Raw genomic sequence first — 221,899 nt, forward strand, 5'->3', positions numbered from 1 at the left:
CGTGCCTCGACGCGGATGGGCGTGCGCTTGACGACCCGCTCGACGACGTCGAGGAACAGCTGGGGCTGCTTGCGGTCCGTCAGGTAGATCGCCGGGTAGAGCACGACCGGGACGGACGGCTCCTGCCGGGGCTGGACGTGCTCGAGGCGGATGCCCAGGTTGACCCACGCGATGCGGGCCTTCTCGGCGACGGCCGGGATGGTCATCGCAGAGACGACCTCACGGACCTCGTGCGCCGTCCGCTCAGAGTTGGCGAAGGTCGGGAACAGCGCGCACGAGAGCGCGAGGGCCGCGCGCTGCACCTGGTGCGTGAACTGCGAGGTGTTCCACCACACGAAGTTCATGACCATGGGCTCGTCGCAGTTCGCCTTGAGCGTCTGCCACACGCCCACGGAGTCGATCACGTCCATGTTGATCACGACCGTGTCGGACCCGTCGACGAACTCGAGCGGGATGACGTCGAACCCGTCGCAGTGCCGCGGGCCGGGGCCGATGAGCAGCGCGCCCGGGAACACCCGCAGGAGGCGCCGGACGAGCGTCGCGCCGGCGTCGTGCCCGGTGACGTGCCCGTCGGCGTCGACCAGCGCGGCCTCGTACCGAACGGCGACCTTCATCGTTCGTCACCTGCTCCCGACTCGACGAGCTCCGGCTCGCGCGACCCGGCGGAGGCATGGACCGCATCGGCCTTCGTCCGTGCGTCGTCCGCGACCTTCGAGGTGCCTGCCGCCGGCGCGGTGCCCGTCGAGGCGGCCGCGTCGTCGAGCGTGCGGTGGTCGCTGCCGGCGTCGTCGGGCGAACCCGGCTCGCCTGCACCCTCGTCGTCGTCCGTGAGCGACGTCTGGATCCGCATGCCGTAGAAGGACCGGTAGACGAAGAAGGACGTCACGAGGAAGAACGCCGCGGAGAGCGCCAGGACCAGCGTGTGCAGCCCCTGGGCCTCGAGGCTCACGGCGAGCTCGACGGCGAGGAGGCCGAAGAGGGTCGTGAACTTGATGACCGGGTTGAGCGCGACCGACGACGTGTCCTTGTAGGGGTCGCCGACCGTGTCGCCGACGATCGTCGCGTCGTGCAGCGCCGTGCCCTTCGCGTGGAGGTCGATCTCCACGATCTTCTTCGCGTTGTCCCACGCGCCGCCGGCGTTCGCCATGAAGATCGCCTGGTAGAGGCCGAACACGGCGATCGAGATGAGGTAGCCGATGAAGAAGTAGGGCTCGAGGAACGCGAACGCGAGGGTCGCGAAGAACACGCCGAGGAACATGTTGAGCATGCCCTGCTGCGCGTACTGCGTGCAGATCTCGACGACGCGTCGGGAGTCAGCCTCGCTCGCCTTGGTGACGCCGTCGAGCTTGATCGTGGTCCGGATGAACTCGACCGCGCGGTAGGCGCCCGTGGTGACCGCCTGGATGGAGGCACCCGTGAACCAGAAGATGATCGCGCCGCCGGTGATGAGGCCCAGCAGGAACGGCGGGTGGAGCAGCGAGAGGTTCGCCAGCCCCGTCGTCAGGCCCTCGGTGAGCGACATGATGATCGAGAAGATCATCGTGGTGGCGCCCACGACTGCCGTGCCGATGAGGACGGGCTTCGCGGTGGCCTTGAACGTGTTGCCCGCGCCGTCGTTCTCCTCGAGCATCTGCTTGGCCTTGTCCCACTGGACCGTGAAGCCGTGCTCGCGCTCGATGTGGCCGTCGATGTCCTCGACGTCCTCGATCATCGACAGCTCGTAGACGCTCTGCGCGTTGTCCGTGACCGGGCCGTACGAGTCGACCGCGATGGTCACGGGGCCCATGCCGAGGAACCCGAACGCGACGAGGCCGAACGCGAAGACCGCCGGGGCGATCATGATCGCGTCGAGGCCCTGCTCGCTGACGAGGAACGCGCCGCCCATGAGGCCGACGATCGCCATGCCGAGCCAGTAGGCGGAGAAGTTGCCCGCGACGAGGCCCGAGAGGATGTTGAGCGACGCGCCGCCCTGCCGGGCGCTCTTGACGACCTCACGCACGTGCTTGCTCGCCGTGGACGTGAACGCCTTGACGAGCTCGGGGATGAGCGCCCCGGCGATCGTGCCGAACGAGACGATCGTGGCGAGCTTCCACCACAGGCCGCCCTCGCCGACCTCGCCGAGCACCACGTACGTGGTGGCGTAGGTCGACACGATGCAGACCACGGACGTGACCCACACGAGCGAGCTGAGGGGCGTCTCGAAGTTCATCCGCTCCGCGTTCGCGTAGCGGGCACGCGCCCACGCGTCGTTGAGCAGGTAGGACAGGCCCGAGGCGATGACCATGACCGCGCGGACGACGAAGATCCACACGAGCAGGCTGGCCTGGACGGACGGCTCGTCGACCGCGAGGAGCACGAACGTGATGAGCGCGACGCCCGTGACGCCGTACGTCTCGAACCCGTCGGCGCTCGGGCCGACCGAGTCGCCCGCGTTGTCGCCCGTGCAGTCGGCGATGACGCCGGGGTTCCGCGCGTCGTCCTCCTTGATCTTGAACGCGATCTTCATCAGGTCGGAGCCGATGTCCGCGATCTTGGTGAAGATGCCGCCCGCGATGCGCAGGACCGCCGCGCCCAGGGACTCGCCGATCGCGAAGCCGATGAAGCACGCGCCCGCGAGGTCGCGGGGGAGGAAGAGGAGGATCACGAGCATCATGAGGAGCTCGAGGCTGATCAGGACCATGCCGATCGACATGCCCGACTTCATCGGGATGCGGTGCACGGGGAGCGGCTCGCCCTTGAGGGACGCGAACGCGGTGCGGGAGTTCGCGTACGTGTTGACGCGGATGCCGAACCAGGCGACCGAGTAGGAGCCGGCCATGCCGATGAGGCTGAACGCCACGACCACGACCACGCGGCCCCACGGGAAGCCCACGAGGACCCCGTAGTAGACGACGATCACCGTCGCGATGAAGACCCAGAGGATCAGCAGGAACTTGCCCTGCTGGATGAGGTACGCCTTGCAGGTCGAGTAGATGAGCTCGGAGATCTCGCGCATCGAGGAGTGCACCGGGAGACGGCGCAGCTGCACGTAGGCGACGAACCCGAACGCGAGCCCCAGGGCGCAGACGATGAGGCCGACCATGAGGAGCATGCGGCCCGAGCCGCCGCCGACCACGGTCACGCCGCTCAGGTCGGGGAGCACGAGGCTCGCCTCGCCGCCGCCGTGCGTGGCCTTGCCGTCGCCCTCGGCCGCGCAGCCGCTCAGCAGGAGCGCGACGCCGCCGAGGCCCAGGGCGCCGAGCAGCCGTGCGCGGCGGCGTGGACCGGGAGGAGCGGAGCCGTCACCCGGGCCGCCGCGGAGGCGGTGCCGGACGTCGTCGGATGTGCCTGTGAACGCGTCAGCGACGGCGCGTCCCTCGGTCGGAACTGTGCTCACAGTGGCCCCAGCGTGGGTGAGAAGCGACTCTGCTGTCGGATTTCACGCTAGGGCCGCGGCCCCCGGCCGACCCGTGACCTTCGGCTCAGTGCCACCCGGGGGCGGCGTCGGGCGCTGCCTCGGGGCCGCGCGGCCGGCGCCGACACGCGGGTGCAGGGCCAAGGTCCCCTGCCGTTCGCGGCGATCAGGCGCACCCTGGGGGGCAACGCGATGTCGGCGACGGGGCCGACGTCCCGCGCAGAGAGGCGCATCGTGGTCAAGTACGTCTACGACTTCAGCGAAGGCAACAAGGACCAGAAGGATCTCCTCGGCGGCAAGGGGGCCAACCTCGCCGAGATGACCAGGCTCGGGCTGCCGGTTCCGCCCGGCTTCACGATCACCACCGAGGCCTGCCGTACCTACATGGAGCAGGGCGACCTCCCGCCCGAGCTCCGCGTCGAGGTCACGATGGCGCTGCGGCGCCTCGAGGACACGCTCGGCCGCAGCCTGGGCGACTTCTACGACCCGCTGCTCGTGTCCGTGCGCTCCGGGGCGAAGTTCTCGATGCCCGGCATGATGGAGACCGTCCTGAACATCGGCCTCAACGACGCGTCGGTGCAGGGCCTGACGAAGTTCTCGGGCGACGAGCGGTTCGCGTGGGACTCCTACCGTCGGCTCATCCAGATGTTCGGCAAGACCGTCCTGGACATCGACGGCGACAAGTTCGCCCACGCGCTCGACACGATGAAGCACGCGCGCGGCGTCACCGCGGACACGGACCTGACGGCCGCGGACCTGCAGGAGCTCGTCGAGCACTTCAAGGGAATCGTGCGCGACGAGTCGGGGCGTGAGTTCCCGCAGCACCCGCGCGAGCAGCTCGACCTCGCGATCACCGCCGTCTTCAACTCCTGGAACACGGACCGGGCGCGCCTCTACCGCCGCCGCGAGCGCATCCCCAACGACCTGGGCACGGCCGTCAACGTCGTCACCATGGTGTTCGGCAACCTCGGCACGGACTCGGGCACCGGCGTGTGCTTCACGCGGGACCCCTCCACGGGCAAGTCCGGCGACTACGGCGACTACCTGCCCAACGCGCAGGGCGAGGACGTCGTCGCGGGCATCCGCAACACGCTCACGCTCGCGGACTTCGAGCAGCTCGACCCCGCGTCCCACGGCGAGCTGCGCCAGGCGATGCGCCGGCTCGAGACGCACTACCGCGACCTGTGCGACATCGAGTTCACGGTCGAGCGCGGCAAGCTGTGGATGCTGCAGACCCGCGTCGGCAAGCGGACGGCCGGTGCGGCCTTCCGCATCGCGACCCAGCTCGTCGACGAGCACCTCATCACGATGGACGAGGCGCTCGAGCGGGTCACGGGCGCCCAGCTCAGCAAGCTGATGTTCCCGCAGTTCGACAGCGCGTCGGAGGGTCGTGTGCTGCTCGGCACGGGCATGGCGGCGTCGCCGGGTGCTGCCGTGGGCGCGGCGGTGTTCGACTCGGTGACCGCGCAGGCGTGGGCCGCGGAGGGCAAGGACGTCATCCTGGTCCGCCGTGAGACCAACCCCGACGACCTCGGCGGCATGATCGCGGCGGTCGGCGTGCTGACCTCGCGCGGCGGCAAGACGTCCCACGCGGCCGTCGTGGCCCGCGGCATGGGCACCACGTGCGTCGTCGGCGCCGAGAAGCTCGACGTGGACGTGGTCAAGCGCGAGATCCGTGTCGGCAAGAAGGTCGTCAAGGAGGGCGAGGTCATCGCCATCGACGGCTCGAGCGGCGAGGTCTTCCTCGGCAGCGTGCCCGTCGTCCCGTCGCCCGTGGTCCGCTACCTCGAGGAGGGGCTCGACGCGGCGCTCGCGCTGCTGCCCGCCGACGACGAGGAGACGGCCGAGCTGGTCCGCGCGGTGGACCGCATCCTCACGCACGCCGACGCCGTCCGCCGGCTGCGGGTGCACGCCAACGCCGACACGGCCGAAGACGCGCACCGGGCCCGGATCTGGGGCGCCCAGGGGATCGGCCTGTGCCGCACGGAGCACATGTTCCTCGGCGACCGTCGCGTGCTCATCGAGCGGCTCATCCTCGCCCAGGAGGACGCCGAGCGGCACGCCGCGCTCGACGCGCTCCTCCCGCTCCAGCGCGCGGACTTCATCGACATCCTGCGCGAGATGGACGGGCTGCCGACGACGATCCGGCTCATCGACCCGCCCCTGCACGAGTTCCTGCCGGACCTCACCGCGCTGTCCGTGAAGGTCGCGCTCGCGACCGAGCGGCTCGCGAACGGTGCGGACGTCGACCCGGCCGAGCTCGAGCGGGACAAGGTGCTGCTCGCGGCCGTCGAGCGCATGCACGAGGCCAACCCGATGCTCGGCCTGCGCGGCGTCCGGCTCGGCATCGTGGTGCCCGGCCTGTTCGCGCTGCAGATCCGGGCGGTCGCGGAGGCCGCCGCGCAGCGGATCAAGGACGGCGGGCGCCCGCACGCGGAGATCATGATCCCGCTCGCGGCGTCGGTCATGGAGCTGCACCTGATCAGGGACGAGGCGGAGAAGATCCTCGCCGAGGTCGCCGCGGCCGAGGGCGTCGAGCTGCACATCCCGATCGGCGCGATGATCGAGCTCCCGCGGGCGGCCCTCACGGCCGACCGGATGGCGGGCGTCGCCGAGTTCTTCTCGTTCGGCACGAACGACCTGACGCAGACCACGTGGGGCTTCTCGCGTGACGACGTCGAGGGTGCGTTCTTCTCCGAGTACACCGAGCGCGGCGTGATCAGCGTGTCCCCGTTCGAGACGATCGACCGCAGCGGGGTCGGGCGCCTCGTGCGGATCGCGGTCGAGGAGGGACGCTCGGCGCGGCCCGACCTGACGCTGGGCGTGTGCGGCGAGCACGGCGGCGACCCGGAGTCGGTGCACTTCTTCCACGAGGTGGGCCTGGACTACGTGTCCTGCTCGCCGTTCCGCGTGCCCGTCGCACGCCTCGAGGCGGGCCGCGCATCGGTCGTGACGGGCGGTGGCGACACCCGCTGAGCCGCACGTCGTGACGGGCCCCGTGCCGAGGACCCACCGGTCCACGGCACGGGGCCCGTCGTGCGCCCGGGGCAGGCTGGTCGTGCGTCCGGGGCGCGCCGCGCGTGCGCGCGGGCAACATCGGTGACGCGCCCGGTGTCGCCGCCCGGGGCCCCGGGTTAGCGTCGGGTGTCCTGTCCGCACCATGCACGGAGGTCCCCATGGCCACACGTACCGCACGCACCGCCTGGAACGGCACGCTCGCCGACGGCGGTGGCCAGGTCGAGCTCACGTCGTCCCGGGTCGGCACGTTCGACGTGTCCTGGCCCAAGCGGGTCGCCGACGACGCCGACGGCACGACGAGCCCCGAGGAGCTCGTCGCGGCCGCCCACTCGTCGTGCTTCGCGATGCAGCTCTCGGCCCTGATCGGCCAGGCCGGCGGAACGCCGCACAGCCTCGAGGTGAGGGCTGACGTGTCGATCGCCCCCGACCCCGCGGGCGGATTCCACATCGACGGCATCACGCTCACGGTCCGCGGCGAGGTCGAGGGCCTCGACGCGGCGGCGTTCGAGCAGGCCGCGCAGGAGGCGAAGGCCGGCTGCCCGGTGAGCAAGGCGCTCGCGGGCGTCTCGATCAGCCTCGACGCCGCGCTCGTCTGACGCCCCGTCCCGTCCGCCGAGGTCGCACGTCCGCACCGAGACCGCACTCGCGCACGTGCGACCTGGGTGCAGATGTGCGATCTCGGCGGTGGGTGGGCTCGGCGGTGGGTGGGCGTCGGCGGGGTCAGAGGGTGCGGGCCGGGGGCTGGGCGGCGGGCAGGTGCGGGTCGAGGACGACCTTGATGCAGCCGTCCTGCTTCTTCTGGAACGTCTCGTACATCGCCGGGGCGTCCTCGAGCGAGACGCGGTGCGTGCGCAGGTCCAGCACGCCCAGCGGGTCGTCGTCCCGCTCGACGAGCGGCAGCAGGTCGGGCACCCAGTGCTGCACGTTGGCCTGGCCCATCCGGACGGTGAGCTGCTTGTCGAAGAGCTGCATGAGCGGCATCGGGTCCGCCGCGCCGCCGTAGACGCCGGAGAGCGAGACGGTCCCGCCGCGGCGGACCACGGCGATGGCCGTGTGCAGCGCCGCGAGGCGGTCGATGCCCGCCTTGTCCATCATCGTGCGCCCGACGGCGTCGGGCATCATCGCGGTGACCTTGTGCACGGCCTCCGCGACGGGGGAGCCGTGCGCCTCCATGCCGACGGCGTCGATGACGGACTCGGGCCCTCGCCCGTCCGTGAGGTCACGGATCGACGCCGCGAGGTCGTCGTGGTCGCGCAGGTCCAGCACGTCGATCCCGTGCCGACGGGCCATCGCGAGCCGCTCCGTGACGAGGTCGACGCCGATGACGCGCCCGGCCCCGCGGTAGGCAGCGACCCGTGCCGCCATCTGGCCGATGGGCCCGAGCCCGAGCACGACGACCGTCCCGCCCGTCGGCACGTTCGCGTACTCGACGGCCTGCCAGGCCGTGGGCAGCACGTCGGAGAGGTAGAGGTACCGCTCGTCAGGAGAGCCGTCGTCGGGCACCACGACCGGTCCGAACTGCGCCTGGGGGACCCGGACGTACTCCGCCTGCCCGCCCGGGACCTGCCCGTACAGCGTGGTGTAGCCGAACAGCGCGGCGCCCTTCTGGTGCTCGTGCACCTGGGTCGTCTCGCACTGCGTCGTCAGGCCCTGACGGCACATCAGGCAGTCGCCGCAGGCGATGACGAAGGGCACGACCACGCGGTCGCCGACCTTGAGCCGCGTGACGCCCGGGCCGACGGCCTCGACGTAGCCCATCGCCTCGTGGCCGAGGACGTCGCCCGCCTCGAGGAACATCCCGAGCGTCGAGTACAGGTGCAGGTCGGAGCCGCAGATCGCGGTCGACGTCACGCGGACGACGGCGTCCGTGGGCTCCTGGATCGTCGGGTCGGGAACGGTCTGGACGCTGAGCTTCTCGGTGCCCTGCCAGGTCAGTGCGCGCATCGGGTCCTCCGTGGTCGGGTCGTCTGCGACAGGTTCACCCGGGAGCGGGCGGCCCGCACGTCGAGCGGGTGCATGGACGATGCGTGCGCGCCGGCGGCGCAGCGGGCACGGGTGCGGCACCGCACGGCGCAGCACGACGGCGTACGACGGCGCGCGCCGTCGCGTGCCGTCCACAAGGTGGGCAGGCCATCCGCATCCCGGACCTGGACGTCCCAGGCCGGGCGCCGCGCGTTGGTGGGAGGATCGGCGCGTGTCCACCGCGACCCGCTCTGACGGACCCTTCGAGGGCGCCCAGGCGCACGGCGCCGACGTCGCCACGCACACCCCGGCGGCCGACCTGCTGCACGCCCTGCGCGCGTCGGTCCGGGGCGAGGTCGACGGGTCGTCCCGCCGCCGCGCCGAGTACACGACGGACGCGTCGAACTACCGCGTGGTGCCGCAGGTCGTCGTCTTCCCGGTGGACACCGACGACCTGCTCGCGGTCACCGAGGTCGCGCGCGCGACGGGCGTGCCGCTGACCGTGCGGGGCGGGGGCACGTCGGTCGCGGGCAACGCGGTCGGCACGGGCATCGTCGTCGACACGTCGCGCCACCTGCGCCGCATCGGCGAGATCGACCCCCAGGCGCGCACCGCCGTCGTCGAGCCCGGCGTCGTGATGAGCGACCTGCAGGCCGCCGCACGGCCCCACGGCCTGCGGTTCGGCCCTGACCCCTCGACGCAGAACCGCGCGACGCTCGGCGGGATGATCGGCAACAACGCGTGCGGCCCGCACGCAGTCGCCTACGGGCGTACGGCGGACAACGTGGTCTCCCTCGACGTCGTCGACGGCCGCGGCCGCCGCTTCACCGCCGGGCGCGGCCCCGGCTCCCTCGACGCCGTGCCCGGCCTCGGCGCGCTCGTCGACGCCAACCTGGAGGTGCTGCGCACCGACCTCGGCCGGTTCGGCCGGCAGGTGTCCGGCTACTCGCTCGAGCACCTGCTGCCCGAGCGCGGCGGCGACCTCGCGAAGATGCTCGTCGGCACCGAGGGCACGCTCGTGACGCTGCTCGGCGCGACCGTGAACCTCGTCCCGATCGCCGACGCCGCCGTGCTCGTCGTGCTCGGCTACCCGGACATGCCCGCGGCAGCCGACGCGGTGCCCGCGCTGCTCACGCACGCCCCGCTCGCGATCGAGGGGCTCGACGCGCGGCTCGTCGACGTCGTGCGCCGCCACCGCGGCGAGGCGCACGTGCCCGAGCTCCCGCCCGGTGGCGGCTGGCTCATGGTCGAGATGGGCGGCGCCACGCGCGACGAGGCGCTCGCGCGTGCCCGGGCGATGGCGGCGGACGCGGGCACGACGTCGGCGCGCGTGATCCCGCCCGGTGCCGAGGCGTCGGCGATGTGGCAGATCCGTGCCGACGGCGCCGGCCTCGCGGGCCGCACCCCGGATGGCGCCCAGGCCTGGCCCGGCTGGGAGGACGCCGCCGTGCCGCCCGAGCGGCTCGGCGCCTACCTGCGCGAGTTCGAGGAGCTCATGGCCGCGCACGGGGTCGACGGCCTGCCCTACGGGCACTTCGGGGACGGGTGCGTCCACGTGCGGCTCGGCATCCCGCTCGAGCGGGCCGACGACGTCGCGGGGTTCCGCCGGTTCATGACCGAGTCGGCCCAGCTCGTCGCCGCGCACGGCGGGTCGCTCTCCGGCGAGCACGGCGACGGTCGCGCCCGCTCGGAGCTGCTCCCGATCATGTACTCGGCCCAGGTCATCGACCTGTTCGCCGCGGTCAAGGACGTGTTCGACCCGGCCGACGGCCTCAACCCCGGCGTCCTCGTCGCGCCCCGCCCGCTCGACGCCGACCTGCGCCGCCCGCACGCGACGCCCCTGGGCAAGGCGTCGGGCTTCGCGTTCGAGCACGACGGCGGCGACTTCACGACGGCCGTGCACCGCTGCGTCGGCGTCGGCAAGTGCCGCGCGGACTCCTCGGCGTCGGGCGGCTTCATGTGCCCCTCCTACCTCGCGACGCGCGACGAGAAGGACTCGACCCGCGGCCGCGCGCGCGTGCTCCAGGAGATGGCCAACGGGACGCTCGTCACGGGCGGCTGGCGCTCGCCCGAGGTGCACGACGTGCTCGACCTCTGCCTGAGCTGCAAGGCGTGCTCGAGCGACTGCCCCGCGGGCGTCGACATGGCGCAGTACAAGGCCGAGGTGCTGCACCGTGCCTACCGCGGGCGGCTGCGGCCCATGAACCACTACGCGCTCGGCTGGCTCCCGCGCTGGACGCGCCTGGTCGCCCGCCTGCACCTCGCCGGCCTCGCGAACGCCGCCCTCGGCTGGCGGCCCCTCGGCAGGCTCGTCCTGCGCGTCGGCGGGATGGACCCGCGACGCTCGATCCCGCAGTTCTCGCGGACGCCGTTCCGCACGTGGTGGGCGAGCCAGGGCGAGCGTGGACGCACCCACAGCACCCAGGGGCTGGGCGAGGGGACGACCCCGTCGCGCGCGACCGGCGGGACGGACGCCGTGCGCCGTGTGGTGCTCTGGACCGACTCGTTCAGCGACGCCTTCGACCCCGACGTGCCGCGCGCGATGATCCGCGTGCTCCAGGACGCCGGCTACGAGGTCATCGTGCCCGACCAGGACGCCTGCTGCGGCCTCACGTGGATCAGCACCGGCCAGCTCGAGGGTGCGCGGTCGCGGCTCGCGGACCTGCTCACGGTCCTCGGGCCGTACGCGGTCAACGGGGTCCCCATCGTGGGCGTCGAGCCCTCGTGCACGGCCGTCCTGCGGTCCGACCTCGTCGACCTGCTGCCGGACGACCCGCGGGCCCGCGCCGTCGCGCTCGCGACCCGCACGCTCGCCGAGCTCCTGACGGACCCGGGACCCATCGGCCCGCAGGGGTGGGAGCCGCCGAGCCTCGAGGGCGTCACGGTCGTCGCCCAGCCGCACTGCCACCACCACTCCGTCATGGGCTGGGACGCCGACCGTGCGCTGCTCACCGGGGCGGGCGCGCAGGTCACGACGCTGTCGGGCTGCTGCGGGCTCGCCGGCAACTTCGGCATGGAGAAGGGCCACTACGACATCTCGGTCGCCGTCGCGGAGCACGCGCTGCTCCCCGCGCTCCGTGACGCGGCGCCCGGGACCGTCTTCCTCGCCGACGGCTTCTCCTGCCGCACGCAGGCGGACCAGCTCGCGGGCGAGCAGGGCACCCACCTCGCCCAGCTGCTCGCGGACCGTCTGCCCGCACGGGCCGGGGGCTGAGCAGACTCACACGAATGGGGCATTTCGGTGCAAGCCACCCAGGCCGTAGGCTCGGGCGCGTTACGTTACGTGGCACGTCCGGGGCGTTGGGAAAAGCATGCCTATGTTCCAGGTCGAGGGTTCTCGGTCGGTGGCAGTGCACCCGCTCCGGCCTGCCCGCTCGTCGTTCGGGGCCGAGACCCCCGTGGTCGTGGCCGACCACCTGGACACGCTGCTCGGTGAGAAGCTGCTCCCGCTGCGGATCCGGCAGCTCGACGCGGACGAGCCGTACCTGCTCGCCGTCGACGCCGCGGGTCAGCCCGTGGTCGTCGAGGTCGTCGCACTGCTCGACGAGGTCGCGGTGCTGCGGGCGCTGCGCTACGCGGGCCGCGCGGCGCGGCTGAGCACGCAGGACCTCGCCCGGGCCTACCGCGGCGGCCAGGAGCGGTTCGCGACCCACCTCGCGGCGTTCCGGGAGACCGTCCCCGCGACGTCGCTGCTCTCCACGTCCGTGCGTGGCGGGGCGCGCCTGCTCCTCGTGTGCTCGGACATCGACGAGGGCATGGAGGAGGTCGTCGAGTTCCTGCTCCAGCCGGGCTGGCAGGTCGAGGTGCTCCAGGTCGGTGTGATCGAGGGTGCCGACGGCGCCCGCATCGTCGACGTCTCGCCCATCCGACGCACGCCGCCCGCGCGCCGCGCGATGGAACCCACGTCGCTCCGGCTCGTGCGGTCGGCCGACGTCCCGGGCTCCCCGGGCACCCCGCCGCGAGGCGTGCTGCGCACCACGCCCCCGGGGGGGCTCTCGCGCGTCCCGCTCGGCGGCCCGCCGCCTGCAGGGTTCGGCCACCGGCCGCCCACGGGGCCACCGGTGCGCACGCCCGCCCTGCAGCGGCCGGCGTCGATCCTGGACGGGACGGACCTGCCGCGGCACGTGCCGTCCGTCGTGGCGCCGCCCTTCGCCGTCCGCGTCGGCGAGCCGTCGGGTGCCGCACGACCCCCGGCGCAGGCGCCCGAGGCGGCGTCGCCGACCCCCGCGTGGACGTCGACCGCGAGCTACGAGCCGGGCTACGCCGCCGCGCCGGCCGGTGCGTCCTCGGGCTGGGCGTCGGCACCGACCCTTGCCCCGATCACCGCGCCCACCCGCACGGTCGGCGCCGGCCCTGCCGCCTCGCACCCCGCGCCCCCGCCCGGTCTCCCCTACGCGTTCACGGGCGTCACCCCGCCGCCCGTGGGCGCGGCTGCGGACCGGCGCATCGCCGACGTCGCGCGCGCGGTCGGGGCTCCCGCCGCGCTCGTCTGGGCACGTGAGCGCCGCGGCGAGTTCCACGAGGCGCTGCTGCACCCCGACGGTGCGATCGAGCTCCCCGACGGCTCGCGGCACCTCGACCCCGACGCCGCCGCCTACGCCATCACCGGGGGAGAGATCGCCGTCGACGGCTGGGCCGTGTGGCGCATCGACCGCGCCGACGGTCGGTCGCTCGCGGACGTGGCCGCCGACCTGCACCGCTGACCTCGCAGCGTCGCTGACCTCGTTGCCGAGGAGCTAGGCGCAGCCCGCCGAGTCGTACCGGCACAGCAGCTCCCAGGCCTGGCCTGCGTGACCTGTGACCGTCTCGCGGGCGGTGCCGACGGTGCTCTCGCCGCCCTCGAGGGCGACGAGGGTCACGGCCGTTCCGCGCCGGGTCAGCGCGAGGTAGCTGCCCAGGGCGCCGTCGTCGACGGCGCCCTCGGCCGAGGCGCCGTAGTAGTCGGTCGCGAGGCCCAGCCCCTGCGCGCCCACCTCGAGGGGCTCACGGACGTACGCAGTCGAGCCGTCGGCGGCGGTGCCCTGGCAGCCGTCGATCGCGGCGGCGAGCCGGTCGGCCTCGGCGACCGCGGCGTCCGCGTCGGCGAACACGGCGACCTGCTGCACGCCCACCTGGGCCTCGAGCTCCCCGTCGCCCTGCGTCACGGTGGCCATGTCGAGCGCGGTCGAGGCGATGCCCGCAGCGCAGGCCTCGGGCAGGCGCCAGTCGGTGATCCCGCGGGACTCCTGGCGCGGCCCTGCGACAGGTGCCCACGCGGCCTCGGGGAGAAAGACGTCGGCGGGCACGTCGCCCGGCGTCGCGGGTGCCTCGGGGCTCGCGGTCGCGGCGGGCGTGGCCGGCGTGGTCCCGGGTGTCGTGCTCGGGGGCGCGGTGGTGCTCGACCCGGACCCTTCGCCCGTGCAGGCGGCGAGCGCCAGGACACAACCGGCCACGAGGAACGTGCGAGTCGTCGTGCGCATGCCTTCACGCTCGCACATGATCAGCCGCACCGCATCGCACGGGGCGACGCCCTGCGACGTCGACCGTGGCCCGCGCCCCGGCCTGCCCGTCGCCTCAGCCCCAGCCGTACGCCGCGGACCAGCGCGTGATCTCGGCGTAGAACCGCGTGCGCGCCGGCGCGGCGGACAGCGTGAGGTCGTGCAGCCCGTCGGGGATCCGGACGACGGTGACCACGGGCCCGAGGAGCACGGCGCGCCGCGCGAGCAGGTCGACGTCGAGCACCGTGTCGGCCTCCCGCATCTCCTCGCGCCAGCGCGGCAGGATCACGCTGCGCGTCGACGCGCCCATGAGGACCGGGACGGGCAGGTGCAGCCCGCGCGCCACCTGCGCGTGCCCGTTGAGGATCGCCTGGAGCCAGCCGGGCCGGATCGGGAAGTACGGCGTGGGACGCCACGCGGCGTCGTACGTCCACTCGCCGCCGTGCTCGGCCAGGATCGTCCGCGCGTAGAAGCCCGGGTCGATGTTCAGCATGGGTGTGCGGGGCTGGAGCCGGGCGAGCTGCTGCACGACGGGCGTGCTCAGCGTCCGCATGAACGAGGACCCCGTGAGCTCGAGCCACGGGCTGTTGAGGACCAGCGCGCTCACGACGCCCGGCCTTCGGCGTGCCCACAGCGCCCCGACGAGGCCGCCGGTCGAGTGGCCCATGAACATGATGCGGGCCCTGCGCCCGAGGTCGCCGCGCACCAGGGCGACGGCCGCGTCGAGCTCCTCGTCGTACGTGTCGAGGTCGTCGACGTAGTTCGGCGTCTGGTGGGGACGCAGGCTGCGGCCGTACTTGCGCAGGTCGAGCGCGTAGAAGGCCGCGCCCTGGGCGTGCCAGTACTCGGCGAGCGCCGTCTGGAAGAAGTAGTCGTTCCAGCCGTGGACGTACAGGACCGCCCGGGCAGGCCGGGTCGCCTCGGCGACCGGTGGGCGGTAGCGCACGAGCGTCGCGACGACGGCGCCCTCGTCGTCGTCCGCGAGGGGGATGGTGCGTGCCTCGTAGCCGGGGCCGAGGATGTCAGGGACCCAGGGGCCCGCCGGGCCGGTCGTCGGCCCGCGATCGCGTGCCACGCCCGTCAGACCGTGACGACGATCTTGCCGAAGTGCGCGCCCGACTCCATGCGCGCGAGCGCGTCGCGTGCGGCGGACAGGGGGTGCACCGAGTCGACGACGGGGCGCACACCCGTGCGGGCCATGAAGCGCAGGAGTGCCGCGAGGTCGTCCTTCGAGCCCATGGTCGCGCCGACGACCGACAGCTCGTTGAAGAACACGCGGGTCAGCTCGGCACCCGGCTGGTCGCCGCTCGTGGCGCCGGCGACGACGAGCGTGCCGCCCGGGCGCAGCGCGGCGACGGAGTGGCGCCAGGTCGCGGCGCCCACGGTCTCGAGCACGGCGTCGACCCGGAAGGGCAGCCGCGCGCCGGTCTCGAGCGCGAGGGACGCGCCGAGCTCGAGGGCCCGCGCGCGCTTGCCCTCGTCCCGGCCGGTCACGAGCACCTCGACGCCGGCGGCCGCGCCGAGCATCACCGCGGCCGTCGACACGCCACCACCGGCGCCCTGCACGAGGACACGGTCGCCCGGCCTGGCGCCCGCGCTCACGAAGAGCATGCGGTACGCCGTGAGCCAGGCCGTCGGGAGGCACGCGGCCTCCTCGAAGCTCAGCTCGGCGGGCTTGGGCACCAGGTTCCACGTCGGCACCGCGACCTGCTCGGCGAGGGTGCCCGGGAAGCGCTCCGACAGGAGCGAGCGACGCTCGTCGGGCCCCACCCCGTGGCCGGTGGCCCCGATCACGGCGTGCACCACCACGTCGCGGCCGTCGACCGTCCCGGCGGCGTCGGTGCCCAGCACCATCGGCAGGCGGTCCGGGGGCAGGCCGACGCCCCGCAGGGACCACAGGTCGTGGTGGTTGAGGCTCGCCGCACGCACGTCGACGACCGACCAGTGCTGGTCGGGGGAGGGGCGCGGGACCTGGCGCACCTCGAGGCCGTCGAGGGGGTTGTCGGGATCGGTACGGACGGCGACGGCCGCGAGCATGGTCATGACGTCACCGTAGGCGCTGGGCGGTCGCCGAGGAGCGGTTCGGCGCGCGGCCCGTCCGTGTCGGGCGCCGCGACGCCCGCCGTACGCCGATCAGCGCCAGGCGTACGTGAACGCCCAGCTGAGCGTCTCCACGGCGTGCGGCGTGAGCTCGGGGTGACGCTCGGCCATGACCGCCGACGTCTGGTGCCACGCGCCGGCGAGGTCGGTCGTCGACCAGTCGATCGGGACCGCGTTGACCTCGGCCTCGAGGGCGCGGACCGCGGCGAGCAGCGCGTCGGCGGGCCAGGCGGCGGCCAGGGCCACGACGGCCTCCGGGTCGTGCTTGGGGAACGAGGAGCGCCCCCGGCTGAAGTAGGTCACGACCGCGGCGCTGAGCTCCTCGTCCACGCCCGTGCCGGGGTTGTCCGTCGTCGTCATGGGTACACCACTCTCTCGATTCCGGTCACCGGGTCGATCTCGGTGATCTTCGTGACCAGCGGGTTGTCGATCAGCCTGGGCAGCTCGACGTTCTGCCAGATGTTGCCCTCGCGCAGCTCCGCGCCGACGACCGCACGCACCTCGCCCGTGACGCCGTTCGCGTAGGCCGCCGACGCCTCCGACCACATCTTCTGCACGTTCGGGTCGAGCGGGTTCCACTCGGGCAGCTCGATGCCGCGATCGGCCATGAGCCGCTCGAGCGTCGTGCCGCCGCCCTCGGCCGCGCGCACGCCCGCGAGCTCCTCGCCGCCGATCCCGTCCGTGCGGCCGGACCAGAAGAACGCCTCGTCGGGCTCCGTCCTGAACGCGACCGGGTCGATGGCCCCCTCGGCGGTGAAGCCCGGCTGGCCGGCGTACTCGGGGTAGACACCCGGTGCCTCGGCGTCGGCGTCCGGGTCGGGCGTGGGGTCCCCGTCCTCGCCGTCCGCGTCGCCGTCCTTGTCGGTCTCGGCGTCGCCGTCCGTGTCCCCGTCGCCGTCCTTGTCCGGTCCCGCGTCCTCGTCGGGTGTGCGGTCGCCTGGGGTGTCGTCGTCGGGCGTGCGGTCGCCCGGGGTGTCCGTGTCAGGCGTGCGGTCGCCGGGCGTGACGTCCCCGTCCGCGTCCGCGTCGCGGCCCGTGTCCTGGTCGGGCCTGCGCTCACCCGTGCCCGGCGGGTCCGTCTTCGGCGCGCCGCCGTCGTCGACGCGCCCGACGTCGCCGGTGTCGTCGACGCGCCCGAGGTCGCCGAGGTCGTCGGCCCCGTCGACGCGCCCCAGGTCCCCGAGGTCGTCCAGGTCGTCGAGCCGTCCCAGGTCCCCGAGGTCGTCGAGGTTGTCGAGCCGCCCGAGGTCGCCGAGGTCGTCGAGGCGGTTGCCCGCGCGGGCGATGTCGCCCAGGGCGTCGAGCGCGTCGGCGCCGCCCCGGGCCCCGCGCGTCGCGAGGCCGCCCGCGCCGCCGGTCGCGACGGACGCGATGAGGTCCGGCACGAGGTGGCCGATGGCCCGGGCCGGGTCGTCGGCCCACGTGTCCCAGTCGAGAAGGCCCTTGCCGAGGTTGATGCCGAACTCGAGCGGGTCGTCCTTGAGGGCCTGGAGCATCTGCCCCGGGACCTCGGCGCTCAGCCGGTACTTCACGGCGAGCTCCTCCGGCGTGAGGTCGCCCGTGACGAGCGCGTACGAGTCCTGGAGCATGTTGACCGGGCTGAACGGGACGATCGTCAGGAGGTCCCAGATCGCCTCGCCCGCGCCCACGAAGACGCCGCCGATGAATGCGAGGCCGGACTCGAGCCACCCGCGCTTCTCCGGAGCCGCGGTGCAGCCCGCGCGGACGCCGTCGGCGCACACCTGCGCGGCCGCGTCGAGCGTGTCGCGCGCCTGCTCGTAGGACGCGACGGCGGCGTCCCGGATCGCCTCGCCCGGGTCGTGGAACGGCGTGAGGGTCAGGGGTGCGAACGGGTTGGCGTCGAACGCCTCCTGGCGTGCCCGGTTCGTCTCGGCCTGCCACGCGTCGCGCGCGGAGTCCGTCACGCGGTCGCCCCGCTCGTACTCGGACTGCGCGCTCGTGGCGGCGCTCTGCGCGGCGGCGAGCGCGTCGGCGAAGGTCTCGAGGGCCGCGGCCGCGGTGAGGAAGCCCTGGCCGGCGTCGCGCCACCGGTTCGGTTCGGTGTCGAGCGCGTCGCGGAACGCGTCGGCCGCGCGTCCGGTCCACCCGTCGGTGGTCACCCGGGCCAGCGCGTCGCCGATGTCGACGAACGACTGGCCCTTGGTGCGCGCGGTCGCCGCGGACGCCCGGATGCCCGCGGGGTTGCCGTCGATCGTGAAGTCAGGCATGGCGGCCCGTCACCGGCCCATGAGGACGACGGCCTGGGTGTCCGCCGCGACGACACCGAGCGCGGTCGCGCCCTCCTGGTCGTTCTCCGCGTAGTTCATGACGATCTTGCCGAGGCGCCCCGCCATCTCCTCGACGTCGCCCGTGAGGTTGTTCATGCCCTGCTCCCAGCGGTCCTTGAACTCGGCGACCGCGTCCCACACGACGTCGTGGCCGATGTCGGACCGCGAGGGCACGAGGTCCTCGACGTCCTTGTCCTTGAAGAGCTGGACGGCCTCCGCCAGGCCCTGCGCGGCCTCGGCAAGGACCTGCAGGTCCACCTCGAAGTCGTAGGAGGGCACGGCCCTCACCCCCTGCTGTGCTCGCTCGGACGCCTGGTCGTGCTCCCGACGACGCCCGGAGGCGGACGTACGGGCCTGCCCTCGGCCCGCCGTGACCCGCGGCGCGCTCGGTCGCGGGACACCGTACCGAACGCGCGGTATGTCCCAGAACCCCGGTCCACGGACGCGGCGGGCGCCCCTACAGCAGCGGCAGCATCGCGCCGAGGTCGGGCACGGAGTCGGACGTGTGCCGGGCCGCCAGAGCGGCGGTGAGCAGGTCGGTGTCGTACGGCTCACGGCCCGTGGCGAGCCGGAGCCACGTCGACGCGTCGCGCACCTCGAGGTCCCAGCCGCCGCGTTCGACGACGACGCCCAGCAGCGCCCCGGCCACCGCGTCGAGCGCCGCGGGCTCGATCGGGGCCCGGCGACCTGTCGAGCGGGCCAGGTCGTCCGCGTGCACGACGAGCTCGAGGAGGCGCGTCATGACCATGTCGGACAGCAGGATCGGGCCGCGGCGTGCCCGCACCACGGGGTCCGGGACGACGTCGCGCAGCTGCTGGAGCTGGGCGAGCGCGGCCGCGGCGTGGGCGTCGAGGCCCCCGGGCAGGTCGTCGGCGATCGCGTCGGCCGTCTCGCGCGTGGCATGGTCGATGTGCTCGGCGTCGCCCCGGTACTGCCTGACGTACTCGCCGAGGCTCGCCGGCACGGTGCCCGCCTCGGCCGGCTGGCACGCGGCGAGCGCGTCGAGCGAGCGTGCCAGGTGTGCGACCAGGTCCGCGACGGACCACCCGGGGAGCGTGCTCGGCCTCGCGAGCGTGGCGCCGTCCAGCTCGCCGACCCACGTGCGCAGGCGGATCCACTGCGCCCGCAGGAGGTCCTCGAGCGTCGTCAGGTCGGTCGTGCCGCGGGGTCCTGTCATGCGCCCAGGCTAGGGCGCCCGTCGTCGCCCCGCGGGGCACGGGGCTCGGCCGAGGAGCGTGCTCAGCCGAGGAACCCGCTCACGAGGGTGCCGAGCCGAGGAACCCGCGCACGAGCGTGCTCAGCCCAAGAACCCGCTCACGAGCGTGCCGAGCTGGTCGGACTCGATGAGGAACCCGTCGTGGCCGAAGTCCGAGCGGATGAGGTGCACGCCGTCGGCGCCCGGCAGCGCGGCGGCGACCTCGTGCGCCTGGGACGGGAGGTAGAGCCGGTCGGTGTCGACGGCGACCACGAGTGCGCGCGCGTCGACGCCCGCGAGCGCCGCCTCCACCCCGCCGCGGCCGCGCCCGACGTCGTGCGACAGGATCGACTCCGTCAGCACCAGGTACGCGTTCGCGTCGAAGCGTCGCGCGAGCTTGCCGGCGTGGTGGTCGAGGTAGGACTGGACGGCGAAGCGCCCGGACCCGCCCAGGGGTGTCTCACCGTCCTGCGGGGCGCGGCCGAAGCGCTCGTCGAGCTCGACGGCGCTGCGGTACGTGGTGTGGGCGATCTGCCGCGCGATGCCGAGGCCGACGTGCGGCCCCTCGCCGTCGGGCAGGTCGTAGTAGTCGCCGCCGCGCCAGCCGGGGTCGGCCCGGATCGCGGCGAGCTGCGCGTGCGCCCACGCGATCTGGTCGCCGGTGGTCCGGGCGGTCGTCGCGATGGGTGCGATCGCGCGGACGCGCCCGGGTGCCGTCACGGCCCACTCGAGCACGCGCATGCCGCCCATCGACGCGCCGATCACGAGGGCCCAGCTCTCGATGCCGAGGGCGTCGGTCAGTGCGATCTCCGCGGCGACCTGGTCGCGGACCGTGACGTACGGGAAGCGCCCGCCCCAGGGGCGGCCGTCGGGCGCGGTCGACGCCGGCCCGGTGCTGCCCTGGCAGCCGCCCACGACGTTGGGCGCGACCACGAACCAGCGGTCCGTGTCGATGGGCAGGCCGGGGCCGACGAGGGTGTCCCACCAGCCCGCGGTGGGGTGGCCGGGGCCCGCCGGTCCCGTGACGTGCGAGTCCCCGCTCAGGGCGTGCAGGACGAGGACCGCGTTGTCGCCGCTCGGCGAGAGCGTGCCCCAGGTCTCGTAGGCGATCGTGACCTGCGGCAGACGGCCGCCTGCCTCGAGGTCGAGGGGGCCGATGTCGTGGAACTGCCGCGACCCGGCCGGGTCGCCCTCCCGCCATGCCGCGGACGCCGGGACCGGGGGCCCGGACGTGACCCACGTAGGCGCCGCGGTGCGCGCGGGCACCGGACCCTGCGTGGGCGCCACGCCGCCGTCGTCGGCGCGGGTGACCGTGGGGCTCTGCACGATGTGCAAACCTACGGAACCCTGCGTCCGGCGGTGCTGCGTGTCCGCGGGCAGGCGGGAGGGCGTCGACATCACGCGCCCTTGGCCGCGCGGAAGCCTGCGTCGAGGTCCGCCAGGATGTCGTCGATGTGCTCGATGCCGACGGCGAGCCGCACGAGGCCGGGCGTGATCCCGGACAGGAGCTGCTCCTGCGGTGTGAGCTGGCTGTGCGTCGTCGACGCCGGGTGGATCACGAGCGAGCGCACGTCCCCGATGTTGGCGACGTTGGAGTGCAGCTCGAGCGCGTCGACGAACCGCTTGCCCGCCTCGGCCCCGCCCTCGATCTCGAAGGCCACCACGGCTCCCGCTCCCCGCGGGGCGTACTTGCGCGCGTTCGCGTTCCACGGGCTCGAGGCCAGGCCCGCGTAGTGGACGGTGCCGACCTCCTCACGCGCCTCGAGCCACTCCGCGACGCGCTGGGCGTTCGCGACGTGACGCTCGACGCGCAGGGACAGGGTCTCGATGCCCTGCGCGATGAGGAACGCGTTGAACGGGGAGATGGCGGAGCCGAGGTCGCGCAGCAGCTGGACGCGCGCCTTGAGGATGTACGACAGGTTCGCGCCGAACGCGCTGCCCACGCCGAGGTCACGCGCGTAGACGAGGCCGTTGTAGCTCGGGTCGGGCGTGTTGTACGCGGGGAAGCGCTCCGGGTGCCGGGCGTAGTCGAACGTCCCGGCGTCCACGATCACGCCGCCGATCGCGGCGCCGTGCCCGCCGAGGTACTTGGTGGCGGAGTGCACGACGACGTCGGCGCCGAACTCGAAGGGGCGGATGAGGTAGGGCGTCGCGACGGTGTTGTCGACGATGAGCGGGACGCCGACCTCGTGGGCGACGGCGGCGACGGCCTCGATGTCGAGGATGTCCGCCTGGGGGTTCGGGATGGTCTCGCCGAAGAAGAGCTTGGTGTTGGGCCGGACGGCGTCGCGCCACGCCTGCGGGTCGTGCGGGTCCGTGACGAACGTCGTGGTGATGCCGAGCTTCGGCAGCGTGTAGTGCAGGAGGTTGTACGTGCCGCCGTAGAGGCTCGGGCTCGCGACGACGTGGTCGCCGGCCTCGGCGATGTTGAGGATCGCGAAGGTCTCGGCGGCCTGGCCGGAGGACAGCAGGAGCGCGCCGACGCCGCCCTCGAGCGAGGCGATGCGGTCCTCGACGGCCTGCTGCGTGGGGTTGCCGATGCGGGTGTAGATGGGGCCGAGGTCGGCGAGCGCGAAGCGCGCGGCGGCGGTGTCGGCGTCGGGGAAGACGAACGACGTCGTCTGGTAGATCGGGAGGGCGCGGGCGCCCGTGGTCGGGTCGGGGCTCTGGCCCGCGTGGATCTGACGGGTCTCGAACGACCAGCTCTCGTTGCTCATGGTGGCTCCTCAGGTGTGGGACGCGGGAGAGGCCACAGCCAGCGCACTGACCCCGGCCGGCCCGCGAGGGGGCTGGAACAGGTGGGTGCACGTGAGGTTCGGAGCCCGGCCGGTCCTGCGACTCAGTCACGCGTGAGCGTGCTGGTCCTCCCGGTCAGCGGGCACACCACCGAACGTGCGCGGGTCAGCGGCACATTCGGCAGGAGTACATGGCCCGAGCGTACGGCCCGGTGTCCGCGCGACGGAACGGCCGTCTCGCCATCTGGGCACCGGTGAGACGGGTGCCGGCGACGGCGTGGCCCGGGACGTCAAGGGGGCGCTAATGCGTGCCGATGGACGAACGAGACCTGTTGCTCATGTGACTCATGTGACTTGTGTGACCAGAGTTGCGGGTGAGATCTGTGTGACAGGTGTTCCTATCTGTGGCAGGAGTGAGTAGCGTCGGTCGCGGAGAGCTGCGCCCGACGGGGTGACCGGCGTGCGCCGCGGCCGTGCGGCCGACGGGCGGCTCCGACGAGCGGGACGGGACAGCGATGCACACGAGGATGACCAGGCTGACGGTGCGCCGCGCCGTGGCCGCGGCGACGGTCGCGGTCCTGGTCGGGACGGTCACGGCGACGGCGTCCTACGCCGACCCGGACGTGACCGACGACGACGTCCGCGACGCCCGAAGCGCCGTCACCAGCACCGCCGCGGCCATCGCGTCGCTCGAGGTCGACCTCGCCACGCAGAGCGCCGCGCTCGACACCGCTTGGGCCGAGGTCGCGAGCGCCGCCGAGGACTACGCCGCAGCCCTCGGCGAGCGTGACGCCGCGAAGCTGGCCGCCCAGGAGGCGGCGGACCGCAAGGCCGCGGCCGACGAGAAGGTCGAGCTCGCACGCGACGACCTGGGCGCCATCGCCCTCGAGGCGTACCGCTCCGGCGGCTCGATGGACTCGCTCGGTGCGATGCTCTCCGCAGACGGGTTCGAGGACCTCCTCGCGCGCAGCGAGGCCGTCGACCGGCTCGGCGAGCAGGCGCAGCGTGCGGTGCAGACGTTCGAGGCGGCCGAGCTCGTGGCCACGACCCTCGGCGAGCGGGCCGAGGAGGCCGCGAGCGTGGCCGAGGCCGCGACGACGGCCGCGGAGGATGCGCTGACCGCCGCGCAGGACCGCCAGGCCGACGCCGAGGCCGCCGTGGCGACCGCCACCGCGCAGCGCGAGCAGCTCATCGTCCAGCTCGCCGAGTACCGCCAGACGTCCGTGGAGGTCGAGGCCGCCCGCCAGGCCCAGCGCGACGCCGACCGCGCCGCGCGTGCCGAGGCCGCAGCCGCCGCGTCGCGAGGCGTCACGCCGGCCGCGGGCTCGGGCGCGCCGACGCCGCCCGCGACGAGCACGCCCCCGGCCACGAGCACGCCGCCGGCGACCACGCCGCCCGCCACCACGCCGCCGTCGACGGCCCCGCCGGTGACCAGCCCCCCCGTCACGAACCCGCCCCCGGTGGTCAACCCGCCCACCACCGACCCGTACGGGCTCGGCACGGGCTCCCAGCGTGGCTCGGCCGAGCAGGGCGCGGCCGCCGTCGCCTGGGCGATCCAGCAGGTCGGCAAGGCGTACAGCCTCGGGGCGACCGGCCCCGACGCGTTCGACTGCTCGGGCCTGACGAACCGGTCGTGGAACGCGGCCGGCCTGGGCATCAACCGGGACTCGCGCAGCCAGTACCGGCAGGTGCGCAAGATCGCGTACGACACCATGCGGCCCGGCGACCTGATCTTCTACGGCGCCAACGGGGCCGACCCGTCGACCATCACGCACGTCGCGATGTACGTCGGCGACGGCCAGATGGTCGAGGCACCCAGGCCCGGCGTGAACGTGCGGGTCACCAAGATCCGCTGGGCGGGCACCATGCCGTACGCCGGACGGCCCTGACCGGCTGCGCGTCCGTCGGCCCCGCCGGAGAGGTGCCCCGGGGCGCCAGCACGCGCCCGGCCCGCCAGCACGCGCCACGCCGGCCGGCGTGCGTCAGTGGGTGTCGTAGTACCCGGTGTCGATGGCGCGCTGACGCGAGTTCTGGATCTCCGCCTCGGCGGCCGCGCGGTCGACCCAGTGGGCGCCCTCGACGGACTTGCCGGGCTCGAGGTCCTTGTAGACCTCGAAGAAGTGCTGGATCTCGAGGCGGTGGAACTCGCTCACGTCGTCGATGTCCTGGCGCCACGAGGCGCGCTGGTCGCCCGTGGGGACGCACAGCACCTTGTCGTCGCCGCCGGCCTCGTCGCGCATGCGGAACATGCCGAGCGCGCGGCAGCGGATCAGGCACCCGGGGAACGTCGGCTCCTCGAGCAGCACGAGCGCGTCGAGCGGGTCGCCGTCCTCGCCCAGGGTGCCCTCGATGAAGCCGTAGTCGTCCGGGTACCGCGTCGAGGTGAAGAGCATGCGGTCGAGGCGGATGCGTCCCGTGACGTGGTCGACCTCGTACTTGTTGCGCTGCCCCTTGGGGATCTCGATCGTGACGTCGAACTCCACAGCTCTCCCTCGGGTCAGGCCGCGCCCACCGCGCGTGGCTGGCACTAGTCTGGCGCACCAGCGGTGATGGTGGCGCCCGGCGGGTCTTCCGCGGGGCGCCGGAGACGGGAGTGGGCCGATGGCGCGGCGCGGCCGGGCGGGACGAGTCGTCGTCGCGCTGACCCTGACGCTCGTCCTCGCGGCAGGCGGTTACGTGGCCGCCGACGCCTACGACGTCGCCCCGGGCGTGCTGACGCTCGACCCCGTCGCCGAGCCCCCGGAGCCGTTCCCGACGGCACCCGGAGCGGTACCTGCTCCCGACCCGACGACGACGCTCGACCAGCTCGACCCGGCCGCCCCGGTGCCGGGTGCCGCGCAGGTCCAGGCGCTGGCGGACGCCCTCGTCGCCGACCCGCGGATGGGCGGGTCGACGGGCGTCGTCGTCGCCGACGTGCTCACGGGTCAGGTCCTCGCCGACGCGGACGGCGAGCGACCGCGTGTGCCGGCGTCGACCGCGAAGCTCCTCACCGCGCTCGCGGCGATGACGGCGCTCGGGCCGGAGCGGACCCTGCCGACCACGGTGGTCCAGCCCGAGCCCGGACGCATCGTGCTGGTGGGCGGCGGAGACATGATGCTGTCCGCGGGCACGGGCGCCCCGGGGGAGGCCAACGGGCATGCGGGGCTCGTCGACCTCGCCGCCCAGACGGCCCGCGCGCTGAAGCTCGTCGGGACCACCGAGGTCGTGCTCGGCGTCGACGACACCCTCTTCAGCGGGCCGTCGGTCAACCCCGGCTGGAAGCCGGGCGACGTCAACGCCGGCTACGTCGCGGCCGTCGCGCCGCTGGGCATCAACGTCGCGAAGACACGTGAGGCGCCCTACCCGCCGCGCTTCGCCGACCCGGCGCTGCAGACGGCCCAGACGTTCGCGACGGTCCTCGCCGAGCAGGGCATCACCGTCACGGGCGCCGTCGGCCGGGCCTCGGGCGCCGGTGCCCTCGAGATCGGACGCGTCGAGTCGGCGCCGCTGCGCGAGGTCGTGCGGTACGCGCTGCACCAGTCGGACAACACGATCACGGAGGTGCTGGGCCGCCTCGTCGCCGTCGAGCACGGCCTGCCGGGAAGCTTCGAGGGCGCGACGACGGCGGTGCTCGCGGAGGCGGCCTCGGCCGGGATCGGCACGACCGGCGCCGTGCTCGCGGACTGCAGCGGCCTCGCGACCGGCTCGGCCCTGCCCGCGTCGCTCCTCGCGGACCTGCTGCTGCTCGCGACCGACGCTGCGCACACCGAGCTGCTCCCCGTCGTCCTCGACCTCCCGATCGCCGGGTGGCAGGGCACGCTCGCCGAGCGGTTCGAGACCGGGCCGGCCCAGGGGCTCGTCCGTGCCAAGACGGGCAGCCTGCCCAACGTCACCTCGCTCGCGGGGACGGTGCAGACGCAGGACGGCAGGCTCCTCGTGTTCGCCGTGATCGCCGAGGCGACACCGGTGGGCGGCCAGATCACCCCGCGCGCGACGATCGACGGCTTCGTGCAGCAGCTGGCCGCGTGCGGCTGCGCAGTACCGTGAGGCGATGAGACCGCTGCCCTCACCTCGCCGGACGGCGGCGGAGGGACGTGCCCGCCTGCGTGGCCGGGGCGCGTCGGCGGACGCGTCGGCCGCTGACCCGGGGTCGTCGCCCGCGCTCGACGTGGACTGGGCGGCGGCGGGTCGCTGGGGCGGTCGCCTCGCGTCGCCCGGCCCGGGTGCCGACCGCGACGAGCTCGTCCGGCTCGTCGAGGACCTGCACGACGCGGCTCGCCGGGCCGTGCCGCTCGCGCTGCGTGCCGCGCGCCTGGCCCGTGCCGTCGAGGCCGCGGGTGCCTCGGACGTGCGCGCCGCCGTCCACGTGGTGGACCGGTCGACCTGGGCGCGCGCGGCCGGGCAGTCGTTCGCGGCCCTGGCGGTCGCGCCCGGCACCGCAGCCGGCACCGCGCCCGGCACCGCGGCCGGGGCCGCGCAGGGTGCCGCGGCGTCCGCGACCGACCGTGGGGCGACCCTTCAGGTCGCCGGGCTCCTCGGGGTCCTCGCGGGCCGCGTGCTGGGGCAGTTCGACCCGTTCGGCGGCGCCCCCGACGACGAGCCCGGTGGTCGCCTGCTGCTCGTGGCGCCGAACGTGCTGCGCACCGAGCGGGCGATGGGTGCGGAGCCCGCCGACTTCCGCCTGTGGGTGTGCGTGCACGAGCAGACGCACGCCCTGCAGTTCGCGGCCGCGCCGTGGCTCGCGGACCACCTGCGCAGCGAGATCGGTGCGCTGGTCGCCGAGCTGGGCGGTGCCGGCGTCGAGACCGGCCTCGGGGCGGCGGTGCGCGCGACGACCCGTGCGATCCGCGGCGAGGACGCGGCCGACGGCGACGACCTCGGCATCCTGGGTGCGGCGCTCGACCCCGCGCAGCGGGCCCGCGTCGACCGGCTCACGGCCGTGATGTCGCTGCTCGAGGGCCACGCCGACGTCAGCATGGACAGCGTCGGCGTCCGGACCATCCCCAGTGCCCGCCGCCTGCGGGCCAGGCTCGACGCCCGCCGCACGTCCGGGGGGCTCGACCGTGTGCTGCGGCGCGTGCTGGGCCTGGACGCGAAGCTCGCGCAGTACCGGCGGGGCGCCGCGTTCGTCCGCGCCGCGCGTCGGGCGGGTGGGCGTGACGCGCTCGACGCCGCGTGGACGGGACCCGACGCGCTGCCGACGCCCCGGGAGATCGCGGACCCGCGGGCCTGGGTCCGTCGGGTCCACGGGTGAGCGGGCCGGACCCGGCGGTCGCGGCGGCACGGCGGGCGGTACGTGAGGCGCTCGCCGACGTGCCGACCGACGGGCTCGTGCTCGTGGCCTGCTCGGGCGGCACGGACTCGCTGGCGCTCGCCGCCGCGACGGCGTTCGTGGCGTCGCGGGCCGGCTACCGGGCCGGTGCCGTCGTCGTCGACCACGCGCTCCAGGCGGGCAGCGCCGAGGTGGCCCGACGTGCGGGCGAGGCCTGCGAGGGTCTGGGGCTCGCGCCCGTGCGGGTCGTGCGGGTCGACGTCCGGGAGGCGGCCGGCGTCGCTGCGCGGGACGGCTGGGGAGGCCCGGAGGCGAGCGCCAGGCGGGCGCGCTACGCGGCCCTCGAGGACCAGGCGCGCGACCTCGGGGCGGCCGCGGTGCTGCTGGGGCACACGCTCGACGACCAGGCGGAGACGGTGCTCCTGGGGCTCGCGCGCGGGTCGGGTGCCCGGTCGCTCGCAGGGATGGCGCCGCGCCGCGACCTCCTTCGTCGTCCGCTGCTGGGGCTCACGCGCGAGCAGACGGCGCGCGCGTGCGCCGCGCTCGGGCTCGAGCCCTGGCACGACCCGACCAACACGCCCGCCGGGCCCGAGGACTCCGGTGCGCCGCTGCGCAGCCGCGTCCGTCACCACGTGCTACCGGTCCTCGAGGACGTCCTCGGCCCGGGGGTTCGCGCGGCGCTCGCGCGGTCCGCGGACCAGCTCCGCGAGGACGCGGACGCGCTCGACGCGCTCGCCGACGCGCTCCTGACCCGTGCCCGCGCGGGGGGCGACGCCCGGGGCCTCGACCTCGACTGCGCCGTGCTGGCCCAGGCGCCGACGGCCGTGCGGCGGCGCGCGCTGCGGGCGGCGCTCGTCGCGGCGGGCGCCCCGTCCGGCTCGGTGCACCGCGTCCACGTCGAGGCCGTCGACGCCCTCGTGCAGGACTGGCGCGGGCAGGGTCCCGTCGCCGTGCCCGGCGGGGGCGCGGTGCGTCGCCGGTATGGCAGGCTGACGTCCGACGGCTGACGGACACGCAGACAGGAGCGGCGCGCGGTGGATCCAGCGGACATGGGTGACGACCTCGAGCGGGTCCTCCTGACGGAGGAGCAGCTGGGGGCCCGCCTCGACGAGATGGCCGCGCAGATCGACGCCGACTACGCGGGCCGCGACCTGCTCATGGTCGGCGTCCTCAAGGGCGCGGTCATGGTCATGGCCGACCTCGCGCGACGGCTGCACACGGCGGTCGAGATGGACTGGATGGCGGTGTCCTCGTACGGCGCCGGCACCACGTCGTCCGGCGTCGTGCGCATCCTCAAGGACCTGGACGCGGACCTCACGGGCCGCGACGTGCTCATCGTCGAGGACATCATCGACTCGGGGCTCACGCTGTCCTGGCTCCTGTCGAACCTGCGCAGCCGGGGTCCCGCGAGCGTCGAGATCGCGACGATGCTCCGCAAGCCCGAGGCGGCCAAGGTCGAGGTCGACGTGCGCTACGTGGGCTTCGACATCCCCACGGACTTCGTCGTCGGGTACGGCCTGGACTTCGCCGAGAAGTACCGCAACCTGCCGTTCGTCGGCACGCTCGCCCCGCACGTCTACGGCGACTGAGCCTCGAGGCGGGCCTGGGCAGGCGCCTGTCCGCCAGGGTGCGGGCGCCCGCACCACACGGGCCGGCGCGGGTGAGCCTGCGGGCCCGTGCGGGTGAGCGCGCGGGGCGCGCGCGGTCGGTACGTCCGACGCCCGTCCCAGGTTCCCCTTAGCGCCCTGGGCGAACACCGGCCGGTACCTCCAGGGGCACCGGGTAACGTGCACGTCAGACCCGCCCAGCGACCAGGAGGGAAGGGCCCCGGCCCCCTCACCCATGAACCTCAAGCGCCTTGCCCGCGGCCCTGCGATCTGGATCGTCGTCGCGATGATGATCCTGTGGCTCGGGGCGTCCTCGTTCATGAGCACCGGGATCCAGCGGATCGACACCTCTGACGGCCTCGAGCTCCTTGCCGACGGCAAGGTCGAGCAGGCCAAGATCGTCGACGGTGCGCAGCGCGTCGACCTGACGCTCACCGAGGACTTCGGTGACAAGGGCCGGAACGTCCAGTTCTACTACGTCGCCCCGCAGGGGCCCGACGTCGTCGACGCGGTCACGAGCGCGGACCCCGAGGGTGGCTTCAACTCCGAGGTCCCGCAGACGTCGTGGTGGGCCAGCCTGCTCTCGCTGATCCTCCCGTTCGTCATCATCCTGGGCCTGTTCTGGTTCCTGATGTCCCGGATGCAGGGCGGCGGCTCGCGCGTCATGCAGTTCGGCAAGTCCAAGGCGAAGCTCGTCAGCAAGGAGACCCCGCAGGTCACGTTCGCGGACGTGGCGGGCGTCGACGAGGCGGTCGAGGAGCTCGAGGAGATCAAGGAGTTCCTCGCGGACCCGGCCAAGTTCCAGGCCGTCGGCGCGAAGATCCCCAAGGGCGTGCTCCTGTACGGCCAGCCCGGCACGGGCAAGACGCTCCTGGCGCGGGCCGTCGCGGGCGAGGCGGGCGTGCCGTTCTACTCGATCTCCGGCTCGGACTTCGTCGAGATGTTCGTCGGCGTCGGCGCCTCGCGGGTGCGTGACCTCTTCGACCAGGCGAAGCAGAACGCGCCGGCGATCATCTTCATCGACGAGATCGACGCCGTCGGGCGCCACCGCGGTGCCGGCATGGGTGGCGGGCACGACGAGCGGGAGCAGACGCTCAACCAGATGCTCGTCGAGATGGACGGGTTCGACGTGAACGCGAACGTCATCCTCATCGCGGCGACCAACCGTCCGGACATCCTCGACCCGGCGCTGCTGCGTCCCGGTCGCTTCGACCGGCAGGTCTCGGTCGACGCCCCTGACCTGCGCGGCCGCGAGCGGATCCTCCAGGTGCACGCGAAGGGCAAGCCCGTCACGCCCGACGTCGACCTGCACGCGGTCGCCAAGCGCACGCCCGGCTTCACGGGCGCCGACCTCGCCAACGTGCTCAACGAGGCCGCGCTGCTGACGGCCCGCACGGGCAAGCAGGCCCTGGGCAACCACGAGCTCGACGAGGCGATCGACCGCGTCATCGCCGGCCCGCAGAAGCGGACCCGGCTGATGAACGACAAGGAGAAGAAGATCACCGCGTACCACGAGGGTGGTCACGCGCTCGTCGCGACGGCCCTGCGGTACACGGACCCCGTCACCAAGGTCACGATCCTTCCCCGCGGCCGTGCGCTCGGCTACACGATGGTCATGCCGGCCGAGGACAAGTACTCGACGACGCGCAACGAGCTCCTCGACCAGCTCGCGTACGCGATGGGTGGCCGGGTCGCCGAGGAGATCGTCTTCCACGACCCGACGACCGGCGCGTCCAACGACATCGAGAAGGCCACGGCGGTCGCCCGCAAGATGGTCACGCAGTTCGGCATGAGCGAGAAGATCGGCGCCGTCAAGCTGGGGCAGGACAGCGGCGAGGTCTTCATGGGCCGCGACATGGGTCACGGCCGCGACTACTCCGAGCAGGTCGCCGCGGTGGTCGACGTCGAGGTCCGCAGGCTCGTGGACTTCGCGCACGACGAGGCGTGGGCCATCCTCAACGAGCACCGTGAGGTGCTGGACGCCCTCGTCGTCGAGCTCCTCGAGCGCGAGACGCTCAACCAGGCCGAGCTCGCCGAGATCTTCGCCCCCGTCGCCAAGCGCGAGCCGCGCGACGTGTGGCTCTCGAGCCCGGACCGCGCCGTCTCGGACATCCCGCCGGTGCAGACCGCCCAGGAGAAGGCCGCGAGCAACGGCGAGCCGGTGATCCCGCAGGACGAGGCGGCCGCCGCCAAGGACGAGCACCCCGCAGCCCCGATCGGCGAGGTCCCGCCCGCCGACCCGGTGGACCGCGCCCGGTGGGACGAGGCCTGACCGTGAGCCACACGCCCGACGACGTCCCCACCCCACCGAGCGAGGGCGACGTCGGGCTGCGCCACGCGGACGTGGTGGGCGGCGACGAGCTCGGCCGGCCGACGGTCGCGTACGACCACGAGCGCGCCGAGCGTGCGGTGCGTGAGCTCCTCATCGCCGTGGGCGAGGACCCGGACCGGGACGGGCTGAGGGACACGCCCGCCCGCGTCGCCCGCGCCTACGCGGAGACGTTCGCGGGCCTCTACCAGGACCCGCGCGACGTGCTGTCCACGACCTTCGACCTCGGCCACGAGGAGATGGTGCTGGTCAAGGACATCGAGGTGTACTCGACGTGCGAGCACCACCTCGTGCCCTTCCACGGCGTCGCGCACGTCGGCTACATCCCGAGCGCCGACGGCCGCATCACGGGTCTGTCCAAGATCGCCCGCCTCGTCGACCTGTACGCCCGCCGCCCGCAGGTCCAGGAGCGGCTGACGTCGCAGGTCGCCGACGCGCTGGTCGAGATCCTCGCGCCCCGCGGCGTGCTCGTCGTCATCGAGTGCGAGCACCTGTGCATGTCCATGCGTGGCGTCCGCAAGCCGGGGTCGAGGACCGTCACGTCGGCCGTGCGCGGGCAGATGCGCGACGGGACGACGCGCGCCGAGGCGATGAGCCTCATCCTGGGCCGTTGACCGCACGGGAGCGCCCGTGTGCAGTCCTACGCTGGGGCCCGTGACGCGACACCCGAGCCCGCTCCCCGCGGCTCTCACGGACCTGCGCCGCACCCTGGTCATGGGCGTCGTCAACGTGACGCCCGACTCCTTCAGCGACGGCGGCCGGTGGTACGAGCCCGCGGCCGCCGTGGCCCACGCGCGTGAGCTCCTCGCGGACGGCGCCGACCTGCTCGACGTGGGCGGCGAGTCGACCCGGCCGGGCGCCCTGCGCGTACCCGTCGACGAGGAGCGCCGCCGCGTGCTGCCCGTGATCGCCGAGCTCGCCTCCGCGGGAGCCGTGGTCAGCGTCGACACGACGCGCGCGCGGGTCGCCGCCGACGCGGTCGCCGCGGGGGCGCACGTGATCAACGACGTCTCCGGCGGCCTCGCGGACCCCGACATGTACCGCGTCGTCGCCGAGACCGGAGCGGTGTACGTCGCGATGCACTGGCGCGGGCACGCCGACGTCATGGACTCGCTCGCCACGTACGACGACGTCGTGCTCGACGTCCGGGACGAGCTCGCTCAGCGGCTCGACGCCCTGGTCGGCGCGGGTGCCGACCCGGCCCAGGTCGTGCTCGACCCCGGCCTGGGGTTCGCCAAGCCCGGCTCTGACAACTGGCCCCTGCTCGCGCACCTCGACGTGCTCGCGGCGCTGGGCAGGCCGGTCCTCGTCGGCGCGTCGCGCAAGCGGTTCCTGGGCCACCTGCTCGCCGACGCGGACGGCCGGCCCGCCCCGCCCGAGCGTCGCGACGGGGCCACGGCGGCGGTGTCCGCGCTCGCGGCCGCCGCGGGAGCCTGGTGCGTGCGGGTGCACGACGTGGCAGGCTCGGCGGACGCCGTCCGGGTCGCGGACGCGTGGGCAGCGGCACGCGCCGACGCCCACGGGTCAGGCGGCGCCCACGGGTCGGGGGGCACGCACGCGTCAGGGGGCAGGTCAGGGGGCAGGTCAGGGGGCACGGTCGACCCATCCGGGACGGTGGGCACAGGGACGGGCGCCGCAGGGGCGCCCCGTCAGGACGGAGAGCACGGTGTCTGACGCACGAACGGACGGACCCCTCGACCGCATCACGGTCGCCGGCATCACCGCGATCGGCTACCACGGGGTGTTCGAGCACGAGCGTCTGGAGGGCCAGACCTTCGTGGCCGACGTCACCGTGCACGTCGACAGCAGGGCCGCGGCGGCCGAGGACCGGCTGGACCTGACGGTCGACTACGGCGTGCTCGCCGAGCAGGTCGCGGCCGTCCTCGCGGGCGAGCCCGCGGACCTCGTCGAGACCGTCGCGGAGCGGGTCGCCGCCGTCGCGCTGACCCATCCCGGCGTGCACGAGGTCGACGTCGTCCTGCACAAGCCGCAGGCGCCCGTCACGGTCCCCTTCGCCGACGTGCGCATCGAGATCCACCGGGGCCGCATGCACGTGCCCGCGGTCGCGGCGCCGCCCGTGGTCGTCGACTCGCGCGGCTCGGACCTCGGCTCGCACGGGGCGGTGCCCGCGCACGACGCTCCGCCGGTCGACGTCCCGGGCTTCGCCGAGGAGCCGTACGGCGCGCCGGCCGGCGTCCTCGCGGCTGCGGCAGGTGCCGCGGCGGCGGCCGCCTCCGGGGGCGTCCCGCCCGTGGGCTACGCGGCCCCCGGGGCCCCGGTGCCCGTCCCCGCACCGGTGTGGCCCGCGACGGGTGGGCCCGCGACGCCCGAGTGGCCCATGGTGACGCTGGCCGAGGTCGTCGCGGACCTCCCGGGCCACCGCGCCCCCGAGGCGGGCGCCCACGTGCAGGCCCCGGCCGCGCCGGGTGGCCCCGACGTGACGGCAGCGGTCCCCACGCCCGTCCCGTCGACAGCGCCCGCGCACGTCGCCCTCGTCGAGCCCGCGGACCGCCTCGACCTCGTCCCGGCGGAGCCGGTCGACGTCGTCCTGGCACTCGGCTCCAACGTGGGGGCGAGCCAGGAGATCCTGCGTCGCGCGGTGCAGGACCTCGACTCCGTGGACGGGCTCGAGCTGACGGCCGTCGCGCCGCTCGCCCGCACCGGGGCCGTCGGCGGCCCCGAGCAGCCCGACTACCTCAACACGGTCGTCCTCGGTCGCACCCGGCTGAGCGCCCGCCAGCTCCTGCACGCGTGCCAGGCCGTCGAGAACGCCCACGGCCGCGTGCGCGAGGAGCGCTGGGGCCCCCGCACGATCGACATCGACATCGTCGTCCACGGGTCGACGATCGCCGTCGCGGACGACCTCGAGCTGCCGCACCCGAGGGCGCACGAGCGCGCCTTCGTGCTCGAGCCCTGGGCGCAGGTCGCGCCCGACGCCGTGCTCCCGGGCCTCGGCGGCGGGCCCGTCGCCGCGCTCGCCCAGACCGCGCCGGACCGCGAGGGGATCCGCTGGATCGCGCTCGACTGGTGGCGCGCGCCGGAGGCCGGCAGCTGATGCGTCGGACGCCGTGGGCCCGCCTGCTGCTCGTCGCGGCGGGGAGCACGGTCGTGTCCTACGGCGCGCTGCGGGTCGCGGAGTCGCGCGGGGCGACGCTCCTGCCGGTGCCCGTCCTGTCCTCGCTCGTGGTGCTGCTCATCGCGGCCGTCGTCCTGACCCTCGGCTGGGCGGTCCGGCAGTACACGCAGGGCAAGAGGCCCGGGCTCGACCCGATCCTGGCGGCCCGCACCGTGGTGCTCGCGACCGCGTCGGCCTACACGGGTGCGCTCCTGAGCGGCTGGTACGGCGGCCAGGTGGTCCTCGTGCTCGGCGACCTCGAGATCGCCGCGCGGCGGGACGTCGCCCAGGCCGCGGGGCTCGCGCTCCTGTGCACGGTCGCGCTCGCCGTCGTGGGGCTCGTCGTCGAGCGGTGGTGCGAGGTGCGCCCGCGCGACGACGACGACGGGCCCGGCCCGGGCACCTCGGCCGCGTCGGGCAGCACGGCCTGAGCCGCGGCCGGTCGTGTCGTCCGGGAGTGGAAGGATGGAGACCATGACCGAACCCCTCGACGCGCGCCCGGGCACCGATGCGGCGCGGGTCTTCGACCCCGTCGGCGTCGCCTGGCAGCCGGTCTCCCCACGCCTGACCACGGTCCGTCTGATCTCGGCCGGCGTCTGGCTCCTGCTCCCGTTCGCGGGCGGGGTCGTCGCCGCCGTCCTCAGCGGCCTCGCGGGTCTGTGGGCCATCCCGGCGGTCGTGCTCGCCGTCGGGCTGTGGATCGCGGTCGTCGTGCCCCGTCAGGTCCGCGCGTGGGGCTACGCGGAGCGCGACGACGACCTGCTGATCCGCAAGGGCGTCATGTTCCGCACGCTCGTCGTCGTCCCGTACGGCCGCATGCAGTTCGTCGACGTCCAGGCCGGCCCGCTGGACCGGTGGGGCGGGATCGCGCGTGTCCAGCTCCACACCGCGTCGCCGGGTACCGACGCCGCGATCCCCGGGCTGGTCCCGGCCGAGGCCGCACGGCTGCGTGACCGTCTCGCGGCGCGCGGCGAGGCGCAGCTGGCGGGCCTGTGACCGAGGCGCCCGGCCCGGTCTGGAACCGGGTCCACCCGGTCACCCCTGCCGTGAAGGGCTGGAAGGTCCTCGCGGTCCTGCTCGCGATCGCGGTCCAGCAGGTGGGGACCAACATCGGTGAGGCGCAGGACCTGGTCGGCACGGTGGGCTGGGGTCCCGTCGCCGCCGTGGTCGCCGCGGCGACCGTGGTCGGCTTCGTGTACGCCGCGATCGCGTGGCGCATGACGCGGTACGCCGTGGACTCCGAGGCCGTGTACCTGCACACCGGGGTCCTGTTCCGCCAGCAGCGCACGGCGCGGCTCGACCGCGTGCAGGCCATCGACGTCGTGCAGCCGCTCCTGGCCCGGCTCTTCGGCCTCGCCGAGCTCAAGATCGAGGTCGCGGGCGGCGCGGACTCGGCCGTGCGCCTCGCGTTCCTGCGGGAGGACCAGGCCCAGCAGCTGCGCAACGAGCTCCTCGCCCGCGCCGCCGGTGTCGAGTTCGGCACCGAGGAGCAGCCCGAGGCGCCCGTCGCGCCCGAGCGTGAGGTGCTCGCCGTGTCGGCCGGGCGTCTCATCGGCTCCCTCGTGCGGTCCGTGGCCATCGTCTTCCTGCTCCTCGGCATGATCGCCGCGATCGTCGTCGCCGTGGTCTCGCGGGAGATCGGCGCGGCGTTCGGCCTCCTGCCGCTGGTGCTCGCGGCGGGCGGCTACCTGTGGGGCCGCTTCGCGGGCGAGTTCAACTTCCGCGCCGCCCAGTCGCCCGACGGGATCCGGCTGCGCCACGGCCTCCTCGAGTCGCGGTCGCAGACCGTCCCGCCGGGGCGCGTCCAGGCCGTCCGCATCAGCCAGGCCTGGCTGTGGCGCCGCAAGGACTGGTGGCGCGTCCAGATCAACGTCGCCGGGTACGGGCAGGTCGAGGAGCAGCAGACCGAGAACGTCCTGCTGCCCGTGGGTGACCGCGACGAGGCGCTGCTCGCGCTGTGGCTCGTGCTGCCCGAGCTCGGTGCGGCCGACCCGCGGCCCGTCCTCGACGCCGCGCTCGCCGGCGGGGGAGGCGCGGGCGAGGACCCGTTCACGACCAGCCCGCGCGCCGCGCGCTGGCTCGACCCCTGGTCCTGGTCCCGCAACGGCTACCTCGTCACCGAGCGGGCGCTGCTCGTGCGCAGCGGGCGGTTCGTGCGGCAGCTCGTCGTCGTCCCGCACGAGCGCACACAGTCCGTCGCGCTGTCCCAGGGCCCGCTCCAGCGGCGCCTGGGCGTCGCCACCGTCCTGCTCCACTCGACGCCGGGCCCCGTGGCCCCGCAGGTCGTGCACCTCGAGGAGTCGGTCGCGGGTGCGCTGCTCGTCGAGCAGGCGGCGCGTGCCCGCACGGCCCGGGCCGGCGCGGGGCCCGAGCGGTGGATGCGTGAGCTGCGCGCGCAGGCCGCGCGCGCGACCGTCGACGTCGAGCGCGAGGTGCCCCAGCCGGAGCCCGTCGAGCCGGAGGTGCCCCAGCCGGAGCCCGTCGAGCCCGACGCGCCCCAGCCGGAGCGCGTCGAGGCGCAGCTCGGCCTTCCGGAGGTGGCCCCGCCGGTGACGTCCCAGCCGGAGCCCGTCGAGCCGGAGACCCACCAGCCGGAGGTGCCCCGGCCGTGACCCAGCCCGGACGCCTGGGCGTGGGCGTGGTCGGCGCAGGGCACGTCGGTGCCGTGCTCGGCAGCGCGCTGCGCGCCGCGGGCCACGCCGTCGTCGGCGCGAGCGGCATCTCCGCGGAGAGCCTCGAACGCATCGCGACGCTCCTGCCCGGTGTGCCCGCGCTCGACGTGCGCGAGGTCGTCGAGCGTTCGGAGCTCGTGCTGCTCACGGTGCCCGACGACGCGCTCGCCGACCTCGTCGCCGGGCTCGCCCGGCTCGGTGCCTGGCAACCCGGCCAGATCGTGGTGCACACCGCGGGCGCCTTCGGCACGGACGTGCTCGAGCCGGCGCGCGCCGCGGGCGTCATCCCGCTCGCGATCCACCCGGCGATGACGTTCACGGGCACGTCCCTCGACCTCGGTCGGCTCGTCGGCTGCACGTTCGCGGTCACGGGTCCGCGCCCCGTCCTGCCGATCGGCCAGGCGCTCGTCGTCGAGATCGGCGGGGAGCCCGTCGTCGTCGCCGAGGAGGCACGGCCGCTCTACCACGCGGCCCTCGCCCACGGCGCGAACCACCTCGTGGTGCTCGTCGCGCAGGCCGCGCAGGCGCTCGCCGCGGCGGGCGTCGAGCGGCCCGACCGCGTGCTCGGGCCGCTGCTCGGCGCCGCGCTGGACAGCGCCGTGGGCGGGGCCGCGTCGGCGCCGTCCGGCACCGCCGTGGGCAGCAGCGGCGTCGCGTCGCTCACGGGACCGGTGGTGCGGGGGGACGTCGGGACCGTCGCCGCGCACCTCGTGCAGCTCGGCGCCCTCGCGGCACGCGAGCCCGGCGCGGCCGACATCGCGCCGACCTACCGCGCGCTTGCCCGGGCGGCGACCGCGCGGGCCCTCCTGGGCCACCGGATCTCCACGGACCGGGCGCAGGAGCTGCTCGACCTGCTCGCCGAGCCCTCGGCGGACGACCGACCGGAGGACCGATGACGACGCCGCGCGTGGTGCGCACCCGGGAAGAGCTGGACGCCGCCCTGACGGAGGGCGGCGCCGGCCGCCGTGCCGTCGTGATGACGATGGGTGCGTTGCACGAGGGGCACCTCTCGCTCGTGCGGACGGCGCGCGAGCGTGCGGACCAGGTCGTCGTCACCGTGTTCGTCAACCCGCTCCAGTTCGGCCCCCAGGAGGACCTCGCGAGCTACCCGCGTGACCTCGACCGCGACGTCGCGCTGCTGAGCGGGGCCGGGGCGGACGTCGTCTTCGCGCCCGACGTCGCCGAGGTCTACCCGGGCGGCGAGCCCGTCGTGCGGGTCGTCGCGGGGCGGCTCGGCGACGTCCTCGAGGGCGCCTCGCGGCCCGGCCACCTCGACGGCGTGCTCACGGTCGTCCTCAAGCTCATGCACCTCGTGCGGCCCGACGTCGCGCTCTTCGGGCAGAAGGACGCACAGCAGCTCGCGGCGGTGCGGCAGATGGTGCACGACCTGGACGTGCCGGTCGAGGTCGTCGCCGTGCCGACCGTCCGGGACGCCGACGGCGTCGCGCTGTCGTCCCGCAACGCCTACCTCGACCCCGGTGAGCGCACCTGCGCGCGCGCCCTGTCGCGTGCCCTCGCGTGTGCCCAGGACGTCGCACGCGACGGCGCCTCCGCCCCGAGCGTGCTCGCCGCCGCGCGTGCGGTCCTCGACGCCGAGCCGGGCGTCGCCCTGGACTACCTCGCGCTCGTCGACCCGGCGACGGTGGAGGATGTCCCCGCGGACCACGCAGGCCCGGCCCTGCTCGCCGTCGCCGCGCGCGTCGGCGCGACCCGACTGATCGACAACGTCGTGGTGGACCTGGCGGACGGCGCCCGGTCACCGCAGCACGAGGAGAACCGATGAGCACGAGCAGCTGGATGCGCACCATGATGGTCGGCAAGATCCACCGGGCCACCGTCACGGCGGCCGACCTCGACTACGTGGGCTCGGTCACGGTCGACGCGGACCTGCTCGAGGCCGCGGACCTGCTCCCCGGGCAGCAGGTCGACGTCGTCGACGTGACGAACGGTGCCAGGCTGACGACGTACGCGATCGCCGGGGAGCCCGGGTCGGGCGTCGTGTGCATCAACGGTGCCGCCGCCCACCTCGTGCGCCCGGGCGACGTGGTCATCCTCATCGCCTACGCGTCGATGCCCGACGCCGAGGCGCGCACCTACGCGCCGCGCGTCGTGCACGTCGACGCCGACAACCGGATCGCCGGCCTCGGCACCGACCCGGGCGAGGCCCCCGCGGGGCTGCGCAGCGCCGCGATCGCGTGGGCCAGCACCACGGCACCCGCGAGCACGGGGACGGCCGCGACGACCGCGACCACCGCGACCACCCGGTGAGGCTCGCGCGGCGCCTCGCCGCACCGACACCCGGGTGGACGGCCGTCGCGGACGTTGTCGTCGTCGGCTCCGGCATCGCCGGGCTCACGGCCGCGCTCGAGCTGCGCACCCGGGTGCCGCGCGTCCTGCTCGTGACCAAGGGCGCGCTCGCGTCCGGCTCGACGGTCTGGGCGCAGGGCGGCATCGCGGCCGCGCTGGACCCCGCCGACTCGCCGGCCGCGCACCTCGCGGACACCCTCGTGGCCGGCGGCGGGCTGTGCGACGAGGCGGCCGTCGAGGTGCTCGTCACGCAGGGTCCGGCGCGCGTGCGTGAGCTCGTGGGCCGCGGCGCACGCTTCGACACCGACCCGGACGGGCGCATCGCGCTGACCCGCGAGGGCGGGCACGGCGCCGACCGCATCGTGCACGCAGGCGGGGACGCGACCGGCGCCGAGATCTCCCGTGCGCTCGTGGCCCAGCTCGACGCCGTGCGCGCGGACCCCGGCATCGAGGTCGTCGAGCACGCGCTCGTGCTCGACCTGCTCACCGCCGAGCCCGACGCCGACGGCCGCCCGGGCCCCGTGTGCGGTGTGACGCTGCACGTCATCGGCGAGGGCACGCGGGACGGCGTCGGCGCCGCGCTCGGTCGCGCCGTCGTGCTCGCCACGGGGGGCATCGGGCAGGTCTTCCAGTCCTCGACCAACCCCGCACAGGCGACCGGCGACGGCCTCGCGGCGGCCCTGCGCGCGGGCGCCGAGGTCGCGGACGTCGAGTTCGTCCAGTTCCACCCGACGGTCCTGTGGCTCGGCAGCGGCGTCAAGGGCCAGCTCGCGCTCATCTCGGAGGCCGTGCGCGGCGAGGGCGCGATGCTCCTGGACACCGACGGCGTGCGCTTCATGCCCGCCGTGCACCCGCTCGCCGAGCTCGCGCCGCGCGACGTCGTCGCGCACGCGATCGTCCGGCGCATGGCGCAGACGGGCTCCGACCACGTGCTGCTCGACGCACGGCACCTGGGCGCCGAGTTCCTGCACCACCGGTTCCCCACGATCCACGAGCGGCTCATGGCCGAGGGCCTCGACCTCGCGACGGACCTCGTGCCTGTCGCACCGGCCCAGCACTACCACTCGGGCGGCGTCGTCACCGACCTGGACGGCCGGAGCTCCCTCGACGGCCTGTACGCCGCGGGCGAGGTCGCGTGCACCGGCGTGCACGGGGCCAACCGGCTCGCGTCCAACTCCCTGCTCGAGGGCCTGGTCTTCGCCCATCGCGCCGCCCGGGACATCGCCGAGCGGGTCGCGGCGGGCGAGCTGCCGCACCGGGACCCGGTCGAGCGAGGCGGACCGGCGGCCCTCGTCGCCGCGGCAGCCCGGAGCCGGCTCCAGCGCATCGCCCAGCGCGGGCCCGGGGTCATCCGGAGCGCCGAGGGGCTCGCCGCCGCCGCGGAGGCCCTCGCTGCCGTGCCGACGGCCGCGCACGAGGTCCCGGGCGTCGTCGCGGCGCCGCAGACCGCGGAGTGGGAGACGACCAACCTGCACCAGGTCGCCTCGGTCCTCACCGCGACGGCGGCCGCGCGCACGGAGAGCCGCGGCGGGCACTTCCGGGAGGACCACCCGGAACCCGACGACGCATGGCGCACCCACCTCGTCGCGAGCCTCGGGACCGACGGGACGCTCGCCCTGCGTCGCGAGGAGCACCTCCGCGCGGGGCGTGCGACGGGTCGATGAGCCGGCCGGGTCACCGGTGCGCGCGGTGCCCGGCCCTCACTCGACGGGGAAGCCCGCAGCCTTCCAGGCGAGCGTCCCGCCGGCGACGTTCGTGACCTCGTGACCCTGCTGGCCCAGCCACGCGGCGACCTGCGCCGACCGGCCGCCCGACTGGCACACGAGGAACACCGGCCCGGTCAGCGACGTGATCTCACCCACCCGGTCCACGACCTGGCTCATGGGCACGTTCACGGCACCCGGGACGTGCCCGGAGTCGAACTCGTGCGGCTCACGCACGTCGACGACGACGGGTGGGCCCGAAGCCTCGCCGGTGTCGCTCCCCGCCGGGGTTCCGAGGGCCGCGCGGAGCGCGGTGACGTCGATCTGCTCCATGGTGTCCGTCCTGTCGTCGGGATGAGGGGCGGCTGGTCCGTCAGTCGGTGACGAGCTCGAGGTCCGGCAGGGCCGCGCGCAGCGTGAGCATCCCGCCGGAGAGGTTCGCCGAGTCGACGCCCGCCTGGTCCAGGATGCGGTGCGCGAGGTAGGAGCGGAACCCGCTCGCGCAGTGCACGCGCACCGGGCGTCCGGCCGCGGCGTCGCGCACCTCGTCGAGGCGGGCCCGCAGCTGGGTGTGCGGGACGTTGAGCGCACCGGGCAGGTGGCCCGAGGCGAACTCGCCGGCCGAGCGCACGTCGAGCACGAGGGCCTCGGCCATGACCTTCTCGAGGTCCTCCGGGTACCAGAGGCGCAGCGTCCCCGCGAGCACGTTCTGGGCGACGAACCCGGCCATGTTGACCGCGTCCTTCGCCGAGCCGTACGGCGGTGCGTAGGCGAGCTCGAGCTCGGCGACGTCGTCGACGGTCATGCCCGCGGCGAGCGCGGTCGCCAGGACGTCGATGCGCTTGTCGACGCCCGCGCGGCCGACGGCCTGGGCACCGAGCAGCCGCCCGTCGGGCGCGAACGTGATCGTCAGGTGCATCTGCTCCGCACCGGGGAAGTAGCCGGCGTGGTCACCGGGGTGCACGTGCACCACGTGGTGCTCGATGTGCGCCTGTTCGAGGGTGCGCCGGCTCGCGCCGGTCATGGCCGCGGTGAGCCCGAACACCCGCACGACGGCGGTGCCCAGGACCCCACGGGCCTCCTGCGCGGGCGTGAGCGCGCCCAGGATCGCGTCGGCCGCCCGGCGGCCCTGCCGGTTGGCGGGGCCTGCGAGCGGGATCGGGCCGACGGTCCCGGTCACGCCGTGGCGCACGGCGACGGCGTCACCCACCGCCCAGATGTGCGGGTCCGACGTGCGCTGGCGGGCGTCGACGACGATCGCGCCCTGGGGCCCGAGCTCGAGGCCCGCGGCCGCGGCGAGGTGGCTGTCCGGCCGCACGCCCACGGACAGGACCACGACGTCGGCGGTGAGGGTCGTGCCGTCGGACAGGCGGACCTCGACGGCGCCGTCGGCGCTGTCGCCGGCGTAGCTCCCGTCGTTCTCGTCGCTGTCGTGGGACTCGAGGGCCGTGACGGCCTCGGCGGCGACGCCCACGTGGGTGCGGATCCCGTGGTCGCGGAGCTCGGCGTCGAGGAGGCTCGCGAGCTCGGAGTCGAGGGGAGGCAGCACGTGCGGTGCGAGGTCCACGAGGTCGACGTCGAGCCCACGGACCCGCAGGGCCTCGGCGGTCTCGATGCCGATGAACCCGGCGCCGAGCACGACGGCCCGCCGGGCGCCCTCACCGACGACGGCGCGCAGGCCGTCCGCGTCGGGGACGGTGCGCAGGGTGTGCACCTGCGGGAGGTCGAGGCCCGGGATCGGGGGACGCACGGTCGCGGCCCCCGGGGCGAGCACGAGCGCGTCGTACGGGAGGGTGATCTCGTCCACGCCGGCGGCCGTGGTGCGGCGTGCGGTGACCGTCCGGGCGTCGCGGTCGATCGCGACGACCTCGTGGCCGGTGCGGACGTCGAGGTCGAGCGAGGCCCGTAGCGACTCGGGGGTCTGCAGGAGCAGGGCCGACCGTCGGGTGATCTCGTCGCTCACGTGGTACGGCAGGCCGCAGTTGGCGAACGAGACGTAGTCGGCGCGCTCCAGCACGACGATCTCGGCGTCCTCGGCCAGGCGGCGGGCGCGTGCAGCGGCGCTCATCCCGCCGGCGACCCCGCCCACGATCACGATCCTCATGTTCCGTCCTCAGGTCAGACGGGGCGTCCGGCCCCGGTGCAACGTGCTTCGGTCAGGTGGTGACGGTCCGTGCGTGGCGCCGCCGGGTGCACCGGGGCGCTCTCACGAGACTGGCACGGCGCAGGGCCGGCCACAGGAGAACGATACCCCGGGGGGTATATGTTCCCGGCGGGACCATCGGCCCGAGTCGCGCGGGGGCCAGGGTGCGCGCTCGGGGCGCGGACGCCTGGCCGAGGTGACGGCCGACCCCGGGTGCGGGGTGTGAGTCGGGCGCGGGCGGGCATGGGCTCGCGGGCGAGTGGGTGCGGGCAGGTCGAACGAGCGTCTGCCGGTCGAACGAGCGGGTGCCTGGCGGGCGAGTGCCCAGGCGCGGGTCGGGGGAGAGGGCCGGCCTGGTCAGGCGAGGGAGAGGAAGAGCTTCTGGAGCTTGGCCCGGTCGATCCCGGCCTCCTCGTCGCCCCGGACGATGCACTGCTCGAGCCCCGTGGCGATGATGGCGAAGCCCGCGCGGTCGAGGGCCTTCGACGCGGCCGAGAGCTGGGTCACGACGTCGGCGCAGTCGGCGCCGGCCTCGAGCATCTTGAGCACGCCGCCGATCTGGCCCTGTGCGCGGCGCAGGCGGTTGATGACGGAGGTCATCTCTTCCGGGTCGAGCTGCATGCCGGCTCTCCGTGGTGTCGTCGGTGGTGCGGGTTCGGGTGTCGGTGCGGGGGCACCCTGCCCGGCCGAGGTCATCGGGTCACGACCTGCCCGCCGGCGGCGCGCCAGGCCCCGAGCCCCCCGGACAGGCTCGTCGCACGATATCCCGCCGCACGGAGCTGGGCGGCGGCACCACGCGAGCGCATCCCGGATGCGCACATGACGACGACGGGTGCGTCCTTCGGCAGGCGCCGCGCCTCGCGTGCGAGGGTGCCCAGCGGGATGTGGCGCGCGCGGGGTGCGTGGCCGCTGCGCCACTCGGACGGCTCGCGGACGTCGACGAGCACGGCGCCCTCGTCGAGCAGGGTCATCGCACGGTCGACGCGCACGCTTGCGGGCAGCGCGGTCGGGTCGCGGCGCAGGAGACGGTCGAGGAAGGATGCCATGGGGCCAGGATACCCCATGGGGTATCCGTTGGCGAGGTCGTGAGGTCCGCGGCCCGGGCCGGGGCGGGTCGCTCGCTCGGTACGGTGAGGGCATGGACCGAGCGACCACCACGACCGCTGCTGCGCGAGCCGACGAGGCACCCCTCGGGCAGCAGCCCGGCACCGGTCCGGCACACGCGCACGCACCCGCGGCGACGGCGCCTGCGCGCGCGGTGCCGGACGTGCCGGGGCTGGACGGCGCGGCCCTGGCCCGCGTCGTCGCCACCGCGCTCGACGAGGACCTCGGGGCCGCACCGGGACGCGACGTCACGACGCAGGCCACCGTCGCCCCCGCCGCGCACGGTGCGGCGCGGCTCGTCGCGCGCGCCGACGGCGTCGTGGCCGGCCTCCAGGCGGTCGCCGAGGTGCTCGACCAGGTCGCCACGCGGCTGGGGCTCCCGGGGGCCACCGTGCGGCTCACGGTCCAGGACGGCACGCGGGTCGGGGCGGGCGACGAGCTCGCGGTCGTCGAAGGCCCCGTCCAGGTGCTCCTCGTGGCCGAGCGCACCCTGCTCAACGTCGTGAGCCGGGCCTCGGGCGTCGCGACCCACACGCGGCGCTGGGCTGACGCGCTCGCGGGCACGGGCGCCACCGTGCTGGACACCCGGAAGACGACGCCCGGCCTGCGTGCCCTGGAGAAGTACGCGGTGCGCTGCGGCGGCGGCACCAACAAGCGCATGGGCCTCTACGACGTCGCGATGATCAAGGACAACCACGTGGTCGCGGCAGGTTCCGTGACGGCCGCGGTCGAGGCGGTCCGTGCGCGCTTCCCCGACGTCGCCGTCCAGGTCGAGGCCGACACCCCCGCGCAGGCGATGGAGGCGATCGACGCCGGTGCCCGGTTCCTGCTGCTCGACAACATGGCGCCCCCGGTGCTCCGCGAGGTCGTCGCCGCCGTCCGTGCCCGCGAGGCCGAGACCGGCCGGGTCGAGCTGGAGGCGACCGGCAACCTGACCCTGGACCGGGCCGCGGACGTCGCGGGCACGGGTGTGGACTACCTCTCGGTGGGCGGTCTGACCCACTCGTCGCCCATCCTCGACGTCGCGCTCGACCTCGAGGACGCGCAGCCGGACCCCCGGTAGGCGGGCGGCCCGCGGGTCGACCGGGTGAGCGCGTCGAGCGGGTGGCCGGACGGACGGGGTGAGCGCGTCGGCCGGGTGAGCGGGCCGACGGGGACGCCTCCGCCGGTCGGTAGGATCGGCCGGTGAGCCAGCCCGCGGACCACCGCCCCACGACGCAGGACCCGGACGCCCAGGCCGTCGAGACCGACGACCTGCCCGAGCAGATCCGCATCCGCCGCGAGAAGCGTGAGCGCCTCCTGGCCGAGGGCCGCGAGGCGTACCCCGTGGCGGTCCCCGTGACCCACGCCGTGGCGCAGGTGCGCGCGGACCACGCCCACCTCGAGGCGGGCGAGGAGACGGACGTCGTCGTCGGCGTGGCCGCGCGCGTCGTCTACCTGCGCAACACGGGCAAGCTCTGCTTCGTGACCGTGCAGGACGGCGAGGGCAACCGCCTGCAGGTCATGCTCAGCCAGGCCGTCGTGGGCGAGGAGTCGCTCGACAGGTTCAAGGCCGACGTCGACCTCGGTGACCACCTCTTCGCGCACGGGCGCGTGATCAGCTCCCGTCGCGGCGAGCTGAGCATCTTCGCCGACGACTGGCAGATCGCCGCGAAGGCCCTGCGCCCCCTGCCGGTGCTGCACAAGGACCTGTCCGAGGAGGCGCGCGTACGCCAGCGCTACGTCGACCTCATCGTCCGTCCGGCCGCGCGCGACATGGTGCGGCTGCGCGCCGGCGTCATGCGGTCGCTGCGGGAGAACTTCCATCGCCGCGGGTACCTCGAGGTCGAGACGCCGATGCTCCAGACCCAGCCGGGCGGCGCCGCGGCACGCCCGTTCACGACCCACATGAACGCGTTCGACCTCGAGCTGTACCTGCGCATCGCTCCCGAGCTGTTCCTCAAGCGGGCCGTCGTCGGCGGTGTCGAGCGGGTCTTCGAGATCAACCGGAGCTTCCGCAACGAGGGTGTGGACTCCACGCACTCGCCCGAGTTCGCGACCCTCGAGGCCTACGAGGCGTACGGCGACTACACGACGATGGCCGAGCTCACGCGCGACCTCGTCCAGACGGCGGCGCGCGAGGCCCTGGGCTCGACGACGGTCACGCTCGCCGACGGCACCGAGTACGACCTCGGCGGCGAGTGGACGTCGCTCAGCCTCTACCACTCGCTCTCCGAGGCGCTCGGCGAGGAGATCACGGCACAGACCTCCGTGCCCCACCTCATGGCCCTGGTCGAGCGGTTCGACCTCCAGATCGACGCGGCGCGCATGAACCACGGCAAGCTCGTCGAGGAGCTGTGGGAGCACCACGTGGGCGACACGCTCGTGGCGCCCACATTCGTGCGCGACTTCCCCGTCGACACGAGCCCGCTGACGCGTGACCACCGAACGGTCCCCGGCGTCGTCGAGAAGTGGGACCTGTACATCCGCGGCATGGAGATCGGCACCGCATATTCCGAGCTCGTGGACCCGGTGATCCAGCGTCGGCGCTTCGAGGCCCAGGCGGTGCTCGCCGCGGCGGGTGATGACGAGGCAATGCGTATCGACGAGGACTTCCTCACCGCGATGGAGTACGCGATGCCGCCGGCGGGCGGCATGGGAATGGGCATCGACCGGCTCCTCATGGCGATGACGGGCCTCGGAATCCGGGAGACGATTCTGTTCCCCCTGGTGAAGCCTCTCGAGCCCGGCCGCTGAGCCCTCACGCGGCCCGACGTAGGATCAGGACGTGAACCCCGTCCTCCAGGTCCTCGGCGCGCTCCTGCCGTCCGCCGGGGTCGCATTCCTCTTCTGGCTCGCGATGCGCTCGATCATCGGCGCCGACCGACGCGAAAGGCTCGCCATGGCGCGCCTCGACGCGCAGGAGGCGGCGCGCGGGAACGCGAGCGAGCCGACGGCGGTCTCCGCGCAGCCCGCTGACGGCGGTGTCGATGCGGAATCGCGGAACGACGCGTCTGTTGATCGTCACAGCTCGTCGAGCTGATTTTCCTCTGTTCGCGGAACAAAGCGCGCGAGGAGTGGTGAGCGGCGGTATTGTGCACGGGTCCCGGTCACCCCTGGAACTGCGGAAAGAAGAACTCGATGGCACAGAAGGTTCAGGTCGTCCTCGTCGACGACATCGATGGCGGCAAGGCTGACGAGACCGTCACCTTCGCGCTCGACGGCGTCTCCTACGAGATCGACCTCAGCACCGGCAACGCGGCCGCGCTCCGTGACGCGTTCGCCTCGTGGGTAGGCCACGCGCGTCGGGTCGGCGGCCGTACACGCACCGCACGCCGGTCCACCGGCGGCTCCACGCGCGCCTCCGGGGGGCAGAGCGCCGAGATCCGCGACTGGGCCCGGGCCAACGGCTACACGGTCAACGAGCGGGGCCGCATCCCGGCCGAGGTCAAGGCCGCGTACGACGCCCGCTGACGCACCCGGCACGCCGCGACGAGAGCCCGCCTGCTCCGAGCAGGCGGGCTCTCGCGCGTCCGGGTACGTGAGGCCGGCGCGCCACGGACAGCGGTCCGGCGGACGCGGAGCCGGCGGCGGCTGACCCGCCGCCGGCACACCCGCGCCGCCCCCGCACCCGTCAGGGCCGGCGGGCCGTGAGCTCGCGGACCGCCGCGTACTGCTCGCGGACCTGCGGCGCGGCGTCGGCCGTGAAGACCTGCGCCGTGGACGCCGCCCACGCGGGGGCGGGCACGGGCGCACCGGTGCCCCCGCCGACGGCCCGCTGCGCGGCGAGGACCCACGCGGCCTGCCGTGCGGCGCCGTCGGCCACGTACTCGCCGGGCTCGGGCACCGTGACGTCCAGGCCGAGGACCGCGGGGGCGATGCGGCGGACGGCCTCGGACTGCGCACCGCCGCCGATGAGCTGGACGCGCTCGACGGGCACGCCCTGCGCCCGCAGCGCGTCCAGGCCGTCGGCGAGGGCGCAGAGCATGCCCTCGACCGCGGCCCGGGCGAGGTGCGCGGGCGTCGTGTTGGCGAGCCGCATGCCGTGCAGGGCGCCCGTCGCGTCAGGCTTGTTGGGCGTCCGCTCGCCCTCGAGGTACGGGACGAGGACGAGGCCGTCCGCGCCCGCCGGTGCGGACAGGGCGAGGGCGCTCAGCCCGGCGTGGTCGACGCCGAGCATGCGCGCCGCGGCGTCGAGGACCCGCGAGGCGTTGAGCGTGCACGCGAGCGGCAGGAAGGCGCCGGTGGCGTCGGCGAACCCCGTGACCAGGCCCGAGGCGTCAGCGGTCGGTGCGGCGGACACGGCGGAGACGACGCCGGAGGTTCCGATCGAGATCGCGACGTCGCCGGGGCGCATGCCCAGCCCGAGGGCGGCAGCGGCGTTGTCGCCCGCACCCGCCCCGAGGAGCAGGGGTGCTGCGCCGGGGCGCTCGACGACGTGCGCGGCGTCCCAGGGGTGCACGACGCGCGGCAGGACCGCGTCGTGGCCGAGGCCGAGCACGAGGAGGTCGCGCCGGTAGTCGTCGGTGAAGGGCGACCAGTAGCCGGTACCGCTCGCGTCGGAGCGGTCGGTGGTGAGCTGGTCGAGGGCCGCGCCCGCGCCGGGGCCGTGGCCCGCGAGGCGCCACGTCAGCCAGTCGTGCGGCAGGGCGACGGCCGCGACCCGGGCCGCGTTGGCGGGCTCGGCGTCGCGCAGCCAGCGCAGCTTGGTGACCGTGAAGGAGGCCACGGGCACGGAGCCCGTCGCCTCGGCCCACGCGCGCGCGCCCGTGGTGCCCGGGGTCGACCCGGCCCCGAGCTCCTCGACGAGGTCGAGCGCGGCCTGGGCGGAGCGTGTGTCGTTCCACAGGAGCGCGTCGCGGACGACGGCCCCGTCCGCGTCGAGGGCCACCATGCCGTGCTGCTGGCCTCCCACGGCCAGGGCCGCGACGTCGTCGAGACCTCCGGCGTCCGCGACCGCGGACTGCAGGGCGTCCCACCAGTGGCGGGGGTCGACCTCGGTGCCGTCGGGGTGGCTCGCACGGCCGGTGCGCACGAGTGCACCGGTGTCGGCGTCGCGCACCACGACCTTGCAGGACTGGGTGGACGAGTCCACGCCGGCGACGAGCGTCATCGCTCCTCCTTGGGGAGACGGGCGGGCCCCGGGCGGCGTGCTGCCGCCCGGGGCCAGGTGGGTGTGAGGGTCAGCGCGCGCCGAGCGCGTGCTCGAGGGCGAGCTGGTTGAGCCGGACGAAGTGGAAGCCGCGCGCGGCGACCTCCTCGACGTCGAGCTCCTCGTAGGCGCTGCGGTCCGCCAGGAGGTCCTGGAGCGTCTCGCCCTCGCCGAGGGTCGGCTGAGCCAGGTCGAAGACGCCCGACGCCTCGAGCGCCTCCTGCACCTCCGGGTCGGCGCGGAAGGCCCGCGCGCGGTCGGCCAGCAGGATGTACGTCGCCATGTTGGCGGCGGCCGAGTCCCACACGCCCTGCATGTTCTCGGTGCGCGACGGCTTGTAGTCGAAGTGGACCGGGCCGTCGTAGCGGGGGCCGCCGCTCGGGAAGCCGTTGACCAGGAGGTCGACGGTGGCGAACGCCGAGAAGAGGTCGCCGTGGCCGAAGACGAGGTCCTGGTCGTACTTGATGGAGCGCTGGCCGTTGAGGTCGATGTGGAAGAGCTTGTCCGCCCACAGCGCCTGGGCCAGGCCCGTCGTGTAGTTGAGGCCGGCCATCTGCTCGTGGCCCACCTCGGGGTTGAGGCCGACGATGTCGCCGTTCTCGAGCTTGGCGATGAGGCCGAGCGCGTGGCCGATCGTGGGCAGGAGGATGTCGCCACGGGGCTCGTTGGGCTTGGGCTCGAGCGCGATGCGCAGGTCGTAGCCCTTCTCCTTGATGTAGCCGGCGACCGTGTCGATGCCCTCCGCGTACCGGGCGTGCGCGGCGTAGAGGTCCTTGGCGGCGTCGTACTCGGCGCCCTCGCGGCCGCCCCACATGACGAACGTCTTGGCGCCCAGCTCGGCTGCGAGGTCCACGTTGCGGATGATCTTGCGCAGGCCGTAGCGGCGCACGCGGCGGTCGTTCGAGGTGAACGCGCCGTCCTTGAAGATCGGGTGCGAGAACGTGTTGGTCGTGACCATCTCGACCTGGATGCCGGTCTCCTCGAGCGCACCGCGGAAGCGGGCGAGGATGCGGTCGCGCTCGGCGGCGTCGGAGCCGAACGGCACGACGTCGTCGTCGTGGAACGTCACGAACGACGCGCCGAGCTCGGCGAGACGGTGGACGGACTCGACGGGGTCGGTCCACGGGCGGGTCGCGTCACCGAACTGGTCACGCGCCTCCCAGCCGACGGTCCAGAGGCCGAACGAGAACTTGTCCTCGGGGGTGGGCTTGCGCACCATGCTGGCTTCTCCTCGGTGAGAACGATTCGGGCAGGCCCGGCGGCCAGCCATTTGTTGTATGGCTGAACTTATCCGCGATGCCCGATAGGGTCAAGGCATGACGCAGGTGCAGCGTGCCGGGGGGTCGGCCCCGCTGCGTCCCCACCGCAGCGCCGGACCGGCCGGGGGAGCGCGCGCCGCGCGCCAGCAGAGCCTGCGCCACCACAACCTCGGCCTGGCCCTGCGCCACGTGATGGACGCCCCCGAGCCCGTGTCGCGCGCCGACATCGCCGCCGCCACGGGCCTGACGCGGGCGACGGTCTCGGCCCTGGTCGACAGGCTCATCGCGGCGGGTCTCGTGACCGAGCTCGAGCCCGTGGCCGCCCAGCGGGCCGGCCGGCCCGCCGTCCCGCTGGTCCCGGCGCGCGGCACGGTCGCCGCCGTGGGCATGGAGGTCAACGTCGACTACCTCGGGGTGCGCGCCATGGACCTCGCGGGCCGCGTGGTGACCGAGCGCGTGGAGCTGGGCGACTTCCGGGGGAGCGACCCCGTCGTGGTCCTCGACCGCCTCGCGCAGCTCGCGGGCTCCGCCGTCGCGCTCCTCTCGGCCGACGGCGTCGCGCTCGTCGGGCTCGCGCTCGCGATCCCCGGCCTGGTCGACAGCGACACCGGCCCCCTGCGGCTCGCCCCCAACCTGGGGTGGCGCGACGTCGACGTCGTCGGGATGCTCTCGGCGCACCCCGTGCTGGCGGGCCTGCCCCCGCGGCTCGCCAACGAGGCGAACCTCGCCGCACGCGCCGAGGCGCACGCACGCCGGCTGACCGGCCCCTCGAGCTTCGTGTACGTCTCGGGTGAGGTGGGCGTCGGTGGCGCGATCGTGCTCGACGGGCAGATCTTCGCCGGCCGGCACGGCTGGAGCGGTGAGATCGGCCACACCGTCCTGGGCACCGCGGGCGCCTTCGGGGAGGGCGGGACGCTCGAGAGCTACGCCGGCCAGGACGCGATCCTGGCCCGCGCGGGTCTGCCGAGGACCGCGCCCCTGGCCGCGCTGCTCGCGGCCGTCGCCGCGGGGGACGCCGCCGCGCTCGCCGCGCTCGACGTCGCGGGAGCGGCCCTGGGTGCGGCCCTCGCGAACGTCGTGAACGTGGTGGACGTCGAGCACGTGGTGCTCGGCGGCATCTACGCCGAGCTCGCCGAGCATGTCCGTGACGCGGTCACGGAGCAGCTGCGTCGCCGGGTGCTGTCGGCCCCCTGGTCGAGCGTCGAGCTGAGCGTGGCGCGTGCCGGGCAGTACCCCGCGATGACCGGCGGCGCGATCTCGGTGCTCGAGAGCCTCGTCGACGACCCGGCCGGGTGGGCGGGCGACGAGTCCGCGATGCCCCTCGTCGCCGGCGCGCCGCCCGCCCGTCGGTCCTGACCGGCCGCTCGCCGCCGCCGCTCGGCGCCCACGATCCGTAACCGGATCGTGACCCGCCCAGGCGCACCAGCCCCTTGCATGGAACGCGTTGCGTTCAATATGTTAAGCCAGCCGCAATAAGTTCAGCCAGACAACAAAACGCCGTCGCGCAGCGCCGCCGTGACCCGAGGAGGGGTGACGGTGGCGGCGACGGCAGGCGCGGCGCGCCGGACTGACCGGCGGAGAACCGGACCGAAGGGTGACAACGATGTCGACACGAAAGACCAGGGCGCTTGCCGCGATCGCGGGCACGGCGCTCCTCCTCGGGCTCGGGGCGTGCAGCGCCGAGCGGACCGAGACCCCTGCCGACGAGGAGACCGCGGCGGCGGGCGAGGAGGGTGGCGGCCTCATCGGCATCGCCATGCCGACGCGCAGCCTCGAGCGGTGGAACAAGGACGGGTCGAACCTCGAGACCCTGCTTCAGGACGCGGGCTACGAGACGAGCCTGCAGTACGCGGACAACAAGGTCGACCAGCAGATCACGCAGCTGCAGAACATGATCAACTCTGGTGCCGAGGTCCTGGTCATCGCCTCGATCGACGGCACCGCGCTCGGCCCGGTGCTCGAGGACGCGGCCAGCAAGGACATCAAGGTCATCGCGTACGACCGCCTGATCAACGACACGGACAACGTCGACTACTACGCGACGTTCGACAACTACCAGGTCGGCCAGGAGCAGGGGAAGTTCATCGAGGAGCAGCTCGGTCTCGCCGACGGCGCGGGCCCGTTCAACCTCGAGCCCTTCGCCGGCTCCCCGGACGACAACAACGCGAAGTTCTTCTTCAGCGGCGCGTGGGACGTCCTGCTCCCCTACGTGGAGTCCGGGCAGCTCGTGACGCCGTCGGGCAAGGCGCCGGCGAGCAACGACGACTGGGCCTCGATCGGCATCCTCGGCTGGGGCTCCGACGACGCGCAGGCCGAGATGGAGAACCGTCTCAACTCGTTCTACAGCGGCGGTGACAAGGTCGACGTCGTCCTGTCGCCCAACGACTCGCTCGCGCTGGGCATCGCCCAGGCCCTCGAGAGCGCGGGCTACGCACCCGGCGACGGCTACCCGATCCTCACCGGTCAGGACGCCGACGAGGCCAACGTGAAGAACATGATCGCCGGCAAGCAGTCGATGACGGTCTGGAAGGACACGCGCACCCTCGCGCAGCAGGTCGCCACGATGGTCGACCAGGTCGTCACGGGCGCCGACGTCGACGTCAACGACACCGAGACCTACGACAACGGGAACAAGGTCGTCCCGACCTACCTGCTCCCGCCGCAGGTCGTCACCCCGGACACGATCGAGCAGTACCTCGTCGAGTCCGGCTACTTCACCGCCGACCAGCTCGGCCTCTGAGCCGTCCAGCGGCCCGCACGTGGCCTGCCCGGTGCGCACGCACCGGGCAGGCCACGCCCTGCGGCGAACCGCCGACGGTCCCCGTCCCCAAGAGACTGTGAGCTGACATGTCGAGCCAGAGCACCATCCTCGAGATGCGGAACATCACCAAGACCTTCCCGGGCGTCAAGGCGCTCCAGGACGTGACGCTCGAGGTCGAGCGCGGCGTGGTGCACGCGATCTGCGGCGAGAACGGCGCAGGCAAGTCGACCCTGATGAACGTGCTGTCCGGGGTCTACCCGCACGGGAGCTACGAGGGGGAGATCCTCTTCGAGGGCGAGCCCTGCAACTTCCGGACGATCCGCGACAGCGAGGAGCGCGGGATCGTCATCATCCACCAGGAGCTCGCGCTGAGCCCCTTCCTGTCGATCGCCGAGAACATCTTCCTCGGCAACGAGCGTCAGACCCGCGGCGTCATCGACTGGACCAAGACCAACGTCGAGGCCGCGCAGCTGCTGGCCAGGGTCGGCCTCGACGAGCACGCGGACACCAAGATCGTGGACATCGGCGTCGGCAAGCAGCAGCTCGTCGAGATCGCCAAGGCGCTCTCCAAGCGGGTCAAGCTCCTCATCCTCGACGAGCCCACCGCGGCGCTCAACGACGAGGACAGCGCCCACCTGCTCGACCTGATCCGCAGCCTGCGTGGCCAGGGCATCACCTGCATCATCATCAGCCACAAGCTCAACGAGATCGCGTCCATCGCGGACTCCACGACGGTGATCCGGGACGGCCGCACGATCGAGACGCTCGACATGCGCGGCGACGAGCCCGTGAGCGAGGAGCGCATCATCCGGGGCATGGTCGGGCGTTCGCTCGACCACCGCTTCCCGGAACGTCACGCCGTCATCGGCGAGGAGGCGCTGCGGATCGAGGACTGGACGGTGCACCACCCGCTCCAGCAGGACCGCGTCGTCGTGGACAACGCGTCGCTCAACGTCCACCGGGGCGAGGTCGTGGGCCTCGCGGGTCTCATGGGCGCCGGGCGCACCGAGCTCGCGATGAGCGTGTTCGGCAGGTCGTACGGGAGCCACATCACGGGTCGTCTGATCAAGGACGGCAAGGAGCTCACGCTCCACTCCGTCGGCCAGGCCATCCGTGCCGGCATCGCGTACGCGACCGAGGACCGCAAGAGGTTCGGCCTCAACCTCATCGACGACATCAAGCGCAACATCTCCGCGTCGGCCCTCGGCAAGGTCTCGCAGTGGGGCGTCATGGACGCGAGCGGTGAGACCAAGGTGGCCGGCAAGTACCGCGCCGACCTCAACATCAAGGCGCCGTCGGTGGACGTCATCACCGGGACGCTCTCGGGTGGCAACCAGCAGAAGGTCGTCCTGAGCAAGTGGATCTTCGCGGATCCGGACGTCCTCATCCTCGACGAGCCGACGCGCGGCATCGACGTCGGTGCGAAGTACGAGATCTACACCATCATCAACGCCCTGGCGGAGGCCGGCAAAGCCGTCATCGTCATCTCCTCCGAGCTCCCCGAGCTCCTGGGCGTCTGCGACCGCATCTACGCGCTGAGCCAGGGCCGCATCACCGGCGAGGTCCCCCGAGCCGAGGCCACCCAGGAGTCCCTCATGCGCTACATGACCATGGAGAAGGAAGTGTCCCGATGACCAGCTTGAAGCGCAGCCTGGGCGGTGACGTCCGGCAGTACGGGATCATGGCCGCGCTCGTCGTGATCGTGATCCTCTTCCAGGTCCTGACGGACAGCAAGCTCCTCCTGCCGAACAACGTCGCGAGCCTCGTCGGCCAGAACGCCTACGTGATGATCCTCGCGATCGGCATGGTCATGGTGATCGTCGCGGGCCACATCGACCTGTCCGTCGGGTCCGTCGTCGCGTTCGTCGGCGGCGTCTCGGCGCTCGCGATGAGCGACGCGGGGCTCCCGTGGCTGGTCGCCGTCGGGATCGGCCTGCTGCTCGGCGCCCTCGTGGGGGCGTGGCAGGGCTTCTGGGTCGCCTACGTCGGCATCCCCGCCTTCATCGTGACCCTCGCGGGCATGCTGATCTTCCGGGGTCTCGCCATCGTGCTCGTGGGCGTGACGATCGCGGGCCTGCCGGCGCCGTTCGTGCAGATCTCCAACGGCTACGTGCCCAACGGGCTCGGCTACCTCGCGAACCGTGACATCGTGACGCTGCTCCTGGGCGCCGCGACGATCGCGGCCCTCGCGGTGACCCAGATCCGGGCGCGTCGCGACCTCGTCAAGCACGAGCTCAAGGTCGACCCGTTCGGGGCCTTCATCGGCAAGCTCGTGCTCTTCTCCGCGCTCATCGGGTTCCTCACCTGGATCCTCGCGGGCAGCGCGGGCGGTACGCCGATCGTCCTGGTGATCGTCGGCGTGCTCGTGATCGTCTACACGTTCGTCATGGGCAAGACGGTCTTCGGCCGCCACGTCTACGCGATCGGTGGCAACCTGCACGCCGCGATCCTCTCGGGCGTGAACACACGCAAGGTCAACTTCTGGATCTTCGTGAACATGGGCGTCCTGGCGGGCATCGCGGGCGTCGTGACGACGTCCCGGGCGGGTGCGGCCATCGCGGCGGCGGGCCAGAACTACGAGCTCGACGCGATCGCCGCGTGCTTCATCGGCGGCACGGCCGTGACCGGCGGCATCGGCAAGGTGTCGGGCGCCATGGTCGGTGCGCTCATCATGGGCGTGCTCAACATGGGCCTGTCGATCATGAGCGTGGACGCCGCGTGGCAGCAGGCCATCAAGGGCCTCGTGCTCCTGCTCGCGGTCGCGTTCGACCTGCTCAACAAGCGTCGGGCGCCGTCCGCCTGACGTCGCACGTGCGAGGGGCCGGGACGCGTCGCAGTCGTCCCGGCCCCTCGTGCTGTCCCCACCCGGCGACCGCGGGCGTCGCGCAGGTCCGCGACCGTAGGCTTCGAGGGTGACTCCACCGGCAGACGGACCGCACCGCCGACCGCGCGCCCTGTGGGTGGGCACCTACCCGCCCGACGGGCCGGAGGGCGAGCCCGACCGCGGCGAGGGCATCTGGCGCGTGCTGCTCGACCCGGCCACCGGGGCGCTCGCCGGGCACCTGGTCACCGGGTCGCCCGCGCCGTCGTTCCTCGCCCTGAGCCCCGACGGTGCGACGCTCTACGCGGTGGGGGAGACGGTGCCCGGCACCGTCACGGCGTTCGACGTGCTGCCCGACGGCGGGCTCGCGCTGCGCGGGCGTGTCGGCAGCGGGGGCGACTCGCCCTGCCACGTCGTCGTCGCACCGGACGGCCGCACCCTGTACGTGAGCAACTACGGGTCGGGCTCCCTCGCCGTGCTCCCCCTCGCGGCCGACGGCGCGTTCTCCCACGAGGTCGAGCGGGCCGGCGGGCCTGTCCAGGTGCTCGACGGAGCCGGGTCGGGCCCGCGCGCCGACCGCCAGGAGGGACCGCACGCGCACTTCGCGCTCCTCGCGCCCGGCGGGCGGCACGTGCTCGTCGCCGACCTCGGCGCGGACGAGCTGCGCAGGTACCGCGTCCTGGACGACGGCCTCCTCGCCGCCGACGGCGTCGCTTGCCGCTTCGCGCCCGGCACGGGCCCCCGGCACCTCGCGGTCGGGCCCGGAGACCACCTCTACGTGGTCGGTGAGCTCACCGCGACCCTGCACGTGCTCGCCTGGGACGCGGCGACGGGGACCGCGACCGAGCTCGCGACCGTCCCGGCGTGCCACAGCCCGGTCGTCAGCGGCACCCACCAGTACCCCGCGCACCCGGTGGTCGTCGGCGACCGGCTGCTCGTGACCGTCCGCGGGGCGGACGTCGTGGCGGAGCACGTGCTGCACGACGGCGGTCGGCGCCTCGCGCACGTGCGGGACGTCTCCGTGGGCGGCGCCTGGCCACGCCACGTCGCGGCCGTCGACGTCGGGGGCGAGCCGCTCGCCGGTGCGGGCGCGGTCGGTGCCCACGCCGGTGCGGGCACAGTCGGCACCGGCCCACGCACCTGGCTCGTCGTCGCCGTGCAGAACGGCGGCCGGCTCACGTCCCTCGCGCACGACCACGCGGGCCTGACCGCGGCGCCCCACGGCGGCCAGGCCGGGGACGGCGCGCTCGACGTGCCGTTCCCGGCGTGCGTCCTCGAGGCGCGCTGACCGGACACCCGCCGGGGTGATCCTGCGCACACTGCGGGGCGCGGCCCCGCGGTGCGCGCGTCCGCGGGCCGTACGTCGGACGCGCCTGTGCGCCGTGCCGACGGATACTGGGAGTGCCCGGACGCACGCCCGGGCGCCGCCAGCATCCGTCGAGGCACCGGGAGGGACGCGATGACCCGCGAGGGGACGCGCGTGGCCATGCTCTCCGTGCACACGTCGCCGCTGGACCAGCCGGGTGTCGGTGACGCCGGTGGCATGAACGTCTACGTGACCGGCCTCGCGCAGGCCCTCGCGGCACGCGGCGCCGAGGTCGAGATCTTCACGCGCGCCACCTCGTCGGAGCTCGCCGAGATCGTGCCCGTGAGCGACGGCGTCGTCGTCCACCACGTGCCGGCCGGGCCGTACGAGGGCCTGGACAAGACGGAGCTGCCGGGTCAGCTGTGCGCCTTCACCGCGGGTGTCCTGCGCACCGAGGCGGCGCGCGCACCGCGGTCCTACGACGTCGTGCACTCGCACTACTGGCTGTCCGGGCACGTCGGCTGGCTCGCGGCCGACCGGTGGGACGTCCCGCTCGTCCACACGATGCACACCCTCGCCAAGGTCAAGAACGCGGCCCTCGCGCCCGGCGACGCGCCGGAGCCCGCGGGCCGGGTCATCGGTGAGGAGCAGGTCGTCGCCGCCGCGCACGCGCTCGTCGCGAGCACGGCCGAGGAGGCGTCCGACCTGGTCGACCTGTACGACGCGGACCCCGCGGCCGTGCACGTGGTGGCACCCGGCGTCGACCTCGACCTCTTCCACCCGGGCACGACCGACCTGGGACCCGCGGGCCTGGCGTCCGCGCAGGCGACGGCGCGGACCGAGCTCGGTCTGGCGGCCGACGAGCCGCTCGTGCTCTTCGCGGGTCGCATCCAGCCGCTCAAGGCGCCCGACGTCCTGGTCCGGGCGCTCGCGGAGCTCGGCGAGCGGGGCCGGCCCGTCCCGCGGCTCGTCCTCCTCGGCGGGCCGAGCGGGGCGCGCCACGGCCTGGACGAGCTGCACGCGCTCGCCGCCCGCCTCGGGGTCGCCGACCGGGTCCACGTCCACCCGCCCGTCGAGCGTGGCCTCCTCGCGCGCTGGTTCCGGGCGGCCGACGTCGTGGCCGTGCCCTCGCGCAGCGAGTCGTTCGGCCTGGTCGCGGCCGAGGCCCAGGCCTGCGGGACACCGGTCGTCGCGGCGGGCGTCGGCGGCCTGCGCACGGTCGTGGCCGACGGCGTCTCCGGTCAGCTCGTCCGCGGGCACGACCCCCACCGGTGGGCCCGCGTGCTCGGCGACCTGCTCGCCGACCCCGCGCGCCGCGCGAGCCTCGGCGCGGGTGCCGCCCGCAACGGCCGGCGCCTCGGCTGGGACGCCGCGGCCGCCTCCATGCTCAAGGTCTACGACCTCGCGGCGGGCCGCCTCGCCGACGAGCGCTCACGCTCGCGGGACGTGCCCACGGGCCCGAGGTCCCGCAGCCTGCCGCGCGCCGATGCGGCAGGATGGCAGGCATGACCTACACCCTTGTGCTGCTCCGCCACGGCGAGAGCGAGTGGAACGCGAAGAACCTGTTCACCGGCTGGGTCGACGTCGCGCTCTCCGAGAAGGGCGTGGCCGAGGCCACGCGTGGCGGGACCCTCCTGACGGACGCGGGCGTGCTGCCCGACGTCGTGCACACCTCCCTCCTGCGCCGCGCCATCACCACGGCGAACCTGGCGCTCGACGCGGCCGACCGCCACTGGATCCCGGTCAAGCGCAGCTGGCGCCTCAACGAGCGTCACTACGGTGCGCTCCAGGGCAAGGACAAGAAGCAGACGCTCGCCGAGTTCGGCGAGGAGCAGTTCATGCTGTGGCGCCGCTCCTACGACGTCCCGCCGCCGGACATCGCGCTCGGCTCGGAGTTCTCGCAGGACACGGACCCGCGCTACGCCGGGATCGAGCCCGTCCTCGCCGAGTGCCTCAAGGACGTCCTCGAGCGCGCCCTGCCGTACTGGACCAGCGACATCGTGCCGGACCTCCAGGAGGGCAAGACCGTCCTCGTCGCCGCGCACGGCAACTCGCTGCGCGCGATCGTCAAGTACCTCGACGACATCGACGACGAGTCGATCGCCGGGCTCAACATCCCCACGGGCATCCCGCTGCTCTACGAGCTGGACGAGAACTTCAAGCCCGTCACCAAGGGTGGCACGTACCTCGACCCCGACGCCGCCGCCGAGGCGATCAAGGCTGTCGCGAACCAGGGCCGGTAGGCACCACCGCTCGACCGTACGACGGCCCGTCGCCCCCCACGGCGGCGGGCCGTCGTGCCTCACCCGGCCCACCGGTCCTCCGCCCGACCGAGGAGAGCTGCGATGACGTTGACGCTCGTGCTGCTGCGGCACGGCCAGAGCGAGGGCAACGCCCAGGGCGTGTTCACCGGCTGGCAGGACGTGCCGCTGACCGAGCTGGGCCTGGACCAGGCCCGCCGGGCGGGCCACCTCCTCGCGGACGCGGGTCTGCTGCCCGACGTGGTCCACACGTCGCTGCGGCGCCGCGCCATCACGACCGCGAACCTGGCGCTCGACGCGGCCGACCGGCACTGGATCCCGGTCGCGCGCAGCTGGCGGCTCAACGAACGCCACTACGGTGCGCTCCAGGGCAAGGACAAGCGGCAGGTCCGCGAGGAGTACGGGGACGACGCGTTCCAGGCGTGGCGTCGCTCGTACGCGACCGCGCCGCCCGCGCTCGACCCGGCACTGGCCGCGCAGACCGACCTCGCGGCGGGCCACGCCCGGCCCACGGGCGAGCCGACCATCCTCTCCGAGGCGCTGCGTGACGTCGTCGCCCGGGCCCTGCCGTACTGGCAGGACGCGATCGTGCCTGACCTGCGCACCGGTCGGGTGGTGCTCGTCGCGGCGCACGGCAACTCGATCCGGGCGCTGCTCAAGTACATCGACCGGATCTCCGACGAGGCCATCGCGGCGCTCGAGGTGCCCAACGGCATCCCCCTGCGCTACGACCTCGACGAGGTGTCGCTCGAGCCTCGGGTCCCCGGCGGGGTGTACCTGGACGCCGGTGCCGCGCGTGAGGCGATCGCGGCCGCGGCGCACATCGGCCGCTGAGCCGTCGTCGGCTGCTCTCAGCCGGCCGCGGCGCCGTCCGCCGCGCCCGGCTCGGTGCCGTCCGCCGGGCCGAGCTCCTCGAAGAGCGTGAGCTGGAGGCCCGCGGGCCCCTCGAGCCTCGCGTTCAGAGAGCGCCAGGGCGTGCGCGTGGGCCGTGCGAGGACCTCGGCGCCCGCGGCCTCCAGGCGGCCGGTCGCCTCGGTCGCGTCGGGGACCTCGAACGCGACGCGGACGTGACCCGCGACGCGGCGCCCCACCTCGACGTCGTCGATGAACTCGGCCTGCGCGGGGTCCGCGATCTCGAGGGTCGCGCGTCCGGCCTCGAGGATCGTCACGCGGCCGTCCTCGCTCGCGTACGCGGCGCGCTCCGGCAGCCCGAGGGCGTCCCGGTAGAAGGCGAGGGCCGCGTCGTAGTCCTGCGCGGTCACCACGAGCCGGAGCTCGCGGACCGCGGCCGGTGTCGTGTCCCGGGCGTCGTCGTCAGGAGTCGTCATGCTGGGGCAACGCCGGCTGCCCGGGCGCGGATTCCCCGGGCCGGACCACGCGTCGGCGCGGCCCGCCCAGGGTCGCCGTCAGCCGCGGTCGTCGGCGAAGTCGCCCGTGACGAGGTACACGACGCGCCGTGCCACGGAGACGCCGTGGTCACCGAAACGCTCGAAGTACCGCGCGCACAGGGTGACGTCGACGGTCTCCTGCGCCGTGAGCGACTGCGTGCCGCCGAGCGTCGCGCCGAACGTCTCGGCGTGGAGGCGGTCCAGCTTGTCGTCGTCGCGCTCGATCTCCTCGGCCAGTGCGAGGTCGTGCGAGGCGAGGACGGTCGTGACGCGCTGCGCGACGCTCACCGCGCTCGCGTGCATCTCCGCGAACGTGCTCTCGAGGTCCGCGGGGATCGCCTTGGCCGGGTAGCGCAGGCGTGCGACGGCGGCGACGTGCCGCGCGAGGTCACCCATCCGCTCGAGCGACGAGCTCATCCGCAGGGCGGAGACGACCACGCGCAGGTCGCGCGCCACGGGCTGCTGCTGGGCGATGAGCAGCACGCAGCGCTCGTCCAGGTCTCGCTCGATGGCGTCGATCGTGTGGTCGTCGGCGATGACGCTCTCGGCGAGGGCGAGGTCTGCCGTGAGCAGAGCCGTCCCGGCCGAGGAGATGGCCGACTCGACCAGGCGGCTCATGGCCGTCAGGTCCTCGCCGAGCGCTGTGAGCTCGGCGGTGAAGATGTCCCGCATCCGATCCCTCTCCGTTCGCTGCAGCCAGAACCGTGCCAGTGCCGGCGGTCGGGCAGGTGAACGCGGAGCCACCCGCAGGTGAACATCGGCGCACGGGCGGGCCAACGACCGTCGACCCGCCGCCCGGCCGTGGGCCGGACCTGGCACGACCGTACTTGCTCGAGGAGCACGCGGTCGCCTGTGGCGCTGGACGGCGGGGCGGACGGCCGGGCGGACGGCGGGGCGGGCGCGGGTCGCAACGGCCATACTTGCGCCATGGACGAGCAGCCGGTGGGGGCGCGGCGGGTGTCGCGACGGCGACGGAACCTCCTGGTGGGAGGCGTCGCCGCGCTCGTGCTCGTGCTCGTCGTGGCCCTGGGGCTGTCGGGCCTCGCGGGCCAGCGCCGCCTCGCGGACGCGCAGGAGGAGTTCCGGGCCGCGGCGACGGAGGTCGTGGCAGCGGCGGCGCAGGCGCAGGACGCGTCCGCGCGGCTGGCGGAGGCCGTCGACGCGGCGAACGCCGACCTCGCCGTGGCGCAGGCCGCGCTCGCGGCCGCCGAGGACGGCTACGTGCCCGCGGCGGAGAAGACCGCACTCCAGACCGCCGCGCAGCAGGCGACCGACGTCGTGACGGCCGCGGCCCCGCAGCCGCTCGAGCCCACGCGCCGGTCGAAGCCCGACGACGCCGCCGAGGCGCTCGCTCTCGCCGAGTCCCTGCGGGCGCGGAGCGCGGAGCTGGAGCAGGCCGCCGAGGCCGACGCCGAGCAGGTCACGGCGGTCCAGGCCGCGGTCGAGGCGACGCGTGCAGCCGGTGGTGCGCTCACCGCGGGTCTGCCCGCCGCCGCCGAGGCGGTGCTCGCGGCCAACCCCTCGACGGGTCAGCTCGCCCGGCTGGGCCTGCTCGACGTGGTCGAGACCCTGCCCGCGGCGGACGACTGGGACGAGGCGGCGGCCGCTGCCGTCGCGACGTACGTCTCGGCCGCGCACGCCGTCGAGGAGTCGCACGCGGCCGAGGAGGCCGAGAAGGCCGGACCGCTGCGCGAGCGCCGCATCGAGGTCGAGACGTTCGCGCGGTCCATCGCCGGGGGCGTGCCGCTCGACTTCGACTGGGCGACGATCGTCAACGGGTTCGGTCAGGGCGGGAGCCACGGCGGCACGGCCACGTGGGACCCGGCGTACGGCGGCTTCACGACGATCGCCCTCTCCGACAGCATCGCGGCGAGCTGGGGCACGGAGCCCGCGGGGCGGGCGGTCACGGTGCACGAGGTCGGCCACGCGATCGCGGCGAAGTGCTACGACATGTTCAGCACCTCGTTCAACGGCGAGCCCGAGACGTGGGCGACGGCCTGGGCGATCGGCATGGGGTACGACACGAACGGCAGCGGCGAGTCCCTGTACGGCCGCCCGTCGGACGACCTCATCGCCCTGTCCACGCAGTGCCGCTGACCGCACGGGTCCGCGACGTCGCTCCGTGGGCCGCGGTGGACCGCTGTTGGCACAGTGGGCGACCTGGTGACGCGCCGGTGAACGGCGCCCCGCCGGCGCGTGAACTTCTCACCCCGGCATCCCCGGTGACCTGCCCGGGAGCACCACGGCGGGGTCGAGCGACCGTACTGTGAGCGCGTGATCGATGGGATGACCGCGCTCGTCGCGGGTCTGCTGGGTCTTGCCGTCGGGCTCGTCGCCGCGCTCGCATTCCGCTTCAGCGAGCGGGAGCAGCAGGCGGGGCCCCCGACGCCGGAGCCCGAGGTCGACGACGGCACGACGGCCGTGCTCGCGGTGCTGCGCTCGGCCGCTGTCGTGACGACGACGGACGGGCGCGTGCTGCGGGCGAGTGCCGCGGCCCACGCGTACGGCCTCGTGCGTGACGACAGGGTGGTGCACGACGCCGTGCGCGACCTGCTGGGGGACGTCGCGCGCGACGGCGAGATCCGCGACGCCGAGCTCGAGCTGCCGCGTGGACCGCTCGGCGGAGGGACCGTCCTCCTCCAGCTACGGGCCGCGCCGCTGGGCATCCGGCACCTGCTGCTCCTCGCCGAGGACCGGACCGAGGCGCGTCGCGTCGAGGCGATCCGCCGCGACTTCGTGGTCAACGTGTCCCACGAGCTCAAGACGCCCGTCGGAGCGCTGTCGCTGCTCGCCGAGACGGTCGAGCAGGCGGCCGACGACCCGGAGGCCGTCCGCAGGTTCGCGACGCGGATCCAGACCGAGGTCACCCGCCTGTCCCGCCTGGTCCAGGAGATCATCGAGCTGTCCCGGCTCCAGGTCGAGGAGCCCCTCGGCAAGGCGCACGCCGTTCCGCTCGACGCCGTCGTCGGCGAGGCCGTGGACCGGGCACGCACGGGCGCGAGCGCGAAGTCCATCGAGATCCACGCGGGCGGTGACTCGGGTGCGCACGTGTGGGGCGACCACGACCTGCTCGTGACGGCGGTCCGCAACCTCCTGGACAACGCCGTGGCGTACTCCGAGGAAGGCACGCGCATCGCGGTCGGCACCACCGTCAAGGTGGACGAGGGCCTCGTCGAGGTCGCCGTCGTCGACCAGGGCATCGGCATCCCGGCCGAGGCCCAGTCCCGCCTGTTCGAGCGCTTCTACCGGGTGGACCCGGCTCGCTCGCGCGACACGGGCGGCACGGGCCTGGGCCTGAGCATCGTCAAGCACGTGGCCGCGGACCACGGCGGCGAGGTCACGGTATGGTCCGAGCCGGGTCAGGGGTCCACCTTCACCATCCGTCTCCCGCTCGCGGGCCCGAGCGCCGCACCCTCTGAAGGAGTTCGTCGATGACGCGCATCCTCGTGGTCGAGGACGAGGAGTCCTACCGCGACCCGCTGTCCTACCTGCTGCGCAAGGAGGGCTTCGAGGTCTCGGTCGCCGCGACCGGGCCGGAGGCGCTCGCGGAGTTCGACAGGGGCGGCGCGGACCTCGTCCTCCTCGACCTGATGCTCCCGGGTCTGAGCGGCACCGAGGTGTGCCGCCAGCTGCGGCAGCGCAGCACCGTGCCCGTCATCATGCTGACCGCGAAGGACAGCGAGATCGACAAGGTCGTGGGGCTCGAGATCGGCGCGGACGACTACGTGACCAAGCCGTACTCCTCGCGCGAGCTCCTCGCCCGGATCCGGGCCGTGCTCCGGCGGCAGTCCGACGCGGGCCCCGTCGACGACGAGGTGCTCGAGGTGGGCGGCCTGCGCCTGGACCCCGACCGCCACACGGTCGAGGTCGAGGGCGACGCGACGGCGTTCCCGCTCAAGGAGTTCGAGCTGCTCGAGCTCCTCATGCGCAACGCCGGCCGTGTCCTGACGCGCGGTCAGCTCATCGACCGGGTGTGGGGCTCGGACTACGTGGGCGACACGAAGACGCTCGACGTCCACGTGAAGCGCATCCGCGCGAAGATCGAGGGCGACCCCGCGAACCCGGTACGTCTGCTGACCGTGCGCGGCCTGGGCTACAAGCTCGCCGACGCGGACTGAGCGGCGGGCGTCGGCGCGAGTCGTCCACCGCTGTTCATCTCGCGTTCACCGGCCCTCGGCCGGTCGGTCACCCGAGGCTCCTACCGTCTGTCTCGGTCGGGCGCAGTCCGCGCTGACACGGATCGACAGGACGGAACACAGTGAAGCTCAACCGACACAGCCGGATGGCGACGGTCGCAGCCATCGGCGCGCTCTCGCTGACCCTCGCAGCGTGCGGTTCGGACAACGCGGTCGAGGACGACGCCGCCGGCAGCACCCCTGACGCCGAGCAGGCCTCCACCCTCTCCGGCCAGCTCGAAGGTGCGGGCGCGAGCTCGCAGGAGTCCGCGATGCAGGCATGGATCGCCGGCTTCCAGTCGCAGAACCCCGACGTCTCGGTCGCGTACGACCCGGTCGGCTCGGGCGGCGGTCGCACCCAGTTCCTCGAGGGCGGCACGCAGTTCGCCGGCTCGGACGCCGCGCTCAAGGACGACGAGCTCGCCCAGGCGGCTGACCGCTGCGTGAGCGGCGAGGTCGCCGAGCTCCCCCTCTACATCTCGCCGATCGCGGTGATCTTCAGCCTCGACGGGATCGACTCCCTGAACATGTCGCCCGCCACCGTCGCGGGGATCTTCGACCAGAAGATCACCAACTGGAACGCCCCCGAGATCGCGGCGGAGAACCCCGACGTCACGCTCCCGGACCTCGCGATCACGCCCGTCAACCGCTCGGACGAGTCGGGCACGACGGAGAACTTCACCGAGTACCTCGCGGCGACGGCCCCCGAGGCCTGGCCCCACGAGGCCAGCGGTGACTGGCCGGTCGCGGGCGGTCAGTCGGCCCAGGGCACGTCGGGCGTCGTCCAGACGGTGACGGACGGCCAGGGGACCATCGGCTACGCGGACGCCTCGAAGGCCGGCTCGCTCGGCACGGTCGCCATCAAGGTCGGCGACGAGTACGTCCCGTACTCGCCCGAGGCCGCGGCCGCCGTGGTCGACGCCTCCCCGCGGGCCGAGGGCCGGCCCGAGGCCAGCCTCGTGGTCGAGCTGGACCGCACGACGACGGAGCCCGGCGCCTACCCGCTGGTGCTCGTGTCCTACTCCCTCGCGTGCACCGAGTACGAGAGCAGCGAGGACGCGACGCTCGTCAAGGCGTTCTACTCCTACATCGCCAGCGAGGAGGGGCAGCAGGCCGCCGCTGAGGCGGCAGGCTCCGCGCCGATCTCGGACGAGCTGCGTACCGAGGCCCTCGCGGTGATCGAGGCGATCGCCTGACACCCGCGTGACTCGACCGCCGGTGGCCTGCCCGACCCTTCGGGTGGGCCACCGGCGGCCGTACGTCCCGCAGTGGCCGTACCGTCTGAACCTGTGAGCCTGCCCGGACCGCCAGGCCCTGCACACCCCGTACGCACCTCCCGCCCCACGGAGCACCTGTGAGCAACAGCCCCCAGCTCGCCCGCCCGACTGCCGCCGAGACCGCGGCCGTCGCCGCCCCGGCACCCTCGTCCGGGGCCCCGGGTGACGGGCCCCGCACGCCGGTCCGCGGCCACCCTCACCGGGACCGTGCCGGCCGTGCGTTCTCCACGGCGGCGACCGTCGCCGGCAGCACCATCCTGGTGACGCTGGCGGCAGTGGCTGTGTTCCTCGTGCTGCGCGCCTGGCCTGCGCTGTCCGCCTCGCCCGAGGAGCTCACCGAGGGGATCCAGTGGTTCCCCGAGGGCACGACCCTCCTCGGCTTCGTCGGGCCGATGCTCTTCGGCACGGTCCTCGCGTCGGTCATCGCCCTGGCCGTGGCCGTGCCGGTCTCGACGGGCATCGCGCTGTTCATCTCGCACTACGCGCCGCGTCGCATGGCGAACGCCCTCGGTTACCTGATCGACCTGCTGGCCGCGATCCCGAGCGTCGTGTACGGCCTGTGGGGTGTCGCGTGGCTCGCGCCCAGGCTTCAGCCGGCCTGGGCGTGGCTGTCCGAGACCCTCGGGTTCATCCCGCTGTTCGAGGGCCCGGCCGCCAACCCTCCGCGAGTCATCCTGACGGTCGGCATCGTCCTGGCCGTGATGATCCTGCCGATCATCACGGCGGTCGCGCGGGAGGTCTTCCTCCAGACGCCGCGTCTGCACGAGGAGGCGGCCCTCGCGCTGGGCGCGACGCGGTGGGAGATGATCCGGATGGCCGTGCTTCCCTTCGGCCAGTCCGGTCTGATCAGCGCCTCGATGCTCGGCCTGGGGCGCGCGCTGGGCGAGACCATGGCCGTCCTCATGATCCTGTCGCCCGGCCTCACCTACTCGCTCGCCCTGCTCCAGGCCGGGCAGCACCAGACCATCGCCGCGAACATCGCGAACCAGTTCCCGGAGGCGAACCCCCTGGGCGTGAGCACGCTCATCGCCACGGGCCTCGCGCTCTTCGTCATCACCCTCGCGGTCAACATGGCCGCCCGCTGGGTCGTCGCCCGGCGCAAGGACTTCTCGGGAGCGAACTGACATGGCCACCCTCGAGCAGTCTGCTGAGCCGCGTTCGGACCGGCCCACCACGCGTGAGCTGCTGACGCGCGGCGACACCCGACGCAAGGCGACCGACCGCGTCATGGCGGTCGTCGTCACCCTGGCCTTCGTCGTCGCGCTCATCCCGCTCCTGTCGCTGTCCTGGACCGTCCTGAGCAACGGCATCGGACGCCTGAGCCCGTACTTCCTGAGCGTCTCGATGCGCGGCGTCTTCGGTGGCATGGACGCGGGCGGCATCTACCACGCGATCCTGGGCACGGTCCTGGTCACGGGGGTCGCGGCGCTCATCTCCGTCCCGATCGGCATCATGACGGCGATCTACCTCGTGGAGTACGGCACCGGCCCGCTCGCCCGCGCGGTGACGTTCTTCGTCGACGTCATGACGGGCATCCCGTCGATCGTCGCGGGCCTCTTCGCGTACTCGCTGTTCTCCTTGTTCCTCGGGCCGGGCGTGCGGTTCGGCGTCGTCGGCTCGGTCGCCCTGTCGGTGCTGATGATCCCGGTGGTCGTCCGCTCCTGCGAGGAGATGCTCAGGCTCGTTCCCAACGAGCTCCGTGAGGCCGCGTACGCGCTCGGCGTGCCCAAGTGGCTCGCGATCCTCAAGGTCGTGGTCCGCACGGCGATCGCCGGGATCGTCACGGGGGTGATGCTGGCCGTGGCCCGGGTCATCGGCGAGACGGCTCCGCTGCTGGTCACGGTCGGGGTCATCGACTCGATCAACACGAACGTCTTCGAGGGCCGGATGATGACCCTCCCGGTGTACGTGTTCCGTCAGTACGCGCAGGGCCTCGTCCCGTGCGCCGACGGGGCCACCGACTGCATCGCGACGATCAACATCGACCGCGCCTGGGCCGCCGCGCTGACGCTCATCCTCATCGTGATGCTGCTCAACCTCGCGGCCCGCATGATCAGCAAGTTCTTCGCCCCCCGTACCGGCCACTAGGCCGGGCGAGAGCCCGACCCAGACCGGTTCCGAGAGAGAGACCCCCCAGTGGCACAACGGATCGACATCAAGGACCTCAACGTCTACTACGGCAGCTTCCTCGCCGTGGAGGGCGTCACGATGGCCATCGAGCCACGCTCGGTCACGGCCCTGATCGGACCTTCCGGGTGCGGCAAGTCGACGTTCCTGCGGACGCTGAACCGGATGCACGAGGTGATCCCCGGCGCGCGCGTCGAGGGCAGCCTGACCATGGACGGGGTGGACCTCTACGGGTCGGACGTGGACCCCGTCGCGGTGCGCCGCCAGGTCGGCATGGTGTTCCAGCGGCCCAACCCGTTCCCGACGATGTCCATCGCGGAGAACGTCCTCGCGGGCATCCGGCTCAACAACCGGCGGATCTCCAAGTCCGACGCGCGCGACGTCGTCGAGCAGTCGCTCGTCGGCGCGAACCTCTGGAACGAGGTGAAGGACCGTCTCGACCGGCCCGGCTCCTCGCTGTCGGGCGGTCAGCAGCAGCGCCTGTGCATCGCACGCGCCATCGCGGTGAAGCCCCAGGTCCTGCTCATGGACGAGCCCGCGTCGGCGCTCGACCCGATCTCGACGCTCGCGATCGAGGACCTCATCGCGGAGCTCAAGGACGACTACACGATCGTGATCGTCACGCACAACATGCAGCAGGCGGCGCGCGTGAGCGACCGCACGGCGTTCTTCAACATCGGCGGCACGGGTCAGCCCGGCCGGCTGATCGAGATGGATGACACGCGCACGATGTTCTCGACGCCGACGGAGAAGTCGACGGAGGACTACATCTCCGGCCGCTTCGGGTGACGCCTCGGGTGTGCGGCGCCCGAGCGGCGCCGCACACCGTGGGACCGTCCCAGGACGGCTCGGTCGGCTCGGTCAGCGGACGAGCGGCTCGAGGATCTCGCGGACGTGCGCCGCCGTCGGGACCCGCCCCGACAGGACGAGCTGCTCGTCGACGACGAGTCCGGGCGTGCTCATGACGCCGTAGCCGACGATGGTCGGGAAGTCGGTGACCTTCTCGACGGTCGCCTCGACGCCGAGCTGCTCGAGCGCCTCGCGCGTGACGCGCTCGAGGTTCACGCAGTTGGCGCACCCGGGCCCCAGCACCTTGATGATCATGACAGCTCCTCTCAGCCGAGCACGAGGTTGAACAGGTAGCCCACGGCGATGATGCCGAGGGCGACGACGCCCACGAAGGCGGCGATGAGCGGGGGCCGCAGCACGCGGCGCAGCAGGATGATCTCGGGCAGGCTCAGCGCGACGACGGCCATCATGAACGCGAGCAGCGTCCCCATGGGCAGGCCCTTGTCGTGCAACGCCTCGACGAGCGGGAGCACACCTGCCGCGTTGGAGTAGAGCGGGACCCCGATGAGGACCGCGACGAGCACCCCGGCGGGGTTGCCCGGCCCGGCGTACGTCGCGAAGAAGTCCTCGGGTGCCCAGCCGTGGATCACGGCGCCGAGCCCGATGCCGACGAGCAGGTACGGCCAGATGCGGCGCAGGATCGTGCCGACCTCCTCGACGCCCATCTGGATGCGCTGGTCCCAGGTGAGCCGCACCGTCGAGTCGATGAGCTGACCGCCGAGCCGCGTCTCGAAGACGAACGGCTCGATCCAGCGCTCGGCGCGGATCCGGCCCAGCACGAGGCCCGAGACGATGGCGATGACGAGGCCTGCACCGACGTACAGGAGGGTGGGCCCGACGCCGAAGAGGCCGAGCAGGAGCGCGATGGCCACCTCGTTGATCAGCGGGCTCGCCACGAGGAAGCTCATGGTCACGCCCACCGGCACGCCGGTGGCCAAGAAGCCGATGAACGCGGGCACCGCGCTGCACGAGCAGAACGGTGTGATGACGCCGAGCGCGGCCGCGAGCACGTTGCCGACGCCCTCGCGACGGCCCCCGAGGAGCGCGCGGGTGCGCTCGACGCTCATGAACGAGCGGAGCACCGTGACCACGAAGATGATGCCCGCGAGCAGCAGGACGATCTTCACGGTGTCGTAGAGGAAGAAGTGGATGCCGGAGCCGAGGCGGCTCTCGGGGTCCTGCCCGGCGAGGTCGAAGACGACTGCGTCCCAGAGCGGACGGTTGAGCTCGTAGGCCGCGAACCACACGGCCGCGGCGCCGACGAGCGCCGCAACCCGCAGGACGGGCGTCGTGGGCCGGAGGCGTTCGACGAGGGTCATGGGGTGCCGCCGGCTCCGGGGAGGGACGCGACCATGCGCCCGCGGGCGTCGGGGGCGAGCGAGTAGTCGACCCAGCGGCCGCGGCGGCTCGTGGTCACCAGGCCGCAGTCGCGCAGGACCTTGAGGTGGTAGCTCAGCAGGTTGCCCGCGACCGGCACGCGTTCCTGGATGTCGCAGACGCAGCGCGGCTGCTCGGCGAGCGCGTCCAGGACGGTCCAGCGGACCGGGTCCGCCAGGGCCTGGAGCACCGTCAGCGCGTCGTCGCGCGCGCCTGCCTCTGCGGCGTCGGGGCTCGTGCCGCGTGCAGGTGCGGCCGTCGCCGCGATCGCGTCGGCCAGCTCCGCGGGGCGCTCCGAGACCTCGGTGCGGGGTGTCACCTCAACGCTCGTTGATTCAGCCACGCTTGAAACGTACGACTTTTGGCGCGCCCTGGGACGGGACCTTCGTGCCCCCCGGGGCTCGCGGCCTGCCGGAGCCTCAGCCCGCGTCGGGCACCAGGTCGGCGTACTCGGGCAGGGCGCCGTCGAGCACCGGGACGCGCACGGACGACGTGCCGCCCTGGTCGGTCGAGACGGAGACCTCCAGGTACGCGCCGGGTGCGACGGGGACCTCCTCGAGGTCCACCGCCTCGTCGTCCGGCCCGAGGACGACCGTCTCGCCGGCGGGCACGTCGATGCTCACGGGCGTGCCGCCGTCGGGCGTCGTGAAGGTGAGCTCGGCGTCCGACGAGCCCGCGTTGCTGACGGCCCCGAGCATGGTCCCGGGCGCACCCTCCTCGGCGGCCAGGACGATCAGGTTGGTGGCCGTCACGTCACCCAGGTCCACGCCCACGCCGTCGGACGCCTGGTAGGAGCGGTCCGTGGTGATGGTGTTCGTCGCCGAGCACGCGCTCAGGCCCGCGCCGAGCACCAGGCCCAGGCCGACGACGAGGCCGGTGCGCATCGCGGCGCGGGCGGGGACGGGGCGACGACGACTGGTCACGGGGAGCTCCTGGGACGCGGCGAGGAGGGGCACGAGGACGGCAGCGGATCGAGGCCCAGACTAGTGCTCGGCCGGGGGTTCACCCTCGCGTGCGCCCCTGACCTGGGCAAACGGTCCTGGTCGGCCGTCGGTGCAGGCAAAAGGCATGGTAAGATGGGCATCCGCGAAAGGGGACGCCTCCACATGACCTTCACCGTAGGCGAGACCGTTGTCTATCCGCACCACGGCGCAGCACTGATCGAGGAGATCAAGACCCGGACCATCCGCGGCGAGGACAAGCTGTACCTCAAGCTCAAGGTCGCCCAGGGCGACCTGACCATCGAGGTCCCCGCCGAGAACGTCGACCTGGTCGGGGTCCGTGACGTCGTCGGGCAGGACGGGCTCGAGAAGGTCTTCGACGTGCTGCGCGCGCCGTACACCGAGGAGCCGACCAACTGGTCGCGTCGCTACAAGGCGAACCTCGAGAAGCTCGCGTCGGGCGACGTCATCAAGGTCGCCGAGGTCGTGCGTGACCTCTCCCGCCGGGACGCCGACCGCGGCCTGTCCGCGGGCGAGAAGCGCATGCTCGCCAAGGCGCGCCAGATCCTCGTCTCGGAGCTCGCACTCGCCGAGCACACCGAGGAGGAGAAGGCCGAGGCCATCCTCGACGAGGTCCTGGCCTCCTGACCTGCGCCGTTCGTCCAGCAACGGCACACCCGTGCGCGTCGCCGCCGTCCTGACTGCCGCGGGCAGCGGCAGCAGGCTGGGGCACGAGCTCCCCAAGGCGCTCGTCGACCTCGGCGGCGCCACGGTCGTCGTGCGAGCCGCGCGGGGGCTCCTCGCCTCCGGCGTCGTCGACCTCCTTGTCGTCACCGTCCCGGCGGAGCACCAGGGTGCCTTCGCCGCGGCCCTGACGGCTGGCGAGCTCGAGCCCGACGTGCCCGTGACCCTCGTGGTCGGCGGCGCGAGCAGGCAGGCGTCCGTCGCCGCCGGGCTGCGCGAGCTCCCCGCCGACGTCGACGTGGTCCTGGTGCACGACGCGGCGCGGTGCCTCACGCCCCCCGCGATGGTCGCGCGCGTCGTCGCGGCCGTCCGCGCCGGCCACCGTGCCGTCGTGCCGACCGTCGCCGTCACCGACACCCTCGTCGAGGTGGGGCCCGACGGCGTCCGCACCGTCGACCGCACCACGCTGCGTGCCGTGCAGACACCGCAGGGCTTCGACCGGGCGCTGCTCGACAGGGCCCACCGTGCCGCCGCGGACCGCGCCCACGACGAGCGCCAGGCAGCAACCGACGACGCGTCGCTCTGCGCAGCCCTCGGCGAGCCCGTCGCCACGGTCGACGGAGCCGACGAGGCGTTCAAGATCACCACGGCGCGCGACCTCGCCGTCGCGCGGACCCTGGTCAAGGAGGACGCATGACGACGAGCCACTCAGCCACCGCGGGCGGTGTCCCGCTGCCGCGGACCGGCATCGGGGTGGACGTGCACGCGTTCGCGCCACCCGGGTCGGGCAGGCCCATGTGGCTCGCCGGCCTCCTCTGGCCGGGGGAGGAGGGGCTCGTCGGGCACTCCGACGCGGACGTCGCCGCCCACGCCGCCGCCGACGCCCTGCTGTCCGCGGCCGGCCTCGGCGACCTCGGCTCGAACTTCGGCACGGCGGAGCCGGCGTGGGCGGGAGCCTCGGGCGCATCCCTGCTCGCCGAGGCGGCGCGCCGGGTACGTGCGGCCGGGTTCGCGATCGGCAACGTGGCCGTCCAGGTGATCGGCGTGCGCCCACGGATCGGCGCGCGACGCGCCGAGGCGCAGGCGGCGCTCACCGAGGCGTGCGGCGCGCCCGTCTCGCTCTCGGCCACCACGACCGACGGGCTCGGCCTCACCGGCCGTGGCGAGGGCGTCGCCGCGATCGCCACGGCCCTCGTCGTCACCCGCTGAGGCTGCGCGCCGCCCGGGTCCCACCGGTCCGCCCGGCTCCCACCGGGTCGGGCAGCGCCGCTGGGCCCGGCACCCCCGTCGGGTCGGGCGCCGTCGCGAGGCCCGCGCGCGGACGCGGGCGCGCGGACGCCACGAGCACGCCGGCGACCACCACGACGCCCAGCCCGAGCTCCGCGAGGGGCACCCGCTCGCCCAGCGCGAGCCACGACGTCGCGAGGCCCGCGACGGGGACCAGCATCGAGAACGGTGCGACGGTGCTCGACGGGTAGCGCTTCATGAGCGTCGTCCACAGACCCGAGCCGACGACCGTCGCCACCACGACCGTGTAGGCGAGGCCCAGCAGAGCCGGGGCGCCCGTCGACGCGCCGAGCGTCGTCAGCGACGTCGCGATGCGCTCGGGGCCGTCCAGGACGAGCGCGAGCGCCAGCATCGGCAGCGGCGGCACCACGGACATCCAGAGCGTGAGGCGCAGGGGGCTGTCGGGCGCCGCCAGCCGCGAGCTGAGGTTGCCGAGCGCCCAGCCCAGGGCCCCGAGGAGGGTCAGGAGCACGGGGACCAGCGCGGCGTCCCCGCCGAGGTGCCCGCGGTGGACCGCGATGCCCGCGAGCCCGACGACGGCCAGCCCCGCCCCGGCCGCCGTGCGCGGCGAGAGGCGCTCGCGGAGCAGGACGGCGGCGAGCAGCACCGTGAACGGGGCCGACGCCTGGAGCACGAGGGAGCTGAGCCCCGCCGGCATGCCCAGGTCCATCGCGAGGTAGAGGAACGCGAACTGGAGCACACCGAAGCCCAGGCCGTAGCCGAGGAGCCAGCGCACCGGCACTGCGGGGCGCGGGACGAGCAGGACGGTCGGGACCGCGATCAGGGCGAACCGCAGGGCGACGAGGAAGAACGGCGGGAAGTGCGCGAGGGACGCGTGGATGGCCGTGAAGTTGACGCCCCAGAGCACGGCGACGAGGCAGGCGAGGAGGCGGTCACGCGGCGTCATGGGGGGAGTCTGGTCAGCCCCGGCCGTGCAGCACCAGCGAATCTTCCTGGACCGTTCCTTTAGCATCCCTTCATGGACCCGATCCACCTCGAGACGCTGCGGGCCGTCCGGGACCGCGGCGGCGTCACGGCCGCCGCCCACGCGCTGCGGATCACGCCCTCCGCCGTCTCGCAGCAGCTCAAGGTGCTCGGACGGCAGGCGGGCGTCCCCATGACCGAGCGTGTCGGTCGTGGCGTGCGCCTGACGCCCGCCGGCGCCGAGCTCGCGGACGTCGCGGTCGACGTCGCCGTCGCCCTGCGCCGGGCCGAGTCCGCGTGCGAGCGCTACCTCGCCAGGCCCGAGGGGACCGTGCGGGTCGCCGCGTTCCAGAGCGGCGCGCAGATGCTGCTCCCCGGCCTGCTGCGCCGGGTGTCCGACGCCGGCGGGATCCGCGTCGAGGCTTCCGACGAGGACGTCGCCCAGCGCGACTTCCCGGCGCTGACGGTCGACTTCGACGTGGTCGTGGCGCACCGGCCCGACGGCGAGCAGCCGTGGGGGAGCGCGGTCGACGTCGTCCCGCTGCTGCGCGAGCCGCTCGACGTCGCGCTCCCGCCCGGGCACCGCCTCGCGGGGCGCGCGAGCGTGTCACCGCGTGACCTGGTCGACGAGCCCTGGATCGCCGTGCGCGAGGGCTTCCCCGTCGCCGCCGTGCTCGACGAGGTCGCGCTCCTGGGCGGGGCCCCGGCCCGCGTGGTCCAGCGCATCAACGACTTCCACGTCGTCGAGGCTCTCGTCGCCGCCGGGCACGGCATCTCGCTGCTGCCGCGGCACACGGCCGACCACCGCGACGGCGCCCGGTTCAGCCTCGTGCCGCTCGCGGGCGTCCGGGCGGGCCGCCAGGTCGAGGCGCTCCTGCGGCCCGACCGTGCGCAGCGCCTCGTCGTGCGGCACGTGCTCGAGCACCTGCGGGCCGAGGCCGCAGCCATCGGTGGCCGGGCCGGTGGCGACGTCAGGGCTTGAGGATGATCTTTCCCTGGACCTTGCCGTCGATCCCCGCCCGGTGCGCGCGCGCGACGTCGGCCAGGTGGTAGGTCGCCCCGACGCGCACGTCGAGGTGGCCGTTCTCCCAGTGCCTGACGAGGGCCGCCCGAGCCTTCATCCGCACGTCCTTGCCCGGGTCGGCCCCCTCGCCCCCGCCGAGCAGGTGCACGCCGAGCTGGGCGCCCCGCCGGAAGCCGGCGATCGTCGCGATCCGGTGGCGGTCCGTGACCAGCGTCGCGGACGTGTCGAGGGCCTCGTCGGTCCCCGCGGTGTCGATCGCGGCCGACACGCCCCCGGGGGCGGCCGCACGCACCCGGTCCGCGAGGCCGGGCCCGTAGGCCACGGGCACCGCGTGCAGGTCGGAGACGTACTCGTGGTTCACGGGGCCCGCCGTGCCGATGACCCGCGCGCCCTTGGCGTGGGCGAGCTGGACCACCATGGCCCCGACGCCGCCGCTCGCCCCGTGCACGAGGACCGTGTCACCGGCGCCGACGCGCGTCGCCTCGAGGGTGTGCGCTGCCGTGACACCGGCGACCATCAGCCCCGCCGCCTTCTCCCAGCTCAGGCCGGCCGGCTTGGGCAGGAGCGACGTCGCGCGGACCAGCACGCGGTCGGCGTAGGCGCCCGTGACGGGGTACGCGATGACCTCGTCGCCCGGCTCGACGCCCTCCACGTCCGGCCCGACGGCCAGCACCACGCCGGACGCCTCGTGACCGAGCCGCAGGGGGAGCTTGCCCGGGTCGGTGCCCCACGCCCCCGAGTAGCTCTTCCAGTCCGACGGGTTGACCCCCGCGGCCCGCACCTCCAGCAGCACCTGCCCCGGGCCGGGGCTCCCGTTCCTCACGTCCACGAGGGCCAGGACCCCCGGGTCGCCGTACGCCGTTGCCACCACCGCGCGAGCCATACCCCGATCATGTCCCGGCCCGGCGGGAAGGTCCAGGGTCGGCGGGGACGGGTACGCCGCCGACCGCTCAGCCCGGGGTGACCGCTCCGACCGGGCCGAGCACGCGGTCGGTGTAGGCGTTCGCGAAGACACCCTCGGGGTCCACGGCGCGGCGGACGGCGCCGAAGTCCGGCAGACGCGGGTAGAGCTCGCCGATCCGTGCCGCGTCGAGGCCGTGCAGCTTGCCCCAGTGCGGGCGACCGTCGACGCTGCGCACGATGGCCTCGACGGCGTCGAAGTACCTCTCGTGCGGGAGGCGGTGGTACTGGTGGACCGCGATGTACGCGGAGTCGCGGTCGTGGGCGGTCGAGAGCCACACGTCGTCCGCCGCGGCGAACCGCACCTCGAGCGGGAAGTGCACGGGCTCGCGCGTGCGGGCCAGCCACGCGTCGATCTCCTCGAGCACGGGGCGCAGCTCCGCGCGCGGCACCGCGTACTCCATCTCCCGGAACACCACGCGCCGGGGTGAGACGAACACGTCCGCCGACGGCGCGCAGTACGTCCGGTCCGCGAGCGCCCGCGCGGCGACCGCGTTGACCGCGCGGACGGTGCCGGGCGCGGCGGCCGTGAGCCGGCTCGTCAGGCCGAGGGCGGCGTTCGACACGAGCTCGTCCTCGACCCATCCCCGGAGCCGTCCCAGGGACGGCCCGGTGCCGGCCGGCACCCGGTCGTTCCGCTTGACGAGCGCGCGCCGCGTGAACGGGAACCAGTACAGGTCGACGTGGTCGGTGCGCTCGACCCAGCCGTCGGGCCCGTCGAGCTGGTCCAGGGCCGCGGTCAGCTCCCACGTCTCCTCGCGGGCCCTCAACGTGAACGCCGGCACGGTGCGCAGCGTCACGGCGACGAGCACCCCGACGCAGCCGAGGCCGAGCCGGGCCGCCTGGAAGAGCTCGGGCTCGTGCGTCGCGTCGGCGTCCACGACCGAGCCGTCGGCGCGGACCACGCGCACGCCCACGACCTGCGTCGGCAGCCCGCCCAGCCGCGCACCCGTCCCGTGCGTCCCGGTCGAGATCGCTCCCGCGATCGACTGCCGGTCGATGTCCCCGAGGTTCTCGAGCGCGAGGCCCCGCGCGGCGAGCTCCCGGTTGAGCGCCCGCAGCCGGATCCCGGCACCGACCGTGACGTCCGCGCCGCCGTCGGGCCGGCGGGCGACCGTCTCGACGCGGCACAGGGGGTCGAGGTTCAGGAGCGTCCCGTCGGTCACGGCGACGGGGGTGAACGAGTGCCCGCCGCCCACGGCCCGTACCCGCTCACCGGCCCGTGCGGCCGCGCGCACCACCCGCACGACGTCGTCCTCGTCACGGGCCCGCAGGTAGCGGCGTGCGTCGGCCGTCACCGTGCGGGCCCAGTTGTGCCACTGCGCTGCACGCCGGGTCATGACGGCGACTATCGGGGGAGCGCACCCGGCCGTCAAGATGGGCGGATGGACCTCCAGGCACGGCTGGCCGCGACCGCGGGGCGCCCCGCACCCTGCGTCGCCGTCGACCTCGCGGCGTTCGACCACAACTGCGCCGAGCTGCTGCGCCGTGCGGGCGGCAAGCCCGTGCGCCTCGCGACCAAGTCCGTGCGCGTCCCCGGCCTCGTGGACCGCGCGCTCGCAGGCGGCTTCGCCAGCCTCATGACGTACTCGCTGCGTGAGGCGCTGTGGTGGGCCGCGCGCGGCGCCCCGGACGTGCTCGTCGGGTACCCGTCGGTCGACGCCGGCGCGCTCGCCGAGCTGGTGCGTGACCCGCGTGCGCTGGCCGCGGTCACCGTCATGGTCGACGACGAGGACCAGCTCCGGCTCGTGCGGCAGGCCGTCGCGGCCGAGGGCGGGGCGAGCACGCGCGTGCAGGTCTGCCTCGACGTCGACGCGTCCCTGCGCCTCGGGCCGGGCCTGCCCGCGCGGCGGCGCGCCCACCTCGGGGTGCGACGCTCGCCCCTGCGTACGCCGCACGACGTCGCCGCGCTCGCGGGGCGCGCGCAGGACGGCGGCGGCGTGCACGTGCGTGGGCTCATGTTCTACGAGGCGCAGGTCGCGGGCCTGCCCGACTCCTCGCCCGCCGTCCGCGCGGTCAAGCGCGTGTCGCTCGCGGAGCTGGGCGTACGGCGTCGCGCGGTCGTCGCAGCCGTCGAGGAACGGCTGGGCCACCCCCTCGCGCTCGTCAACGGCGGAGGCACCGGCTCCCTCGAGGCGACGGCGCAGGACCAGGCCGTCACCGAGCTCACGGCCGGCTCGGGCCTCCTGGCCCCGACCCTCTTCGACGGGTACCGCCCCGGTCGCGGGACGACGCCGCTGCGGCCCGCCGCGTTCATCGGCCTCGACGTCGTGCGCCGGCCCGCGCCGGGCGTCGTCACGGTCTTCAGCGGAGGGTTCATCGCGTCCGGCCCGCCCGGCCGCGCACGCTCGCCGCGGCCGGTGCTCCCGCCCGGGCTGCACCTGAGCCGCTCGGAGGGTGCGGGCGAGGTGCAGACGCCGCTGCACGGCCGCGCCGCGGACGCGCTCTCCATCGGGGACCGTGTGTGGCTGCGGCACGCCAAGGCGGGCGAGGTCATGGAGCGGTTCGGCGAGGTGCTCCTCGTCGGCGGGGACCAGGGTGCGCAGGAGGCCGCGGTCGAGGCGGTCCCGACGTACCGCGGCCTGGGCCTCGCCTTCGGCTGAGCGTGCGGGCGGGCGCCGGTACCCTTGCGCGGTGAGCCTGCACCTGTTCGACTCCGCCACGCGCGACCTGCGCGCGTTCGTCCCCCTGCGTGACGACGAGGTCGGCATCTACGTGTGCGGTGCGACCGTCCAGGGTTCGCCGCACATCGGCCACATGCGCATGGCCGTCGCGTTCGACGTGCTCGTGCGGTGGCTGCGGCGCAGCGGGTACGCCGTGACGCTCGTGCGGAACGTCACGGACATCGACGACAAGATCCTCGCGAGGTCCGCGGAGGCGGGCGTGCCGTGGTGGGCCTGGGCGCAGCGGCACGAGCGCGAGTTCACGGCGGCGTACGACGCGCTCGGCGTCCTGCCCCCGACGTACGAGCCGCGCGCGACGGGCCACGTGACCGAGATGGTCGAGCTCATGGCGCAGCTCGTGGAGTCGGGCCACGCGTACGTCACTGGCGAGGGCGACGTCTGGTTCGACGTGCGCTCCTACCCCGAGTACGGCGCCCTGACCAACCAGCGGCCCGAGGACCTCCCCCCGGCCGCCGACGACCTGCCGACGACGGGCACCGACGGGACCGACGACGCGTCGGCCGGTGACGGCGCCGGTCTCAAGCGCGACCCGCGCGACTTCGCGCTCTGGAAGGGCGTCAAGCCCACCGACCCCGCCACGGCCTCCTGGCCCACGCCCTACGGCCGGGGTCGCCCCGGCTGGCACCTCGAGTGCTCGGCGATGGCACACCGCTACCTCGGCGACACGTTCGACATCCATGGCGGCGGCCTCGACCTGCGCTTCCCTCACCACGAGAACGAGCAGGCCCAGTCCAGGGCCGCCGGCCAGGGGTTCGCGCGCCTGTGGATGCACAGCGCGTGGGTCACGCAGGGCGGCGCGAAGATGAGCAAGTCGCTCGGCAACTCGCTCATGGTGGGCGCGATCCTCGAGACCACGCGCCCGGTCGTGCTGCGCCACGCCCTCACGGCCGTCCACTACCGCTCGATGCTCGAGTACACGCCCGAGACGCTGCACGAGGCGGAGGCGACCTGGAACCGGCTCGCCGGGTTCGTGGCCCGCGCGGTCGACCTCGTGGGTGCGGTGCCCGACGCCGAGGTGGAGGTCGCGCCGCTCCCGGCCGACTTCGTCACCGCGATGGACGACGACCTCAACGTGCCCGCGGCGCTCGCCGTCGTGCACGAGCACGTGCGCCGCGGCAACACCGCGCTCGCGGGCGGCGACCCGGTCGACGTCCGCGCCGAGCTGGTCGCGGTCCGCGGCATGCTCGACGTCCTGGGGCTCGACCCGGCCCGGTGGGAGACGGCGGAGACCGGTTCCCGGGCCGAGGGGGCGCTCGACGCGCTCGTGCGTGCGGAGCTCGACGTCCGCGCGCAGGCGCGCGCCGCCAAGGACTGGGCGACGGCCGACGCCGTGCGTAACCGCCTCGCCGCCGCCGGCGTCGTCGTGGAGGACTCACCGACGGGTGCCCGCTGGTCACTCGCCCAGGACGAGGAGATCTGATGGCAGGCAACTCACAGCGCCGCGGCGCGACACGCAAGACCGGTTCGAAGAAGGGCGCGACCGTCGGCACGGGTGGCAAGGGCCGCCGCGCGCTCGAGGGCCGGGGCCCGACGCCCAAGGCGGAGGACCGTCCCTACCACGTGGCAGCCAAGCGCAAGGCGGCTGCCGAGCGTCTCGACGCGGCCAAGGGGCGCGGCCGGGGTGCGGCGCCCGCCACCGAGCGGGGCGGGGCCGGCAGCGCGCGTGCCGCTTCCGCGACACCGACGGGTCGTCCCACCGGCGGTCGTCCCACCGGCGGTCGTCCCGCGGGTGGGCGCGGCCCCAAGGCGGCGACGGGTGGCGCGGAGATCGTCGCGGGCCGCAACTCGGTCGTCGAGGCGCTCCGTGCGGGCGTCCCGTGCGCCGGGGTGTGGGTCGGTCATCGCATCGACGCGGACGAGCGGGTCCGCGAGATCCTCAAGATCGCGTCCGACCGGGGCCTCCCGCTGCTCGAGGTCACCAAGCCGGAGCTCGACCGCCTGACCGACGGCCTCGTCCACCAGGGCGTCGCGATCCAGGTCCCGCCGTACCCCTACTCGGACCTCGACGCGCTCCTGTCCCGCGCGAGCCGGGCGGGTCAGCCGGCGCTCCTCGTCGCCCTCGACGGCGTGACGGACCCGCGCAACCTGGGTGCCGTTCTGCGGTCGGCCGGTGCCTTCGGCGCCCACGGCGTCGTCGTGCCGGAGCGGCGTGCCGCGGGCGTGACGGCGTCGGCGTGGAAGGTGTCCGCGGGCGCGGCCGCCCGGGTGCCCGTCGCCCGGGTGACGAACCTCGTGCGCGCCCTCGGCGAGCTGCGTCAGGCGGGCTGCTTCATCGTGGGGCTCGACGCCGGCGGGACGATCGAGGTGGCGGACCTCCAGCTCGCCGTCGACCCGGTCGTGCTCGTGGTCGGCTCCGAGGGCAAGGGCCTGGGGCGCCTGGTCCGCGAGACGTGCGACGTCGTCGCGTCGATCCCGATCGGCAGCGCGGTCGAGTCGCTCAACGCCGGGGTCGCGGCGGGCATCAGCCTCTACGAGGTGGCCCGGCTGCGTCGGCAGGCCTGACCACGCCGGTCCGCCCGGCGGTCGCGCCTGCGCGTGACCGCCCGGTGGACCGCGCGGGTCGGGTGGGGTCCACGTGACGGTCGGGTTCGACCCGCGTGACGGTCGGGCGCGCCCGCGACCGGGCGCCTACTCGACCTGCGGGATGATCGCCGTGTCGACGCCGAGCACGGCCTTCTCGTCGGGCCGGTGCCGGAGCACGTTCTCGATGTAGCTCGTCACGGCCTCGGCCATGGGCACGTCCCGGCCCTGCTCGCTCGAGATGTACCAGCGGTGGTCGAGCATCTCGTGGAACATCTGCGCGGGCTCGAGCTTGCCGCGCAGCTCGCGTGGCACGGTCCGGACGGCGGGCTCGAAGACGGTGGTCAGCCAGTCGTGGGCCGCGAACTCCTCGTCCTCGCCCTGGCGGTCGGTCGCGGCCCGGTAGGCGTCGAGGTCGTTCAGCAGGCGGCGGGCCTGGTTCTCCTCGACGTCGAGGCCGGTGAGGCGCATGAGCCGGCGCGAGTGGTGGCCGGCGTCGACGACCTTGGGCTGGATCTGGACGGTCGTGCCGTCGACGTCGGTGGTGATGTCGAGCTCGCCGACGTCGAAGCCCAGCTCGTTGAGGCGCTCGATGCGCGCGGCCACGCGCCACCGCTCGGCCGAGCCGAACGACTCCGCGTCGGTGAGGGTCGCCCAGAGCTCCTCGTACCGCTCGACGAGGCGAGCGCCGACCTCGACGGTGTCGACCCCGGTCTCGAGCAGCTCGCCCGCCTCGAGGTCCATGAGCTCGCCGATGATGTTGACGCGCGCGACCTCGAGGTCGTACCCGCGCTGCCCGTCGCTGAGCCGCTGGTGGAGGTCGCCCGTCTCGGCGTCCACGAGGTACGCGGCGAACGTCTCGGCGTCGCGCCGGAACAGGGTGTTGGACAGGGACACGTCGCCCCAGTAGAAGCCCGTGAGGTGCAGACGCACGAGCAGCACGGCGAGCGCGTCGATGAGGCGCCCGGTCGTGTCCGGCTGGAGGGTCTGGCTGAAGAGCGCGCGGTACGGGAGCGAGAACTGCAGGTGCTTGGTGATGAGCACGGCCTCGAGCCGCTCACCGTCGGGCGTGCTTCGCCCCGTGATGACCCCGACGGGCTCGACGCTCGGCACGTCGAGGCGGCTCAGGGCACGCAGCAGCTCGTACTCGCGGTAGGCGACGGTCTCGCCGATCTCCTTGACCGCGATGACGCGGCCCGACAGCTTGACGAACCGGACGACGTGCCGCGAGATGCCGCGGGGCAGGGCCGCGAGGTTCTCGGACGGCCAGTCCTCGAGCGGGATGTGCCAGGGGAGGTCGAGCAGGGCAGGGTCGGGCGCCGCCGCCGTGATCTGCAGGGACTGCGCCATGCGTGCTCCTTCGACGCGGAGGGCGGGACGGCGTGTGCCGTCCCGCCCTCCGCGGTGCTGGTGGTCCGGGTCGGTCAGACGTCGATCCGGCTGCCGGTCGCGGACGAGAACACGTGGCGCTCGCCCGGGCGGATGGCGACCCAGAGGGTGTCACCCTTCATCGGGACGGACCGCGGGTCGACGCGCACGATGATCTGCGCGTCGCCGGCGCCCGAGTGGATCTCCTTGGCCGCGGCGCCCGCACCGGCGAGCTCGCCGTACACGAACGCGTCGGAGCCGAGCTCCTCGACGAGGAGGACCTTGACGGGGATCGCACCCTCGTTGGCCTGGGTCACGACGTCGAGCGCCTCGGGCCGGAAGCCGATCGTGATCTGGCCCTTGTCCTCCGGCGAGACCGCGGAGATGACGCTGCGCTCGAGCGGGATGCGCGTCTGGCCGAGCTGCGCACCACCCTCGACGAGCTGGAACGTGCCGATGTTCATGGCCGGGGAGCCGATGAAGCCGGCGACGAAGACGTTGCTCGGGGTGTCGTACATCTCGCGCGGGGTGCCGACCTGCTGCAGGAGGCCGTCCTTGAGGACCGCGATGCGGTCACCCATGGTGAGGGCCTCGGTCTGGTCGTGCGTGACGTAGACCGTCGTGACGCCGAGGCGGCGCTGGAGCGAGGCGATCTGCGTGCGCGTCTGGACGCGGAGCTTGGCGTCGAGGTTCGACAGCGGCTCGTCCATGAGGAACACCTGCGGCTGACGGACGATCGCGCGGCCCATCGCGACACGCTGACGCTGGCCACCCGAGAGGGCCTTCGGCTTGCGGTCGAGGTACTCGGTGAGGTCGAGGATCTTCGCCGCCTCCTCGACCCGCTTGCGGATGTCCGCCTTGGGCGTGCCGGCGATCTTGAGCGCGAAGCCCATGTTGTCCGCGACGGACATGTGGGGGTACAGCGCGTAGTTCTGGAAGACCATCGCGATGTCGCGGTCCTTCGGCTGGACGTCGGTCACGTCCCGGTCGCCGATGAGGATGCGGCCCGCGTTGACGTCCTCAAGGCCCGCGAGCATGCGCAGGGAGGTCGACTTGCCGCAGCCGGAGGGGCCGACGAGGACGAGGAACTCGCCGTCCTCGACGTGCAGGTCGAGCGCGTCGACCGCGGGGCGCTCCGTGCCGGGGTAGATCCGAGTTGCCTTGTCGAACGTGACCGTTGCCATGATGCAAGATCCCTTCACCGGCAGGTACGTGCCGGACGATCCGTCGTGAATGGGAGTGTCATGGTGTCGTCTGCGACACCGACACGGGAGGCCTGAGGCCCCGTCGGAGACCGACTGTGGTCCAGGTCACCCGTGCGACGGGCTCATCCTGCCACATCGGGCGGTCCGGTCCGCGTCCCCCAAGGTCCCTTGTGCCGGCCGGCGCGAGGTGTCAGGCGCCTGGCGCCAGGAGGTCGGCCAGGTGCGCGAGGGCGCCCGCGACGGCGCTCGGGTCGGCGACGCGCAGCCGGGCAGCGGTCTCGCCCGGGCCCACCTTCACCGTCACGTCAGCAGGGCGCAGCGTGCGGAAGGCCCGCTCGTCGGTCACGTCGTCGCCCGCGTAGAGCACCGTGCCCACGCCCAGCTCGCCGCGCAGCGTCGCGAGTGCCTCGCCCTTGCTCACGTGCAGCACCGCGAGCTCGACGACGTCCTTGCCCCGCATCGCGTCGACCCCCGGCCGTCCGCCGAGGTCCAGCGCGAGCGCCGTCAGGCGCTCGGCGTCGTGGGGCGCCGCGGTGCGCGTGTGGAGCACGACGGAGGCAGGCTTGTGCTCGACCCGCGCCGTGGAGCCGGCGACGGCCTCGACGAGCACCTCGGTGAGCTCCGCGTGCAGCGCGGCCGTCGGTGCGTCGAGCGCGAGGTCGGAGCGCTCGAGGCGTCCGGAGACCCACCGGCCGCGCTCCGCCCCGTGGCTGCCGACGAGCCAGGTGCCGTCGGGCACCTCGGCGCGCACGGCGAGGTCGTCGATCGCCCGCCCGCTCACCAGGGCGAGGACGACGCCGTCGGCCGAGCCGAGGCGGTCGAGCGCCGCGACGGCCTCGGGCAGCGCACGGCTCTCGTCGGGGTCGTCCCGCAGGGGGGCGAGCACACCGTCGAAGTCGAGCGCGACGAGCACCGGGCCGCCCGCGCGCGCCTCGTCCGCGAACGAGCGGAGGGCGGATGCGAGGTCCGCTGCGGGCGTCGCGCCGTCCGTCGCGCCTGCCCCGCGGCTCACGTCCGGTGCCGGGCCGGGCGCGACGTCGGCCTGCTCGCGGCGCGCGTCGCCGTCAGACACTGCGCGTCCCCGACTCGAGCGCGGCCACGTCGTCATGCGTCCCCTCGCCGGCCGGGTACGGCCCGGCGTCCTCACCGGCGTCCTCACCCAGGTCCGGGTGCTCGTCGTGCGCCGCCCGGCGCACGGCGTCGCGCGGGCCCGACTGGGCGGGCTGGTGCGCGTGGCGCAGGCCGGTCGGCTCGTGGGGGGCGTCGGGCTCGTGCGCGCTGCCCAGCGTCGTCAGGAACCGCTGCGACCACTTGGTCACGTCGTCGTCGAGCACCCGCCGGCGCAGCTTGCGCATCCGGCGGCGCATCTCCCTCGGCTCCATGCGCGCGGCGCGCTCGATCGCGTCCTTGAGGCCGTCGATGTCGTGCGGGTTGACGAGGATCGAGCCCGCGAGCTCGTCGGCGGCGCCCGTGAACTCGCTGAGCACGAGCACCCCGCGCTCGTCGACGCACGCCGCGACGAACTCCTTCGCGACCAGGTTCATGCCGTCGCGCAGCGACGTCACGAGCATGACGTCGGCCGCGAGGTAGAGCGCGGCCATCTCCTCGGGCGGGTACGAGTGGTGCAGGTAGTAGATCGCTGCGGAGCCGATCTTCCCGTGCTCCCCGTTGATGCGCCCGACGAGGGTCTCGACCTCCTCTCGGAGCTGCTGGTACGCCTCGACGTTCTCGCGGCTCGGGCTCGCGACCTGGACCAGCGCCGCGTCCGGCACGTCGAGGCGGTGCTCGGCGAGGAGCTCGCCGTACGCCTTGATGCGGTGCCGGATCCCCTTGGTGTAGTCGAGGCGGTCGACGCCCAGGAGCAGCACCTTGGGGTCGCCCAGGTCGGCGCGGATCTCGAGGGCGCGCGCCCGCACGGACTCGCTCCGGGCGAGCGCGTCGAACCGGGCCGAGTCGATCGAGATGGGGAAGGCCGCGGCCCGCACGAGCCGGTCGCCGACGGTCACGAACTGGCCGCGCGTCGGCAGGTCCGTCATGCGGCGCACCACGCGCACGAAGTTCGCGGCGTCGCCACCGCGCTGGAAGCCCACGAGGTCGGCCCCGAGGAGCCCCTCGACGACCTGTCGGCGCCAGGGGAGCTGCGCGAAGATCTCGAGCGGCGGGAACGGGATGTGGTGGAAGTAGCCGATCCGCAGGTCGGGTCGCAGCTCCCGGAGGATCGCCGGGACGAGCTGGAGCTGGTAGTCGTGCACCCAGACGGTCGCGCCCTGCGCGGCCTGCTCGGCGGCGGCCTCCGCGAACCGTCGGTTCACGCGCCGGTACGCGTCCCACCAGTGGCGGTGGAACTCGGGCGGGCTGATGACGTCGTGGCTCAGCGGCCAGAGCGTGTCGTTCGAGAAGCCCTCGTAGTAGTCCGCGACCTCCTGGGCCGTGAGCGTCACGGGGACCAGGTGCATGCCGTCGCCGTCGAACGGCTCGACGTCGACGTCGGCGGAGCCGCTCCAGCCGACCCACGCCCCGTCGGCCGCCTGCATGACGGGCTCGAGCGCGGAGACGAGGCCGCCGGGGGAGCGGCGCCAGCTCGGGCTGCCGTCCTCCTCGACGGTGACGTCCACGGGAAGTCGGTTGGCCACGACGACCAGCTGGTACTGCGTCCTAGTCACTACCTCAGCTCCTCGGGTCTGTGGTCGAGGCTATCGGCGCCCGGCCCGGCCCGCTCGGTGCAGCGGTGCGGGCCGCCCGGCGCGGCGTGCGGCCCGCGCGCGCCTGGCCGGGCCGAGCGGCCCCCCGGGCTAGCGTGTCGGCATGGAGCGCATCGGCGTCGCCCCGGGCACGGAGATCGGCGGGTACCAGGTCCTGGGCCCGCTCGGTCAGGGCGGGATGGGCGCCGTCTACCGTGCGGTCGACGGCGAGGGCACCGTCGTGGCGCTCAAGCTGCTGCACCCGCACCTCGCGGCCGACGCCGACGCGCGCGAACGCCTGCGGCGCGAGGTCGCGCACCTGCAGCGCGTGCGTCATCCCGGGGTCGCGCGGGTGGTCGACGCCGAGATCGAGTCGACCGAGGCCTTCGTGGTGACCGAGCTCGTGGACGGCGAGGACCTGGGCGCGCGCATCCGGCTCCGCGGGCCGCTGCCGCCCGTCGAGCTCGCCGACGTGGCCGAGCGGCTCCGCGCGGCACTCGCCGTCGTCCACGAGGCGGGTGTGCTGCACCGCGACCTCACCCCGGGCAACGTCATGGTCACGCCGCGCGGCCCGGTGCTCATCGACTTCGGCATCGCGCAGGCGGTCGACGACGCGCGCGTCACGTCGACCGGCCTCGTCGTCGGGACGCCCGGCTACCTCTCTCCCGAGCTGCTCGAGGGCGCCGAGCCGTCGCAGGACGGCGACTGGTGGGGCTGGGCCGCGCTCCTCGCGTTCGCGGCGACGGGCCGGCCGCCGTTCGGTACCCGACCGCTTCAGGCGGTGCTCGCCCGGGCGCGCGCGGGCGAACCCGACCTCGACGGCGTGGCGCCCCGGACCGCGGCGGCGCTGCGCGCGGCGCTGCGCACCGAGGCGTCCCGGCGCGCGACGCCCGAGGCCGTGGTCGCCGAGCTGCGCCGGAGCGCGGGCGGTGAGCCCGACCTCGACGACGCCGAGGCGGCCGCCGCGTCCGCGGACGACGTCGGGACGCGGGTGCTCACGGCCGGCGCCGCACCCGGCCTCGCGGACGACGACCTGCCCGGCGACGACCTGCCCGACGACGACCTGCCCGACGACGAGTACGACGACGACGCCTACGGGGACGACGCCTACGGGGACGACCTCACGGAGACCCAGCTGGTCGGCTCGGACGGCCGCACGTGCGTGCTCGCGACGGCGCCGCCCCCGCCCGCACCACCCCAGCGGCCTCCTCCCCCGCCGCCCCCCGACGCGACGCAGGTGGTCCCCGCGTACGGCGCAGGCGTCCTGCCGGGGGACGGCGACGACCGGCGCGGCGACCCGTACCCCGACGCCCACGACGACGACCCGTACGACGACGGCGCGCCCGACGACGACGAGGTCGAGGACGTCGTCGAGCCGGAGCCGCCCCGCAGGACGGGGACCGTGCTGGCGCTCGGCCTGCTGCTCGCAGCGGCGGGCGCGACCCGTCCCGGCATCGCCCTGCTCGTCGCGCTCGTCCTCGCGGTGCTCGTCCGCTCGGTCGGGCTCGACGTGGCCGCTCTGCACGCCCGCCGGGCCCGCCGCGGCACGTCACGAGCCGGGACGGTCGGCGCCGTCGTCGGGTGGCCCTGGTACCTGCTGCGCGCGCTCGTCGGCGTGGTGCCGGCGGCCCTCGTGGCCGCGAGCACCGTGGTGGTCGTCGCGGGCGTCGGCTGGTGGCTCGTCGACTCGGGCCACGTGCTCGTGGCCGCCCCGGAGCCGGGCAGCACGGCCGGGGAGCTCGCGCGCAACGCCGCGTGGGTTCCACCCGCGCTGCTCGCGCTCGCGGTCACCGTCGGGCTCCTCATGCTGTGGTTCGGGCCCATGAGCCGCAGCACGCGCCTCGGTGCGCGCTGGACCCTCGGGGCCCTCGCGCCGGGGCTGCCCGGTGCGGCGACCCTGACGATCCTCGCGCTCGCGGCGGCCGCGGCGCTCGTGACGCTCGTGGTCGTCGGCCAGGACGTCGTGTGGTGGCCCCTCCCGGGCCCGCCCGAGCTGCGCTGACGTCCGCTCGCAGGTCCCTGTCCCGCCCGGCGGGCGCCCGCGTATCGTTGCGCGCATGAGCCGCCGGCCGTGGAGCCCCCGCTGGGTGCTCTCGGCGACCCTCGGGGCAGCGCTCGGCGGTGTCCTCGCGGCGTTCGCCGTGCTCGTCCGTGGCGGCGCGGTCATGGTCCACCAGTGCGTCGCCGCCGACGGCGCCGCAGGCTGGCTCGGCCTGCGCCTCGCGCTGCTGCGCGTCGACGGGGACTGCCCCACCGGTGCGCTCGCGATCGGCGGTGACGGCCGCCAGGTCATGGGCGTCGTCGCGATGGTCGCCCTGCCCGTCCTCCTCGCGCACCTGGGAGGGCTCGGCGTCGGCGTCGCGCTCCTCGCCCTGCTCGCACGGGTGCTCCGCGGGGCGGCCGACGCCCTGCGTCACGTCGGCCCGCGGGTCGTGGCCCCCGCCACCGTGCCCGCGACCCCGCGCTCCGCGCCCGCCGTCGCGTCGTTCCACGCGGTCGTCAGCGCGCTGACCACCACGTCCCTGCGCCGGCGCGGCCCGCCGGTGGCCCTTCCGGTCTGACGCCTCGCGTCGTACGGCTCGTCCCTCGTGGCCGAGCCGCACGGCGACGTCGTCGGCCCCGCCGCGTCGGCCCACCGACGCGACCCCAGCACCCACCGAGGTCGTCACGGCCCGGTCCGCGCCCACCCGGGACGTCGGCCGGCCACCGACGGCCGACCGCACGGCGGCTGCTGGCCGTGCACCAGACCCAGGGCAGGCCCCGGCCACCCAACCGTCCAGGAGGAGTCCCATGTCCAACCCGTCCAAGGCGCAGCGTCGTGACGACGCACGCGCGCAGGCGCTCAAGCTCCGCGAGGAGCAGCAGCGCACCGCCAAGCGCCAGCGCACCGTCGCCATCAGCCTGCTCGCCGTCGGCCTGCTCGTCGTCGGCGGCATCGTGTTCTGGATCTTCAGCAACATGCCGGAGCCGGCACCCGACTTCTCCGAGGTCGAGGACCCGCTGGGCAGCGTCTCGGCGCCCGCCACGGCGACCGACGCCGGCGGGATCCGCGTCGGGCAGGACGGCGTCGCGGGCGACGACGCCTCGGGCGACGACCCGATCGACGTCGTCGTGTACTCCGACTTCATGTGCCCGCTCTGCGGTGCGTTCGAGCAGCTCAACGGGCCGACGCTCACCGAGCTGAGGGAGAACGGCGAGGTCGTCGTCGAGTACCGGCCGGTCTCGATCCTCGACCGCTACTCGCAGGGCACCGAGTTCTCGACCCGTGCCGCGACCGCCTCAGCGCTGGTCGCCGACCAGGACCCCGAGACGTTCGTCGCGTTCACGGAGGCGCTCTTCGCGGGGCAGCCCGCCGAGAACACCCAGGGCCTGTCCGACGAGGAGATCGCCACGATCGCGCGCGACGCGGGTGTGGACGAGGCGGTCGCCGCGGCGATCGAGGACGGCAGCTACGTCGAGGGTGACGACTCGTTCGAGCCGTGGGTCCTGGCCGCGAGCGAGCAGGCCTCGCGCGACTTCCCCGACGGCTTCGGCACGCCGACCATCCTCATCGACGGCCAGAACCTGACCGACCTCGGGGTCGACTGGCGCATCGAGGGTGCGCTCGAGGCCGCGATCGAGCAGGTCCGTGGCTGACCATGGCGCGCCCGTCATGACGCTGCCCGAGGACGCCGCCGAGGAGGCGACGCAACCCCAGGACCGCGACGGCCTGGTCGCGCGCGCCTTCCGGATCCGGCACGACAACCGGTTCATCTTCACGACGATGCTCATCTCGGCGTGCGTGAGCCTGTTCGCGTCGTTCGTGCTCTCGGTCGACGCCCTGCTGCTCGCGGAGAACCCGGACCAGCTGCTGTCCTGCGACATCAGCTCGACGCTGTCCTGCGGGGCGGTCGCGCAGTCGTGGCAGGCGAGCCTGTTCGGGTTCCCGAACGCGTTCCTCGGGATGGTCGCCGAGCCGGTCGTCATCACCATCGCGGTGGCGTCGCTGGGTGGGGTGCGGTTCCCGCGCTGGTTCATGTTCTCGGCGCAGGTCGTCTACACGCTGGGCGTGATCTTCGCGTACTGGCTGTTCGCGCAGTCGATGTTCGTCATCGGGGCGCTGTGCCCGTGGTGCCTGCTCGTGACGGTCTCGACGACCCTGGTGTTCACGACGCTCACGCACGTCAACGTCCGGGACGGGAACCTCTTCCTCCCGCCCCGGGCCTCCGCGGTCGCCCGGTCGGCGATCGCGCGTGAGGTCGACGTCGTCGTGGTGTGGCTGTGGCTCATCGCGCTCGCAGGCCTCGTCGCCCTCAAGTACGGGCCGAGCCTGCTCGGCTGACGGCAGAGCGGCCCGGACCCGTCACGAGGCGGGGCCGGGCCGCTCTGGCAGACTTGACGCCGCGCCGGCTCGCCGGCGCCGCGCCGCCTTAGCTCAGTGGTAGAGCTCCCGCCTTGTAAGCGGACGGTCGTCGGTTCGAATCCGACAGGCGGCTCCATCCGGCCCCAAGGCCCCACCCGGCGCCAAACCCGGACATGTGCTCCACGCCGCTCACCCGAACGGGTGATGGAGCGGCGAACCGCCCGCCCGAAGTGTCCGGAAATGCCCGGCTCCAGCGGGTGAAATCGCTGTGACCTGCGACGTCACACCCGTTCCTGCCCCCTGACGCATGATCACGCGGGCCAGACTTGGCGGGTCCTGGCCCCGGGTCCCCAACCGTGGAACCCAGGACGGCCGGCCACGCCGGTCCTACCCCCCTTTGCGGCGGCGTCCCCCAACGTCGCCGAACCCGACACCGAAGGAACACCCTCATGGCTTCCACGCGCCGTAAGTCCGCCGCGATCGCTCTCGCCGTCGTCGGCATCGCCGGCCTCTCGCTGGCCTCCGCGGCCCAGCTGACCGTCAACACCAGCACGCTCCAGGCCGGCAAGGTCGCGGTCGGCAAGTGCGACGACAACGGCGTGAAGGTCGACTACACGTCGGCGTTCGCGGCCGGCTCGTACAACGCCACCGGCCTGTCCGTGACGGACATCGCCGCGGCGTGCGACGGCGGCACCATCAAGGTCACCGTGATCGCAGGCGGCACCACGCGCGAGGTCACCGGCACGAGCATCTCGGGCGGCACCTTCACGCCGACCGCCGCCGCGTTCGGTGCGGCGATCCCGGCCGACGCCATCACCGACGTCGCGGTCGTCATCACCAAGTGACCCGGTGACGGTGGCTCGTACGAGCCCTGTCGTGGCGACCCACGAGGTGTCCGGTGCAGCCGGCGCGGGACTCCCGCGCCGGCTGCTCGGCCACGCCTCGGGCGCCCTGTGGCTCGTCGGCGCCGTCGTCCTCGGCTGGTTCCTGTGGCCGAGCTCGCTCGGCGGCTGCACGACCGTGACGATCGTGTCCGGCGAGTCGATGGAACCCACGTACTACACCGGTGACCTGGTCGTGTCCCGCTGCGGCGAGGTCGAGGTGGGCGACGTGATCGTCTACCAGCCGGCCGACACCGGCGGTGCGCGCATCATCCACCGCGTCATCGGCGGTTCGGCCGACGACGGGTGGCTCGTCCAAGGCGACAACAACGACTTCGTCGACCCGTGGGAACCACGCGCCGAGGAGATCCTCGGTTCCCCCGTGCTGCACCTTCCGCAGGTCGGCCGGTTCGCGTCGATCCTGCTGAGCCCGCTCACCTGGATCTCGCTGCTCGTGGTGGCGCTCGCCGTCGTGATCTGGCCGAGCGACGAGCCGGACGCCGACGACGACGCCGCGCAGGGTGCTGCGACGCCTGCCGCGGAGCCCGCCGACGCGGACGACGACGCACCCGGCCCCCTGCTCGACCCGCACGATCCGCTCGACGCGCACGGCGCGCACGAACCGCACGACGCGGACGACGACGCCCTCCCGGTCGGCGGACCGGCGACCGGTCCCACGACGAGAGGAGTGACGGCGTGAGGCGCCTCCTGCTGCTCGCCGTCGTGCTCCTGCTCGGCGTCACGGCGACCCTTGGCCACGCGAGCGCCGCGAGCCTCGCGGTGACCAGCCGCACGCTCCAGGCCATGCACGTGACCCATCCCTGCCCGGGGACGGCGACGGCGGTGCCCGCGACCCGCTCCGGCAACCAGTACACGGCCGTCACGGTCACCGTCCCGGAGGCGTGCGCCGGCCGTCCCGTGAACGTCGCGGTGGTGAACGGCTCGACGGCGCGCACCGGAACGGCCGTGGCCGCCTCGCCGACCGCGACGCGCTACACCGTGCCGCTCAGCGGCGCCTACACGGTGGGCACCGCGACCACGGTCAGGGCGACGGTCAGCGGCTGGGGCCTGCCGGTATCGATGCTCCCCGCCGTCTCCTGCCGCATCCCCGGCAACCCGGCCGCGACCTGCACGGCGACCGCGACCGACGCGGCGAACTGGTGGGAGTGGCTCAACCCCGACCGCCACGACATCACCGTGCGTGTCACGACGAGCACCCCGACGGCCGAGCCGTGGGAGCTGACCTTCAACTTCGCGGCGCCCGGGTTCCGCGCCGTCTCCGACCTCGGAGGTCCGACGACCCTGACCAGCCAGACGGGCTGCGCCGACCTGCCCGTCTACCGGGTCACCGGCTCGGGCGCGACGGCGTCGGCGCCCCAGACGTTCACGCTCATCGCCAACAGCTGGATCGGCGGCAACCAGAACCTGCTCAGCTGCTCCTGACGCCCGTGCTGCCCGGGCCGCCCGGCCCGGCCGGGCCGACCGGCCCGCCAGGGCCGCCGGGTGCCGGGCCGGCGTCGACCGGCTCGAGCGCGGGCCGCTTGGGCCGGCGGCTGTCACCCGAGGAGCGGCCACGCAGTCGCCGCGTCGCCCACGGGTAGGCGTGGGCGCGGAACCACTCGGCGTCCTCGCGCAGCTGGGCTGCCCGCGGGAGGGGTGGCAGCGGTGTCATCGGGTCGTCCCACGCCGGGTCGTCGGGCTCGAGGCCCAGCGCGACGAGCGCGCCCTGGGCCACGCGCCGGTGACCCTCGGTGGTCAGGTGGATCCGGTCGGGTGCCCACATGCGCCAGTCGCGCAGCGACGCCATGCCCCACACGTCGAGCACGTGCGCGCCGTGGCGGCGGGCGATCGACCAGACGTGGGAGTTGAGCACGGCGACGCGTCCGCGGGTGCGACGCACCACGGGGCTGTCCTTGGCGTCCATGCCCGTGCCGAGCAGGACGTCCGCGCCCGCCGCGCGCAGGCGGACGACAGCGCGCTCGACAGCCGCCGCCATGCGGTCCGGGTCGGCCGCGGGCCGCAGCATGTCGTTGCCGCCGCCGACGAGGCTCACGAGGTCGGCGCCGAGGTCGAGGGCGGCCGGCACCTGGTCCCGCAGGATCGGTGCGAGGAGGCGCCCGCGGATCGCGAGGTTCGCGTACGCGACGGGCTCGCCGCCCGAGCGCTCGGCGAGGTGGGCCGCGAGCAGGTCCGCCCAGCCCCGGCACGGCAGCGTCGGGTCGACGGTCTCGGTGCGCACGGGTGGTTCGCCTCCCGGGACGTCCCACAGGCCCTCCGTGAAGGAGTCGCCGGTCGCGACGTACCGCCGCCACGGTGAGGGCGCCCTATCGGCAGGCGTCGAGGGATCCGCGCCTGCGGACCGGGTGAAATCCATCCTGCGAGTGTGCTCCGATGCCCCGTACGTGCCCAAACCGGACGCCCCTGTCCTTCCCGGGTATGGACGATGTGTCCCCTGTGGGTCATCCTGGGCAGGTCAGCGACAAGAGGCAAACCCATCGTGAGGTGGGGACGCAAAGCCACGGGACCCCTGGGGTCAGCCGGGCCACCGAACGACAAGAGGCCGATCATGAGCATCACGTCACCCACGTGGGCCACCTCCCTCCCAGCGCACGGCGCTGAACCGGGCCGCCACCCCTAGCCTCCTCGAGGCATCCCGCCCCAGGCCGCAGGACGCGACCACGGGGCGAACGCCGGACACGGATGTCCGGCTCAGGGAGTGCAGGAACCATCTCGGACCCAGGAGGGGGACAGATGATCAGCCGCAAGAATCGACAGGCCGCATCGGTGGCCCTCGTCGCGCTCGCCCTCGTGGGCGTCCGTGCCGCGTCCGCGGCCGGGCTCGACCTGGGTGGCGAGCAGATCCTGATCGGGAGTCAGAGCACCGAGCGGTGCTCCTCCTCTCAGGTCGACATCGACTACGACGTCGCGTACGACGCGTCGCTGCAGGGATACGGGGTGAGCGCTGCCCGGCTGTCGGGGCTGGACGAGCGCTGCCAGGGCTACGACGTCGTCGTGACCCTCAGCGGACCCGGGGGGGTCTCGTTGGCCGACATCACCGCAGTGGTGGACGCGCCGGACATGGCGGTCGTGGTGCCGGCGGCGACGCCGGTGAGCGCGGAGCAGCTCACGGGAGTGAGCATCGTGCTCAGGGAGGCCGAGGCCTAGACCTCAGCCCACTGACGTGGTGCCGCTCCGTGGGGACGGAGCGGCACCGGTCGGTGCGCCCGGGGTCGGCTGGTCGGCGCCCGCTGGCGGCTCGAGCGCTACCGCGCCGGCGCCCGTACCCGCGTGCCTGGCCCAGTCCACGGGCGGCGCGCCCTGCTCCGCGAGCAGCGCGTTGACGCGCGAGAAGGGCTTCGAGCCGAAGAAGCCGCGCGCGGCGGACAGCGGGCTGGGGTGCACGCTCTGCACGAGCGGCACGCCGTGGAGCGCGGGCCGCAGCTCCTGCGCGTCCCGGCCCCACAGGACGGCGACCAGCGGTCCGCCGCGCTCGACGAGGGCCGCGACGGCCCGGTCGGTGACCTCCTGCCAGCCCAGCGACCGGTGCGACGCGGGGCTGCCCTCCCGCACCGTGAGCACACGGTTGAGCAGCAGGACGCCCTGCTCGGCCCACCCCGTCAGGTCGCCGGACGGCCCGGGCGAGCAGCCGACGTCGTCGGCGAGCTCACGGTAGATGTTCTGCAGGGACCGGGGGAGCGGTCGCACGTCGGGCGCCACGCAGAAGGACAGCCCGACGGCGTGCCCGGGCGTCGGGTAGGGGTCCTGGCCCACGACCAGCACGCGGACCTCGGCCATGGGCCGCGCGAAGGCGCGGAGCACCGCGTCGGGGGCGGGTAGGTAGCGGTGCCCCGCCGCCGTCTCGGCCCGCAGGAGGTCGCCGATCGTGCGCAGCCTCGGCTCGACGGGGGCGAGCGCGGCGGCCCAGTCGGGCGCCATGATCTGGTCGAGCGGCAGGCGCGGCACGGGTGGACCCTAGCGCCGTCGCGCGACTCGCCCGGGGAATGACATGGCTGTGATTAGCGGCGTAGCATGAGGACGGCGCGGATGGCGGCACGACACCCCGACGAGGGGTCGAGGAAGCCAGGCGCGTCGGTGGGTCGTGGGGCACGCAGCGCCGCACGAGGACGAGCACGGGAGAGCACGCATGGACGCCATGGCGATCAGCACGCTGGCCGAGCGGGGCCACGAGCCCGCGGCCGCGAGCGAGCTGTCCGAGCGCGACCAGCAGATCCTCGCCTTCGAGCGCCAGTGGTGGAAGTACGCGGGCGCCAAGGAGCAGGCCGTCCGCGAGCTCTTCGAGATGTCCGCCACCCGCTACTACCAGGTCCTCAACGCGCTCATCGACTCGCCCGCGGCCCTCGCGTACGACCCGATGCTCATCAAGCGCCTGCGCCGCATGCGCACCACCCGTCAGCGGGCCCGCACCGCGCGTCGTCTCGGGATCGACGGCTGACCCACCGGCGCGACCGCTAGCCTTGCCGCCGTGAGCGCCCGCGACTACCCCCACCCCCCGGACGAGTTCGACGCGGCGGACGTGGCAGGTGGTCCGCGCGGAGCGCACCGCAGGCCGCGGAGCCGGCTGAGTCGTTGGCTCCCGTTCCTCGTCGTCCTCGTCGTCTTCCCTGCGCTCGCGTACGGGATCGTCACGTGGCTGTCCGACTGGGAGGGCCTCCCCGGCGCCGACACGACGACGACCGACACGACGGACACGGCCGAGGACGAGCCGGCGACGGACGACACGGCGACCGAGGAGACCCCGGCCGACGGCGCGACCACGGAGGAGACGCCCGCCGCGGAGCCGACCGTCGAGGCGCCCCCGCCTCCCGTCGCGAACCTGGCGACGCCCGTCGAGGTCTTCAACGCGACGTCGCGCTCCGGCCTCGCCGGCGGCGCCGCGGACCGTCTCGAGGAGGCCGGCTTCACGTCCGTCGAGGCGGGCAACTGGGACGGCGCCGACCTCGACACGTCGGTCGTGTACTACCCGAACGCCGACCACGTCGCCACGGCGCAGGCCGCCGCGGCAGCCCTGGGCCTGACCGCGGTCCAGGAGTCGGCGGAGGAGGCGCCCGAGGGCATCGTGGTCGTGCTCGCCGCCGACTACCGCTCCTGAGCGACCCCGCTAGGCTCGGCCGTTCACGGCATCACTCGTTCAGCGCGACAGGAGCAGCGATGGCTCAGGGCACCGTCAAGTGGTTCAACGCCGAGAAGGGCTTCGGGTTCATCACCCAGGCCGACGGCGGTCCGGACGTCTTCGTCCACTTCAGTGCGATCCAGGCCGACGGCTACCGCGCGCTCGAGGAGGGCCAGGAGGTCGAGTACCAGGTCGGCCAGGGCGCCAAGGGGCCGCAGGCCGAGCAGGTCCGCGCGATCTGACGCCGGGGCCGGCCGCGTCGTGGACGTCGTCGTCGTCGGGTCGGGCCCGGGCGGCCTCGCCGCAGCGGTGACGCTCGCGCGGTCGGGCCTGGCGGTCGAGGTGCTCGAGGCGCAGCCGACGGCCGGCGGGGGCGCGCGTACGGCCGACCTCGGGCTGGGTCCGGGCGTCGTGCACGACGTGTGCAGCGCGGTGCACCCGCTCGCGCTCGCCTCGCCGTTCTTCCGGCGCTTCGACCTCGCGGCGCGTGGCGTCGAGCTCGCCGTCCCCGAGGTGTCCTACGCGCAGCCCCTCGACGGTGGCGTGGCCGGCCTCGCGCTGCGGGACCTCGGCCGCACCGCGGACGGGCTGGGCGTCGACGGCGCCGCCTGGCTCGACCTCATGGCGCCCCTGGTCGAGCACGTGGACGGCCTCGTGGCGCTGCTCCTGGGCGACCACCGCCACGTCCCGGCCGACCTGCCCACCGCGCTGCGCCTCGCCCTGCGGGCGGCGGAGCAGGGCCTCGGCGCGACGTGGGGCCGACGGTTCCGGGGCCCCGTCGCGCCGGCGCTCCTGACGGGTGTCGCAGCGCACACCACGACGCGCCTGCCCTCGATCCCGGCCGCGGGCACCTCGCTGCTCCTGAGCACGCTCGCCCACGCCGGCGGGTGGGCGCTGCCGCGCGGCGGGTCGCAGGCGATCACGGACGCCCTCCTCGCGGACCTCGCCGCGCACGGCGGCGTCGTGCGGACGGGCCACGCCGTCCGGACGTCCGACGACCTGCCCGCGGCGCGCGCGTACGTGTTCGACACCGTGCCCTCGCTCGTCGCGCGCGTGCTGCCGCGGCACCTCGCCCCGGGCGTCGCCGCCGCGTACGGGCGCTACCGGCACGGCGCCGGGGCCGCGAAGGTCGACTTCGTCCTGTCCGGGCCCGTGCCGTGGGCGGCGGACGGCGTCGGGCGCGCCTCGACCGTCCACCTGGGTGGGACGCGCGAGCAGATGGCCGCGGCGGAGGACGCGGTGGCCCGCGGTCGGCACGCCGCCCACCCGGTCGTGCTCGTCAGCGACCCGTCGCTGACGGACCCGGGCCGGCTCGGCCGCGACGGCACCCGGCCGCTGTGGACGTACGCGCACGTGCCCGCGCGGTCGGTCGTTGACGTGACGGAGGCCGTGACCGCGCAGGTCGAGCGGTACGCGCCCGGGTTCCGGGACGTCGTCGTCGCGGCGCGGTGCGTGCCTGCCGCCCGCATGGCCGACGACAACGCGAACTACGTGGGGGGCGACATTGCCGCGGGCGCCGTGACGCTGCGCCGTGTCCTCGGCGGGCCCGCGCCGCGCTGGGACCCGTACCGGGCGGGTGACGGGGTCTACCTGTGCTCCGCCGCGGTCCCGCCCGGGCCGGGCGTGCACGGCATGGGCGGGTGGCACGCCGCCCGACGCGTGCTGGCCGACGTGTTCGGGATCCGACGCCCCCCGTCGCTCGCTCCGTGAGAGCCGGGGGCCGTGCCGGCTGCGCGCTGGGCGAACGCCCCCTCGTGGGGTGTGCGCGCCGCTTGCACTCACCGGTGCCGAGTGCCAATAATGAGTTAGCACTCTCGACCCGAGAGTGACAGAACGTACCTGGGCCTGGTGAGGTCCGGGGCTCGGTGGCGGGACGTGACCGCCTCGGGCCCGGGCCGTCCGTCGCGGGCGCCACGTCCAGGACACCGCCACAACCGGAGGATCATTCCGAATGGCCAAGATCATTGCCTTCGACGAGGATGCCCGCCGCGGTATGGAGCGGGGCATGAACGCCCTGGCCGACGCCGTCAAGGTCACCCTCGGTCCCAAGGGCCGCAACGTCGTGCTCGAGAAGAAGTGGGGCGCCCCCACGATCACCAACGACGGTGTCTCCATCGCCAAGGAGATCGAGCTCGAGGAGCCCCTCGAGAAGATCGGCGCCGAGCTCGTCAAGGAGGTCGCCAAGAAGACGGACGACGTCGCTGGCGACGGCACCACCACCGCCACCGTGCTCGCCCAGGCGCTCGTCCGCGAGGGCCTGCGCAACGTCGCTGCCGGCGCCAACCCGATCGCCCTCAAGCGCGGCATCGAGAAGGCCGTCGAGGCCGTCACCGCGCAGCTGCTCACCGCCGCCAAGGAGGTCGAGACCAAGGAGGAGATCGCCGCGACCGCGGGCATCTCCGCCGGGGACCCGGCCATCGGCGAGCTCATCGCCGAGGCGATGGACAAGGTCGGCAAGGAAGGCGTCATCACGGTCGAGGAGTCGAGCGCCCTGGGCCTCGAGCTCGAGCTGACCGAGGGCATGCGCTTCGACAAGGGCTTCCTGTCGGCGTACTTCGTCACCGACCCGGAGCGCCAGGAGGCCGTCCTCGAGGACGCCTACGTGCTGCTCGTCGAGTCCAAGATCGCCAACGTCAAGGACCTGCTGCCGCTGCTGGAGAAGGTCATCCAGTCCGGCAAGCCGCTGTTCATCGTCGCCGAGGACATCGAGGGCGAGGCCCTCGCCACCCTCGTCGTCAACAAGATCAAGGGCACGTTCAAGTCGCTGGCCGTCAAGGCCCCCGGCTTCGGCGACCGCCGCAAGGCGATGCTCCAGGACATGGCCATCCTCACGGGCGGCCAGGTCATCTCGGAGACCGTCGGTCTCAAGCTCGAGAACGCCGGGCTCGAGCTGCTCGGCCAGGCGCGCAAGATCGTCGTCACGAAGGACGAGACCACGATCGTCGAGGGCCTGGGCGACGCCGAGGCCATCGCGGGCCGGGTCGCGCAGATCCGTGCCGAGATCGAGAACTCCGACTCGGACTACGACCGTGAGAAGCTCCAGGAGCGTCTCGCCAAGCTCGCCGGTGGCGTCGCCGTCATCAAGGCCGGCGCGGCCACGGAGGTCGAGCTCAAGGAGCGCAAGCACCGCATCGAGGACGCCGTCCGCAACGCGAAGGCTGCCGTCGAGGAGGGCATCGTCGCCGGTGGTGGCGTCGCGCTCATCCAGGCCGGCAAGCTCGCGTTCGAGCAGGCCGACATCCTCGGGCTCGAGGGCGACGAGGCGACGGGTGCACGCATCGTGCAGCTCGCCGTCGACGCGCCGCTCAAGCAGATCGCCATCAACGCCGGCCTCGAGGGCGGCGTCGTGGCGGAGAAGGTCCGCAACCTCCCGTCGGGTCACGGCCTCAACGCCGCGACCGGCGTGTACGAGGACCTCCTCGCCGCGGGCGTCAACGACCCGGTCAAGGTGACGCGCTCCGCGCTGCAGAACGCGGCGTCGATCGCGGCCCTGTTCCTGACGACCGAGGCTGTCGTGGCCGACAAGCCGGAGAAGCACGCGCCGGCTCAGGGCGGCGACGGCGGCATGGGCGGCATGGACTTCTGATCGGCTCCCGGGCCTCGGCCCGGTCCGGTCATCGCTCCTGACCCCAGCAGTCCAGCGGCGGGCGTCCCCTTCGGGGGGCGCCCGCCGTTCGTCGTCCCCGGCCACGTGTGCCCGGGTCGTCTGCCTCAGGCGCGGCGGTCCCGCGACGTGACGCGCAGGCCCGAGGCGCGCAGGCGTCGGACGAGCTCTCGGGTGCCGACGACTGTCGCACCGAGGGCGACCAGCTCCTCGTAGCGGTCCGTCGGCACGTCGTAGTGGTCGAGGTCGAAGGCTCGACGCGGGAGACCGGCGCGCGCCGCGAACGCGTGGAGCTCCTCGAGCGACGTGTCACTCACGAGGTGACCCCAGACGGTGCCGTGGCGCGGCCACAGCGGAGGGTCGAGCAGGACGGTCACGGTGCGCTGCACCTCCCTGCCTGTCTCGTCGGGCACCCCGCCGCACGGGGCCGTGGACATCCGGTGATCCAACCACGGCGCGCCCGCGCGGGCGCCTCGCGGGATGAGTGCGCCGGCGTCCACGACGCACGTATGTCGCGTCCACGGCGCACGTGTGCAAGGTCAGGCCGCGTCGGGACACGAACCGGGTGGGGCCGTGCAGGCCGTCGGGGAGGTGCGCCGTGGGACGTGTGAGCGACCGTGCCGCAGCGACGACCGTGGGCGTCGTCGCCGTGGTGGTCCTCGTCGCGGTGGGCGTGCACGCGCGCGTGACCGCCTCGCCGCAGACACCGTCCCCGCCCGCGCAGATCGCTGACGGCGGCCCGGACTGCCTTGCGGACGACGTCCTCGCGGGCGTGCTGGGCAGCCAGGTCAGGACCGGCCGCCAGGCGCCGAGCGCCGGCAGCGTCCCCGTCGGGTTCGAGCCCGTGCAGGTCGTCATGTGCCGTGGGCCGGCGTTGACGCTGCTCGAGCCGGTCCCACCGGTCGTCGTGCCGGACCTGGTCGGTCCGTCGGACGGTGCGCAGGTCGACCTGTCCGACCAGCTCGGCGGGCGGGCGGGCGCAGACGGTGGGCAGGTGGACGCGGACCCCGGTCTGGCGGGTGCGGACGGTGGCGGGCAGGAGGCGCCGACCCCGACGGACGTCCTCACCGTCCTCGAGGTGACGTTCGAGGGCGACCTCGCGCCCCTGCTCGTCGCGCTCGCGCGTCCGTCGGACCCGGTTCCGCAGGACCAGGCCTGCCCGGCGATGGCGGAGCTCCAGCCGCAGATCTACCTCGTCGACGCGGCCGGGAGGGCGGTCCGGCCGCAGTGGCCGGTGACGGCCTGCGGGTTCCTCCACGAGGGGGCGTGGGCGTCGCTCGACGGGCTCGTCGAGGTCGGGTCGACCGTGCGGACCCACACCACCGAGAGGTGACGGCGGCCACCCGGCGGACGCCGAGGGGTGACGGCGGCCACCCGCCCGGGCGGCCGCCGTCGGCGCTCAGCGCAGGAAGAGCCGCGAGGCCTGCTGCTCCGCGTCCGCGTAGTGCTGCGCGGCGGTGCCCAGCGACGCGGTGATCTGGTCGAGGCTCGCCTCGACGTGCTTCTGGGTCGCCGACCAGTCGGCCAGGACCCCGCCGAACGCCTCGGCCGCGCTGCCGCGCCAGCCTGCCTGGAGGTCCGTCAGGTGCCTGAGCAGCGCGGCGACCTCCGTCCGGATGACGGCGACCGACGTGCTCGCCGCGGCGCTCGCCTGGGCGACCTGTGCGCTGTCGACCTCGTACCTGCTCATGCGTCCTCCTGGGTCCTGGCCGGCGTCGGGCCGGCCTGTGCTCGGAGGTGCCGACGCTAGGGAGCCGAGGGACGGCGCGGGCCGTGCGGCCGTCGCGCCTGGGGACGGACGGCGCGAGCGCGGGGGCTGTGGACGAGAGGGGCCGTCCAGGGACCCGCCGCTCAGGCGCCAGGTGCTGCGGTGCCCCTGTCGGCGCCGGACGTGACCGATGCCGCGTGCGCGTCCGTCCCGTCGGGCCGGCTCGTCGCCGTCGCGCGGTCGACCTCGATGCGCGCGAGCTCCTTCTCGAGCCGGTGGAGCTCCGCACCGACGTTCTGCCGGGCGGACTCCTCCCAGGCGGCACCGAGCGGGCTCGCGAAGAGGTTCTGCCGCTCGGCGAGGCGCCGCAGGATCTTGATCCGGGCGCGGACGAACTGCTCGACCGGCAGGTGCGCGTACTCGGCGCGGACCTCGGCCAGGTACGCCTTGTACTTCTGCGGCTCGGACGCGAGCATCGCGAGGTCGGCGTCGCAGAGCACCGCGCAGTCGAAGTCCTCAGGCGCCGGCGCGTGCCGGGCGAGCGCCTCGACGAGCTCGACGACGCGCTGGACGGCGTGCTCCGGCAGGCCCAGGTCGACCAGCTCCCGCCGCGCCAGGGCGGCGCTCGCGCGCTCGTCCTCACCGCCGCGGTGCGCGTAGGAGGCCCGCTCGGCGGCGTCGAAGATCGCACCGTGGTACCAGGCGGCGAGCCGCACCAGGTCCGGCTCGTGCGTCTCCTCGGCGAGCTCGTCCACGCGTGCGAGGACGTCCGTGAGGTGTCGCAGGTTGTGGAAGTGCCTACCGGGCTCGGACCACCGGTCGAGGAGCGCCTCGCCGACCTTCTCCACCTCGTCCCGGGATGCCGTCGCTCCGGCTGCCACACAGGCCCGTGTCCAGGCCGAGATCAACCACTGGGGTGCGTCACTGACGCCCATCGCCGTGCCTCATCGTGTCGGGGACAACGAGTCGCAATGGTAGACCCGCCACCACGGTGCTGCCGCCCGGCGCACGGGTGCGTGGTCGCGGGGTGGGACGGGTGCCCGCCGACGGTCTCAGGGCTGGGTCGACGCCGCTGCGCCCGGGCCGCCCGGCCCGCCCGGTCCGGGTCCCGGAGCGGGCGTGGCCCCCGGGAGCGTCACGCGCACTGTCGTCCCGCCGCCCGCCGTGCGGTCCACCTCGACCGAGCCGCCGTGCGCGTCCACGATCGCGGCGACGATCGCCATGCCGAGGCCCGCGCCGCCGGAGTCCCTGCCCCGTGCCGCGTCGATCCGGTAGAAGCGCTCGAAGACCCGAGCGGCGTGCTCCGGCGGGATCCCGGGCCCGTGGTCCCGGACCTCGATGCGCACCTGTGCCACCCCGTCGGCCCGGGGCGTCCCCGCGACGGGTCCCACCGCGAGCTCCACGGCCGTCCCCGCCGGTGTGTGCTGCACGACGTTGCCGACCAGGTTGTTCACGACCTGCCGCAGCCTGTCCTCGTCGCCGAGGGCGACGGCACCGGCGATCGACGCCCGGCCCGGCAGGGGCTCGATCCGCACGGGGCGCGTCGGGTCGAGCGCGCGCAGGTCGGCGACCGCGTCGCCCGCGAGCACGGCCAGGTCGACGGGCTCGTGCCGCAGGGTGCGCCCCTCCTCGAGGCGGGCGAGGTGCAGCAGGTCCTCGACGAGGGTGCCCATGCGCTTCGCCGAGTCCTCCATGCGCGCCATCGTGCGCGGGACGTCGTCGGGCCCCGTCAGCGCACCCATGCGGTACAGCTCGCCGTACCCGCGGATCGTGGCCAGCGGGGTGCGCAGCTCGTGGCTCGCGTCGGCGACGAACCGGCGCATGCGCTGCTCCGAGGCGGTGCGCACGGCGAAGGCCTGCTCGATCTGCGTGAGCATCCCGTTGAGGGCGACGGCGAGGCGGCCCACCTCGGTGCTGGGCTCGGCGTCGGGCACCCGACGGCTCAGGTCCCCGTCCGCGATCGCGGCCGCGGTGTCCTCGATCTGGCGCAGGGGCCGCAGGGAGTGCCGCACGCCCCACGAGCCCGCGAACGCGCCGAGGCCGACGACCGTCGCGCCGATGACGAGCAGGACGGTGCGCATGCGCTCGAGCGTCGCGTGGGCCGACGTCATGGGCAGTGCGACGGCCACGGAGCCGACGACCTGCGAGTCCTGGGTGACCAGGGGCCGGGCGAGCACGCGCCACGTCACCTCGCCGTCCGTCGAGCTCACGGTGAAGCCCTGGCTGTCGAGCTCGAGGACCTCGGCGGCCGTCAGGGCGGGGATGTCCGGGGCCGCGTCGGTGCCCACGGACGCCGCGCGCTCGTCGAGCACCTCGCCCGACGTCGAGAAGACGACGGCCTGGTACTCGCTCAGGTCGTGCTCGCCGCCGATGCCCGTCTCGCGGCTCGGGTTCCGCTCGATGTACTCCTCGGCCGCGGTGTAGAGCTGCTTGTCGAGCTGGGTCACGAGCGACTGGCGCAGCAGGGTCAGGGCCGCGACCCCGCTGAGCCCGAGGCCGACCACCAGGAGCCCCGCGAACACGACGGTCAGCTGGGTCCGCAGGGGCAGGCGGGACCAGCGCCTCATCGCGTCCCCGGTGCGCGGCGCAGCACGTAGCCCACGCCGCGCTTGGTGTGGATGAGCGGCTCGGGGTCGGGGCCGTCCTCGCCGGCCGGGAGACGGTCGATCTTGCGTCGCAGGTAGGAGATGTAGGACTCGACGATGCTGCCGTCGCCACCCCAGTCGTACTGCCACACGTGGTCGAGGATCTGGGTCTTCGACAGCACGCGTCCGGCGTTGAGCATGAGGTAGCGCAGGAGCGCGAACTCGGTGGGGGAGAGGTCGACGGGCCGTCCCGCGCGTCGGACCTCGTGCGAGTCCTCGTCGAGCTCGAGGTCCTCGTAGCGGAGCACCGAGGTGTCCGCCGCGGCGACGGCGCTCGTGCGGCGCAGCACGGCGCGGATGCGCGCGACGATCTCCTCGAGGCTGAACGGCTTGGTCACGTAGTCGTCGCCGCCGACGGTCAGGCCGGTGACCTTGTCGGCCGTGTCGTCGCGCGCCGTGAGGAACAGGACGGGCACCTGCTGGCCGCGCTCGCGCATGCGCCGCGTCACGGCGAAGCCGTCGAGGTCGGGCAGCATGACGTCGAGGACCACGAGGTCGGGCTCCACGTCCTTGACCAGGGCGAGGGCCGAGGTGCCGTCGGCCGCGGCGTGCACCTCGAACCCCGCGAAGCGCAGCGAGGTCGTCAGGAGCTCACGGATGGTCGGCTCGTCGTCGACCACGACGAGCCGGGCCTCGGGGGTGCGTGCGGCATCGGCCATGGGTCCAGTGTGGTCCCCGTGGCCCGGCGCGACCTGGACGCGGGCTGGGAGATTCCTGTGAACCCACGGTGCGCAGGGCCCGACGCCGGGCGGCGCCGAGCCCTGCCGCGACCGTCAGGCGACCGGGCCGCCGGCCTTGAGGGCCGCGAGGCGTGCCTCGATCTCCACGGCGCCGGAGTCGGCCTCGAGCTCCTCGAACTGGGCGTCCAGCGACGACGCCGCAAGCTCCTGCTGACCGGCGACGCGCGCCTCTTCGCGACGCACCTTCTCCTCGAACCGCGCGACCTCGCTCGTCGGGTCGAGCATGTTGATCGAGCCGATCGCGTCGTGGACCTGCGCCTGGGCCTCGGCGGACTTCGCCCGCGCGACGAGCTGGTCGCGCTTGGAGCGCAGCTGCTCGAGCTTGTCCTTCATCTGGACCAGCCCGTCCTTGAGCTTCGCGACCACGTCCGTCTGCGAGGCGATCATCGGCTCGGCCGAGCGTGCCTCGCCCTCGAACGCGATCTGCTTGCCCAGGGCGACCTTGGCGAGGTTGTCGAACCGGTCCGCGTCCGCGGCGTTGCCGGCCGCGCGGAGCTGGTCGGCCTTGGTCGACGCGGCAGCCGCCTTGCGGCCCCAGTCGGCGGCGGCTGCGACGTCCTCCGCGTGGTCGGCCTCCGCGAGCCGCAGGTTGCCGATGGTCAGGGCGACGGCGTCCTCGGCCTCGGCGATCGAGTTCGTGTAGTCGCGGATCATCTGGTCGAGGAGCTTCTCCGGGTCCTCGGCCCGGTCGATGAGCGCGTTGATGTTGGCCTTCGCGAGCTGGGCGATGCGGCCCAGGATCGTCTGCTTCTCAGCCATCGGTGGTGCCTTCCCTGTGTGTGGTCGGACGAGCGGGTGGGCTGTGGGGCGTCGGTGGGCGGGTCAGAAGCGGCCACCTCCTCCGCGGCGGCCGCGGCTGCCGCCGCCGCCGAAGCTGCCGGCGGACCGGCCGCCGGACCGCCCGCCACCGAACGAGCCGCCGAACCCGCCCGACCGGCCGCCGGAGCGCCCCCCGCCCCCGAACGAGCCGCCGCCGAACCCGCCGGACCGGCCACCCCCGCCGAGGATCTGGTCGAGGATGATGCCGCCGAGGATGAGCGAGCCGGCGTTGCCGCCCAGGCCGCCGGACCCGGGGCCCGGGCCGTAGCCGCCGCCGCGGCTCTGCTCCCACCGGCTCACGTCGGCCTCCGCGAGCTGCTGCGCGGCTGTCGCGAGCTGCTCGGCCTGGCGGGCGAGCCCGAGGGCACGCACCGGGTCCGCGCCGGCTGCTCCGGCCTCGTGCGCGAGGCGTGACGCCTCGGCGAGGCGGGTGCGGGCCTCGGCGCCGACCGCTCCGCGACGCGTCTCGATGAAGTCACCCACCGCGCGGATCTGCGAGCCCACCCGGCCGAGGACCTGCTGGACCTGGTCGCGTGCGCGTTCGGCCTGGACGGCTTGCTCCCGCGCCGGGGCGAGCGCCGCGTCGAGCGCCGCCTCGGCCTCCGTCAGGCGCCGCAGGGCCGCGAGCGGGTCACCGCTGGTCCGCTCGGTGCGCGCCGTCTCGAGGGCGGCCTGCGCCGCCGTGACAGCACCCGCCACGACCGGGTCCCCGGGAGCCAGGCGCGCGGCGTCGGCGACGTCGGTGGTGAGGGAGGCGATGCCTGCGTCGATCCTCGTGCCGGCCTGCGCGAGGTCCTGGCCCGCGCGGGCGACGGCGTCGAGCAGCGTCACGGCCTGGGCGACGGCGTCCTCGGCGGCGCGCGCGAGCGCCACGGCCGCACCCCTGTCCCGCTCCACCTCGCCCCTGCCCTGCGTCACGCCGGCCCGTGCGGCGTCGAGGAGCCGACGTGCCTGGTCGACGTTGCCCGACACGGACGCGAGCGCGCGGGGCCGGTACGTCGTCGCGAGTCCCGCCAGGGTCGCCTCGGCGGCGGGCAGGCGGCCCTGCACCTCGACGGCGCGGCGGTCGGTGTCCTCGAGCACCTCGGGTGCGCGCGCCTGGAGGTCGCGGAGCTCGTCGAAGGCCTCCGTCTGCTGGTCGAGCGCGGTGTCCGCGCGCTCGCAGCGGCCGAGGATCTCCAGGAGCATCGCGCGGCGCTGCTCCTCGCCCTCGGGCACGGAGTCGTCGAGCTGCTGGCGCAGCGTGAACGCGGCGGCGACGTCCTGCTTGGCGGCGGCGATGACCTGCTCGAACGTGCGGGTCGCCTCGATGCCGAACTGGGCCTGGGCGAAGCCGAGCTCCTGCTCCGAGGTCTTGAGCGCGTCGTCGATCGCGACGAGCGCGCGGCTCGCGCGGCGGTTGAGCTCGTCGGTCGGCAGGGCTGCGGCGCCCTGGGCCCCCGCAGCCCGGGCACCCCCCGCCTGACTGCTGCTGCCGCTGCGCCGGAAGGAGCGGATGACCAGGACGAGCACGATGACGCCCGCCCCGACGAGGAGCCACGTGAGGAGCGAGCCGGCACCGCCCCCGCCGGTCCCGGTGCCCGTGCCGCCGTCGGCCGCGTCCTGGTAGCCCTGGGCGGCGGCGATCGCGGCGTCGGCCCACGCGCTGGCGCGCAGCTCGGGCTCGATGCGCTCGCTCGACACGGCCTGCAGCTGGTCGTCGCTCAGGGCGATCGCGTCGTCGACCGAGACCCCGTAGGCGCGGTCCTCGACGGCGACGGCGAGCAGCAGGTCGTCGGTGCCGAGGCCCGACCGCGTGGCGCTCTCGTTGGCCCAGTCGAGCGGGTCGGCGCCGTCGAAGCTGTCGACGAGCACGACGAAGAGCTGGTACCGCGTGGTGTCGGCGAGCTCGTCGAGCGCTGCCTGCACCTCGTCGGTGCGGTCACCGAGCACGCCTGCGCTGTCCGTGATCTCGTCCTGCGCGACCACGGGCGGCTCGGCTGCGGCGGGCGTCGCCAGCAGGCCGACGGCGAGCGCGGCGGCCATGGCCACGGTGCCGGCGACGCCGAGGGCCCCGCCGATGCGGCCCGGTCGGCGTGAGCGGTGCGGGCCGGGCTCGGACGCCGCCGGGAGACGCAGGGGGTGGGCCACCCCTTGATACTTGACCACCTCCACCCCACCCGCAACGGCCAGGGCGTTGCCCGGCACCGTGCGCGGCGGACTCACAGGAGCCGCCCAGCCGGCGTGAGGGCGCGTCGGGCGCGGCCGGTGTGGCGTGCGTGACGTCGGGCCCTTGGGCTCGCTCGACCTGACCGCGCTCCCACTACAGTCCTACGCGTGATCCTCACCGTCATCGAGCAGACGCCGACCGCCCCGCTGGACCGGTTCGCGGCGTGGCTGCCGACCCCCGCCGGGACCGCCCCCGAGGCCGCGCTGACCGTGCACGTGGTTCGGGCGTGGGACGGCGACGCCCTCCCCGTCGACGCCGCGCACGTCGGCGACGGCCTCCTCGTGCTGGGCGGCGAGGCGAACGCGTACGACGACACCGCCGCGCCGTGGCTGCCGGCCACGCGCGAGCTCCTGGCGGACGCGGTGCGCTCGGGCGTCCCGACGCTCGGCGTGTGCCTCGGCGCCCAGCTCCTCGCGGTCGCCGCGGGCGGGAGGGTCCAGGTCGCGGCACCTCCCGGGCGCGAGGCCGGCGTCATCGACGTCCACCCGCGGCCCGACGCCGCGCGCGACCCGCTGCTGGGCGGCCTCGCGGCCGACGTCCCCGCCGACCACCCGCTCGCCGGGGGCGTGCTCGCCGCGATGCCCTCGATGCACGCGGACGCCGTCGTCGACCTCCCGCCGGGCGCGGTGTGGCTCGCGTCGTCGCGGCTCTACCCGTACCAGGCGTTCCGGGTCGGCGAGGTCGCGTGGGGCCTGCAGTTCCACCCCGAGACGTCCGTCGAGACGTTCGCCGGGTGGGCGCAGACCACGCCCGACGTCGACGCCGAGGCGCTCGTCGCGCAGTACCGCGACCGGGCCGACCAGGTCGAGGCCGGCGGCCGGGCGATCGCGCAGCGGTTCGCGCAGATCGTGGTGCGCCGGGCCGCCGGGCTCCCACTCGACGCGGCGCTCGCGGCGACCCGCTGACCCCGCGCCCCCGGCTGTCACGGGCGCCGGCGAGGCGCGCCGGCCGGCGACCCGCACCGGCCGTCGACCCCGCGTGACGCCTCAGCCCGCGACGAGGTCCTCCGCGTCGATGATCCGGTACGCGTAGCCCTGCTCGGCGAGGAACCGCTGGCGGTGCGCCGCGAACTCCTGGTCGACCGTGTCACGTGACACGACCGCGTAGAAGTGCGCCGTGCGCCCGTCGGCCTTGGGGCGCATGATCCGGCCGAGCCGCTGCGCCTCCTCCTGGCGTGACCCGAACGAGCCGCTGACCTGGATGGCGACGGCGGCCTCCGGCAGGTCGACCGAGAAGTTCGCGACCTTCGAGACGACCAGGCGTGTGACCTCGCCCGTGCGGAACGCCGCGAACAGCCGCTCGCGCTCGCGGACCGTCGTCGCACCCGTGATGAGGGGCGCGTCGAGGTGGTCGGCGAGGAGCTCGAGCTGGTCGAGGTACTGGCCGATGACGAGCACCTGGTCGTCGGGGTGCCGCGCGACGAGCTGCTCGACGACGCGGTTCTTGCCCGCGGCGCTCGCGGCGAGCCGGTACTTGTCCTCGGGCTCCGCCGTCGCGTAGGCGAGGCGGTCGCCGTCGGGCAGCGTCAGCCGGACCTCGACGCAGTCGGCGGGCGCGATGTAGCCCTGGGCCTCGATGTCCTTCCAGGGCGCGTCGAACCGCTTGGGCCCGATGAGGGAGAACACCTCGTCCTCGCGGCCGTCCTCGCGCACGAGCGTCGCCGTCAGGCCGAGCCGGCGACGCGCCTGGAGGTCGGCGGTCATCCGGAAGATCGGCGCGGGCAGCAGGTGGACCTCGTCGTAGAGGATCAGGCCCCAGTCGCGCGCGTCGAGGAGCTCGAGGTGCGTGTAGACGCCCTTCCGGCGCGTCGTGAGGACCTGGTACGTCGCGATCGTGACGGGGCGGATCTCCTTGCGGGCACCGGAGTACTCGCCGATCTCGTCCTCGGTCAGGCTCGTGCGGCGCAGCAGCTCGTCGCGCCACTGCCGCGCCGAGACGGTGTTGGTCACCAGGATGAGGGTCGTGGTCTGGGACTGGGCCATCGCGCCCGCCCCGACGAGCGTCTTGCCCGCGCCGCAGGGGAGCACGACGACGCCGCTCCCGCCGTGCCAGAAGCTCTCGACGGCCTGGCGCTGGTAGGGCCGCAGCGACCAGCCGGTCTCGTCGAGCTCGATCGGGTGGGCCTCGCCGTCGACGTAGCCCGCGAGGTCCTCGACGGGCCAGCCGAGCTTGAGCAGCACCTGCTTGAGGTGGCCGCGCTCGCTCGGGTGGACCACGACGTCGTCGTCGTCCAGGCGCGTGCCGAGCAGGCCCGCGGTCCGGCGCGAGCGCAGGACCTCCTCGAGGACCGCGCGGTCGAGGGCGTGCAGCACGAGCCCGTGGACGGGGTGGCTGAGCAGCTGGAGCCGGCCGTACCGCGCCATCGTCTCGGCGACGTCCACGAGCAGCGAGTGCGGCACCGGGTAGCGCGAGTACTCGAGCAGGACGGCGACGACCTGCTCGGCGTCGTGCCCCGCGGCACGCGCGTTCCACAGGCCGAGCGGGGTGAGCCGGTACGTGTGGACGTGCTCGGGCGCGCGCTCGAGCTCCGCGAAGGGGGCGATCGCGCGGCGGCACGCGGCCGCCGCCTCGTGGTCGATCTCGAGCAGGAGCGTCTTGTCGCTCTGCACGATGAGCGGGCCGTCAGTCATCTGTCTCCTCGGCGGAGGGTCCGCGGTCCCCGGCGGGGGATCGGGTCATGCTGGTGGGGCGGGCGGCGGCTCGGCTCATGCGGGCGCGACGCCCGCGATGCGGTGCACCGCCACGGTCAGCTCGGCCTCGCGCTCCGCGTCGACGGCGCGCACGCGGCCCTCGTCGACGCGCAGCGGGCGGACCCGGCGTCGCGTGGTCGTCCCGGCGGGCCCGACGATCTCGAGCCACACCTCGCGTCCCTCGGCCGCCGCCTCCCGCAGGAGCGCCAACGCCAGGACGGGGTCGGGTGTTCCCGATCCCGTGCCGCCGTCCGGGCCGTCCCCGTCGCCGGTGCCGTCCGGGCCCTGCGTCCCGCCGCGCGCGATGACGGCGTTCTCGGCCTGGTCGGCCCGCAGCAGGTCCTTGGCGACGCGGCGCAGGCGACGGTCACGGGCCTCCTCGGCCGACGGTGCCTGGCGAGCGGCGGTCCCCGGCTGGGCGCGTCGCTGGCCGCGGGGTGCCCGGACGCGGTGCACGTCGGGCGCGGCGACCACGACGGTGCCCGTGGCGTCCTCCGTCACGGGGGCGAGCCCGCGCTCGCGGAGCGCGGCGAGCAGCGCGACGGGCGGTGCCTGTGCGGCGATGACCGTCGGTGCGAGCCGCACCAGGCCGAGGGCGCGCAGGGACCGGTCCTCGACGAGCCCGGCGAGCAGGGCGGGGTCCTCGGCGCGCAGGTACGACGACGCGACGCCGATGCGCACGCGCCCGTGGCGACGCGCCACGTCGAGCACGAGGTACTCAAGGGGCTGCGGCACCCCCGTGCGGGCGTGCCGCGACAGCTCGGCGAGCAGGTCCTCGGCGGTCCGGCCGAGGTCGAGCGCGGAGCGGATGCTCGCCTCGGTGAACCGCACCGTGAGGCCCGCGCCGCGCGACTCGACGTGGGCCATGCGTTCGAGGACGTCGGCGAGGGCGGGCGAGGGCCGCCCGGGGACGATCCCGGTGAGGTCGCCCTGGAGCAGCACCTCGTCGACCGGTGGTGGCAGCTGGCCGGCGAGCGCGGCCGCGGGGGTGCGGGCCGGGCCGGGGTCCGCCCCCGGCCCACCGTCGCCGCCGCCGGGGTGCGCACCCGCGACCGCGTGCCCGTCGCCCCCGCCCGGGTGCCCGGTGCCGCCGTCCGCGTGCCCGACGACGAGGGCGCGTGCCGCGGTGCTCGTCGCGCCGGCCCCGAGGATGCCCAGCAGGCCCGCCTCGGTCAGCACCGCCTCGACGGCGTGCAGGGGCGGCGCGGATCGCGGCGAGCGCCAGCGCAGCACGTCGTGCACCTCCTCGGCCGCGAGCCCGGCCGGCAGGGACTCGGTGCCGGCGGCGGCGAGGACCTCCAGGACCGTCCGGCGCAGCCGGGGCGCCCAGGGCCTGCGGGTCTCGGGGTCGAGCGCGGCACGCAGCCCGCCGCGCTCGTCCCGGGTGCCCACGAGCCAGGGCGCGCGCTCGGACGCGAGCCACGCCTCGACGAGCGCCTCCCAGCGCTCGGGGAGCTCGAGGCGGAGCCAGTCGTCGGCGGACGTGGTGGGGGCGAACGAGGGCGGGTCCTCGCCGTCCTCGGCGACGAGGCCCGCCGAGCCGGCGACCTCGACGACGAGCGCGGCGACGGCGTCGGTCACGTCGAGGCGCGCGGCGAGCCGGCGCAGCTCGCGTGAGCCCAGCCCTCCGGCGCGCAGCACGGGCGGGGGCTCGGCGCCCCAGGCGGCGACGGTCGCGGCGACGAGGCGGACGGCGTCCTCCGCGGCGCGTGCGGACTCGGCGTCGACGGTCGCGAGCGGGGTGGACCGGCCGTGGGGCGACGGTGCGAGGGGCGGCTCGCGGTGCGTGCGTCCCGCCCGGAGCGCGAGCGCGACCTCGCGCGGGAGCACGACGTGCTGCGGGTCGCCGACGGCGAGCAGGCCGTGCCGCAGGAGCCACTCGACGGCCGCTCGGCCCGGCCCCTGGTCGTTCCCGGCGGCGGGGGAGCGCCCGACGGGCGGTCCCCAGGCGAGCGCGTCGAGGACGGCTCTCGCCCCGGGTGGCGCGTCCGCGAGCAGGCGCTGGGCCGTCTCGGGGTCGGCGAGGTGCGCCGCGAGCGCCTCGACCGTGGTCACCGCTGCGTCGGGCTCGGGGGCACCGACGTCGGCGGTGAGGCCCTCGAGGGCCTGGGGCGCGCGCCGCGCGAGGGTCGCGACGAGGCGCGGGCCGAGACCGGCCGGGTAGGGCCCGAGGGCGTCCTCGAGCCCGGGAGCGGGGTGCACGAGGGTGCTCGACGGCGTAGCGGAGCGGCCGCCCGTGCGGGGCGCGTCCGGCTCGGTCCACAGGAGCGCGAGACCCAGGGCCTGGTCGACGGCGCGTGCCGTGGTGTCGAGGTCCCCACCGGTCGCGTGGGCGAGCCGGGGCAGCGGGACGCCCGACGGGTCGGGTGCCCCCGCGACGCCGTCGAGCGCGAGGACGGCCTCGAGGACGGTGAGCACGCCGGCGTCGACGGTTGCGAGGGCCCGCTCGACGCTCCCGCGGTTCGCGACTCGGGCGGCCAGCGAGCGGACGGAGGCCGGCGGCGGGGACGCCAGGTCGGGGCGTGCGGCCAGCAGCGCGGCGAGCCCGTCCTCGCCGCGTGCGCGCAGGTGCTGCGTGAACGTGGCCATCCGCACAACGATACGCAGCGTGCGGGGTCGTCCGCGCCGCCGACCGTGCCACCGACGCTGCCGCGGACCGCGCCACCGACCGCTGGGCCGGCCGCCCGGGGCCGCGCGCGTCCGGCTCAGCGCGGGCCGTGGGCCAGGCGCTGGATGCCGCCGACGGCCATGACGGCCGCGAGGTCGGCCTCGCGGGCGGCGTCGTGCCCCGCCTCGACGCGTGCGATGCAGTGGTTGACCAGGGCCATGAGCAGCGCGCCGACCTGCTCGTCGCGGTCGTCCGGGACGCCGAGGGACCGCGCGGCGTCCAGGAGCGGGCGTGCCGTGTCCTGGTGGCCGCGCATGAGCGAGGCGCGCACGGCCTCGGGCAGCCGCACGCCGGCGAGCGCCGCGGCGAGCCGGTGGTTGCCCTGGGCGGCGCTCGTGGCGGCCGCGGCGAAGTACAGGCGGACGAGGTCCTCGGGGGAGTCCGTCTCGCGCGTCGTCTCCTGGAGGGTGCGGTGCCAGCGCTCGAAGCCGTCGACGACGAGCGTCGCCAGGATGTCCTCGGCCGAGGAGAAGTAGGCGTACACCGAGGGGCGGGCGAGGCCCGTGCGCCCGGCCACGGAGGCGACGGTCACCGCTGCCCCGCCCCGCTCGAGCGCGAGGTCCTCGGCGGCGCGCAGGATCGCCGCGCGCTGCTTGGCGCGGTGCTCGGCGACGGTGGGCTCGGTGATCCTGGGCATCGGACGGTCATCATGGCGCACCGGTCGGGTCCGCACGGGGCTGTGCGGTCCGCCGGTGCTGACGTGCGCCTAGGATACCGACAGGGCTGTCGACAAACGTCGCCCTCCTGCGTCGGCACCGGCCCGCCGCACCTCGACCCGTCTCGACCCTGGGAGCCACCGTGGAGATCCTCAAGAACGTCGCCCTCGTCCTGCACTTCGTGGGGCTCGCGAGCATCCTCGGGGCCTTCATGGTCCAGATGAAGGCGCCGACGAAGCGGATCGACGCGGCGATGTTCCACGGCGCGCTCACGCAGCTCGTCACGGGCCTCGCGCTCGTCGGGATCAACGAGGCCCTGGGCGCGGACGTGAACAACCCGAAGGTCGGCACCAAGCTCGTCGTGCTCCTGGTCATCACGGCCCTGGTGTGGCGCAACCGCAAGGCGCAGAGCGTCTCGACCGCCGTGTGGGGCGCCGTCGGCGGCCTCACGCTGCTCAACGTGGTCGTCGCCGTCTTCTGGTGACGGGCGCCGCGCGGCCGGGCAGCACAGCCACGGACCGCGCGCGAGCAATGGTGGGGACCAGGGTCGGCGGCGGCCGGTAGCCTGGTCCCCGTACGTTTCCGACGATCCGTCAGGGGTTCTGGTGCCAACCGGCAAGGTCAAGTGGTTCGACGCCGAGCGCGGCTTCGGCTTCATCGCCAGCGACGAGGGCGATGAGGTGTTCCTGCATGCGTCCGCGCTGCCTGCCGGGTCGGCCTCCCCGAAGCCCGGGACCAAGGTCGAGTTCGGCGTGGCCGACGGCCGCCGGGGCCCGCAGGCGCTGTCCGTGACGGTGCTCGACCCGCTGCCGTCCGTCGTCAAGGCGCAGCGCAAGCCCGCGGACGACATGGCGGTCATCGTCGAGGACCTCATCAAGGTCCTGGACTCGGTCGGCAACGGCATGCGCCGCGGCCGGTACCCCGAGAAGGCGAAGGCGACCCAGGTCGCGACCCTCCTGCGCGCCGTCGCCGACGACCTCGAGGCCTGAGATGGCCACCGTGACGAAGGACGCCGTGCTGGCCTCGGCCGTCGACGCCGCGCGCGCCGCGGCCGAGCAGGTCGCCGAGCGCCCCGAGCTCGTGGGCGAGTACCTCGGCCTCGTCGTCGAGGGCGAGCGGCTCGTGTCGCACCGGTTCGCGACGACGGCGCCGGGCTACCGCGGCTGGCACTGGGCCGTGACCGTCGCGCGCGCGCCGCGGGCCCGCACGGCGACCATCTGCGAGATCGACCTCCTGCCGGGCGACGACGCGATCCTGGCCCCGCCGTGGGTCCCGTGGTCGGAGCGGCTGCGCCCGGGCGACCTGGGCCCCGGCGACGTGCTGCCCTACCTGGCCGACGACGACCGCCTCGAGCAGGGCTACGAGGCCACGGGCGAGGCGGACTCCGACGAGCTCGCGCTGTTCGAGCTGGGCCTCGGCCGCGAGCGCGTGCTGTCGCCGTGGGGCCGCTCCGAGGCCGCGCGCCGCTGGTACGCGGGCTCCCACGGCCCGATGGCCCCCACGGCCGTCGCCGCGAGCGCCCCGTGCTCCACGTGCGCGTTCCTCGTGCTGATGGCGGGCTCGCTCCGCACCGAGTTCGGCGTGTGCGCCAACGAGTGGTCGCCCGACGACGGCCGGGTCGTGAGCATGGACCACGGCTGCGGCGCCCACTCCCAGACGGACGTCGCCGCCGGGCCGAGCGACTGGCCCGACCCCGCGCCGATCGTCGACGAGATGGACCTCGAGATCGTCAAGCTGCTCGACGACGAGGCCCAGACCGCCGCCGCCGCTGAGCCGGAGGTGCCCGAGGCCGGGACCCCGGTCGACGCCGAGCCCGACGCACTGGAGGCCGGGACCCCGGTCGACGCCGAGCCCACGGTCGCAGCCCTGCCGGTCCCTGAGGCCGAGGTGCCGACGGACGCGGTGGGTACGGACGAGCCGGTCCAGCCGGAGCCGGTCACCGACGAGGAGTGACCGCGGACCCGTTCGGCACGGCGCGCCTGCGCTCCGCCGTCCTGGACGCCTGGTCCGCGAGCCCCGCACGCTTCCGGGAGGACGCGAACGCCGAGGAGGACCACGCCCGCGGGTACTACCGCGACCGTGTGGTCGTCGAGCTCGCCCAGAACGCGCGGGACGCCGCCGCACGCCGCGGCGTCCCCGGGCGGCTCCTCCTGCGCCTGCGCACCACGCCTGACGGACGCGGCACGCTCGTCGCGCTCAACACCGGCGCTCCCCTGGACGCCGACGGCGTCGCGTCGCTCGCGTCCCTGCGCGCCTCCGCCAAGCGCGACGCCGACGCGACGATCACGCGGGGCACTGCGGGCACTGCGGGCACTGCGGGCGCTGGGGGCGCTGGGGGCGCAGGCGCCATGGGCACCGTGCCCGCGGTGGACACCGGCACAGTTGGTCGGTTCGGCGTGGGGTTCGCCGCCGTCCGCGCCGTCGCCGACGAGGTCACCGTCGTCACCCGCGCCGACGGATCCCCAACGGCACCGCCGGCCCACACGGCCGTGCACTTCTCGGTCGCCCGCACGGCCGAGGCGCTGCGATCCGCCGCCCCGGCCCTCGCGGCCGAGGTCGCGCGGCGCGGCGGCTCGCTGCCGGCCCTGCGCCTCCCGTTCGCAGGACCCCACGAGGGCGTCGGCGGCGACGTGCTCGAGGGCGTGTGGGACACCGCCGTCGTCCTGGAGCTGCGCGACGCGTCCGCGGTGCGCGCCGTCCGTGACCAGCTCGCGGCCGTGGGCGACCCGCTCCTCCTCGCCCTCCCGGGCCTCGACACGGTCGAGGCCGACGCGGACGGCGACCTCCGCGTGGTCGCCGACGTCCGCCGCCGCTGGGTCGTCGCGACGCGCTCCGGCCTGCTCGACACCTCGCTCCTGGCGGACCGCCCGGTCGAGGAGCGTGACCGCCGCGCCTGGCAGGTGACCTGGGCCGTCCCGCGCCCGACGGGCGGGGAGCTCGCACGTGCGACGACGGCACCGTGGCCGGCGGTCGTGCACGCCCCGACGCCCACGGACGAGCCGTGCACCGTGCCCGCGCTGCTCGTCGCGACGTTCCCGCTCGACCCCGCGCGACGCCACGTCGCCCCGGGTGGCCTGACCGACGCACTCGTCGGGCACGCCGGCCGGGTCTGGGTGGACCTGCTCGAGGCGTGCCGCGACGCCGGCGAGGACCCCGCACCCGACCCGCTCGACCTCGTCCCCACGGGCCTGCCCGCGGGCGCGCTCGACGCGGCCCTGCGGGAGGTCGTGGTCGAGGCGAGCCGCACCGCCCCCGTGCTCCTGCCCGTGGACGGCGGCCCCGCGTTCGCCGCGCGAGACGCCCTCGTGCTGGACGGTCCCGGCGCCGACGACCGCGCCGTCGTCGAGGCCGTCGGGGCCTGGGTGCCGAACCTCGTGGACCTCGACCCCCGGCACCGCACGCTGGTCGGTGTCCTGCGCATCGCCCGCACGGACCTCGCCGACGTCGTGCACGGCCTGCCGACCCTGGAACCCGCCCGCCAGCGCGTGCTCTACGAGGCGTTCGCGCACGCCGACGCCGCGACCCTCGAGCAGCTCGCGACCCTGCCCGTGCCGCTCGTCGACGGGCGCACGGTGCGGGGCGCGCGCGGGCTCGTCCTCGTCGACGCGGACGTCCCGGCTGACGTCCTGCGGACCCTCGCGGCCTGGGGGCTGCGCATCGTGGACCCGGGCGCGGCGCACCCGGTCCTCGAGCGTCTCGGCGCGACGCGCGCCGGCGTCGCAGGGCTCCTGCGGCACCCGGTCGTGCGGCAGCAGGTCCTCGACGCCGACCCCGACGAGCCGGACGACGAGCTGCCGGGCGACGAGCCCGTGGCCGAGGTCGTGCTCGGGCTCGTGGGTGCGGCGCTCGACGCCGGCGTCCACCTCGACCCGGCGCCCTGGTGGGGCGAGCTGCTGCTGCGCGCCGACGACGGCGACATGGCACCGGCGCGCGGGCTCGTGCGGCCGGGGTCGGACGCGGCGCACTGGTTCGACCCCGACGTTCTGCCGGAGGTCGCCGCGGACCTCGTCGAACGCTGGGGTCCCGCGCTCGATGTCGTCGGCGTCCGCAGCGGCCTCACCGTGGTGCGCCTCGGTGCCCCTGCGGCGTCGGCGCGGACCGGCGCGCACCCGGGCGCGGGCGCCGGGCCGGAGGCCACGGGTCCGGGCGAGCGCCTCGAGGAGGACGACGAGCTGCTGACCGAGGCGCTCCCCGGCTGGGACGGGTACGTCGCGCTGCTCGAGGACGCGGGCGTCGAGGACGTCACCGAGCTGGAGCTCCTGGCCGTCGCCGACCTCGACGCGGTGCGGCCCGAGCGGTGGGTGGACGTGCTGGTCGCACTCGCCTCGGGCGACGCGCGACGCGCGCTGCTCCAGCGGGTGCGTCCGCCCGACGCGCGGCGCGCACCCGGTGGCCTGCCGTCGTACACGGCGTGGTGGCTGCGCGAGCGTTCGGGTCTCGGCCTCGGCCGACCGTTCCTCGCCGAGGCGTCCGAGCGCGCCACCGACGGGTCCCGCCCAGGCCCCGACACCTCCGAGCGGCCCGCCCACGGGTCCGGCCGGGCCGCCCGCGCGGACGCTCAGGTCGGCGTGGTCGCGCTGCTCGGGCCACCGCCCGCCGTCCTCGCGGGCCTCGACGACGCGGTGCTGCGCGCGCTCGGCGGCGTGACGTCGGTCGACGCGCTGCCGGCGGCGGACTGGCCGGCCGTGCTCGACGTCCTCCCGCCGGTCGGTCGGCCCGTCGACGCGGTGACCGCGACGCAGGTGTGGCGCGGGCTGGTGCGGGTCGCCGACGAGGGCCTGGAGCTCGACGTGGACCGGCTGCCCGCCATCGTCGACGGCGCGCCGACGATGGTCGCGGCCGAGGACGTCGCGGTGGGGTCGCCGATGTGGGCGCAGCTCGCGTCGGTCGGGCCCGTCGTCGTCGTCCCGGACGGTGCCGAGGCGGGCGTGGCCGACGCGTTCGACCTCGAGCTCGCGAGCGAGCGGACGTCCGGGCCGTCGGTGGACCACGGGGCCGACGACGCGCGCGTGGTCACGACCCCCGCCGTCGTGCGCGCCGCCGTGCCCGGTGTGCCGGAGCGCTGGGTCGAGCACGAGGACCTGCGGGTCGACGGCCAGGAGGTCGAGTGGTGGGTCGACGCGTCCGGTGAGGTCCACGCGGCGACCACCGCGGGCCTCGCACGCGGCCTCGCCCACGTGGCCGGCTGGTCGCACCGCCACCTGATCGGCGCGCTGCTGACGGACCCGGGGGCGCGTGACGCCGCGCTGCTCGACGCGGCCGGTGATGACGCACGCAGCGTGGGCGACGCTCAGGACGCCACCCCGGGCGACCGCGCCGGGGACGCACCCGGCCACGGCCCGGGGCGAACGGTCGGGCCCGTCGCGTGAGGCGCCGCCGCCTCCTGCTCGGGGTCTACCTCCCCGTCATGGTGTTCGAGGTCGGGATCGGCGCGATCCTGCCGGTCATCGCCCTGAGCGCGACGCGGCTCGGTGCCTCGCTCGCGGAGGCCGGGCTGGTCGTGTCGCTGCTCGCCGTCGGGCAGATCGTCGGAGACGTGCCCGCGGGCGCGGTGGCCGCGCGCCTGGGTGACCGGCGGGCGATGCTCGTCGCCGCGATCGCCTCGGTCGTGGTGCTCGCGGGTGCGGCGCTCTCGACGGAGCTGTGGGCGTTGGCGACCTGCCTGCTCGTCCTCGGGGCCATCAACGCCGTGTTCATGCTCGCGCGCCACTCCTACCTCGCGGAGACGACGCCCGTCCTCGAGCGCGCCCGCGCCCTGTCGACGCTCGCCGGGCTCCAGCGCATCGGCACGTTCCTGGGCCCGTTCCTCGGCGCGGGACTCATGCACCTGTACGGCCTGCGTGCGGCGTGGTGGCTCGCCGTCGCCACGTCGCTCGTCGCGGCGCTCGTGGTCGCGCTCGTGCCCGACGGCGACCACACGGCCCGGACGGGCCCGCGTGTGCCGGCCTGGCAGGTGCTGCGCGAGCACCGCCACGTGTTCGCGACCCTCGGGCTCGCGGTGCTCATGGTCGGCGCGGTCCGGGGCAGCCGCCAGACGGTGCTGCCGCTGTGGGCCGAGCACCTGGGCCTCTCGCCGGCGACGACCAGCCTCGTCTTCGGGCTGTCGGGCGCCGTCGACATGCTGCTCTTCTACCCGGCGGGCCGGCTCATGGACCTGCGCGGGCGGCTGTGGACCGCGATCCCGTCGATGCTCGTGCTCGCCGTGGGGTTCGCGCTGCTGCCCCTGAGCTCCTCGGTGACGACGATCGCCTGGGCCGCGATGCTCATCGGCCTGGGCAACGGCATGGGCTCGGGCATCCTCATGACGATCGGCGCCGACGTCGCGCCACCGGCCGTGCGCGCGCAGTTCCTCGGCATCTGGCGCCTGTGCCAGGACGCGGGCGGTGCGGCGGGTCCGCTCCTCGTGGCGGGCGGTGCGGCGCTCGGCTCGCTCGCCGCGGGCATCTGGGCGATGGCGGGCGTGAGCGTCGCGAGCGCCGCAGGGCTGGCGCGCTGGGCCCCGCGGTTCTCGGCGCACGCGACGCGGGGGCCTGGTGCGCCGGGTGAGCAGGGTGCGCCGGGTGAGCAGGGTGCGCCGCCGACGGCAGCGGACGGCTGACGCAGGGGGTGCGGTGGTGGCCTCTGGGGAAGCCGGTCAGCGACGACGACGGCGGCGGTGCTCCCAGAGCAGGGCGAGGAAGCCGAGCCCGGCACCCGTCGCGCACGTCGCGACGCTGCGGCCCGTGACCTCGCCCTGGAGCGCGAGGACGGCCGCGACGCCGAGGGCGACGAACCACGCGCCGATGCCGATCCAGAAGACGATCCGCAGGTCGATCTCGACGGGCGTGAGCGAGCTGGGCTCGGCGAGCGACGCGAGCCTCGTCCGACGCGCGGGCCGAGCGTCCGGTCGGTCCTGCGGCGCGGTGCTCACGTGGCCAGCCTATCGAGCGGCGCGGGCGGCCTCGTCGGGCTTCACGGCGCCCCCCGTCCGGCTCACGGTGTCGCCTGCGGCGTCCTGTCCACCCGCGTCCGCCGTGCATGCCGTGCGTGCAGCCGTCCGCCGTGCGAGGAGCGCGAGCAGCGCGACACCTGTCGCGGCGCCGAGCGTGTTCATGGCGACGTCCTGGAGCGTCGGGACGCGTTCGGGGAGGAACGCGAGCTGCGAGAGCTCGATGAGGGCCGAGGAGCCGGCGCCCAGCAGCACGGCGACCCGCAGGCGGACGCCGGTCACGGGAGGGACGAGCAGCCCGAAAGGCACGAACATCGCAACGTTGGCGACGGCCTCGACGACGGGTACTCCGATCGCCTGCGGCAGGCCGTGGGCGTGCGCCCACGCGAGCACGGAGTCGAGCCAGTCGAACGCGGGCTCGTCCCCGAGCCGGGGCCACAGCGTCAGGCGCAGGACGACGAGGAGGTAGGCGACGAGGAGCACCCGCAGGAGCACGGTCCGGGTCCGCGCGCTCATGCATGAACCTGCACGCGGCTGTAACAAATCTCTGCCACTCTTGGCGCCATGACGCAGACCTCCACCCCTCCGTCGACCCGCCCGGTGGGTGGCCTCGACCGCTTCTTCAAGATCACCGAGCGCGGCTCGACCATCGGGACCGAGGTCCGCGGTGGTCTGGTGACCTTCTTCACGATGAGCTACATCATCGTCCTCAACCCGCTGATCATCGGGACGGTGCCCGACGGTACGGGGCAGTTCCTCGGCGGCGGGGACGCGCCGAACATCGCGATGGTCGCCGCGACGACGGCGCTCGTCGCCGGCGTGCTGTCGATCCTCATGGGCGTCATCGCGAACTTCCCCCTCGCGCTCGCGGCGGGCCTGGGCCTGAACGCCGTCGTCGCGTACTCGATCGCGTCTCTCGAGGACATGACGTGGGCCGACGCGATGGGCATCGTCGTGCTCGAGGGCCTGATCATCCTGGTGCTCGTCCTCACGGGGTTCCGGGCGGCCGTGTTCCGCGCCGTGCCGATCGAGATCAAGACGGCCATCAGCGTCGGCATCGGCCTCTTCATCGCGTTCATCGGCCTGTTCGACGCCGGCTTCATCCGGATCCCGGGGAGCCAGGCGACGCCCGTCGAGCTCGGGCTCGGCGGCTCGCTCTCCGGCTGGCCCATCCTCGTCTTCGTCGTAGGCCTCCTGCTCGCGATCATCCTCATGGTCCGCAAGGTGCGCGGCGCCATCCTCATCGCGATCCTCACCTCGACCGTGCTCGCGGTGATCATCGAGGCTGTCGCCAAGGTGGGTCCGCAGTCGTTCGACGAGGCGGGCAACCCGGTCAACCCCACCGGCTGGGAGCTCAACACCCCCGCGATCCCCGAGGACGGGCTCATCGCGACGCCCGACTTCGGCCTGCTCGGTCAGTTCTCGCTGTTCGGCTCGATCGAGAAGGTCGGCATCGTCGCGGTCCTGCTGCTCGTGTTCTCGATCATGCTGGCGGACTTCTTCGACACGATGGGCACCATGGTCGCCGTCGGCGGCGAGGCCGGGCTGCTCGACGAGGGCGGCAACCCGCCGAAGTCCAAGCAGATCCTCATCGTCGACTCGGTGGCCGCGGCGGCCGGTGGCGCGGCGAGCGTCTCCTCCAACACGAGCTACATCGAGTCCGCGGCGGGCGTCGGCGACGGCGCGCGCACGGGTCTCGCCTCGGTGGTCACGGGCATCGCGTTCCTGCTCGCGACCTTCCTGTCACCGGTCGTCGACATGGTGCCGTTCGAGGCGGCGACGCCGGCCCTCGTCGTCGTCGGGTTCCTCATGGTCATGCAGGTCTCGGGCATCGACTGGAAGAACTACGAGGTCGCGATCCCCGCGTTCCTGACCATCGTGCTCATGCCGTTCACGTACTCGATCACCGCGGGCATGGGCGCGGGCTTCATCGCGTTCGTCGTCATCAAGGTCGCGGTCGGCAAGGTCAAGGCCGTCCACCCGCTCATGTGGGTCGCGGCGCTGCTGTTCGTCGCGTACTTCACGCTCGGCCCGATCAAGGCCCTCATCGGCCTCTGACCTCCCGCGACGGCCCCGGCAGCACGTGCTGCCGGGGCCGTCGTCATGCGCAGGCCGACCCGTGGCGACCGGGTGAACCTGGGCTCCCGGAGCCGTTCACGGGTGTCCGGTATGGGACGATTCGGGCGCGACCTGAGGAGGCTGACGTGCGCATCTCTGTCATCGGCTGTGGGTACCTGGGTGCGGTGCACGCGGCGTGCATGGCGCAGCTGGGCCACGACGTCGTCGGTCTCGACGTCGACGAGGCCAAGATCGCCCGGCTGACGCGCGCGGAGGCGCCGTTCTTCGAGCCGGGGCTCCCCGAGCTGCTCCAGGAGTCGATGGCGACGGGCCGGCTGCGGTTCACGAGCGACCCGGCCGAGGTCGCGGGCGCGCGCGTGCACTTCGTGTGCGTCGGCACGCCGCAGAAGCGTGGTGAGCACGCGGCGGACCTGCGCTACGTCGAGGCCGCCGTCCAGGCGCTGCTGCCGCACCTCGCGCCCGGCGACGTCGTCGTCGGCAAGTCGACGGTGCCCGTGGGCACTGCCGAGGTGATCGCCGAGCAGGTGGCGGCCGTCCAGCCCGAGGCGACGGTGGTGTGGAACCCCGAGTTCCTGCGCGAGGGCTTCGCGGTCCAGGACACGCTGCACCCGGACCGGATCGTCTACGGCCTGCCGCCGGGTCCGGCGGGGGAGCGGGCGCGCGCGCTGCTCGACGAGGTGTACGCGACGCCGCTGGCTGACGGGACCCCGCAGGTCGTGACCGACTACGCGACGGCTCAGCTCGTCAAGGTCGCGGCGAACTCGTTCCTCGCGACCAAGATCTCCTTCATCAACGCGATGGCCGAGCTGTGCGAGGCGACGGGCGCCGACGTCACCCAGCTCGCCGACGCGATCGGGCACGACGAGCGCATCGGCCGCCGCTTCCTGAACGCGGGGCTCGGGTTCGGGGGCGGGTGCCTGCCCAAGGACATCCGGGCGTTCATGGCCCGTGCGGGCGAGCTGGGTGTGGACCAGGCGCTGTCGTTCCTGCGCGAGGTCGACTCGATCAACATGCGCCGCCGCGTACGGATGGTCGACCTGGCCCGCGAGGTCTGCCAGGGGTCGATCGTCGGCCGGCGGGTCGCGGTGCTCGGTGCCGCGTTCAAGCCCGACAGCGACGACATCCGTGACTCGCCCGCCCTGAGCGTCGCCGCGCAGATGGGTCTGCAGGGCGCGACGGTCGTCGTCACGGACCCGCAGGCCCTCGAGAACGCGGAGCGCGTGTGGCCGGACCTCACGTACGCCGCGACCGCGTACGAGGCGGCCAAGGACGCGGACGTCGTGGTGCTCGCAACGGAGTGGAAGCAGTACCGCGAGCTCGACCCCGTGGAGTTCGGCGCAGTCGTCGCGGGGAAGCGCATCGTCGACGGCCGCAACGTCCTCGACCCCGCGCAGTGGCGTGCGGCCGGCTGGGTGTACCGCGCGCTCGGTCGCCCCTGACGCCGAAGCCCGCCGCGTGCTGAGGTGCACGCGCGGTGCGCGACCGGCGTGCTCGGGCCGGTCCGAGTGGCGCGCAGCCGGCGCGCGGGCCTGCCGCGCGTGCCGTACGTCCGGTGTGGGCCGATGTGCGCGGTTCGTCGCGCGACGGAGGTCACACCGTCGCACGTATCCTTACCCGAGGTAATGACCTAAGATTGGTACATGCCTCCCGCTCCTGCGTCCTCCACGGCGACGGCGGGCCCGCCCGCGGTGTCGGCCGCGGCCTGCCGCCCCGCCGCTCTCGCGGGTGACCTGCGCGTCTCGCTCACCCGTGCCGTCCGCCGCCTGCGCATGGAGCGCAGCTCGGAGCGCATCACGGACGGCCAGTACTCCGCGCTCGCCGCCCTCTCCAACCGCGGGCCCATGACGCCGACCGCGCTCGCCGACGACCAGCACGTCCAGCCGCCGCCCATGACGCGCATCGTCAACGCGCTCGCCGAGGCCGGGCTCGTGCGCCGCGACGAGCACCCGACGGACCGCCGCCAGGTCGTCGTGTCGATCACCGACGCAGGGCAGGCCGAGGTCCGGGAGACGCGTCGGCGCCGCAATGAGTGGCTCGCCAAGCGCCTGGCCACCCTCGAGCCGGCCGAGCGTGAGGTCCTCGCGCAGGCCTCGGTCATCCTGGGGAGGCTCACCTCCTCGTGAGCCCCACGTTCGCCTCCCTCCGCTACGTCAACTACCGCCTGTGGTTCGCGGGCGCGCTCGTCGCCAACATCGGCACCTGGATGCAGCGCGTCGCGCAGGACTGGCTCGTCCTGACCGTCCTGACCGAGGACTCGGGCGTCGCCGTCGGCGTCGTCACCGCGCTGCAATTCGGCCCCGTCCTGTTCCTGTCCGCGTGGGCGGGTCTGCTCGCCGACCGCCTCGACCGCCGCAAGCTCCTCATCGCGACCCAGGTCGCGCAGGGCGTGCTCGCGGGCGCGCTCGGCCTGCTCGTGCTCAGCGGCCACGCCCAGCTGTGGCACGTGTACGTGTTCGCGGGCCTGCTGGGCTGCGTCTCGGCGATCGACGGACCCGCACGTCAGACCTTCGTGGCCGACATGGTCCCGCCCGAGCGGCTCTCCAACGCGGTCGGCCTCAACAGCGCCTCGTTCAACGCGGCGCGTCTGGTGGGCCCGGGGATCGCCGGCCTCGCGATCGCGTGGGTCGGCATCGGCTGGGTCTTCGTCATCAACGCGGTCACCTTCGCGTCGACGATCCTGGCGCTCACCCGGATGCGCAAGGACCTGCTCCAGACCGTGCCGCACAGCCCCCGTGGCAAGGGGCAGATCAGGGAAGGCATCGCCTACGTGCGCCGCCGCACGGACATCCTCGTCGTCATGGCCGTCGTCGGCGTCGTCAGCACGTTCGGGCTCAACTTCCAGCTCACGAGCGCGATGATGGCCCGCACGGAGTTCGGCCGCGGCGCCCAGGAGTACGGCCTGCTCGGCTCCGTCCTGGCCATCGGCTCGCTCACGGGTGCCCTGCTCGCGGCGCGCCGGGAGAGACCGCGGGTGCGCCTGGTCATCGGCTCGGCCCTGGCCTTCGGCGTCTCCACGGCGGTGCTCGCGCTCATGCCGACGTACGAGACGTACATGCTCGCGTGCATCCCGGTGGGCTTCTCCTCCCTGACGATGCTCACCGCGGCGAACTCGACGATCCAGATGTCCACGAGCCCGACCATGCGCGGGCGCGTCATGTCCCTCTACATGGTGGTGTTCCTCGGCGCGACGCCCGTGGGATCGCCGTTCGTCGGCTGGGTGGCTGAGACGTTCGGTGCGCGCTGGTCGATCGGCGTCGGCTCCATCGCCGCGCTCCTCGTCGCCGGCGCCGCGGCCGTGTGGGCCGTGCGGAACTGGAACCTCGAGGTCAGGTACCGGTTCGGTGCCAGGCCGCACCTCCAGGTCCGCTACCGCGACCGGGAGCGCCAGCTCGAGGAGGCGCGCGCCGACGCCGCCCGTGCGCTCGGCGCGCAGGACGCCACGGACCGGGCGACGACGGCCTGACTTCACCCGCCCGTGGCCCGGTGGGTGCCCGGCGGCGCACGGGTCGGCATGTCCGTTATGCGACGATCAAGGGGTGTCCACCCCACCGTCTCCCGCCGAGCCTGCCCCGGACCGGGACGGGGACCCGGACCGGGCGCACGCAGCCGCGCAGGAGGCGGCGCCCGTCGGAGCCGCGACTGCTGACGCGTCCACGGACGGCCCCATGCGGGGCGCCACCCCCGGCAACCCCACGGGCGAGCCCACCGGCGGCGCCACCGGTCGGCGTGCGGCCAGGCCGCGGCGGCGCACGCGGCGGCGCGTCCTGCTCGTCGTGCTCGCGGTCGTCGTCGTGGTCCTCGCGCTCGCCGGCTGGCTCGCGTGGCGGGGGCTGCAGGTCGTCGACGCCCTCGAGCAGATCCGGCCCGCCGTCGTGTCCCTCCAGGACGACCTGGCCGCGGGCGACGTCGAGCAGGCGACGACGGCGCTCGGCCCGCTCCAGGAGCAGTCCGCGCGAGCGACGGCGGCCACCGGGGACCCGGTGTGGCGCGCGGCGTCCCACCTGCCGTGGGTGGGCGCCCAGCTCGGCGCCGTGACCGACGTCGTGGCCGCGGTCGACCTGCTCGCGACGGACGTCGTGCCCGTGCTCGCGGAGGTCGCCGGCAGCATCGACCCCGAGTCGCTCGCGCCCGTCGACGGCACGGTCGACCTCGCGCCGCTCGCCGCCGCCGCGCCGCAGCTCCAGCAGGCGTCCGAGGCGGCGACGCGGGCCCAGGGGCTCGTGGACGCGATCGACACGGCGGGCCTCGTCGAGCCGCTCGCCGACGCCGTCGAGGAGGCCCGCACGTCGCTGCGGGGTGCGACGTCGACCCTCGAGGTCGCGAGCACCGCGGCAACCCTCGTGCCCCCCATGCTCGGGGCCGAGGGTGCGCGCACGTACCTGCTGCTGGTGCTCAACCCGGCCGAGCTGCGCAGCACCGGCGGCATCGTCGCCTCGGTCGCGCTCCTCACGGCCGACGGCGGCTCGATGTCCCTGAACCGTCAGGTCGCGGCGGGCGACCTGCCCCAGTTCGAGTCCGCGGTGCTGCCGCTGACGGCGGACGAGGAGGCCGTGCACACCCGGCAGCTCGGGCGCCTGATGCAGAACGTCACGATGACGCCGGACTTCCCGCGCACCGCGGAGCTCGCGGTCGAGCTGTGGGCGCGCACGGGCGGCGAGCCGGTCGACGGCGTGCTCGCGACGGACCCCGTGACCCTGTCGTACGTGCTGGGGGCGACGGGGCCGGTCGAGTCCCCCGACGGGACCGTCCTCGACGAGCAGGGTGCGGTGCGCACCCTCCTGTACGACGCGTACGAGCGGTTCCCCGAGAGCCGCGACGCCGACGCGTTCTTCGCGGGTGCGGCGGCCTCCGTCTTCGACGCGATCTCCTCCGGCCAGGGCGACGCACGGGCCCTCGTGCCGGCGCTCGTGCAGGCGGCCTCCGAGCGGCGCGTCGCCGTCTGGTCGGCGCACCCGGACGAGCAGGGGCTCATCGGTGGGACCACGGTGGGCGGCGCGTTCCTCAGCGGTGCCGCGGACGACCGCGCGGGGGTGTTCCTCGACGACGGCACGGGCACCAAGCTCGACTACTTCCTCGGCACGGGCGTGGAGGTCCTCTCGGTGACATGCCCGGCGGACGGTGCGCCGGCCACGGCCGTGCTGTCGATCGACCTGACGTCCCAGGTGCCTGCCGACCCGTCGACCGTTCCGTCGTACATGACGTGGAACGGATCCGAAGGACCGCCGAGCGGGGCGCTGCAGACCAACGTGACCGTCTACGCGCCCGTGGGCGGCGCGCTGGGCGAGGTGCGTGAGGTGCACGACGGGACCGCCGTCGTCGGGGCGTGGCGCGGGCAGGAGGCGGGGCGCGACGTCGTCGTCGTCACCTCACGGCTCGACCCCGGCGGTGCCGAGCGCTACGAGGTGGACGTGACCCTCCCGACGGACCAGGAGGGGCTCGCCGTGTGGTCCACGCCGACGCTCGCAGGCCCGGGGGCGGTGCCCGCCGCGAGCTGCTCGTAGGCGCCGCCGCCGACCGGGTGAAAGTTGTCCCCAACCCCCGTTAACCCTCTCAAAACGGACATCTCGTGACATGATGGACGCGAGGAGTCCCGCCTGCGTGGGTGGCCGTGAGGGCCGCCATGACGTCGGCGCGCGAGAGGGAGACGGACATGAAGCGAGCACTACGAGCCCTTGTCGGTGCGGCGCTGCTGGTCGGGGGGGTCGTCGGCATCTCGAGCAGTGCGACGGCCGCGCCGGACGACGCGCTGACGCCCTGCCAGGAGCTTGAGGCCGGGTACACCCCGAGCGGCATCTGCGACCTGCGGGTCGAGGTCACGCCTGTCTGCGAGGACGGCGACGTACCCGTCCTGGCCTACAGCGGCGTGGTGCGGGGCACCACGGCCTCGTCGGTGACGATCCGCTGGGTCAACCCGAACGGCGACGACATCGTGATGGCCGACCAGCCGCTGACCGGCGAGGTCCGCTGGCCGGGGACGGTCGTCGACGCGAACGGCCGCACCACGGACTGGCCCGGCTGGACCAAGGACGCGAGCGGCACGTGGGTCGAGGGTGACGAGTTCAGCTGGACCCGGCCCACCGTCCGCGTGGAGTTCACGGTGAACCCGACGGCCACCACCGTCGTGACCTACCCGCCGGCCACCGTCGCGTGCGGTCCGGCGAACGCAGCGGCCGGTGCGGCAGTGCTGAGCGCGACGGGTGCCACCGTCACGCCGCTGCTCCTCGGCGCGGGCGGCCTGGTCGTCCTCGGCGGGCTCGCGCTCGTCGTGGCACGCACCCGTCGCACGGCGCACGAGCACTAGACCGAACGGCCCGTCCGACCCCTCGAGCGCGAGACCACCCGACCGAACCGTCGGGTGGTCTCGCGCTTGTCCGCGTCGAGCGCCGGCGGACTCGCTGGGGTGAGCAGGGGCGGCCCCGGAAGAGAGCCGGCTGGGCTGGTCGAGCGGGGTTCCGCGGGCTGAGCGCAGTGAGCGACGGGGCGCGAGGCGAACGTGAGCAGGGCGAGCGAGGCGAGCCGGGGCTGTTCGGGTGCGTCAGGCGTGCTCGGCGTGCGTCGTGCTCAGAGCGCGGCGCGTGCGAGCCGGCCGTCGCGTCGCACGGAGCGCATCCCGAAGAGGACGGCCGTCCCGCCGATGACGATGAGGACCGGGACGAGCACGAAGGCCTGGTGCGCCCCGAAGGAGTCGGCGAGCGCGCCGAGCAGGAACGGCGCCACCGCGACGGCGCCTCCTGTGCCGAGCGATGCGCGCGCCTGGGCGCGGTCGGGTCGACCGCCCGACGCCCGGAGCGCCAGCGCGACCGTGAGCGGGTAGTGGGTGCCGTAGCCGAGGCCCGCGAGCACGAGGCCCGCCACCGCGACCACGGGCGACGTCGCGAGCCAGAACACGAGCCAGCCGAGGCCCGCGGCCGTGAAGCCGACCAGCAGCAGCTTCTCGGGCGCCTTGCGCACCGACAGCGGCCCGACGATGAACCGTGACACGGCCATCCCGCCCACGAGCGCGGACACCGACGCGGTCGCTACGGACGCCGGGGCGTCGGTGCGGGCGATCAGCAGGTCGGAGGCCCAGAAGGTCGTCGAGAACTCGATCGCGACACCGCAGAGCATGGCGACCCAGAACATCCAGAACGTGCGCCCGAACCCCTCGGTCGTCGCCGGCGCCGGCCCGGCAGCGGGGCCGGCCACGGCCTCCGCGGGCGCGTCGTCGTCGGACAGGTCGATCACGGTTCCCACGGCGCCCGCCGCCACGGGGCCCACGAGGCGCCGCTCACCGCGGTCGAGCGCGACCTCGCCCCGGATCGGCACGAGCGCGAGCGCGGCCGCGACGGCCAGGACCACGACGAACGCCACGGCGGGCCGCCACCCCCACCCGAGGCCCACGCAGGCACCGAGCGCGAGCGGGGCGAGCAGGCCGATGGCCGCACCCATCGCGTTGGCCTCGGTGACGGCGGCGGCGCCCGCGGCGTGCTGGTGCACGACGAGCGCGGGCTGGGCGGCCGAGATCGTGAGGTTGCCCCCGACGGACGTCACGAAGCACGCGAGGAGCGTGGCGGCGAGCGTGGTCCCGCTCACGAGCATGAGGATCCCGACGACGAGCACGACGCCGCCGGCGAGGGCCTGCGTCTTGCGGCCGAACCGCTCGGCGACCCGGGAGCTGAAGAGGCCCGTCGCGATGGTCCCCGCGGCCATGGTCGTGCCGTGCAGGCCCGCGAGGCCGCGCGAGATGCCCTGCTCGTCCGCGATGAGCGGCACGGCGGGGGAGAAGCAGTACAGGAACCAGCCCCAGGTGATGAAGGGCGTGTAGAGCGTCACCGTCAGGCGGTCGCGGACGAAGCGCGACGCCCCGGCGGTCACGGGAGCTGCTCGACGACGTGGTCGATGCAGGCGGTGAGCGCCTGCACGTCGGCGGGGTCGACCGCTGGGAACATCGCGACCCGCACCTGGTTGCGCCCGAGCTTGCGGTAGGGCTCGATGTCGACGACGCCGTGGCGGCGCAGCACCTGGCAGACCGTGGGCGCGTCCACCGAGGCGTCGAGGTCGATGGTGCCGACGACGGCGCTGCGGGCGGCCGGGTCGGCGACGAACGGCGAGGCCCACGGCCGCGCCTCGGCCCACGCGTACAGGTGCGCCGAGGATTCGGCGGTGCGGGCCGTCGCCCAGGGCAGGCCGCCGTGGTCGAGCAGCCAGTCGATCTGCTCGGCGAGCAGCACGAGGGTCGCGATCGCGGGGGTGTTGAGGGTCTGGTCGAGCCGCGAGCTCGTCAGCGCCGTGGTGAAGGACAGGAAGTTCGGGATCCACCGCCCGTCGGCGTCGATCCGCTCGGCGCGCTCGATCGCCGCGGGCGAGGCGAGCGCGAGCCACAGGCCTCCGTCGGACGCGAACGACTTCTGCGGGGCGAAGTAGTAGACGTCGGTCTGGGAGACGTCCACGGGCAGCCCGCCCGCGCCGGACGTCGCGTCGACGAGGACGATCGCGTCGGCGTCGGCGCCCTCGGGTCGTTCGACGGGGGCGGCGACGCCGGTCGAGGTCTCGTTGTGCGGCCACGCGTACGTGTCGACGCCCGCCTCGGCGAGGGGGAGCGCGAGGCTCCCGGCGTCGGCCTGGCGCACGCTCGGCGCGGCGAGGAAGGGGGCGCGCTCCACGGCGCGCGCGAACGTCGAGCCGAACTCCCCGAAGGTGCACAGCTGGGCGCGGTCGGCGACGAGGCTGAACGTCGCGAGGTCCCAGAACGCCGTGGAGCCGCCGTTGCCGAGCGCGACCTCGTAGCCGTCGGGGAGCGAGAACAGCTCCGCGAGGCCGGTGCGCACCCGGTGCACGACGCCGCGCACGGGCGCCTGGCGGTGGGACGTGCCGAGCAGGGTCCGCCCGACGGCGGCGAGGGCCTCGACCTGGGCCGGCCTGACCTTCGAGGGCCCGGAACCGAACCGGCCGTCCGCGGGGAGCAGGTGGGCGGGCAGCTCGATCGCGTTCGGGTCGGTCACGACGCCACTCTAGGACCCGGCGGGTGCCCGCCCGGGGGTCGTCCGGACTTCGGCCGGGTGATCATCGGACCCTGCCGGGCCGTGCGCCACGTAACCTTGGGCCAGACGGCCCCACGGACGAGGAGCGCCACGCGTGAGCGACCTGATCGACACCACCGAGATGTACCTCCGGACCATCTACGAGCTCGCGGAGGAGGGGATCGTCCCGCTGCGCGCGCGCATCGCGGAGCGTCTCGGGCACTCCGGCCCGACCGTCTCCCAGACTGTCGCCCGGATGGAGCGCGACGGCCTCGTCGTCGTGAGCGGGGACCGGCACCTGGAGCTCACGGAGGCCGGGCACCTCAAGGCGACCCGGGTCATGCGCAAGCACCGCCTCGCGGAGCGTCTGCTCACCGACGTCATCGGCCTCGAGTGGTCCTTCGTGCACGACGAGGCCTGCCGGTGGGAGCACGTCATGAGCGACCGCGTCGAGCGGCGCCTGGTCGAGCTGCTCGACCACCCCCACCACTCGCCGTACGGCAACCCGATCCCGGGTCTCGCGGAGCTCGGTGAGGCCGGTGACGCGGAGGGCTTCCTCGACGGCGTGGTCTCGCTCGTCGCGTACGCGCGCGCCGCGGTGATCTCGGACGAGGCGCCCGACGTGGTGGACGCCGTCGTCGCGCGCCTCGGCGAGCCCCTGCAGACCGACATCGACCTGCTCGAGCGCCTGTCCTCGGCGGGCGTGATGCCCGGGGCGACGGTCACGGTCGAGCGGGGCCAGGGGATCGTCACGGTCGGGGCGCCGGGTGCGGACATCGTGCTCGACCTCCCCGAGGACGTCGCGCGGCACATCTTCGTGGTCAACCCGCTCGTCTGAGCACCCCCGCGCGCGGCGCATGACGGGACCTTGGGCCCTGTCAGGTCACGGCCGGGGGCGTCGGAACGCCCGGTTCGACCCGGTCCGGCGGATTTCGCGGCTTCCTGCTCGTGACCTGAACGTGACATTGACGCGAACGCTCGGTACTGTCGGCTTGCTTCACGGAACCCTCCTCCGAGAAGCCCTCGGTCGGATCGCCAAGTCCTGCCACCGTCTGAGGTCCGTACGACTCGCTGGCAGGAGCGGGGGAACCACATCCGGGCACTGGCCGTCTGACGGTCCGGCGCCCTTGGGGTGAAGCCGCGTGAGCACCGGAGACGGTGTGATCGAGGCCGGGTGATCTCCCACCCGAACCCGACAGCTCACCTCGCAGGCGTTCGGAGAGGTACCGCGTGACCGTTAGCCCCCAGCGCGCCCGGCATCGTGCAGCGCGTCGCCCTGTGACCCCGCTCGACGACCTCGCACTCGCTGCCACCGGCAGCCTCGCGACCGTCGGCCGCCGCTCCGCCGTCGTCGCCGCCTCCGGTGGCCTCGTCATGACGATGGCCCTTCCCGCAGCCGCAGCGCCCGCCGAGGGCCCCGCGAACGCCCTCCCCGCGGTCGACGTCTCGGCGCTCACCGCCGAGGCGCGTGCCGCACTGGCGACGTCCCCCGTCGTCTCGGTCCCGGTCGACGCGGCCTGGGGCTTCGACGCCCCGGCGATCACGGTCACCGCGAACCCCGAGCCCGAGCCGGTCGTCACCCGCGCCTCGGCCGCCACGGCCCGGTCCACGACGAGCACGCGTGCCGCCGTCGAGTCGGCCGTCCCGCAGTCCGTCGCCGGCAACGCGGTCCTCGAGATCGCGGCCCGCTACGTGGGCACCCCGTACGTCTCCGGCGGCACGACGCCCGACGGGTTCGACTGCTCGGGCTTCACGTCGTACGTGTACGCCCAGCTCGGCATCACGCTGCCGCACAGCTCGGCCGACCAGCGCTACGCGGGCGTCGAGGTCTCCAGGGACCAGGCGCAGCCCGGTGACCTGATCTGGTCGCCCGGCCACGTGGGCATCTACGCGGGCGGCAACCAGCAGATCGACGCGCCCCGCCCGGGCAAGTCGGTCCAGTTCCGCGACATCTGGCAGAGCAACCCGATCTTCATCCGCGTCACCGGCTGACGCCACGGATGATCGACGGCCCCGGACCACACGGTCCGGGGCCGTCGTCGTCCCAGCGCGCGTGCGGACGCCGCACGGAGGCGACGCGTACTCTGGCAACGCTGCTCCACCAGCCGGACCTGGCAGCCAGCCGGGCCCGACCGCTCTGGTCAGGGAGACTGCCGTGCTGATGTCCCGTGAGACCGCCACCGGCGCACGTCACGCCGTGGCAGCACCCGAGGGCGCCCGTCACCCCGTGGATGCCGGACCCACCGGCACCCCGGTCACGGGCGAGGCCCTGCGCCGTGCGCTGCTCCTCAACGCGAGCCGTGAGCCGTTGTGCGTCGTGAGCGTGCACCGCGCCGTGAGCCTCGTCCTGAACGGCAAGGCCGTGGTCCTCGAGTCGGACGGCCGCCTGCTGCGCTCCGAGCGCATGAGCCTGCCTGCGCCGAACGTGCTGTGCCTGACGCGGTACGTGCACGTGCCGTACCGGCGCACGGTCCCGCCCACGCGCCGCACCGTGCTGCAGCGGGACGCGTACCGGTGCGCGTACTGCGCGGCGCCCGCGGACACCGTGGACCACGTGCACCCGCGGTCCCGCGGTGGCCTGCACGAGTGGACCAACGTGGTCGCGGCGTGCTCGCGGTGCAACCACCGCAAGGCGGACCGGCTGCTGTCGGAGATCGGGTGGCAGCTCCTGGTGACGCCCGGCGCGCCTCGCGGGACGTCCGCGGTCCTGGCGGCGGCGGTCCGGCCGCACCCGTCCTGGTCGGCGTACCTGCTGCACGCCTGACGGTCCTCGACGGGTGCCGGAAGGGGCGTCTGCTGGGGGACCCCGACGGGTCCCGGCGGGCACGCCGGGGAGCGTCGGCGGCGTCGGGCGGCACCCTCGGCGGGCCGGCCCGCGCGTCGAACGTCGGACTGTGCCGGTGATCCGGGGCACACTGGGGGTGTCCGAGGAGCTCCGCGGCGGGAGGTACAGATGACCCACGACGACGTGGTCCTGGTCGGTGTGGACGGTTCACCGGCGAGCCTGCACGCGGCGGACTGGGCTGCGGCCTTCGCGCGCGCGCACGGCCTGGGGCTGCATCTCGTGTGCTCGTACGCGGTGCCGTCGTTCACCGCTGCGGCGCTCGACGGCGGCTACGCGGCGCTCGACGACTCGGCGATCGCCGACGGCGCGCGTGCGGTCCTCGACGAGGCCGTGGCGCGGCTCGTGCCCACCGGCCTGCGCGTGACGTCCGCCGTCGCGACCGGTGACGCGACGGCCGTGCTCATCGACCTGTCCCGGGGTGCGGCGGCGATCGTCGTCGGCACGCGGGGCCGTGGCGGGTTCGCGGAGCGCCTGCTGGGCACCGTCTCCTCGGCGCTGCCCGCGCACGCGCACTGCCCGACCGTGGTGGTGCCGTTCCGGGCGGCCAACGGCGAGGGCACCGACCCGGCGATGTGGCCCGTGGCGACGGGGCACTCCCAGGTGCGACGCATCGTCGTGGGTGTCGACGGCTCGCCCGCCGCGGAGGCCGCGCTCGAGGTCGCGCTGCGCGAGGCCGAGGCGTGGGGCGCGGAGCTCACCGCCGTGGCGGGGGTTCCGGTCGGTACCGGTGCGGGGCTGCTCGCGTGGCTCCCGGCGGCCGTGGACCACGAGACCGTCCTGCGCGACGTCGCGGAGGGCCTGGACGTGGTCGTCGATCGCGCGCTCGAGGGGCACCCGGACGTGTCCGTGCGCCGGCACGTGCTGGACGGCACGGGGGCCGCGCTGCTGACCGAGTTCTCGACGGCCGTGGACCTCGTGGTCGTGGGTTCGCGCGGGCGCGGCGGGTTCGCGGGCCTGCTGCTCGGCTCGACGAGCCAGACCGTGCTGCACCACGCGTCGTGCCCGGTCATGGTCGTGCGGTCGGCCGTGCGCGACGAGGGCTGGGCGCCCGGGTCCGTCGCCGGGTAGGCGCCTGGCTCTCGGCGGGGCGTTGCGGGGCCCTCAGCGGGCCGTGGCGGGCCTCAGCGGGGCGTGGCGGCCTCAGCGAGGTGTGGCGGGCAGGTCCGGGCGGCGCACGAGCGGCGTGAGGACGACAGTGGAGCGCGTGCGGACCACGAAGGGCTCGGCGTTGATGCGTTCGACGACCTCGTCGAGGTGGCGCACGTCGTGCGCGCGCACCTGGACCACGGCGTCGGCCTCGCCGGTGACGGTGCTGGCGGCGACGACCTCGGGGTAGGCGTCGAACGCCTGGCGCATGGTCGCGGGGCTCGTGGAGCCCGTGCAGTAGACCTCGACGTACGCCTCGGTCGCCCAGCCGAGCACCGCGGGGTCGAGGCGCACCGTGAAGCCGTCGATGACCCCGCGGGCCTTGAGCCGGTCGACGCGTCGCTTGACCGCGGGCGCGGAGAGGTTCACCTGGGAGCCGATGCGCGCGAAGCTCGACCGGGCGTCGTGCGCGAGCTGGTCGAGGATCGCGAGGTCGATGCGGTCGAGCGGACCGGACGGGGTCGGCTCGACCACCTCGGCGTCGGCGTGCATGGGCCAAGCATGCCCGACCCTCGGGGCCGCCGTGCGCGGTGCGCCGGCTCAGCCGGTGACGGTGCTCCGCAGCACGTCGGTGAGCTCGTCGAGCGCCCAGTCGAGGTCCTCGCGCGTGATGGTGAGCGGCGGGGCGAGGCGGACGGTCTGCCCGTGGGTGTCCTTGACGAGGATGCGCCGTGCCATGAGGCGTTCGCTGAGCTGGCGGCCGGTCCCGTGTACGGGGTCGACGTCGATGCCCGCCCACAGGCCCACGGAGCGTGCGGACGCGAGGAGGCCCTCGGCGACGAGCGCGTCGAGCCGCTCGGCGAGGTGCGCCCCGAGCTCGCGGGCGCGCGCCTGGTGCTCACCGGTCTCGAGCAGCCGCACGACGGCCAGCGCCACGGCGCACGCGAGCGGGTTCCCGCCGAACGTCGAGCCGTGCGTGCCCGGGGTCAGGACACCGAGGACGTCGCGGCGCCCGACGACGGCGGAGACGGGCACGATGCCGCCGCCGAGCGCCTTGCCGAGCGTCACGAGGTCGGGGCGCACGCCGACGAGGTCGCTCGCGAGTGTCGTGCCCGTGCGGCCCAGCCCGGACTGGATCTCGTCGACGACGAGGAGCGCGTCGTGCTCGTCGCACAGGGCGCGGGCCGCGGGCAGGTAGCCGGCGGGCGGGATGATGACGCCGCCCTCGCCCTGGATGGGCTCGAGCAGCACCGCGACCGTCGTCGCGTCGATCGCGGCGGCCAGCGCGGCCGTGTCGCCGTAGGGGACCACGCGGAAGCCGGGCGTGAACGGCCCGAACCCGCGCCGCGCGTCGTCGTCGGTGGAGAAGGAGACGACGGTCGTGGTGCGGCCGTGGAAGTTGCCGTCGGCGACGACGATGGTCGCCTGGTCCGCGGGGACGCCCTTGACTTCGTAGCCCCACTTGCGGCTCGCCTTGATGGCGGTCTCGACGGCCTCGGCGCCCGTGTTCATGGGGAGCACGAGGTCGACGTCTAGGAGCGCGGCCAGGCGGTTCGCGAACGCCTCGAGCAGGTCGTGGTCGAAGGCCCGGGACGTGAGGGTCAGGCGGTCGAGCTGCTCGTGCGCGGCCCGGATGAGGTCCGGGTGGCGGTGGCCGAAGTTGAGGGCCGAGTAGCCCGCGAGCAGGTCGAGGTACCGGGTGCCGCCGACGTCGGTCACCCACGAGCCCTCGCCGGTCGCGAGGACCACGGGCAGCGGGTGGTAGTTGCCCGCGAGGTGGCTCGTCAGGGGCGGCGCGGCGGTCCCGGTGGTGGTCATGTCAGCGTCGGATCTCGAGGGTGCAGCACTTGGCGCCGCCGCCGCCCTTGAGGAGCTCGGACGTGTCCACGGGGTGCGGCTCGAACCCGCGCGCGCGCAGGGCCTCGGCGAAGTGCAGGGCGCCGGGCGCGACGACGATGCGGCGGCCGTCGGAGACGGCGTTGAGGCCGAGGTGGCCGGCATCGGCGTCGGTCGCGATGATCGCGTCGGGGTAGCGCTCCTCGAGAAGGGCGAGCGACGCGGGGGAGAAGGCCGGCGGGTAGTACGCGATGAGCGGGTGCGCGGGGTCGCTGTCGAGGACCGTGAGCGCGGTGTCCAGGTGGTAGTAGTGCGGGTTCACGAGCTCGAGCGTGAGGACCTCGCGGCCGGTGAGCCGGGCGAGCTCGCCGTGCGACGCGGGGTCGGTGCGGAAGCCGGAGCCGCCGAGGATGACGTCCCCGACCATGAGGATGTCGCCCTCGCCCTCGTTGACCTCCTCCGCGGTCTGCGTGACGTAGCCGTGGTCGGCGAACCACTTCTCGTACGCGGGGCCCTCGGCGGCGCGCTCGGGGTAGCGGAACTTCGCGGAGTACACGAGGCCGTCGACGACGGTCGCGCCGTTCGCGGCGTACACCATGTCAGGCAGGCCGGGGATCGGGTCGATGAGCTCGACGGTGTGCCCCCAGTCGAGGAACGTCTGGTGGAGCACCTCCCACTGCTGGACCGCGAGCTCGGCCGACGTCTCCCGGGTGACGTCCATCCACGGGTTGATCTCATAGCTGACCTCGAAGAAGGTCGGCTTGCACATGAGGTAGTGCCGCGGGGTCGAGGTGCGAGTCGTCATGGGTCCTCTGCGCTCTGTCGAGTGTCCGTGGGAGGTCGGTCGAACGGCCGGCCGGGTAGGCGCCGTCGCCTTCGTTCGAGGCTAGGCCGGTGGGCACCCGGACGGCGCATCGCAACCGTGCGTGTCGAACCGCGATCCGTTGCGCGCGGGCGAGGTGCCACGGTTGAACGTTGCGCGTCCGGGACCTACGGCTCTGTCGACGGGGCGCGCGCTTGGCGGCGCGGACGGGTGCTCGCGCCGCCTCGCCTACGCTGGGACGGTGACCCAGGCCGAGCCCCGGAAGTCCCGCAGCATGCGGCTCACCGAGCGGTTCCTCCTGCCGTTCACGGGCCCCGCCGAGGTCGGCGACAGCCGCCGCCGGACGCCCGTGACCGAGGAGCAGCGGCGCCGCGCGACGGAGCTCGACGCGGGCCTGACGAGGCTCACACGGCCCGACGGCAGCACCTACCTCGTGGCGCGGGGCACCGGCGACGAGGCGGAGGGTCGCGAGGCCTGACGGGCCGACGACGCCGCACCGGATCGGCGTGCGGCTACAGGTAGAAGCCCCGGTTGGCTGGGCCGTCGGACGCGGTCTCCGCCTCGGCGCCGCGCAGGGCGACCACTCGTCCGTGTGCACCGAGGGGCCCCGCGAGCCACAACCGACGGGTGAGGGGGCAGAGCGCCACGACAGCGTCAGCTCCCACCACCCCCCGCACGCCCACGGCGATCGGCTCCGGCACCGGGACCAGGTGGAGATCGACGTAGAGCTCGGCGCGGCGGCCTGACAGCGCCATCTCCTTCCAGCAGCGGCAGTGACCCGCCAGGTCACGGAGACTCACCTCCTCGACAGCGTCGCGTGCCGCGATCGCACGGGTGCGCTGGGAGGCACGGCGTCGCTGGATCGCGAGGGCCACGAGCGTGCCGACGCCGGCGATCGCGAGAAGCAGGACCATGGGTTGCAGGTACGTCGAGATCGGCTCCGCAGGGCCACGGCCAGGCGTCCCGTCGATGATGCGCACGACGGGCAGCGCGACGAGCGCCGAGGCGGTGAACCCGAGGATGGCCGCGGTCCCCGGACCGGGTGTCACGCGGGCGAGGGGGCGGGCTGTCCCGTCGACCGGGTTGACAGCGAGCTTGGCGAGCGCGTTGTGCGGGCCCTCCTCTCCCGGGGCGAACCACCACACTCCCCGGCTCAGCCAGAAGCCGAGGGCGATCACGCTGAGCACCAAGGGGAGGACGACGGCCAGAGCCACCGCGACCTGCACGGATGCCGGGAGAACGAGAGCGCTGGCCACCGCCCCGATCACGGCCACCATGCGCGGCGCCGGGAGGCCACCCGTGAGGCGCCTCATGGCCTGCTGGATCTCCGGCACGTCCGGGTTCAGGCGGTCCACCGCCACCAGCAGGAGGCGCGCGGCGGGGAAGGCCCCTCGTCGGACGAGCCCGTCCACGGTCTCGAGGACCGTGCTCGGATCCTGCGCGGGCGAGGGTGTGAGCGACGACAGCAGGCCGGCGCAGGTCGCGATGTCGTCGGTGCTCGGCAGCGCGCCGGTCCCAGGGCGCGGTGTGAGGGCGGCGACGCACGCGCGCCGGGTCGCTCGCCGTTCCGTCGCGCCGACGACGCCGACGTAGCCGGTCCAGGCGTCGTCGGCGATGCGGACCTCACCCTGCGCGTCGGCCGCAGCCCCGAGGAGTGGGAGCACGAGCGCGCGCTCCTGCGGCGTGGTCAGACGGGAGGTCTGCGAGAGGAGCCGTCCGAACGCGTCGTCGTCGCCGCACGCCGCGTCGGTCGCCGTCCGGACGAGGAGCGGCCAGGTCAGGCCGTCGCGCCCGCTGGGGGCCAGGGACGTTCCCGACGCGGCTAGCACCTCGGCGGCCTCCGCCGCTCTCCCCATCACCAGAAGGTCGCGCGCGGCCTCGCTCGTGCTCCCTTCCTCCTCGCTCGAGCGGAGGAGCGCCACCCGCAGCTCGTACTCGTCGAGTGCCCCTGAGGCCTTCGCCCACTCGGCGTGCGACGCGCGGACGTCGTCGGCTGTCACCGTCGGTCCCGAGCCCGAGAGGCTCAGGTCGGTCCTCGCGCCGGGGAAGAGGTCGGGGTTCACGTCCATGGCTTGTCTCGTGGTCCTTCGTTGCAGCGGCCGGTCCGAGGGCAAGGCCACGGTAGCGATCAAGGCCGTGGCGTGGGCGTCGCCCCTCCGCGGAGCGTCTGCTTGCTCCCATCGCTCGCGGCTGGACAGGCGCTGGTGGGCCCGGCGCCTCAGTGACGGCTGGTGGGCGCCAGCTCGGCGGTGATGCGGCGCAGCGCGAGGTCGAGCATGCCGCGCAGGAAGAGCCCGACGAAGGGGCGCGTGAGTGGTGCGGGGAGCCCGCGCACGTGGACGTCCTCGACCCACGTGAGTGCGCTGTGGCCGGGGCCGAGGGGGCGCACGTGGACCTCGGCGGTCCCCAGCAGCACGGGGCCGACCTTGCGGTAGACCGCGACACCGGGTGTCGCGGGCGTCGACCCGTGGGCCGGCTGCGGCGGGTCCGAGCGCTCGACCACCATGCGGTCGACGACGCCCACGCCGCCGCTCGTCGCGCCGGGTCCGCTCACCGCGACGAAGGCCGCGCCGACGGGGAGGTCGGCGGGCGCGTCGATGCGCGTCTGCGGGATCCAGCGCTCGTGGTTGCGGACGTCGGTGACGAGCCGCCACGCCTCGTCCGCGGGGAGGGGGACGACGCGTGTGGCGCGCACGCCGCGCGTGGCCAGGCCGGGCCTCGGGTCGGTCGCGCTGGGGCGAGCGGCGCCCGTCCGGGGCCTCGGCTCGCCGCTCACCGCTGCGCTCCGGGGAGCCGGGCGGGGTCGAGCTCGCGGGCGAGCGTCGGCGGGGCGACCTGGAGGTAGGAGGACGTGACGAGCTCGGCGATCTCGTCCCAGTCGGCGTCGTCGTGCAGGTCGAGGGCGAGCCAGCCCGCGGGGCCGAAGTACGGCGGGGAGAAGAAGCGGTCGTCCTCGAGGAGGGCGGGGCGCTCGTCGTCGTCGGGCTTGAAGAGCAGGGCCGTGGGGCGGTCGGTGCCCGAGCCGTAGACGGCGTAGATCTTGGTCGGGGCGCGGAACGTGGGGCGGCCCCAGGACTCCTTCTCGACGGTGCCGGGCAGGGCCTCGCACAGGGCGCGCAGGCGCACGAGCAGGGCGTCGGCGTCGTCGTACATCCGGGGGTGAGCCACGGTGCTCCTGACGTCGGACGGCCCGCCGAGTGGTCGGCGGCGGCTTCCGACCAAAGGTAGCGTCGGACCCATGGAGAAGCGTGTGCTGGGACGCACTGGACGTCCCGTCGGAGTGATCGGTCTGGGGTGCTGGCAGCTGGGTGCCGACTGGGGCGAGGTGAGCGAGGAGCAGGCGCTGGCGATCCTCGACGCCGCGGTCGACGCGGGGGTGACCCTGCTGGACACCGCCGACGTGTACGGGGACGGGCGCAGCGAGCGCCTCGTGGGGCAGCTCCTCGCGAAGCGGCCCGACGCCGGGCTCACCGTCGCCACGAAGATGGGTCGCCGCGCGGACCCGCACGTCGCCGACGCGTACACGCTCGACGCGTTCCGCGCCTGGACGGACCGCTCGCGCGAGAACCTGGGCGTCGACACCCTCGACCTCGTGCAGCTCCACTGCCCGCCCACCGAGGTGTTCGGCCGCGACGCGACGTACGAGGCGCTCGACACGCTCGTCGCGGAGGGCCGCATCGCCGCCTACGGCGTCTCCGTGGAGACGGTCGACGAGGCGCTCCAGGCGATCGCGCGACCCAACGTCGCGTCCGTGCAGATCATCCTCAACATCTTCCGGCGCAAGCCGCTCGAGGAGGTGCTGCCGGCGGCCGCCGAGGCGGGCGTCGGCATCCTGGCGCGCGTGCCGCTGGCCAGCGGCCTGCTGACGGGCAAGTTCGACGCCGCGACGACGTTCGCCGCCGACGACCACCGCACCTACAACCGGGGTGGCGAGGCGTTCGACCAGGGCGAGACGTTCTCCGGCGTGCCCTACGAGGTGGGTGTCGCGGCCGCTCAGGAGGTCGCCCGGTTCACGCCCGACCGCGCGACGACGGCGCAGCTCGCCCTGCGCTGGATCGTCGACCAGCCTGGCGTGACCGCCGCGATCCCGGGTGCGAGCCGCCCCGAGCAGGCACGCAACAACGCGGCCGCGGCCGACCTGGCGCCGCTCACGGCCGAGCAGCTCGACGCGCTCGAGCGCGTGTACGACGAGCGCATCCGGGAGCACGTGCACGGTCGCTGGTGATCGGTGATCCGACGACCTCTGCGAGGGGGCGTCGGTGATCGACGGCCGGTGACGCATGGCCGGTGGCCCGGGGTGGCGAGCCCCGGGTGCCGGCCGGCTGTCGTGGGGCGGGTGCGCGCTGAGGTGTGCGGACCGGCCCTGATCAGCCCAGGGGGCCGGCGTCGGGCGCGTCCTGGGGGAGGCGGGCCTCGAGGCGGTGCAGCGGCGGCGCGGAGTCGTCCGTGCCGCTCACGGCGAGCTCGATCATCTGCGGGAACCGCTCGGGCGGCGGGCCGAACGCCTGGTAGGCGCCGGTGACGACGGTGCGGCCCATGGCGCGTGCGCCCGTCGCGCCGATGACGGCGCCGATGCCGAACGGCGCGAGCCGCCCGAACGCCAGCGCGCCCTGCTTCGCGGCCTGGCGGCGCAGGATCCGCCGGGTCAGGGCGCTGTTGACGCGCTTGATGGTCTGGGTCGGCATGTTGACCAGGAGGGTGCGGGCCCAGGCCTTGGTGTTGATCCCGGCCTCGGCGCCCACGGTCTTCGAGCCCTGCTCGCCCAGCACGGTGGCGAGGAGGAGCGTGCGGCGTCGGGCGGTCTCCTCGATCCCGATGCCGTGCACGTCCGCGACGGCCAGCGCGAACGCCGACGACGCCGCGAAGAACGACGCCACCTCGCTCGTCGTGAGCGCGACGCCCACACCCGTGCCGATGGCCGGCGCGGCGGCGGCGGCCCCCACTGCGCCACCCGACGCGGACACGGCCAGCAGGTACTGCTTCTCGAGCAGCCGGATGATCTGCGCGGGGCTCGCGTGCGGGTTGCGGCGACGCAGGCGGTCCACGTGCGCGTGGATGACGGCCGAGGGGATGGACACGGCCTTGTCGAACGCGGCGTCGACGAACGGGATGCCGGTCACGCTCGACACGGCCACCTCGGTGCCCGGGTGGTGAGGGCCGGTGTGCTGCAGCTCGGACATGGCGTCGATCGTCGCACGGGGGTGCGGGGGTGTCGTGCCGGGCGGGGCGCGACGGCGGCCGGGCCGCGTCTCCGGCCCGGGCGCCTGAGCCGCGCGGGTCGGTGCAGTGCCCGACGGCGGCGCGCGCTCTCGAGGTGCCGACCCGCGGAGGGCGACCTACCGTCGAAGGGCACCGATCCCGAGATGGAGGGAGCTCCGCACGATGACGCACCTCACCGGCAAGACCGTCGCGTTCCTGGCGACGAACGGCTTCGAGGACAGCGAGCTGACCAGCCCGTGGCAGGCGGTGACCGAGCACGGCGCCACGGCGGTGCTCGTGTCCACCGAGGCGGGCACGATCACGGGCAAGAACGGCCACGAGGCGCAGGTCGACCGCACGACGTCGGACGCCGCCGCGGGGGACTTCGACGCGCTCGTGCTGCCCGGCGGTGTCGCGAACGGCGACAAGATCCGGCTCGACGAGGCCGCCGTCGCGTTCGTCAAGGGCGTGTTCGACGCGCACAAGCCCGTGGGGGTCATCTGCCACGGCGGGTGGATCCTCACCGACGCGGACGTGCTGCGCGGCCGGACCCTGACCTCCTACCCGAGCCTCAAGACGGACCTGCGCAACGCGGGCGCCACGTGGGTGGACCAGGAGGTGGTCGTCGACGCCGGGCTCGTCAGCAGCCGCGTCCCGGACGACCTGCCCGCGTTCAACGCGAAGCTCGTCGAGGAGATCGCCGAGGGGGAGCACACCGGTCGGAAGGCCGGCTGAGGCGGGGCTCGCACCGGGTCGCACCCTGTCGACCTGGCGCTCGCACCGGGTCGCGAGGCCCGCTGACCGAGGGCGTTCGGAGGCCCGCCGCGGGGAGCGTTGCTCCCGGGGGCGGGCCTCGTCGCTGCCCGGTTCGGGCGGGTTTCGGGTGTCCTTGTGGTGTCACCCGGGTGCGAGGACAGTGGGTGGGGTCCGTGCACAGCGGCACGACCAAGGGGCTCCCATGGCGAGGACCAGGATCCGTCGAACCGTCATGGTGATGGTCGTCGCGGCGACCGGCGCGCTCGGGGGTGCCTCGGCCGCTGTCGGGGCCGCGGAGGTACCGCCCGACGACCTGTGCGCCGCGGCGCAGGCCCTCACCGAGGCGGGTCGGCCGCAGCGGGCGCTCGCGCTCGTCGACGCCCGGGACACCGCCGCCGAGGACTGCCTCGACGTGCAGGCCGAGGCCGCGCAGACGGCGATCGCAGACGCGGAGATCACGGCGCAGAAGGCGCTCGCGGACGTCGCGAAGGCCCCGGCCGCCGCGTGGGACGCCGCCGGTGACGCGCTTCAGGCCGACGCGGACAACGTCACCGCCACGGAGGTGCGCGAGGAGATCGGCGCCGAGCCTGACGCCACGGAGCCCACGGGCCCGCCGGCGCTGAAGGAGGCGTGGGACGCGTTCTTCGCGGACGTCCTCAGCCCGCTCCAGGACGTCGTGCTGCCGATGCTCACGGTTCTCGCCGTGCTGCTCGTGCTCGCGCGGATGCTGCTGGTGCTGCCCGTGCGGTGGCCGCGCACGTCGGACGCGTTCCGGTCGGTGCTGTGGGCCGGCGGCGTGGCTGCGGGCGTACTGGCGGCGTGGCTGCTCGTCGCGGGGGTTGCCGAGGCCGCTAGTGCCGGGGCTGACGGGGCCGGGGCCGACGCGGGTGCTGCCGAGGCCGGGGTGGCGGCCGGCGCGGGCGTGGCGTGGGCGGGTGCCGCGTGGCTGGGCGGGACCGCTGCGGTCGTCGCGGTGGTCCTGCTCGCGATGGGGATGGCGACGCGGCTGCGCATGACCGTCGAGGTGTACGGGTCGGGCGGGGACGTGGACCAGGCCGCCACGGGGCACGTGATCGCACTGCTCGCGCAGCTCGGTGCGGAGTCCCCACGGGGGCTCGAGGTGCCGCGCGGGGCGGACGTGACGGCGCTCGACGGCGCGCCGATCAGCGCGGCACCGGAGGCGAAGGTGCTCGCCGCGGTCGCGCGGCTGTGGCAGCTCGTGTTCGGCGTCACGCCGTGGCTCGTACGAGTGGACGTGGAGTCGGCGGACCGGCACAGCGTCGTCGTGAGCCGCAACGGTCACACGGTGGCGGCGGGCGTCGTCGACCGGGAGGTGCTCGCACTGCGTACGACGAGGGCGCGCCTGGTGGCCGACGGCGCGAAGCCGACCCCGGAGCAGTCGGCGGCGGACCTGCCTGACCTGCACGTGTTCGCGGCGGCGATGACCATCGTCGAGCTCGCGAAGGCCTACCGGGGCTTCGAGGGCCTGTTCGGCGTGCGGGACTGGCGCAGCGTGGGCCTGCAGTACGTGGGCGTCGAGCACTACGCGGCGCCCGACGACGGCGACGCGGCCCGGGCGGTGCTCGCGCGTGCGGTGCAGCTCGCCCCGGAGAACCTGCCCGCCCTCGTCGCGCTGCGCCACGCGGAGGGGCGGCGCGCGCAAAACGGGGACGTGCTGGAGGCGTACCTGGCCTTCCTCCTCGACATTCGGTCCCGGCTCGACGGGGAGCACGCCGAGGCGCTGCGTGCCCGGGTGCTGCTGACGACGCTCGTCACGGGAGGCAACCTCGCGGCCGTGAAGGACACGCAGGTGAGCCACGACGCGATCCTCGCCGGCGTCGAGCTCGTCGACCTGCTGCGCACCCTCAAGGCGTCGCGGGCGACGGCCCCGCTCGCGCTGTCGATGCGGCAGACCGCGGCCGGGGCGTTCCTCAGCGCGTTGGACCACAACGCCGGGCGTCTCCGGGCGGAGCGTCTCGCGGTCGCCGACCGCGACGCGCGGGTCACGACCGCTCGGGCGACGGCCGAGCTGTGGCTGGGCAAGCCGAACACGCTCGGCCCGCACGGGCACTACAACTACGCGTGCTGGAAGGTCGCGACGAGCGCGCACCAGCAGGCGATCGCGCACCTGCGACTCGCCGCGACGTCGCCGGGGCTCGCGGAGTGGATGCACAAGGATCCGTGGCTCGCAGAGCTCCGGCAGACGCAGGCGTTCCGGGAGGCGCTCAACGCCGAGCCGGTGACGGACGTGCTGACGCTCGGCCCGCTCGCCGCGCACGCGCCGGCGTTGAAGGCCTTGGGGCTGACGTCCGCGGAGCGTCTCGCGGTGCTGCCCCCGAGTCGGCTGGCGGCGGCGCTGAAGGTGGAGCCGATGACCGCGGCGCACCTGACGGGGGTGGCGCGGCTGGTCGAGTCGGTGGACGGTGCGCTCGCGCCGTTGCGCGTGGTGGTCGTGGCGGCGCTGCTCGAGCACGGCGTCGACTCGCCGGAGGCGCTGGCCGGGTGGCGGCATGGTCGCAAGGAGCTGCCGACCGCCGTGCACGGGGCGTTGATGACGCGCACGAACGTGGAGCTGGCGGGGGAGGGGGACCCGGGGAGCCCGCTGAACCTGTGGTTCGCGCGGCACGCGTGACGGGTGCGCGTGGCGTGGCGCTCGCGGGTCTCGCCTTCCCTGCGGGCCTCGCGGTCTGCCGGGTGCGGCGGCTCAGCGCGGCGCTCGCGGGTCTCGCGGGTGCAGCGTGTCAGTGCGGGGGGCGGAGGTCGCGGATGAGGGCTGTGTCGGGGCCGCAGCCGAGCTCGCCGGGCTGGAGGTAGATGTCCGGCGGGTAGACGTCGGTGACGGCGCCGTCGAGGCGGGCGACGAGCACGCAGTCGCTGCCGAACCCGAGGGCGACGCCGATGTCCGAGCCGTCGAGGGCGACGGTGGCCTGGAAGGCGGGGCGTCCGTCGACCTCTGCGGGCAGGAGGGCGTTGATCTGGGCGGCGATGGCGTCGGTGTCGGGCTCCTGCGTGGTCGGCAGGGCCGTGAGGATGCTGTGCGCGGCGTCGCGGGACTCGGGAGCAAGGAGGGGGTCGGTGGACGGCGGCGGGGTGATCGCAGTGGTGTCGTCGGGGCACGGGACCATGTCGACGCCGTCGGCGGTGCCGAACTCGCCGATCTTGCCGTAGGCGTCGAACGTGACGCGGAAGCAGTAGGGGCCGGGGTCCCAGTCGTCCGCCGAGGGCTGGAAGAACCCGCCGGTGCCCTGCGTGTACATGGCGTCGTCGAGCGAGACCGCGAACGTGAGCCGGCCGAGGACGTCGCCGTCGGTGGACGCGTCGATCGCGATGAGGCGTGTGCCCGAGCCGTCGGCGCCGTCGGCCGCGCGCGCGAACCCGTTGATGTCCTGCGTGTAGGAGCTCATCGCGGTGCGGTTGAGGAGGCCGAGCACCAGGTCCTGGGCTGCGCGTTCCTCGTCGGTGTTGACCGACGTGCACGCGGTGAGCGCGAGGCCGGCGAGGAGGACGGCTGAGGCGGCGAGGGCGCGCGTCGGGCGTGGGCGTGCGGACCGGGTGGCTGCGGGGCGGTGGGCTGCGCGGCGGGAGGGCGGCCCGGGCGTCGTCGTGCCCGGTCCTGCGGCGGCTTGCCTGCCCGCGTCCTCGGAAGCGTTCATCGGTTCCTTTGCCCCCTGCGTCAACCGTCCACTGCTGTCGTGTGGGCAAGTATCGCGTCGGCTAGCGGGTCGAGGATCGCGCGGCTGGTCGCATGGCCCATGCCGGGGATGGTGGTGAGGGTGGCGGAGCCGATCAACGAGGCGAGGTGGGTCGCGTGCGGGGGCGGGTTGACGGGGTCGGCGGGGGCCTCGACGACGAGCGTGGGCACGGTGATGCCGGCGAGCTCGGCGGCGCGGTCGAGCCCGGACGGGTCGGCGAGCGCGTGCGCCGTCGGGGCCTTCCAGGTGCCGCTGTGGGCGGCGATGCGCTCCTCGAGGTCCCGGAACTCGGCCTCGTCGAAGGGCAGCTCGTCGCCGTTGAGCAGCCGCCAGTGCTCGACGCGGAAGGCGAGCTCCTCTTCGGGTGTGCGTGGGTCGCCGAGGTGCGTCCAGAGCTCGAGCAGGCGCGGGTCGGGGTTGGGCAGCGTCGTGGAGTCCGCCCAGGTGCCGTCGGCCGGGGACCAGAGCGCCGACGTGGAGTACAGGGTCGCGCTGAGCACGCGGTCGGGGTGGTCGAGCAAGAGCAGCTGGACGAGCGTGCCGCCCATCGACGCGCCGACCAGGTGCCCGCGTTCGATGCCGAGGGCGTCGAGCAGCGCGACGACGTCATCGGCGAGGTCGCGGATCGCGTACGGGGCCGTGGCGAACGCCGCGGTCGACCGGCCGGTGTCGCGGTGGTCGTAGCGGATGACGCGGTGGTGGGCGGCCAGGCGGTCGACGAGGTGCTCGGGCCACGTGAGCCCGCTCGCGTTAGCGCCCATGACCAGCAGCAGGGGCGTGGCATCGGGTTCCCCGCGCTCCTGCGCCCACAGCTCGATGCCGGGGGCCACGGTCATGCGGTGCTCGACGGGTGCGGTCGGCTGGGCGGTCACGGCTCTCCTCCGGGGAGCGACGTCGGGACGTCCCCATCCTGCCGACGGGCACCGACAGTGTCGTCGCCTTTCCGGCTGATGCGCCGGTGGCCGATCGGCTTCGCCCGACTGGGTGCGCCGGTCCTAGGGGAGGTGCGGCCTTCCGGCACCGCGGCGGCCGCGCGAAGCATGGGCGGCATGACACACACGGACACGAACCCCAGCACGACGACGCCCGACGTCGGGACCCCGCCCGTCGGGCCTCGGAAGGTGGTCCTGGTGACGGGCGCCAGCAGCGGCATCGGCGAGGGCATCGCGCGGCGGCTCTCCGCGCAGGGGCACCACGTGGTGCTCGCCGCGCGGCGCACCGACCGGCTGGACGCCGTCGTCGACGAACTGCGCCGGGCGGGGCACAGCGCGCAGGCGCACGCGCTCGACGTCACGGATCGTGACGCGTTCGAGCGGGTGGTGGCGTCCGTGGTCGACGAGCGCGGGCGGATCGACGTCCTCGTCGCGAACGCCGGCGTCATGCTCCTGTCGCGGCTGGACGCGCTGCTCGTGGACCAGTGGGACCAGATGCTCGACGTCAACGTGCGGGGGCTGCTCCACGGGATCGCGGCCACCCTGCCGCGCTTCACGAGCCTGGGCTCGGGCCACGTGATCACCATCGCCTCCGTCGGCGCGCACGAGGTGGTGCCGACGTCGGCCGTGTACTCGGCGACCAAGTACGCGGCGTGGGCGCTGACGGAGGGCCTGCGCCAGGAGTCGGCTCCGGGGATCCGCGTGACGACCATCAGCCCCGGCGTCGTCGAATCGGAGCTCGCGCAGCACATCACCGACCCGCACGCGGCCGAGGCCATGACCGCGTACCGCGCGGCGAGCATCCCGGCGGACGCGATCGCGCGGGCGGTGGCGTTCGCGATCGACCAGCCGGCGGACGTGGATGTGAACGAGATCGTGGTGCGGCCTACTCGGCAGCGGTGAGCCGGGGGTCGGGGTGGGTTGGTGGTGGCGAGGAGGACAGGGCGCACGACGGCGCGGGCGGGTTCGGACGGTGTCGAGGCCGTACCCGTCTCCGCGCCGGTAGGCTTGCGCGTGCCCGCCGGCTCGGCCGTGCGGGCTGCTACGGCCCGATGCGGGCCTAGCGCCTGTAGCTCAGGGGATAGAGCACCGCTCTCCTAAAGCGGGTGTCGGCAGTTCGAATCTGCCCAGGCGCACCGGGTGTTTGTGCAGGTCAAGCGGGCTGCGGGTGCAAGCGACGCCACGGCCGCAAGGGGCCATCGAGCCTCTGTGGGGTGCACATGGGATGCAGCCGCTCCGGGAGCACTTCAAAAGGACCTGGGCGCGCCCTGATCAGGCGGCGTCTCTGGCGACTGGCTGTCGGGACCTCTGAGGTCGGGGAGCTTGTCCATCGCGACCCACGGAGCGTCGGAGAACAGGTGGCCGTACAGGTCCATCGTCATGGTGGCGGAGGCGTGCCCGAGGATGGTCTGCACCGCCTTGACGTCGGCGCCGGCGGCGATGAGCAGTGACGCGGCCGTGTGGCGCAGGTCGTGGATGCGCGTCCCCGACAGTCCGACGCAGGCCGTCGTCTCAGCCCACTTCGCGCGCTTGCGGAAGTTGGTGTTGGTCCAGATCGCGCCGGTCGGGCTTGGGAAGAGGTACTCGCCGGGCGACGCCGCGGCTGCGCGGGTGCGCACGTAGTCGTCGAGCGTGGTGGGCACCGGCACCGTGCGCGTCTGGTGAGTTTTGGTCGACCCGATGATCGCTGCGTGGGTGCTCTTGGACTGAGGTGCCGCGCGGTGAATCCGTACGCCGAGTCCGTGCTGGGTGTGGATCACGTCGTCGATCCGCAGAGCCGCCATCTCGGAGAAGCGACAGCCGGTCAGGCCGAGAAACAGGACGACGGCTCGGCACGCAATCGGGGTCGCGTCTGCGAGCTTGCGAAGCTCTTCCGCGCGGAGCCAACGAGGCTCGTGCCGGGTGGCGCCGCGGGGCAACGTCACCGCTCGCGCGACGTTGTCCGAGATTCGTCGGTCACGCACTGCGTAGTCGAGCACGAGCCGCATGACCGAGAGTGCTCGACGTCGAGATGCCGTCGCGAGGCCGCGTTCGGTCATCTTCGTGAGGACTCGATCGACGTCGTTGGCCGAGACGGCACTCACCGGGAGCTTCCCGATGACGGGGACGACGTAGGCGTCGAGCATGAAGCGCGTCGTCTCTTGACTCCGTACGGCGAGCTGGGATCGGCTCTCGTGCCACTCGTCGGCCAGCACCCCGAACGTCACCTTGCCTCTCGCCGGGTCGATCCATCCGCCGGTCTTGAGCTTGGCGAGCTGGTCCGTCTCCCAGCGCTTCGCATCTGTCTTGCGCTCGAACGACTTCTCGGTGATCACCCGGTGCTGGAAGTACACCCGGGCACGCCAGACCACCCGGCCAGAGGGCAAGCTGCGCTTCTCGACGGACATCAGCGGCGCCGTGGCAGCGGTGGCTCGGCGTCGACCCAGGCGACCGGGAGCAGGATGACGTTGCCGAGGCGTCGGCAGGGGATCTGCTCGGTCTCGGCGAGGTGGTAGAGGGTGCGCTGGGGGACGCCGAGGACGGCTGCTGCTTCCTTGACGCGGTAGAAGCGGCGTGCTGGCCCGGGCCGCTCGTCGAGTGTCTGGATGGCCATGGGTTCTCCCTAGATCGTGCGGTCGGGCGGCGAGGTCGACAGGAGTGCCGGGTCGGGACGGGCCGTCGTCGGCCACGGGTGCGCGGACCCAAGGTGTCGGACCCGCACCTCCCGGGTTGCCGGGTCGACGCTGAGCTCGGCGTGCTCGTGGGAGCCGGCCGCGTGAGCGCATGCCGCCAGGACGAGGTCGAGGTGGCGTCGGTCCAGGCCCACGAGTGCGTCGGCGAGGTGCAGTGTGCGGCTGGGTTCGGCGAGCGCGCACACCACGTCGAGCACTCGACGCTCGCCGCTGGACAACGGGCCGAGGCCGGCATGCAAGACCTCGTCGTCAAGCCAGACGTAGCCGTTGGCCTCGATCCGGATCCAGGGCTGGCCCGGCTGGGCGAACCGGCCGTCGAACGCGCGGACGAGGAGTTCGACGGCGGCCACTAGCGGATGGCTCCCGGCGGCCCAGGCGCGCAGCCGTTCGGCGGTCTCAGCCGCGTTCAGTACCAGATGGACGCTCATCGGGTGCTCCTCTCGAGCGGGGTGCGGGTCGCGACGTGGGCGTGGTCGGTGCGGTGGGCTGCGGCGAGGGACTGCTCGACGGGGGTGAAGCGGAGGTCGGCGTGGCCGGCGGCGGCGGACCAGAGGTTGGTGGTGGCCTTCCACCGGGTGGGGGGTGCGGTGATGGTGGCGCCGGTGACGTGCGCGGTGATCAGGTCGGGGTCGGTGCCGAGCTGGTCGCTGGTCAGGTGCCGGGCTTGGAGGCGGACGTGCCCGGAGGCGGCGAGGCGGTCGAACGCGGCACCGGCGGTGGTGGCGATCTCCTCGGTCGCGCCGGTCGCCGCGTGGAGCAGGGTGGCTGCTCTCGGGTCGGCCGGCGGGGTGCCGGTCAGGGGCGCGAGGTGGGGGAGCAGGTCGCGTAGCGCGAGGACGTCGGCGCGGATGTGCGGGTCGGGAGGTCCGGGTGCCTGGTAGGTCGCCAGGTCGGTGCGCAGGTCGCGCCACACGGCCGCGCGGCGGGCCAGGGGCGCGGCGTCGGGCGGGATGGTCGGTGGGTTCTGGGTGAGGTTCGCGCCGCGCGCGGCGGCCGCGTGGGCGTTGAGGAGAAGGCCGGTGGTGGCCAGGTCGGACAGGGTTGCGACGGAGTAGTCGGGTTGGGTGCGCAGTGCCCAGGTTGCCTGGCGGAGGCGGTGGGTCAGGTCGCCGGCGTGCAGGACGGGGTCGTCGGTGCGCAGGGGTTCGCCGACAAGCCGCACCCGGTCCATCGCCGACGTCGCCGCAACTCCCGACTCGTGGGCCAGGCCGGTCGCGTGAGCGCGGTTGCCGTCCAGGCCAGGGAGTGCACGCGTGACCTCGACCTTGCCGAGGCCGGCCTGCAGGCTCCGCAGCGCGAGGGCAGATTCGGCGGCGAGCAGGGTGTCCAAGTGTCCGGCGACTCGGACCAGGGCGCCGTCGCGGGCGGCGGGGTCGGCGATCGTGGCGGCGTCGGGGGAGCGTTGCTGGCCCCACGGGCCGAGGTGCACGGCGAGCAGGTCACTGGCGCCGCGGACCTGCAGCGCGGCCAGTGCCCATGGCCGGTCGGTCAGTTCGAGGGTTGAGGGGTGGGGTCGGTCGGCGCCGACGAGGTCGCGCATCCCGTCGACCATCGCGATCGCGCGGGCCACGACAGGTTCGGCGCGCGTCGCGGGGCTGATCCCGGCGAGTCGGGACGGGCCGATCAGCGCCCAGGTGTGGGTCTCGATCGCGTCGAGCACGGCGTGGAAGTCCTGCAACGCCGTCCGGGCCTCGGCTGGGTTGTCGAAGGGCCGTTGGCGCAGGTGTGTGGCCCCGGTGACCAGGTGCTGGCCTGCGGTGGTGAGCAGGTCGGCGTAGGTGATCCCGGTCACCGGGCACCGGCCGCGGTCAGGTAGATCCGGGCGGCGAACAGCAACGACGTCGTCGCGCACAGCCACCGGGCGTCCGGACCGGTCGGGTCGGCCACGAGCAGCTCGTCGGCGCGGCAGATCACTGCCCCCACGAGCCCGGAGACCACCGCCCGGCCCGCAGCCGCCTGGCCCACGTCCGGTAGCGGTCCCAGGTCAGCAGCGATCGCCGTGGTGACCGCGTCGGGGTGGCGGGTCGCGACGTCGTCGCACGCGGCGCGCAGCTCCTCTGCGAGCCAGATCAGGTCCAGGCCCTCGGCGAACGAGGTGACCTGGACCAGCGCCCCGACCGCGCGCTGCGCGGTGAACATCACCGACCACAGCCCGCCCCACCCCACCCCCGCAGCCACGTCCAGCGCCCTGGCCGTGGGCCACGTCATCGTGTCCATCGCGCACCTCCCGCTCGCCACCACCGACTGGCCTGCCTTGACCGAGTCAGGAGGCCCCTACGTGAAGGGGTGCGCGGAGGCGACCAACATGAGGGGTAGCGCTGGCAGGCCACGTTCCGGCGATCTCGCCGGTCCGGGTGGAGTCGTACAGTTGTTCTGGGTATCTGCTTGAGTGAAGTAGTCTCATGGCCGTGGAGGATGGTCGTCCCGAGGCGGGGGTGGACTACCCGCGCACGTATGCGGATCTGCTGGAGTGGTTCGCCGACGATGCGGCGTGCTTGGAGTACCTGGGCCGGCTGCGCTGGCCGGAGGGGTTCAGGTGCCCGGCGTGCGGGGCGGGCGAGTACTGGCGCACCGGGACCGGGTTGTGGATGTGTGTGGCGTGCGGGCGGCGCACGTCGGTGACCGCGGGCACGGTCTTGCACCGCACGCGCACCCCGTTGACCACGTGGTTCGCCGCGGTGTGGTTCGTCACCTCGACCAAGACCGGGGTCTCCGCCCAGGGGTTGCAGCGGGTGCTCGGGTTCGGCTCGTATGAGACGGCGTGGGCGTGGCTGCACAAGCTGCGCCGGGCGATGGTGCGTCCCGACCGGGACCTGCTCGGCGGTCCCGGGGTTCTCGTCGAGCTCGACGAGACGTTCCTGGACGGTGTCACGCGCGGTGGCGTCGACCTGTGGAAGGCCAAGGTGCCGGTGATGCTCGCGGTGGAGAAGCGCGGGCGCAAGCTCGGACGCATCCGCGCTCGGGTCACCGCCCGGCCCGGGTCCCTGGCGATCCTGGACTTCGCCGCCGAGGTGATCGCCCCCGGGACCACCGTGCGCACCGACGGGGCCCCGCTGCTGCGACGCCTGGCCGACCTGGGCTACGCCCACCAGCCGACCGTCGCGATCCGCGCCACCGACCCCGCCACCGTGCTGCCCGGCCTGCACACGGTCGCCTCGCTACTCAAACGCTGGCTGATCGCCACCCTGCACTACGGCATCGCCGCCGAGCACCTGCCCTACTACCTCGACGAGTTCACCTTCCGGTTCAACCGGCGCGACTCACGCTCCCGCGGCCTGCTGTTCTACCGGCTCCTGCAGCAGGCCATCGCCACCGACCCGCACCCCCTCGACACCCTGATCGGCGGCACCCAGAACACAAACCCCTGAACTGGGCACTTCACTCAAGCAGATACCCAGAACAGTTGTTCGGGTGGCTGAGGATCTGGCGGCGTTCCTACGTGCCCAGCAGGTGCTCGGCGCGGACGTCCACGCCCACCACCACCAGGCGATCCGCAACGCCCGACCGATCCCACCCGCCGGCCGTCAGGTCGCCGCGAAGCCGCCGATCGACGTCACCGCGTGGCTCGTCTGGGAGCGCGACGGCCTTGAGCTCCTGGACACCACAGCCCAGGCATGGGCCGGTCGCGACGTCCTGGTCGCCATCAACGACGTCCGCTGGCCAGTGCTCGGCGTCTGGCTGGCCGCACAGGACGTCCGGCGGCGGTAGGTGAGGTCATGGGGGCGGGCTGGACCTGCCCGCCCCCATGAACGCTCAGGACCAGTGCGGGTCGGGCTCCGTGCCGTGGGCCGCGACGAAACGGGCGTACACGCGGTCGACGTCGTCCTCGCTGGCGTCTCTCAGTTCGGCTACGAGTGCGCGGGTCCAGTGAACCCACCGCCGGTACGACGCCCGTCTGACCTCACGCGTCGCCCACCAGGGCCCGACCACGATCGTCACAGCCCGGTGCAGCGCCCACCCCTCATCGCTGTCGATGCGGCGAGTCCACGGCCACGGCACCACCAGGGTCCGCCGCTGCCACTCATCAACTCCGAGAGTCGGCCACCGGCCACACCACTCGCGGTAGGTCCACCACATGCGACGCATGAGCACTCCTCGATGACATGCGCGGCCATTGCCGCGCTAGCCGCACCGAGGTGATCGTCACGAACCCACGGTAGCCGGACCGGCCCCTCCTGACATTCCCCGGGCGAGCCGAGCCCGTGGTCGGCGACCGAACCGGCTCGTCGTGATCCCGGAGGACGGGCGTCGGGCCGAGCGTTAGTCAGGCTCGGCCGCTGGTGTGATCGCCAGGCCGAGGAAGGTCTCGGACTGGTTGCGCGGGTCCTGGAGGGGGTGCCACTCGAGAGTGAAGCCGGCTGCGACCAGTGCGGTGCACGCATCGAGCGCTTCAACGCCGATACCGACGTCGGTCGCCTCGAGGACCTCCGCGCCCAGTGCGGTCGCCGGCCTCCAGTCGGCGCCAGCTGCGACGAGGATGTCTCTGACCCACGCGGCGAAGATGTCATCCTCCGCCCAGAGCCACGTTGACCGCGGACTGGTGCTCACCCGAAGGACGTCCATCGGCACAGCATCGCCCCCGCCGCCGACATCGACGGACGCCGAGCCCGGACGGCGTGACGTCGTCGAGGTGATCAAGAACGAGAGCGATAACACTTCTGGCACCACGGCCGGCCGGCCCCGCGATGTCGCATCTGGTGCAACGCGGTGGGCCCCTCATGTTGGTCGCCGGCGCGCACCCCTTCAAGCATGGGGACTCCACGTCGGGCGGGTGATCGCTGGTGATGGGCCTGCACCGGCTCACTGCTGGCGCGGGGTACCAGTACCTGCTCAAGCACACCGCCTCGGGGGACTGCGACCGGTCGGGGGCGCAGCCCCTGGTCGCGTACTACAGCGAGTCGGGCAACCCGCCGGGCCGCTGGTTGGGCTCGGGCCTGTCCTCCCTGAACGACGTCACCGGCACGGGCGCCCTCGCCGCCGGGACGGTCGTGACCGAGGATGCGATGGCGCACCTGTTCGGTGCGGGTCGCCACCCCGTGACGGGTGCGCCCCTTGGTCGCCCGTACCCGAAGGTCGTTCCGGTTGCTGAGCGGATCGCCGCCACGGTCGCAAAGCTTCCGGCGCACATGTCGGGCGAGGTTCGGCGGGCAGCGCAGGAGACGATCGCCAAGGTCGAGATGGCCCGACCGGTGCCACGGGCGGTTGCGGGGTTCGACCTGACGTTCACGCCGCCGAAGTCGGTGTCGACCCTGTGGGCGCTGGGCGACGGACGCACCCGGACTGCTGTGCACGCCGCGCACCGCGCCGCCGTGGAGCAGACCTTGGCGTTCATCGACAACCGTGCCCTGTTCACGCGCACCGGCCACGCCGGGTGCCGGCAGGAGCGCACCGCGGGGATGATCGACACCGCGTTCGACCACTGGGACTCCCGGGCAGGGGACCCGAACCTGCACACCCACGTCGTGGTCGCGAACAAGGTCCGCGGCGCCGATGGCGCATGGCGGTCGGTGGACTCCCGGGCGCTGCATCACGCGGTGGTCGCGGCGTCGGAGACCTACGACGCCCTGTTCGCCGATGCCCTGTCGCGGGCGTTGCCGGTCCGATGGGAGTGGCGCTCCAAGGGTCCGCGCCGCTCGCTCGGCCTGGAACTCGGCGGGACCGACCCGGCGCTGCTAGGTGAGTTCTCCTCACGCACGACGCAGATCGACGAGGCGATGACGGCTCGTCTGGCCGAGTTCTACGCCGTCCACGGTCGTGGCCCGAACCGGGTCGAGGTCGTCAAGCTGCGCGCCCAGGTGACCCGCTCGACCCGCCCGGGCAAGAAGGTCCGCCCCCTGTCCGAGCTCCTGGAGGCGTGGCGGGAGAGGGCGACCGCCCGCACCGGCCTGACGCCGGCCGAGTTGACCGCACGGGTGCTGCGTCAGGCTCAGACTCGGCCGCTGACGGTTGCCGGGGTGCCTGACGCGGTGATCGAGCACCTGGCAGGTCCGGTCCTGACGCAGGTCATGGCCCGCCGCTCGACGTGGACACGGTGGAACGTGCTGGCGGAGGTCGCCCGCACCACCCGCGCCCTGACCATGGCCACGCCTGCCGACCGGATCGCGCTGCTGGACCGCGTGACCGACGCGGTCCTGACGCAGTGCGTGTCCGTCGAGGCCCCAGCGGTCCTGGCGGTGTCCGGCCGCTATGCCCGTCCGGACGGCTCCAGCGTCTTCGACCGGATCGGGGAGAACGCCCACAGCCACCCGGCGATCCTGGCCGCCGAGGCCCGCCTGCTCGCCGCCACCGACGACCACACCGCCCCCGTGGCGACCACACCGTCAGGCACCGCCACCGCACGCTTGGCCGTCGATCAGGCTGACGCGGTACGCGAGGTCGCCGCGTCAGGCCGCCGGGTGGACGTGCTGGTCGGCCCGGCCGGCTCCGGCAAGACGACAACGCTGCTCGCGCTGCGCCGCGTCTGGGAGCAGACCCACGGGCGCGGGTCGGTGCTCGGTCTGGCGACGTCGTCGACGGCCGCCGCTCAGCTCGCCACCGCGCTGGGGATCACGTGTGAGAACACCGCCAAGTGGCTGCACGAGTCCACCGGCCCCGCCGCCACCACCCGCACCGATCTGCTGGGCCACCTGCACACGGCACGCGCGTCAGCTATGACGACTGGTGACCTGACGCGCGCAAGGACGGCCGACACCGCGATCCGCAGCCTGACGGGCGAGGCCGCGACCTGGACGATGCGCGAGGGCCAGCTCGTCATCGTCGACGAGGCGTCCCTGGCCTCGACCGCGACCCTGGACGCGGTCGTCGCCCAAGCCACCACCGCCGGGGCGAAGGTGCTGCTTGTCGGGGACGACGCCCAGCTGTCCGCGGTCGACGCCGGCGGGTCGTTCGCCCTGCTCGCCGAGCGGACCAACCCCGCCCGTCTGACGTCGTTGTGGCGGTTCGCCCACGCCTGGGAAGCCGACGCGACCCTCGCCCTGCGCGAGGGCAACCCGCGGGTCCTGGAGACCTACGCCGACCACGGGCGGATCCACGACGGGCCGTCCGAGGCGATGCTCGAGGACGCCTACACCGCCTGGACCACCGACACCGAGCACGGCGTCGTCTCCGTCTTGATCGCCCCCGACACCGCCTCCGTCGCCGCGCTGAACGCCCGCGCCCACCGCGACCGCGTCACCGACGGCCTCGTCACCCCCGACGGGATCACCACCCACATCGGCACCGAGATCGGCGTCGGCGACCGCGTCGTGACCCGCACCAACGACCGGCGCCTGCGCGTGGACGGCGGCGGGTGGGTCCGCAACGGCGACCTGTGGGACGTCACCGCCACCCATCACGACGGTTCCCTCACCCTCATCCGCGCCACCAGCCCCGGCCGACGCGGCCCGGGCGGGACCGTGCGCATCCCGGCCGGCTACGCCGCCGACCACGTCGAGCACGGGTACGCCACCACCACCCACCGCGCGCAGGGCATCACCACCGACACCGCGCACGTTCTGGCCCACGCCGGGATGACCCGGGAGAACCTCTACGTCGCCATGACCCGTGGCCGCCAGGCCAACCACGTCTACGTCGCCGCTGACGCGATCGACCCCGACTGCGACGCCCTGCCCGACGTTCACGCCCCCACCGACGCCCACCACGTCCTGACAGGCATCCTCAGCGCTCCCGGCGCCCAGCAGTCCGCGACCGCGACGATCGCCGCGCGACTGGACGAGGCCGAGTCGTTGCGCCGCCTCGAACCGATCCGCCGCACCCTGCTGGCAGACGCCGCCCACACCCGGTGGACCGGCGCGCTGATCGACGCAGGCCTCGACCCGCAGGCAGCGCGGACCGCGATGACCTCCCCGAACGCCGGGGCGTTGGTAGTCGCACTCGGGCGCATCGACGCCGTCGCCGACGACGTCGCACCCGTCCTGCGACAGCTGGTCGATAAGGCAGGGGCTCGGCCCGGGATCGAGCACGCAGTCAGCCTGCGGTTCGCCGCGATGGACTGGCTCGACCGCCACGTCCCCGACCCCCACGACGTCCACCCGACCACCAGTGCGGTCGGCCTCGACGTTGACGGGCAGAGGCTGCTCGCCCAGGTCGACGACGCCATCGCCGCGAGGGTCGAGGCGTTGACCGGGCAGGTGCTCGACGAGCGCCCAGCCTGGCTGGCGGCGCTCGGCCCAGAGCCGACGAAAGACGAAGGGCGCGCCGCATGGCTCGACGCCGTCGCCGCCACCACCGCTCGCCTCGACCATGCCCCCGAGCCGGCCCGTACCCCGACCCTGGCCTCCACGCCGCCGCGTGCACCGATCCACTGAGCGTCTGGAGGCCCAATGAGCCAGCCCGAGAACGAGGAAGGCCGCGGGAGGCCGCCCATTGCCCAGCCGCTGGGCGCCCTGCCACCGACAGTGCTCACCTCACTGCCCCTACAGGAGCAAACCCACCGCCTCGAGCTCCTTGGCGACTGGGTCGCCTGGCTGACCGACCGGTACCGGCTGGACCACCGGACCATCCCGCCGTGCTGGCCCAAGCACGGCGAACTCATCGAAGAGCTCGCCGCCCTACACCTCGCCTGGGAGGCCGCCTACGGCCAACTCGCCCACGGGGACGCGCCCCTGCTGTGGCACGAACACTTCAACCTCGCGCGAGAGCGCCTGGGTGACGCGGTAGCGCGGAGCGGGTGCCGAGGAGCGCAACACCGGAGATGACGGTCGTGTACGTGCGGTGACGTGGGGTCCACTTCAGCGTGCCCCTTCGTCGGGCCGACGGCACCACGACATGCCGATGGTCGTGTTCGGGCTAGTGGGGGGACTGCTCGTTGCTGCTCTCTCGAGGCTGGAGCTGACGGACTCCGTCAGTGCCGAACTCGAATACGGCGTACCCCGTCCGCAGATCGACGAGGTACTGGTTCAGGACGGAGTCCACACGCTGGATCTCGGCCCTGGCCGAGACGATCTTCTCGTAGAGACACGAGTACTTGGATGGCGGATCCAGTTCGGGCAAGCCTGCCCAGCCTCCGCAGTCTGATAGCACCTCGTGTGCCAGGTAGTTGCGACGCTCGACCAGGGAGTTGTAGTCGGAAGCCACCTCGGGCGGAAGCAGGTCTCGGAAGCCGCGGACCGTCGACCCGAGGGTCGCCCGTGGTGGCGCCTTGTGGCCGAGCAGGAACTGATGGATGCCCCTCGCTTTTGCCTCGGCAATCTGTGCCTGGGCGATCGCAGCGCCAAGAAGCAGGAACAGGACTTGCTGCGCGTCTTCGGGCTGAGCAGGCACCGGCGGGATCGTCACCTGGTGTGCCTATCACGTGGGGCAGGCTTCCCGCCTGGAAGGGCCTGCCCGCAACTGCCGTAGGCGACGGAACACTCACCAACCGGAGGGCGCCGGGTGCACCGCATCAGGCGAGAGTCGTGCCCCCGCGCACACCGGGTTCGACCACCCGAGGTACCCGTCCCCGCCGAGGTAGAACGAGTTGAGCCTCGCGAGCGAGAGCAGGTACACGCCGCCGTGGTTCCCGGTCGCCGCGTCGAAGGCGCCGTTCGAGGTGACGAGGGTCTGGTCCCAGTCGCAGGTGGGTGAGGTCTGGACGACGACGGACACGTGCCCGTAGATGCGCCCGGTCTCGAAGAACACGAAGGACCCGAGCGGGGGGCAACGTTCTCCCGGGTGCGCCTGGCCCACCTCGACCATCGCGGCCCAGTGGACGGCAGCCGAGTAGTACCCGGAGCCCACATAGCCGTACGCGCGGCAGGCGAGCCGATCGCACAACCCGTCCCAACCCGAGGTCACTCCCACGTAGGACAGCGCAGTCGTTACCGCGGTGGCGACGTCGTGCGGGGTGCCTGGCGGGACGACGACACCGCCGGCGTCACCACCGAGTCCGGGCAGGCACCCGGTGCCCGACGCGTGCAGGGGGGCTGTCGCGTCGGACACCGAGTGGTCCGTGGAGCCGGGCAGTGCGTCGAGCTGAGGCTCGGGTGCGTCTGCGGCTGTCGGAACGGTACTCCAGCCAGCCACCCTCTCGTGAACGTTGGCGATGAAGCCAGCCGTCACCGCCGGGATGGCCGGGTAGGTGCGCAGCCGGGACTCGCCGGCGTTGTGGGCGATGATCAGCGCGTCGAGCACCGGCAGCTCGGACGAGGCCCAATCCGGATGCTCGGCGCGGATCGCACGCACACCGTCGAGCCGGTCGCACAGGTACTCCCCGCCGACGCGGGCGTGGATGTCGCCCTCGCGCACGTCCCAGACGTCGTTGCCGTTGAGGTCAGTCGACCACGGGTGCCCGTACGCGCCAGCCCAGACCGAGGCGTTCATCTGGAACAGTCCCCAGGTCCCGCCGTTCGAGTCGTCCGCGTAGGCCTCGGGCTGGAAGCCGGACTCCTGGGCCATGACGGCGGCGATCCACGCCTCGGGCAGGTCGGGACACGCGGTCTTGGTCGCGGCGACCCACGCACGGGCGCCGGCCGGGACGGGTGCGTCGGCGGCGAGCACGCCACCGGCGGAGGTCTCGATGCACGCCGTGGTCGACGCCCCGACGGACAGGGCTGTGACAATCGCCAGGGCGGGGACGGCGGCGATCCCGAGTCCGCCCAGGGCGAGCAGTGATCGGATCATCGGGCACCTCCGGTCGGATGGGCGCTGGCGTGCTCGACGGCCGCCTGGTCGGCGCGCAGGCGGTCGGCGTCGGGTCGCTTGGTCCAGGGCGCGAGGTCGATGACGGCGGGTCGGGCCTGGCGCAGCAGCAGCACGCCGGTCCCGGACGGCAGGGTTCGCAATGCGGAGGCGGGTAGCACGGGGACGGTGCGGACCGAGGTGGAGGTCGAGCGGTCCCCGGTGCGGTGGGTGCGGGTCTCGACCAGCTCGTCGATCTCGCCGATGAGGCGGGCGACGTCGTCCAGGTCGCGGTACTTGCCCAGCCCGCCGAGCACGAGCTTGACGGTCGCTGCGTCCCAGAGGGTGTCTGCGGCGTGCTCCCCCCACCGGTGGCGGGCCTGCGCGAGCGACTGCAGCACGGCAAGCGTTGTGATCCCTGACCCGCCGCCCTCGGCCATCAGTTGGGGCAGTGACGGCAGGGGAGTGAGGTTGGCGATCTCGTCCAGCGCGAGCAGCAGCGGTGGGTCCAGGCGCCCCGCGGGGGAGCGGGCCGCCAGGGTGCGGGCGGTCTCGGTGATGTCCTCGACGAAGGCGGCGATCAGCGGTGCGGAGGACCCGGACGCGACGGCCGAGGCGAGCAGATAGAGGGTGCCCGAGCCGCGCAGGAACGCGACGGGGTTGAACTCGTTGCCCGGCGCGGGGTCGACCACGGCAAGCACGTCGGGGTCGGCCAGTGCGGCGAGGGACTGGCGCACGCCGAGCCAGACGGAGTCGCGGGTCCGCGGGTCGGTGTGGATGACGGCGTCCAGGGCATCGGCCCACCCCTCGGCGGCTGCCGATGAGCGGGTCAGGACCGTCACGGCGTCCTCGGCGAGCACGGGATTGAGCGACCACCGGTACAGGTCGATCGCCCGGCGCCCGTCCAGCGCCGCGGCGTGCAGCAGGCAGCGCAGGGCAGTCTCAGTCTGCCCGGCCCAGAAGTCGCCGTCGGACAGCGTGCTCCCGAACCCGACCCCTGCGGCCAGGCCACGGGCGCGCACCAGGGCGGTTCGCGGTGTCTCGCAGCCGCGTACCGGTGACCAGGCGAGTCCGCCGGGCAGACCGGCGAGGCGCTGCGGGTCGAAGATCGAGACCTCGCCCCGGGCTGCGCGGGCGTGGGACGTCACGGCAAGGGTGTCCGGTCGGGTCGAGGTGGCGACCACCGGCCCCGGGGCGTCGAGCACCCACGGGATGACCACGTGCAGGCCCTTGCCCATCCGTGGCGGGCCGACCAGCAGGGCGGAGTCCTCGACGGAGCACCACAGGTCGCGCCCACCGATCGCCCCCAACCGGTAGCCGACCTCCTCGGGGGCCGGGTGGGCGCCGGTGGACGGTCGGGCGACGGCTCCCCGGCGGATCACTTCGCGCCGCCCCGCGGCAGCGGCGACCTCGCCGGGTCGAGCCAGTCCCGGCAGGTTGCGTAGTGCGGCCGAGTTGGTCGGCTGCCGGTCGCGCCGACGGCGCACGAGCACCCACCCACCGACGACGGCGCCAATCAGCGCGAGGACGACGACGAGGGTCGCGCCCCAGTACGGGACCGGGCCGGGCAGCTCGGTGGGGTTCGGCCAGACGGACGCCGGGTCGCCGAAGGTGCCGAGGGCGCGCAGGGCGGACAGCGGGCCGCCTGTCGGCGTCGGACGTCCGGTGACCAGGCACGCGAGCGCGGCACCGCACCACAGCACCCCGGCGAACCCGAACACGACAGCACCAGCCGCGAGCCCGATGTCCGTCAGGTCCAGGCCCGGGCCGGGCTGCGGGCGCACGGGCGGGCGGCGTGGTCCCGGCGGAGGCCTCACCCTGCCACCGGTCCTCGGGTCGCACGCGGGGCTTCGACCGACGGGGTGAGGACGCCCCGGGTTGGCAAACCGGTCGCCCCGTGCCGCAGGGCGTTGGTCAGGACGTGGCCGGTGTCGATGACCTCCTCGACCTCCAGTACGGGGTTGTCCGCGGCACCGGCAAGGTGGGTTGCGGCGTGGTCGGCCAGCGCGCACAGCTGCTCGCCGGCGACGATCCGCGCCGCCTGCCCTGGGTGGTCGAACCACCCGGCGTCGGCCGCCTCGCGCAGCTGACGGGCTGACGGAGCGGGGCTGGCGTGCTCGGTCAGCGCCTGGGCCGCCCAGGCGACCGTGACGACATCGACGTGCTCACCCCGCGCGGCCAGGTCCGTCGCAGCGGCGTAGACGGCACGCCACCCGGGATCGGGAACCTGGCTGGGACGGAGCCACGTCGCCACCGTCGGGATCGCGTCGGGATGCGCGATGAGGGACCCAATGAGGGTCACGACGTGGTCGCGCTCGGCCGCCTGATTGCGGGCGGGGCGGGCGCGCAGGTACTTGTCCGCGCCGGCCCGGACCTCGAGTGGTCGCGCCGCCGGTCGCAGCGGGATCGGAGTCGTCGTCGGCGCGGGTGCGTGTCCGGTCGCGGCGGCCCAGCGGGCGGCGAGGCCGTCAAGGGTGGCGTCAACCATGAGGCAGGCCGAGGCGACCGGGCCAGCGCTCTCCGACAGCATCGACTGCAGCGCTCCGGCGCGCAGCAGCACACCCTGCCCGGCGACCTCCCGGCGGCTGCCTGCCTGGACTACCAGGCGGGCGTACACGGCCGGGTCGGGTCGCGCGGGCACGACGGAGATCAGGTCCACCAGGCGCAGGCGTCCGCCTGAGCGTTCGCCGAGCCGGTCGACCATGACCGGGGCCATCGCCTCGACGTCGACCGTCTCACCGGCAGCGTGCCGCTCGAGCAGGGCAGTGAAGACCTGACTGTGCCACCAGTCGGCGAAGTCGCCGGGTCGCGTCCACCCGCGCACCCGGTCGATGCCGGCCGGGTCGAGCATCAGGGCGCCGAGGGTGGCCTGCTCGGCGAGCATCACGGTGTCCTCGTCCATCACTCCTCCTCGCGCATGGCGGTGTCGGTGTCGATCAGGCGGATCTCGTCCGGCCCGGCCAGCAGGTGGTGCACGACGTGCGTCCGGCGTGGCAGCTTCCACAGGCCCGTCCCACGGGGCAGGGCGGGAAGCAGGTCGCGCTCGGGGCCCGAGAGGCCAAGCGCTCGGGCGGTCGCGGTCAGCTGGTCGGACTCCTGGCGATAGACGATCCGGGTCGAGCAGTCGGCCAGCAGACCCTCGGCCAGGGCTCGTGCCTCGGATCCGGCCGCGCCGACGGCGTCCAGGTCTGAGAGCCGGTGCAGGATCAGCAGGTTCGCCACGCCCAGGGCGCGGGAGAGCTTCCACTGGGCCTGCATCGATCGAACGACGGCGACCTGACGCAGCAGCCGCCACGCTTCGTCGTAGATCACCCACCGAGGCGTGCGGGCCGTGCCCAACGCGGCGTCCAACCACCCAGCGGCACAGGTCATGGCAACCGCGAGGGCATCGTCATCGGCGCCCAGGCGGGACAAGTCCAGCACGACCATCGACGCGGCGTGGTCCAGCGGGTCGGTGGTGGGCGCGTCGAACATCCCGGCCAAGTCCCCGCTGAGCAGGCGACGCAGCCCATGCGCCAGGTCGGTCCCGTCGTGGGACCGGTCGGCGACGGTGACGCCGTCTCGGCGCGCGGCTGTCGCGTCCGGGCGGACCAGCGCTGCGACGACGCCGCCGATCGTGGGCCGGGAGGCGTGCTCGGCTGCGGTCAGGGCGGCGTCGAGGGCCGAGTGCTCGGCCGGCCGGAGGTCACGGTGCAGGGTGGTGGCAGCCACGGTCGCCAGTCGCCGGAGCCGCTGGCCGTGAGCCTCGGGGGAGTCCGCGGCGTCGAGCGGATTGAGGCGTGTGGGCGACCCCGGTCCCAGTTCGACGACGACGCCACCGACAGCTCGGGCGACCGGTGCCCACTCGCCCTTCGGGTCGCCCGGCACGTAGACCCGCCGCCCAGCGGCGACCGAGCGCAGCGCGAGCGACTTGGCCAACGCCGATTTGCCCGAGCCGACCACGCCGGCCAGGAGGACGTTCGGGTTGGTCAGCTCGCCCGCCGCGTACAGCGCCCAGGGGTCGAAGCAGAACACTCCGCCGCCGAGCGCATCCAGCCCGACCGGCACACCGGTCTGCAGGGCGGGCGGGACCAGGAAGGGGTAGGCGGCCGCGAGGGTGGCGGTCGACGCCCGGTGCGAGGGGAGGCCGAGCGGCCGCCACGGGCGCACCCTGCTTGGCGGCGTGGCGAACCGCCGCTGACGGGTCCCGGTGCGCGGTGTCATCGCACACCTCGCGCCAGCGGCAGGGCACTGGCGAGGTGTCCGGCGCCCTGCTGGCCGACCAGGCGCACGAGGTCGCACATCGCGCGGGCGGCGTCGGACTCGACCGACCGGCATGCGTCGTCCAGCCCGGCGCGATCGGGCGCCGACACCGAGACCAGCCCGGAGAACCGCAGGTCGCCGTGGCCCGCGACGAGCTCGGCCTCGCGACGGTCGAGATCCTCGACCTCGGCGACCACCGCGCGGTCCTCGACCTGCCCGATGCGCTGGCGTTGAGCGGCGTCGGCGCGGTGCTCGGCCCGCGCGCGGCGGATCTGCCGCAGAGCCTCGCGGGCTGGCACCGCCTCCGCGACGATGCTCAAGGTCCGGGTGCCGACTTCGCCGAGCAGTAGCGGCTGCAGGAACGTGGCGTCCACGGCCGTGCGCGGCCACTCCGCGACCCAGTAGGTCGCGTGCCACGCGGTGCCCGTGCGCAGCCGGTCCCACTCCTCGGCCACACCCACAGGCGAGGCGACGCGCAGCGGAACATCCTCGGCTCGGGCGGTGGCGTGAGGGTCGTAGGCGCGGCGGATCGCAACCGAGAGCTCGCCCTCGTCCAGCCAGCTCCCGATGGCGAGCTCGGCCCCGGTGAGCGACTGGGCCACGCCGGACAGCACACCCGCGACGGCGTCGACCGCGTCGGCGGTCAACGGTCGGTGCCCGCGCGGACTACGGATCGCGACGGCGACCAGGTGCTCGCGGCGGCTGCTGCCGGCGAACCCGGCATCGAGCAGGTCCGCCAATGCGGCGGCCGGGCCGGGGGTGGACGGCGTGCAGTGGTCGCGCCACCAGCGTCGCGCCTGGCTCAGCCCGCCCGGCATGACGGCCGTGAGCACCTGGACGCGGACCACCGACGGGACCTGCGCCAGCGAGGCCAACACTCGGCCCCACCCAGCCGTCCGGTGTGCCTGGACCCCGTCGTCGGCCAGAAGGATGCCCGAGCCCTGAATGCGGGCGACGGCGGTCACCGTCGCGGAGCGGCGGTCGGCGACGAGGACTGCGCCGAATGCAGGGCAGGCCACGAGATCGAGCGACCCACGGATCCCGGGCAGGTTCAGCACGTCCTCGGCACCTGCCTGAATGCTCGCCGCGCGTGTTCGCCCAGAGGCCCGTGCCGCACCCCACCCGGCCAGCACCGGAGTCCACGCCGGCACGGTGCGACCGTGAACGGTGACCAGCGCCGCCGTCAGCAGCAGGACCCACACCGGTGCGGCGACAGCCACGCCCACGGCCCCGGCGCCCCGGACCGCAGCGACCAGCACGAACAACGCCGCGCCGACCAGGCCCAGCTGCTCGCCGGACAGCCCGAGCAGCACACCACGGCGCTCGAGGCGCCCGAACTGCGCGACCACCCGATCGGTGTCGGCCTGCCGCGCGCTCACCGCCGCCCCCCGCTCGGCGGGGCGCTGCGTCCGGTCGCAGGCAACGGCCCGGGCCGCGCCCCGGCCACGGGGCCCGCACTCCCACTCGCGCCCGTCGCACCCGCCATTGCTCCGCCGGCCCGAGCGGCGCGCGCACCGGCCAAGGCGCTGCCCGCGCCACTGGTCACGGTGGTGATCACAGCCTGTTGCGCGGCGATCTTCGTCGTCCGCCCGGCTGCTCCGGCCGTGCGGCTGATCGGGTTGGCCGCGACGGTCGCATGCATCATCCCGGCCGCCTCCATGCCAGACCAGTGCACGAACCGCCACGTCAACCACGGCGCGAACACCGCGATCGCCAGCAGCAGAGCCCCGACCAGAGCATCGGACAGCTCGGCACCCGGCGCGGCCGGCGTCCCGGTCGCGCCCGTGCTGCCCGCCCCGCCGAACGCCGAGGCGCCCACGACGAATGCCACGACGATCACGAGCTTGGAGAACACCAGGGCTGCGACCACTTCCAGCCAGCGCCGCGTCCAGACCCGCGTCTGGTCCCACGCCGCTCCCGCGAACGCGACCGGCGCAAACACCGCGATCAGCACGAGCGCTGCCTTGCGGAACAGCAGCACCCCCCACAGCAGCAGGAAGCCGACCGAGAGCAACGTGCCGAGCAGAATCTGCAGGGCCGGTGACGTGGCCGTCGCCAGCCCCGCGAACCGGAAGAACCGCGCCCCCGCGGCGCCGACCGTCGTACCCGACGCCTGCGCGATCGCGTGACACATGCCGTCGACCGCCGTCAGCGCCAGTTGAGTGCCGGCCACCGCCAGGGCAGCCCCGAGCGTCGCCTTGCCCACACCGAGCACCGCACGGCCCAGCCCGCCGGGCTCCCGGCGCAGCACCGAGGAGATCACCTGCGCGACGAAGAGCGCGACCACCACGGGCAGGGTGATCGTTGCCATCAGCGTCAGGTTCGAGCGGAACCAGTCAGCCGACAGGTCGACCGTCGTGGTCGCGTCCAGCGCGGCCAACGCGAGGTCGCCCAGCGAGGCCGCCGAGCCCATGAACGCTGCCCCGAGCCCCCCGAGTACGTAGTCGGAGGCGGCGCCCTGCGCCGCCGTCGCGGCGTTCGTGACGAGGTCGCAGACCAGTCCGATCGGACCCACGCACGGGTCGACGTCGGCCAGCACGTCAGATCCCCGCGCCCAGGCCGGAGAAGAACGTCACGATCGCGTTAGCGCCACCGATCAGCAGCGCGCCGCCCGCCGCGACCATCACGCCGGTCTTGCCGCCGGAGGAGTAGGCGTAGTTGCCCTGGTGATGGGCGAGTGCCCAGATGATCACCGAGACCACGAGGCCGGCGACACAGGCGACCAGTCCCCAGGTCAGGAGTGCGCCGACGACCTGCTGCACGACCGCCAGGCCGGGAAGTCCCGTCGAGTTGGGGGTGATCCCCGGGTCCTCCGCGCGCAGCGCCTCAACCAGCACCGATGCCACCATGGCCGCCTCCGTGTACCCCGTGGGCCCCGCGGAGTGCGGGAGCCCCTACGTGAAGGGGTGCGAGAGGGCGACCAACATGGGGGGCGACCAACCTGGGGGGCGACCAATCTGGGGGGGCGATGTGCGGCGCACGACCATCGGAGTGTCGGTAGTCGCTGCGAAGATCGCTCTGTGTCGGGATTCGTGAGCAGAGACGGGGCTGTGCTCTTCGAGCTGACCTGGACGAAGGCGGGGTCATGGCGTGCGCGCGTCTGTGCCTGCCCGGACGAGTTCGATCAGTTTGAGCGCTACCACCTCGCGCCGGCGGGCATCCGCGTCGTGCCTCACATGTCGGCAGCCGATCTGGCGTGCACCTGGGAGGGCACAACGGCTCCCCGTCGCGGCGCACCGCAAGGCGTGACTCAGGTGGCCAGCGCGCCGCTCTACCACGCGCTGCGCCGTCCTCTCAGTCGCGACGAGGTCGTGAGACTGGCCAAGAACCTCCCCGCCGACACGCCTCTCCGAGACACGACGCCCGCAACCGGGCCGTACGGCGACGACCAGGCGCCCGCGTAGGCGAGACTTCGACCGTGAGCATCGCCGAGCAGGTCGACACCGACGCGCTGAGGAAGTCGCGCGGGGCCTTCTTCACCCCACCAGAGGTTGCGGACTACGTTGTCCGCTGGGCGGTGCGGACCGCGACCGACCGGGTGCTCGAGCCTTCATGCGGTGAAGCCGCCTTCCTGCTCGCCGCACACCAGCGGCTCGCGACACTACCGACCGAGGGCGGCGAAGGATCTCTCGACGGGGTCGAGCTGCACGACGCATCGGCGCGTGCCGCCCGCGTGGTGTTGCACGATGCGGGCGCCGATGCGCGCATCCGCGTCAGCGACTTCTTCACAGTGGAGCCTGCTCCCGTGTACGACGCCGTGATCGGCAATCCGCCGTACGTCCGGTACCAGGACTTCGCGGGCGCGGATCGTGCCGCATCGCGGCGTGCCGCGCTGCACGCCGGGGTTGCCCTTACTGGGCTCGCCTCCTCCTGGGCGGCGTTCACGGTGCACTCCGCGCTGTTCCTGAAGCCGGGCGGGCGCCTCGGGCTTGTGCTCCCCGCGGAACTGCTCTCCGTCAACTACGCGGCCCAGGTACGCGGGTTTCTGATGCGGCGCTTCGCCCGTGTCCGCCTGGTGCTGTTCACAGAGCGCATCTTTCCTGGAGTGCTCGAGGACGTTGTGCTGCTACTCGCCGAGGGCACCGGAGGAACCGACCACTGCGAGCTGCTGCAGGTGCAGGATGCCGATGCTCTTGCTGCGCTCGACCCGGACACGGCCTCCTTGTGGACGCCCGCTACGACCAGCGGGAAGTGGACCTCGGCCCTGCTGCCGTCCGCTAGCGCGGCGGCCTACGCGGCCGCGACCGCGGGCGAGGCCTTCTCAACGCTCCACACCTGGGGTGAGACCACCCTCGGGATGGTCACCGGTGCGAACAAGTTCTTCACGCTCTCGCCCGGCCAGGCTGCCGACCTTGGTCTCGCGGCCGACGAGTTGCTGGAGTTGAGCCCCCCCGGGAGCCGGCACTTGCGCGGGCTCTCGTTCACCGCGCACATGCGCAGTGAGCTCGGTATTCAGGGTTCGGCGACACTCCTCTTCCGCCCGAGCGGCGAACCCGGCACTGCCGCTCGCGCGTACATCCACGAGGGCGAGAAGCGCGGAGTCGACACGGCCTACAAGTGCCGGGTGCGCACGCCGTGGTGGCGAGTGCCCCTGGTCGCGCCCGCCGACCTGCTCTTGACGTACATGAACGCCGACACTCCACGGCTCACGACCAACACGGCCGGAGCACGTCACCTGAACAGCGTGCACGGCGTCTACCTGACCGAGGAGAACCGGGTTCTTGGACGCGAGCTCCTGCCCTTGGCGTCGCTGAACTCGGTCACTCTCGTCGGAGCGGAGATTGTCGGACGCGCGTACGGCGGCGGAATGCTCAAGCTCGAACCCCGCGAGGCTGACGACCTGCCGGTGCCGTCGCCGGGGTGCGTGGAGAGGTGCGCCGACGCTCTGCGAGCGATTCGTCCGCGCGTGCGCGACTACCTACGCGCCGGTCGGCTCCTGGACGCCGTGCGACTCGTCGACCGAATCGTGCTGCACGACGGGGTGGCCCTCGACTCCGCTGGCATCAGCGAGCTTGAGCAGGCCTATGCAATGCTCGCCGCGCGGAGGCGTGCCCGGGGCGCGAGTGCAAGAGACAGCGTCTCACCGCACGCCATGGTGCTAGCCGGGCGTGGGAAGGGAGGCACAACGTGAGCAAGGAAGACGCCCTCAGCGCGTTCGACGCAGAGCTTGCCGCCACAATCCTGAGCGACCCCTGGCTGCACGAGCAAGGGGAGCCACCCCGCTATGGGCCCGACTACGACCTGCTCGGCCGGCTGCTCACGTACCCGATCCAGAGCGGCAGCGTGTCGGAGTCCGGACGCTTCGCCAAGGGCATCGACGCCTGGCTTGCACACGAGCTGCGTCGGGCCGGCTTCCTCTCCGACGAGGTGTGGCCGCGGGCCACCCGGCCCCGGGTTCTGCCACGCGACGTCGTGCTCTTCGTTGAGAAGCTCCCCAAGGGGCTAGGCGATCAGGTGAGGCCTCACCTCGAACGCATCACGGCTGTGGGGCCCTCAGATGCCAGGGTCCTGGGCCGGGCGTACTACAAGCAGATCGACGTCTGCATCGCACGATGGGACCGCGGCCCGGAACTGCTGTTGAGCACCAAGGCGCAGGTGTCCTCGTTCGGGAAGAACCTGCCTAACCGGTTTGAGGAGGCCTACGGCGACGCGGCAAACCTCCGCGGCCGGTACCCCCTCGCTGCAACCGGCTTCTTCTTCCTGCAGCGCGACACCATCCTCACCACCGAGAAGGATGCGTGGGAGCGCACCAAGGACATGATGAGCAAGCTTCGCGACACCGACGCCAGGGGCGGCTATACCGCCACCGGCCTCGCCCTCGTCCACTGGGACGACACCCTGCCCGTGTCCGATCGTGTTGTCACCGTGAACGTCGACGACGTCCCGGCGTCGCTCCGGCCGGACCAGTTCCTCGACGCCATGCTCTACCAGATCCTCGACGTCACCCCAGTCGTTCAGCACGTCGACGTTCGCCAGCTTCGTGAGCGTCGTCGCCTGCCTCTCCCAGAGCCAGAGGGCACCACCGATGACACCGAGGAGACCGAAGCTCTGCACTAGCGATGGCGACGGGGTCCGCCCGCGCGCTGGCAGGTCGCGCTCGTGCCTGCGCACTCGGAGCGCGGACGAACTGGGAAGTGTTGAGGCATCGGGGGACCACACGGCCGGTCCTAGAAGGCCGATACGAGAAGGACCCCCGCACCCACCACGAGCAGTGCGATGTAGAACGGGGCGATCGACCACGAGGCCCAGATCGGCCGATCCGGCACGTAGTTGTGAACGGCCCTCTTCCACTTCGAGACCGCCTGTGCGTCGGCAGGAAGGGGCTCATCGGCATCAATGGGGTCGAGCGTGAACAGCGGGACCCGGCGGCTGGAGCGCGCGACGGTGTTGTAGAGCCTGCGGAATTGCCTCTCGCTCCGGAGGTAGTTGGCGTCGAGGTACGCGAACAGCACCACGGCCACCATGCCCAGGGCTGCCAGCGGCCAGGAGCCCTGAGTGAGCGCGAAACCGAACGTGGCCGTAATGATAGGGAGCAGCCAACCCTTCGCCGACGAAGAAGCCGCCGATTGCCTGGTGACCACGGCTTGGATGTAGTCGAGGTGCTTGCGCCGGTCCTCCGGGGCGAGCGGCGGTTCGGCTGCTGCTCTGAGTCGCTGCGCTGCGCTACGGACCCCGAACATCGCGTGATCCTTCGATGCCTCCGAGTAGCTTGCCTGCACCGGCCAGATCGGCCCCATCGCGTCGTCTGGCCGGCGAGGCACGAGGTGGACGTGGAGGTGCTGAACCGTCTGCGTGGCGACCGCGCCACTCGATTGAATGACGTTGAGTCCCTCCGGCATCAGTGCCTCGCGGATCGCATCGGCCAGCAGCAGCACCGCCCGTGAGAGTTGGGACGCCTCATCGGGCTCAAGCCGCCATATGTCCGGCACGTGCCGTCGAGGCACGACGAGAACGTGTCCGAGAGTTGCGGGCTCGGTCGGGAAGAATGCGACCACGTTCTCGTCGCGATACACCTCCCGGACGTCGGGATCGTCGCGCTCGACAATCGCGCAGAACTCGCACGGCACGCTCACCACATGCGGGCCTTCGCCTGGGCGACCCAGCCCTCCAGGTTGCTGACGAGGTTCGCATAGCTCGCCTTCGTGTCGACGTCCCCTCGCCAGTCCGTCCTCGTAGGATCGAAGATCGGGACTCCGCTGACGCCGGAAGCCTTGTCGAACGGGTTCGCGCCCGGGCGGTCGGCGCTGCCGAAAGACGAGAGGCTGTGGATGCGGATCCCGACCAGGGGCTTCTTCTCGTTCCACGCCTTCTGGATCTCGTAGATCACCCACGGACGACTGGCCGTCTCCTGCCCGATGAGGACGACGACGGCGCGCTTGTGGCGCATCTCGGTGTCGATCCAGTCGACGACGGCCTTCTGGCCGCGTCGCTTCACTTCCTCCCACTGCTGGGCGTTGAGCAGGGGCTGGCCCTCCAGCGCGTTGATGTTGCGCACGAGCTGAACGCGGCTCACGTCGCGCTTGTAGTGGAAGGAGTAGAACACCGTCTTGGTCGCCACCGCTGGCTCCTCACTCTTCAAGGACGAGGTGCCCTCGGCCCACACTTGACAGTACGACCGGCCGCCGACATCTCCGGCCGCATTGGCGCGCCGAGCGTCCTTCGCCGAAGGCGCAAGTGGAGCTGCCGCTACGCGTACTCGCCATCGAGCTCGGCGAGCACCTCCGTCTGGCGCGCCTTGATCCGCGCGGCCTCGTCCGGATCCCCGTGGGCCAGGGCGGCGCTCACTGCGGCATCACAGAGCTCGTCGGAGCAAGGGTCCACGCTGAGTCCGGCCCGGGCCGCGCTCAGTGCGCCGCGGGAGTCGCCGGTGTCGAGCAGCAGCCGGGCTGCCGTCTGGGCGACGTCGGCGATCGTGTTGATCATCGAGTCGATGTCGCGGTCGGCCCATGCGTAGGCGTCGGGCGGGATCCCAGTGAGCGGTCGACCGCGGACGAGCGCGAGTGCGGCCCGGAGCTCGTCGAGACCTTCCGGCCCGGCGTCGAGGCCGCCGAGCGCGAGCCTCCGGAAGTCGTCCCAGTCGGTAGTGACGGCGTCGCCGAGACGCAGCGACTCTCCCTTCTCAGTCCGGGGGAGGTTCGCCTCTAGGACGATCCGGCGTGCCCGGTACGCCAGGCCCCAGCGAGCGACGCCGTCGGTCCGTGTCCCGGGCCACAGGGCCTCGTCAATTGCAGCACCGGTGGTCTGCCCGTTGAGGGCGAGATAGACGAGCAGCTCGGTCTGCCGGGCGGTGAGGTGCTCGCCGGTGGGGATGTTCTGGATGTCGATCACACCCAACACGTTGATCCGCAGGCCCGGCGGTTCGTCGCCGGTGTACGGGTCCGACGCGGCCGGCGGGCGAGGCGCAGGCAGGGAGCCAAGTGCGGCTCGGGCCCCGGGGTAGGAGTCGGGCTCCAGCAAGGGCTGCGCATCAAGGGGAGGCGGCGTTGCGGTGACGAGGAGCTCGGTGATCAGGTCGAGTCCGGCCGCTTCGAGCCGGGCTGCGAAGAAGGGCAATCCCAGGGCGTCGAGGCGCGCCTTGCCACTGCCCTCAACGGTCAGAGTCCACCCGCCCGGGCCGGGGGCGGGCGTGATGAGGACGGAGCCGCTCCACGGCGAGCAGGGAGCGGCGTCAGGCACGTCGTCGACGAACACGACTGGGAGCCACTGATCGGGGCTGATCCGATCCGACCGTGCCTGCAGGGTGTCGTCGAGACCCTGACCGTGCAGGGTCCGGGTGGTGCCGGAGAGACGATCGGCGAGCTGGACGGCGGCCCCCGGCGGGGGCGGGGCCTGGAGTCGGGACGGTGCGCAGGCGCGGGCCAGGGCAGCGAACTCGTCACCTGCGGTCAGCCCGATCCGGCCGGAGAGCTCGCTGGTGGCGAGCTCCGCGACGATCGCGCGCAGCACACCGCCGGCCGCTTCTGCGTCGCCGACAACCCGCAGGGTGCCCGCCGCCTCGAGGTTGAGCAGCACGGTCGAGTGGTCGGTGTGGCCCAGGGCAACGAGGGCGGGGTAGGGCTCGGGGACATCTCGGCGGTCGACCGACGTGAGAGCGGCGAGAGTCGCGGTGGGCGCGGTCCAGGTGGCTGGGCCGTCGCTCATGAACGGTGCAACGGGGTGTGCGTCCTCGTCGACGAGGTGTAGGACCACCCGCTGGGGGCCGACCTCGATCGCGCCGATTCGGGGCAGGTCCCGCTCGGACGCGAAGCAGGCGTCGGCGAGGTCGTCGAGAGCAGTGCGCAACTGCGCGAGCGACAGCGGCGTGGGGGTGGATCGCCAGGTGCGCTCGGCGTCGTCGGCCGGTGAGCCCGGCACGGGTCGAGGCACCTGCCTGCCGGTGCGGCGGACTCGGCGTTGGAGGAGACGGCGTCGGGCGAGCTCGCCGATCAAGCCAGCGGCCGCGAGGCTCGTCAGGCCCAGCACCAAACCCGACGGGACAGCAGCAGCGTCAGGCTCGCCGTCGCTGGCGGCGCCGTTCCCGTCAGGCTGGTCCGCGTGCGCGTCAGGCACATGGTCGAGCGCGTCAGGCTGGCTGATCACAAGGGGTGAGGGAGCGGACGTGGCAGCGTCAGGCTCGGGGACGACGGAGTCCGCCGGCGGCGCGTCAGGCTGGCCGGCGATACCCGAGTCAGCGTCAGGCACAGGCGCGGAGGTGGGCGGCTCGACGACGGCCACGTCAGCCTGACCGCCCTCGACCGCCGACGGCAGGGTGAGGATCCAGCCGGGGCGGATCAGGTCGGGGTCTGTGAGCGCGTCTCCGTCAGGCTGCCGCACGCCAAGGTTGAGCGCGACGATCTCGGGGTACCGCGCACCATCCGCGAGGTGGGTCGCGGCGAGGTCCCAGAGCGTGTCGCCTGGAACGACGACCACGCGTGTTGGCGGCTCAGCGGTGGCCGATGGCGCTGGCGCGTCCGGGACGTCGACGGCGTCGGCGGGCAGCCGGAGCTGCCAGCCGGGCTCGATGTCGTGCGCGTCGGTCAGGGCCCGCCCGTCGGACTGAGCCCGCCCCAGGTTCAGGGTCAGGATCTCGGGGTAGCGGCCGCCAGCGCCGAGATGACGCTCGGCGAGGAACCACAGGCTGTCCCCGTCCTGGACGGTGACGACCGGCAACCGATCCTCCGCACGCGGAGCGGGCGCCGGAGGAGACTCGCTGCGGATCGCCGACGGTGGGCGCGTCAGGCTGACGGCGTGGCCGCCGGCCGCGTCAGGCACCAGCTGAACAGCGACAGTCTCAGGGCCGGCCACCGCCATCGGGCTCTGCGTGGGGCCGGCCAGAGTGAGCAGCGCAGCCCCGACCAACGTGGCGGCGGTGCGCTGGACGAGCCCGAGGGCGTGAACCGGTCGGGCGGTGGTGTTGCGCAGCGCAGCGCGGGTCTCGATGACGACGGCGTACGTGAACGCTGCCCAGGCCAGCCAGGCGACAAGGCGGATCGCCGCGACGGCCAGTCGCCCGTCGTCGGGACGCATGACGATGTGCAGGACCTCGCTCCACACCGGCCATGCCTGTGGCAGCCCGATCGGCGCGACCATCCACAGCACGAGTGGGACGCCGACGACGCCGACAAGCAGCGCGAGAGCTGCACCGAGCCCGGCCGCCGTCTGCCGCGGAGTTCGCCTTCGCGACGGCGTTCTCGTCTGGGGTGAGCGTGCGGTGCTGGCGCGGTGGGTGGTCGTCATGGTTGGTCTCCGGTGACGGCGTGGACGAGCGTGACCGAGGCGTGCCCGGTGACGGTGACCTGCGTGATGCCGATGAGGGACAAGAAGGCAGTGGGGCGCGTCAGGGTCACGGACACCTCCAGGTCGCGGCCGTCCGGGGAGATTGAGACCTGTCCCGGAGCGTCGGCGGCGGTGAGGTAGGCGTTCGCCGCGTTGGCGGCTGCCTGCCGGTCGACCCGGACCGGCTCGCCGCCGACTGCAGCCGGTAGGTCGATGGCCTGCCCACTTGCTCGGGCGGCCTCGGCGGCGAGGGCGTCGGCCTCCTGAACGGCCCGCACCTTCACCCCACCGTCGGCGATCAGGCCGATGATGAGCAGCAGCCCCACCATGCTGACGGCGACGAACACTGAGATGGAACCTCGCTCAGGACCGCCGGCTGCGCCGATCCGCCGGATCACCCACTGCCTGGCGCGGCTCATCGTGACCTGAACCTGTCCAGCGGAGAGACGCCCTCGGCGCCCATCGTCCGACTTCCAGGCAGGCCCGGGATGGCCAGATCGGCCATCGACACCGAGCACTCGACGGAGACGCGGACGACGGCGTCCTGACCCACCGGCGCCCGGTAGCCGGTGACGTCGACGCTGACCGCCGTCGTGGCGCAGTCGATCCCGGCAGCGGCGAGCTCGCGGTCGGCCGCGGCGACGGCGGCTTCGCGGGCCTGGTCCGGGGTACGGGCCAGGGATGCCTCGCGGGCTGCGGACCGAGCGGCCTGCTCGACGGCTCCGCCGGCGACCTGGACCCGTCCGGCCAGGATGAGCGCTCCGAGGACGAGCAGCAGGGCCGGCGCGAGGATGGCGAGCTCCAGGGTCACCGACCCGCGGTCGTCCCTTGCGGCGGGCAGCCGACGGCGGAGGGCGCGCATCAGGGCTCGCCCGGGGTCGTGAATCGCTCGACGGGGCCCTGGGCGGACTGGACGATCTGCGGACCAGGAACGAGCGGCAGGAGGGAGAGGGAGCGTCCGCGCACCTCGACGGCGACGTGCCCGGGACTCGGGGCGGTGACGCTGACGGCTGAATCGAGCACCAGGTCCCCGGCGTGCTCGGCGAGGAACGCCTCGGCCCGAGTACGACCGTCGTCCAGGACCGCCCCTTGTGTACGGGCTGCCGTCGCGCCCTCGGCGGCGGCGGCCTGGGCCAGGGTGCGCGCGTGGAACCAGAGGCCGTACTGCAGCAGGGCGACCACGATCAGCAGCAGCACGGGGAAGACGATCGCCAGCTCGAGGCTGACTGATCCGTCGTCGCGCCGCAGTGCTGCGCGCAGTCGCTCGCGGTGGTCACCCATGGTCAGGTGATCTGGTCCAGGCGACGGTTGACGGCCACGGTGACCACGGCGACCAGGGCCGCCGCGAGGGCGATGAACCCGAGGATGAGGATGACGACCTCGAGGGTCGACGCCCCGGTGTCGTCGGCGGGACCGACCCGCTCGCGGACCGCGCGGCGGGCGCTGGCGAGGTAGCCGGTCAGGACGGTGAGCATCACTGTCAGGGGCATGGTCGTTCCTCTCGAGGTCAGCCGAACATCATGCGAACGAAGGCGGGGTAGGCGACCAGCGCCATGAAGCACAGGCCGAGCAGGGACACGGGGACGACCATGTGCTCGCTCGCGGCGTTGGCGTCGGCGACCTGCGCGGTGAGGAGCTGGGTCCGCAGCGAGGCGGCACGCGCGCGCAGGGTGGCGTAGACGGCGGCGCCGTCGTGCCCGGCGACGGCCATGATGTCGGCGAGGTCGCCGAGCTCGACGACCCCGGTCCGCTCGGCGAGCTCGGCCAGGCCGGTCCATGCGGGGCGTCCGGCCAGCTGGGCGCGCAGGAGTGCGTCTCGCAAGCGGTCGAACTCGGGTGACTCGCCGATGGCGGCGGCCCGATCCAGGGCCTCGGTGGTGCCGGCGTCAGCCAGCCGCTCCAGGGCGACGAGGTCGATGTAGGCGCCGATGGCCGCGCGCATCGAGGAGCGGGTCGCAGTGGCTTCGCGGCGCACCATCAGGTCGGGGATCCAGAACAGCACACCACCCAGCACGATGCCCACCGCCAGCGGGACGGCCGCCGGGGCGCGGATCCCGGCAACGGTGAGCAGACCGGTGAGCACGGTCGGGAAGATCAGTCCGAGCAACCCGTAGCCGAGCTTCTGGGCCGCGAGGTGCTCCACCGTGCGGTCCAGCAGGCGCAGGTCGGCGCCGAACCGGGCGAGGCCCAGACGCTCGGCGGCCCCGGGGAGCAGCACCCGCACGAGCCACCCGCGCGCGCCGACGTGGGCGTCGACAGACGGGGCCATGGGTGCGTCAGGGTCGGGCAGCAACAGGGTGACGGCCGACGCGAGATCCGGTCGTCGGGGAGTGAAGCCGACGACGACCATGCCGATCCCGACGGCCAGCAGCAGCCCTGCGGCGAGGGCGAGGTAGGCGGTCATGTGGGCTCCTTGGTCGGTGCGAGGAAGCGAGGCTCGGGGGCGGGCAGCGCGAGGCGTCGCATCCACAGCAGGCAGCCCACGAAGCCGGCGGAGATGACCGCGAGCACGACTTGGCCGAGCGGGTCGCCGTAGGGCGCCAGGTAGGAGCCGTTGACCGCACCGACGGCGAGCATCCCCAGGGTGATCACGGTCACGGCCTTCGCCGTCGTGCGCGGCCGGGCCCGCTCCGCCTCGATCCGTCGGCGGGCGGCGACGTCCTCACCGACCGAACCGGCGACACCCGCGAGCACCGAGGCCAGACCCGGTCCGCGCCGGTGCGCGGCAAGCATGAGTGCGGCGACCACGAGGTCTCCAGCCGGGTCGTGCAGGTCTCTCGCGAAGGCGCGGAGCGCCCGCTCGGTGGGCCACCTTGCTGCAAGCCGAGCAACGAGCGCGCCGACCTCGGTGCGCAGCGGTGCGGGGCAGGAACGCGCGGTGGTGGTGATCGCCTGCTCCAGCCCGGTGCCGGAGGTGAGCACGTCAGACAGGCGCCGGGTCCACTCCTCGATCGCCTCCACCCGAGTGATCCGTGCCTGCGCGGCACTGGTCGTGGACAGCAGCACGGGCAGGCCGACGACGGCGGTCACGGTCAAGGCTCCGGCGACCGGCCAGCGCGAGATCGCCCACACAAACGCGCCCGCGGCGAGCGCGATGGGCCAACGCCACCGTGCCCAGCCGGCCGTCGGTGTGGTGCGTCGTGTGCGACGAGGCAGAGGTGGCAGCAGGTCGGTCGTCCCGCGCCATCCGGCGAACGCGAGGAGCAGGCCCGCCACGGCGGCAGCACCCGCGAGGCCGCCGAGCAGTGGCCTCATCGTGGATCACCCCTGTGCAGCGGCCAGGGCGCCCACGTGCCGGCCCGGTGGGCGAGCAGGCTCGGGTCGAAGCCCGCGCGCACCAGCCGGGCCAGGGACTCGGGATGGTGCAGCGGGACCGCGCGACCGTCCTCGCCGGGGCCGAAGACCGTCGTCGTCGTGGGCCGTGAGCCTTCGCCCAGACCGTTGATCTCCACGACCTGGGAGACGAAACGGTGCTTGCCGGCCTCGTCGTCAAGCAGCTCGATGTGCACGATCAGGTCGACCGACCCGGCCAGCAACCGGTAGGCGAAGGTCTCGGTCATCTGGATCCCGGCCGACAGGCACAACGTGACGATCCGGTCGATGCCGTGCTGCGCCGTGCGGGCGTGAAGCGTGCACAAGGACCCGTCGCCGGTCGACATCGCCTCGAGCATCGGCAGCACCTCGGCGCCGCGCACCTCCCCGACGATGATCCGCCGCAGGTTCAGCCGCAGGGCATCCGTCACCAGGTCCGACAAGGTGACCTGCCCGGCGCGACGCCCGGCGGCATCGGTCTCCGCCGAACCCTCGCGCGCCTCCATCGGCACGACCCGGGGGTGGCGACCCGGCAGGTCGTCGAGGTGGAGCTCGTACTCCTTCTCGATCGTGGCAAACCGCTCCTGCGGGCCGAACTCGTTGGCCAGCGCCCGGATCAGGGTGGTCTTGCCGGCATTCTGCAGTCCGGTGACGATGATGTTGCGCCCCGCTCGCACCGCGGCGCGAAGGAAGGCGGCCAGCACCGTGTCGAGGGTGCCGAGGCGGACCATGTCGTCGAGGTCGACGTCCCGGACCCGGTGACGACGGATGACCACCTGCGGGCGCGCCACGGTCCACGCCACGGCCGCCAGGCGGGAACCGTCAGGCAAACGCAGGTGGAGGGCGGGGTGGGCGGGGGAGAACATCCGCTCGGCGCCACCGGCACGAGCGGCGAGTAGCTGGAGGATCTCGATGAGCTCGGCGTCGGAGTCGGCGATCGGGGGGTGCGCGACCTCACGGCCGTCGGCGTAGCAGACCCACACGTTGGCGTGCCCGTCGACCTCGATGTTCTCCACGTCGGGGTCGTCGACTAGGGGTTGCAGGCGTCCGACGCCGAACAGCGCGGCCATCACCGCCGCCGACGTGCGCAGCTCGGCCTGCCTGGACCACGTCGGGGAACCGGCGCGGACCCGGGCGCGGCGCCGTTCGGCGAGCTCGCCGGCGATCAGTCCGCGGGCCAGCTCGCGTCGCGCGGCGTCGTCGCTGACCGGCTCGGCTTGCAGACGGGCGGCCAGGGCCTCGGCGACCACGCGCCGGACGTCGGCGACAACGGCGGGGTCCGGGGCATCATCCGGCTCGGGTGGAGTCGGCACCGCGTGCAGTGGTCGGGGCTCGGGCGCACCGCGATGGTCGCGCCGGGGGAGCTCGTCGTGGTCGCTCATGGCGCTACCCCTGCCGGGAGCCCGGCCAGCACGGACTGGGCCAGGGCGCGAGCCGAGCGCAGCAGCACGGAACGCTCCCATCGCCCGGTGGGCGCCTCGCCGGCGTTGAGTGCGTCAGCAGCCGGGGTCTCGAGGGCGAGCGTCGCCACCGGTGTCCGCAACGCTCGCTCGACCTCACGAGCCGTGTAGGGGTGCCGCTCACCGACGACGAGCGGGACGGGAGTGGGCCGAGGTGCACGCAGGGCGGTGAGGCGACGCATGGCCGCAGCGGTGGCCACGACGGCCGGAACAGTGGGGCTCACCGCGAGCAGCAGCGCATCCGCCTCGGCGAGCAGGCCAGTGGGCTCCTCGGCGTGCCCTACCCGACCGGCGTCCACGATCACGTCGGTGGCCTGGTGATGCAGGTCGCTCGCCAGGTCCGGCAGAGCCGCCCACAACGCGGCCAGCGAGCGTGCCTGGACCGGGTCGCTGATCCCGGGCAGCACCAGGCGGGTGGCATCTGGATCGAGGGCGACGGTGTGCGCGAGGACGTCGGCTGCGTCCGGGGCGCGGACGTCACCGGCCAGGGCGAGCACCCCGGCCTCGGTCGCGACCCGAGCCGCGAGCGCGCCACCGAGCAGGCCCGAGCCCGACGGATCGGCATCGACCAGCAGGGCCCGTCGGTCCGTGACCTGCGGCCACACCCACGTCAGAGCCAGCGCCGCGGTCGTCACGCCCGGTGCCCCCGACGCCGAGCACAGCACCAGGCACGTCACGGCCGGTCCCCGGCGTCCAGGAGCACCAGGGCGAACCGACCCGACGCCGCGCGCGCGGCCAGGCCCGCGCCGTCGTTCTCGTCGGCAGCGACGTCGAGCACGCTCAGCCCATTCATGTCCGGCTCGCCCAGGCGGATCACTGTCACCTCGAAGGTCCGCGGTGCGGTGGGCAGCGGGTCCGCGCCGGCAGTCGGGGCGTCCACCACGAGGAGGCGGTCGCCGGCTTGGACGCCGCCGGCAGGCAGTCGTTCGGAGTTGACCGGGAGTGGCACGAGCACCTCGCCGTCGCCCGGCGGCGCATCGGCGGTGACCTGGGCGGGCGACAGTAGGGCGCCGGCCGGCAGGTCGGTTGCCGCGACGAGGCCGAGCATCGCGTCGAGCTGGTCTGCCGGAACGGTCTCGACCAGGGTGTCGACCGCCACGGCGGTGAGCGTCAGGTCACCGGCGACGAGCGTCTGGCCGTAGGGGACGTCGCGTGCCACCACGAGCACATCAGTCCGTCCGCCGGCCGCGCCGACGAGCCAGGCCACGAGGGCACCCGCGAGGGCGGTGACCATCAACCCGCCGGCGATCACGCCACGGCGACGGCGCGGGCGCGCAGCGGCGAGGCGGGGCTGGTGGGTGGCGCCCGTCGTGCGGGTACCGGTGGTTGTCGTGGTAGCCATGTCGGGCCCCTTCCACGTCGGTGGTGCTCAGCCGGTGACGAGAACCTGCAGCTCGCCGATGCGGACCGTCGTCGCCGAGGTCCGGGTCACGGTCAGCGACCCTGATGTGCCGCCGCCGGACCACGTGACCTCCCAGGTCGTGGTGGCGGTGACGGGGTAGGCGTCGTCCGGCAGGCCGGCCGACGATCGCTCGTACTGGTAGTCGCAGGTGGGGGAGCGGACGGCGCCGTCGCTGTAGGGCGTGCCAGGTCCGGTGCACACGCGGGTGTTCCCGTCGCCCATGTCCCAGACGATCTGCGTCGCCTGCGCGCGGGCGGTCACTGACAGGCCCGGCACGGACGCGGTCGCCGAGTTCGGCCCCCACGTGGTCGGAGTGACGTCGGTCCAGAGCCAGACAGGGACGCCGACCAGACCTGTCTGGTCCGAGGCGATCGTCAGGTGGATCGCCGGACCGGTCAGGCGCATCTGGTCGACCGCCCGCTGCGCCATCTGCGCCGGCGTGATCCCGACGTCGCCGAAACCCGGCGGCGTGGTGGCGAGCCAGGTCCAGCCCCCTCCGGAACCACCGAACGGCAGCCCACTGCAGGTCACCACATAGATCGCGCCGTCGGGGTAGTGACCATCCCAGGCGAGGTTCGACGCGTCCGGCTGAGGCGTGAGCAGGTCGTAGTAGCAGCGGTCTGCGTCGTTGAACCAGCCAAACGTCTCGGAGAAGCACGGAACGACTTCTCCGGTGTGCCAGGTGCACATTCGCGCCTCGCCAGTGTCGCCGCCGCCGGTCGAGCCGCCGGGGGTCGGCGGCGTGACCACGGTGACGGTGCAGGTCTCGCGGTGCGGATCGCAGACGACGGTGGTCTCGGTGGCGGCGGCCGACGGCATGCCCAGGGCGGCCGAGAGGGCGAGCACGGCGGCGGTCAGCACGGCGCTTCCCGGTCCACGACGTAGGTCCGGATGGTCCAGCGGTCGTCGTAGAAGTAGGCGGTGGCCGTCGCGGAGACGCGAGTCGCCTGCCCGGGAGCAGCGGCTGAGTCCAGCGTGTCGCGGAACACCGGCTGCCAGTCGGCAACGTCGACGCAATCCGCGATCGTCGCGGTGCCCTCGGGTCCGGTCACGACCTCGGTGACCGTCGGGCTCAGGATCGGCTCGCCGACCATCATGATCCGGTCGGACCTGAAGTCGAGGACGGTCGAGTAGACGTCGGTCAGGGCGGTGTCGACCGCGTAGGCCTCGAGTGTCCCATCGGGCTCGACGGCAGGGTCGGCGAGGATCGCGACCTTGGTCGCCCAGTAGCCCCGGTAGGCCTCGAGGATCGCCACCTCTGCTGCTGCGACGTCCGGGTCGGTCGTAGGCGTCGGGCTGGGGGTTGCAGTCGCGGTTGTCGTGGGGCTGGGGGGCGGCGTCGTCATGGGCGTGTCATCCGGCCCGGTGCAGGCCGCGAGAAGGGTTGCGGTGGACACGATGAGCGCCCCCGCGATGACCTTGGACAAGTTGTTCAGCGACATGATCGGCCGCCAGTCCTCAGGGCGCCGCCCCATGGCGCCCTGCGGTCGGAAGCCCCCATGACACACCCGGTTTGACCATGGCGCAACCGTGCTTCCACGGTCTGTGGATAGCCGTGCCGCCGTTCGTCGTCGTGTGAGCCCCATAGATGAAGGGGTGCGCGAGGACGACCAACATGAGGGGTCCTGCCTATGGAGCGGTGGCGAGCTCAGCTCGCGCGGGCGCGGATCGCGCTGGTCAGCTCGTCATCCGGGAGGGGCAGCACCGGCGAGGGACGGTTGCGTACCCGCGTCGAGCGCAGCGCGGCGCGCAGCTCATCGTCGATGGTGAGCGAGCCGCCAGCCCCTATCAGGCGGGGCAGGAGGCCAGGGTTGTCCGCCGTGCCGCGCAGGACGATCACCAGGCGCCGGGCCTGCCACGCCGGGAGACCGAGCCGATCGGCCATGACCCGCCAGCCGTAGGTCGTCCAGCCGTGCGCGCGTCGGGTCCACCGGGTGCTCCGGGTGGTCGGGGTGTCGTGGAGCACGTCCTCGACGATCACGGCGGCCTGGCCCTCGGGCCAGCCGGCGGCGACCAGGGCGTCGATGGCGGTGTCCATCGCGTCGGTGTTGCGCAGCCGGTTCCCGTCCCGCCCGACCTGCGGGATCTCGGCCTGCCTCAGATCGTCCAGCCGGACCACGGGCTTGGTGGCCTCGCCGCCGTCGGCGTTGGCGAGCTGCCAGGCCCTGCGCGGGGAGGTCGGGTAGCGGGCGCAGGTCGCTTCGGTCAGGATCGCATGTCGAGCGGCGGACCAGACCACGCCCCACGGTGAGGCGGCGGAGCGCAGCGACGGGCTGGTCAGCACCTCCCACACGTCCTCCCATGCGGAGGCCTCCGCCTGACCCGAGGCTGCCCCGCGCATGCCCAGGTCGACCGCGAGGGGCCGGACGAGCGACTCGCGGATGTAGGTCATGAGCACCCGGCCGGCCTCGCTGTGCCAGCCGTCGAGGTCGATCTGGGCGAGCCAGGCGAGGAGCGTGCTGTTCTCGCGCGGCTGGGTGAGTGTTGGCGGCGGGATGGCTGGGGCGGGCGCTTCCGGGCCCGGTGGGGCTGGCCGGGACGGTCGGGCGATCGGGTCGGGGACGGCGGACATCGTGGCCTCCAGGAGTCGAACGGACTCCTGGAACGCTCCTCAGTCAGCCTCGACAAATGCCTGACGGACCGGAGAGTCGTGGATGACCCGGCGCGTCAGGCAAGTTGTGGACGGCGTGCGTCAGGCTGACGCGCGGGTCTGCAGCAACCCCCTCTCGCGCACAACGCAGTGCCGCGGACGGGGCACCCCCGACGGAGTACCGCGTGAAGATCGGCCCTGACCGATCTGGCGGACGCACGCCCTACTGGACCGCTACCAGTTCGCGTGCGTGAGCCGGGGACGCGGCCCCTTGGCTAGAACGCCAGGCACTGTTGCGTTCCGCCACGGGGCCAGGTCCACGTACTGGAACGACTGTGGAGGGCGAAGCGTCGGATCGAGGTCCTGCAGGCGAAGAGCGCGCACGAGGCGTCGCGGGTCCCTAACGAGGATGCCGACTCCCTGGTGGTTGCCTCGGTAGTAGTCCCGGAAGGCCTGCCTGCCGATGCCTGCGTGGGCGCGGTGGCGTCGCCACAAGGCCGTTGGGCTGGCGACGTCATAGCCCGCGATCTCGAAAGCGCCGAGAGATGTCCTCCTGTCTGAGGTCGCCGATGACGGGGCAGACGCGAGGGCCGTGACCGGGGGACAGACCTATTGCGAGTTGACGGCTCAGCAGGCTTCTATCAAGTCACTCCCGGCCAGGGCCCTCGCCCTGTGGACCGTCGTGGACATGTCAACGGCGAGCCTTCCGGCACGTGTTCTCAGAGTCACCCGACGGTCCCGCCGGACTCCTCCCATCGGGGGAGTCCCGCGTTCTCAGCCTGCACCAATAGGTGTTCTCGTTGCTGCCGCGCTGCCAGGGTGAGTGCGGGTTGCAGAAGTAGATCGGGATGCCGATCGCGGCGGTGGACGCGACGTGCTTGGCCATCTCCGCGCCCTGGTCCCAGGTGATCGTGCGTCTCAGCGACACCGGTAGCGCGGTGATCGCCTCGCGCATCGCGACCTCGACCTGCTCGGCGCTCTTGCCCTCGCCCAGGGGCAGCAGGAGCGTGAGTCGGGTTGAACGCTCCACGAGCGTCCCGACGGCGCTGCGGCTCTGCTCGCCCAGGATGAGGTCACCTTCCCAGTGCCCGGGAACGGCGCGGTCCTCGACCTCGGCAGGACGTTCGCTGATCATGACCATGCCGGGGATCCGTCCACGTCCGTCCACGGCCGTGCGGGGCTTGCGCGCGGTCCGCCCCGAGCGCAGGCAGCGAGCGGCTCACGGCGCAGCTGTCCGCGGCCCTGGACGAACAGCGACTGGTAGACCGTCTCGTGGCTCACGTGCATCTCCGGGGCGCCAGGATGCTCCAACCGTATAGGCGGGCGGAGATCTCCTGCGGCGACCACAGCTGCTCGAGGTTCGTGGCGACCTCCTGCAGCAGCAGGCCCGTCGCGAGCTTGAACGGCTTGGGGCGTCGGGCCTGGGCGCGGGCGTGTTCGTGGGCGCCCCACGCCGAGTACTTCTCCCGGCCGCCGGCGCGGGCCACCTCCCGGCTGATGGTCGATACCGCACGGCCCAGCCGCCCAGCGATCGCGGTCAAGGACAGGCCCTGAGCCAGTCCCACCAGGATCTGCTCACGTTCAGCGATCGTCAGGCACCCCGACCGCGGATCCACCCGAACGGCTTGGCGCCCATGTGGCGACCGGTGCGGACCATGAGCCCGACCATCGGCGCACTGCACCCGATCTCCCGCGCGATGTCGACCAGCCGCCAGCCCTTCGCGTGCAACCGCAGCGCGAGCTGCTTCTGCTCCCGACTGAGATGACCATGCTTACCCTGCATCCGGACCCTTCCGTGATCGGCTTCCGCCTCATCTCACAGGGCCCGTTGCACCGACCGCTTGAATCCGCCGATCCTGCGGACGGCGTCGACGTATTTCGCCGCGGCGGAGCTCGACCGCCGATTGAAGTGATCGTCGGCCTCGACGAGGACAAGGACCGTCTCGGGGTCGAGCCGATCTGCCTGCAGGTCGCCCCGAGCACCTACTACGCCGCCAAGACCCGCCCACCGTCGGCCAGGTCGATCCGCGACGCCGCGACGACCACCCTGATCAAGAAGGTGCATGCGAAGAACTACGGCGTCTACGGGATTAACAAGATCCACGCCGAGTTGAACCGGCAAGGCCACCGGGTCGCACGTTGCACGGTCCACCGGCTGATGCGCGCGGCCGGGCTGCGCGGCATCACCCGCGCCAAGGGCCTCGCGCACGACGGTCCCCGGCGCCGGGCCGGACACCCGCCCGGATCTGGTCGACCGGGACTTCACCGCGACCGGCCCGGACCAGTTGTGGGTCGCGGACATCACGTACTGCCGGACGTTCTCCGGATGGGCCCGCGCGGCGTTCGTCATCGACGTGTTCTCCCGGCGCGTGATCGGATGGTAGCTGTCGAAGTCGCTGCACACCGACCTGGCCCGGCACGTTCGTCACCCGCGGCTGGTCGTCGCCGGAGGTGCACGACGCAGTCGACCTCTGCCTGGCCTGCAAGGCCTGCTCGTCCGACTGCCCGGCGCAGGTCGACATGGCCGCCTACAAGGCCAAGGTGCTCTACCGCACCCTTTCGGCGGCGGCTGCGACCGGTGGACCACACGTGCTGGGCCGGCTGCTGTGTGGACCCGGCTGGTGACGGCCGCGTCGGGGCTCCCGTCCGTGGTCAACGCCCTGCTGCGGGCCCGGCCGCTCGACCGGGCCGTGCTCAGGGCCGGTGGCCTCGACACCCGCCGCCACATGGCCGACTTCGCGACCAAGCCGTGTCGCGGGGCGGCGAGCTCGTCGCCGGACGTCCGCATCGTGTCGAGCCCCGACGAGCCGGCGGCGATCGGCCAGGACCCGGCCGGGGCCGGGTCGGGTCGACCGACGCCGGTATCCCTGCCACCCGCCGGCTGGTGCTGGTGTGGACCGACTCGTTCTCGGACACGATGAGCCCGTCCGTGCCGCACGCCGCGGTCACGGTGCTGCGCGCCGCCGGGTTCGAGGTGCTGGTCAGTGATCATGGCGCCTGCTGCGGCCTGACCTGGATCACCACCGGTCCGCTCGACGGCGCCCGCAGCCGGTTGCGGCACCTGCTGGAGGTGCTCGGCCCGTTCGCGGTGAACGGCATCCCGATCGTCGGTCTGGAGCCGTCGTGCACCGGCGTGCTGCGCAGCGACCTGCTCGAGCTGCTGCCGGACGACCCCCGGGCGGCCGCCGTGGCCCGGGAGACACGCACCACGGCCGAACTGCTCACGGCCCCGTCGCCGGTGGGCCCGGGGGACAGCTGCAGACTGCCCCACTGACATCCGTCACCGCGGTCGTGCAGCCGCACTACCACCACTACTCGGTGATGACGTACACCGCGGACCGCACGCTGCTCACACAGGCCGGCGCTCAGTTCCCCGAGCTGGCCGGGTGCTGCGGCCTGCGGCCCGGCGGGCAACTTTCGGCATGCAGAAGGGCCACTACGATGTCTCGGTCGCGGTGGCGCGCCACGCGCCGCTGACGCCCTGGACGCCGCGGCTCCCGGCGACGTGTACCTGGCAGACGGCTACTCCTGCCGCGGCCAGGCCGCCCAGCCGGCAGGCGTGCAGGGGGGCCACCTCGCCGAGCTCCTGGCCGCCCACCTCTGAATGCCGTGCGGGGGCGTCGATCCGCGCAGGGATCGCACACCCGACGACGGACGCGCGGGACGTACGGCCCGCGCCGTCGCGCCGCTGCGTGCCTAGCGTCAAGCCGTCGCCACCCACGGCGCCGTCCCGAAGGAGTTCCCGATGCCCCTGCCGCCGCTCGTCGAGCCCGGCCCGTCCCTCAGCACGGCCGAGCTGACGCGGTACTCGCGGCACGTCCTGGTTCCCGGAGTCGGTGACGAGGGCCAGCGCCGGCTGAGCAACGCGCGCGTGCTCGTGGTCGGCGCCGGTGGGCTGGGCTCCCCGGTGCTGCTCTACCTTGCCGCCGCCGGCGTGGGGACTCTCGGGATCGTCGACTTCGACACCGTCGACACCTCCAACCTGCAGCGCCAGGTGGTGCACCCGACGTCGGCGGTCGGCCTCCCCAAGGTCGACAGCGCGGCGCAGACGGTCGCCGGGACCAACCCGCACGTCGTGGTCGAACGGCACCCGATCCGCCTCGACGCCTCGAACGCGCTCGACCTGGTCAGCCGGTACGACCTCGTCGTCGACGGCTGCGACAACTTCCCGACGCGGTACCTGGTCAACGACGCGTGCGTGCTCGCCGGCAAGCCGTTGGTGTGGGGGTCGGTGCTGCGGTTCGACGGGCAGGTGACCGTCTTCTGGTCCGCGCCGCCGGAGGGGCACCGCGCCATCCAGTACCGCGACGTCTTCCCGCGCCCCCCGGCCGCCGGCACCGTCCCGTCGTGCGCGCAGGCCGGCGTGCTGGGTGCCGTGTGCGGCGCGGTCGGGTCGGCGATGGCGATCGAGGCGCTCAAGCTGGTCATGGGCGTCGGCGAGCCCCTGCTCGGCCGGATGGCGGTGCTCGACGCTCTGGCCGGCACGTGGCGGCACGTCCCGCTGCGGCCGTCGCCGGATACGCCGGTGATCACCGAGCTGACCGACCAGGACGAGGTGTGCGACGTCGCGCTCCCGACGATCGCGGCGACGGAGCTCGCGGGCCGGCTGGCGGCCCGGGAGCGCGGCGAGGAGGACTTCGACCTGGTGGACGTGCGGGAGCCCGACGAGCACGCGCTGGTCGCCATCCCCGGGTCGCGTCTGGTGCCGCAGGGGCTGTTCGCCGACGACGAGGCGTTCGACGAGCTGCCACGCGACCGGGACGTCATCCTCTACTGCCGCAGCGGCGTGCGTTCCGCCGACGTGCTGCGCCGGGCCCGCGAACGCGGCCTGTCCCGGGCGAGCCACCTCGGGGGCGGCGTCCTGGCCTGGGTGGACGAGGTCGACCCGGCTCTGCCGCGCTACTGAACGACGGCCCTACCGGGCCGGACCGTGCCCGTGCCGCGGGTGGTCGCCGCCCGCGACCTGCTCGGTCGCATGCACCAGCGCCGCCCCGACCGCCGCCAGGCTCTCGAGGACGGCACGCGTCGACCCCGGCAGGTTGACCACGAGGGTGCGGCCCGCCAGCCCCGCGACGCCGCGGGAGAGCACCGCCGCGGTCGCACCCGCCGCGACGCCGGCCGTCCGCACCGCCTCCGCCAGACCCGGCACGGGCCGGTCCAGCAGCGGCGCGGTCTGCTCGGGCGTGGCGTCGTCGGGCGCCAGCCCGGTGCCGCCCGTGGTGACGACGAGCGCGTAGCCCTCGTCGATGGCGTCCCGCAGCGCGGATCCGACCGCCGGCCCGTCCGGCACGACGACCGCGTCGCCGACGTCGAACCCGAGCGAACGCAGCGTCTGGGCCGCGGCCGGCCCCGACTCGTCGGCGTACACGCCGGCCGAGGCCCGTGTCGACACGGTGACGACCAGCGCCCGCCGGCTCACTCGCCCGGTCGGAGCCACTCGCCCGACCTCCCGCCCGCCTTCGCGACGACGCGGACGTCGCTGATCACGGCGCCACGGTCCACGGCCTTTACCATGTCCACCAGCGCCAGGCCGGCGACCGCGACGCTGGTCAGCGCCTCCATCTCGACGCCGGTGCGGCCGGCGGTGCGGACCGTCGCGGTGATCTCCAAGCCCTCGTCGGTCACCTCGAGGTCGACCGTGACGCCGTGGATCGCGATCGGGTGAGCGAGTGGGACCAGGTCGGGCGTGCGCTTGGCCGCCTGGATGCCGGCGATGCGCGCCACCGCGAGCGCGTCACCCTTGGGCACCCCCTCGCCGCGCAGCAGCGCGACGACGCGAGGGGACACGATCACCCGCCCGCGGGCGGTCGCCGTCCGCAGGGTGACCGCCTTGCCGGCGACATCGACCATCCGGGCCGCCCCGTGCTCGTCCACGTGGGTCAGACGGGCTTCGTCGGTCACGGGACCCTCCCTTCCAGTGCGCCGGGCTCGGTGACGACGACGCGCGCCGACGAACCCGCCTCCAGGTGCGTGACGTCCTCCGGGACGACGAGCAGGGCGTCCGCATGGGCGAGCGCACCGAGCAGGTGGGAGGAGTTGGCGCCGACCGGCGTCGCCAGCCAGCCCTCCGCGCCCGCCGTCAGCCGCACCCGCAGGTAGGCGCGACGGCCGGACTTGTGCGACACCGCCTGGGTCAACCGCGCGCCGACCACCGGCGCCGACAGTGTCACGTGCCCGGCCAGCAGCCGCAGCAGCGGCCGGGCGAACAGGTGGAACGAGACGTAGGCGCTCACCGGGTTGCCGGGCAGCCCGAGCACCGGCACCCGCCGCTCGCCGACCCAGGCCAGCCCCTGGGGCTTTCCGGGCTGCATCGCGACGTGCACGAGCTGCACGTCGGCGGGGGCGTCGACGAGCGTCACGAGGTCCTCGCGCACCACGTCGTACACACCCGCGCTGACCCCCGCACTGGTGATCACGACGTCGGCACCCTCCAGGTGCTCGCGCACGGCGGCCGCCAGGGCGCCCGGCACGTCGGGGATCGCCGGGGCGGTCGTCACCAGCGCGCCCAGGGCTCGGGCCGCCGCGACGAGCATCGGCCGGTTCGAGTCATGGATCTGACCGGGCGCGAGGGGGCGACCGGCGGGGACCAGCTCGGAGCCGGTGGACAGCACGACGACGCGCGGCGCCCGGTGCACGGGCACGTGCGTGTGCCCGCACGCCGCCAGCAGACCCACCTGGGCGGGCCCGACGACGGTCCCGGCGGTGAGCACCGTCGCGCCGGTCGTCACATCCTCCCCACGCAGCCGCACGTGCCGGCCGGCGCGGGGGACGGCGAGGATCGCGACGGTCGTCGTGCCGCGGTCGGTGTCCTCGAACGGGACAACCACGTCCGTCCCCTCCGGCACCGTCGCGCCGGTCATGATCCGCACCGCGGTCCCGGGCGCGAGCACGACGGACCGCCCGTCCCCCGCCGGCACGTCGTCCGACACCGGCAGCACCACGGGCTCGCCGGGCGCCACCGCCGCGACGTCGGCGAGCCGCACCGCGTAGCCGTCCATCGCGGAGTTGTCGAAGCCCGGCAGGTCGACGAGGGAGGCGACATCCTGCCCGAGCACCAGCCCGAGCGCGTCGGTGAGCGGCACCCGTTCCACCGGGGTCGGCCCGGCGCCGGTGAGCACGGCGGCGACATGCTCCTCGACGGAACGCATGCGCGCCGCGCGCAGAGCCGGGTCGGCTTCGATGCCCATGACAGTGAGCGTAACGGCGACCGGCCGCGACCCCGGGCGACCTTTGGTCACGGGTCAGGCCCGCAAGCTGTGTCTACGATCCTTCCATGACCAGGCTCGGCAAGGATCTCCCGCGGCAGGCGGGGCTGGCCGACGAGCACGGTCGCGTCGCCCGCAACCTGCGCGTCTCGCTCACCGACCGCTGCAACCTCCGCTGCACCTACTGCATGCCGCCGGAGGGGCTGCCCTGGATGGCGCGCGGGTCCCTGCTGACGGACGACGAAGTGGTGCGCCTGGTCGGCATCGGCGTGCATCTGCTGGGCATCCGCAGCGTCCGGTTCACCGGCGGCGAGCCGCTGCTGCGCACCGGCCTGGAGGGGATCGTCGCTGCGAGCGCCGCGTTCCGCGGCCCGGACGGCGCCGCGCCCCACCTGGCGCTGACGACGAACGGCATCGGGCTGGCGCGGCGGGCCGCCAACCTGGCGGCCGCCGGCATCGGCCGGGTCAACGTCTCGCTCGACACCCTCGTCCCGCAGCGTTTCGCCGCCCTGACCCACCGTGACCGGCTGTCGGACGTCCTCGACGGCATGGCCGCCGCACGCGCCGCCGGGATGCGGCCGGTCAAGCTCAACTCGGTGCTCCTGCGCGGGGTGAACGACGACGAGGCGGGCGACCTGGTGCAGTTCGCGCTGGACCACCGGTACTTCCTGCGGTTCATCGAACAGATGCCGATCGGCCCGGCTGACGCATGGGATCCCTCGCAGGTGGTGACCGCCCAGGAGATCCTGGACCGGCTCGCCGAACGCTTCACCCTTACCCCGCTGGAGAAGGCCGCCCGCGGCCCGGCGCCGGCCCGTACCTGGCTCGTCGATGGTGGGCCGGGTGCCGTCGGGGTGATCGCGTCGGTCAGCTGGCCCTTCTGTGACTCGTGCGACCGGGTGCGGCTGACCGCCGACGGGAAGGTGCGCAACTGCCTGTTCGCGCAGGAGGAGACCGACCTGCTCGGCCCAATGCGTGCGGGTGCGGACGACGAGGAGATCGCGCAGCTGTGGACGGACGCGGTCCGGCCCAAGCCCTTGTGGCACGGCGGGCTCGGGCGGGCGGGCTTCGTCCCACCGGCGCGGACGATGAGCAGGATCGGGGGCTGAGGTGGCCGGGACCGTGACGGTGCGGTGGTTCGCCGCCGCCGGCCAGGCGGCGGGACGGCCGGAGGAGTCGCTCGAGGTGGACGGTGCGACGACGACGCAGGCGCTGCTGGCGCGCGCGGTCGATGCGCACGGCCCGCAGCTGGGTCGCGTCCTGCCGGTCTGCAGCGTGCTGGTGGACGGACAGCTCGACGAGCGCCGCAGCCGGGTGCTGCCGCCCGGGGTGACCGTCGACGTGCTGCCGCCGTTCGCCGGCGGCTGAGGCTCAGGGGCTGTTGACCCACTCGGCGGCGCCGTCGGTGAACACCTGGCGCTTCCAGACCGGCAGCCGTTGCTTGACGCGCTCGACGAGCTCGGCGGTCGCGGCGAAGGCCTCGGCACGGTGTGCCGAGGAGACGGCGACCGCGAGCGCGCAGTCCCCGATCTCCAGCCGGCCGACCCGGTGGGTCACCGCGACCGCGTCGACGGCGAACTCCGAGGCGACCTCGCGCGCGATCGCGGTGACGATCGTGCCGGCGCCCGGGTGCGCGGTGTACTCCAGCCACGAGACGGTGACGTCGTGGTCGTGGTCGCGGACCACCCCGGCGAAGGTCACCACGGCACCCGCCGCGTCGCGCCCGACGAGCCGGGCGTGCTCGGCGACGTCGAGCGCCTCGGTCGTGACGGTCGCGCGCGCCACCTCTCGCGCCGCCGGCACCAGCCGGGTGGGGGCGGGGTCTGCCGCGTCGTGGTCGGGGTGCACGCGGCCAGCGTAGGCACTGCTGAGGGGAACGTGGCGGGACCTGTCGTCGTAGTGCCGCGGTGGCGGCCCGCCCGGGGCGTCCGTCAGCGTGCGCAGATGCGGCGCTACAAAGGGACTGCAACACGCAGATGCGGTCGCGGCTGGGACCCTGGACCCGCAGCCACGGACGCGAGTAGGGGCACAATCGTCGCCATGCCCGAGTTCAGGATCTCCGAGGCCGCGCTGCTGTTCGGCGTCAGCGACGACACCGTCCGCCGCTGGATCGAGGCCGGCCGGCTGCCCGCCCGCAAGTCCGATGCCGGTGGCCCGCTCATGGTCGACGGGCAGGACCTCGCCCACCTCGCCCAGGAGCTGGCGACGCCGGCCACGGACGGGTTGCGGCGCACCGTGTCGGCCCGCAACCGGTTCACGGGCATCGTCACGCGCGTGCTGCGCGACACCGTGATGGCTGAGGTCGAGATCCAGTCCGGTCCCCACCGGTTGGTCTCGCTCATCAGCCGCGGGGCGGCGGACGAGCTCGGCCTCGAGCCCGGCGTCCTCGCGGTCGCCGTGATCAAGGCCACGGAGGTCATCGTCGAGAGACCCGGGGGTCAGCCGTGAGTCGCCGCGCGCCCGTCGCCCTCGTGGCGGCCCTCGCCCTGGTCGGCTGCTCCTCGTCCGGCGCGAATGACGCCGGCGCCTCCTTGAGCGCGTCGCCGCCCGCTGCCACGACCACGCCCGCTGCACCGGCCATCAGCGGCGACCTGACGGTCTTCGCGGCGGCCTCGCTCACCGACACCTTCGCCGAGATCGGCGACCAGATGATGGCGGCGAACCCGGACCTGACTATCACGTTCAACTTCGGGTCGTCGGGCACGCTGGCCGAGCAGCTGCTGGCCGACGCCCCCGCGGACGTCTTCGCCTCGGCCAGCGCCAAGACCATGACCACGGCCGCGGAGGTCGTCGGCGAGCCGGCGCTCTTCGCACACAACTCGCTGGTCATCGTCGTCCCGAAGGGCAACCCACGCGAGGTCACGGGCCTGTCCGATTTCGCGAACCCCGACCTCAAGATCGCGCTGTGCGACCCGTCCGTGCCGTGCGGCGCCGCGGCCCAAACGGTGTTCGCGAACGCCGGGATCACGGCCATGCCCGACACCCTCGGCCCGGACGTCAGGGCGACCGCCACCTACGTCACCTCCGGTGAGGTGGACGCGGCGCTGGTCTACAAGACCGACGCGATCGCCGCGGGCTCCGCCGTCGAGACCCTCACCTTCCCCGAGGCCGCCGGGGTCGTCAACGACTACCCGATCGCCGTGGTCCAGGGGACCCGGAACGCCGATGCCGCGCAGGCATTCGTCGACCACGTGCTGTCGCCCGCCGGCCAGACGGTGCTGACGGACGCCGGCTTCGACCCCACGTGAGTGCCCCGGCCGGCAGCGACGTGTTCATGACGGACCGGACCCGCAGCGGGCACGAAACCACCTCGCCCGCGCCGCGGGTCGCCCGTCGTCGGCGCGCGCCGCTCCCCCTGCTCGTCCCCGCCGCACTGGGGTTCCTCTTCCTCGTCGCGCCCTTCGTCGCGCTCCTGGTGCGCTCGCCGTGGGGCGACCTCGGCTCACTCGTCACGTCGCAGGGCGCCCTCCAGGCACTGTGGCTGTCGCTGCGCACGGCGACGGCGGCCACCGTGGTGTGCCTCATCCTCGGCGTGCCGTTGGCCTGGGTGCTGGCTCGCACCTCGTTCCCAGGCCAGAACCTCGTGCGCTCGATCGTCACCTTGCCGCTGGTCATGCCGCCGGTCGTCGGCGGCGTCGCCCTGCTCAGCCTTCTGGGCCGCCGTGGCCTGCTCGGCAGCCTGCTCGACACGGCGTTCGGCTTCACCGTCCCCTTCACGACACTCGCGGTGGTCATCGCCGAGACCTTCGTCGCCCTGCCGTTCCTCGTGCTGTCGGTCGACGGGTCGCTCCGCTCGGCGGACCTGCGCTACGAGCAGGCCGCCGCCGTGCTCGGCGCCTCCCCCTGGTACGTCTTCCGGCGCGTCACGCTGCCGCTGGTGGGCCCGTCGGTCGCCGCCGGCGGCTTGCTGTCCTTCGCCCGGGCCCTCGGAGAGTTCGGCGCGACGATCACCTTCGCAGGGAACTTTCCCGGCACCACCCAGACCATGCCGCTGGCGATCTACCTGGCGATGCAGGACGACCCGAGCACGGCGCTCGCCCTGTCGCTCGTGCTGATGGCCGTGTCGCTGGCCGTGCTGATCGGGCTGCGGTCCCGCTGGGTGTCCGGACTCATCGGGGTGGCGTCGTGAGGCTCGACTCGCACGTCGTCGTGCGCCGGGCTGCTTTCACGCTCGACCTGGAACTGACCGTGGAGGCCGGCGAGGTGGTCGCGCTCGTCGGCGAGAACGGTGTTGGCAAGACGACGTACCTGCATGCGGTCGCCGGACTCGTCGAGCTCGACGACGGCTACGTCCGGCTCGGCGACCGCGTGCTGGACGACGCCACTGGTCGCAAGCACATGAGCGTGGAGGAGCGACGCTGTGGGCTCGTCTTCCAGCAGCACCTGCTGTTCTCGCACCTGAGCGCGGCCGAGAACGTGGCCTTCGGGCTGCGGGCGCGCGGTGTGGGGCGCCGGGACGCCCGTGCCTGGGCGAGGGAGTGGCTGGAGCGGCTGGGCGTCGCCCAGCATGCGGACACTCCCGCCACGCGGCTGTCCGGCGGGCAGTCGCAGCGGGTCGCTCTCGCCCGCGCCCTCGCCACGGAACCCGATGTGCTGCTGCTCGACGAGCCGTTCGCGGCCCTCGACGTGACCGCACGGCCAGCCGTGCACGCCCTGCTGCGTGAGCACGTGTTCGACGACGTGCGGCCCGTGGTGCTCGTGACGCACGACCCGGCCGACGCGTCGGCGCTCGCCGACCGCGTGGTGCCGCTGGCCCTCGGCCGACCGGCCGCGTGAGACGGGTCGGCGTCTCTCTCGGCGCCGGGGCAGACTGGGCCGCGTGAGCATGGAGGGTGTCGGCGTCGTGGTCCTCGCGGGGGGGACCTCCGCACGGCTGGGGGGCCGCGACAAGACCGCGCTGGACGTGGGGGGCCGGTCGATCCTCGTCGGGCTGCTGACCGGGCTGCCGCAGGTGCCGACGGTCGTCGTCGGCCCACCACCACCACGGCTGCCCCGTGAGGTTGCGCACGTCGTGTGGACGCGTGAGGACCCGCCGGGCGGGGGACCGGCGGCGGGACTGGCCGCCGGTGTCGCCGCCCTGCCGCGAGCGACCGCTGTCGTCGTCGTGCTGGCCGGCGATCAGCCGTTCGCCGCGGCCGCCGTGCCGCGGCTCGTGGCCGCGCTACGCGCCGACCCGGCGGTGGGGGCGGTGCTCGGGCGGGACGCCGACGGTCACCCCCAGCCCCTGCTCGCCGCCTACCGTGCGGACGAGATGGCCCGCGTTCTGCCGCAGGTGCGCAGCGGGGACTCCGTCCGGTCCACGCTCGCGGGTATCTCCCGCGCGCTTCTCGACCTCGACGCCGATGAAGGTCTCGATGTCGACGACCCCGCCGATCTGGCGCGGGCCCGGGCGAGCGCAGCCCGGCGCATGGACCGTCCCGCTGGCGCTCCGCCCTCCTGACCCGGTACGGGTCAGGAGGGCGCGACCCACCCGGCCACGAGCGCGTCGACGCGCTCGATCTGTGCCAGCACCTCCTGTGCGGCCTTGGCGGCGTCGCCGTCGGGGGTGGCCAGCCCGGCGGCCAGCCCGACGAGGAACCCGCTCATCGCGCCCGCAGGGCGCGCCACCCCGTGCGCCACGTCGCGCACCAGACCCAGCAGGGGCTCCTTGACCTGTGCCAGCACCTCGTCGGGCAGGCCGAGCTCCGACCCGAGCACGCCGAGCCACCGGTCCATCTCCGCCATCGGGTCCATGGTCCGTCCTTCTTCTCGTCCTTCCGGCTGCGCCGATGCGCAGCGTTCGGCGCCAGCCTCGCACGCCCGCCACGGGACAGGCACCTTGCGCGCCCGTGGTCGGCCCAGCGAACCGTGGCTTCACTCAGGTGCGTAGGGCGTGCCAGGACCTCCGTCCTACCGACAAGCGTCGCTAGCAGGAGAAAATTCGTTCGCAAGGGCGCACGCACGACCCAGACCCAGGAGGTCGAACATGGGCGCGAATGACTTGACCGAGTCGAGCATCACCACCGCCAGAACACGGTCGGCGTCACCCTACGGGGCCGTACTGTCGTCCGAGTCGACGGTCGACCGTTTTTCCCTGCACCTCGTGGCGCAGCCTTACTGGCACTTCCCGCATGCCCTGTGGTTCTGGGCCATGGGCCTCGGCGCGGGGACGTTCATGGTGCGGCACGTGTTCTCGGTGCGGGACGCGGGAACGGTCCTCGGCCTCCCGCTCCTCGACGTACTGGGACTGGTCCTCGTCGGGATCGGTGGCCTCATCCTGATCCTGGACCTCGGTCGGCCCGAGCGTGTGCTCAAAGCCCTGAGGAGGCCCGACCGCTCGTGGATCGCGCGTGGTGCGATCGCCGACTTCGTGTTCCTCATCGTCGGCGCGGTGTACGTGCTGCCCGGCTGGGTCCCCTCGTTGCCCTGGACCGATGCACCGTTCCTGGAGGCCGAGCTCCTCGCGCAGGTGATGATCGCGATCGCCTTTCTCGCTGCGGCGCTGATCATCGCCTATCCCGGGATGGTCCTGTACGAGTCGCTGTCCATTCGGCTTTGGCACTCGGCGCTCGTCCCGGCGCAGTTCATCGCGCACGCGCTCTCGTCGTCGATCGGCCTCACGTTGTTGGTGCTCGTCGCGGGGGACCGCCTGGGGGACTACCGGTCGCCCTTGGCGATCGGGTTCCTCGTCACCCTCGTCGCCACTCTCGGCATCACCCACATGTACCTCATTGACCGTTCCCACGAGCACGGCCCGGCGGCACGGGCCGGCGTCGAGCGGTTGGTGCGGGGGAAGATGGCCATGCACTTCTGGGTGAGCGTCGTGCTCGGCTTCGCCATCCCCATGGTCCTCACCCTCGTCGCGCTGGCCTCGCCCGACTCTGCGGGCCCGCTGCTCGCGATCGGCGGGGTGCTGTGCGTCGTGGGAAGTCTTCAGTTCCGGTACGCACAGCTGTGCTCTGGGATCAAGGTCAGCCCGCTCGGCTGAGGCCGTCGACGACGTCACCACACGAGGAGAACGAACATGACTCAGTCGGCCCTCTTGCCGCTCCTGCCGAATGAGGGAGAGCAGGTGTTCAGCCAGGCATGCACCCCCAACTGCTGGATGAACTGCCGGATCTACGCCCATGTCCGCGACGGCAAGCTCGTCGAGACGACGGCGGCGCCCTTCCCGGACCCGCGGTACAACCGCATCTGCCTGCGCGGCCTGAGCCACCCGCAACGCGTCTACGACCCGAACCGGGTGACGACGCCGCTGAAGCGCGCCGGCAAGCGGGGCGAGAACCGTTGGGAGGAGATCTCCTGGAACCAGGCGCTGAATGAGATCGGTGCCAAGCTGGCCGACATCCAGCAGCATCACGGGAACAAGGCGGTCTGCGTCGCGCCGTTGTCCGGCAACTACTCCATCATCAACGGTGCGATCGCCGGGTCCGGGCATCGCTTCGCCAACGTGGTGGGGGCCACCTTGGCTGTCGACTCCATCGACCTTGGGCTCGCTACGGGCGAGACCCAGGTGGTCGCTAACGTCGCTACCGGCATGGCGGCGTGGATGCTCGCCCACCAGCCGGAGGACATCGCAAACGCCCGGACGATCATCGCCTGGGGTACCAACGTCACCGAATCGCAGATCCATAACTGGCACTTCTTCGCCGACGCGCTGGACGACGGCGCCAAACTGATCGTCATCGACCCCCGGTACAGCGAGGCGGCTGCGAAGGCACACATCTGGGTCAGGCTGCGACCGGGTACCGACTCGGCGTTGGCGATGGCGATGGTGCATACCGTGATCGAGGAGGGACTCACCGACGAGGCCTACCTGCGCGCCCACACGGTGGCCACCTACCTGGTCCGGGAGGACACGGGCCTCTTCCTGCGGGCCACGGACCTCGACCCGACTGGGGAGGCGGTCGTCCTGGCGATGGACCCGCAGACCGGGCTGCCGGTGCCGGCCGACCCCAACACGGGGACCAGCGCCATCACGGGTGTCTACACCGTCGCCACGGCGACCGGTCCCGTGGTGGTCCGTCCCGCCTTCCAGATCCTGACCGACGAGGCTGCGCGCCACACCCCGGAAGACACCGAGTCGATCACGGGCGTGAATCCCCTGCTCGTCCGGGAGGTCGCCCGCCGGTACGCCACCGCGGGTCCGTCGTTCGTCTACTCGGGCATGGGCATCGATCGTTGGGACAACGCCGACCTGGTCGGCCGCGGGATCGCCACGCTCGGTGTCATCTGCGGCCAGATCGGCAAGCCCGGCGCAACCCCGCTCGGATCCCTCATGGGCGGCACGGCGATGAGCGTCATGTTCACCCCGGGTGTGCTTGACGAGTGGACGAAGCCGACGGGCGAGCCCACCGCCAAGCTGAACTACCTGCTCCTGTACGACGCTGTGGCCAAGGGCGTGATCCAGCAATGGGTGCCGAACGACCCCTCGAACGGCTTCGCAGGACCGCGCTCCTCGACCCCTGAACCCGTCGAGTGGCCGGTCAAGGCCATCATCTTCAACTCGTCGAACTTCGTCAGCAACTTCCCGAACCAGAACCGTATCCGCAAAGAGATGCTCGCGGAGGAGAACCTCGAGCTCGTCGTCCACCTGGACATGGTGATGAACGACACGGCCCGGATGGCCGACTACGTGCTCCCGGTGACCAGCTGGTTCGAGAACGACGACGTCGTCGGGGGCATGCACCCCTTCCTGATGCGCCAGCAGAAGGCCATTGCCAACGTCGGGCAGGCCAGGTCGGACTACGAGATCTTCGGTGGGATCGCGAGCCGCCTGGGCAAGGGCGAGTACTTCACCCAGACCCCGGAGCAGTGGATCGACCAGATCGTCGACAAGGTGGCCGAGGTGCTCCAGCGGCCGGAGGTCAGTACCGACTTCCGCCGCGACGGCGTGGCCAGGCTATTCGACTCGGGCTACATCCCGCTGAGCGAGGGCGGATTCTGGACACCGTCAGGCAAGGCCGAGTTCTATGCCGAGGGCGTCGTGGTGAACTTCCCCGAGATGTCGCCGGCCCTGCGGCTGCCGATCTCCGAGGGCGTCTCCCCGCTGCCGCACTTCGAGCCGCCGTTCGAGGCCTGGCACGGCAACCCCAAGTTCGCCAAGTTCCCCCTGATCCTCAACCAGCGCCACTCCCGGTTCCGGGTCCACAGCACCTTCTACGAGGTCCCGGTGCTGAGGGAGATGGACCCCGAGCCGCTGGTCGAGCTGAACGAACGCGAGATGGCCAAGCGTGGCCTGAGGGACGGAGACGTCGCGCGCGTCTTCAACGACCGGGGTGAGGCATTCCTCCACGTGCGGACGAACAACGCCTTCCCCGACGACACGTGCAACATCAACAAGGGCTGGCAGCGGCACCAGTTCCTCGCTGGCGGCTATCAGGAGCTCACGCACGAGCAGGCGAACACCAAGCACTACAGCTGCTCGTTCTTCGACGTGCTCGTCGAGGTCGCCAAGGTCGACCCTGCATCGGTTCCTTCCATTCCCGCCGAAGAGCGCAAGGCGGGCCCTGCGATCATCAACGGGAAGGCATCATGACCAGGAAGTCCAGCACCACGACTCGACCGCGCCGGTGGGGCATGGTGATCGACCTCAATCGATGCATCGGCTGCCAAGGCTGTGCGGTCTCGTGCAAGATCAAGAACAACTTGCCCGAGGGGCTTTGGTGGAACAGGGTCCTGACGGTCGGCGGTGACGAGATCGATGTCGTGGGTGGCGACGTCGAGCACCCGTCGATCTCGTTCCTCCCTCTGGCCTGCCAGCACTGCGCCGAGCCTGCGTGCCTGCCCGTCTGCCCCACCGGGGCGACCTACAAGCGGGAGGACGGCATCGTCGGCATCCACTCCGAGGACTGCATCGGCTGTCGGTCGTGCATCCAGGCGTGCCCGTACGGCGTCCGGGTTTTCAACCTCCGGGAGCCGGAGCGAGCCACGTCGCACGCCCTGGGCTCCATCGCGGTGACGTCGGGCGTCAGGGGAACCGTGGAGAAGTGCGACTTCTGCGTCGACCGGATCGACGCCGGAGCTCTGCCGATCTGCATCGAGAGCTGCCCGGCGCGCGCCCGGTTCGTCGGCGACCTGAACGACCCGGACTCCGAGGTGTCGCGTCTCATCCAGGAGACGGGTGCGGTGCAGCTGCAGCCGGAGATGGGGACGGACCCGAGCGTGTACTACATCCCCGTCCAGCATCGGTCTCCGCGACAGACGGGTATGGACTTCATCGCCAACGAGCCTGCGGCCTACCAGCAGCGCGAGATCACGGAGATGCTGGCGCCGCGCTGATGTGAAGCACCCTCAGGTGATCTATGGATCGCCCTAGGTCTGATGGAGGCTCGGGCTAAGACATCGCGACCATGGTCTGGTCGCTCCCGTGGCCAGCGTAGAACGCGGCCTCGAACTTGGTGGGTGGGACGTCGACGAGGTAGCCGTGCAGGCGTGAACCGCCTGTAAGTGTTCGTGGTGGCTGGCCTGGGGCTGGCTGGCAGGGTTGGTGTCGTCGCTCGGCGGCGGGTGTGACCCCTGAATCGCCTGACCCCTCGCGGGTGTCATGCCCGGGATCTGTCCGCTCGGCGCTGGGTGCCGACGCCGACCCTGGCCCACCACGATGGCTTGATCAGAAGCATGTCCGTTGCGGAGATGCCGTCTCCACAACGTGGCTCATTACAGGCCTGCCTCGTAGTGACTTCTCGCCCCGGGCCGACGCCGACAACGACGTTCGTCCCAACGAGTGAGGAGAGCATCGTCGTGTCCAGTGTGCAGGCCATCGTGGCTGACATCTACCGGTTCGTCGTCGGGGTCGACACCCACGCCGCTACCCACACCTTCGCTGTCGTCGCTGCCCCGAACGGCGCCCTGGTGGACCAGGTCACCTTCCCGACCTCGCCAGCAGGGTTGCGTCGCGCGCTGGCATGGATCGCGCGGCGCACCGGCGGTGACCTCGACGCCGTGCTGGTCGCTGCAGAGGGCACCGGCTCCTACGGTGCCGTCCTGAGTGCTGTGCTCTGCCAGGCCGGCTACCGAGTCGTGGAGGCACCGACGCCCAAGCGTGAGCGGGGCCGGGGCAAGACCGACACTCTGGACGCGGTACTCGCCGCCCGCGCGACGATGGTGCTGCCGGTGACGATGCTGCGTGATCGTCGCGCGGGCCAGGTCCAGGCCGCGCTGGCGGTGCTGACCGTGGCACGTGACCAGCTCAACGCCGACCGTCTGCGGTGCATCAACGCGCTCACCGCGCTCGTGCGCAGCCACGACCTCGGGCTCGACGCACGGCGCGCTCTGACAGCACCCCAGGTCGCTGCGATCGCCGGCTGGCGGCGCCGGGACGAGGACTTCGGCCTGGCGACGGCGCGGGCTGAAGCCGTTCGCCTCGCCAAGCGGATCGTCGACCTCACCGCCGAGCTCGGCCACAACCGCGACCAGATCACCGAGATCGTCGCTGAGCAGGCACCCGAGCTGCTTGACCTGCCCGGCGTCGGCCCGGTCACCGCCGCCGTGATCCTGACGGTCTGGTCCCACCCCGGCCGGGTCCGGACCGAGGCCGCGTTCGCTCAGATCGCCGGCACCTGCCCGATCCCGGCATCCTCCGGCAACACGGTCCGCCACCGACTCAACCGCGGCGGCGACCGTCGGCTCAATCGGGCGTTCAACACGATCGTGCTCACCCGCATGCGCATTGACCCCGACACCCGCGTCTACATCGACCGACGCCGGGCCGAGGGCAAGACGACCAAGGAGATCCGCCGCTGCCTCAAGCGTTACACCACCCGGCAGGTCTACCGCGCCCTGGCTACCGCGCACCCGACTCCCGAGCTGATCACCTCAGCGGCTTGACGCGACATAGAAGCATCCCGGGTTTAGTGGAGTGGTGTGTCCCGCGTTCGGTGGAGTCGGATTCCTGGACTCTGGTGCCACTTGACCCTTGGAGAGGGCCTCGTGGGACGTCGTGGGTATCCGCCGGAGTTCCGGCGCAAGGTGCTGGACCTGGTCGTTGGCGGACGCTCGGTGGCGGACGTCGCGCGCGACCTCGGGATCAGCACCGAGTCGATCTACACCTGGCGCCGCCAGGACCGCGTCGACCGTGGCCTCGCGCCGGGGCTGACGTCGGGGAGAAGGCCGAGCTGACCTCGGCCAAGCGCAGGATCGCCGAGCTCGAGGCCGAGCTGGCGGTGCACCGGCGGGCCAGTGAGCTGCTGGGGAAGGTGGTGCCCCCAAAAGGCGGTTCGAGGCCATCGCGGTGATGGCCGAGGAGGGCCTCCCGGTCCAGGTTGCCACCCGCGTGCTCGCCACCTCGGAGTCGGGGTTCTACGCCTGGCGCACCCGCGCCCCGGCGGCCCGGGCGATCCGGCACGTCATCCTCGCCGACGCGATCCGTGAGATCCACGCCGGCTCGCGCGGGATCTACGGTGTCCGCCGGGTCCACGCCGAGCTGAGCCTCGGCCGTGGGCTCAGCGTCTGGCAAGGAACGGTGGCGATGCTCATGCAGCGTGCGGGACTGAAGGGCATCGGTGGGCGGCCGAAGTGGCGTCGTCCGCACCCGGACCTGATCTCCGCCGACCTAGTCGACCGGCGCTTCCGCCGTGAGGGTCTGGACCAGCTGTGGGTCACCGACATCACCACTCCTCACTAAGGGCGTTGCGACGATCGCTGGAATCCAAGCTCGCGAGGGCACGGTCTACTGCGCCGTCGTCCTGGACGTCTGCTCACGGCGGGTCGTGGGCTGGTCCATCGACGCCTCGCCGACCGCTGTGCTGGTGACCAATGCCCTCGGAATGGCTATCGACTCCCGGCGCCCACCGCCGGGCACGATCATCCATTCCGATCATGGAGTGCAGGGCGGATTCAATCGGTCGTCGCAACACCTCGAGGACGTGGAGGTGTTCGATGGTTCGTCGGCAGCAGGCAGCGGATCGGGCGGTTCGCCCGAAACTGAGATCGCCGGGTCACCCGAAGTTCCAGCGCGAGGTCGAGGCTGCGTTCTGGGCGGAGATCGCCAAGGGGTTGTTGCCGATCGAAGCGGCGGCCGTGATCGGTGTGTCGCAGCCGGTGGGTCAGCGGTGGTTCCACAACGGTGGCGGCATGCCGCCGTTCGACCTCAAAGCGCGGCCGACGGGCCGCTACCTGTCCTTCGCTGAGCGCGAGGAGATCGCTCTGCTCAGGGCTCAGGCCAAGGGCGTTCGCGAGATCGCCCGGGTGGTCGGGCGCGACCCGGGGACGGTCTCTCGTGAGCTGCGCCGCAACGCCGCGACCCGCGGCGGCAAGCTCGAGTATCGGGCGTCGGTCGCGCAGTGGAAGGCCGACATGGCGGCACGTCGACCGAAGACGCCGAAGCTGGTCGCCGACCAGCGGCTGCACGCCTATGTCCAAGAGCGGCTGTCGGGGCAGGTTCGCCGGCCCGACGGAACGCCGGTCGGCGGACCTCAGCTGCCGAAGTTCACCGGCAAGAACAAGCCGCACCGCAAGGACCGGGCCTGGGTGCAGGCCTGGAGCCCGGAGCAGATCGCCAACCGGATCCGCCTCGACTTCCCCGACGATGAGTCCATGCGGATCAGCCACGAGGCGATCTACCAGGCGCTCTACATCCAGGGCCGCGGCGCGCTCAAGCGCGAGCTGGTCTGGTGCCTGCGCACCGGGCGAGCGCTGCGCGCCCCGCGGGAACGCTCCAGGCGCAAGACCTGGGCGCACGTGACACCCGAGACCCTGATCAGCGAACGCCCCGCCGAGGTCGCCGACCGCGCCATCCCCGGGCACTGGGAAGGCGACCTGCTGATCGGCCTGGAGCGATCGGCGATCGGCACCGTCGTCGAGCGCAGCACGAGGTTCACGATGCTGGTGCACCTGCCACGCGAGGAGGGCTACCGGCACAAGGAGACCCCGAAGAACGGCCCGGCGCTGGCCGGCTACGGCGCGATCACCATGAGCAAGGCCCTCGCCGCGACGATGGCGACCCTGCCGGCGCAGCTGACCAGATCGCTGACCTGGGACCGCGGCAAGGAGATGTCCGCCCACGCCCTGTTCAAGGTCGCCACCGGCATCCCGGTGTTCTTCGCCGACCCGCAGTCGCCCTGGCAGCGCGGCACGAACGAGAACACCAACGGGCTGCTGCGCCAGTACTTCCCCAAGGGCACCGACCTGTCCCGCTGGTCCGCCGAAGACCTCGAGGCCGTCGCCCACGCCCTGAACACCAGGCCCCGCAAGACCCTCGGCTGGAGGACCCCGGCTGAAGCGCTCGACGAGCACCTACTGTTGGCCCAACAAGCCGGTGTTGCATCGACCGGTTGAATCCGGTCAGGTCGGGTCCTGGGCATTCACCCGCGGCGCGAAGGACTCCGGGCTGGTGCCCTCGATGGGCTCGATCGCGGACTGCTAAGACAACGCTGTCATCGAGTCGTTCTGGTCCCGGATGCAAGTCGAGCTCCTTGACCGCCAGCGCTGGCGCACCCGGCTGGAGCTGGCGAACGCGATCTTCGAGTACCTCGAGATCTTCCACAACCGCCAGCGCCGGCACTCCGCCCTCGGATGGCTCACGCCCCTAGAGCTCGAGACGAGACAACCGATCACCGTGGCCTAGACTCCAGCAACCCGGCTCCACGGAACCCGGCACACACCAGAGCCTCCATGGAAGCCGGGGCGGTTCGCTCGGCCCGCACGTCGCCGCGTCCAGGGGGCACGCGCCGCAGCTTGCCCGGCCCGCCAGCGCGCCGGGCAAGGTCAGTCGCTTGCGTCCGGCTGTCCCGCGCGTTGTCGCCCGGGGCGATCCGCCAACGGGGGACACCCGAGGTGCATCCAGCACTCCATTGCCGCCACCCCACGGGCCGCCTCCAGCGTGACCATGATGGGCCGGTGATCGGGTCCGGGCCAGGCGGGGGGCCCGGCCGCCAGCCACGTGGTCAGAACCGCTGGACGGGCGTACCAGAAGGTGCCCATCGCGAGGCTTCCGGTCATCAGGCACCACGCCAGGAGACGGGCCGCTCCCAGCAGCCAGGTGGCCAGGGTGTATAGGTACAGCCTGGCGCGGAGGCGGAACACCATGGCACCCCTCTTCCCGGGGTCTCGCAAGGCGCATCGGCTCGCGACGCGACACCGGGCCATTCCCGGGGCGTGTCAGCAACGTTGCCACGATGCGCCGCGCAACGGAAGCGTCCGCCGATGCCGCCGATGCCGCCGCCGTCGCGATCGCGGCGTGGTCATCCGTCAACACGATCTGCGGCCGGTTGAGCAGTCCGTCCGGATGCCGCGACCGATCTGCGGTGACCGGTCGAATGTCCTCGCTGACTTGCTCACCGATCCTGGCGCACCCGCCGATGGTGCTCCCGGGCTGGCGATCAACGACAACCCGCGGCACTCCCACGCCCTCGGCCACTGAACCGATGGAGGTCAGCCTTCACGGTCAGGTTCGGGGAGGTGTGCCTCGATGAGGTCGATGATCTCGGGGGCGTCTGGCTCGACCTTGGGCCGGAATCGGTGCACCTGGCCGTCGGGGGTGAGGAGGAACTTCTCGAAGTTCCAGGTGACGCGCCCCGCCTTCCCGCTGGCATCGGGGGTGCGGGTCAACTCGGCGTAGAGAGGGTGCCGTGATCTACCGTTGACCTTGACCCGCTCGAACATCGGAAAGGTCACGCCCCACGTCGTCGAGCAGTATTCCTTGATGGCGTCCTCGGTTCCCAGCTCCTGCAGGAACTGGTTGCTCGGGAACCCGAGCACGGTGAAACCTCGCTGCCCATAGGTGCGCTGGAGGGCCTCGAGCTTGTCGTACTGGGGTGCGAGGCCGCACCGCGAGGCGACGTTGACGATCAGCCTGACCTGCTCGGCGTACCTGGCCAGGGTCGTGACTTCGCCGTCGATCGTCGTGACCGGGATGTCGTCGATCGCCATGCGTCCTCAACACCGCGGCGAGAACGGGCATTCCCGCCCCGGCGGTGCCAGCGGGTGGCGCGATGGCCCCTGAGCGGGCCGCCCGCGATGGAGTTGGTCGCTCAGCGCGGGCAACTCTCTCGGGCTCGAGCCGCGCGCACCCCGCTCACCGGAGCCGCGGGCGTGGCGAGCTCACACGTGTGCACGGATCGTCGGTCACGTGCTGGTAGCGCGGGCGACATCTCGGGCCGGGTGCCGTGCTCGGTCGGCATTGGCTGACGGTGTCGCCTGCCCCGATTGCCTGCCCGGCGTTCCACCGGCCTCGTCACCGTAGACCTGCTCTGCGGCTCGCCGCAGCGCCGCGAACGCCGTGGCTATGGTCTGCACGCTGTCGTCGTCCAGCCGGGACAGGAGTGCGACTCGATGTCCGGCGCCTTCGGCCATTAGCTGCTCGACCAGGTCTGTGCCTTGAGCTGTGGGGTGTACGTGTCTGGCGCGCCGGTCGGTCGGGTCGGCCACACGCTCGACCAGGCCTCGGTCTTCGAGCCTGTCCACCAGCCCGGTCACCGACGCTGGGGTGATCTTCAGCGCGTCGGCGAGTTCGTGGCTCATGAGGGAGCCGTCGGCGTGCAGCAGCAAAAGGACCTTGAGCTGCTGCATCGTCAAGGTCGTCTGCAGCAGGGCGGTGAACTGGACGCGTGAGAAGAGGCGTATCAGCGCCGCCTCGTCGGCGGCGATCGTTGCCATCGCCGCGTCGCGTTCCACCGTAGTCACCTGGTTCTTCGGTAAGCCCGTACTATTCATCTCAGACCGACTATACGGGAGATCTCCATGACTCGCCTCGCCCGGCTGAGCCTTGCCAACCGCGCCGTGGTGGCACTGGCCACCCTCATCCTCGTCGTGGCGGGCGTGTTGTCGACCACGTCGCTGAAGCAGGAGCTCATCCCCTCCTTGGAGATCCCGCTGGCGGTCGTGGTGACTCCGCTTCCGGGCGCGGCTCCGGACGTCGTGGAGCGGCAGGTGACCGAGGTGGTCGAGGCTGCCGTCAGCGGTGTTGAAGGTCTGGAGGGGACCGAATCCACGAGCAGCAACAGCCTGTCTGTGGTGTCGGTCGAGCTCGCCTACGGCACCGACCTGCAGGCGGCCCAGCAGGACCTGGAGCAGGCCGTGACTCGGGCGGGCACCGGCCTTCCGCCGGGCGTCACACCATCGGTGATCACCGGCAGCATCGACCAGCTTCCGGTGGTGCAGCTGGCGGTGGCTGCCCCGCAGCTGGATGAGCAGGAGCTCGTGACCCGGGTGGAGGAGGAGGTCGTTCCGCGGTTGCGCGGGGTGGAGGGGGTCCGGGAGGTCACCCTGTCGGGGGCGCGTGAGGTGCGGGTGGAGGTCGTGCCCGACCCGGTGGCCCTGGCGGCCACGGGGATCGGCCTGGATGCTCTCAGTTCCGCGTTGCAGGCCAACGGCGTGGTGATCCCGGCCGGGACGGTCACCGACGGGCAGCGCAGCCTGAACGTCGTGGTGGGCCAGCGGTTGTCCTCGGTGCAGGACATCGCGTCGATCGCGCTGCCCACCGCTGACCCCTCCGGGGCACCGGTCGTGCTGGGAGACGTGGCCACGGTCGAGCAGGCACAGGTTCCCGCCACCTCGTATGCCCGGACCAACGGCCAAGCGAGCATCGCCCTGGCGATCACCAAGACCCCTGACGGCAACACCGTCAGCGTCTCCCATGACGTGCGGGACCTGATCCCGGGGATCGAGGCGGCGCTGGGCGAGGGGGCCGCGGTCGACGTGGTCTTCGACCAGGCCCCGTTCATCGAGAAGTCCATCGAGGACCTGAGCACCGAGGGCCTCCTCGGCCTGATCTTCGCCGTGATTGTGATCATGCTGTTCCTGCTGTCGCTGCGCTCCACCTTGGTCACGGCGATCTCCATCCCGCTGTCGTTACTGATCGCGATGACCGGGCTGCTGGTCGGTGGGTACTCCCTGAACATCCTGACCCTGGGGGCGCTGACGGTCGCGGTCGGGCGGGTCGTGGACGACTCGATCGTGGTGATCGAGAACATCAAGCGCCACCTCGGCTATGGGGAGCCCAAGGCGCAGGCGATCTTGACCGCGGTGCGTGAGGTCGCCGGCGCCGTGACGTCTTCGACCATCACCACCGCTGCGGTGTTCGTGCCCATCGGGATCGTCGGCGGTCAGGTCGGTGAGCTGTTCCGGCCCTTCGCCTTCACCGTGGCCGTCGCGTTGCTGGCCTCCCTGCTGGTGTCCTTGACCATCATCCCGGTGCTGGCCTATTGGTTCCTGCGCGCCCCGGCAGGCGACCAGGTGGACCGGGACCGCGTCGAGGAGCGCGAACGCCACGGACTTCTCCAGCGCAGCTACCTGCCGGTGCTGCGCGGAGCCCTCGGCCACCCGGTGATCACCTTGGTGATCGCAGCGGCCGTGCTCGGTGGAACGGTCGCAGCCTCGACGCGCCTGGAGACCAACTTCATCGGCGACGCCGGGCAGAACACGCTCAGCGTCAACCAGCAGCTGCCTGCCGGGACCAGCCTGGAGGTCACCGATGCCGCCGCACGGCAGGTCGAGGAGGTCATCGCCGAGCTGGACGGCGTCGAGACCTACCAGGTCACCGTGGGCTCGGGTGGAAGCGGACTGCAGACCGCCTTCCTGGGCGGTGGCGGCGGGTCGAACACGGCCACCTTCGCGATCACCACCGACCTGGACGCCGACCAGGCACGCGTCGAGCAGGACCTTCGTGCCGCGATCGCGGACGTGGAGGACGCCGGGGAGCTGACCGTGACCACCGGCCAGGCCGGGTTCGGTCTGCCGCCGGTGGAGGTCGTGGTCAGCGCCGACGACGACCAGACCCTCCGCCAAGCCGCCGACATGGTCGCCGGGGCCATGGCAGAGGTCCGGGGCACGACCGACGTCGTGAACAACCTGGCCTCAGACGCGCCAGCCGTGCAGATCCAGGTCGACCGCGAGGCGGCCACCCAGGCCGGCACCAGCGAGAGCGCGATCGGGCAGGCGATGGCCGGCCTGCTGCGTGGCGCGCCGATCGGTCAGGCGGACATCGCCGGACGCACCACCGACGTCGTGGTGCTCCTGGGCCAGGCCCCCGCCGACGTCCAGGCGCTGCGCGAGACCCCCATCCCCACCGGCACTGGGATCGTCCCCCTGGGGCAGGTCGCCGAGGTCAGCGAGGTCCAGCAGCCCACCAGCCTGACCCGCCAGGACGGGCAGCGCACCGCCACGGTGACCGCCACCGCGACCGATCAGAACCTCGGCGGGATCACCACCCGCCTGCAAGAACAGCTCGACACCCTCAACCTGCCCGACGGAGCAGAAGCCGAGATCGCAGGCGTCAGCGCCGAGCAGCAGTCCGCATTCGCCGACCTGTACCTGGCCCTGCTGGCCTCCATCGCCATCGTCTACCTGGTGATGGTCGCCACATTCCGCTCCCTGCTCCAGCCGGTCATCCTGCTGGTGTCGGTTCCGTTCGCCGCCACCGGTGCGCTGGCCCTGCTCCTGGTCACGGGTACCCCCCTGGGTGTGCCGTCGCTGATCGGGCTCCTCATGCTCGTCGGCATCGTGGTGACCAACGCGATCGTGCTCATCGACTTGGTCAACCAGAAGCGCGAACAGGGCCTGAGTGTGGTCGACGCGGTGATCGAGGGGTCCCGGTACCGGCTGCGGCCGATCCTGATGACCGCGGCGGCGACCATCGGCGCTCTGACCCCCATGGCACTGGGACTGACAGGCGGCAGCGTGTTCATCTCCCAGCCGCTGGCCCTGGTGGTCATCGGCGGGCTGACCACCTCCACCCTCCTGACGCTGGTGCTCGTCCCGGTCCTGTACAACCTCACCGAACACGCCAGCACAGCCCTGCGTGAGCGCCGAGGCCGCCGGAGGGCCACCACCCTCCCGGTATGACACCCGACACCTCACGGCGGTGTCCGGCAGCCCATGATTCACAGTGGTTCCGGTCGACCAATGCAGCGGGGTTCCTGCACCGGCGCACCTGGGCCAACCAGGCCGAGCGCGCCTCGGCGAGCTTCGAGTGCCAGCGCCACCCCGGCCTCAGTTACCGGTCCCGGACGACTTCGCGGACCTTCACACCGCCGCCTTGACCGTGGCACGATCAACGGACCGTCCGGGGATAGTGCGTCAGGCTCCCGGCAGCACGACCTCAACGAAGGGGTTGGCGATGAAGGCAGCGCGGTTGCACGAGTTTGGCGGTGACTTCGTGGTGGAGGAGGTTCCGACGCCGGAGCCCGGTCCCGGTGAGGTGCGGGTCCGCGTCGGCGGGTCGGGCGCCTGCCACTCCGACCTGCACGTCCGGACGGGGGAGATCCCCGTCCACCTTCCCGCCCTGTTGGGCCACGAGAACGCAGGGTGGGTCGACGCCATCGGTCAGGGCGCCGAGGGCTTTGAGATCGGTGAACCCGTCGTGGTCTTCGGCGGGTGGGGCTGCGGCCGCTGCCGTGTGTGCCTGGGCGGCCAAGAGCAGCTGTGCGACACCATGCGGTGGGGCGGTATCGGCCCCGACGGTGGCTACGCCGACTACATGGTCGTGCCGAGCACCCGGCACCTGCTGGCCGCTGGCGACCTGGACCCGGCCCTCGCCGCCCCGCTGACCGACGCGGCACTCACCCCGTACTCCGCGGTGAAGAAGGCCCTCCCGCGCCTGGTGCCCGGCACCACCGCGGTGCTGGTTGGCGCCGGTGGGCTCGGCCAGTACGGGCTGCAGTTCCTCAAGCTCCTCTCCCCGGCGGCGGTGGTGGTCGTCGACAGCTCGGCGGACAAGCGGCGCCTCGCCCTGGACCTCGGCGCCGACCAGGTGGTCGACCCGTCGGACGCCGACGCCATGGAGCAGATCAAGGCCGCCAGCCACGGCGAAGGCGCAGCGGTCGCACTGGACTTCGTCGGGGCCGACGCGACGATGAGGCTGGGGGCCTCGTCGCTTGGCCCGCAGGGCCTGTTCGTCCTGGTGGGCCTGGCGGGAGGTTCCTACCCGTTCTCGTTCTTCTCCCTGCCCGTCCAGGCGACGCTGACCAGCAGCAGCTGGGGCAGCCGCAACGAGCTGGAGGAGGTCCTCGCCATGGCCCGGACCGGCCGCCTGGTCTCCACGATCGAGCGGCACCCGCTGAGCGAGATCAACGACGTCTTCGCGCGCCTCGCCGCCGGCCAGGTCCAGGGCCGTGCCGTCCTGATCCCCTGAGCACTCCTGGACTTCGTCCCGCTAGGGCGCGTCTGCCACGGCGAGGGTCACCATGCGCTGAGCGGCGCCGTCGTCGTCGCCGCCATCATCACCTGGCGGAAGACAGCAGGCAGGACCCGGGTCCGGGCTAGTCAGCCGCCCGGCTCCATTCTGTAGCCCAGGAAGATATCGCGTCGATGACCGGGCCGAGAGCTCTCCCCTTGGTCGTCAGCACGTATCGCGGGGCGCCTGCTCCGACCGGGCAGGTGCGCGAGAGGAGCCCTTCGCGTTCCAGCTCCCGTAGCCTCTCGGCCAGCAGGCGGTCCGAGAGCCCGGGGATGACGGCGCGGATCTCACTGAAGCGCTCCGCGTGGGCCATCAGGGCGTGCAGGATGACACCGTTCCACCGTCGACCGAGCAGCTCGACGGTCTGGTGAAACGACGGACAGTAGCGGCCGCAGTCATCGCCCGCGGGACCGACCGCCTCGTCCGCCACCTCGCCCTCCACGTCCACTCAAGCGTGATTTGTCGACGCTTCGTGAAAACTGACCCCCTGGCGCCGAGGTGGTTTCCAGCGGTCATCGCAACGGCAGGTGGTTGGGCGAGGCTAGCAGTGCGCTGAAGAGGACGGCTGGAGGGCGGTGGTCGAGGACTGCTCGGGGTCGGGCGTTGAGTTCGTCGGCGACGGCTTGCAGGTCGGTCGGGGTGTGCCGGGATAGGTCGGTGCCCTTGGGGAAGTACTGGCGCAGGAGGCCGTTCGTGTTCTCGTTGCTGCCGCGCTGCCAGGGTGAGTGCGCGTCGCAGAAGTAGATGCGGGTCCCCAGGGCGTGGGTGATCTCCTGGTGCCGGGACATCTCGGTGCCCTGGTCCCAGGTGATCGACGAGCGAAGGCGGGTCGGCAAGCTGGCGAGGTCGTCGATGAGTGCGTCGGCCAGGGCGCGGGAGTCTTGTCTGGGCAGGTGGATGAGCCTGACGAATCTGGTCTGGCGCTCGACCAGGGTGCCGATCGCGGACCGGTGACCGGGCCCGACGATGAGGTCGCCCTCCCACGCACCTGGGACGGTGCGGTCGGTGGGGTCGAACGGGCGATCGTGGACGGTCAGGCCGGGCGTTGTGAACCGATGTCGGCGTTGCTCCAGGCGCCGGTGCGCGCGTCGGTGGTCACGACCGGTGCGCAGCGGAGACCGCGCCGGGTGACGCGCGATCGGTGGCCTGGTCAGCGGGCTGCCAGGACGGTAGATGGCCTGGTAGATCGACTCTGGACACAGGCTCATCGCGGCATCGCCCGGGAACCGCAGGCCCAGCTCGCGGCTGATCTGCTGCGGGCTCCACCGCTGCCTGAGGTGCTCGAGCAGGAACGACTCGAGCGCCGGGGTCGTGAGCCAGCGCGGCCGACGTGGTCGGCGCCGCCGCATCGCCGCCTTGTGATGAGCCTCGAAGGGCCGGTACTGCCCGTCGCGCCGGCCGTTGCGACGCAGCTCTCGGCTCACGGTCGAGGGCGAGCGACCAACTGCGGCCGCGATCGCGCGCACGCTCTGGCCTGCGCGGTGCAGGTCGGCGATCTCGATCCGCTCATGCTGGGACAAGAACCGCGGGCTGATCGGCGAGGCCGCCAGGCGGTCGATGGGCGGGACGAACCCGACGACCTCGCCATCGCGGTAGACCTTGAACCCGTTGCGCCAGTTCCGGCTCGTGGAGCGGGAGACGCCGACCTCCCGGCGCGCGGCCGCGGCCGTCCATCCACGAGCCAGGAGACGGAAGAACTGGGCCTGCTTGGCCGACTGACGGCGACGGCCAGGACCCTTCGGAACACGGCGAGAGGTCGACAACACGAACCCCGATTCTGGAGGACGTGTTGCGACGACGGCTGGAAACCACCCCGGCAGTAGGGGGTCAGTTTTCGCCCGGCGTTGACATGATTGACCCGCGCCCAGGGTACTGCTATACCTCAATCACTTACTTCTAGTAAGCCGCGAACCTGGGAGGGTGACGTGGAGGTCCTGGTGCTCATCGGCAGGATGGTCTTCGCCTTGCTCTTCCTCGGCTCAGGCTACGGACACCTCGCACAGCGGAAGATGATGGCCGGTTACGCCGCCGGCAAGGGAGTGCCCGCCGCCAACCTGATGGTCCCGCTGACGGGGCTGCAGCTCCTGGCCGGCGCACTGATGGTGGCCCTGGGGATCTGGCCCGACGTCGGTGCCCTCCTGCTGGTGGCCTTCCTGGTGCCCACAGCCTTCATCATGCACGGTTTCTGGAACGAGACCGACCCCGGTGCCAAGGCCATGGAGCAGACCCAGTTCCTCAAAGACCTGGCCCTGGCCGGAGCGGCCCTGGTGATGTTCGCCGTCTTCGCCTACCTCGGCGACGATCTGGGCCTTGTCCTGGTCGGCCCGTTGTTCAGACTGTCGTGAGCGACGCGGTCCCCGTGGCCATGCCCGAGCGCCCGGGCCCGCGACCCTCGACGACCCCGACCAACCCGCACACCCAGCTCGACCAGCAGCCGAGGGACGAAGGACCACGAAAGCGCCTCATCGGGCAGCTCGCCGACCTGCCGGGTGTGGTCTGGGGGGCCTCGAAGATCTCCGTCCCGGATGCACAAGCGCTCACGCTGCCTCGGGCCCCACACCGAGGGCCACCCGATGCGTTCATGATCGACACCGAGTTCGCCCACCTCCACCCGGCACCTGACCACTCCCTTCACCTTGTACTGCCGCCGGCGGCCGCCGAAGCCGCCATCGACGCTGGCTGGGCCGAGCAGCACCCCATCGCCCGCCTTGGGCTGATCTCGCCGGGTGCGGTCATGGTCTACGCGCCACGTGACGCACACGAGGCGGACATCGCCGCCGACCTCGTCCGGGCGTCCTACGCCTACGCAACTGGTTCGACGCGTTCGCTCAGAGCGGAAACCTGAGCGGGCAAAGACGCCGCGGTCCGGCTCTCGGGTCCGCGCCGGATCCGAAGATCACTCAAGGAGGAGTGCCTCATGGCGGGACGACTCGAGGGCAAGATTGCCCTCATCACCGGTACGGCGGACGGTCAGGGACGGGCCGCCGCCCTCGCTTTCGCCGCTGAAGGCGCGAAGATCGTCGGGTGCGATCTCAAGGCGGAGCTAGCCGAACAGACCGTCGAGCTCGTCCGGGCGCAGGGCGGTGAGATGGTCTCGATGCAGCCGCTGAACCTGGGCGATGAAGCCGCGGTGCAGCGCTGGATCGACTTCGCCGTCGAGCAGTACGGCGACTTCGACATCCTGTACAACAACGCCTCGGGTGTCCGCGGCGGCACGATCGAGTCCTTGACCCGCGCGGACTGGGACTTCGACATGACCAATGAGGTCACCATCTTGTTCCTGGCGATCCAGAGAGCTCTGCCGGTCTTCAAGCGCAAGGGCCGTGGCACGATCCTCAACACCGGCTCGGTCGCCGCGATGGTCGGCGCGGCCATGCCCGGGAACGTCGCGGGCAACCTCGTGCACAACGTGGCCAAAGCCGCCGTCCTGCGCCTGACCGTCAATCTCGCCGTCGAGCTGTCACCGTGGAACATCCGCGTCAACACAGTCTCGCCAGGGTTCATCGACACCCCCGCGACCCGACCGCTGCTGGAGGCCGGCGGGCGTCAACCTGTCGAACGCGCGCTGCTCAACCCCCGCGTCGGGCGACCCGAGGACATCGCGATGGCAGCGGTGTACCTGTGCTCGGACGAGGCCGACTACGTCACCGGTGCGAACCTGGTCGTTGATGGCGGTTGGGTCGCAGGTGGCGGCGTCGGTCGCCCCGACCCCGAGATCGGGCAGATCTTTGGAGAGGTGATGAAGAAGTTGACCAATGCCCCTACCGCCTGACAGTGAGGACGTAGGCGAGCCCTCGGCGACGCTCCCTGGCCTCCGCGCCACTGACGGTGACCGACTCGGCCGCCCCTTCGGTGCAGCCGATCTGGCTTGTCCGCGGAGGGGTCCTCGCGGTCGTACTGTTGGCCGCCACCACCCGATCCCTCCGGCGAACACGGACTGCGGCGCTGGTCGCGGAATGGCGAAAGGTCAACGAAGTTGATACCTGACATGGGAATGATGCTCGCGCACTGGGCCGAGAGGGCCGGGCCTCACTCGGAGGGCGCGCTCCTGCCACCGCACCATGAACGGTGCCTTGGTTGCGGCCCGGACAACCCCCACGGCCATCACCTCCAGGTCCACCGCCGTGGGGACGGGGTGATGGTTGACCACGTCTTCGACAAGCGCCACGTCGGAGCTCCCGGAGTCGTGCACGGCGGCGCCCTTGCCACCGTCCTCGATGACCTGTTCGGATTCCTGCCCTACCTGGTGGGGTCGCCGGCCGTCACGCGCCAGCTCACAGTGGACTACCTGTCACCGGTGCTCGTCGGAGTCAGTTACCGCATCGAGGCGACGGTGACGAGCCGGGAGGACCGGAAGGTCTTCGTCGCCGCCACCGTGAGCGACCTCGACGAACGCACTGTGGCCACGTCGAGCGCGGTGTTCATCATGGTCGACGTCGAACACTTCGCCCGGCACGGAGGCGTCTCCGGCGGTAACTCGACGCCACCCGTTGCGGACGATCTCCGTGACACCGGCCGGGAGGACGCGGTGGGTCAGCAACGCGGGTAGTGCGTGTCTCGGCGGCGCACCTGTGCGCGCGAGCTCCAGCCGGACCTGAGCACGCCAGGCGCCGGAGGCCCGCGGAACCGCCCGCTTGACGCCCCGGGGTGGGTCACCTCGAGGCGCGGGCGCGCGCTCGGGTGGCGTGAAAGGCGGCGAGTGCGCGCTGGTCGGCGTCGTCGAGGGTGTGCAGGTACGTCTGGGTGGTCTGGATCTGCGCGTGGCCCATGCGCTCCATGACGGAGAGGAGGTCCGCTCCTCCGGCCAGGAGCCAGGACGCGTGTGCGTGACGTCGGTCGTGCATGCGAGCGGGAAAGTCGATGCCGGAGCGTTGGACGGCGGGCCGCCAGTAGCGGGTGTTGAACGTGCCCCGCGAGAGCGGTGTGCCTCCTGCGGTCTCACGGGAAGGGAAGAGCAGGTCGTCCGGTCCCAGGCCGAGGTCATCGATCCGCACGAGGAGGGCGTCGATCAGATCTTGGGAGACCGTGACGGTGCGCGGCTCGTCGTCCTTGGGGTAGCGCTTGACGATCATGCGACACCCGGTTGGCGAGTCCTTGGTGGACACCTCCACGATGGTGTCCTGCACGGTGACCGCGCGTGCCTCGGTGTCCACATGCCGGGGTCGTAGCGCGACGAGCTCACCCCATCGCATGCCGGTTTCGATGACCGTCATGACCATGACCGTGAAGCGCGGCGGGATCTGGGCCAGTAGCTGGGTGTACTCATCCGGGGTGAGGGTGCGGGTCCTGGTGGTGATCACCTTCGGAAGGTCGGTCGCCGCGCAGGGGTTGAAGGGGATGATCCGGTCAGCCACGGCTCGCGCAAAACGGCGTGCAGCATCACGTGGTACTTGACGATGGACCGCGCGGACAGGCCCTTGCGTCGCTTGCCGGCGATCGTCGTAGGTATGCCCGCCTGGTTGACCCACTCCTGGACCAGGGCGGGCATGATCCGCGCCATCGGATAGTCCCCGAAGAAGGGGATGAAGTGGATGCGCAGGTTCGAGGCGTACGCGGCGTAGGTGGTGACTTCCAGGTGCCGTGAGGGCAACCAGACGTTCTGGGCGTCCTCCTTGAAGGTGATGCGTCCCGCCCGTGGGTCGATCCACGTCCCCTCGGCGAGCGCGATCTCGGCGCGGACAGCGGCCTGCATGGCGGCCTTGTCGGTGCTGAAAGTCCCGACGGTGCGCTTGGCTCCTGAGGCGTCGCGGTAGCGGCCCTGGTATCGCTTCTTGCCGTCCTCGGCCCGCCGCACGGTCACCCACGCCATCTCGACCTGAACCGCCCCGGCGTGTCCGGAGACTTCAGTCCTTGGAAGGGTTGGGATCGGGGTCATGTCGAGTGGTGCGTCCAG

At 73.4% G+C, this 221,899-nt stretch carries 207 protein-coding genes, 2 tRNA genes, 4 pseudogenes, 2 riboswitches and 1 other annotated feature (1 of these 216 only partly in view); of the genes and pseudogenes, 115 read left to right on the forward strand and 98 right to left on the reverse strand.

From position 1 onward, the window contains the following. Both FZ988_RS09205 and FZ988_RS09210 read right to left on the reverse strand, forming a co-directional pair. Positions 1-614: the 5' portion of a glycosyltransferase gene (locus tag FZ988_RS09205; protein ID WP_149203727.1), read on the reverse strand. The gene continues 436 nt to the left of window position 1, outside the view; 614 of the gene's 1,050 nt are visible here — the first part of the coding sequence; the start codon lies at positions 612-614; the stop codon falls past the left edge of the window. Continuing rightward, positions 611-3,244 carry a sodium-translocating pyrophosphatase gene (locus tag FZ988_RS09210; RefSeq protein ID WP_223145095.1) on the reverse strand — a complete coding sequence of 878 codons (2,634 nt, stop codon included), beginning with the start codon at positions 3,242-3,244 and terminating at the stop codon, positions 611-613. The genes FZ988_RS09205 and FZ988_RS09210 overlap by 4 nt, the downstream gene beginning before the upstream one ends. A 384-nt stretch (positions 3,245-3,628) precedes the next feature. Here FZ988_RS09210 and ppdK point away from each other — a divergent pair, with 384 nt between their 5' ends. Further along, entirely contained in the window at positions 3,629-6,370 is a 2,742-nt protein-coding gene (gene ppdK / locus FZ988_RS09215; RefSeq protein WP_223145081.1) for a pyruvate, phosphate dikinase, read from the forward strand. Positions 6,371-6,570: 200 nt separating this feature from the next. Further along, on the forward strand, positions 6,571-7,008 hold the full coding sequence (locus FZ988_RS09220) for an OsmC family peroxiredoxin (RefSeq protein ID WP_149203729.1): 438 nt from the start codon (positions 6,571-6,573) through the stop codon (positions 7,006-7,008). Positions 7,009-7,132: 124 nt separating this feature from the next. Here the strand turns inward: FZ988_RS09220 and FZ988_RS09225 are convergent, their stop codons facing one another. Next, on the reverse strand, positions 7,133-8,356 hold the full coding sequence (locus FZ988_RS09225; RefSeq protein WP_149203730.1) for a zinc-dependent alcohol dehydrogenase: 1,224 nt from the start codon (positions 8,354-8,356) through the stop codon (positions 7,133-7,135). A gap of 250 nt (positions 8,357-8,606) precedes the next feature. Here FZ988_RS09225 and FZ988_RS09230 point away from each other — a divergent pair, with 250 nt between their 5' ends. After that, entirely contained in the window at positions 8,607-11,588 is a 2,982-nt protein-coding gene (locus FZ988_RS09230) for an FAD-binding and (Fe-S)-binding domain-containing protein (RefSeq protein ID WP_425457964.1), read from the forward strand. A gap of 130 nt (positions 11,589-11,718) precedes the next feature. Further along, positions 11,719-13,077, forward strand: coding sequence for a restriction system modified-DNA reader domain-containing protein (locus FZ988_RS09235; RefSeq protein ID WP_149203732.1), 1,359 nt, complete (start codon positions 11,719-11,721; stop codon positions 13,075-13,077). A gap of 33 nt (positions 13,078-13,110) precedes the next feature. Here the strand turns inward: FZ988_RS09235 and FZ988_RS09240 are convergent, their stop codons facing one another. From FZ988_RS09240 to FZ988_RS09280, 9 genes are all read right to left on the reverse strand, one after another. Beyond that, positions 13,111-13,833, reverse strand: coding sequence for a hypothetical protein (locus tag FZ988_RS09240; RefSeq protein WP_149203733.1), 723 nt, complete (start codon positions 13,831-13,833; stop codon positions 13,111-13,113). A 94-nt stretch (positions 13,834-13,927) separates the two neighbouring features. Further along, positions 13,928-14,926, reverse strand: a complete 999-nt coding sequence (locus tag FZ988_RS09245; protein WP_149203734.1) for an alpha/beta hydrolase — start codon at positions 14,924-14,926, stop codon at positions 13,928-13,930. Between the two features lie 5 nt (positions 14,927-14,931). Continuing rightward, positions 14,932-15,888 carry a zinc-binding dehydrogenase gene (locus FZ988_RS09250; protein ID WP_149203919.1) on the reverse strand — a complete coding sequence of 319 codons (957 nt, stop codon included), beginning with the start codon at positions 15,886-15,888 and terminating at the stop codon, positions 14,932-14,934. Positions 15,889-15,984: 96 nt separating this feature from the next. Continuing rightward, positions 15,985-16,311 carry a hypothetical protein gene (locus FZ988_RS09255; protein WP_149203735.1) on the reverse strand — a complete coding sequence of 109 codons (327 nt, stop codon included), beginning with the start codon at positions 16,309-16,311 and terminating at the stop codon, positions 15,985-15,987. Continuing rightward, the gene (locus tag FZ988_RS18525; RefSeq protein WP_188079052.1) at positions 16,308-18,179 is read right to left on the reverse strand and encodes a putative T7SS-secreted protein; all 1,872 of its coding nucleotides are present in this window, start codon (positions 18,177-18,179) and stop codon (positions 16,308-16,310) included. The genes FZ988_RS09255 and FZ988_RS18525 overlap by 4 nt, the downstream gene beginning before the upstream one ends. A gap of 9 nt (positions 18,180-18,188) precedes the next feature. Beyond that, on the reverse strand, positions 18,189-18,518 hold the full coding sequence (locus FZ988_RS09265; protein WP_149203736.1) for a hypothetical protein: 330 nt from the start codon (positions 18,516-18,518) through the stop codon (positions 18,189-18,191). A gap of 178 nt (positions 18,519-18,696) precedes the next feature. Continuing rightward, positions 18,697-19,416, reverse strand: coding sequence for a maleylpyruvate isomerase N-terminal domain-containing protein (locus FZ988_RS09270; RefSeq protein ID WP_149203737.1), 720 nt, complete (start codon positions 19,414-19,416; stop codon positions 18,697-18,699). A 120-nt stretch (positions 19,417-19,536) separates the two neighbouring features. After that, on the reverse strand, positions 19,537-20,760 hold the full coding sequence (metX, locus tag FZ988_RS09275; protein WP_425457965.1) for a homoserine O-acetyltransferase MetX: 1,224 nt from the start codon (positions 20,758-20,760) through the stop codon (positions 19,537-19,539). 71 nt (positions 20,761-20,831) lie between these two features. Then, entirely contained in the window at positions 20,832-22,151 is a 1,320-nt protein-coding gene (locus FZ988_RS09280) for a bifunctional o-acetylhomoserine/o-acetylserine sulfhydrylase (RefSeq protein ID WP_149203739.1), read from the reverse strand. Between the two features lie 545 nt (positions 22,152-22,696). On the opposite strand from FZ988_RS09280, the gene FZ988_RS09285 reads away from it, so the two are divergent. Beyond that, positions 22,697-24,058, forward strand: a complete 1,362-nt coding sequence (locus tag FZ988_RS09285; RefSeq protein ID WP_149203740.1) for a C40 family peptidase — start codon at positions 22,697-22,699, stop codon at positions 24,056-24,058. A 93-nt stretch (positions 24,059-24,151) separates the two neighbouring features. On the opposite strand, the gene FZ988_RS09290 is transcribed toward FZ988_RS09285, so the two are convergent. Next, positions 24,152-24,652 (reverse strand): inorganic diphosphatase, encoded by a 501-nt coding sequence (locus tag FZ988_RS09290; protein ID WP_149203741.1) that lies wholly within the window; start codon positions 24,650-24,652, stop codon positions 24,152-24,154. A gap of 118 nt (positions 24,653-24,770) precedes the next feature. On the opposite strand from FZ988_RS09290, the gene dacB reads away from it, so the two are divergent. The 15 genes from dacB to FZ988_RS09365 all read left to right on the forward strand — a co-directional run bounded on the left by dacB (position 24,771) and on the right by FZ988_RS09365 (position 41,114). Next, complete coding sequence (gene dacB / locus FZ988_RS09295) at positions 24,771-26,195, forward strand: D-alanyl-D-alanine carboxypeptidase/D-alanyl-D-alanine endopeptidase (RefSeq protein ID WP_149203742.1); 1,425 nt, start codon at positions 24,771-24,773, stop codon at positions 26,193-26,195. 4 nt (positions 26,196-26,199) lie between these two features. Then, positions 26,200-27,402, forward strand: coding sequence for a zinc-dependent metalloprotease (locus FZ988_RS09300; RefSeq protein WP_149203743.1), 1,203 nt, complete (start codon positions 26,200-26,202; stop codon positions 27,400-27,402). Beyond that, positions 27,399-28,427 (forward strand): tRNA lysidine(34) synthetase TilS, encoded by a 1,029-nt coding sequence (gene tilS, locus FZ988_RS09305; protein WP_149203744.1) that lies wholly within the window; start codon positions 27,399-27,401, stop codon positions 28,425-28,427. Before FZ988_RS09300 ends, tilS begins: the two co-directional genes overlap by 4 nt. A 27-nt stretch (positions 28,428-28,454) precedes the next feature. After that, positions 28,455-29,009 (forward strand): hypoxanthine phosphoribosyltransferase, encoded by a 555-nt coding sequence (hpt, locus tag FZ988_RS09310; protein ID WP_149203745.1) that lies wholly within the window; start codon positions 28,455-28,457, stop codon positions 29,007-29,009. 253 nt (positions 29,010-29,262) lie between these two features. Next, positions 29,263-31,299, forward strand: coding sequence for an ATP-dependent zinc metalloprotease FtsH (gene ftsH / locus FZ988_RS09315; protein ID WP_149203746.1), 2,037 nt, complete (start codon positions 29,263-29,265; stop codon positions 31,297-31,299). A 56-nt stretch (positions 31,300-31,355) separates the two neighbouring features. Next, positions 31,356-31,970, forward strand: a complete 615-nt coding sequence (gene folE / locus FZ988_RS09320; RefSeq protein ID WP_223145096.1) for a GTP cyclohydrolase I FolE — start codon at positions 31,356-31,358, stop codon at positions 31,968-31,970. Positions 31,971-32,070: 100 nt separating this feature from the next. Continuing rightward, complete coding sequence (folP, locus tag FZ988_RS09325; RefSeq protein ID WP_149203921.1) at positions 32,071-33,030, forward strand: dihydropteroate synthase; 960 nt, start codon at positions 32,071-32,073, stop codon at positions 33,028-33,030. Beyond that, on the forward strand, positions 33,023-34,411 hold the full coding sequence (gene folK, locus FZ988_RS09330) for a 2-amino-4-hydroxy-6-hydroxymethyldihydropteridine diphosphokinase (protein ID WP_149203747.1): 1,389 nt from the start codon (positions 33,023-33,025) through the stop codon (positions 34,409-34,411). Before folP ends, folK begins: the two co-directional genes overlap by 8 nt. After that, a complete protein-coding gene (locus FZ988_RS09335; protein WP_149203748.1) occupies positions 34,411-34,902 on the forward strand; it encodes a DUF3180 domain-containing protein in 492 nt (163 codons plus the stop codon). Before folK ends, FZ988_RS09335 begins: the two co-directional genes overlap by 1 nt. Before the next feature lie 34 nt (positions 34,903-34,936). Next, the gene (locus FZ988_RS09340) at positions 34,937-35,467 is read left to right on the forward strand and encodes a PH domain-containing protein (protein ID WP_149203749.1); all 531 of its coding nucleotides are present in this window, start codon (positions 34,937-34,939) and stop codon (positions 35,465-35,467) included. Continuing rightward, positions 35,464-37,083: a PH domain-containing protein gene (locus tag FZ988_RS09345; RefSeq protein WP_149203750.1), complete on the forward strand. Its 1,620-nt coding sequence runs from the start codon at positions 35,464-35,466 to the stop codon at positions 37,081-37,083. Before FZ988_RS09340 ends, FZ988_RS09345 begins: the two co-directional genes overlap by 4 nt. After that, positions 37,080-38,039, forward strand: coding sequence for a Rossmann-like and DUF2520 domain-containing protein (locus FZ988_RS09350; RefSeq protein WP_149203751.1), 960 nt, complete (start codon positions 37,080-37,082; stop codon positions 38,037-38,039). Before FZ988_RS09345 ends, FZ988_RS09350 begins: the two co-directional genes overlap by 4 nt. Next, the gene (gene panC, locus FZ988_RS09355; protein ID WP_149203752.1) at positions 38,036-38,926 is read left to right on the forward strand and encodes a pantoate--beta-alanine ligase; all 891 of its coding nucleotides are present in this window, start codon (positions 38,036-38,038) and stop codon (positions 38,924-38,926) included. Before FZ988_RS09350 ends, panC begins: the two co-directional genes overlap by 4 nt. Then, on the forward strand, positions 38,923-39,411 hold the full coding sequence (gene panD / locus FZ988_RS09360) for an aspartate 1-decarboxylase (protein ID WP_281287175.1): 489 nt from the start codon (positions 38,923-38,925) through the stop codon (positions 39,409-39,411). Before panC ends, panD begins: the two co-directional genes overlap by 4 nt. Beyond that, positions 39,408-41,114 carry an L-aspartate oxidase gene (locus tag FZ988_RS09365; protein ID WP_149203753.1) on the forward strand — a complete coding sequence of 569 codons (1,707 nt, stop codon included), beginning with the start codon at positions 39,408-39,410 and terminating at the stop codon, positions 41,112-41,114. The genes panD and FZ988_RS09365 overlap by 4 nt, the downstream gene beginning before the upstream one ends. 36 nt (positions 41,115-41,150) lie before the next feature. Here the strand turns inward: FZ988_RS09365 and FZ988_RS09370 are convergent, their stop codons facing one another. The 4 genes from FZ988_RS09370 to FZ988_RS09385 all read right to left on the reverse strand — a co-directional run bounded on the left by FZ988_RS09370 (position 41,151) and on the right by FZ988_RS09385 (position 44,342). After that, positions 41,151-41,486, reverse strand: coding sequence for a rhodanese-like domain-containing protein (locus tag FZ988_RS09370; RefSeq protein WP_149203754.1), 336 nt, complete (start codon positions 41,484-41,486; stop codon positions 41,151-41,153). Between the two features lie 40 nt (positions 41,487-41,526). Then, positions 41,527-43,257, reverse strand: a complete 1,731-nt coding sequence (locus FZ988_RS09375; RefSeq protein ID WP_149203755.1) for an FAD-dependent oxidoreductase — start codon at positions 43,255-43,257, stop codon at positions 41,527-41,529. A 396-nt stretch (positions 43,258-43,653) separates the two neighbouring features. Then, a complete protein-coding gene (locus FZ988_RS09380; RefSeq protein ID WP_149203756.1) occupies positions 43,654-43,917 on the reverse strand; it encodes a metal-sensitive transcriptional regulator in 264 nt (87 codons plus the stop codon). 71 nt (positions 43,918-43,988) lie between these two features. Beyond that, complete coding sequence (locus FZ988_RS09385; protein ID WP_223145083.1) at positions 43,989-44,342, reverse strand: rhodanese-like domain-containing protein; 354 nt, start codon at positions 44,340-44,342, stop codon at positions 43,989-43,991. A gap of 92 nt (positions 44,343-44,434) precedes the next feature. On the opposite strand from FZ988_RS09385, the gene nadC reads away from it, so the two are divergent. From nadC to FZ988_RS09405, 4 genes are all read left to right on the forward strand, one after another. Continuing rightward, complete coding sequence (gene nadC, locus FZ988_RS09390; protein ID WP_149203758.1) at positions 44,435-45,463, forward strand: carboxylating nicotinate-nucleotide diphosphorylase; 1,029 nt, start codon at positions 44,435-44,437, stop codon at positions 45,461-45,463. A 191-nt stretch (positions 45,464-45,654) separates the two neighbouring features. Further along, the gene (lysS, locus tag FZ988_RS09395; protein WP_246169413.1) at positions 45,655-47,136 is read left to right on the forward strand and encodes a lysine--tRNA ligase; all 1,482 of its coding nucleotides are present in this window, start codon (positions 45,655-45,657) and stop codon (positions 47,134-47,136) included. 31 nt (positions 47,137-47,167) lie between these two features. Further along, complete coding sequence (locus FZ988_RS09400) at positions 47,168-47,422, forward strand: hypothetical protein (RefSeq protein ID WP_149203760.1); 255 nt, start codon at positions 47,168-47,170, stop codon at positions 47,420-47,422. A gap of 98 nt (positions 47,423-47,520) precedes the next feature. Beyond that, positions 47,521-47,853 carry a histone-like nucleoid-structuring protein Lsr2 gene (locus tag FZ988_RS09405; protein ID WP_149203761.1) on the forward strand — a complete coding sequence of 111 codons (333 nt, stop codon included), beginning with the start codon at positions 47,521-47,523 and terminating at the stop codon, positions 47,851-47,853. A 160-nt stretch (positions 47,854-48,013) separates the two neighbouring features. Here the strand turns inward: FZ988_RS09405 and xylB are convergent, their stop codons facing one another. Both xylB and xylA read right to left on the reverse strand, forming a co-directional pair. After that, a complete protein-coding gene (xylB, locus tag FZ988_RS09410) occupies positions 48,014-49,492 on the reverse strand; it encodes a xylulokinase (RefSeq protein WP_149203762.1) in 1,479 nt (492 codons plus the stop codon). Between the two features lie 70 nt (positions 49,493-49,562). Next, positions 49,563-50,750, reverse strand: a complete 1,188-nt coding sequence (xylA, locus tag FZ988_RS09415; RefSeq protein WP_149203763.1) for a xylose isomerase — start codon at positions 50,748-50,750, stop codon at positions 49,563-49,565. A 97-nt stretch (positions 50,751-50,847) separates the two neighbouring features. Here xylA and FZ988_RS09420 point away from each other — a divergent pair, with 97 nt between their 5' ends. The 8 genes from FZ988_RS09420 (at position 50,848) to FZ988_RS09455 (ending at position 60,773) form a co-directional block, all read left to right on the forward strand. After that, complete coding sequence (locus tag FZ988_RS09420) at positions 50,848-52,146, forward strand: ROK family transcriptional regulator (RefSeq protein WP_149203764.1); 1,299 nt, start codon at positions 50,848-50,850, stop codon at positions 52,144-52,146. Between the two features lie 247 nt (positions 52,147-52,393). Beyond that, a complete protein-coding gene (gene chvE / locus FZ988_RS09425; RefSeq protein WP_149203765.1) occupies positions 52,394-53,530 on the forward strand; it encodes a multiple monosaccharide ABC transporter substrate-binding protein in 1,137 nt (378 codons plus the stop codon). A 107-nt stretch (positions 53,531-53,637) separates the two neighbouring features. Continuing rightward, a complete protein-coding gene (mmsA, locus tag FZ988_RS09430) occupies positions 53,638-55,185 on the forward strand; it encodes a multiple monosaccharide ABC transporter ATP-binding protein (protein WP_149203766.1) in 1,548 nt (515 codons plus the stop codon). Beyond that, positions 55,182-56,354, forward strand: coding sequence for a multiple monosaccharide ABC transporter permease (gene mmsB, locus FZ988_RS09435; protein ID WP_149203767.1), 1,173 nt, complete (start codon positions 55,182-55,184; stop codon positions 56,352-56,354). Before mmsA ends, mmsB begins: the two co-directional genes overlap by 4 nt. Positions 56,355-56,463: 109 nt before the next feature. Further along, entirely contained in the window at positions 56,464-57,660 is a 1,197-nt protein-coding gene (locus tag FZ988_RS09440; RefSeq protein WP_149203768.1) for a lactonase family protein, read from the forward strand. A gap of 171 nt (positions 57,661-57,831) precedes the next feature. Continuing rightward, complete coding sequence (mshA, locus tag FZ988_RS09445; protein ID WP_149203769.1) at positions 57,832-59,187, forward strand: D-inositol-3-phosphate glycosyltransferase; 1,356 nt, start codon at positions 57,832-57,834, stop codon at positions 59,185-59,187. After that, positions 59,184-59,921 carry a phosphoglyceromutase gene (locus FZ988_RS09450; protein ID WP_149203770.1) on the forward strand — a complete coding sequence of 246 codons (738 nt, stop codon included), beginning with the start codon at positions 59,184-59,186 and terminating at the stop codon, positions 59,919-59,921. The genes mshA and FZ988_RS09450 overlap by 4 nt, the downstream gene beginning before the upstream one ends. A gap of 102 nt (positions 59,922-60,023) precedes the next feature. Continuing rightward, a complete protein-coding gene (locus FZ988_RS09455; protein ID WP_149203771.1) occupies positions 60,024-60,773 on the forward strand; it encodes a 2,3-bisphosphoglycerate-dependent phosphoglycerate mutase in 750 nt (249 codons plus the stop codon). A 17-nt stretch (positions 60,774-60,790) separates the two neighbouring features. Here the strand turns inward: FZ988_RS09455 and FZ988_RS09460 are convergent, their stop codons facing one another. Together FZ988_RS09460 and phoU are read right to left on the reverse strand one after the other, a co-directional pair. Then, on the reverse strand, positions 60,791-61,267 hold the full coding sequence (locus tag FZ988_RS09460) for a VOC family protein (protein WP_149203772.1): 477 nt from the start codon (positions 61,265-61,267) through the stop codon (positions 60,791-60,793). Positions 61,268-61,345: 78 nt separating this feature from the next. Continuing rightward, complete coding sequence (phoU, locus tag FZ988_RS09465; RefSeq protein WP_149203773.1) at positions 61,346-61,999, reverse strand: phosphate signaling complex protein PhoU; 654 nt, start codon at positions 61,997-61,999, stop codon at positions 61,346-61,348. A gap of 255 nt (positions 62,000-62,254) precedes the next feature. On the opposite strand from phoU, the gene FZ988_RS09470 reads away from it, so the two are divergent. From FZ988_RS09470 to pstB, 7 genes are all read left to right on the forward strand, one after another. Then, positions 62,255-63,424 (forward strand): hypothetical protein, encoded by a 1,170-nt coding sequence (locus tag FZ988_RS09470; protein ID WP_149203774.1) that lies wholly within the window; start codon positions 62,255-62,257, stop codon positions 63,422-63,424. Positions 63,425-63,613: 189 nt separating this feature from the next. After that, positions 63,614-64,762, forward strand: a complete 1,149-nt coding sequence (locus tag FZ988_RS09475; RefSeq protein ID WP_149203923.1) for a sensor histidine kinase — start codon at positions 63,614-63,616, stop codon at positions 64,760-64,762. Then, the gene (locus FZ988_RS09480) at positions 64,759-65,445 is read left to right on the forward strand and encodes a response regulator transcription factor (RefSeq protein WP_149203775.1); all 687 of its coding nucleotides are present in this window, start codon (positions 64,759-64,761) and stop codon (positions 65,443-65,445) included. The genes FZ988_RS09475 and FZ988_RS09480 overlap by 4 nt, the downstream gene beginning before the upstream one ends. Before the next feature lie 140 nt (positions 65,446-65,585). Further along, positions 65,586-66,698 (forward strand): phosphate ABC transporter substrate-binding protein PstS, encoded by a 1,113-nt coding sequence (locus tag FZ988_RS09485; protein ID WP_246169374.1) that lies wholly within the window; start codon positions 65,586-65,588, stop codon positions 66,696-66,698. Positions 66,699-66,856: 158 nt separating this feature from the next. Next, positions 66,857-67,903, forward strand: coding sequence for a phosphate ABC transporter permease subunit PstC (gene pstC / locus FZ988_RS09490; protein ID WP_149203776.1), 1,047 nt, complete (start codon positions 66,857-66,859; stop codon positions 67,901-67,903). Between the two features lies 1 nt (position 67,904). Continuing rightward, a complete protein-coding gene (gene pstA / locus FZ988_RS09495; protein WP_149203777.1) occupies positions 67,905-68,867 on the forward strand; it encodes a phosphate ABC transporter permease PstA in 963 nt (320 codons plus the stop codon). A gap of 48 nt (positions 68,868-68,915) precedes the next feature. Next, positions 68,916-69,695: a phosphate ABC transporter ATP-binding protein PstB gene (gene pstB / locus FZ988_RS09500; RefSeq protein ID WP_149203778.1), complete on the forward strand. Its 780-nt coding sequence runs from the start codon at positions 68,916-68,918 to the stop codon at positions 69,693-69,695. A 72-nt stretch (positions 69,696-69,767) separates the two neighbouring features. On the opposite strand, the gene FZ988_RS09505 is transcribed toward pstB, so the two are convergent. From FZ988_RS09505 to FZ988_RS09520, 4 genes are all read right to left on the reverse strand, one after another. Beyond that, on the reverse strand, positions 69,768-70,010 hold the full coding sequence (locus FZ988_RS09505) for a thioredoxin family protein (RefSeq protein ID WP_149203779.1): 243 nt from the start codon (positions 70,008-70,010) through the stop codon (positions 69,768-69,770). Positions 70,011-70,021: 11 nt separating this feature from the next. Continuing rightward, positions 70,022-71,074, reverse strand: coding sequence for a permease (locus FZ988_RS09510; RefSeq protein ID WP_149203780.1), 1,053 nt, complete (start codon positions 71,072-71,074; stop codon positions 70,022-70,024). Beyond that, positions 71,071-71,451 carry an ArsR/SmtB family transcription factor gene (locus tag FZ988_RS09515; RefSeq protein ID WP_246169375.1) on the reverse strand — a complete coding sequence of 127 codons (381 nt, stop codon included), beginning with the start codon at positions 71,449-71,451 and terminating at the stop codon, positions 71,071-71,073. The genes FZ988_RS09510 and FZ988_RS09515 overlap by 4 nt, the downstream gene beginning before the upstream one ends. 100 nt (positions 71,452-71,551) lie before the next feature. Then, positions 71,552-72,055, reverse strand: a complete 504-nt coding sequence (locus FZ988_RS09520; protein WP_149203781.1) for a hypothetical protein — start codon at positions 72,053-72,055, stop codon at positions 71,552-71,554. Between the two features lie 183 nt (positions 72,056-72,238). On the opposite strand from FZ988_RS09520, the gene FZ988_RS09525 reads away from it, so the two are divergent. The 3 genes from FZ988_RS09525 to ispF are packed head-to-tail and all read left to right on the forward strand — an operon-like array spanning position 72,239 to position 73,966. After that, entirely contained in the window at positions 72,239-72,721 is a 483-nt protein-coding gene (locus FZ988_RS09525) for a CarD family transcriptional regulator (RefSeq protein ID WP_149203782.1), read from the forward strand. Positions 72,722-72,752: 31 nt separating this feature from the next. After that, the gene (gene ispD / locus FZ988_RS09530) at positions 72,753-73,454 is read left to right on the forward strand and encodes a 2-C-methyl-D-erythritol 4-phosphate cytidylyltransferase (protein WP_149203783.1); all 702 of its coding nucleotides are present in this window, start codon (positions 72,753-72,755) and stop codon (positions 73,452-73,454) included. Continuing rightward, positions 73,451-73,966, forward strand: a complete 516-nt coding sequence (gene ispF / locus FZ988_RS09535) for a 2-C-methyl-D-erythritol 2,4-cyclodiphosphate synthase (protein WP_149203784.1) — start codon at positions 73,451-73,453, stop codon at positions 73,964-73,966. Before ispD ends, ispF begins: the two co-directional genes overlap by 4 nt. On the opposite strand, the gene FZ988_RS09540 is transcribed toward ispF, so the two are convergent. Then, positions 73,956-74,951, reverse strand: coding sequence for an EamA family transporter (locus FZ988_RS09540; RefSeq protein WP_149203785.1), 996 nt, complete (start codon positions 74,949-74,951; stop codon positions 73,956-73,958). The genes ispF and FZ988_RS09540 overlap by 11 nt on opposite strands. A 72-nt stretch (positions 74,952-75,023) precedes the next feature. Between FZ988_RS09540 and FZ988_RS09545 the strand changes: the two genes are divergently transcribed. Next, positions 75,024-75,950 carry a LysR family transcriptional regulator gene (locus FZ988_RS09545; protein WP_149203786.1) on the forward strand — a complete coding sequence of 309 codons (927 nt, stop codon included), beginning with the start codon at positions 75,024-75,026 and terminating at the stop codon, positions 75,948-75,950. Here FZ988_RS09545 and FZ988_RS09550 read toward each other — a convergent pair. Together FZ988_RS09550 and FZ988_RS09555 are read right to left on the reverse strand one after the other, a co-directional pair. Continuing rightward, positions 75,940-76,875 carry a quinone oxidoreductase family protein gene (locus FZ988_RS09550; RefSeq protein ID WP_149203787.1) on the reverse strand — a complete coding sequence of 312 codons (936 nt, stop codon included), beginning with the start codon at positions 76,873-76,875 and terminating at the stop codon, positions 75,940-75,942. The genes FZ988_RS09545 and FZ988_RS09550 overlap by 11 nt on opposite strands. Before the next feature lie 67 nt (positions 76,876-76,942). Then, on the reverse strand, positions 76,943-78,292 hold the full coding sequence (locus FZ988_RS09555; protein WP_149203788.1) for a D-arabinono-1,4-lactone oxidase: 1,350 nt from the start codon (positions 78,290-78,292) through the stop codon (positions 76,943-76,945). Positions 78,293-78,337: 45 nt separating this feature from the next. Between FZ988_RS09555 and FZ988_RS09560 the strand changes: the two genes are divergently transcribed. The 3 genes from FZ988_RS09560 to rlmB are packed head-to-tail and all read left to right on the forward strand — an operon-like array spanning position 78,338 to position 82,138. Beyond that, complete coding sequence (locus FZ988_RS09560) at positions 78,338-79,555, forward strand: alanine racemase (RefSeq protein WP_149203789.1); 1,218 nt, start codon at positions 78,338-78,340, stop codon at positions 79,553-79,555. 31 nt (positions 79,556-79,586) lie between these two features. Beyond that, positions 79,587-81,056: a cysteine--tRNA ligase gene (gene cysS / locus FZ988_RS09565; protein WP_149203790.1), complete on the forward strand. Its 1,470-nt coding sequence runs from the start codon at positions 79,587-79,589 to the stop codon at positions 81,054-81,056. Continuing rightward, positions 81,056-82,138, forward strand: coding sequence for a 23S rRNA (guanosine(2251)-2'-O)-methyltransferase RlmB (gene rlmB / locus FZ988_RS09570; protein WP_149203791.1), 1,083 nt, complete (start codon positions 81,056-81,058; stop codon positions 82,136-82,138). The genes cysS and rlmB overlap by 1 nt, the downstream gene beginning before the upstream one ends. 126 nt (positions 82,139-82,264) lie before the next feature. Here rlmB and FZ988_RS09575 read toward each other — a convergent pair whose 3' ends face one another. The 4 genes from FZ988_RS09575 to FZ988_RS09590 all read right to left on the reverse strand — a co-directional run bounded on the left by FZ988_RS09575 (position 82,265) and on the right by FZ988_RS09590 (position 87,392). Next, positions 82,265-83,506: a DUF4032 domain-containing protein gene (locus tag FZ988_RS09575; protein ID WP_149203792.1), complete on the reverse strand. Its 1,242-nt coding sequence runs from the start codon at positions 83,504-83,506 to the stop codon at positions 82,265-82,267. Between the two features lie 74 nt (positions 83,507-83,580). Then, entirely contained in the window at positions 83,581-84,708 is a 1,128-nt protein-coding gene (locus FZ988_RS09580) for an ABC transporter ATP-binding protein (protein WP_149203793.1), read from the reverse strand. A 211-nt stretch (positions 84,709-84,919) separates the two neighbouring features. Then, positions 84,920-85,801, reverse strand: a complete 882-nt coding sequence (gene otsB / locus FZ988_RS09585; RefSeq protein WP_246169376.1) for a trehalose-phosphatase — start codon at positions 85,799-85,801, stop codon at positions 84,920-84,922. Then, the gene (locus FZ988_RS09590) at positions 85,794-87,392 is read right to left on the reverse strand and encodes an alpha,alpha-trehalose-phosphate synthase (UDP-forming) (protein ID WP_149203795.1); all 1,599 of its coding nucleotides are present in this window, start codon (positions 87,390-87,392) and stop codon (positions 85,794-85,796) included. Before FZ988_RS09590 ends, otsB begins: the two co-directional genes overlap by 8 nt. Before the next feature lie 142 nt (positions 87,393-87,534). Between FZ988_RS09590 and FZ988_RS18740 the strand changes: the two genes are divergently transcribed. The 8 genes from FZ988_RS18740 (at position 87,535) to FZ988_RS09630 (ending at position 94,076) form a co-directional block, all read left to right on the forward strand. Then, complete coding sequence (locus FZ988_RS18740) at positions 87,535-89,412, forward strand: protein kinase domain-containing protein (protein WP_223145084.1); 1,878 nt, start codon at positions 87,535-87,537, stop codon at positions 89,410-89,412. A gap of 55 nt (positions 89,413-89,467) precedes the next feature. Continuing rightward, positions 89,468-89,971, forward strand: coding sequence for a hypothetical protein (locus FZ988_RS09600; RefSeq protein ID WP_149203796.1), 504 nt, complete (start codon positions 89,468-89,470; stop codon positions 89,969-89,971). 229 nt (positions 89,972-90,200) lie between these two features. Then, on the forward strand, positions 90,201-91,046 hold the full coding sequence (locus FZ988_RS09605) for a DsbA family protein (protein ID WP_149203797.1): 846 nt from the start codon (positions 90,201-90,203) through the stop codon (positions 91,044-91,046). After that, positions 91,039-91,731, forward strand: coding sequence for a vitamin K epoxide reductase family protein (locus FZ988_RS09610; RefSeq protein WP_246169378.1), 693 nt, complete (start codon positions 91,039-91,041; stop codon positions 91,729-91,731). The genes FZ988_RS09605 and FZ988_RS09610 overlap by 8 nt, the downstream gene beginning before the upstream one ends. Before the next feature lie 82 nt (positions 91,732-91,813). Continuing rightward, positions 91,814-91,888: transfer RNA gene (locus FZ988_RS09615), tRNA-Thr, on the forward strand. A 313-nt stretch (positions 91,889-92,201) separates the two neighbouring features. Then, positions 92,202-92,597, forward strand: a complete 396-nt coding sequence (locus FZ988_RS09620; RefSeq protein WP_149203798.1) for a hypothetical protein — start codon at positions 92,202-92,204, stop codon at positions 92,595-92,597. A 31-nt stretch (positions 92,598-92,628) separates the two neighbouring features. Next, positions 92,629-93,333 carry a signal peptidase I gene (locus tag FZ988_RS09625; RefSeq protein ID WP_149203799.1) on the forward strand — a complete coding sequence of 235 codons (705 nt, stop codon included), beginning with the start codon at positions 92,629-92,631 and terminating at the stop codon, positions 93,331-93,333. After that, a complete protein-coding gene (locus FZ988_RS09630; protein ID WP_149203800.1) occupies positions 93,330-94,076 on the forward strand; it encodes a hypothetical protein in 747 nt (248 codons plus the stop codon). The genes FZ988_RS09625 and FZ988_RS09630 overlap by 4 nt, the downstream gene beginning before the upstream one ends. On the opposite strand, the gene FZ988_RS09635 is transcribed toward FZ988_RS09630, so the two are convergent. Beyond that, complete coding sequence (locus FZ988_RS09635) at positions 94,063-95,007, reverse strand: SGNH/GDSL hydrolase family protein (protein ID WP_149203801.1); 945 nt, start codon at positions 95,005-95,007, stop codon at positions 94,063-94,065. The genes FZ988_RS09630 and FZ988_RS09635 overlap by 14 nt on opposite strands. A gap of 101 nt (positions 95,008-95,108) precedes the next feature. After that, a riboswitch (cyclic di-GMP riboswitch) is annotated at positions 95,109-95,183 on the forward strand. Between the two features lie 201 nt (positions 95,184-95,384). On the opposite strand from FZ988_RS09635, the gene FZ988_RS09640 reads away from it, so the two are divergent. Further along, positions 95,385-95,798 carry a hypothetical protein gene (locus tag FZ988_RS09640; RefSeq protein ID WP_149203802.1) on the forward strand — a complete coding sequence of 138 codons (414 nt, stop codon included), beginning with the start codon at positions 95,385-95,387 and terminating at the stop codon, positions 95,796-95,798. Between the two features lie 132 nt (positions 95,799-95,930). Here FZ988_RS09640 and FZ988_RS09645 read toward each other — a convergent pair. Further along, positions 95,931-96,596: pseudogene (locus FZ988_RS09645) on the reverse strand (uracil-DNA glycosylase); the annotation flags it as partial. Between the two features lie 190 nt (positions 96,597-96,786). On the opposite strand from FZ988_RS09645, the gene FZ988_RS09650 reads away from it, so the two are divergent. From FZ988_RS09650 to groL, 5 genes are all read left to right on the forward strand, one after another. After that, positions 96,787-97,086 (forward strand): DUF3263 domain-containing protein, encoded by a 300-nt coding sequence (locus FZ988_RS09650; protein ID WP_246169416.1) that lies wholly within the window; start codon positions 96,787-96,789, stop codon positions 97,084-97,086. Between the two features lie 30 nt (positions 97,087-97,116). Then, positions 97,117-97,743, forward strand: a complete 627-nt coding sequence (locus tag FZ988_RS09655) for a LytR C-terminal domain-containing protein (protein ID WP_149203805.1) — start codon at positions 97,117-97,119, stop codon at positions 97,741-97,743. Positions 97,744-97,802: 59 nt separating this feature from the next. Next, a complete protein-coding gene (locus FZ988_RS09660) occupies positions 97,803-98,006 on the forward strand; it encodes a cold-shock protein (RefSeq protein WP_149203806.1) in 204 nt (67 codons plus the stop codon). A 19-nt stretch (positions 98,007-98,025) separates the two neighbouring features. Next, positions 98,026-99,474, forward strand: a complete 1,449-nt coding sequence (locus tag FZ988_RS09665; protein WP_149203807.1) for a phytoene desaturase family protein — start codon at positions 98,026-98,028, stop codon at positions 99,472-99,474. 241 nt (positions 99,475-99,715) lie between these two features. Then, entirely contained in the window at positions 99,716-101,350 is a 1,635-nt protein-coding gene (gene groL, locus FZ988_RS09670) for a chaperonin GroEL (protein WP_149203808.1), read from the forward strand. 125 nt (positions 101,351-101,475) lie between these two features. Here groL and FZ988_RS09675 read toward each other — a convergent pair whose 3' ends face one another. Further along, positions 101,476-101,745 (reverse strand): DUF4031 domain-containing protein, encoded by a 270-nt coding sequence (locus FZ988_RS09675; RefSeq protein WP_149203927.1) that lies wholly within the window; start codon positions 101,743-101,745, stop codon positions 101,476-101,478. Between the two features lie 221 nt (positions 101,746-101,966). Between FZ988_RS09675 and FZ988_RS09680 the strand changes: the two genes are divergently transcribed. Then, positions 101,967-102,701 carry a hypothetical protein gene (locus tag FZ988_RS09680; RefSeq protein WP_149203809.1) on the forward strand — a complete coding sequence of 245 codons (735 nt, stop codon included), beginning with the start codon at positions 101,967-101,969 and terminating at the stop codon, positions 102,699-102,701. Positions 102,702-102,767: 66 nt separating this feature from the next. Here FZ988_RS09680 and FZ988_RS09685 read toward each other — a convergent pair whose 3' ends face one another. The 6 genes from FZ988_RS09685 to FZ988_RS19150 form a co-directional block, all read right to left on the reverse strand. Beyond that, a complete protein-coding gene (locus FZ988_RS09685) occupies positions 102,768-103,058 on the reverse strand; it encodes a WXG100 family type VII secretion target (protein ID WP_149203810.1) in 291 nt (96 codons plus the stop codon). 161 nt (positions 103,059-103,219) lie between these two features. Beyond that, complete coding sequence (locus tag FZ988_RS09690; protein ID WP_425457966.1) at positions 103,220-103,957, reverse strand: HD domain-containing protein; 738 nt, start codon at positions 103,955-103,957, stop codon at positions 103,220-103,222. 171 nt (positions 103,958-104,128) lie between these two features. Continuing rightward, positions 104,129-105,643 (reverse strand): sensor histidine kinase, encoded by a 1,515-nt coding sequence (locus FZ988_RS09695; protein ID WP_149203811.1) that lies wholly within the window; start codon positions 105,641-105,643, stop codon positions 104,129-104,131. Continuing rightward, positions 105,640-106,380 (reverse strand): response regulator transcription factor, encoded by a 741-nt coding sequence (locus tag FZ988_RS09700; protein WP_149203812.1) that lies wholly within the window; start codon positions 106,378-106,380, stop codon positions 105,640-105,642. The genes FZ988_RS09695 and FZ988_RS09700 overlap by 4 nt, the downstream gene beginning before the upstream one ends. Positions 106,381-106,494: 114 nt before the next feature. Next, positions 106,495-107,220, reverse strand: a complete 726-nt coding sequence (locus tag FZ988_RS09705) for a PspA/IM30 family protein (RefSeq protein ID WP_149203813.1) — start codon at positions 107,218-107,220, stop codon at positions 106,495-106,497. 63 nt (positions 107,221-107,283) lie between these two features. Next, the gene (locus FZ988_RS19150; protein ID WP_281287176.1) at positions 107,284-109,410 is read right to left on the reverse strand and encodes a TPM domain-containing protein; all 2,127 of its coding nucleotides are present in this window, start codon (positions 109,408-109,410) and stop codon (positions 107,284-107,286) included. 186 nt (positions 109,411-109,596) lie between these two features. Between FZ988_RS19150 and FZ988_RS09715 the strand changes: the two genes are divergently transcribed. Continuing rightward, the gene (locus FZ988_RS09715; RefSeq protein WP_149203814.1) at positions 109,597-110,394 is read left to right on the forward strand and encodes a type 1 glutamine amidotransferase; all 798 of its coding nucleotides are present in this window, start codon (positions 109,597-109,599) and stop codon (positions 110,392-110,394) included. Positions 110,395-110,475: 81 nt separating this feature from the next. Here the strand turns inward: FZ988_RS09715 and FZ988_RS09720 are convergent, their stop codons facing one another. The 3 genes from FZ988_RS09720 to FZ988_RS09730 form a co-directional block, all read right to left on the reverse strand. Further along, a complete protein-coding gene (locus tag FZ988_RS09720) occupies positions 110,476-112,119 on the reverse strand; it encodes a DNA repair helicase XPB (protein WP_149203815.1) in 1,644 nt (547 codons plus the stop codon). A 75-nt stretch (positions 112,120-112,194) separates the two neighbouring features. Next, positions 112,195-114,768: a helicase-associated domain-containing protein gene (locus FZ988_RS09725; protein ID WP_149203816.1), complete on the reverse strand. Its 2,574-nt coding sequence runs from the start codon at positions 114,766-114,768 to the stop codon at positions 112,195-112,197. Between the two features lie 116 nt (positions 114,769-114,884). Then, complete coding sequence (locus FZ988_RS09730; RefSeq protein ID WP_149203817.1) at positions 114,885-115,484, reverse strand: TetR/AcrR family transcriptional regulator; 600 nt, start codon at positions 115,482-115,484, stop codon at positions 114,885-114,887. A 161-nt stretch (positions 115,485-115,645) separates the two neighbouring features. Here FZ988_RS09730 and FZ988_RS09735 point away from each other — a divergent pair, with 161 nt between their 5' ends. From FZ988_RS09735 to FZ988_RS09755, 5 genes are all read left to right on the forward strand, one after another. Beyond that, positions 115,646-115,987 carry a hypothetical protein gene (locus FZ988_RS09735; protein WP_149203818.1) on the forward strand — a complete coding sequence of 114 codons (342 nt, stop codon included), beginning with the start codon at positions 115,646-115,648 and terminating at the stop codon, positions 115,985-115,987. Between the two features lie 121 nt (positions 115,988-116,108). After that, complete coding sequence (locus FZ988_RS09740; protein WP_149203819.1) at positions 116,109-116,492, forward strand: cold-shock protein; 384 nt, start codon at positions 116,109-116,111, stop codon at positions 116,490-116,492. Between the two features lies 1 nt (position 116,493). Beyond that, positions 116,494-117,456 (forward strand): DUF3027 domain-containing protein, encoded by a 963-nt coding sequence (locus tag FZ988_RS09745; protein ID WP_149203820.1) that lies wholly within the window; start codon positions 116,494-116,496, stop codon positions 117,454-117,456. Further along, complete coding sequence (locus FZ988_RS09750) at positions 117,453-120,872, forward strand: HSP90 family protein (protein ID WP_149203821.1); 3,420 nt, start codon at positions 117,453-117,455, stop codon at positions 120,870-120,872. The genes FZ988_RS09745 and FZ988_RS09750 overlap by 4 nt, the downstream gene beginning before the upstream one ends. Beyond that, positions 120,869-122,101, forward strand: a complete 1,233-nt coding sequence (locus FZ988_RS09755) for an MFS transporter (protein ID WP_246169381.1) — start codon at positions 120,869-120,871, stop codon at positions 122,099-122,101. Before FZ988_RS09750 ends, FZ988_RS09755 begins: the two co-directional genes overlap by 4 nt. 36 nt (positions 122,102-122,137) lie before the next feature. Here the strand turns inward: FZ988_RS09755 and FZ988_RS09760 are convergent, their stop codons facing one another. Continuing rightward, complete coding sequence (locus tag FZ988_RS09760) at positions 122,138-122,413, reverse strand: hypothetical protein (RefSeq protein ID WP_246169382.1); 276 nt, start codon at positions 122,411-122,413, stop codon at positions 122,138-122,140. A gap of 9 nt (positions 122,414-122,422) precedes the next feature. After that, entirely contained in the window at positions 122,423-122,947 is a 525-nt protein-coding gene (locus FZ988_RS09765; protein WP_149203822.1) for a VanZ family protein, read from the reverse strand. Positions 122,948-122,995: 48 nt separating this feature from the next. Between FZ988_RS09765 and FZ988_RS09770 the strand changes: the two genes are divergently transcribed. The 6 genes from FZ988_RS09770 (at position 122,996) to FZ988_RS09795 (ending at position 130,811) form a co-directional block, all read left to right on the forward strand. Then, a complete protein-coding gene (locus tag FZ988_RS09770) occupies positions 122,996-124,489 on the forward strand; it encodes an NCS2 family permease (protein WP_149203823.1) in 1,494 nt (497 codons plus the stop codon). A gap of 146 nt (positions 124,490-124,635) precedes the next feature. Then, positions 124,636-125,949, forward strand: a complete 1,314-nt coding sequence (locus FZ988_RS09775) for a UDP-glucose dehydrogenase family protein (RefSeq protein WP_149203824.1) — start codon at positions 124,636-124,638, stop codon at positions 125,947-125,949. A gap of 201 nt (positions 125,950-126,150) precedes the next feature. After that, entirely contained in the window at positions 126,151-126,633 is a 483-nt protein-coding gene (locus FZ988_RS09780; protein ID WP_149203825.1) for a MarR family winged helix-turn-helix transcriptional regulator, read from the forward strand. Beyond that, a complete protein-coding gene (locus tag FZ988_RS09785) occupies positions 126,630-127,973 on the forward strand; it encodes an MFS transporter (RefSeq protein WP_149203826.1) in 1,344 nt (447 codons plus the stop codon). Before FZ988_RS09780 ends, FZ988_RS09785 begins: the two co-directional genes overlap by 4 nt. A gap of 73 nt (positions 127,974-128,046) precedes the next feature. Then, positions 128,047-130,011 carry a DUF4012 domain-containing protein gene (locus FZ988_RS09790; RefSeq protein WP_149203827.1) on the forward strand — a complete coding sequence of 655 codons (1,965 nt, stop codon included), beginning with the start codon at positions 128,047-128,049 and terminating at the stop codon, positions 130,009-130,011. A gap of 149 nt (positions 130,012-130,160) precedes the next feature. Then, a complete protein-coding gene (locus FZ988_RS09795; protein WP_149203828.1) occupies positions 130,161-130,811 on the forward strand; it encodes a peptidase in 651 nt (216 codons plus the stop codon). 260 nt (positions 130,812-131,071) lie between these two features. Here the strand turns inward: FZ988_RS09795 and FZ988_RS09800 are convergent, their stop codons facing one another. Together FZ988_RS09800 and serC are read right to left on the reverse strand one after the other, a co-directional pair. After that, complete coding sequence (locus tag FZ988_RS09800) at positions 131,072-132,364, reverse strand: MFS transporter (RefSeq protein WP_188079053.1); 1,293 nt, start codon at positions 132,362-132,364, stop codon at positions 131,072-131,074. Continuing rightward, positions 132,361-133,491, reverse strand: coding sequence for a phosphoserine transaminase (gene serC / locus FZ988_RS09805; RefSeq protein WP_246169384.1), 1,131 nt, complete (start codon positions 133,489-133,491; stop codon positions 132,361-132,363). The genes FZ988_RS09800 and serC overlap by 4 nt, the downstream gene beginning before the upstream one ends. 133 nt (positions 133,492-133,624) lie before the next feature. On the opposite strand from serC, the gene FZ988_RS09810 reads away from it, so the two are divergent. The 4 genes from FZ988_RS09810 to FZ988_RS09825 all read left to right on the forward strand — a co-directional run bounded on the left by FZ988_RS09810 (position 133,625) and on the right by FZ988_RS09825 (position 137,422). Next, positions 133,625-134,347 carry an iron-dependent transcriptional repressor DtxR gene (locus FZ988_RS09810; protein WP_149203830.1) on the forward strand — a complete coding sequence of 241 codons (723 nt, stop codon included), beginning with the start codon at positions 133,625-133,627 and terminating at the stop codon, positions 134,345-134,347. Positions 134,348-134,568: 221 nt separating this feature from the next. Next, positions 134,569-134,737, forward strand: a riboswitch (cyclic di-AMP (ydaO/yuaA leader). Between the two features lie 2 nt (positions 134,738-134,739). Beyond that, complete coding sequence (locus FZ988_RS09815; RefSeq protein ID WP_149203831.1) at positions 134,740-135,501, forward strand: C40 family peptidase; 762 nt, start codon at positions 134,740-134,742, stop codon at positions 135,499-135,501. Positions 135,502-135,670: 169 nt separating this feature from the next. After that, a complete protein-coding gene (locus tag FZ988_RS09820) occupies positions 135,671-136,273 on the forward strand; it encodes an HNH endonuclease (protein ID WP_223145085.1) in 603 nt (200 codons plus the stop codon). Between the two features lie 189 nt (positions 136,274-136,462). After that, on the forward strand, positions 136,463-137,422 hold the full coding sequence (locus FZ988_RS09825; RefSeq protein ID WP_149203832.1) for a universal stress protein: 960 nt from the start codon (positions 136,463-136,465) through the stop codon (positions 137,420-137,422). Between the two features lie 72 nt (positions 137,423-137,494). On the opposite strand, the gene FZ988_RS09830 is transcribed toward FZ988_RS09825, so the two are convergent. The 3 genes from FZ988_RS09830 to ddaH are packed head-to-tail and all read right to left on the reverse strand — an operon-like array spanning position 137,495 to position 140,081. Beyond that, positions 137,495-137,992, reverse strand: coding sequence for an Lrp/AsnC family transcriptional regulator (locus tag FZ988_RS09830; RefSeq protein ID WP_149203833.1), 498 nt, complete (start codon positions 137,990-137,992; stop codon positions 137,495-137,497). 48 nt (positions 137,993-138,040) lie between these two features. After that, complete coding sequence (gene rocD / locus FZ988_RS09835; RefSeq protein ID WP_149203834.1) at positions 138,041-139,258, reverse strand: ornithine--oxo-acid transaminase; 1,218 nt, start codon at positions 139,256-139,258, stop codon at positions 138,041-138,043. Between the two features lies 1 nt (position 139,259). Then, a complete protein-coding gene (gene ddaH, locus FZ988_RS09840; protein ID WP_149203835.1) occupies positions 139,260-140,081 on the reverse strand; it encodes a dimethylargininase in 822 nt (273 codons plus the stop codon). Positions 140,082-140,340: 259 nt separating this feature from the next. On the opposite strand from ddaH, the gene FZ988_RS09845 reads away from it, so the two are divergent. Further along, positions 140,341-140,577 (forward strand): hypothetical protein, encoded by a 237-nt coding sequence (locus FZ988_RS09845; protein WP_149203836.1) that lies wholly within the window; start codon positions 140,341-140,343, stop codon positions 140,575-140,577. Between the two features lie 34 nt (positions 140,578-140,611). On the opposite strand, the gene FZ988_RS09850 is transcribed toward FZ988_RS09845, so the two are convergent. From FZ988_RS09850 to FZ988_RS18535, 3 genes are all read right to left on the reverse strand, one after another. Further along, on the reverse strand, positions 140,612-142,168 hold the full coding sequence (locus tag FZ988_RS09850) for a hypothetical protein (protein ID WP_149203837.1): 1,557 nt from the start codon (positions 142,166-142,168) through the stop codon (positions 140,612-140,614). A 149-nt stretch (positions 142,169-142,317) separates the two neighbouring features. Continuing rightward, entirely contained in the window at positions 142,318-142,875 is a 558-nt protein-coding gene (locus tag FZ988_RS18530) for an SRPBCC family protein (protein WP_188079054.1), read from the reverse strand. Continuing rightward, positions 142,872-143,267 carry an MmcQ/YjbR family DNA-binding protein gene (locus FZ988_RS18535; RefSeq protein ID WP_188079055.1) on the reverse strand — a complete coding sequence of 132 codons (396 nt, stop codon included), beginning with the start codon at positions 143,265-143,267 and terminating at the stop codon, positions 142,872-142,874. Before FZ988_RS18535 ends, FZ988_RS18530 begins: the two co-directional genes overlap by 4 nt. A gap of 70 nt (positions 143,268-143,337) precedes the next feature. On the opposite strand from FZ988_RS18535, the gene FZ988_RS09860 reads away from it, so the two are divergent. After that, positions 143,338-144,324, forward strand: coding sequence for an aldo/keto reductase (locus FZ988_RS09860; RefSeq protein WP_149203839.1), 987 nt, complete (start codon positions 143,338-143,340; stop codon positions 144,322-144,324). Positions 144,325-144,466: 142 nt separating this feature from the next. On the opposite strand, the gene FZ988_RS09865 is transcribed toward FZ988_RS09860, so the two are convergent. Further along, entirely contained in the window at positions 144,467-145,279 is an 813-nt protein-coding gene (locus FZ988_RS09865) for a hypothetical protein (RefSeq protein ID WP_188079056.1), read from the reverse strand. A 202-nt stretch (positions 145,280-145,481) separates the two neighbouring features. On the opposite strand from FZ988_RS09865, the gene FZ988_RS09870 reads away from it, so the two are divergent. Next, positions 145,482-146,033 (forward strand): type 1 glutamine amidotransferase domain-containing protein, encoded by a 552-nt coding sequence (locus tag FZ988_RS09870; protein ID WP_149203840.1) that lies wholly within the window; start codon positions 145,482-145,484, stop codon positions 146,031-146,033. A 223-nt stretch (positions 146,034-146,256) separates the two neighbouring features. Beyond that, on the forward strand, positions 146,257-148,686 hold the full coding sequence (locus tag FZ988_RS09875) for a hypothetical protein (protein ID WP_149203841.1): 2,430 nt from the start codon (positions 146,257-146,259) through the stop codon (positions 148,684-148,686). A gap of 109 nt (positions 148,687-148,795) precedes the next feature. Here FZ988_RS09875 and FZ988_RS09880 read toward each other — a convergent pair whose 3' ends face one another. Beyond that, positions 148,796-149,707 (reverse strand): hypothetical protein, encoded by a 912-nt coding sequence (locus tag FZ988_RS09880; RefSeq protein ID WP_149203842.1) that lies wholly within the window; start codon positions 149,705-149,707, stop codon positions 148,796-148,798. A 20-nt stretch (positions 149,708-149,727) separates the two neighbouring features. Continuing rightward, entirely contained in the window at positions 149,728-150,618 is an 891-nt protein-coding gene (locus tag FZ988_RS09885) for an alpha/beta fold hydrolase (protein WP_223145086.1), read from the reverse strand. Between the two features lie 177 nt (positions 150,619-150,795). Between FZ988_RS09885 and FZ988_RS09890 the strand changes: the two genes are divergently transcribed. Together FZ988_RS09890 and FZ988_RS09895 are read left to right on the forward strand one after the other, a co-directional pair. Beyond that, positions 150,796-151,581, forward strand: a complete 786-nt coding sequence (locus tag FZ988_RS09890; RefSeq protein WP_149203843.1) for an SDR family oxidoreductase — start codon at positions 150,796-150,798, stop codon at positions 151,579-151,581. Between the two features lie 160 nt (positions 151,582-151,741). Continuing rightward, positions 151,742-151,814: transfer RNA gene (locus FZ988_RS09895), tRNA-Arg, on the forward strand. Positions 151,815-151,925: 111 nt separating this feature from the next. Here FZ988_RS09895 and FZ988_RS09900 read toward each other — a convergent pair. Genes FZ988_RS09900 through FZ988_RS09920 form a run of 5 tightly spaced genes read right to left on the reverse strand, consistent with a single transcriptional unit; the run spans position 151,926 to position 155,567 of the window. Then, the gene (locus tag FZ988_RS09900) at positions 151,926-153,065 is read right to left on the reverse strand and encodes a tyrosine-type recombinase/integrase (protein ID WP_149203844.1); all 1,140 of its coding nucleotides are present in this window, start codon (positions 153,063-153,065) and stop codon (positions 151,926-151,928) included. Beyond that, a complete protein-coding gene (locus FZ988_RS09905) occupies positions 153,065-153,271 on the reverse strand; it encodes a helix-turn-helix domain-containing protein (RefSeq protein WP_149203845.1) in 207 nt (68 codons plus the stop codon). Before FZ988_RS09905 ends, FZ988_RS09900 begins: the two co-directional genes overlap by 1 nt. A 9-nt stretch (positions 153,272-153,280) precedes the next feature. Beyond that, the gene (locus FZ988_RS09910) at positions 153,281-153,778 is read right to left on the reverse strand and encodes a hypothetical protein (RefSeq protein ID WP_149203846.1); all 498 of its coding nucleotides are present in this window, start codon (positions 153,776-153,778) and stop codon (positions 153,281-153,283) included. Continuing rightward, a complete protein-coding gene (locus FZ988_RS09915; RefSeq protein WP_149203847.1) occupies positions 153,775-155,142 on the reverse strand; it encodes a hypothetical protein in 1,368 nt (455 codons plus the stop codon). The genes FZ988_RS09910 and FZ988_RS09915 overlap by 4 nt, the downstream gene beginning before the upstream one ends. Then, positions 155,139-155,567, reverse strand: coding sequence for a hypothetical protein (locus FZ988_RS09920; RefSeq protein ID WP_149203848.1), 429 nt, complete (start codon positions 155,565-155,567; stop codon positions 155,139-155,141). Before FZ988_RS09920 ends, FZ988_RS09915 begins: the two co-directional genes overlap by 4 nt. A gap of 185 nt (positions 155,568-155,752) precedes the next feature. On the opposite strand from FZ988_RS09920, the gene FZ988_RS09925 reads away from it, so the two are divergent. Beyond that, on the forward strand, positions 155,753-156,718 hold the full coding sequence (locus FZ988_RS09925; protein WP_149203849.1) for an IS1595 family transposase: 966 nt from the start codon (positions 155,753-155,755) through the stop codon (positions 156,716-156,718). A 43-nt stretch (positions 156,719-156,761) separates the two neighbouring features. After that, complete coding sequence (locus FZ988_RS09930) at positions 156,762-157,058, forward strand: hypothetical protein (RefSeq protein ID WP_149203850.1); 297 nt, start codon at positions 156,762-156,764, stop codon at positions 157,056-157,058. A 552-nt stretch (positions 157,059-157,610) separates the two neighbouring features. Here FZ988_RS09930 and FZ988_RS09935 read toward each other — a convergent pair. After that, positions 157,611-157,913 carry a hypothetical protein gene (locus FZ988_RS09935; protein ID WP_149203851.1) on the reverse strand — a complete coding sequence of 101 codons (303 nt, stop codon included), beginning with the start codon at positions 157,911-157,913 and terminating at the stop codon, positions 157,611-157,613. A gap of 221 nt (positions 157,914-158,134) precedes the next feature. Between FZ988_RS09935 and mobF the strand changes: the two genes are divergently transcribed. Next, positions 158,135-161,656 (forward strand): MobF family relaxase, encoded by a 3,522-nt coding sequence (gene mobF, locus FZ988_RS09940; RefSeq protein WP_246169418.1) that lies wholly within the window; start codon positions 158,135-158,137, stop codon positions 161,654-161,656. Positions 161,657-161,671: 15 nt separating this feature from the next. Further along, positions 161,672-162,046, forward strand: a complete 375-nt coding sequence (locus FZ988_RS09945) for a hypothetical protein (protein WP_149203853.1) — start codon at positions 161,672-161,674, stop codon at positions 162,044-162,046. A gap of 91 nt (positions 162,047-162,137) precedes the next feature. Here the strand turns inward: FZ988_RS09945 and FZ988_RS09950 are convergent, their stop codons facing one another. The 8 genes from FZ988_RS09950 to FZ988_RS09985 form a co-directional block, all read right to left on the reverse strand. Next, positions 162,138-162,626, reverse strand: coding sequence for a hypothetical protein (locus tag FZ988_RS09950; protein WP_149203854.1), 489 nt, complete (start codon positions 162,624-162,626; stop codon positions 162,138-162,140). Between the two features lie 75 nt (positions 162,627-162,701). Then, positions 162,702-163,949 carry a transglycosylase SLT domain-containing protein gene (locus tag FZ988_RS09955; RefSeq protein ID WP_149203855.1) on the reverse strand — a complete coding sequence of 416 codons (1,248 nt, stop codon included), beginning with the start codon at positions 163,947-163,949 and terminating at the stop codon, positions 162,702-162,704. Then, positions 163,946-165,730 carry a TraM recognition domain-containing protein gene (locus FZ988_RS09960; protein ID WP_149203856.1) on the reverse strand — a complete coding sequence of 595 codons (1,785 nt, stop codon included), beginning with the start codon at positions 165,728-165,730 and terminating at the stop codon, positions 163,946-163,948. Before FZ988_RS09960 ends, FZ988_RS09955 begins: the two co-directional genes overlap by 4 nt. 29 nt (positions 165,731-165,759) lie before the next feature. Continuing rightward, entirely contained in the window at positions 165,760-166,848 is a 1,089-nt protein-coding gene (locus FZ988_RS09965) for a DnaB-like helicase N-terminal domain-containing protein (protein WP_149203857.1), read from the reverse strand. Further along, on the reverse strand, positions 166,848-168,149 hold the full coding sequence (locus FZ988_RS09970) for a TraC family protein (RefSeq protein ID WP_246169388.1): 1,302 nt from the start codon (positions 168,147-168,149) through the stop codon (positions 166,848-166,850). Before FZ988_RS09970 ends, FZ988_RS09965 begins: the two co-directional genes overlap by 1 nt. Beyond that, positions 168,146-169,567 carry an SCO6880 family protein gene (locus FZ988_RS09975; RefSeq protein ID WP_149203858.1) on the reverse strand — a complete coding sequence of 474 codons (1,422 nt, stop codon included), beginning with the start codon at positions 169,565-169,567 and terminating at the stop codon, positions 168,146-168,148. Before FZ988_RS09975 ends, FZ988_RS09970 begins: the two co-directional genes overlap by 4 nt. Next, complete coding sequence (locus FZ988_RS09980; protein ID WP_188079057.1) at positions 169,564-170,727, reverse strand: type IV secretion system protein; 1,164 nt, start codon at positions 170,725-170,727, stop codon at positions 169,564-169,566. The genes FZ988_RS09975 and FZ988_RS09980 overlap by 4 nt, the downstream gene beginning before the upstream one ends. A 1-nt stretch (position 170,728) precedes the next feature. Then, positions 170,729-171,037: a DUF6112 family protein gene (locus tag FZ988_RS09985; RefSeq protein ID WP_149203859.1), complete on the reverse strand. Its 309-nt coding sequence runs from the start codon at positions 171,035-171,037 to the stop codon at positions 170,729-170,731. A 201-nt stretch (positions 171,038-171,238) separates the two neighbouring features. Here FZ988_RS09985 and FZ988_RS09990 point away from each other — a divergent pair, with 201 nt between their 5' ends. From FZ988_RS09990 to FZ988_RS10000, 3 genes are read left to right on the forward strand one after another with little or no spacing between them, the layout of a single operon-like run. Continuing rightward, complete coding sequence (locus FZ988_RS09990; protein WP_149203860.1) at positions 171,239-171,592, forward strand: hypothetical protein; 354 nt, start codon at positions 171,239-171,241, stop codon at positions 171,590-171,592. Between the two features lie 14 nt (positions 171,593-171,606). Next, the gene (locus tag FZ988_RS09995; protein ID WP_149203861.1) at positions 171,607-173,319 is read left to right on the forward strand and encodes an HsdM family class I SAM-dependent methyltransferase; all 1,713 of its coding nucleotides are present in this window, start codon (positions 171,607-171,609) and stop codon (positions 173,317-173,319) included. Next, positions 173,316-174,245, forward strand: coding sequence for a hypothetical protein (locus FZ988_RS10000; RefSeq protein WP_149203862.1), 930 nt, complete (start codon positions 173,316-173,318; stop codon positions 174,243-174,245). Before FZ988_RS09995 ends, FZ988_RS10000 begins: the two co-directional genes overlap by 4 nt. A 110-nt stretch (positions 174,246-174,355) precedes the next feature. Here FZ988_RS10000 and FZ988_RS10005 read toward each other — a convergent pair whose 3' ends face one another. The 16 genes and pseudogenes from FZ988_RS10005 to FZ988_RS10080 all read right to left on the reverse strand — a co-directional run. Beyond that, positions 174,356-175,264 (reverse strand): HIT family protein, encoded by a 909-nt coding sequence (locus FZ988_RS10005; RefSeq protein WP_246169389.1) that lies wholly within the window; start codon positions 175,262-175,264, stop codon positions 174,356-174,358. Further along, the gene (locus FZ988_RS10010) at positions 175,258-175,746 is read right to left on the reverse strand and encodes a TIR domain-containing protein (protein WP_149203863.1); all 489 of its coding nucleotides are present in this window, start codon (positions 175,744-175,746) and stop codon (positions 175,258-175,260) included. Before FZ988_RS10010 ends, FZ988_RS10005 begins: the two co-directional genes overlap by 7 nt. A 128-nt stretch (positions 175,747-175,874) precedes the next feature. Beyond that, positions 175,875-178,757: a LysM peptidoglycan-binding domain-containing protein gene (locus FZ988_RS10015; protein ID WP_188079058.1), complete on the reverse strand. Its 2,883-nt coding sequence runs from the start codon at positions 178,755-178,757 to the stop codon at positions 175,875-175,877. 143 nt (positions 178,758-178,900) lie between these two features. Then, positions 178,901-179,290 carry a pilus assembly protein gene (locus tag FZ988_RS10020; protein WP_223145087.1) on the reverse strand — a complete coding sequence of 130 codons (390 nt, stop codon included), beginning with the start codon at positions 179,288-179,290 and terminating at the stop codon, positions 178,901-178,903. Positions 179,291-179,358: 68 nt separating this feature from the next. Further along, a complete protein-coding gene (locus FZ988_RS10025) occupies positions 179,359-179,805 on the reverse strand; it encodes a TadE/TadG family type IV pilus assembly protein (protein ID WP_149203866.1) in 447 nt (148 codons plus the stop codon). After that, the gene (locus FZ988_RS10030; protein ID WP_149203867.1) at positions 179,805-180,224 is read right to left on the reverse strand and encodes a TadE/TadG family type IV pilus assembly protein; all 420 of its coding nucleotides are present in this window, start codon (positions 180,222-180,224) and stop codon (positions 179,805-179,807) included. Before FZ988_RS10030 ends, FZ988_RS10025 begins: the two co-directional genes overlap by 1 nt. Positions 180,225-180,226: 2 nt before the next feature. Then, on the reverse strand, positions 180,227-180,433 hold the full coding sequence (locus FZ988_RS10035) for a hypothetical protein (RefSeq protein WP_149203868.1): 207 nt from the start codon (positions 180,431-180,433) through the stop codon (positions 180,227-180,229). Between the two features lie 17 nt (positions 180,434-180,450). Continuing rightward, positions 180,451-181,347: a type II secretion system F family protein gene (locus FZ988_RS10040; RefSeq protein WP_149203869.1), complete on the reverse strand. Its 897-nt coding sequence runs from the start codon at positions 181,345-181,347 to the stop codon at positions 180,451-180,453. After that, a complete protein-coding gene (locus FZ988_RS10045; protein ID WP_149203870.1) occupies positions 181,344-182,198 on the reverse strand; it encodes a type II secretion system F family protein in 855 nt (284 codons plus the stop codon). The genes FZ988_RS10040 and FZ988_RS10045 overlap by 4 nt, the downstream gene beginning before the upstream one ends. Continuing rightward, positions 182,195-183,637 (reverse strand): TadA family conjugal transfer-associated ATPase, encoded by a 1,443-nt coding sequence (locus FZ988_RS10050; RefSeq protein ID WP_149203871.1) that lies wholly within the window; start codon positions 183,635-183,637, stop codon positions 182,195-182,197. Before FZ988_RS10050 ends, FZ988_RS10045 begins: the two co-directional genes overlap by 4 nt. Next, positions 183,634-184,392: a hypothetical protein gene (locus FZ988_RS10055; protein ID WP_149203872.1), complete on the reverse strand. Its 759-nt coding sequence runs from the start codon at positions 184,390-184,392 to the stop codon at positions 183,634-183,636. The genes FZ988_RS10050 and FZ988_RS10055 overlap by 4 nt, the downstream gene beginning before the upstream one ends. Next, a complete protein-coding gene (locus FZ988_RS10060) occupies positions 184,389-185,057 on the reverse strand; it encodes an SAF domain-containing protein (protein WP_149203873.1) in 669 nt (222 codons plus the stop codon). Before FZ988_RS10060 ends, FZ988_RS10055 begins: the two co-directional genes overlap by 4 nt. A gap of 27 nt (positions 185,058-185,084) precedes the next feature. Continuing rightward, positions 185,085-185,978 carry a hypothetical protein gene (locus tag FZ988_RS10065; protein WP_223145088.1) on the reverse strand — a complete coding sequence of 298 codons (894 nt, stop codon included), beginning with the start codon at positions 185,976-185,978 and terminating at the stop codon, positions 185,085-185,087. Further along, positions 185,972-186,559 (reverse strand): hypothetical protein, encoded by a 588-nt coding sequence (locus FZ988_RS10070; protein ID WP_149203874.1) that lies wholly within the window; start codon positions 186,557-186,559, stop codon positions 185,972-185,974. The genes FZ988_RS10065 and FZ988_RS10070 overlap by 7 nt, the downstream gene beginning before the upstream one ends. Positions 186,560-186,765: 206 nt before the next feature. Further along, entirely contained in the window at positions 186,766-187,689 is a 924-nt protein-coding gene (locus FZ988_RS10075; RefSeq protein WP_149203875.1) for a hypothetical protein, read from the reverse strand. An 808-nt stretch (positions 187,690-188,497) separates the two neighbouring features. Further along, positions 188,498-189,490: pseudogene (locus FZ988_RS10080) on the reverse strand (IS30 family transposase); the annotation flags it as partial. Here FZ988_RS10080 and FZ988_RS19230 point away from each other — a divergent pair. The 3 genes and pseudogenes from FZ988_RS19230 to moeB all read left to right on the forward strand — a co-directional run. Further along, positions 189,476-189,844 (forward strand): annotated as a pseudogene (locus FZ988_RS19230) (IS3 family transposase); the annotation flags it as partial. The pseudogenes FZ988_RS10080 and FZ988_RS19230 overlap by 15 nt on opposite strands. Next, positions 189,578-189,685 (forward strand) — a sequence feature (AL1L pseudoknot). Its footprint overlaps the pseudogene before it by 108 nt. Positions 189,845-190,591: 747 nt before the next feature. Continuing rightward, positions 190,592-190,981 carry a (Fe-S)-binding protein gene (locus tag FZ988_RS18975; protein ID WP_246169393.1) on the forward strand — a complete coding sequence of 130 codons (390 nt, stop codon included), beginning with the start codon at positions 190,592-190,594 and terminating at the stop codon, positions 190,979-190,981. Positions 190,982-191,452: 471 nt separating this feature from the next. After that, a complete protein-coding gene (gene moeB, locus FZ988_RS10090) occupies positions 191,453-192,613 on the forward strand; it encodes a molybdopterin-synthase adenylyltransferase MoeB (RefSeq protein ID WP_149203877.1) in 1,161 nt (386 codons plus the stop codon). Positions 192,614-192,622: 9 nt separating this feature from the next. On the opposite strand, the gene FZ988_RS10095 is transcribed toward moeB, so the two are convergent. From FZ988_RS10095 to FZ988_RS10105, 3 genes are read right to left on the reverse strand one after another with little or no spacing between them, the layout of a single operon-like run. Then, positions 192,623-193,099 carry a MogA/MoaB family molybdenum cofactor biosynthesis protein gene (locus FZ988_RS10095; RefSeq protein WP_246169394.1) on the reverse strand — a complete coding sequence of 159 codons (477 nt, stop codon included), beginning with the start codon at positions 193,097-193,099 and terminating at the stop codon, positions 192,623-192,625. Between the two features lie 23 nt (positions 193,100-193,122). Beyond that, positions 193,123-193,557 (reverse strand): cyclic pyranopterin monophosphate synthase MoaC, encoded by a 435-nt coding sequence (moaC, locus tag FZ988_RS10100; RefSeq protein WP_223145099.1) that lies wholly within the window; start codon positions 193,555-193,557, stop codon positions 193,123-193,125. 47 nt (positions 193,558-193,604) lie between these two features. Continuing rightward, entirely contained in the window at positions 193,605-194,894 is a 1,290-nt protein-coding gene (locus tag FZ988_RS10105; RefSeq protein WP_246169396.1) for a molybdopterin molybdotransferase MoeA, read from the reverse strand. 86 nt (positions 194,895-194,980) lie between these two features. On the opposite strand from FZ988_RS10105, the gene moaA reads away from it, so the two are divergent. Together moaA and FZ988_RS10115 are read left to right on the forward strand one after the other, a co-directional pair. Beyond that, a complete protein-coding gene (gene moaA / locus FZ988_RS10110) occupies positions 194,981-196,021 on the forward strand; it encodes a GTP 3',8-cyclase MoaA (protein WP_149203879.1) in 1,041 nt (346 codons plus the stop codon). Position 196,022: 1 nt separating this feature from the next. After that, positions 196,023-196,280 carry a MoaD/ThiS family protein gene (locus tag FZ988_RS10115; protein WP_149203880.1) on the forward strand — a complete coding sequence of 86 codons (258 nt, stop codon included), beginning with the start codon at positions 196,023-196,025 and terminating at the stop codon, positions 196,278-196,280. A 3-nt stretch (positions 196,281-196,283) separates the two neighbouring features. On the opposite strand, the gene FZ988_RS10120 is transcribed toward FZ988_RS10115, so the two are convergent. After that, the gene (locus tag FZ988_RS10120; RefSeq protein ID WP_188079060.1) at positions 196,284-196,760 is read right to left on the reverse strand and encodes a molybdenum cofactor biosynthesis protein MoaE; all 477 of its coding nucleotides are present in this window, start codon (positions 196,758-196,760) and stop codon (positions 196,284-196,286) included. Between the two features lie 192 nt (positions 196,761-196,952). Here FZ988_RS10120 and FZ988_RS10125 point away from each other — a divergent pair, with 192 nt between their 5' ends. From FZ988_RS10125 to FZ988_RS10145, 5 genes are read left to right on the forward strand one after another with little or no spacing between them, the layout of a single operon-like run. After that, positions 196,953-197,360 (forward strand): TOBE domain-containing protein, encoded by a 408-nt coding sequence (locus FZ988_RS10125; RefSeq protein ID WP_149203881.1) that lies wholly within the window; start codon positions 196,953-196,955, stop codon positions 197,358-197,360. Next, positions 197,357-198,160, forward strand: a complete 804-nt coding sequence (gene modA / locus FZ988_RS10130; RefSeq protein ID WP_149203882.1) for a molybdate ABC transporter substrate-binding protein — start codon at positions 197,357-197,359, stop codon at positions 198,158-198,160. Before FZ988_RS10125 ends, modA begins: the two co-directional genes overlap by 4 nt. Positions 198,161-198,186: 26 nt before the next feature. Continuing rightward, positions 198,187-199,041, forward strand: coding sequence for an ABC transporter permease (locus tag FZ988_RS10135; RefSeq protein WP_149203883.1), 855 nt, complete (start codon positions 198,187-198,189; stop codon positions 199,039-199,041). Then, positions 199,038-199,688, forward strand: a complete 651-nt coding sequence (locus FZ988_RS10140; protein ID WP_188079061.1) for an ABC transporter ATP-binding protein — start codon at positions 199,038-199,040, stop codon at positions 199,686-199,688. The genes FZ988_RS10135 and FZ988_RS10140 overlap by 4 nt, the downstream gene beginning before the upstream one ends. A 49-nt stretch (positions 199,689-199,737) precedes the next feature. Then, positions 199,738-200,352 (forward strand): NTP transferase domain-containing protein, encoded by a 615-nt coding sequence (locus FZ988_RS10145; RefSeq protein WP_246169419.1) that lies wholly within the window; start codon positions 199,738-199,740, stop codon positions 200,350-200,352. 11 nt (positions 200,353-200,363) lie between these two features. Here the strand turns inward: FZ988_RS10145 and FZ988_RS10150 are convergent, their stop codons facing one another. Continuing rightward, positions 200,364-200,645 (reverse strand): DUF6457 domain-containing protein, encoded by a 282-nt coding sequence (locus FZ988_RS10150; protein ID WP_149203885.1) that lies wholly within the window; start codon positions 200,643-200,645, stop codon positions 200,364-200,366. Positions 200,646-200,877: 232 nt separating this feature from the next. Here FZ988_RS10150 and FZ988_RS10155 point away from each other — a divergent pair, with 232 nt between their 5' ends. From FZ988_RS10155 to FZ988_RS18980, 9 genes and pseudogenes are all read left to right on the forward strand, one after another. Next, positions 200,878-201,879 carry a DmsC/YnfH family molybdoenzyme membrane anchor subunit gene (locus FZ988_RS10155; protein ID WP_149203886.1) on the forward strand — a complete coding sequence of 334 codons (1,002 nt, stop codon included), beginning with the start codon at positions 200,878-200,880 and terminating at the stop codon, positions 201,877-201,879. A 36-nt stretch (positions 201,880-201,915) separates the two neighbouring features. After that, on the forward strand, positions 201,916-204,429 hold the full coding sequence (locus tag FZ988_RS10160; RefSeq protein ID WP_149203887.1) for a molybdopterin-containing oxidoreductase family protein: 2,514 nt from the start codon (positions 201,916-201,918) through the stop codon (positions 204,427-204,429). Further along, the gene (gene dsrO / locus FZ988_RS10165) at positions 204,426-205,172 is read left to right on the forward strand and encodes a sulfate reduction electron transfer complex DsrMKJOP subunit DsrO (RefSeq protein WP_149203888.1); all 747 of its coding nucleotides are present in this window, start codon (positions 204,426-204,428) and stop codon (positions 205,170-205,172) included. The genes FZ988_RS10160 and dsrO overlap by 4 nt, the downstream gene beginning before the upstream one ends. 339 nt (positions 205,173-205,511) lie before the next feature. After that, entirely contained in the window at positions 205,512-206,720 is a 1,209-nt protein-coding gene (locus tag FZ988_RS10170) for an IS110 family RNA-guided transposase (RefSeq protein ID WP_246169398.1), read from the forward strand. 81 nt (positions 206,721-206,801) lie between these two features. Continuing rightward, a complete protein-coding gene (locus FZ988_RS18745) occupies positions 206,802-207,011 on the forward strand; it encodes a transposase (protein ID WP_223145089.1) in 210 nt (69 codons plus the stop codon). A 115-nt stretch (positions 207,012-207,126) separates the two neighbouring features. Continuing rightward, entirely contained in the window at positions 207,127-207,516 is a 390-nt protein-coding gene (locus FZ988_RS10180) for an IS3 family transposase (RefSeq protein ID WP_149203889.1), read from the forward strand. Next, positions 207,467-207,721 (forward strand): annotated as a pseudogene (locus FZ988_RS19235) (DDE-type integrase/transposase/recombinase); the annotation flags it as partial. The gene FZ988_RS10180 and the pseudogene FZ988_RS19235, both read left to right, overlap by 50 nt. A 49-nt stretch (positions 207,722-207,770) precedes the next feature. Further along, positions 207,771-209,168, forward strand: coding sequence for an IS30 family transposase (locus FZ988_RS10190; protein WP_149203891.1), 1,398 nt, complete (start codon positions 207,771-207,773; stop codon positions 209,166-209,168). A gap of 100 nt (positions 209,169-209,268) precedes the next feature. After that, positions 209,269-209,457 (forward strand): IS3 family transposase, encoded by a 189-nt coding sequence (locus FZ988_RS18980; protein ID WP_425457971.1) that lies wholly within the window; start codon positions 209,269-209,271, stop codon positions 209,455-209,457. Between the two features lie 806 nt (positions 209,458-210,263). Here FZ988_RS18980 and FZ988_RS10200 read toward each other — a convergent pair. Both FZ988_RS10200 and FZ988_RS10205 read right to left on the reverse strand, forming a co-directional pair. Further along, positions 210,264-210,761, reverse strand: coding sequence for a glutathione peroxidase (locus tag FZ988_RS10200; protein ID WP_149203893.1), 498 nt, complete (start codon positions 210,759-210,761; stop codon positions 210,264-210,266). Between the two features lie 195 nt (positions 210,762-210,956). After that, positions 210,957-211,505 carry a MarR family winged helix-turn-helix transcriptional regulator gene (locus FZ988_RS10205; RefSeq protein WP_188079063.1) on the reverse strand — a complete coding sequence of 183 codons (549 nt, stop codon included), beginning with the start codon at positions 211,503-211,505 and terminating at the stop codon, positions 210,957-210,959. A 66-nt stretch (positions 211,506-211,571) separates the two neighbouring features. On the opposite strand from FZ988_RS10205, the gene FZ988_RS10210 reads away from it, so the two are divergent. Both FZ988_RS10210 and FZ988_RS10215 read left to right on the forward strand, forming a co-directional pair. Beyond that, entirely contained in the window at positions 211,572-214,673 is a 3,102-nt protein-coding gene (locus FZ988_RS10210; RefSeq protein WP_149203895.1) for an efflux RND transporter permease subunit, read from the forward strand. 274 nt (positions 214,674-214,947) lie between these two features. Then, positions 214,948-215,961 (forward strand): NAD(P)-dependent alcohol dehydrogenase, encoded by a 1,014-nt coding sequence (locus FZ988_RS10215; RefSeq protein WP_149203896.1) that lies wholly within the window; start codon positions 214,948-214,950, stop codon positions 215,959-215,961. 127 nt (positions 215,962-216,088) lie between these two features. On the opposite strand, the gene FZ988_RS18985 is transcribed toward FZ988_RS10215, so the two are convergent. After that, positions 216,089-216,448 (reverse strand): winged helix-turn-helix transcriptional regulator, encoded by a 360-nt coding sequence (locus tag FZ988_RS18985; protein ID WP_246169399.1) that lies wholly within the window; start codon positions 216,446-216,448, stop codon positions 216,089-216,091. A gap of 70 nt (positions 216,449-216,518) precedes the next feature. Continuing rightward, a complete protein-coding gene (locus FZ988_RS10225) occupies positions 216,519-217,691 on the reverse strand; it encodes an IS30 family transposase (RefSeq protein ID WP_425457972.1) in 1,173 nt (390 codons plus the stop codon). A 240-nt stretch (positions 217,692-217,931) separates the two neighbouring features. Between FZ988_RS10225 and FZ988_RS10230 the strand changes: the two genes are divergently transcribed. The 4 genes from FZ988_RS10230 to FZ988_RS10245 all read left to right on the forward strand — a co-directional run bounded on the left by FZ988_RS10230 (position 217,932) and on the right by FZ988_RS10245 (position 220,555). Further along, complete coding sequence (locus FZ988_RS10230; RefSeq protein ID WP_149203898.1) at positions 217,932-218,351, forward strand: DoxX family protein; 420 nt, start codon at positions 217,932-217,934, stop codon at positions 218,349-218,351. A 236-nt stretch (positions 218,352-218,587) separates the two neighbouring features. Next, the gene (locus FZ988_RS19205; RefSeq protein ID WP_342781222.1) at positions 218,588-218,851 is read left to right on the forward strand and encodes a luciferase domain-containing protein; all 264 of its coding nucleotides are present in this window, start codon (positions 218,588-218,590) and stop codon (positions 218,849-218,851) included. Between the two features lie 72 nt (positions 218,852-218,923). Next, entirely contained in the window at positions 218,924-219,778 is an 855-nt protein-coding gene (locus FZ988_RS10240; protein WP_149203899.1) for an SDR family NAD(P)-dependent oxidoreductase, read from the forward strand. 366 nt (positions 219,779-220,144) lie between these two features. Then, positions 220,145-220,555, forward strand: a complete 411-nt coding sequence (locus FZ988_RS10245; RefSeq protein WP_223145090.1) for a PaaI family thioesterase — start codon at positions 220,145-220,147, stop codon at positions 220,553-220,555. Positions 220,556-220,658: 103 nt separating this feature from the next. Here FZ988_RS10245 and FZ988_RS10250 read toward each other — a convergent pair whose 3' ends face one another. Both FZ988_RS10250 and FZ988_RS10255 read right to left on the reverse strand, forming a co-directional pair. Continuing rightward, entirely contained in the window at positions 220,659-221,306 is a 648-nt protein-coding gene (locus FZ988_RS10250) for a tyrosine-type recombinase/integrase (RefSeq protein ID WP_223145091.1), read from the reverse strand. Beyond that, the coding region (locus FZ988_RS10255; RefSeq protein WP_246169401.1) for an N-terminal phage integrase SAM-like domain-containing protein at positions 221,303-221,899 on the reverse strand (597 nt) is incomplete at its 5' end. The genes FZ988_RS10250 and FZ988_RS10255, both read right to left, overlap by 4 nt.

This window comes from Actinotalea subterranea, assembly GCF_008364845.1.
GTDB lineage: Bacteria > Actinomycetota > Actinomycetes > Actinomycetales > Cellulomonadaceae > Actinotalea > Actinotalea subterranea.

Coding starts and splice junctions, on each gene's coding strand:
- FZ988_RS09220 (WP_149203729.1), top strand. CDS start 6,571: ATGGCCACACGTACCGCACGCACCGCCTGGAACGGCACGCTCGCCGAC.
- FZ988_RS09225 (WP_149203730.1), bottom strand. CDS start 8,356: ATGCGCGCACTGACCTGGCAGGGCACCGAGAAGCTCAGCGTCCAGACC.
- FZ988_RS09240 (WP_149203733.1), bottom strand. CDS start 13,833: ATGCGCACGACGACTCGCACGTTCCTCGTGGCCGGTTGTGTCCTGGCG.
- FZ988_RS09250 (WP_149203919.1), bottom strand. CDS start 15,888: ATGCTCGCGGCCGTCGCCGTCCGTACCGATCCCGACAACCCCCTCGAC.
- FZ988_RS09255 (WP_149203735.1), bottom strand. CDS start 16,311: ATGACGACGACGGACAACCCCGGCACGGGCGTGGACGAGGAGCTCAGC.
- FZ988_RS18525 (WP_188079052.1), bottom strand. CDS start 18,179: ATGCCTGACTTCACGATCGACGGCAACCCCGCGGGCATCCGGGCGTCC.
- FZ988_RS09270 (WP_149203737.1), bottom strand. CDS start 19,416: ATGACAGGACCCCGCGGCACGACCGACCTGACGACGCTCGAGGACCTC.
- FZ988_RS09280 (WP_149203739.1), bottom strand. CDS start 22,151: ATGAGCAACGAGAGCTGGTCGTTCGAGACCCGTCAGATCCACGCGGGC.
- FZ988_RS09285 (WP_149203740.1), top strand. CDS start 22,697: ATGACCAGGCTGACGGTGCGCCGCGCCGTGGCCGCGGCGACGGTCGCG.
- dacB (WP_149203742.1), top strand. CDS start 24,771: ATGGCGCGGCGCGGCCGGGCGGGACGAGTCGTCGTCGCGCTGACCCTG.
- FZ988_RS09300 (WP_149203743.1), top strand. CDS start 26,200: ATGAGACCGCTGCCCTCACCTCGCCGGACGGCGGCGGAGGGACGTGCC.
- ftsH (WP_149203746.1), top strand. CDS start 29,263: ATGAACCTCAAGCGCCTTGCCCGCGGCCCTGCGATCTGGATCGTCGTC.
- folP (WP_149203921.1), top strand. CDS start 32,071: ATGGGCGTCGTCAACGTGACGCCCGACTCCTTCAGCGACGGCGGCCGG.
- FZ988_RS09335 (WP_149203748.1), top strand. CDS start 34,411: ATGCGTCGGACGCCGTGGGCCCGCCTGCTGCTCGTCGCGGCGGGGAGC.
- FZ988_RS09340 (WP_149203749.1), top strand. CDS start 34,937: ATGGAGACCATGACCGAACCCCTCGACGCGCGCCCGGGCACCGATGCG.
- panC (WP_149203752.1), top strand. CDS start 38,036: ATGACGACGCCGCGCGTGGTGCGCACCCGGGAAGAGCTGGACGCCGCC.
- panD (WP_281287175.1), top strand. CDS start 38,923: ATGAGCACGAGCAGCTGGATGCGCACCATGATGGTCGGCAAGATCCAC.
- FZ988_RS09370 (WP_149203754.1), bottom strand. CDS start 41,486: ATGGAGCAGATCGACGTCACCGCGCTCCGCGCGGCCCTCGGAACCCCG.
- FZ988_RS09375 (WP_149203755.1), bottom strand. CDS start 43,257: ATGAGGATCGTGATCGTGGGCGGGGTCGCCGGCGGGATGAGCGCCGCT.
- FZ988_RS09380 (WP_149203756.1), bottom strand. CDS start 43,917: ATGCAGCTCGACCCGGAAGAGATGACCTCCGTCATCAACCGCCTGCGC.
- FZ988_RS09385 (WP_223145083.1), bottom strand. CDS start 44,342: ATGGCATCCTTCCTCGACCGTCTCCTGCGCCGCGACCCGACCGCGCTG.
- nadC (WP_149203758.1), top strand. CDS start 44,435: ATGGACCGAGCGACCACCACGACCGCTGCTGCGCGAGCCGACGAGGCA.
- FZ988_RS09405 (WP_149203761.1), top strand. CDS start 47,521: ATGGCACAGAAGGTTCAGGTCGTCCTCGTCGACGACATCGATGGCGGC.
- xylB (WP_149203762.1), bottom strand. CDS start 49,492: ATGACGCTCGTCGCCGGCGTGGACTCGTCCACCCAGTCCTGCAAGGTC.
- xylA (WP_149203763.1), bottom strand. CDS start 50,750: ATGGTGCGCAAGCCCACCCCCGAGGACAAGTTCTCGTTCGGCCTCTGG.
- FZ988_RS09420 (WP_149203764.1), top strand. CDS start 50,848: ATGACGCAGGTGCAGCGTGCCGGGGGGTCGGCCCCGCTGCGTCCCCAC.
- chvE (WP_149203765.1), top strand. CDS start 52,394: ATGTCGACACGAAAGACCAGGGCGCTTGCCGCGATCGCGGGCACGGCG.
- mmsA (WP_149203766.1), top strand. CDS start 53,638: ATGTCGAGCCAGAGCACCATCCTCGAGATGCGGAACATCACCAAGACC.
- mmsB (WP_149203767.1), top strand. CDS start 55,182: ATGACCAGCTTGAAGCGCAGCCTGGGCGGTGACGTCCGGCAGTACGGG.
- mshA (WP_149203769.1), top strand. CDS start 57,832: ATGACCCGCGAGGGGACGCGCGTGGCCATGCTCTCCGTGCACACGTCG.
- FZ988_RS09450 (WP_149203770.1), top strand. CDS start 59,184: ATGACCTACACCCTTGTGCTGCTCCGCCACGGCGAGAGCGAGTGGAAC.
- FZ988_RS09455 (WP_149203771.1), top strand. CDS start 60,024: ATGACGTTGACGCTCGTGCTGCTGCGGCACGGCCAGAGCGAGGGCAAC.
- FZ988_RS09460 (WP_149203772.1), bottom strand. CDS start 61,267: ATGACGACTCCTGACGACGACGCCCGGGACACGACACCGGCCGCGGTC.
- phoU (WP_149203773.1), bottom strand. CDS start 61,999: ATGCGGGACATCTTCACCGCCGAGCTCACAGCGCTCGGCGAGGACCTG.
- FZ988_RS09470 (WP_149203774.1), top strand. CDS start 62,255: ATGGACGAGCAGCCGGTGGGGGCGCGGCGGGTGTCGCGACGGCGACGG.
- FZ988_RS09475 (WP_149203923.1), top strand. CDS start 63,614: ATGACCGCGCTCGTCGCGGGTCTGCTGGGTCTTGCCGTCGGGCTCGTC.
- FZ988_RS09480 (WP_149203775.1), top strand. CDS start 64,759: ATGACGCGCATCCTCGTGGTCGAGGACGAGGAGTCCTACCGCGACCCG.
- pstA (WP_149203777.1), top strand. CDS start 67,905: ATGGCCACCCTCGAGCAGTCTGCTGAGCCGCGTTCGGACCGGCCCACC.
- FZ988_RS09505 (WP_149203779.1), bottom strand. CDS start 70,010: ATGATCATCAAGGTGCTGGGGCCCGGGTGCGCCAACTGCGTGAACCTC.
- FZ988_RS09510 (WP_149203780.1), bottom strand. CDS start 71,074: ATGACCCTCGTCGAACGCCTCCGGCCCACGACGCCCGTCCTGCGGGTT.
- FZ988_RS09525 (WP_149203782.1), top strand. CDS start 72,239: ATGACCTTCACCGTAGGCGAGACCGTTGTCTATCCGCACCACGGCGCA.
- ispF (WP_149203784.1), top strand. CDS start 73,451: ATGACGACGAGCCACTCAGCCACCGCGGGCGGTGTCCCGCTGCCGCGG.
- FZ988_RS09540 (WP_149203785.1), bottom strand. CDS start 74,951: ATGACGCCGCGTGACCGCCTCCTCGCCTGCCTCGTCGCCGTGCTCTGG.
- FZ988_RS09545 (WP_149203786.1), top strand. CDS start 75,024: ATGGACCCGATCCACCTCGAGACGCTGCGGGCCGTCCGGGACCGCGGC.
- FZ988_RS09550 (WP_149203787.1), bottom strand. CDS start 76,875: ATGGCTCGCGCGGTGGTGGCAACGGCGTACGGCGACCCGGGGGTCCTG.
- FZ988_RS09555 (WP_149203788.1), bottom strand. CDS start 78,292: ATGACCCGGCGTGCAGCGCAGTGGCACAACTGGGCCCGCACGGTGACG.
- FZ988_RS09560 (WP_149203789.1), top strand. CDS start 78,338: ATGGACCTCCAGGCACGGCTGGCCGCGACCGCGGGGCGCCCCGCACCC.
- rlmB (WP_149203791.1), top strand. CDS start 81,056: ATGGCAGGCAACTCACAGCGCCGCGGCGCGACACGCAAGACCGGTTCG.
- FZ988_RS09575 (WP_149203792.1), bottom strand. CDS start 83,506: ATGGCGCAGTCCCTGCAGATCACGGCGGCGGCGCCCGACCCTGCCCTG.
- FZ988_RS09580 (WP_149203793.1), bottom strand. CDS start 84,708: ATGGCAACGGTCACGTTCGACAAGGCAACTCGGATCTACCCCGGCACG.
- FZ988_RS18740 (WP_223145084.1), top strand. CDS start 87,535: ATGGAGCGCATCGGCGTCGCCCCGGGCACGGAGATCGGCGGGTACCAG.
- FZ988_RS09600 (WP_149203796.1), top strand. CDS start 89,468: ATGAGCCGCCGGCCGTGGAGCCCCCGCTGGGTGCTCTCGGCGACCCTC.
- FZ988_RS09605 (WP_149203797.1), top strand. CDS start 90,201: ATGTCCAACCCGTCCAAGGCGCAGCGTCGTGACGACGCACGCGCGCAG.
- FZ988_RS09620 (WP_149203798.1), top strand. CDS start 92,202: ATGGCTTCCACGCGCCGTAAGTCCGCCGCGATCGCTCTCGCCGTCGTC.
- FZ988_RS09635 (WP_149203801.1), bottom strand. CDS start 95,007: ATGGATTTCACCCGGTCCGCAGGCGCGGATCCCTCGACGCCTGCCGAT.
- FZ988_RS09640 (WP_149203802.1), top strand. CDS start 95,385: ATGATCAGCCGCAAGAATCGACAGGCCGCATCGGTGGCCCTCGTCGCG.
- FZ988_RS09650 (WP_246169416.1), top strand. CDS start 96,787: ATGGCGATCAGCACGCTGGCCGAGCGGGGCCACGAGCCCGCGGCCGCG.
- FZ988_RS09660 (WP_149203806.1), top strand. CDS start 97,803: ATGGCTCAGGGCACCGTCAAGTGGTTCAACGCCGAGAAGGGCTTCGGG.
- groL (WP_149203808.1), top strand. CDS start 99,716: ATGGCCAAGATCATTGCCTTCGACGAGGATGCCCGCCGCGGTATGGAG.
- FZ988_RS09685 (WP_149203810.1), bottom strand. CDS start 103,058: ATGAGCAGGTACGAGGTCGACAGCGCACAGGTCGCCCAGGCGAGCGCC.
- FZ988_RS09695 (WP_149203811.1), bottom strand. CDS start 105,643: ATGAGGCGCTGGTCCCGCCTGCCCCTGCGGACCCAGCTGACCGTCGTG.
- FZ988_RS09700 (WP_149203812.1), bottom strand. CDS start 106,380: ATGGCCGATGCCGCACGCACCCCCGAGGCCCGGCTCGTCGTGGTCGAC.
- FZ988_RS09705 (WP_149203813.1), bottom strand. CDS start 107,220: ATGGCTGAGAAGCAGACGATCCTGGGCCGCATCGCCCAGCTCGCGAAG.
- FZ988_RS09720 (WP_149203815.1), bottom strand. CDS start 112,119: ATGACTGACGGCCCGCTCATCGTGCAGAGCGACAAGACGCTCCTGCTC.
- FZ988_RS09725 (WP_149203816.1), bottom strand. CDS start 114,768: ATGGCCACGTTCACGCAGCACCTGCGCGCACGCGGCGAGGACGGGCTC.
- FZ988_RS09730 (WP_149203817.1), bottom strand. CDS start 115,484: ATGCCCAGGATCACCGAGCCCACCGTCGCCGAGCACCGCGCCAAGCAG.
- FZ988_RS09745 (WP_149203820.1), top strand. CDS start 116,494: ATGGCCACCGTGACGAAGGACGCCGTGCTGGCCTCGGCCGTCGACGCC.
- FZ988_RS09765 (WP_149203822.1), bottom strand. CDS start 122,947: ATGAGCGCGCGGACCCGGACCGTGCTCCTGCGGGTGCTCCTCGTCGCC.
- FZ988_RS09770 (WP_149203823.1), top strand. CDS start 122,996: ATGACGCAGACCTCCACCCCTCCGTCGACCCGCCCGGTGGGTGGCCTC.
- FZ988_RS09780 (WP_149203825.1), top strand. CDS start 126,151: ATGCCTCCCGCTCCTGCGTCCTCCACGGCGACGGCGGGCCCGCCCGCG.
- FZ988_RS09795 (WP_149203828.1), top strand. CDS start 130,161: ATGAAGCGAGCACTACGAGCCCTTGTCGGTGCGGCGCTGCTGGTCGGG.
- FZ988_RS09820 (WP_223145085.1), top strand. CDS start 135,671: ATGTCCCGTGAGACCGCCACCGGCGCACGTCACGCCGTGGCAGCACCC.
- FZ988_RS09825 (WP_149203832.1), top strand. CDS start 136,463: ATGACCCACGACGACGTGGTCCTGGTCGGTGTGGACGGTTCACCGGCG.
- FZ988_RS09830 (WP_149203833.1), bottom strand. CDS start 137,992: ATGCACGCCGACGCCGAGGTGGTCGAGCCGACCCCGTCCGGTCCGCTC.
- rocD (WP_149203834.1), bottom strand. CDS start 139,258: ATGACCACCACCGGGACCGCCGCGCCGCCCCTGACGAGCCACCTCGCG.
- ddaH (WP_149203835.1), bottom strand. CDS start 140,081: ATGACGACTCGCACCTCGACCCCGCGGCACTACCTCATGTGCAAGCCG.
- FZ988_RS09850 (WP_149203837.1), bottom strand. CDS start 142,168: ATGGACGTGAACCCCGACCTCTTCCCCGGCGCGAGGACCGACCTGAGC.
- FZ988_RS09860 (WP_149203839.1), top strand. CDS start 143,338: ATGGAGAAGCGTGTGCTGGGACGCACTGGACGTCCCGTCGGAGTGATC.
- FZ988_RS09865 (WP_188079056.1), bottom strand. CDS start 145,279: ATGTCCGAGCTGCAGCACACCGGCCCTCACCACCCGGGCACCGAGGTG.
- FZ988_RS09870 (WP_149203840.1), top strand. CDS start 145,482: ATGACGCACCTCACCGGCAAGACCGTCGCGTTCCTGGCGACGAACGGC.
- FZ988_RS09875 (WP_149203841.1), top strand. CDS start 146,257: ATGGCGAGGACCAGGATCCGTCGAACCGTCATGGTGATGGTCGTCGCG.
- FZ988_RS09880 (WP_149203842.1), bottom strand. CDS start 149,707: ATGAACGCTTCCGAGGACGCGGGCAGGCAAGCCGCCGCAGGACCGGGC.
- FZ988_RS09890 (WP_149203843.1), top strand. CDS start 150,796: ATGACACACACGGACACGAACCCCAGCACGACGACGCCCGACGTCGGG.
- FZ988_RS09900 (WP_149203844.1), bottom strand. CDS start 153,065: ATGTCCGTCGAGAAGCGCAGCTTGCCCTCTGGCCGGGTGGTCTGGCGT.
- FZ988_RS09905 (WP_149203845.1), bottom strand. CDS start 153,271: ATGGCCATCCAGACACTCGACGAGCGGCCCGGGCCAGCACGCCGCTTC.
- FZ988_RS09910 (WP_149203846.1), bottom strand. CDS start 153,778: ATGAGCGTCCATCTGGTACTGAACGCGGCTGAGACCGCCGAACGGCTG.
- FZ988_RS09920 (WP_149203848.1), bottom strand. CDS start 155,567: ATGGACACGATGACGTGGCCCACGGCCAGGGCGCTGGACGTGGCTGCG.
- FZ988_RS09925 (WP_149203849.1), top strand. CDS start 155,753: ATGGCCGTGGAGGATGGTCGTCCCGAGGCGGGGGTGGACTACCCGCGC.
- FZ988_RS09935 (WP_149203851.1), bottom strand. CDS start 157,913: ATGGACGTCCTTCGGGTGAGCACCAGTCCGCGGTCAACGTGGCTCTGG.
- mobF (WP_246169418.1), top strand. CDS start 158,135: ATGGGCCTGCACCGGCTCACTGCTGGCGCGGGGTACCAGTACCTGCTC.
- FZ988_RS09945 (WP_149203853.1), top strand. CDS start 161,672: ATGAGCCAGCCCGAGAACGAGGAAGGCCGCGGGAGGCCGCCCATTGCC.
- FZ988_RS09955 (WP_149203855.1), bottom strand. CDS start 163,949: ATGATCCGATCACTGCTCGCCCTGGGCGGACTCGGGATCGCCGCCGTC.
- FZ988_RS09965 (WP_149203857.1), bottom strand. CDS start 166,848: ATGGACGAGGACACCGTGATGCTCGCCGAGCAGGCCACCCTCGGCGCC.
- FZ988_RS09970 (WP_246169388.1), bottom strand. CDS start 168,149: ATGACACCGCGCACCGGGACCCGTCAGCGGCGGTTCGCCACGCCGCCA.
- FZ988_RS09985 (WP_149203859.1), bottom strand. CDS start 171,037: ATGGTGGCATCGGTGCTGGTTGAGGCGCTGCGCGCGGAGGACCCGGGG.
- FZ988_RS10015 (WP_188079058.1), bottom strand. CDS start 178,757: ATGGTCGCGCCGATCGGGCTGCCACAGGCATGGCCGGTGTGGAGCGAG.
- FZ988_RS10025 (WP_149203866.1), bottom strand. CDS start 179,805: ATGCGCGCCCTCCGCCGTCGGCTGCCCGCCGCAAGGGACGACCGCGGG.
- FZ988_RS10030 (WP_149203867.1), bottom strand. CDS start 180,224: ATGGGTGACCACCGCGAGCGACTGCGCGCAGCACTGCGGCGCGACGAC.
- FZ988_RS10035 (WP_149203868.1), bottom strand. CDS start 180,433: ATGCCCCTGACAGTGATGCTCACCGTCCTGACCGGCTACCTCGCCAGC.
- FZ988_RS10040 (WP_149203869.1), bottom strand. CDS start 181,347: ATGACCGCCTACCTCGCCCTCGCCGCAGGGCTGCTGCTGGCCGTCGGG.
- FZ988_RS10045 (WP_149203870.1), bottom strand. CDS start 182,198: ATGAGGCCACTGCTCGGCGGCCTCGCGGGTGCTGCCGCCGTGGCGGGC.
- FZ988_RS10050 (WP_149203871.1), bottom strand. CDS start 183,637: ATGAGCGACCACGACGAGCTCCCCCGGCGCGACCATCGCGGTGCGCCC.
- FZ988_RS10060 (WP_149203873.1), bottom strand. CDS start 185,057: ATGGCTACCACGACAACCACCGGTACCCGCACGACGGGCGCCACCCAC.
- FZ988_RS10070 (WP_149203874.1), bottom strand. CDS start 186,559: ATGTCGCTGAACAACTTGTCCAAGGTCATCGCGGGGGCGCTCATCGTG.
- FZ988_RS10075 (WP_149203875.1), bottom strand. CDS start 187,689: ATGTCCGCCGTCCCCGACCCGATCGCCCGACCGTCCCGGCCAGCCCCA.
- moeB (WP_149203877.1), top strand. CDS start 191,453: ATGCCCCTGCCGCCGCTCGTCGAGCCCGGCCCGTCCCTCAGCACGGCC.
- moaC (WP_223145099.1), bottom strand. CDS start 193,557: ATGGTCGATGTCGCCGGCAAGGCGGTCACCCTGCGGACGGCGACCGCC.
- FZ988_RS10105 (WP_246169396.1), bottom strand. CDS start 194,894: ATGGGCATCGAAGCCGACCCGGCTCTGCGCGCGGCGCGCATGCGTTCC.
- moaA (WP_149203879.1), top strand. CDS start 194,981: ATGACCAGGCTCGGCAAGGATCTCCCGCGGCAGGCGGGGCTGGCCGAC.
- FZ988_RS10125 (WP_149203881.1), top strand. CDS start 196,953: ATGCCCGAGTTCAGGATCTCCGAGGCCGCGCTGCTGTTCGGCGTCAGC.
- FZ988_RS10135 (WP_149203883.1), top strand. CDS start 198,187: ATGACGGACCGGACCCGCAGCGGGCACGAAACCACCTCGCCCGCGCCG.
- FZ988_RS10145 (WP_246169419.1), top strand. CDS start 199,738: ATGGAGGGTGTCGGCGTCGTGGTCCTCGCGGGGGGGACCTCCGCACGG.
- FZ988_RS10150 (WP_149203885.1), bottom strand. CDS start 200,645: ATGGACCCGATGGCGGAGATGGACCGGTGGCTCGGCGTGCTCGGGTCG.
- FZ988_RS10155 (WP_149203886.1), top strand. CDS start 200,878: ATGGGCGCGAATGACTTGACCGAGTCGAGCATCACCACCGCCAGAACA.
- FZ988_RS10160 (WP_149203887.1), top strand. CDS start 201,916: ATGACTCAGTCGGCCCTCTTGCCGCTCCTGCCGAATGAGGGAGAGCAG.
- dsrO (WP_149203888.1), top strand. CDS start 204,426: ATGACCAGGAAGTCCAGCACCACGACTCGACCGCGCCGGTGGGGCATG.
- FZ988_RS10170 (WP_246169398.1), top strand. CDS start 205,512: ATGTCCGTTGCGGAGATGCCGTCTCCACAACGTGGCTCATTACAGGCC.
- FZ988_RS10180 (WP_149203889.1), top strand. CDS start 207,127: ATGGCCGAGGAGGGCCTCCCGGTCCAGGTTGCCACCCGCGTGCTCGCC.
- FZ988_RS10190 (WP_149203891.1), top strand. CDS start 207,771: ATGGTTCGTCGGCAGCAGGCAGCGGATCGGGCGGTTCGCCCGAAACTG.
- FZ988_RS10200 (WP_149203893.1), bottom strand. CDS start 210,761: ATGGCGATCGACGACATCCCGGTCACGACGATCGACGGCGAAGTCACG.
- FZ988_RS10210 (WP_149203895.1), top strand. CDS start 211,572: ATGACTCGCCTCGCCCGGCTGAGCCTTGCCAACCGCGCCGTGGTGGCA.
- FZ988_RS10215 (WP_149203896.1), top strand. CDS start 214,948: ATGAAGGCAGCGCGGTTGCACGAGTTTGGCGGTGACTTCGTGGTGGAG.
- FZ988_RS19205 (WP_342781222.1), top strand. CDS start 218,588: ATGATCGACACCGAGTTCGCCCACCTCCACCCGGCACCTGACCACTCC.
- FZ988_RS10240 (WP_149203899.1), top strand. CDS start 218,924: ATGGCGGGACGACTCGAGGGCAAGATTGCCCTCATCACCGGTACGGCG.
- FZ988_RS10245 (WP_223145090.1), top strand. CDS start 220,145: ATGGTTGACCACGTCTTCGACAAGCGCCACGTCGGAGCTCCCGGAGTC.